This window comes from Bradyrhizobium yuanmingense, assembly GCF_029167105.1.
GTDB classification, from domain to species: Bacteria; Pseudomonadota; Alphaproteobacteria; order Rhizobiales; family Xanthobacteraceae; genus Bradyrhizobium; species Bradyrhizobium yuanmingense_A.
This window is the reverse complement of sequence record NZ_JARFML010000016.1, coordinates 1-165,299: the sequence shown is the minus strand read 5'-3', so window position 1 is coordinate 165,299 and position 165,299 is coordinate 1. Positions and strand designations below refer to the sequence as shown.

General features: G+C 65.1%; 150 protein-coding genes and 1 other RNA gene. 51 read left to right on the top strand and 100 right to left on the bottom strand.

The genetic code is table 11. The features are described from left to right. A partial coding sequence (locus P0R31_RS22120) for a L,D-transpeptidase family protein (RefSeq protein WP_275516274.1) occupies positions 1-1,978 on the top strand: 1,978 nt, incomplete at its 5' end. 273 nt (positions 1,979-2,251) lie between these two features. Continuing rightward, the gene (locus P0R31_RS22115) at positions 2,252-3,856 is read left to right on the top strand and encodes a DUF882 domain-containing protein (protein ID WP_275516273.1); all 1,605 of its coding nucleotides are present in this window, start codon (positions 2,252-2,254) and stop codon (positions 3,854-3,856) included. Between the two features lie 49 nt (positions 3,857-3,905). Here P0R31_RS22115 and P0R31_RS22110 read toward each other — a convergent pair whose 3' ends face one another. The 3 genes from P0R31_RS22110 to P0R31_RS22100 all read right to left on the bottom strand — a co-directional run bounded on the left by P0R31_RS22110 (position 3,906) and on the right by P0R31_RS22100 (position 6,525). After that, positions 3,906-5,672: an adenylate/guanylate cyclase domain-containing protein gene (locus P0R31_RS22110; RefSeq protein WP_275516271.1), complete on the bottom strand. Its 1,767-nt coding sequence runs from the start codon at positions 5,670-5,672 to the stop codon at positions 3,906-3,908. A 79-nt stretch (positions 5,673-5,751) separates the two neighbouring features. Continuing rightward, positions 5,752-6,024: a DUF2312 domain-containing protein gene (locus tag P0R31_RS22105; protein ID WP_018641571.1), complete on the bottom strand. Its 273-nt coding sequence runs from the start codon at positions 6,022-6,024 to the stop codon at positions 5,752-5,754. A gap of 195 nt (positions 6,025-6,219) precedes the next feature. Next, complete coding sequence (locus tag P0R31_RS22100; protein WP_035998652.1) at positions 6,220-6,525, bottom strand: DUF1244 domain-containing protein; 306 nt, start codon at positions 6,523-6,525, stop codon at positions 6,220-6,222. A gap of 153 nt (positions 6,526-6,678) precedes the next feature. On the opposite strand from P0R31_RS22100, the gene P0R31_RS22095 reads away from it, so the two are divergent. The 3 genes from P0R31_RS22095 (at position 6,679) to P0R31_RS22085 (ending at position 9,834) form a co-directional block, all read left to right on the top strand. Then, entirely contained in the window at positions 6,679-7,260 is a 582-nt protein-coding gene (locus P0R31_RS22095; protein WP_035998649.1) for a DUF1036 domain-containing protein, read from the top strand. After that, on the top strand, positions 7,257-8,693 hold the full coding sequence (gene pyk, locus P0R31_RS22090) for a pyruvate kinase (RefSeq protein ID WP_275516270.1): 1,437 nt from the start codon (positions 7,257-7,259) through the stop codon (positions 8,691-8,693). The genes P0R31_RS22095 and pyk overlap by 4 nt, the downstream gene beginning before the upstream one ends. A 229-nt stretch (positions 8,694-8,922) precedes the next feature. Next, entirely contained in the window at positions 8,923-9,834 is a 912-nt protein-coding gene (locus P0R31_RS22085; RefSeq protein WP_275516269.1) for a DMT family transporter, read from the top strand. Positions 9,835-9,869: 35 nt separating this feature from the next. On the opposite strand, the gene P0R31_RS22080 is transcribed toward P0R31_RS22085, so the two are convergent. Further along, entirely contained in the window at positions 9,870-10,550 is a 681-nt protein-coding gene (locus P0R31_RS22080; protein ID WP_275516268.1) for a helix-turn-helix domain-containing protein, read from the bottom strand. Between the two features lie 491 nt (positions 10,551-11,041). Between P0R31_RS22080 and P0R31_RS22075 the strand changes: the two genes are divergently transcribed. The 3 genes from P0R31_RS22075 (at position 11,042) to P0R31_RS22065 (ending at position 14,531) form a co-directional block, all read left to right on the top strand. Then, complete coding sequence (locus P0R31_RS22075) at positions 11,042-12,640, top strand: glycosyltransferase 87 family protein (protein WP_275516266.1); 1,599 nt, start codon at positions 11,042-11,044, stop codon at positions 12,638-12,640. 49 nt (positions 12,641-12,689) lie between these two features. Continuing rightward, complete coding sequence (locus P0R31_RS22070) at positions 12,690-13,922, top strand: glycosyltransferase family 87 protein (RefSeq protein WP_275516264.1); 1,233 nt, start codon at positions 12,690-12,692, stop codon at positions 13,920-13,922. A 120-nt stretch (positions 13,923-14,042) separates the two neighbouring features. Further along, positions 14,043-14,531: a hypothetical protein gene (locus tag P0R31_RS22065; RefSeq protein ID WP_275516263.1), complete on the top strand. Its 489-nt coding sequence runs from the start codon at positions 14,043-14,045 to the stop codon at positions 14,529-14,531. A 191-nt stretch (positions 14,532-14,722) separates the two neighbouring features. Here P0R31_RS22065 and P0R31_RS22060 read toward each other — a convergent pair whose 3' ends face one another. Together P0R31_RS22060 and P0R31_RS22055 are read right to left on the bottom strand one after the other, a co-directional pair. Continuing rightward, positions 14,723-15,952 (bottom strand): glycosyltransferase family 87 protein, encoded by a 1,230-nt coding sequence (locus P0R31_RS22060; protein ID WP_275516261.1) that lies wholly within the window; start codon positions 15,950-15,952, stop codon positions 14,723-14,725. 268 nt (positions 15,953-16,220) lie between these two features. Next, positions 16,221-16,385: a Flp family type IVb pilin gene (locus P0R31_RS22055; protein ID WP_128264172.1), complete on the bottom strand. Its 165-nt coding sequence runs from the start codon at positions 16,383-16,385 to the stop codon at positions 16,221-16,223. A gap of 297 nt (positions 16,386-16,682) precedes the next feature. Here P0R31_RS22055 and P0R31_RS22050 point away from each other — a divergent pair, with 297 nt between their 5' ends. The 3 genes from P0R31_RS22050 to P0R31_RS22040 all read left to right on the top strand — a co-directional run bounded on the left by P0R31_RS22050 (position 16,683) and on the right by P0R31_RS22040 (position 20,853). Beyond that, entirely contained in the window at positions 16,683-18,173 is a 1,491-nt protein-coding gene (locus P0R31_RS22050; RefSeq protein WP_275516259.1) for a hypothetical protein, read from the top strand. A gap of 44 nt (positions 18,174-18,217) precedes the next feature. Beyond that, positions 18,218-19,780, top strand: a complete 1,563-nt coding sequence (locus P0R31_RS22045) for a hypothetical protein (RefSeq protein ID WP_275516258.1) — start codon at positions 18,218-18,220, stop codon at positions 19,778-19,780. Positions 19,781-19,857: 77 nt separating this feature from the next. Then, the gene (locus P0R31_RS22040; RefSeq protein ID WP_275516257.1) at positions 19,858-20,853 is read left to right on the top strand and encodes a glycosyltransferase family 2 protein; all 996 of its coding nucleotides are present in this window, start codon (positions 19,858-19,860) and stop codon (positions 20,851-20,853) included. 64 nt (positions 20,854-20,917) lie between these two features. On the opposite strand, the gene P0R31_RS22035 is transcribed toward P0R31_RS22040, so the two are convergent. From P0R31_RS22035 to tolQ, 14 genes are all read right to left on the bottom strand, one after another. Continuing rightward, a complete protein-coding gene (locus P0R31_RS22035) occupies positions 20,918-22,357 on the bottom strand; it encodes a hypothetical protein (protein ID WP_275516256.1) in 1,440 nt (479 codons plus the stop codon). Positions 22,358-22,436: 79 nt separating this feature from the next. After that, a complete protein-coding gene (locus tag P0R31_RS22030) occupies positions 22,437-23,669 on the bottom strand; it encodes an APC family permease (RefSeq protein WP_275516277.1) in 1,233 nt (410 codons plus the stop codon). A 9-nt stretch (positions 23,670-23,678) separates the two neighbouring features. Then, a complete protein-coding gene (locus P0R31_RS22025) occupies positions 23,679-24,518 on the bottom strand; it encodes a universal stress protein (RefSeq protein ID WP_275516255.1) in 840 nt (279 codons plus the stop codon). 201 nt (positions 24,519-24,719) lie between these two features. Beyond that, positions 24,720-26,642 carry an ATP-dependent zinc metalloprotease FtsH gene (gene ftsH, locus P0R31_RS22020; RefSeq protein WP_275516254.1) on the bottom strand — a complete coding sequence of 641 codons (1,923 nt, stop codon included), beginning with the start codon at positions 26,640-26,642 and terminating at the stop codon, positions 24,720-24,722. Positions 26,643-26,897: 255 nt separating this feature from the next. Further along, entirely contained in the window at positions 26,898-27,974 is a 1,077-nt protein-coding gene (gene tilS / locus P0R31_RS22015; RefSeq protein WP_275516252.1) for a tRNA lysidine(34) synthetase TilS, read from the bottom strand. Between the two features lie 64 nt (positions 27,975-28,038). Continuing rightward, positions 28,039-29,136 (bottom strand): tol-pal system protein YbgF, encoded by a 1,098-nt coding sequence (gene ybgF / locus P0R31_RS22010; protein WP_275516250.1) that lies wholly within the window; start codon positions 29,134-29,136, stop codon positions 28,039-28,041. A gap of 207 nt (positions 29,137-29,343) precedes the next feature. Next, a complete protein-coding gene (pal, locus tag P0R31_RS22005; RefSeq protein ID WP_035998574.1) occupies positions 29,344-29,832 on the bottom strand; it encodes a peptidoglycan-associated lipoprotein Pal in 489 nt (162 codons plus the stop codon). Positions 29,833-30,076: 244 nt separating this feature from the next. Continuing rightward, positions 30,077-30,838 carry an N-acyl amino acid synthase FeeM domain-containing protein gene (locus tag P0R31_RS22000; RefSeq protein WP_275516249.1) on the bottom strand — a complete coding sequence of 254 codons (762 nt, stop codon included), beginning with the start codon at positions 30,836-30,838 and terminating at the stop codon, positions 30,077-30,079. A gap of 167 nt (positions 30,839-31,005) precedes the next feature. After that, positions 31,006-33,327, bottom strand: a complete 2,322-nt coding sequence (locus P0R31_RS21995; RefSeq protein WP_275516248.1) for a putative bifunctional diguanylate cyclase/phosphodiesterase — start codon at positions 33,325-33,327, stop codon at positions 31,006-31,008. A 36-nt stretch (positions 33,328-33,363) separates the two neighbouring features. Further along, complete coding sequence (locus tag P0R31_RS21990; RefSeq protein WP_275516246.1) at positions 33,364-33,507, bottom strand: hypothetical protein; 144 nt, start codon at positions 33,505-33,507, stop codon at positions 33,364-33,366. 78 nt (positions 33,508-33,585) lie between these two features. Beyond that, complete coding sequence (gene tolB, locus P0R31_RS21985) at positions 33,586-34,932, bottom strand: Tol-Pal system beta propeller repeat protein TolB (RefSeq protein WP_430516855.1); 1,347 nt, start codon at positions 34,930-34,932, stop codon at positions 33,586-33,588. Positions 34,933-34,973: 41 nt separating this feature from the next. After that, positions 34,974-35,933 carry a protein TolA gene (locus tag P0R31_RS21980; RefSeq protein WP_275516243.1) on the bottom strand — a complete coding sequence of 320 codons (960 nt, stop codon included), beginning with the start codon at positions 35,931-35,933 and terminating at the stop codon, positions 34,974-34,976. A 4-nt stretch (positions 35,934-35,937) separates the two neighbouring features. Then, positions 35,938-36,387, bottom strand: a complete 450-nt coding sequence (gene tolR, locus P0R31_RS21975) for a protein TolR (protein WP_275516240.1) — start codon at positions 36,385-36,387, stop codon at positions 35,938-35,940. Positions 36,388-36,430: 43 nt separating this feature from the next. Then, positions 36,431-37,147, bottom strand: coding sequence for a protein TolQ (gene tolQ, locus P0R31_RS21970; RefSeq protein ID WP_008546343.1), 717 nt, complete (start codon positions 37,145-37,147; stop codon positions 36,431-36,433). A 420-nt stretch (positions 37,148-37,567) separates the two neighbouring features. Here tolQ and P0R31_RS21965 point away from each other — a divergent pair, with 420 nt between their 5' ends. Continuing rightward, the gene (locus tag P0R31_RS21965; protein ID WP_275516238.1) at positions 37,568-38,086 is read left to right on the top strand and encodes a DUF2231 domain-containing protein; all 519 of its coding nucleotides are present in this window, start codon (positions 37,568-37,570) and stop codon (positions 38,084-38,086) included. 7 nt (positions 38,087-38,093) lie between these two features. Here the strand turns inward: P0R31_RS21965 and P0R31_RS21960 are convergent, their stop codons facing one another. Further along, a complete protein-coding gene (locus tag P0R31_RS21960) occupies positions 38,094-38,843 on the bottom strand; it encodes a serine O-acetyltransferase (protein WP_275516236.1) in 750 nt (249 codons plus the stop codon). 278 nt (positions 38,844-39,121) lie between these two features. Here P0R31_RS21960 and P0R31_RS21955 point away from each other — a divergent pair, with 278 nt between their 5' ends. Further along, entirely contained in the window at positions 39,122-40,285 is a 1,164-nt protein-coding gene (locus tag P0R31_RS21955) for an acyl-CoA desaturase (RefSeq protein WP_275516234.1), read from the top strand. A 134-nt stretch (positions 40,286-40,419) separates the two neighbouring features. Here the strand turns inward: P0R31_RS21955 and P0R31_RS21950 are convergent, their stop codons facing one another. From P0R31_RS21950 to P0R31_RS21935, 4 genes are all read right to left on the bottom strand, one after another. After that, a complete protein-coding gene (locus P0R31_RS21950; RefSeq protein ID WP_036041312.1) occupies positions 40,420-40,911 on the bottom strand; it encodes a DUF2852 domain-containing protein in 492 nt (163 codons plus the stop codon). A 121-nt stretch (positions 40,912-41,032) separates the two neighbouring features. Then, positions 41,033-41,773, bottom strand: a complete 741-nt coding sequence (locus P0R31_RS21945) for a TetR/AcrR family transcriptional regulator (RefSeq protein WP_275516231.1) — start codon at positions 41,771-41,773, stop codon at positions 41,033-41,035. Between the two features lie 213 nt (positions 41,774-41,986). Beyond that, a complete protein-coding gene (locus P0R31_RS21940) occupies positions 41,987-42,352 on the bottom strand; it encodes a YciI family protein (RefSeq protein ID WP_275516229.1) in 366 nt (121 codons plus the stop codon). Between the two features lie 49 nt (positions 42,353-42,401). Further along, positions 42,402-42,806, bottom strand: coding sequence for a YciI family protein (locus tag P0R31_RS21935; RefSeq protein ID WP_225126608.1), 405 nt, complete (start codon positions 42,804-42,806; stop codon positions 42,402-42,404). A 269-nt stretch (positions 42,807-43,075) separates the two neighbouring features. Here P0R31_RS21935 and P0R31_RS21930 point away from each other — a divergent pair, with 269 nt between their 5' ends. The 3 genes from P0R31_RS21930 to P0R31_RS21920 all read left to right on the top strand — a co-directional run bounded on the left by P0R31_RS21930 (position 43,076) and on the right by P0R31_RS21920 (position 45,136). Next, positions 43,076-43,864 carry an SDR family NAD(P)-dependent oxidoreductase gene (locus P0R31_RS21930; RefSeq protein ID WP_275516227.1) on the top strand — a complete coding sequence of 263 codons (789 nt, stop codon included), beginning with the start codon at positions 43,076-43,078 and terminating at the stop codon, positions 43,862-43,864. Between the two features lie 88 nt (positions 43,865-43,952). Next, entirely contained in the window at positions 43,953-44,390 is a 438-nt protein-coding gene (locus tag P0R31_RS21925; protein ID WP_035998510.1) for a hypothetical protein, read from the top strand. A 395-nt stretch (positions 44,391-44,785) separates the two neighbouring features. Beyond that, on the top strand, positions 44,786-45,136 hold the full coding sequence (locus P0R31_RS21920; RefSeq protein ID WP_036041329.1) for a hypothetical protein: 351 nt from the start codon (positions 44,786-44,788) through the stop codon (positions 45,134-45,136). Between the two features lie 91 nt (positions 45,137-45,227). Here P0R31_RS21920 and P0R31_RS21915 read toward each other — a convergent pair whose 3' ends face one another. From P0R31_RS21915 to P0R31_RS21900, 4 genes are all read right to left on the bottom strand, one after another. Then, positions 45,228-45,641 (bottom strand): VOC family protein, encoded by a 414-nt coding sequence (locus P0R31_RS21915; RefSeq protein WP_275516224.1) that lies wholly within the window; start codon positions 45,639-45,641, stop codon positions 45,228-45,230. 29 nt (positions 45,642-45,670) lie between these two features. After that, a complete protein-coding gene (locus P0R31_RS21910) occupies positions 45,671-46,210 on the bottom strand; it encodes an SRPBCC family protein (protein WP_275516223.1) in 540 nt (179 codons plus the stop codon). Positions 46,211-46,395: 185 nt separating this feature from the next. Next, on the bottom strand, positions 46,396-47,682 hold the full coding sequence (locus P0R31_RS21905; protein WP_275516222.1) for an RNA polymerase sigma factor: 1,287 nt from the start codon (positions 47,680-47,682) through the stop codon (positions 46,396-46,398). Then, complete coding sequence (locus tag P0R31_RS21900) at positions 47,679-48,047, bottom strand: YciI family protein (RefSeq protein WP_275516221.1); 369 nt, start codon at positions 48,045-48,047, stop codon at positions 47,679-47,681. Before P0R31_RS21900 ends, P0R31_RS21905 begins: the two co-directional genes overlap by 4 nt. A gap of 139 nt (positions 48,048-48,186) precedes the next feature. Between P0R31_RS21900 and P0R31_RS21895 the strand changes: the two genes are divergently transcribed. Next, positions 48,187-49,152 (top strand): 2-hydroxyacid dehydrogenase, encoded by a 966-nt coding sequence (locus tag P0R31_RS21895; RefSeq protein WP_275516219.1) that lies wholly within the window; start codon positions 48,187-48,189, stop codon positions 49,150-49,152. Between the two features lie 15 nt (positions 49,153-49,167). Here the strand turns inward: P0R31_RS21895 and P0R31_RS21890 are convergent, their stop codons facing one another. Further along, a complete protein-coding gene (locus tag P0R31_RS21890) occupies positions 49,168-49,848 on the bottom strand; it encodes a TetR/AcrR family transcriptional regulator (RefSeq protein ID WP_275516218.1) in 681 nt (226 codons plus the stop codon). Between the two features lie 108 nt (positions 49,849-49,956). On the opposite strand from P0R31_RS21890, the gene P0R31_RS21885 reads away from it, so the two are divergent. Continuing rightward, the gene (locus P0R31_RS21885; RefSeq protein ID WP_275516217.1) at positions 49,957-50,601 is read left to right on the top strand and encodes a glutathione binding-like protein; all 645 of its coding nucleotides are present in this window, start codon (positions 49,957-49,959) and stop codon (positions 50,599-50,601) included. A 36-nt stretch (positions 50,602-50,637) separates the two neighbouring features. On the opposite strand, the gene P0R31_RS21880 is transcribed toward P0R31_RS21885, so the two are convergent. The 11 genes from P0R31_RS21880 to P0R31_RS21830 all read right to left on the bottom strand — a co-directional run bounded on the left by P0R31_RS21880 (position 50,638) and on the right by P0R31_RS21830 (position 63,571). Continuing rightward, entirely contained in the window at positions 50,638-51,405 is a 768-nt protein-coding gene (locus P0R31_RS21880) for a substrate-binding periplasmic protein (protein WP_275516215.1), read from the bottom strand. 17 nt (positions 51,406-51,422) lie between these two features. Then, positions 51,423-51,737: a c-type cytochrome gene (locus P0R31_RS21875; protein WP_275516214.1), complete on the bottom strand. Its 315-nt coding sequence runs from the start codon at positions 51,735-51,737 to the stop codon at positions 51,423-51,425. 114 nt (positions 51,738-51,851) lie between these two features. Further along, positions 51,852-53,570 (bottom strand): pyrroloquinoline quinone-dependent dehydrogenase, encoded by a 1,719-nt coding sequence (locus P0R31_RS21870; RefSeq protein ID WP_275516212.1) that lies wholly within the window; start codon positions 53,568-53,570, stop codon positions 51,852-51,854. A gap of 323 nt (positions 53,571-53,893) precedes the next feature. Continuing rightward, a complete protein-coding gene (locus P0R31_RS21865) occupies positions 53,894-55,198 on the bottom strand; it encodes a TRAP transporter large permease (protein ID WP_275516211.1) in 1,305 nt (434 codons plus the stop codon). Between the two features lie 31 nt (positions 55,199-55,229). Then, entirely contained in the window at positions 55,230-55,823 is a 594-nt protein-coding gene (locus P0R31_RS21860; protein WP_275516209.1) for a TRAP transporter small permease subunit, read from the bottom strand. A gap of 9 nt (positions 55,824-55,832) precedes the next feature. Beyond that, entirely contained in the window at positions 55,833-56,834 is a 1,002-nt protein-coding gene (locus P0R31_RS21855) for a TRAP transporter substrate-binding protein (protein ID WP_275516208.1), read from the bottom strand. A gap of 33 nt (positions 56,835-56,867) precedes the next feature. Then, on the bottom strand, positions 56,868-58,526 hold the full coding sequence (locus P0R31_RS21850; protein ID WP_275516207.1) for a hydantoinase B/oxoprolinase family protein: 1,659 nt from the start codon (positions 58,524-58,526) through the stop codon (positions 56,868-56,870). A 2-nt stretch (positions 58,527-58,528) separates the two neighbouring features. After that, positions 58,529-60,613, bottom strand: coding sequence for a hydantoinase/oxoprolinase family protein (locus P0R31_RS21845; protein WP_275516205.1), 2,085 nt, complete (start codon positions 60,611-60,613; stop codon positions 58,529-58,531). Between the two features lie 140 nt (positions 60,614-60,753). Next, positions 60,754-61,560, bottom strand: coding sequence for an NAD-dependent protein deacetylase (locus tag P0R31_RS21840; protein WP_275516204.1), 807 nt, complete (start codon positions 61,558-61,560; stop codon positions 60,754-60,756). A gap of 36 nt (positions 61,561-61,596) precedes the next feature. After that, entirely contained in the window at positions 61,597-62,721 is a 1,125-nt protein-coding gene (locus P0R31_RS21835; protein WP_275516203.1) for a helix-turn-helix transcriptional regulator, read from the bottom strand. Positions 62,722-62,923: 202 nt separating this feature from the next. Next, the gene (locus P0R31_RS21830; protein ID WP_275516202.1) at positions 62,924-63,571 is read right to left on the bottom strand and encodes a hypothetical protein; all 648 of its coding nucleotides are present in this window, start codon (positions 63,569-63,571) and stop codon (positions 62,924-62,926) included. A gap of 374 nt (positions 63,572-63,945) precedes the next feature. On the opposite strand from P0R31_RS21830, the gene P0R31_RS21825 reads away from it, so the two are divergent. Next, positions 63,946-64,875 carry an adhesin gene (locus P0R31_RS21825; RefSeq protein ID WP_275516201.1) on the top strand — a complete coding sequence of 310 codons (930 nt, stop codon included), beginning with the start codon at positions 63,946-63,948 and terminating at the stop codon, positions 64,873-64,875. An 8-nt stretch (positions 64,876-64,883) separates the two neighbouring features. Here the strand turns inward: P0R31_RS21825 and P0R31_RS21820 are convergent, their stop codons facing one another. The 3 genes from P0R31_RS21820 to P0R31_RS21810 all read right to left on the bottom strand — a co-directional run bounded on the left by P0R31_RS21820 (position 64,884) and on the right by P0R31_RS21810 (position 69,036). Further along, positions 64,884-66,683, bottom strand: coding sequence for a cation:proton antiporter (locus P0R31_RS21820; RefSeq protein WP_275516200.1), 1,800 nt, complete (start codon positions 66,681-66,683; stop codon positions 64,884-64,886). Positions 66,684-66,814: 131 nt separating this feature from the next. Next, complete coding sequence (locus P0R31_RS21815) at positions 66,815-67,651, bottom strand: SDR family oxidoreductase (protein ID WP_275516198.1); 837 nt, start codon at positions 67,649-67,651, stop codon at positions 66,815-66,817. A 71-nt stretch (positions 67,652-67,722) separates the two neighbouring features. Next, positions 67,723-69,036 (bottom strand): solute carrier family 23 protein, encoded by a 1,314-nt coding sequence (locus P0R31_RS21810; RefSeq protein WP_275516197.1) that lies wholly within the window; start codon positions 69,034-69,036, stop codon positions 67,723-67,725. 126 nt (positions 69,037-69,162) lie between these two features. On the opposite strand from P0R31_RS21810, the gene P0R31_RS21805 reads away from it, so the two are divergent. After that, a complete protein-coding gene (locus tag P0R31_RS21805; RefSeq protein WP_275516196.1) occupies positions 69,163-70,497 on the top strand; it encodes a dicarboxylate/amino acid:cation symporter in 1,335 nt (444 codons plus the stop codon). 192 nt (positions 70,498-70,689) lie between these two features. Here P0R31_RS21805 and P0R31_RS21800 read toward each other — a convergent pair whose 3' ends face one another. The 10 genes from P0R31_RS21800 to P0R31_RS21755 form a co-directional block, all read right to left on the bottom strand. Further along, complete coding sequence (locus tag P0R31_RS21800) at positions 70,690-72,303, bottom strand: ABC-F family ATP-binding cassette domain-containing protein (protein ID WP_275516195.1); 1,614 nt, start codon at positions 72,301-72,303, stop codon at positions 70,690-70,692. Positions 72,304-72,474: 171 nt separating this feature from the next. Next, positions 72,475-72,822: a RidA family protein gene (locus tag P0R31_RS21795; RefSeq protein WP_275516194.1), complete on the bottom strand. Its 348-nt coding sequence runs from the start codon at positions 72,820-72,822 to the stop codon at positions 72,475-72,477. A 69-nt stretch (positions 72,823-72,891) separates the two neighbouring features. Then, positions 72,892-74,013 (bottom strand): NAD(P)/FAD-dependent oxidoreductase, encoded by a 1,122-nt coding sequence (locus P0R31_RS21790; protein ID WP_275516192.1) that lies wholly within the window; start codon positions 74,011-74,013, stop codon positions 72,892-72,894. Continuing rightward, on the bottom strand, positions 74,010-75,428 hold the full coding sequence (locus P0R31_RS21785; protein ID WP_275516190.1) for an FAD-dependent oxidoreductase: 1,419 nt from the start codon (positions 75,426-75,428) through the stop codon (positions 74,010-74,012). The genes P0R31_RS21790 and P0R31_RS21785 overlap by 4 nt, the downstream gene beginning before the upstream one ends. Beyond that, positions 75,425-75,721, bottom strand: a complete 297-nt coding sequence (locus tag P0R31_RS21780) for a (2Fe-2S)-binding protein (RefSeq protein WP_275510568.1) — start codon at positions 75,719-75,721, stop codon at positions 75,425-75,427. Before P0R31_RS21780 ends, P0R31_RS21785 begins: the two co-directional genes overlap by 4 nt. Before the next feature lie 31 nt (positions 75,722-75,752). After that, entirely contained in the window at positions 75,753-76,889 is a 1,137-nt protein-coding gene (locus tag P0R31_RS21775) for an NAD(P)/FAD-dependent oxidoreductase (protein WP_275516188.1), read from the bottom strand. An 8-nt stretch (positions 76,890-76,897) separates the two neighbouring features. Beyond that, complete coding sequence (locus tag P0R31_RS21770) at positions 76,898-77,704, bottom strand: ABC transporter permease (RefSeq protein WP_275510571.1); 807 nt, start codon at positions 77,702-77,704, stop codon at positions 76,898-76,900. Further along, entirely contained in the window at positions 77,701-78,576 is an 876-nt protein-coding gene (locus P0R31_RS21765) for an ABC transporter permease (RefSeq protein WP_275510572.1), read from the bottom strand. Before P0R31_RS21765 ends, P0R31_RS21770 begins: the two co-directional genes overlap by 4 nt. Beyond that, the gene (locus P0R31_RS21760) at positions 78,573-79,613 is read right to left on the bottom strand and encodes an ABC transporter ATP-binding protein (RefSeq protein WP_275516186.1); all 1,041 of its coding nucleotides are present in this window, start codon (positions 79,611-79,613) and stop codon (positions 78,573-78,575) included. Before P0R31_RS21760 ends, P0R31_RS21765 begins: the two co-directional genes overlap by 4 nt. A gap of 23 nt (positions 79,614-79,636) precedes the next feature. Beyond that, complete coding sequence (locus tag P0R31_RS21755; protein WP_036041398.1) at positions 79,637-80,671, bottom strand: ABC transporter substrate-binding protein; 1,035 nt, start codon at positions 80,669-80,671, stop codon at positions 79,637-79,639. Positions 80,672-80,947: 276 nt separating this feature from the next. Here P0R31_RS21755 and P0R31_RS21750 point away from each other — a divergent pair, with 276 nt between their 5' ends. After that, on the top strand, positions 80,948-81,871 hold the full coding sequence (locus tag P0R31_RS21750; protein ID WP_275516184.1) for a LysR substrate-binding domain-containing protein: 924 nt from the start codon (positions 80,948-80,950) through the stop codon (positions 81,869-81,871). On the opposite strand, the gene P0R31_RS21745 is transcribed toward P0R31_RS21750, so the two are convergent. From P0R31_RS21745 to P0R31_RS21710, 8 genes are read right to left on the bottom strand one after another with little or no spacing between them, the layout of a single operon-like run. Next, positions 81,861-83,234: an amidohydrolase family protein gene (locus tag P0R31_RS21745; RefSeq protein ID WP_275516183.1), complete on the bottom strand. Its 1,374-nt coding sequence runs from the start codon at positions 83,232-83,234 to the stop codon at positions 81,861-81,863. The two genes, P0R31_RS21750 and P0R31_RS21745, sit on opposite strands and share 11 nt — an antisense overlap. After that, positions 83,231-84,814, bottom strand: coding sequence for an ABC transporter substrate-binding protein (locus P0R31_RS21740; RefSeq protein WP_275516181.1), 1,584 nt, complete (start codon positions 84,812-84,814; stop codon positions 83,231-83,233). The genes P0R31_RS21745 and P0R31_RS21740 overlap by 4 nt, the downstream gene beginning before the upstream one ends. Continuing rightward, positions 84,814-85,698, bottom strand: coding sequence for a polysaccharide deacetylase family protein (locus P0R31_RS21735; RefSeq protein ID WP_275516179.1), 885 nt, complete (start codon positions 85,696-85,698; stop codon positions 84,814-84,816). Before P0R31_RS21735 ends, P0R31_RS21740 begins: the two co-directional genes overlap by 1 nt. Beyond that, a complete protein-coding gene (locus tag P0R31_RS21730; RefSeq protein ID WP_275516178.1) occupies positions 85,685-86,500 on the bottom strand; it encodes an ABC transporter substrate-binding protein in 816 nt (271 codons plus the stop codon). The genes P0R31_RS21735 and P0R31_RS21730 overlap by 14 nt, the downstream gene beginning before the upstream one ends. 16 nt (positions 86,501-86,516) lie before the next feature. Further along, positions 86,517-87,281 (bottom strand): amino acid ABC transporter ATP-binding protein, encoded by a 765-nt coding sequence (locus P0R31_RS21725; RefSeq protein WP_275516177.1) that lies wholly within the window; start codon positions 87,279-87,281, stop codon positions 86,517-86,519. Then, positions 87,278-88,135, bottom strand: coding sequence for an amino acid ABC transporter permease (locus tag P0R31_RS21720; RefSeq protein WP_198399742.1), 858 nt, complete (start codon positions 88,133-88,135; stop codon positions 87,278-87,280). The genes P0R31_RS21725 and P0R31_RS21720 overlap by 4 nt, the downstream gene beginning before the upstream one ends. Continuing rightward, positions 88,132-88,959 carry an ABC transporter substrate-binding protein gene (locus P0R31_RS21715; RefSeq protein WP_275516176.1) on the bottom strand — a complete coding sequence of 276 codons (828 nt, stop codon included), beginning with the start codon at positions 88,957-88,959 and terminating at the stop codon, positions 88,132-88,134. The genes P0R31_RS21720 and P0R31_RS21715 overlap by 4 nt, the downstream gene beginning before the upstream one ends. Before the next feature lie 37 nt (positions 88,960-88,996). Then, entirely contained in the window at positions 88,997-89,953 is a 957-nt protein-coding gene (locus P0R31_RS21710; protein ID WP_275516174.1) for an N-carbamoyl-D-amino-acid hydrolase, read from the bottom strand. 151 nt (positions 89,954-90,104) lie between these two features. Here P0R31_RS21710 and P0R31_RS21705 point away from each other — a divergent pair, with 151 nt between their 5' ends. Both P0R31_RS21705 and P0R31_RS21700 read left to right on the top strand, forming a co-directional pair. Then, positions 90,105-91,031 carry a LysR family transcriptional regulator gene (locus tag P0R31_RS21705; protein WP_275516173.1) on the top strand — a complete coding sequence of 309 codons (927 nt, stop codon included), beginning with the start codon at positions 90,105-90,107 and terminating at the stop codon, positions 91,029-91,031. Between the two features lie 28 nt (positions 91,032-91,059). Next, on the top strand, positions 91,060-91,764 hold the full coding sequence (locus P0R31_RS21700) for a type 1 glutamine amidotransferase (protein WP_275516171.1): 705 nt from the start codon (positions 91,060-91,062) through the stop codon (positions 91,762-91,764). A gap of 159 nt (positions 91,765-91,923) precedes the next feature. Here P0R31_RS21700 and P0R31_RS21695 read toward each other — a convergent pair whose 3' ends face one another. The 7 genes from P0R31_RS21695 to P0R31_RS21665 form a co-directional block, all read right to left on the bottom strand. Beyond that, positions 91,924-92,391, bottom strand: coding sequence for a nuclear transport factor 2 family protein (locus P0R31_RS21695; RefSeq protein ID WP_275516170.1), 468 nt, complete (start codon positions 92,389-92,391; stop codon positions 91,924-91,926). A 78-nt stretch (positions 92,392-92,469) separates the two neighbouring features. Then, positions 92,470-92,919, bottom strand: a complete 450-nt coding sequence (gene ybgC / locus P0R31_RS21690) for a tol-pal system-associated acyl-CoA thioesterase (protein WP_275516168.1) — start codon at positions 92,917-92,919, stop codon at positions 92,470-92,472. A 68-nt stretch (positions 92,920-92,987) separates the two neighbouring features. Next, positions 92,988-93,908, bottom strand: coding sequence for a metallophosphoesterase (locus P0R31_RS21685; protein ID WP_275516167.1), 921 nt, complete (start codon positions 93,906-93,908; stop codon positions 92,988-92,990). Between the two features lie 129 nt (positions 93,909-94,037). Continuing rightward, on the bottom strand, positions 94,038-95,072 hold the full coding sequence (gene ruvB / locus P0R31_RS21680; protein WP_275516276.1) for a Holliday junction branch migration DNA helicase RuvB: 1,035 nt from the start codon (positions 95,070-95,072) through the stop codon (positions 94,038-94,040). Positions 95,073-95,092: 20 nt separating this feature from the next. Then, positions 95,093-95,710: a Holliday junction branch migration protein RuvA gene (gene ruvA, locus P0R31_RS21675; RefSeq protein WP_275516166.1), complete on the bottom strand. Its 618-nt coding sequence runs from the start codon at positions 95,708-95,710 to the stop codon at positions 95,093-95,095. Beyond that, entirely contained in the window at positions 95,707-96,234 is a 528-nt protein-coding gene (gene ruvC, locus P0R31_RS21670) for a crossover junction endodeoxyribonuclease RuvC (protein ID WP_275516165.1), read from the bottom strand. The genes ruvA and ruvC overlap by 4 nt, the downstream gene beginning before the upstream one ends. 78 nt (positions 96,235-96,312) lie before the next feature. Continuing rightward, positions 96,313-97,059 (bottom strand): YebC/PmpR family DNA-binding transcriptional regulator, encoded by a 747-nt coding sequence (locus P0R31_RS21665; RefSeq protein WP_275510585.1) that lies wholly within the window; start codon positions 97,057-97,059, stop codon positions 96,313-96,315. Between the two features lie 219 nt (positions 97,060-97,278). Between P0R31_RS21665 and P0R31_RS21660 the strand changes: the two genes are divergently transcribed. The 4 genes from P0R31_RS21660 to P0R31_RS21645 all read left to right on the top strand — a co-directional run bounded on the left by P0R31_RS21660 (position 97,279) and on the right by P0R31_RS21645 (position 103,117). Then, complete coding sequence (locus P0R31_RS21660) at positions 97,279-99,027, top strand: methyl-accepting chemotaxis protein (RefSeq protein ID WP_275516163.1); 1,749 nt, start codon at positions 97,279-97,281, stop codon at positions 99,025-99,027. 127 nt (positions 99,028-99,154) lie between these two features. Continuing rightward, the gene (locus P0R31_RS21655) at positions 99,155-100,579 is read left to right on the top strand and encodes a methyl-accepting chemotaxis protein (RefSeq protein WP_275516161.1); all 1,425 of its coding nucleotides are present in this window, start codon (positions 99,155-99,157) and stop codon (positions 100,577-100,579) included. A 270-nt stretch (positions 100,580-100,849) separates the two neighbouring features. Further along, the gene (locus tag P0R31_RS21650; RefSeq protein WP_275516160.1) at positions 100,850-101,986 is read left to right on the top strand and encodes a DSD1 family PLP-dependent enzyme; all 1,137 of its coding nucleotides are present in this window, start codon (positions 100,850-100,852) and stop codon (positions 101,984-101,986) included. A 705-nt stretch (positions 101,987-102,691) separates the two neighbouring features. After that, positions 102,692-103,117: a hypothetical protein gene (locus P0R31_RS21645; protein WP_275516159.1), complete on the top strand. Its 426-nt coding sequence runs from the start codon at positions 102,692-102,694 to the stop codon at positions 103,115-103,117. A 227-nt stretch (positions 103,118-103,344) separates the two neighbouring features. On the opposite strand, the gene P0R31_RS21640 is transcribed toward P0R31_RS21645, so the two are convergent. The 3 genes from P0R31_RS21640 to P0R31_RS21630 all read right to left on the bottom strand — a co-directional run bounded on the left by P0R31_RS21640 (position 103,345) and on the right by P0R31_RS21630 (position 106,527). Beyond that, positions 103,345-103,824: a hypothetical protein gene (locus P0R31_RS21640; RefSeq protein ID WP_275516157.1), complete on the bottom strand. Its 480-nt coding sequence runs from the start codon at positions 103,822-103,824 to the stop codon at positions 103,345-103,347. A gap of 155 nt (positions 103,825-103,979) precedes the next feature. Beyond that, positions 103,980-105,788 (bottom strand): sensor histidine kinase, encoded by a 1,809-nt coding sequence (locus P0R31_RS21635; protein WP_275516154.1) that lies wholly within the window; start codon positions 105,786-105,788, stop codon positions 103,980-103,982. A 97-nt stretch (positions 105,789-105,885) separates the two neighbouring features. Continuing rightward, complete coding sequence (locus P0R31_RS21630; RefSeq protein WP_275516153.1) at positions 105,886-106,527, bottom strand: response regulator transcription factor; 642 nt, start codon at positions 106,525-106,527, stop codon at positions 105,886-105,888. Positions 106,528-106,940: 413 nt separating this feature from the next. On the opposite strand from P0R31_RS21630, the gene P0R31_RS21625 reads away from it, so the two are divergent. After that, on the top strand, positions 106,941-108,281 hold the full coding sequence (locus tag P0R31_RS21625) for an adenylate/guanylate cyclase domain-containing protein (protein WP_275516152.1): 1,341 nt from the start codon (positions 106,941-106,943) through the stop codon (positions 108,279-108,281). A 143-nt stretch (positions 108,282-108,424) separates the two neighbouring features. On the opposite strand, the gene P0R31_RS21620 is transcribed toward P0R31_RS21625, so the two are convergent. From P0R31_RS21620 to P0R31_RS21600, 5 genes are all read right to left on the bottom strand, one after another. After that, positions 108,425-109,249: a TIGR00282 family metallophosphoesterase gene (locus tag P0R31_RS21620; protein ID WP_275516151.1), complete on the bottom strand. Its 825-nt coding sequence runs from the start codon at positions 109,247-109,249 to the stop codon at positions 108,425-108,427. Further along, on the bottom strand, positions 109,227-109,823 hold the full coding sequence (locus P0R31_RS21615) for a 5-formyltetrahydrofolate cyclo-ligase (protein WP_275516149.1): 597 nt from the start codon (positions 109,821-109,823) through the stop codon (positions 109,227-109,229). The genes P0R31_RS21620 and P0R31_RS21615 overlap by 23 nt, the downstream gene beginning before the upstream one ends. A gap of 190 nt (positions 109,824-110,013) precedes the next feature. After that, a non-coding RNA gene (gene ssrS, locus P0R31_RS21610) (6S RNA) lies at positions 110,014-110,174 on the bottom strand. A gap of 169 nt (positions 110,175-110,343) precedes the next feature. Beyond that, complete coding sequence (locus P0R31_RS21605) at positions 110,344-110,727, bottom strand: cell division protein ZapA (protein ID WP_061025095.1); 384 nt, start codon at positions 110,725-110,727, stop codon at positions 110,344-110,346. Further along, positions 110,724-111,044 (bottom strand): DUF4164 domain-containing protein, encoded by a 321-nt coding sequence (locus P0R31_RS21600; protein WP_020608063.1) that lies wholly within the window; start codon positions 111,042-111,044, stop codon positions 110,724-110,726. Before P0R31_RS21600 ends, P0R31_RS21605 begins: the two co-directional genes overlap by 4 nt. A 369-nt stretch (positions 111,045-111,413) precedes the next feature. On the opposite strand from P0R31_RS21600, the gene tkt reads away from it, so the two are divergent. The 8 genes from tkt (at position 111,414) to P0R31_RS21560 (ending at position 120,900) form a co-directional block, all read left to right on the top strand. Continuing rightward, the gene (tkt, locus tag P0R31_RS21595) at positions 111,414-113,399 is read left to right on the top strand and encodes a transketolase (RefSeq protein WP_275516146.1); all 1,986 of its coding nucleotides are present in this window, start codon (positions 111,414-111,416) and stop codon (positions 113,397-113,399) included. A gap of 148 nt (positions 113,400-113,547) precedes the next feature. Next, a complete protein-coding gene (gene gap, locus P0R31_RS21590; protein ID WP_275516145.1) occupies positions 113,548-114,555 on the top strand; it encodes a type I glyceraldehyde-3-phosphate dehydrogenase in 1,008 nt (335 codons plus the stop codon). A 122-nt stretch (positions 114,556-114,677) separates the two neighbouring features. Continuing rightward, positions 114,678-115,874, top strand: coding sequence for a phosphoglycerate kinase (locus P0R31_RS21585; protein WP_275516144.1), 1,197 nt, complete (start codon positions 114,678-114,680; stop codon positions 115,872-115,874). Between the two features lie 53 nt (positions 115,875-115,927). Continuing rightward, positions 115,928-116,995: a class II fructose-bisphosphate aldolase gene (gene fba, locus P0R31_RS21580; protein WP_035998315.1), complete on the top strand. Its 1,068-nt coding sequence runs from the start codon at positions 115,928-115,930 to the stop codon at positions 116,993-116,995. A gap of 217 nt (positions 116,996-117,212) precedes the next feature. Beyond that, entirely contained in the window at positions 117,213-118,238 is a 1,026-nt protein-coding gene (locus P0R31_RS21575) for a class I fructose-bisphosphate aldolase (RefSeq protein WP_275516143.1), read from the top strand. Between the two features lie 3 nt (positions 118,239-118,241). Then, a complete protein-coding gene (locus P0R31_RS21570) occupies positions 118,242-118,958 on the top strand; it encodes a thiamine phosphate synthase (RefSeq protein ID WP_275516142.1) in 717 nt (238 codons plus the stop codon). Next, a complete protein-coding gene (locus P0R31_RS21565; RefSeq protein ID WP_275516141.1) occupies positions 118,955-120,025 on the top strand; it encodes a tetratricopeptide repeat protein in 1,071 nt (356 codons plus the stop codon). Before P0R31_RS21570 ends, P0R31_RS21565 begins: the two co-directional genes overlap by 4 nt. Positions 120,026-120,108: 83 nt before the next feature. Continuing rightward, positions 120,109-120,900, top strand: coding sequence for an inositol monophosphatase family protein (locus P0R31_RS21560; protein ID WP_275516140.1), 792 nt, complete (start codon positions 120,109-120,111; stop codon positions 120,898-120,900). Positions 120,901-121,059: 159 nt separating this feature from the next. Here P0R31_RS21560 and P0R31_RS21555 read toward each other — a convergent pair whose 3' ends face one another. The 3 genes from P0R31_RS21555 to P0R31_RS21545 all read right to left on the bottom strand — a co-directional run bounded on the left by P0R31_RS21555 (position 121,060) and on the right by P0R31_RS21545 (position 126,846). Continuing rightward, complete coding sequence (locus P0R31_RS21555; protein WP_275516139.1) at positions 121,060-124,218, bottom strand: multidrug efflux RND transporter permease subunit; 3,159 nt, start codon at positions 124,216-124,218, stop codon at positions 121,060-121,062. Between the two features lie 184 nt (positions 124,219-124,402). Next, the gene (locus tag P0R31_RS21550) at positions 124,403-125,596 is read right to left on the bottom strand and encodes an efflux RND transporter periplasmic adaptor subunit (RefSeq protein ID WP_430516853.1); all 1,194 of its coding nucleotides are present in this window, start codon (positions 125,594-125,596) and stop codon (positions 124,403-124,405) included. Between the two features lie 230 nt (positions 125,597-125,826). Then, complete coding sequence (locus P0R31_RS21545; protein WP_275516137.1) at positions 125,827-126,846, bottom strand: SAM-dependent methyltransferase; 1,020 nt, start codon at positions 126,844-126,846, stop codon at positions 125,827-125,829. 168 nt (positions 126,847-127,014) lie between these two features. Here P0R31_RS21545 and P0R31_RS21540 point away from each other — a divergent pair, with 168 nt between their 5' ends. The 3 genes from P0R31_RS21540 (at position 127,015) to P0R31_RS21530 (ending at position 129,761) form a co-directional block, all read left to right on the top strand. Beyond that, positions 127,015-128,028 (top strand): flagellar motor protein MotA, encoded by a 1,014-nt coding sequence (locus P0R31_RS21540; protein WP_157283737.1) that lies wholly within the window; start codon positions 127,015-127,017, stop codon positions 128,026-128,028. Positions 128,029-128,177: 149 nt separating this feature from the next. Continuing rightward, a complete protein-coding gene (locus P0R31_RS21535) occupies positions 128,178-129,206 on the top strand; it encodes a peptidoglycan -binding protein (RefSeq protein ID WP_275516135.1) in 1,029 nt (342 codons plus the stop codon). 114 nt (positions 129,207-129,320) lie between these two features. Continuing rightward, positions 129,321-129,761 carry a GNAT family N-acetyltransferase gene (locus tag P0R31_RS21530; protein WP_275516134.1) on the top strand — a complete coding sequence of 147 codons (441 nt, stop codon included), beginning with the start codon at positions 129,321-129,323 and terminating at the stop codon, positions 129,759-129,761. 31 nt (positions 129,762-129,792) lie between these two features. Here the strand turns inward: P0R31_RS21530 and P0R31_RS21525 are convergent, their stop codons facing one another. Then, positions 129,793-131,643: an ABC transporter ATP-binding protein/permease gene (locus tag P0R31_RS21525; RefSeq protein WP_275516133.1), complete on the bottom strand. Its 1,851-nt coding sequence runs from the start codon at positions 131,641-131,643 to the stop codon at positions 129,793-129,795. Positions 131,644-131,840: 197 nt separating this feature from the next. Here P0R31_RS21525 and rpmE point away from each other — a divergent pair, with 197 nt between their 5' ends. Then, positions 131,841-132,068 (top strand): 50S ribosomal protein L31, encoded by a 228-nt coding sequence (gene rpmE / locus P0R31_RS21520; protein ID WP_027573780.1) that lies wholly within the window; start codon positions 131,841-131,843, stop codon positions 132,066-132,068. 162 nt (positions 132,069-132,230) lie between these two features. Here the strand turns inward: rpmE and P0R31_RS21515 are convergent, their stop codons facing one another. Beyond that, positions 132,231-132,740, bottom strand: coding sequence for a DUF1465 family protein (locus tag P0R31_RS21515; RefSeq protein ID WP_275516132.1), 510 nt, complete (start codon positions 132,738-132,740; stop codon positions 132,231-132,233). A gap of 601 nt (positions 132,741-133,341) precedes the next feature. Beyond that, complete coding sequence (locus tag P0R31_RS21510) at positions 133,342-133,533, bottom strand: DUF1192 domain-containing protein (RefSeq protein ID WP_275516131.1); 192 nt, start codon at positions 133,531-133,533, stop codon at positions 133,342-133,344. A 118-nt stretch (positions 133,534-133,651) separates the two neighbouring features. Here P0R31_RS21510 and P0R31_RS21505 point away from each other — a divergent pair, with 118 nt between their 5' ends. Further along, positions 133,652-134,650, top strand: a complete 999-nt coding sequence (locus tag P0R31_RS21505; protein WP_275516130.1) for an NAD(P)H-quinone oxidoreductase — start codon at positions 133,652-133,654, stop codon at positions 134,648-134,650. Positions 134,651-134,803: 153 nt separating this feature from the next. After that, on the top strand, positions 134,804-137,680 hold the full coding sequence (locus P0R31_RS21500) for an EAL domain-containing protein (protein WP_275516128.1): 2,877 nt from the start codon (positions 134,804-134,806) through the stop codon (positions 137,678-137,680). A 50-nt stretch (positions 137,681-137,730) separates the two neighbouring features. Here the strand turns inward: P0R31_RS21500 and P0R31_RS21495 are convergent, their stop codons facing one another. Then, complete coding sequence (locus tag P0R31_RS21495) at positions 137,731-137,994, bottom strand: DUF7662 domain-containing protein (RefSeq protein WP_275516127.1); 264 nt, start codon at positions 137,992-137,994, stop codon at positions 137,731-137,733. A 146-nt stretch (positions 137,995-138,140) separates the two neighbouring features. Between P0R31_RS21495 and P0R31_RS21490 the strand changes: the two genes are divergently transcribed. Then, entirely contained in the window at positions 138,141-139,637 is a 1,497-nt protein-coding gene (locus tag P0R31_RS21490; protein WP_275516126.1) for a sensor domain-containing diguanylate cyclase, read from the top strand. A gap of 121 nt (positions 139,638-139,758) precedes the next feature. Here the strand turns inward: P0R31_RS21490 and galU are convergent, their stop codons facing one another. Further along, positions 139,759-140,634 carry a UTP--glucose-1-phosphate uridylyltransferase GalU gene (galU, locus tag P0R31_RS21485; protein WP_275516125.1) on the bottom strand — a complete coding sequence of 292 codons (876 nt, stop codon included), beginning with the start codon at positions 140,632-140,634 and terminating at the stop codon, positions 139,759-139,761. A gap of 208 nt (positions 140,635-140,842) precedes the next feature. Between galU and P0R31_RS21480 the strand changes: the two genes are divergently transcribed. Together P0R31_RS21480 and P0R31_RS21475 are read left to right on the top strand one after the other, a co-directional pair. Continuing rightward, entirely contained in the window at positions 140,843-142,225 is a 1,383-nt protein-coding gene (locus tag P0R31_RS21480; RefSeq protein WP_275516275.1) for a lytic murein transglycosylase, read from the top strand. 171 nt (positions 142,226-142,396) lie between these two features. Further along, the gene (locus P0R31_RS21475; protein WP_275516124.1) at positions 142,397-144,127 is read left to right on the top strand and encodes an SGNH/GDSL hydrolase family protein; all 1,731 of its coding nucleotides are present in this window, start codon (positions 142,397-142,399) and stop codon (positions 144,125-144,127) included. A gap of 124 nt (positions 144,128-144,251) precedes the next feature. Here the strand turns inward: P0R31_RS21475 and P0R31_RS21470 are convergent, their stop codons facing one another. Both P0R31_RS21470 and P0R31_RS21465 read right to left on the bottom strand, forming a co-directional pair. Then, positions 144,252-144,626: a CsbD family protein gene (locus tag P0R31_RS21470; RefSeq protein WP_275516122.1), complete on the bottom strand. Its 375-nt coding sequence runs from the start codon at positions 144,624-144,626 to the stop codon at positions 144,252-144,254. 64 nt (positions 144,627-144,690) lie between these two features. Then, positions 144,691-145,428, bottom strand: coding sequence for an SDR family NAD(P)-dependent oxidoreductase (locus P0R31_RS21465; RefSeq protein WP_275516121.1), 738 nt, complete (start codon positions 145,426-145,428; stop codon positions 144,691-144,693). 100 nt (positions 145,429-145,528) lie between these two features. Here P0R31_RS21465 and P0R31_RS21460 point away from each other — a divergent pair, with 100 nt between their 5' ends. Beyond that, entirely contained in the window at positions 145,529-146,308 is a 780-nt protein-coding gene (locus P0R31_RS21460; RefSeq protein ID WP_275516118.1) for an SDR family NAD(P)-dependent oxidoreductase, read from the top strand. 96 nt (positions 146,309-146,404) lie between these two features. After that, positions 146,405-147,292: a TauD/TfdA dioxygenase family protein gene (locus P0R31_RS21455; protein WP_275516116.1), complete on the top strand. Its 888-nt coding sequence runs from the start codon at positions 146,405-146,407 to the stop codon at positions 147,290-147,292. A 205-nt stretch (positions 147,293-147,497) separates the two neighbouring features. Here the strand turns inward: P0R31_RS21455 and P0R31_RS21450 are convergent, their stop codons facing one another. Further along, positions 147,498-148,142, bottom strand: a complete 645-nt coding sequence (locus P0R31_RS21450; RefSeq protein ID WP_275516115.1) for a YqgE/AlgH family protein — start codon at positions 148,140-148,142, stop codon at positions 147,498-147,500. A gap of 142 nt (positions 148,143-148,284) precedes the next feature. Between P0R31_RS21450 and P0R31_RS21445 the strand changes: the two genes are divergently transcribed. Both P0R31_RS21445 and P0R31_RS21440 read left to right on the top strand, forming a co-directional pair. Next, positions 148,285-149,124 carry a protein-disulfide reductase DsbD domain-containing protein gene (locus P0R31_RS21445; protein ID WP_275516113.1) on the top strand — a complete coding sequence of 280 codons (840 nt, stop codon included), beginning with the start codon at positions 148,285-148,287 and terminating at the stop codon, positions 149,122-149,124. Between the two features lie 269 nt (positions 149,125-149,393). Next, complete coding sequence (locus tag P0R31_RS21440) at positions 149,394-150,761, top strand: flippase (protein ID WP_430516854.1); 1,368 nt, start codon at positions 149,394-149,396, stop codon at positions 150,759-150,761. Between the two features lie 139 nt (positions 150,762-150,900). Here P0R31_RS21440 and P0R31_RS21435 read toward each other — a convergent pair whose 3' ends face one another. The 12 genes from P0R31_RS21435 to cysG all read right to left on the bottom strand — a co-directional run bounded on the left by P0R31_RS21435 (position 150,901) and on the right by cysG (position 162,128). After that, positions 150,901-151,689, bottom strand: a complete 789-nt coding sequence (locus tag P0R31_RS21435) for a 3-hydroxybutyrate dehydrogenase (protein WP_275516111.1) — start codon at positions 151,687-151,689, stop codon at positions 150,901-150,903. Between the two features lies 1 nt (position 151,690). After that, entirely contained in the window at positions 151,691-152,866 is a 1,176-nt protein-coding gene (locus tag P0R31_RS21430) for a patatin-like phospholipase family protein (protein ID WP_275516110.1), read from the bottom strand. Between the two features lie 79 nt (positions 152,867-152,945). Continuing rightward, entirely contained in the window at positions 152,946-153,449 is a 504-nt protein-coding gene (locus tag P0R31_RS21425) for a CAP domain-containing protein (RefSeq protein WP_035998228.1), read from the bottom strand. A gap of 108 nt (positions 153,450-153,557) precedes the next feature. Beyond that, entirely contained in the window at positions 153,558-154,592 is a 1,035-nt protein-coding gene (locus P0R31_RS21420; RefSeq protein ID WP_035998225.1) for a sulfate/molybdate ABC transporter ATP-binding protein, read from the bottom strand. Continuing rightward, on the bottom strand, positions 154,582-155,493 hold the full coding sequence (gene cysW / locus P0R31_RS21415) for a sulfate ABC transporter permease subunit CysW (RefSeq protein WP_275516109.1): 912 nt from the start codon (positions 155,491-155,493) through the stop codon (positions 154,582-154,584). Before cysW ends, P0R31_RS21420 begins: the two co-directional genes overlap by 11 nt. A gap of 9 nt (positions 155,494-155,502) precedes the next feature. Next, on the bottom strand, positions 155,503-156,339 hold the full coding sequence (gene cysT / locus P0R31_RS21410; protein WP_197948075.1) for a sulfate ABC transporter permease subunit CysT: 837 nt from the start codon (positions 156,337-156,339) through the stop codon (positions 155,503-155,505). A 37-nt stretch (positions 156,340-156,376) separates the two neighbouring features. Beyond that, on the bottom strand, positions 156,377-157,384 hold the full coding sequence (locus P0R31_RS21405; protein ID WP_430516852.1) for a sulfate ABC transporter substrate-binding protein: 1,008 nt from the start codon (positions 157,382-157,384) through the stop codon (positions 156,377-156,379). A gap of 114 nt (positions 157,385-157,498) precedes the next feature. After that, positions 157,499-158,224 carry a phosphoadenylyl-sulfate reductase gene (locus tag P0R31_RS21400; protein WP_275516104.1) on the bottom strand — a complete coding sequence of 242 codons (726 nt, stop codon included), beginning with the start codon at positions 158,222-158,224 and terminating at the stop codon, positions 157,499-157,501. Next, positions 158,221-158,736 (bottom strand): DUF934 domain-containing protein, encoded by a 516-nt coding sequence (locus P0R31_RS21395; protein WP_275516102.1) that lies wholly within the window; start codon positions 158,734-158,736, stop codon positions 158,221-158,223. Before P0R31_RS21395 ends, P0R31_RS21400 begins: the two co-directional genes overlap by 4 nt. Beyond that, positions 158,723-160,378, bottom strand: coding sequence for a nitrite/sulfite reductase (locus tag P0R31_RS21390; RefSeq protein WP_109142442.1), 1,656 nt, complete (start codon positions 160,376-160,378; stop codon positions 158,723-158,725). The genes P0R31_RS21395 and P0R31_RS21390 overlap by 14 nt, the downstream gene beginning before the upstream one ends. A gap of 11 nt (positions 160,379-160,389) precedes the next feature. Next, complete coding sequence (locus P0R31_RS21385) at positions 160,390-160,707, bottom strand: DUF2849 domain-containing protein (RefSeq protein ID WP_275516099.1); 318 nt, start codon at positions 160,705-160,707, stop codon at positions 160,390-160,392. Next, positions 160,704-162,128 carry a siroheme synthase CysG gene (cysG, locus tag P0R31_RS21380; RefSeq protein ID WP_275516097.1) on the bottom strand — a complete coding sequence of 475 codons (1,425 nt, stop codon included), beginning with the start codon at positions 162,126-162,128 and terminating at the stop codon, positions 160,704-160,706. Before cysG ends, P0R31_RS21385 begins: the two co-directional genes overlap by 4 nt. A gap of 244 nt (positions 162,129-162,372) precedes the next feature. Between cysG and cysD the strand changes: the two genes are divergently transcribed. Next, positions 162,373-163,167 (top strand): sulfate adenylyltransferase subunit CysD, encoded by a 795-nt coding sequence (cysD, locus tag P0R31_RS21375; RefSeq protein WP_128264420.1) that lies wholly within the window; start codon positions 162,373-162,375, stop codon positions 163,165-163,167. 14 nt (positions 163,168-163,181) lie between these two features. Next, positions 163,182-165,098 carry an adenylyl-sulfate kinase gene (gene cysC, locus P0R31_RS21370; RefSeq protein WP_275516096.1) on the top strand — a complete coding sequence of 639 codons (1,917 nt, stop codon included), beginning with the start codon at positions 163,182-163,184 and terminating at the stop codon, positions 165,096-165,098. The last annotated feature ends 201 nt before the right edge of the window (positions 165,099-165,299 follow it).

Below are 165,299 nucleotides of genomic sequence, written 5' to 3'. Positions count from 1 at the left end.
CGACACCACCGCCACGGTGCAGGATTCCACCAAGGACGCTGCGAGGGACTCCGCCAAGGCGGACGTCGCGCCAGCGCCGGACAAGGTCGAGACCAAGCCGTCCGACGTTGCCACCACCCCCGCGCCAGAAGCGCCAAAGAGCGAGACTGCGAAAACCGAGCCAGCAAAGACCGAGCCTGCCAAGGCCGCAACCGCCACGCCGACGGCTCCCGCAGCACCGGTCGAGCCGGTGAAGGCCGCAAACAACGTGCCCGCCGCCGACCAGCCGGTCGCGGACAAGCTCAAGGACATCATCGGCGCCAAGACCTCGCGCCATCTCGACCGCAAGAACGAGCGCGCCGCCGTCGAGAAGTTTTACGGCGCGCGCGACTTCGCGCCGATCTGGACGCAAGGCGGAAACCTGACTGCTGCAGCCAAGGGCGTGATCGCGCGGCTGAAGGACGCGGCCTCCGACGGCCTCAATCCCGCCGACTATCCGGTGCCGGACTTCGCCGCCGCCACGACGCCCGACGCGCTGGCTGATGCCGAGTTGAAGCTCACCGCCAGCATGTTCGACTATGCCCGCCACGCCCAGAGCGGCCGCATGCATTGGTCGCAGGTCGCCGGCGACATTCTCTATCCCGAACATCCGGTCGACCCCGGCGAGGTGCTCGCCAAGGTCGCGACGGCGGCGGACGCCTCCGCAGCGCTCGACGGCTACAACCCGCCGCACAAGCTCTACAAGGAGCTGAAGGCCAAGCTCGCCGAGCTGCGCGGCCAGGGCAGTGGTCCGGTGATCGAGATCGCCGACGGCCCTGCGCTGAAATACACCCCTGCCGGCAAGAAGCAGGCTGAGATCGTCGTGGAAGATCCGCGCGTGCCGCAACTGCGCGCCAAGCTCGGCCTCGCCGAGAATGCCGGCGACACCCGCTACGACGCTGCGGTCGCCGAAGCCGTGCGCAAGTTCCAGACCAGCGCCGAGATGAAGCCGACCGGCATCCTCGACGAGAAGACGGTCAAGGCGCTCAACACCCCCAAGCGCGACAAGCAGATCGACGTGGTGCTGGTGAACATGGAGCGCTGGCGCTGGCTGCCGCGCGACCTCGGCGCGCCGGCGCTGGGTGATGCCTATGTCATCCTCAACATTCCGGACTTCACGCTGAAGGTGATGCAGCGCGGCCAGCAGGTCTGGACCACGCGCGTCGTGACCGGTAAGCCGGGTTCGCATGCGACCCCGCTGCTCACCGAGACGATGAAGTACATCACGGTCAATCCGACCTGGAACGTGCCGCCGTCGATCGTCTACAACGAATATCTGCCGGCCTTGCAGCAGGATCCGACCGTGCTTCAGCGCATGGGCCTGAGGCTGGAACAGAACCGCGACGGCTCGGTGCACATCTCGCAGCCGCCCGGCGAAGCCAACGCGCTCGGCCGCATCCGCTTCAACTTCCCGAACAAGTTCCTGGTCTATCAGCACGACACGCCGGACAAGCATTTGTTCGCCAGGGACGAGCGCGCCTTCAGCCACGGCTGTATGCGCGTGCAGAACCCGGATCAGTACGCCTCCGTTCTGCTCAACATCGTCCTGCCGAACGAGAAGTACACGCCGGAGCGCGTGCGCAGCATGTACGGCAAGAGCGAGATCGATCTGAAATTCCCGACCCCGATCCCGGTCAACATCACCTATCAGACCGCCTTCGTCGACGACGCCGGCAAGCTGCAATTCCGCAAGGACATCTATGGCCGCGACGCGATCATGATCAACATCCTGAAGAACAACCGCGGCAAGGACCTCGAGGCCGTCGTGGCACATTCCCAGCCGAGCTATTCGCGTCCGGCGACGACGCTGCCCGCAGGGGTGGCCGTGGCCAACAACGGCAGCGGCTTCGGCTCGTCCGGGCCCAACTTCTTCGAGCGGCTGTTCGGGGCACCCACCCCGGCCGCGCCGCCGGCGCCGGTCGGCCGCCGTCCGCAACAGCAGCGGGTGTTTACCCGCTGACGCCCGTCCGGCACTCGTTTTCCTGAAATTCTGCAAGGAAATCAGCGACCCCGTCCCCAGGATGGGGTCGCTTGACGTTAACCATGCTGCGACCTGCGATGGGGCGGTGGGCGTTATTTTGCCACAGTCAACCGCTTAGGATCGTAATCTGACTTGGTTTGGGGGCGGGAAGGTCAACCTCAAATTAACCTTCTCGCTTTAAGAAAGCGTTCATCCTCTTTCGCACTGCTAACGGGGTTGGCGGGAGAGTCCATTTGAACGCTCGTCGACTGGGTGGGCTCATACGTGCTGACTTGTCTCGCACGCCAATTCGCTGTGCTGTCGTTGTCCCATGCGGGCGTGAAGGCCGGATCCCGGATCGGCCTTGCGGCTGCATTGCTGCTTGCGGCCGCCGGTTCGGTTCATGACGCCGCCGCCCTGAACGAGACCAAGACGCTCTCGTTCCACCACACCCATTCCGGCGAAGACCTCACCGTCACCTTCAAGCGCGACGGGCGCTATGACGAAGCGGCGCTGAAGCAGCTCAACCATTTCCTGCGCGACTGGCGCAGCCAGGAGCAGACGGTGATGGACCGTCGCTTGTTCGACATCCTCTGGGAAGTCTACAAGGACGTCGACGGCAAGCAGCCGATCCAGATCATCTCCGCCTACCGCTCTCCCGCCACCAACGCCATGCTCCGCCGCCGCTCCTCCGGCGTGGCGCGCTTCAGCCAGCACACGCTGGGCCATGCGATGGACTTCTACATCCCCGGCGTGCCGCTGGAGCAGATCCGCTTCGCCGGCCTGCGCCTGCAGCGCGGCGGTGTCGGTTTCTATCCGACCTCGGGCTCGCCCTTCGTGCATCTCGACACCGGCAGTGTCCGGCACTGGCCGCGCATGACGCATGACCAGCTCGCCCGTGTCTTCCCGGATGGAAAGACGGTGCATCTGCCGACCGACGGCACGCCGCTGAAGAACTATGAGCTCGCCAAGGCCGAGATCGAGCGACGCGGCAGCAGCGACGATGCCGGCAGCAAGCCGAATTTCTTCGCCGCCTTGTTCAAGAGCAAGCCGGCAGCCCCGGCCGCCAGCGACGAGGATGACGAGGGCGCGCCCGCCCCGGCCGCGAAGCCGGCGGCACCGACCGTCGTCGCAGCCGCCGCCAAGCCCGCCGAGCCGGTGCCGACGCCGCGCGCCAAGCCGCAGATCGCCGCAACCATCCAGCTCGCCTCTGCCGATGCGCAGATCGTCGCGCCGCCCAAGCCGAAGCCCGCCCCCGTGGCTGACAAGCCCGCTGCCGGCAAGCCGGAGACCCCGGCCGACATCATCAATGCGCGCGGCTTCTGGGATGACGTTCCGGCCACGCCGCAGCAGGCGACGCCGGCGCAGGTCGCCGCGCTGAAGGCGCGCCAGGCGCTGGCCGCGGCCACCGATCCGCAACCAACCGCGAGCGTGTCCAACGCGGCCCTCCAAGCCCTGGCTTTCGCGCCGGCGGCCTCCCCGGTCGACCGCGCTAATGTCGTCGCCGCCTCCGCGCCGGTCCCGCGCACCGCCCGCACCCGCAGCCTGGCTCAGGCAACGGAGATCAACACGGTGGTCGGCAAGAGCATCGACGGCAGGATCGCAACCGCGACCCGCCTCTCCGCGGCCAAGGGCGAGAGCATCTGGCTCAAGATCGTGATGCTGTCGCCGAGCGCCAGCCGCGCGATGTCGGTGACGCTGATGGGCGAGCTCGATACCGCGGCGCTGCGCGGCTATTTCGTCAAGCCGAAGGCCGTGCTCGCGATGGGCTTCTCCGACGACCCGATGCAGGGCCTGTCCTGTGACAATTTCTCGGGCAGCGCGACCGCAAAGCTCGAGACGACATCGTTCGTCGTGCGCACCGCCGCGCTGCGCTGAGTCCTGGGTACCAGCAAAGCTCTCTCTGTTCGTCCTTGCCCGGGGTCGATCAAGCCGGCAAGCCGGCCGCGATGAGGCCGGCCTCGTGACGCTGCCGGTCGGGCTCGCGCTTGTAGTGCAGCGTCGCAAGATAAGCTGCCACCGAGAATCCCGGTTCGCGCTTCAAGACCTCGGCGGCGTGAGCGCCAGCCGCGATCGCGTTCTTCATCTGCGCGAATGTCGCCGCCAGGAACGCATGATGGGTATAGTCGGGGCGCGTGATCCTTGAAAACGCCTCGGCGGCCTCGGCGTATTTCTCCGCGCAATAATAGGCGCGGCCCAGATGGCTCCAGAAGCGCTCGGGATGATAAGGGTTGAGACGCATCGCCTTCCTGATCCAGTCGATGCCTTCCTCCGGCAGGCCCAGCCAGGTCAGAAGCTCTCCCTGTTGCACGACGACGAGGTCGTAGTTCGGATTGAGGGCGAGTGCACGCTCCTGGTGATAGGTGGCCTTTTCGTAGTCGTGTCGCGTCAGATTGAGCGCGGAGAGAATTCGGTGCACGTCCGCGTCGTTGTCGTCGAGCGCCAACGCAATTTCCAGCTCCGAAGCAACCTGCTCGAAGGTCGCCTCGCGGTCGGCGCACCAGCCATAGGTCCAGCACTGACCGAGCACGCATGCCTTCCAGGCATGAGCGTGGGCATAGTTCGGATCCATCGCCAGCGCACGGTTGAGCAGCGTCTGCGCCTGAGCGTTGTCGTCGCGGGTTGATCGATGATGCAGGAGCTTTGCAGCCAGCACGCATTCGTAAGCGGGCATGTTGTCGGTCGGCTTGCGCTTGGTGCGGTCGTGCGTTGCGGCTTCTACCCGCCCCGGCAACGTCGCCACAATCGCGCGGGTCATCTCGTCCTGGATGGCGAAGATATCCCGGAGCTCGCGGTCGTAGCGTTCGGCCCAGATATGGCGGTCGGTCTCTGCATCGATCAGCTGCACGGTGACGCGGACGCGCTCGCCGGCCTTGCGAACGCTGCCCTCGATGACATAGTCGACTCCGAACTCACGGCCGATCTCCTGGACCTTTACGGCCTTGCCCTTGTAGACGAACGTCGAGTTGCGGGAGATGACGAGCAGGTCGTGGAAGCGCGAAAGCTCGGTGATGATGTCCTCGGTGAGACCGTCAGCGAAGAACTCCTGCTCCGGATCGCCGCTCATATTGGCGAACGGCAGCACGGCGATGGACGGCTTCTTCGAAACACCCGGCGGCGTCAAAGCACGATTGGACCCGTCAGGCAGGCTTGCGGGCCCGTCCGCCACCCGAATGCGGAAGATGCGGATCGGACGGGCGATGTTCTTGACGCTCTGTTCACCGAGATCGTCGAACTGAACGCCGTCGAGCCGGTCGCCGACCTGATCGCGCACCGCGCCGGAGACGCAGATTCCTCCGGGCTCGGCCAGCGTCTCCAGCCGCGCCGCGACGTTGACGCCATCGCCGAATATGTCGTTCTGATCGACGATGACGTCGCCGAGATTGATGCCGATGCGGAATTGGATCCACCGCGGCGGCGGGACGTCGGCATTGCGCCGCGCCATGCGGCGCTGAACCTCGGCAGCACATAGCACGGCATCGACGACGCTGTGGAATTCCGCGAGCATGCCGTCGCCGGTCGTCTTGATGATACGGCCGCGATTCTTGGCAATGGCGGGATCGATGAGCTCGACACGATGTGTCTTGAGGCGCGCAAGGGTGCCGGCCTCGTCGACCTCCATCAGCCGGCTGAAGCCGACCATGTCGGCGGCGAGAACCGCGGCAAGCCTGCGCTCTGGTCCCGGCACATCCATCGCTCGGTCCCTTCACCGAGCAACCTAGCAGATGCCGAGATTTTGCCCAAGCTTGGTGCGCTGCAACGGGCGGGGCGCCTCAGAGCATCCCCAGCGCCTGCATGTAGGTCTCGAGAATGGTCTCGGCCTCGGCGCGCTCGTTGGGGTCCTGCTTGCGCAGGCGCACGATGGTGCGTAGCGCCTTGACGTCGTAGCCGTTGCCCTTGCTTTCGGCATAGACGTCGCGGATGTCGTCGGAGATCGCCTTCTTCTCTTCCTCCAGCCGCTCGATGCGCTCGATGATGGATTTGAGCTGGTCCTTGGCAAATTTCGTCGCGGGCTCGTCGTCGCGGACGGCGGCGGAGGTGGCCATCTTGGTACTCCCAATGGAACTGGCAAAACGAGGTGACGCCGGCATCCCTCACCGCGCGTGCTGGCTAGACCCTTAGGGTCGGCGCTCCCAGCGTTCAAGCAAGCATCACGCTCGTCCACAGCGCGCCCACACCTTCCTGCGCCGACGCACAGAAAGCTGTTGTGTGGTGCGACTCAGGGCTTGGCGATGGGCCGTTCAATGCCCGTGGGGATGGACCTTCTTCATCGCCTCGAGCTGCTCGGGCGTGGCCGTGCCCTGGTGCTTCGCCTTCCAGGTCTCATAGGGCATGCCGTAGACGGCCTCCCGGCTCTCGTCCTTGCTCAAGGCGACGCCCTGGGCGTCCGCGGCGTCCTTGAGCCAGTTGGACAGGCAATTGCGGCAGAAGCCGGCCAGATTCATCAGGTCGATGTTCTGGACATCGGTGCGGCTCCGCAGATGCTCGACCAGGCGCCGAAAAGCGGCCGCCTCGAGCTCCGTTCTGGTTTTGTCGTCGATTGCCATGGCTGCTTTCCTCAAGGTCCGTTCCGGGGCAGGGTTACGGGATCAGGTGGGTCTTGTCACAGATTTTGCCATATCGCGGCGCAAAGGGGCCACTGCCCGGCTGCCCCCGGCCCAACGCCAAATCGTCAATGATCTGGTATAGCTTCCGCGACAATGACTGCCGAATCTCCCCGCTCCCCGCTTTACCTGCTCGCCCGGTTGGTCCCGGTGCTGGTGGTCGCCCTGGCGTGCCTCTACGCCGGCCCGGCCTCCGCCGATTTCCGCCTCTGCAACAACACGTCGAGCCGGGTCGGGATCGCGCTCGGCTACAAGGACGCCGAGGGCTGGACCACCGAGGGCTGGTGGAACATCTCGTCCCGCTCCTGCGAGACGCTGCTGCGCGGCACGCTGGTCGCCCGGTACTACTACATCTACGCCATCGACTACGACCGCGGCGGCGAATGGTCGGGCCAGGCCTTCATGTGCTCCCGCGACAAGGAGTTCACCATCCGCGGCACCGAGGATTGCCTGGCGCGCGGCTATGACCGCACCGGCTATTTCGAGGTCGACACCGGCGAGCAGCGCGCCTGGACGGTGCAGCTGACCGACGCCAACGAACAGCCGGCGCAGCAGCGCGTGCCTGGCCTGCCCGGCCCGGTGGGCCCGGGCGGCGTTCCGGGTTTGCCCAATAGCCCGCCCGGTGCTACGCCCCCGGGCTCGCCCGGCCTGCCACCCCCGTCTGGAAATAAGCCATGAGGCGCCTTCGCCGTATCAAGATTCTCGCGACCCTGGGACCAGCCTCTTCAGACCTCGCGATGATCCGCCGCCTGTTCGAGGCCGGCGCCGACCTGTTCCGCATCAACATGAGCCACACCCCGCATGACAAGATGCGGGAGCTGGTGGCGACGATCCGCAATGTCGAGAGCAGCTACGGCCGGCCGATCGGCATCCTGGTCGACCTGCAGGGCCCGAAGCTGAGACTGGGCGCCTTTGCCGAAGGGGCGATCCAGCTCCAGAACGGGCAGACCTTCACGCTGGATTCCGACAAGACGCCCGGCGATGCCACGCGCGTCCAGCTCCCGCATCCGGAGATCCTGGCGGCGCTCAGGCCCGGCCATGCGCTGCTGCTCGACGACGGCAAGGTGCGGCTGATCGCGGAGGAGACCTCGAAGGAGCATGCGGTGACGCGTGTCGTGGTCGGCGGCAAGATGAGCGACCGCAAGGGCGTCAGCCTGCCCGACACCGACCTGCCGGTCTCGGCGATGACGCCCAAGGACCGCGCCGACCTCGAGGCCGCCCTCGTCACCGGTGTCGACTGGATCGCGCTGTCCTTCGTGCAGCGCGCCGACGACGTGATCGAGGCCAAGAAGATGATCCGCGGCCGTGCCGCCGTGATGGCCAAGATCGAGAAGCCGCAGGCGATCGACCGCCTCGCCGACATCATCGAGGCTTCCGATGCGCTGATGGTGGCGCGCGGCGACCTCGGCGTCGAGCTGCCGCTGGAGCGGGTGCCGAGCCTGCAGAAGCAGATGACGCGGATGGCGCGCCGCGCCGGCAAGCCGGTGGTGATCGCGACCCAGATGCTGGAATCGATGATCCAGTCGCCGGTGCCGACCCGCGCCGAAGTCTCCGACGTCGCCACCGCGGTCTATGAGGGCGCCGACGCCATCATGCTGTCGGCGGAATCGGCGGCCGGCAAATTCCCGGTCGAGGCGGTCTCGACCATGAACCGCATCGGCGAGGAGGTCGAGCGCGATCCGACCTACCGTTCGGTGATCATGGCCCAGCGTCCGGCGCCGGAATCCACCGCGGGCGATGCCATCGCCGACGCCGCGCGGCAGATCGCCGAGACGCTCGACCTGCCGGCCTTGATCTGCTGGACTTCATCGGGCTCGACCGCCGTGCGCGTGGCGCGCGAGCGGCCGAAGCCGCCGATCGTGGCGATCACGCCGAACATCACCGCCGGCCGCCGGCTCGCGGTGACCTGGGGCGTGCATTGCGTGGTGGCGGAGGACGCGCGCGACCAGGACGACATGGTGAGCCGCGCCGGGCAGATCGCCTTCCGCGACGGCTTCGTCCGCGCCGGCCAGCGCGTCATCATCGTCGCCGGCGTGCCGCTCGGCATCCCCGGCACCACCAACATGGTGCGCATCGCCTCGGTCGGCCCCGAGGGCGACGCCAATATGTGAGGCCCGCCGGGGCGGCCAAACAAAAAGTCGAAAAACAACCCCATGCACAGTAGCTGGCCGCTTGGCCGGACCTTGCCCGGGTTTCGCGAAAAAACACGCTCGGGCAAGGGCCTGAGCGCAATCAGGTCGCCTCTTGGCTCGCGGCGCGATTTCTTCAGGTCCCAACCAGCGCCTTGTTCGCCGGCGGCAGCATCTGCCGCACCAGGCCGCTATCGCTAGGAACCCGTATATGGCCACCACCGTAGACTCCGAAGCCCGCGCGCGCCCGACGCTGGGCATCGTGCTCATGGCGGCCGCGATGCTTTCGATCCCGCTGGTCGACGGGATCGCCAAATTTCTGAGCGCCGACTATTCGCCGTTCTTCATCGCCTGGGCGCGCTACGCCGTGGCATGCGCCGTCGTCCTTCCAGTGGCTGCGATCAGGTTCAAAGGAGAGATCTTTCCCGCCGAACGGCGCGCCTCCCATATGCTGCGGACGGTGTTCCTCGTCAGCGGGATGACGCTTTACTTCCTGTCCATCGCGACCGTTCCGCTGGCCACAGCCGTCAGCGCCTATTTCGTGGGGCCGATCATCGCGGTTGCGCTCGCCGCCATCGTGCTGAAGGAGCGTTTGACGCACGGAAAGATCGCGAGCCTGGCGCTGGGTTTCACCGGCGCCATCGTCATTCTGCGCCCGGACGGCGACATCGAGCCCGGCATTCTGCTGGCGCTCGGCGCCGGGCTAACGTTCGCGCTCTATCTGATCGCAACGCGGCAGGCTTCTCTGGTTAGCGATCCCGTCAAAACGCTCGCCTTCCAGTGCGTCATCGGCATGGTGCTCCTGACGCCACAAGCCATTTTGACCTGGGCCACACCGGCCTGGGACGCGGTCATGTTCTTTCTGGCTTTAGGTGCGCTCTCTGCTTTCAGCCATGTCCTGTCCATCGCGGCATTCCGCTTCGCCGAAGCGTCCACCCTTTCGCCGCTGGTCTATCTCGAACTGCTCGGTTCCACAGTCATCGGCTATCTTGTCTTCAAGGACATCCCGCAAGGCTCCACGATCGCCGGAGCCGTCCTCATTGTGACCGCCGGGCTCATTCTTCTGAAGCGTCCCACCGGGGTTGATCAGTCCCGGCCGGGAAATGCTGACGCAGCAGGATAACAGGGGGCCCAGGCGAGATCCCGGTGGCGGTCGGCTCAGGCCCCGACCAGCGCCTTGGTCGTCGGCAGCAGCGTCTGCTGAACCACGAGGCCGCGGGCGCGGGCGTCCATGACGCCGACGGCGCGCAGCGCCAGCAGCGTCACGGTCTGCACCGCATCGCGCATCCTGGCTGGGTCGTCGAGATTGTCGGGTGCGAGCGGGCCGACGAGCGCCTCATGCAGCGCGCCGAGCAAGGCGGTGGCGGCGAGCGCGGTGTCCTGTGCCGGCAGATGGCCGGCGCGCACGGCGGCGTCGATCCGGCCAGCGATCTCGCCGGCGATCTCGCGCCGGCTGGCAAGGCGGGAGGCGCTGACATCGACATCGACAGGCTCGGCCAGGATGCCCCAGGCCAGCCTGCGCTGCGACAGCGTATGCACCGCCACGGTGGTCACCGCGGCCGCCAGCGCCGAGGACGGTCCTGGTGCCGCATCGGCCGCCCTTCGGATCGCCGCGAGCTCGTCGCGGGAGACCTCGGCGATGAGCTCGGAGATCAGCTCGGCCTTGGAGGGAAAATAGCGGTAGACGGTGCCGGCCGCGACATTGGCCCGGACCGCGACCGGCGCGATCTGCACCGCCGCCATCCCGCCTTCCGCCGCCGCCTCCCGCGCCGCCGCCAGTATAGCGCTGCGCCGCGCCGCAAGGCGCTTCACCACTTGATGCGTCCGCCGATAAACCATGGCGCGCTTCCTGTCCCACACGCCGGCCGCACGCCCTGCGGCCTGACGCTTCTCACGCAATAGATGCAAATCGCCCCGCAAGGACTGAACAACTATTCAGGCGGGATGACAAGATGCAAATGCGTGAAGCGCCATGGTGAGCGGACGGGCGCGCCAAGCTGCGTCAGCAGTATCCTGGTCGAGGCAGCCACGAGCGCGAGCGCATGGGCATCATCCCCAAGCACTGAACGCTTCAGGTGGGCCCGCACGGACCCATTCGACCTTCTCGACAATTCGCGACTTTTGCGTGCAACGTCCAATAATTCCCGCAAGGATTCATACAACCTTAACTGGCTATTCGTAGTCCTACGGTTGTAAATTGGAATTCGGAAATGCGTTTCACGAGCGGGCTTCCTGCGGTTCAGCGACCCGGCTCTGCTCGTGATGTTCCCGGCGCACATGGCGCCTTGATGCTGGAACGCGCGGCGATTTCCAGCGATCTGCGAGAAGTGATGTCCATATCCGCGGCCGGGAGGCTGCGGCGATCATGGACGGCGAAGCTGCGCGGCAACGCGCTTGCAGCCATCGCCGTTGTCGTCTGCTCGATGCTGGCAGGGGCGCTCTACACGCTGGCCATGGGCGAGGACGTCAACTGGGATTGGCAGAACTACCACGAATACAATGTCTGGGCCGTTCTCAACGGCCGCTATGGCGTCGATGTGGTCCCGCCGGGCTTTCAGACCTACTTCAATCCGCTCGTCTATTTTCCGGTCTACTATCTCCGCCCGGTCGTGCCGGCGCCCTACGGGCTGATGATCATCGGCGCCGTTCACGGCCTCAACCTCGCGCTGATCTGCCTGTTCGCACGTCTGGTGCTGCCTCAAACCGCGACCATCGCGTCGCTCGCAGCAGTGGTCGTCATCGCGGCCTCAGGTCCGATGACGCTCTCGGAAGTCGGCACGAGCTTTTCCGACGTGCTGCTGGCCTTGCCCGTGATCGGCGGCTGCCTTCTGATCCTGGTGGCGGATCGCCGACCTGCGATCAGTGTCCTGCTCGCGGGATTGCTGATCGGTGCCGCCGTCGGGTTGAAGCTGACCAATGTCGTCTACGCGGTCGGCGCAGTCGCGGCGCTGCTCGTCTCCGCGCGTCCGCTGCGGGCGACCGCGCTTCTTGGGATCGGCGGAATGGCCGGCGCGGCGCTCACCGGCGGCGCATGGTGCCTGATCACGTGGCGCGACACCGGCAATCCGATCTTCCCGCTGTTCAATGCCTTGTTCCAGTCGAGCGAGGTGGCCGGCGTCAACCTGATGGATGCGCAGTTCATGCCTCATGGCGTGCTCGACGCACTGGCCTACCCCTTCTACTGGCTGATCGGCGACCACCGAGGCGCGGAGCATCCGTTCCGCGACGCGCGCTTCGCGGTGGTGATGGTCCTGCTCGCGCTTGCCCTGTGGGTCCGCACGAGGCGAAAGCGCGCGATCCTCACCCGAGTTGACATGCAGCTGGTGGTGCTGTTTGCGGCCTCTTACCTCGCGTGGCTCGGCTTGTTCTCGATCCAGCGCTATGCGGTGGTTCTGGAGCTGTTGTGCGGCCCGCTCATCGTTCTGTTGCTCGCGCGCCTCGCCGGAAGCGTGGGGCCGACATGGCTGACGACGTCCCCTCGACCGCTCGCCGCGCTGACGTTGACGGTCGCAGTCGCGATCGCAGCGTGGTCACAGCCGGCGGACTGGTGGCACCGCCCCTGGTCCGACGTCTACCGGCCGAAGATCGCCCACGAGCTCGATCAGCCCGCGACCTATTTCATCCTCGGCAAGCCGCTCGCCTATATCGCGCCGCAGCTGCCCTCCCAATCGCGCTTCTACCTGCTCGCCGATATCGCCGTGCCAATCGTCCCCGGCGGCATCTTCGACCAGCGCATTCGCGCCGGGCTGAAGGCGCCGCTGCCCGGCGGCGTCCGCGAATTGCACATGCGCGGCGAACCGGACCGCAGCGCGCTCTTGGATCGCTACGAACTCACCATCGACCGCTCCCGGCCCTGCGTCACCATCGAGGGCGCCCGCCCCGGCACGGTGATCGAAAGCTGCCCGCTGATCGCGCGGGGCTCACTTTGAAAACCACCGCCCTTCCTTGAACAGAGGCTTTACCCCTTTGAGCTGTACAATGAATCATGGCGAGCTTGGCACAGGCAATTCCACATCAGTCAGGATTTACGCGGCCTTCACCGTGGTCGCTGCGGCCATTCTGCTGGCGGTCGTCATATTTGACTTCCAACTGGCAGCAGCCCAGTCGTTCCCATCGTTCGTACTTGACCCAGGCGGCTTTCCGGTTGGTCGAGATTTCATGAACACCTGGATGGGCGGCCGATCGGCTTTTTCCGGCGGCCCTGCTGACTGGTTTGATTCCGGCGTCTACATGGCTGCAATAGCGAAGGTGACCGGCATTCCCGATTTGGCACCTCTGTATTGGTCATATCCGCCGCATCTGCTGTTCTTCATTTGGCCCCTTGGCTCGCTTGGTTTTCTGCCGTCGTACATTTCGTGGTGCGTCGCCGGGCTCGCCCTGTATGTTTGGACGGCAACATCGTGTGGTGTCGAACGAAAATACTGGGTGTTTCTGGCCGTCGCACCTGCCGTCACGGTTAACGTATTCCTCGGTCAAAATGGTTTCTTGACCGCCGCGCTCTTGATCGGCGGTCTGGCAAACCTCGAGCGACGGCCGATACTCGCTGGAATTTTGTTTGGTATCCTGACCATCAAGCCGCAACTCGGACTCCTGCTTCCGATCGTGCTGGTGCTGGGTGGGCACTGGCGAGTCATTGGTTCAGCCGTCGTCACGACGGTGTTTCTTGTCGCCGCGACTGCAGCATGGTTTGGGCCAGAAATCTGGACAGCGTATTGGCATAAGGTTTTGCCGCAACAGAACGAACTGCTCGATGTGGCAGGTATCATGGGCTGGCCGATCGTCGCCTCAGCCTTGATCAACGCGCGCCTAGCGGGGCTTCCGGCTGATCTCGCCTGGGTGGTGCAAGGAGCGGCGTCGGCATGCGCCGTCGGTGCGGTGGTTTGGACGTTCTGGCGCAAGCGCGATCCGGTCCTCTCGCTTGCGCTCTTCGTTACCGCTACCTTCTTGTTTTCACCCTGGATCATGAACTACGACATGGTCGTATTCGGATGGATTGTCGCGCTCCTGCGTCAGCGCGGAAATGAAACGTTCACCGATCAAATTCTTTCGCTTGCGTTCTGGATGTTGCCTATTCTGATGTTTCCATTCGGCTTCGCGCAAATACCGATTGCTTTACTGATCCTCCCCTTGTTCGCCGCTCGTCTCCTGTGGCGGTTGTCCAATGACAAATCAAAGCAGGCCTCGTCAGTGACGTTGCCGGCTCTAGCTTGAGGCGACATTTCCTACATGTATGACCTTTGTCTTTCAGCGCCAGCAAATGCTTGATTGAGAATGTGCATCCTGCTGTCCACCGTTCAAAACCAAGCTGGCAAAGGCCGGTAAGAGCCACTGATGAAGGTCAAGCGTGCCATCGCAGCGTTCCTGGTTCTCGGCGTCGCCGTTCTCGGTTATGCTCATGTCCGCGACTCTCCGCTGTTCACCTCTCAATTTGTCCAGATCTGCGAAAAGGCAATTCAGGAGCGGCTGGCGGCTCCTTCCACCTATCAACGGATTGCGCTGGACGACTCCAGAAGAACGATCACGTGGGACGAATTTTTCGCCGAGCCTGAGCGCGCCGTATCGGAGTCAACCAGAAGATCCATGATAGGAGCTGCGCGCCACCCGCCGGTTCAGTATGTGGCGCTGATCGACTACCAAGCGCAGGACTCCACCGGTGCCATCGTTCGAGAAAGGGCCTCCTGTACTTTCAACTCGCTTGATGGGACCGATGCGCCTACGCGTACGTTCTGGGTGAAGATCGACGGCGAACGTAACCTGGACTGGGTCGCTCGGCAGCCCAATGCCGCAACGCTCCATCAGCGCTTGCTGAAAAATCTGTGATGCGAGGGCGAGTGGTCGGATGGCCCAAAGCGGATGAACGGCTCGCCGCCATACCAGCTGTCCGCGGGATACCGGACATTGCACCATGGTTGCAACGACCGTCACTGATGTGGTGCAACAGCCATCTATGCGCTGACCCGAACGCCTCACACCCCCGGCGTCTCACCCGACCCTGTGCCCGACCGCGCTTCTCAGCTCGTTCGTGTGAGAGCGAGCTGCGCCGATGCGGCCTCGGCCCTCCGCCAGGCTGCGCAGCGGCCGAGGACCAGCCAGAACACAATCAGGATCGCCGGGAAGCCGACCGGTTGCCCGAGAAACAGGAAGCTCGCAAGCAACGCGAAGACGAGCGCCAGCGCCATCACCTCGTGGCGTGCGAAACCTTCGTCGAGCCCGGCGCGGATGAGGAAGGCCACCGCGATGCCCAGCACGACCAGATCGTACATGAAGAGATAAGGCGTCGTCAGCAGCGCCGCGGTCGCGAGCATCGCTGCCTTGAGGGCGTAGGGCAGCCGGCTCCGCCACACCACGACCAGCGCCACGGCCACAGAAGCGGTCAACACCCACTGGAAGATCCATGCGAGCTGCTCGGTGCCGCCGAGATAGCGCACCAGCGCGAAGATGCTCTGCATCTTGAACCAGGGCGCCCGGCCCTCGGTCAGGAAGGCCTGGGAGAACATCGGAATCCAGTGGAAGAACGCCTGCCAGCTTTCGGTGCCGAAGGCGAGCCAGGATAGTGCAGCGATCGCAACGGTGACGATCCCGGCGCTGAACAGCACGGTCCATTCGGCGGCGGCGAGCAGCACCAGCGGAAACAACAATCCATATTGCGGCTTGTAGCTGAGAAGGCCGAGACAGATGCCGGCCAGCACCGGCCGCGTCGGCAGCCAATAGAGCATGCCGCCGATCAGCGAAGCCGTGAGGAAACCGTTCTGCCCGACCAGGATGTTGAGGAAGACGGCCGGAAATCCAACCGCAATCACCAGGCCCGCATTGCGTCCGATGATCGCGCGCATCACGGCAAGATACGGTACCATGCTGAACGCGGCCCAGCCGATGAACGCCACCGTATAGGGAAATTGCGCCAGGAAGGATGCGACGAACAGGAAGGGCGGCGGATAGTGCCAGGCGAAATGGCCGACGAAATCCTGCTTGAGCAGCGCAAGCTCGACCTGCTTCTGAATGTCCCAATCCCAGGCCTGCGCGGGATGGCCTTCGAGCGCCAGTCGTCCGGCCGCCCAGACGTTGACGAAGTCCGTGGGGATGCCGCGCCCGTCGGCGTCAAAGATCCAGAGATGGGCGAGATAGGCCGTCGGAAAATACGCCAGCGTGACGATCGCCAGCACGAAGGAGATGTTGACGAGGATCGCAGGGACCTCACCGCGAAGGCCGATTGCAGGCGGAACGGAGGAGGCTTCGGCCATGCGGCTTCCTTACGCAGTACGGTGAGCTAAAGCGCGATGCGATGTGGACAAGTCGTCCTCGCGCTTCAGATTGTTGTTGACGCATGATCTTTCCGGAGAACCGCTTCGCACTTTTCCGGATCATGCTTTAGAGCACCCAAGCCATACACCCGAGTGACTTGAAGGAGGCTTAAGCTCGATCGTCCAACGCCCCGCGCCGAATTCCCGGGCAAAGCAAAGAAGCCCCGTCGATGACGGGGCTCCTCGCTATTCCGCAGGTCGTCCGGCCTTACTTGAGGCTGGTCGAGATCGAGCTGAACTTGGCGTTCAGCGTGGTGCCGAGGTTGTTGACGACGGTGATGATCGCCAGCGCGATGCCGGCAGCGATCAGGCCGTATTCAATGGCGGTGGCGCCGGATTCATCCTTCATGAAACGCGCAACGAGGTTCTTCATAGAGTGCTCCAAATGAGTACACGAGGCTACAACTGATCTGGTCTCTTCGGCTTCCCAGCGCCGCCCGACCATGGCAACGGAACGTAGAGGCAAAGAATTGCACCGCAGTTAATTCGGCTGCGTAAACACCGAGCGGATTGCGTGTATCGGCCCATGGTAAATCCAAGTTCGAAACAATCCGTTAAATTGTAAGCATCTGACGCCGGCCTGGCGCGGCCGGTTTACCCGAAGTTATGACCGGCGTGGTCCAATGCCGCCCGCTCGGGCCGGCAAGAACAACCAGGACGACGAGACGGCATGTCCCTTTCCTTCGCCAACAGCATCGCGGTGCAGGGTCGCGCGCGTGCCCTGGTGCCGTTGTGCGTCGGCGCCGGCACCTATCTGTTTTTCCTGTTCCTGGGCGACACGCTGCTTCAGGATTCCGACTCGTTCTGGCAGATCAAGATCGGGCAATGGATCCTCGATCACCGTGCCATGCCCATGATCGACTTCTATTCCTTCACGCGGACGGGCGCGCCGTGGATCTCGACGTCCTGGCTGTCGCAGGTCGCGTTCGCCTTCTCGCATGCGCACTGGGGCTGGGCAGGTCCCGTCATCCTCACCGCGGCCGCCGTCGCGCTCACCGTCGCGATCTTCGTCCATCTGCTCGAGGCGCATATCGGAGCCCCGCGCGCGGTGCTGTTCGCGATGCTGGCGCTGCTGCTGTCGATCCATCACGTGCTGGCGCGGCCGCATATTCTGGCGCTGCCGGTGATGGTGGCGTGGGTCGGCTTGCTGATGGCGGCTGCGAGCCGCAGGAGCGCGCCGTCCTGGACCTGGCTGCCGCTGATGGCGCTGTGGGCGAACCTGCACGGAGGCTTCGTGCTCGGGCTCGCGCTGATCGGCCCGATCTCGCTCGAAGCGGTCGAGCATGCCGAGAAGGGAAGGCGGCTTGCCCTGTTCATGCGCTGGGTGCTGTTCGGAATCGGGGCGCTGATCGCGAGCTGCTGCACGCCGTACGGCTGGCGAACGCTGCAGGGCGCGACCAACATCCTCAGCCTCGGCGAGTTGCTGACACTGATCGTCGAATGGATGCCGGCGAACTTCGCCACGTTCACCCCGTTCGAAGGCGCCCTGCTCGCCCTGATCGCGTTCGGTTATTATCGCGGCCTGGTGCTGTCGGCGCCACGGATCTTCCTGATCCTGTTCCTGACCTGGAGCGCGCTGAGCCACGTCAGGAGCATCGACGCATTTGCATTCCTGGTGCCGCTGGTGCTGGCCAAGCCGCTCGGCGAGATGTTCCCGCAGCCACAGCCCGCGGCCGCCGCGGCCGAAAGCTGGCCGTCCCGCTATGTTACAGCGCTCGGCGCGCTGATGATCGTGGCGGCAAGCTGGACCTCGACCTCGCTCTATCTGGGGCAGCACCGCTTCACCTTCACCATGACGCAGACGCCGGTTGCGGCGGTCGACCTGCTCGAGCAGCGCAAGGTGCAGCGCGTCTTCAACGCCTACCAGTTCGGCGGCTATCTGATCTCGCGCGACATCCCCGTGTTCGTCGACGGCCGCGCCGAGCTCTACGGCGAGAAATTCATCATGGACTTCTTCAGGGCGACCGAGGGCAAGAAGCCCGAGCTGCTGCCACGCCTGCTCGACCAGCACAAGATCGACGCGACGCTGCTGGGCGCGGATGCGCCGGGCGCGCAGATCCTCGACCAGCTCAAGGGCTGGAAGCGGATCTATGCGGACGACATCGCCGTGATCCACGTGCGCGACGGCGCAGACGGCGCGACCGCGGCGCCTCCGAAGTGAGGACCCGCTCCAGCGCGCGTCTTCGGCCTCAGCGACTTCATCAGATGGTTCCTTCCAGCAAGCCGACCCTGACAGATCCGGCGCGTCCCGACCCGGACCGAGCCGTGGCGATGATCGTGCTTGCGATGCTGGCTGTGGTCTCGTTTGTTCCGGTGCTACTGACGCCCATTCCGGCGATGGTCGATTATCCCAATCACCTCGCCCGCATGTCTGTTCTGAGCCAGAACGGCACCGCGGGTGCAAATCCGTATTACGAGGTGAGGTGGGCCTTCTATCCCAACCTCGGAATGGACCTGCTGGTCCCGCAGCTGGCGCGGCTGATGAGCGTCGAGAACGCGACGCGGCTGTTTCTGTTGCTGAGCCAGGTCCTGATCGTCACCGGTGCGCTTCTGCTCGAATGGGTCAGGAAGGGACGCATCCATCTCGCCGGTTTCGCCGCGCTCGCTTTCCTCTATTGCCTGCCGTTCAGCTGGGGTTTCGTGAACTTCGAGTTCGGGCTCGGCCTCGCGCTCTGGGGCATCGCCATCTATCTGGTGCTGGCGGAAGGCCCCTGGCCGCTGCGCTTCATGGCCAATCTGATCTTCGTCGCCGCGCTCTATGTGGCGCATTTCTTTTCGCTCGGCATCTATGGCGCAACGCTCGGCCTTTTCGAGCTGTCTCGCATCCGCCAAGGGCGGGTCGCGTATCCCGTCGCGGCCGCGCGGCTTGGCGCGCTGGCCCTACCGGCGCTTGCGCTGCTTGCGATCATGCATGTCACGGCAGGCGCGATCGGAAGCCAAGGCAATGATTGGTTCCTCGCATTCAAGCCGGTCTGGCCGCTCCGCATCATGAACGGCTACAATCTGACGGTCGCGGCGGTGACCGGGCTGACCCTCATGACCGCGTTGCTGTTCGCCGCAAGGCGCGGCTTGCTCAGGCTCGAGCCGGCCGGGATTTGGATCGCGCTCGGTCTTGCGCTCCTGTACGTGGCCATTCCCTCGAGACTGTTCGGGACCTCTTTCGCCGACCTCCGCGTGTTTCCTGCTGCGGCGCTGATCCTGCCGGCGTTCTGCTCGCTGTCGCTGCCAAGCCGGGCTTGGCGGATGGCTGCACTCGCTGCGATCAGCGGCATCACGCTGATCAATCTCGCCGTTGTGTTCACGGTATGGCTGCCCTACCGCACTGACTACGCGGCCATTGTCGAGTCGTTCCGCAAGGTCGAACGTGGCTCGCGCGTCCTCGTCGGCAATGCGGACGAAGCTGGCGACCCGCCCTTCGCCGATCTCACCGCGTATCCGATGTATTATGCGCCAACGCTGGCGGTGCACTATGCCAACGCGTTCGTGCCCAATCTCTTCACGGAGGCGGGCAAGCAGCCTGTTCGGGCCGCCGAGGCCGTGCGCCATCTTGCCACTCCGGATGGCGGACTGGTGTCCTCAGGCCTGCTCACCGCGATCGCAGCGGGCCGCCCGCCGGCGGACTCGCCGCGCTTTGTCCGCACCTGGTACCGGGATTTCGACTATCTCTATGTGCTGGGACCGCGGGCCGCAAACCCGCTGCCGGATCTGCTGGAACTATTGCAGACCTCGGATCGGTTCGTCCTCTACAGGATTCGGCGCAAGTCCTGAGCGCAAGTCCTGAGAAAGGCGACCTTAACCACCTGCCCATAGACTTCCGCCCCTGCAACCCAGCTGGACTCCTTCGCATGGCGGCCAATTCCGGACCGATCCGCTACAGCCTCGTCATTCCCGTCTTCAACGAGGAAGCCGTCCTGCCGATTTTATTGCGCCGGCTGGACTTCCTGCTGTCCCGGCTCGACGGGCCGGCAGAGGCGATTTTCGTCGACGACGGCAGCAGCGATTCCAGCTCGATCGTGCTACAGGCACTCGCCGCGCGCGACGCCCGCTTTCGCTATATCGGCCTGTCGCGGAATTTCGGCCATCAAGTCGCCATCACCGCCGGCATGGACGCCGCGCAGGGTGAGGCGATCATCGTCATGGACGCCGATTTGCAGGATCCGCCCGAAGTGATCGAGCAATTGATCGCAAAATGGCACGAAGGCAATGACGTCGTCCACGCCCGCCGCCTGTCGCGCGAGGGCGAAAGCCGATTCAAGCGCGCGACCGCACACCTGTTCTACCGGCTGCTCGGCAAGATGTCCTCCGTCGGCATCCCCGCCGACGTCGGCGACTTCCGCCTGATCGATCGCAAGGTGCTGGACGCGCTCAGGCAGATGCCGGAGCAGGATCGCTTCGTACGCGGTATGATCGCGTGGCTCGGCTTCCGCCAGGCCGAGGTCACCTTCCATCGTCTCGAGCGCGCCGCGGGCGAGACCAAGTACCCCCTGTTCAAGATGATCCGACTCGCGATGAACGCCGCGCTCGGCTTTTCCGATCTGCCCTTGCGCCTGGCGATCTGGTGCGGATTGACCGTCTCGGCATTCGCACTGCTCTACGGCGGCTGGGTCGTCGTGATGTGGCTGAGCAACGACGCTCATCTCGTGACCGGCTGGTCCTCGACCATCGTCCTGCTCTCGCTATTGTGTGGAATGAACATGCTGATGACGGGGATCGTGGGCCTTTACGTCGGCCGCATCCATGCCGAAGTGAAGCGCCGTCCACTGTACGTGGTCCAGAAGCGAGCCGGCTTCGATCGCAACGAGGCGGCAACCGTACCCGCCAAGCACGCAATCAACGAGTGATCCGCCGCAATCATCTCGGACGTGAGGCCAACACCTCGTCTTCGATGCTGCTGCCGAGCTGGCTTTACTGCATCTGCCGGCGCTTGTGGACGACCGCCACATCGTCGCTGTACACGCGCTGCCAGTGCGGCAACCGGTCAAGCATCGCTGTGGCGGGCGTATTCGGTGCAAGCAGCGTCGCGTTGATCTTGTAGTCGTCGAGCAGCTTGAGAAAATCTCCGAGGTCAATCAGCGCCAGGGCACGATTGTAGCGTTCGATGAACGGTCCGCCGAACAGTTCCGCGCGGCCGTCGATGAAGGTGGGAATGCCGGCAAAGACCAAATAGCCGCCGAAGGAATAATCGTTGAGCAGCGGCCCCGCCTTGGCGAGGTCGGCACGGGCGACGGCCGCCTCGGGGGTGATGACGGCGGCCGGCCGGATGTCGCGCGCCAGCGCCAATCCACTCAGCGCGGCCAAGATGCCGAATGCCGCCAGGTTCAAGCCGCGCGAAGAGCCGTCGGTCTCGTTCCCGCTCGGCCCGCCGAACCTCCGGGCCAGCGGGGCCGCGAGGTAGAGCGGCGCCAGCATGGCCAGCAGATCCGCATTGCGCATCTGCGCCAGCGCGAAATGGAGCAAGCCGATCACCACCAGGGTCCGCACGACCGGCAGCGTGACGCCGCGCGAGAGCGCGAAGATGCCCCCCAGCAACAGCAGCTCGAAGCCGCCGATGCGACTGAAATCCTGCGGCCGCCATTCTGCGATCCAGGCGAGCGCGGGACCGAGGCCGAGTGTCGTGATGGGCATCAGCAGCGGTTCTGGCCCATGCGGCGTTAGGCAGGATGCGGCGACGGCAAGCAGTGTGAATGGCGCCCAGCGCAGCAGCACGCGTGGCCATTGGCTTCGCTCCTCACGCAGCAGCGCCTCGAGCACCACGGGTCCAATCAAGCCAAGCGCCAACACTCCGCTGCCGTGCAGATTGCCCCACACGACCAGCAGCGGCAGGGCCCAGTATGGTGGCGGCCTGCCATGATCCATGCAACGCACCAGGGCAGCCGCCCAGATCACCATGATGGGCATTACGAGCACGTGTGGCCGCGCCAGCATGTGCGGCGCCGTCAGGATGACGGCCGCGATCACCATGACCAGCGTCTGGGTCGGCGACAGCTCGCGCAGCAGGAAGTATGTGAGCAGACCAAAGGCGAGTGCGATCGCCGCTGCCGCGACGACGACGACGCCGGGCCAGCCGGACAGGACGTAGGCTCCGGCATAGACGACTTCCGACAGCCATTCGAACGTGATCCAGGGTGCGCCATGCTTCGAAAACGAAAATGGATCACTCGTCGGCAGGGTCCCATGCGCCAGGATCCAGCGCCCGAGCTCGACGTGAGAATAGCTGTCGGGATCTCCGAGCAGCTTCGGGCCGACGGCCAGCAACACAGCGTAGACGGCGAGCCCCACAGCCCAAGGGAGCACTGCACGCGCCGAAAGCGGTTGAGCCGCGCTGGAGACGACCTGATCAGTCATGGCGGGCCAAGCTAGGCCTTAATTGTTAAGGTGTTCTTTAATGTTTCGCCGATCGCGCGTGCGGAAGCGCGAGCGGGCGCTATCCCACGAGATCGATCAGGAGCAATGCGGCGCTTGTGAACAGTCCTGCGACCGGCACCCAAATGGGCACGAAGAACACGCCGGCGGGAGGCTTGGATTCTCTCGTCTTGATGCGAAGAAGCGCCAGGTTGACCAGGACGAAGATCCCGAGCGTCAAGCGTGAGGTCCATTCGGCCAGGCCGGTCAAGGGAACGCCGAGGGCGAGGAGCAGGATGGCGCCCACTCCGAAGAGGGTTGCAACCACCGGCGCGCCGGTTCTGGCGTTCACCCGGGCCAGAAAGGCCGGAAGGCTGCCTTGGTCCGCAAGCCCGTACAGCACACGTCCGATCATCAGCATGTGAACGATGATCCCGTTGACCGTCGCAACTATCGCGATGACGCTCAATACCGAGAGGGGAAGACCGGTCAACCGCTGAAAGACAAGTGCTAGCGGCGCCGAGGCGTGCGCGAGCTCGGCCGGGGGCACCGCGACCACCGCAACCCAGACGACGATCATGTAGAGGAGCGCCGTCACGCCGAGGGTGATGAAGAGCGCCCAAGGCAGCGTTTGGGACGGATTCTTCATTTCCTCGGAGATGTTCACGAGGTGCTCGAACCCGATGAACGCAAACACGGCGAGCAGCGACGTCTGTGCGATCCCGGTCCACGCCGCTTTATCGTTCAGGGGAGCCAACAGTTCGGGCAGCCGGGAGACCAGGGCGTCGCCCTCAAACAACCCGGCTCCGACAATGAGGACCAATCCTCCAATCTCCACGACCGTCATCAAGCCGGCGAAGCTGATGGACTGAACCGCGGACAGGCAGGCGATCGCTCCCATCGCGAGCACGACGCCGGCGATGATCCAGCTGGCAGGCAGCGGCAGGAACACGCTGATGTAGCCGGCGCTCCCCACGGTGATGGTCGCGCCCGAAATCGTCGCTGCAGCCACCACGAGCAGCCCTGTGACACCGCTGAGCCATTTTCGATGAAACGCGGCCTGGACATAGGCGGCCTCGCTCGCCGCGACCGGCAGTCGCGTGCCCAGTTCGGCAAAGCTCCCGGCCGTCACGCCCATCACGACCGCGGCAGCGAGGAACGCCAGAGGTGCATGCATTCCGCTCCGGGCAGCGGCCGCGCCCACCAGGACGTAGATTCCGGCGCCGATCGTCACGCCGAGCCCATAGAGGACCGCGTGCGTGAGCGTCAGCGATCTGACCAGTTTCGTAGACCCGAGCGGCGCCACCGCCTGCATCACCAAGCGTCAATGCGAAAACAGGATCGGGATCGGCGGCTTGGACAGCAGGCCCCTGGTCGCGCCGCCGAGCACGAATTCCCGCCACCTCGGCGTTCCGTACGCGCCCATCACGAGGACGTCGATGCCGTGGGACAACACGTAAGATGTGAGGACATCGTCGATCGGCTTGCCGTCGGCATCGATCTCGTCACACACGACCTCGATGCCATGACGAGCGAGGTTCTTCGCAAGCTCTCGGCCGGAATGTCTGGAATCCAGGGGCTTTTCATTGGTGACAGTCACGACGCGCACGCTTCTTGCGCTTTCGAGCAAAGGAAGTGCGTCGGAAACCGCTCGCGCAGCGGTGCGGCTGAAGTCCCAAGCGACGCAGATGGCATCGAGCCGCAACGGACGCGACCGCGGGCCGGTGGGAAGGATCAGCGTCGGCCTGCCGGATTCGAAGATCACCTCCTCGGCGTACCCCAGACCATGGAAGTCCGGCACCGCCATGATCGTGAGATCGCGAAGCCTTGCATAGTCAACCAGCAGTGCGGCCTCGCTGGCGGTTGCACATTGCTCGAAGATGGTCTCATGCCGGACGCCGGATTTGTCGGCGGAGGCTTCGAATGCGGCAAGCAGGGCTTTCGCATTCTCGCGGCTCTTGGCGGCCTCGCGCGCAACAAGCGCGGGTATGTCCAGGATGACATCCCCGAGCAGGCTTGCGCGCACCTCCGCATGGACCTCGCAGGAAATGGCTGCGAGGTGCGCACCCAGGGCGGCGGCCACCGAGACGGCATCGTCGATCACCGAAACCGGCGTCGGCTCCGGATAGCTCGCCAGGGTCAACAGAACATCCTTGAAACCCATGTGTGCCTCCTTTGACGAGTCGGAACCTAACGCCGTCGAGATGCTCCTTCTTGACCCACCGCAACCGATCCAGCCCGATGGCTGTGGCAAAACGGCCCACGGGAGGGGCCAGCGCAATGCCAGCTCGCGAAGGCGCGCTCGGACAACAAAAAAAACGCGGCGTTTCCGCCGCGTTTTTTGATTCTCAGCTGCCGCTTGGAATTACGCCTGCGGCTGCGGCTCGAGGCCGGGATCCGGATCGGGACGCGGGCGCGGCTTGCCGGCCGGGGGCACGGCGGAGGCGCGCGGGGTGGTCGGCTCGAGCACCGACTCGCGGTTCGGCTTCTTGCCCTTCAGCAGGTCGACGATCTCGTCGCCGGTCAGCGTCTCGAATTCGAGCAGGCCCTTGGCCAGCGTCTCGAGATCGGCGCGCTTCTCGGTGAGGATGCGGGTCGCCTCCTTGTAGCCTTCCTCGACCAGGCGCTTGATCTCGGAATCGATCTTCTGGACGGTGGCTTCGGAGGCGTTCTGCGTACGCGACACCGACATGCCGAGGAAGACCTCGTCCTGGTTCTCGCCATAGGAGACGGTGCCGAGCTCTTCCGACAGGCCCCAGCGCGTCACCATCATGCGGGCAAGCCGGGTGGCCTGCTCGATGTCGGAGGCCGCGCCCGAGGTCACCTTCTCGCGGCCGAAGATCAGCTCTTCGGCGACGCGGCCGCCCATCATGATGGCGAGGCGCGAGGTCATCTGCTCCAGCGACATCGACAGCTTGTCGCGCTCGGGCAGCTGCATGACCATGCCGAGCGCACGGCCACGCGGGATGATGGTCGCCTTGTGGATCGGATCGGTCGCGGGCACGTTGAGGCCGACGATGGCGTGGCCGCCCTCGTGGTAGGCCGTGAGCAACTTCTCTTCCTCGGTCATGACGAGCGACTTGCGCTCGGCGCCCATCATCACCTTGTCCTTGGCCTCCTCGAACTCGGCCTGCGTCACCATGCGCTTGTTGCGGCGGGCGGCGGTCAAAGCGGCCTCGTTGACGAGGTTCATCAGGTCGGCGCCGGAGAAGCCCGGGGTGCCGCGCGCGATGGTCTTGAGATTGATATCGGGCGCCAGCGGAACTTTGCGAACATGCACCTTCAGGATCTGCTCGCGGCCGACGACGTCGGGGTTCGGCACCACGACCTGGCGGTCGAAGCGGCCCGGACGCAAGAGCGCGGGATCGAGCACGTCGGGACGGTTGGTGGCGGCGATCAGGATCACGCCCTCGTTGGCCTCGAAGCCGTCCATCTCGACCAGCAGCTGGTTCAGCGTCTGCTCGCGCTCGTCATTGCCGCCGCCGAGACCGGCGCCACGGTGACGACCGACGGCGTCGATTTCGTCGATGAAGATGATGCAGGGCGCATTCTTCTTGGCCTGCTCGAACATGTCGCGGACGCGGCTCGCGCCGACGCCGACGAACATCTCGACGAAGTCGGAACCGGAGATGGTGAAGAACGGCACGTTGGCTTCGCCCGCGACCGCGCGCGCGATCAGGGTCTTACCGGTGCCGGGAGGGCCGACCAGCAGCACGCCGCGCGGAATGCGGCCGCCGAGGCGCTGGAATTTGCCGGGGTCGCGCAGGAACTCGACGATCTCCTGCAGGTCCTGCTTGGCCTCGTCGACGCCGGCGACGTCCTCGAAGGTGACGCGGCCATGGGCCTCCGTCAGCATCTTCGCACGCGACTTGCCGAAGCCCATCGCCTTGCCGGCGCCGCCCTGCATCTGCCGCGACAGGAAGATCCAGACGCCGATCAGCGCGATGAAGGGCAGCCAGGAGACCAGCAGCGAGACGAACCACGGCACGTTGTCGCCGGGCGGCTTCGCGGTGATCTGCACCTTGCTGTCATAGAGGCGCTTCACCAGCGTCGGGTCGTTCGGCGCGTAAGTCTGGAAGCTGGAGCCGTTGGTGAAGGTGCCGTGGATGTCCGGCCCCTGGATCACGACGTCGCGCACATTGCCGCGGTCAACTTCGCTCAGGAGCTGGGAGAAGGCGATGTCCTGCGAGGAGGTCCGCTGCCCCGGATTCTGGAACAGCGTGAACAACGCCAACAGCAGCAAGACAATGATGACCCAGAGGGCGAAATTGCGCAGATTGGCGTTCATCGATCTTCCTTCGTGGTCGCGCGGATCGCGGCCCTGATCCTTGGGTCGTTACATTCCGTCAATGCGAGGAAATCCCAAGGAATCCTCATCGTTAGACGCATACAATTTAGGTGCCGCCCCGGTCGCTGCCAAGGGAACGAGATGGGACTATTTATCCCATCTTAGCGCGATTCCCGCTGAAATCATGGCGTCCGAACCCGGGTTTTTCCTGCCTGGTTAAGGTGGCCTGACGGTACGGCCGCGAATTGACCGGTGTCATGATCCGCTCTTTTCGCGCTCACTGCCCTTGCGCCGCCGGGCCGGCGCCGGCGCGATCTGGATACGCCCGCCGGCGAGGCTGATCAAGGCTCCCGCGAGGGTCTGCTTCAGAACCGGCCGGCCATTTGCGGCTGCACCGGGGCCGGCGATCGCCCGATCAAGCACCGACATCAGGGTTTCGACCTTGCCGAGTTCCGCCGGCCCTTCATGGCCGAGCGCGTTGATGGCTCGCAGCAGGAGCCGCAGCCGCACCTCCTCCGGCAGGGCGGCAAAGGTCGAGGCCTCGAAGCTCCTGGCGCCCGCCTGCGGCGCATCGCCGCGATCCCGCAGGCGGAGGAAGCGCTCGGCGCCGTCGGCGAGCACCTCGACCGCCGCATTGGCCCGCGCCAGCCTTGCCGCGAGCCGCGCCAGATTTCTGGCGTCGCCGCCCTCGGCCGCGAGGAGCGGCAGCAGCGCGCGCAGCCGCGGCCGTGTGAAGGCGGTGTCCCGGTTGGTGGGATCCTCGGCAAAGCCGATCCTCGCCCGCCGCAAGGTCGCGATCAGCTGCGATTTCGGAACGTCGAGCAACGGACGCGCCAGCACGATTCCGTCGCGCTCGATGAATGGAGTCATGGCCGAGAGCCCGGCAAGTCCGCTGCCGCGGAACAGGCGCATCAACAGGGTCTCGGCCTGATCGTCGCGGGTGTGGGCCGTCAGGACATGGCTCGCGCCGGCGGCACGCGCGGCCTTTGCGAGCAGGCGATAGCGGGCCTCGCGCGCGGCGGCAGGCAGCCCCGCCTTCGGCTTTTCACCGCGCCAGCGCAGGGTCCGGTGCGGCAATCCGAGCGCCGCGGCGAGCCGCTTGACCTCGCGCGCCTCGCGGGCGGCCTCCGGGCGCAGGCCGTGATCAATGGTGACGACCGTGAGTTGCGGGCCTCGCGCGAGGCTGCGCTGCCAGCGCGCTGCAAGCCACATCAGGGCAACCGAGTCGGGCCCGCCGGAGACCGCGAGCACCAGCGCCGGGGCATCTCTCAGGCCCGCGAAGAGCCGCCTCGCTTCGCGCGCCGAGATCGGTGAATCGTCGTCGTCTGACATGACGCTGCAATCATCCGCGGATGGACCGAATGTTTAGCGCAACGCCATCCGCTTTGTCAGCGGATCAGCACTTCACCCGCTTCTGCTCGCGATCGACGGTGGCCTTGACGCCGGCGGAGGCGCGCGGATATTTGCGGCCGATCTCGCCGAAGGCGGCGCAGGCGGCCTCCTTCTCCTTCAGCGCGGCGAGCGACTGGCCGAGCCGCAGCAGCGCATCCGGCGCCTTGGCGGATTTCTCGTATTTGGTGGTGACGGCGAGGAACGCTTCGGCGGAATCGCGATATTGCTGGCGCTGGAAATAGCTCTCGCCGAGCCAGTATTGCGCGTCGCCGACCAGCGGGTCGCTCGGAAATTTCTGCGTGAAGTTCTTCATGGTCTGCTCGGCCAGCGCGTAGTCCTTGCGCTGCATGTAGCCGATGCCGAGGTCGAACTCATCGCGGGGCGTCGCCGACGGCGGCAGGGTGGCCAAAGCAGCGCCGCCGGCCGGTGCGGGATAACCCGATTGTGCCGGCGGATAGCCGGGCTGCGCGGCCGGCGGCACACCTTGTTGGTAGCGCGGGCTGGTGTTGGCGAGATCGAGCGGCTCGCCCGCATTGCGGCCGCCGCCAGGCGTGACCGCCGGCATCGGCTGCTGTCCGCCGCCGAGCGCACGCGGCGCACCGGGCGCATTCGGGTTCTGGCTCGGGTCGAAGGCATCGCCGCGGCGGCGCGTGCCGGGTGCGCCGGGCGCCGGCTGCTCCTGAACGATCGGCGCGGGCGCGGCGATCTGCGGCTGCTCGTAGTTCGGCGGCGCGACCTGGCTCGGCTGCGCGGCCTGCTGTTGCGGCGGCTGGCGATATCCGGGCGCGACCTGCCCCGGTGCAATCTGGCTCGGTGCGATCTGCGCGGGCGGCATCGCCGCGACGTTGGGTGCCTGCCCGGGCCCCCCTTGCGCGCCGCCCTCGAGCGCCCGCAGGCGCTCTTCGAGCTGGCGGTTGCGATATTGCAGCTCCTCGTTCTGGCCGGTGAGCTGGCGCAGCCGGTTCTCCAGCCGCTCGATCCGCATCTCCGGGTCGGCATCATCCGACTGCCCGTAGACCGATTGCGCAAGCGCGGGCGAGCACAAAGCCAGCAGCGCGGCGGTCGCCGCGGTACCGGTAAAAGCCTTAAATCTGGATGACATCTTGCCCTGACGACGAAAGCGAAATGGCCTGCGACGGAACCCTCGACGCGCCACACATTGAAGTGGAGTACGCCAAAAATGTGACTGATACCAAGGGGTTTTCAGTCACAGAATGCTGAAACGAAACCGGCGCCCAAGAGGGCGCCGGCATCATCCAATTGCAAAGCTGAACGGGGCCTGACTGATCGCTGGGGACCTGACCGATCGTCAGGAGCTGGCGTTCAGGACAGTGACGGCGCGGCGGTTCTGCGACCAGCAGGAGATGTCGTTACAGACGGCGACCGGCCGTTCCTTGCCGTAGGAGATCGTGCGCATGCGGTTCGGGTCGATGCCGCGCGAGGCGAGGAACGAACGCACCGACTGGGCACGGCGGGCGCCGAGCGCGATGTTGTATTCGCGGGTGCCGCGCTCGTCGGCATGACCTTCGATGGTGAAGGAGTAGCGCGGATAGGTCTGCAGCCACTGCGCCTGCTTCTCCAGGGTCACGATCGCCTGCGGGGTCAGATCGGTCTGGTCGCTTTCGAAGAACACGCGGTCGCCGACGTTGACGACGAAGTCCTGCTGGCTGCCGGGCGTCGCCGCATTGGCCATCGCATCCGTCGCGGCATTCTTGTTGGCGCAGGCGCCCATCGACAGCGCGACGGCGAGCACCGCGGCCAGCTTCAATCCCTGGAGGATACGCATAGGATGTCTCATTCCGGAGCCTCCACGCTCACGTTAGTCCACTGCTGTCCGGTCTACAGGGGGTTGGTTAAGCGAACGTTCCGTCAACCTTGACGGAACCTTGCCTCAGCCGGTCAAATGCCCCCAACCAGCGAAAAGCAACCGTCATGGTTAATGGGTTGTAAATGTGGCGCGAGGGTGAAGGCAAGCCGCGTCGGCCGGCAAAAGAGCCGGCACTTGCTGGAATTTTGGGCCGAATTGACCGGGAAGCGCCCGCCTAGACCGAACCGAGCGCTTGAGAGGCCACATCCAGGCTCCGCGGCGTGGTGAGCAGAATTGGCCGCGTGGCGGTCTGGCGGGGGATGCTGCGTTGAAACAGCATGCGCCGCTCGAACGCACTGGAGCGCATGATCGGAAAGCGCGCCAAGACCTTGTCCCGCTGCCGCCGGACGTCGGTCGCCATCAGGACCGCCTTCTTGGTGGGCCAGCCCGGAAAGCCCCGCGGCTCCGGCGAAATGGTCTCGTGCAGGAAGATGCGGCGGTAGAACGCCTGATGATCGGTCCGGATCATGGCAAGGCCGGTGTCGGCGTTGAAATGATCGCATGCGACAAAGGCGAGGCGGACGGTCAAATAGGGCAGCTCGGGAAAGCGATGGTGCTTGTCGGGATCCGCAACGAGCCGGCACGGATCGACAAAAACCTCGCCGCGATCGAGGCGGGGATGCAGGATGTCGCCGAACACCTCGGTGGTATAGGACATCCGCCATTCCGACGTCAGCAGATGGATGCGGACGGAGCTGCAAAGCTCTCCGTCAACATAGACCCCGAAATTCCAGGTGTTGGGCGTTTCGTCGAAACGATCGCTGACGCGCAGTGAGGGTGACGGCTCGATCAGACCGGCCTGCAGATAGGCGCGGTAGCGCATCAGATACAGGCTGTCCTTGTCCTCGGGCGTTTCGATGAGCCGATAATCGATGCGGTCAAATAACGCGGCGCCTCGTGGAAGGAGCGCCGTGTTCGGTTCGGCTCCGGACTTCATCTGCAACCTCTGACTCCAAGCAACTTCCACGAGTAGCCAGACCTTAATGGTTCCTTAACCGAATTGCAAAGCTATAGAATCGTTAGGGTTAACCTTTGCGAGCCCGCAAGACTACGGTGCAGATGGGAGCCGATTGCGAGAGCGGAGCTGCCGGGAAGGGATCGGGCCTATCGCGACGACACGAGGGCGAGCTGGTCGTCGGGCACGCGACGACCATGCGAGGCGTTGAGCAATTGCCGGATTCGCACCGCCGGTACGGGCCGGCTGAACAGGTAGCCCTGCCCTTCGGTCACGGTGCCGTCGGCGCTGATCAGCTCGAGCTGCTCGTTGGTCTCGATGCCTTCGACCACGACGGCCATGCCGAGGTCGGCGGACAGCCGCGCGACACCGCGCAGCAGCGTCAGCGGCCGGTCCGAATCGATGCCTTCGAGGAAGGAGCGATCGATCTTCACCTTCTGCATCGGGAAATTGTGCAGGTAGCTGAGGCTGGAGTAGCCGGTGCCGAAATCGTCGAGCGAGATGCGCACGCCGAGCGCATGCAATTGCGACAGGATGTCGTGGGTGAGCTGGGTGTTGCGCAGCAGCGAGGACTCGGTGATCTCGATCTCAAGACGATGCGCCGGCAGGCCCGACACTTCGAGCGCGTAGCGGATTTCGCTCAGGACGTCGCGCTGGTGGAATTGTTGCGGCGAGAAATTGACGGCGACGCTGACGCCTTCCGGCCACTTCATGCATTCCATGCAGGCGCGGCGCAGGATCCAGCGGCCGAGATCGACGATCAGGCCCATGTCCTCGGCGACCGGGATGATGTCGACCGGCGAGACCGTGCCGCGCACCGGATGATTCCAGCGCAGCAGCGCTTCGCAGGTGGTGATCTTGCCGGACCTCAGATTGACCAGCGGCTGGAAAAACAGCTCGAACTCCTCGTTGGCGAGCGCCTTGCGCAGGTCGAGCTCGAGGATGCGGCGCGCCTCGACGGTCGCGGCCATCTCGTCGCGGAAGAAACAATAGGTGCCGCGGCCGTCGGCCTTGGCGCGGTACAGCGCCATGTCGGCGTTCTTGAGCAGCGTGTCGGCGCTGGTGCCCTCCGGCGAGGTCAGCGCGATGCCGACGCTGGCGCCGATCTCGACCAGATGATTGTCGATGCGGTAACGCTCGCTCAACCGCTCGACGACGCGGCGGGCGAGCGCCGCGGCGTCCTCGGGCGCCGTGAGGTTCTGCTGGAACACGACGAACTCGTCGCCGCCGAACCGGGCGACGAAATCCTCGGGGCGCAGCATCTCGCGCAGGCGGTTGGCGACGGCGCACAGGAGCTGGTCGCCGCAGGGATGGCCCAGCGTGTCGTTGACCTGCTTGAACTGGTCGAGGTCGATGAACAGCAGCGCCGAGAGCTGCGCCGCGTCGTGGGAGACAGCCAGCAGATGCTCGATCTCGTCGCGGAAATTGACCCTGTTCGGCAGCGCCGTCAGGTCGTCGTATCGCGCAAGATGGCTGATCTTGGCTTCGGCGTTGCGCCGCTCGGTGATGTCCTCGAGCAGCAGCACCGCCCCTCCGTCCGCCATCGGCTGAACGGTCCAGCACAGCGACCGATTTCGCTCCAGGTTCGCATCGGCGGTGATGATCTCCTTCTCCCGCGAACTTTCGATGCCGGCGACGATATGCTCGCCGTCCGCGATCGAGACGGATCCGGCCTGCACGCACGCCGCGATGATGTCGCGCGCGCTGGCACCGCTCCGAGGCAGATGGTCCGGCAGGTTCATCATCGCCGCGAAGCGGTGATTCATCACCGCGAGCTGCCCGTCGCGATGGAACATGCAAAGGCCGTGCGGCATGTTGTTGAGGGCGGTATCGAACTGGCCCGCAAGTGCGGCTTCGCGTTCGCGCGCCACAACGGCGCGCATGAAGATCCGGTGCAAGTTGACCGAGAGCTGCATGATCGCCAGCAGGAAGGCCGCGCTCACAACGGCCATCGCGATGTAGTAGGGCGTGCCGCGCCACGCCAATGCCAACACCGCCGGGGCGAAGATGAGCAGCGCCTGCAGATGGAAGATCGAAGGTCGCCCGTACGCCCTTCCCGCTCCCCCTGCCGCAATGCCTGTCGTGACCGACAGGGCAATCATGTGCGCGACCGCGTCGTCGGTGGCGAGCAGCGTGGTGCCGCACCAGATGCCGATCGCTGCGGCCTGGATCTTCGCGCCGATCTGATACCGCGCCTGCCAGCGTTTGGCCGCCTCGGCGGTCACGCTCGACTTGCGTCCCTGATAGCGACGCAAATCGATCGCCCGCACCGTTCCGGCCAGGACGAGCAGCGCCACGCACGCCCAAATCAGGGGCTCACCCGTCTTCAGCGCGGTCAGTGCAGCACCGATCGACACGAAGATGAGACCGGCCAGCAGCGGACCCGGCGCTTCAAAGAGCGAATCGATCTGCGCCGCCGGATTGACCGGCGGCGGCTGCCCCTGCTCTCCGCTCTGGCTTGCGAACTGCATTTTGGTTTGTACGCGCGTCCTGTTCGGCGCGTAGTCTTACCCAGTCGAGATGAAGCTTTTCTGAGGGAACATCGTTAAAGTCGGGTTGTTTTTCGGCAATAGCGAAATGATTTCCGCTGAAATATCAATCAGGTAGGCAAGCCTTGCCGGGCGCAAGGTGAAGGAAGTGTTGCCGTTCACGGCGAACTCGGAAAAAATCGGCGCGGTTTTTCGAAAACATCGCGCGTCTGAACGCGCGATGTTTCAACTGCGCCGTGGTCAGCCCGAGGTCGAGGACAACAGCGGCGACCATGCCGGGTCCGAGGCAAAGCCCGGCGTCGGCACCTTCAATTCGTTGCGGCCGGAGATATCGACCGAGTACAGCGACGGCCCGCCATTGCCGCCTGGATCGCGGAAGAACATCAGCACGCGGCCGTTCGGCGAGAAGGTCGGGCCTTCGTTGTGGAAGCCGGAGGTGAGCAGCCGCTCGCCGGAGCCGTCGGGCTTCATGACGCCGATCGCGAACTGCCCGCCGCCCTGCCGGGTGAAGGCGATGTAGTCGCCCTTCGGCGACCACACCGGCGTCGAATAGCTGGCGTTGGTGTCGTCCTTGGAGAAGGAGATGCGCTGCGCCTGTCCGCCGCCCGCACTCATCACGTAGATCTGCGACCGGCCGCCACGATCGGACTCGAAGCAGATGCGGCTGCCGTCGGGCGAATAGGACGGCGAGGTGTCGATCGCAGGCGTGTCGGTGAGACGCGTGGTCGAACGCGAGCGCAGATCCATCACGAACAGGTTGGAATTGCCGCCCTGCTGCAGGCTCATGATGACGCGCTGGCCGTCCGGCGAGAAGCGCGGCGCAAAGGTCATGCCGGGGAAATTGCCGACAATCTCGCGCTGGCCGGTCTCGATGTTGTAGAGATAGACCTTCGGATCACCCTGGCCGAACTCCATATAGGTGATCTCTTGCGAGTTCGGCGAGAAGCGCGGCGTCAGCACGAGATCGGAGCCGCGGGTCAGATAACGCACATTGGCGCCGTCCTGGTCCATGATCGCGAGCCGCTTGACGCGGCGCTCCTTCGGGCCGGTCTCGTCCACGAACACGACGCGGCTGTCGAAATAGCCCTTCTCGCCGGTCATGCGCTCATAGATCTGGTCGGAGATGATGTGGGCGATGCGGCGCCAATATTCCGGCGAGGTGAAATATTGCTGGCCGGCGAGCTGCTGGCCGGAGATGACGTCCCACAGACGGAATTCGGCCTTGAGCCGGCCGTCGGGCTGCCGTGTCATGCGGCCGGTGACGAGCGCCTGCGCGTTGAGGGTCTTCCAATTCTGGAATTGCGGCGCGACGTCCATGTTGCTGATGCGCTCGATGAAGGCGGCCTGATCGATCGGCGCGAACAGACCCGAGCGCTTCAGATTGTTGGTGATGACCTGCGTGACGCCGTTGCCGACGTCGGCGTCGGAGGGCGAGCCGGGCAGGAAGTTGCTGATCGCGATCGGGATCGGCTGGAATTCGGTGGGATCGATGCGAAGGCGCCCCTGCTGGGCCTGGCCAAAAGCACGCCCGCCCCCGAGCATCGCGAGCGTCGAGCCGGTCAGGGTCATGAAGCGGCGGCGGTTCATCGATCGAGCGTCATTCATTGCAAAATTCTTATGTTCGGATGTCACAACATGTCTTTCAGACCGAAAGTCATCGGGATGAGCTTCCAGTTGTCGTATTGCTGCTTCGGCAGGAACGAATAAACCTGACACTGCACGATGGCGCGCTTGGCACTCTCCGCGACCGCCTGGGCGATCGAGCGCGACGGTCCTCGCACCGCGACGATGACCGGCTCGGACGCGAGCGATCCGTCGATCTTCATGGGAATGTCGATGTCGGCTTCGTACAGACTGGCGTCCTGCCCGTTATAGGTGGGCGTGAAGCAGCGCTTGACCGCGCCCTGGAATGCACCTTGCCAGGTCGCAACGTTGTTGGCGGCAGTCCCGGTCGCGGCTCCCAGCGACGCCGACGCATTCAGCGCCGAGCCGGTCTGCTCGTGCCGCGTCGCGGCGCGCTTGTCGAGATCGCGCTGGATCTGCGCGGGATCGAAGCTGCGCTCCTTGGGCTTCGGCTGCTGCTGCGGCTGCACCGCCGCGACCTTCTGCTCCACGGGTTTCGGCGGCGGCTTCTTGGTCTCCTGCTTCTTCATGAGCTCGGCAAGCGGATCTTCCTTGGCCGGATCAGGCTTCTTTTCCTGCGGCTTCGGCTCTTCCTTCGGCTTGGCCTCGGCGACGGGCTTCGGCGGCTCCGGCTTCTTCTCCACCGGCTTCTCGACGGGCTTCGGCGGCGGCTCGGGCTGCGAATTGGTCTTGATCAGCTCTTTCTTCTCGGTGACCTTGCCGACGGCGTCTTCCTCGGGCTTGGGCTCCGCGATCTTCTCGACCTTCGGCTTCGGCTCTTCCTTCTTGCCGGTCTTCTGCCCCGCCATCATCTTGGCGAGCTGGTCGGTGGAGATGATGTCGATCGGAAGCGACTCCTCCGGCGCGACATAGGCCTTGCTGCTGAAGGTGACGAGCCCCCATCCCAGCACGAGGACATGCAGGGCAATCGACGCAACGAGTGTCTTGTCGACGTTCACCTTCACCGGCTTATCCCTGATCCGCCTCGGTCACGAGCGCCAGCTTCTTGAATCCGGCGCCCGAGAGCTGGCCCATCACCTTGGCCACGGTGCCGTAATCCGCCTTCTTGTCGGCGCGCAGATAGATGCGTTCCTCGAGGCCGCCGCGCGCATCGGTGATCGCCTTCAGCTTGGGTATCAAGTCGTTGATCGGGATCTCGGTGTCGTTGATGAACACCTTGCCCTTGATATCGATCGACATCTGGATCGGCTTCTGGTCGTTGTTTTCGAGGCTCTTGGCCTGGGTCTGGGGCAGGTCGAGCGGCACGCCGACCGTCAACATCGGTGCCGACACCATGAAGATGATGAGCAGCACCAGCATGACGTCGACCATCGGCGTGACGTTGATCTCGGCCACGACCGGCTTGCGCCGGCCGCGGCGCCCGCCGCCGCCGGACGAACTCGCAACGTTCATGGCCATGATCGCGTGTCCAGATTGCCCTTCACACTATATATGCCGTCCGTCAGCCCCGCTCGTCGATCTGACGAGACAGAATGGCTGAAAATTCATCAGCAAAGCCCTCGAGCCGCTGGGCCTGCCGGTTCACCTCGGAGGTGAACTTATTGTAGAAAATAGTGGCAGGAATGGCGGCGATAAGGCCGACGGCGGTCGCAAACAGCGCCTCGGCGATACCGGGGGCGACCACCGCCAGAGAGGTATTTTTGGAGGCCGCGATCGACTGGAAGCTCGACATGATGCCCCAGACCGTGCCGAACAGGCCGACGAAGGGGCCGGCGGAGCCGACGGTCGCCAGCACCAGAAGGCGCCGTTCCAGCCGTTCGACCTCGCGCGCAATCGAGACGTTCATCACCTTGTCGATGCGCATCTGAAGCCCTGCGACCGAGCGGGCATGGCTCTCGAATGAGCGCTTCCACTCGCGCATCGCCGCCACAAAGCAGGCCGCCATGGAATGCGTCGGCTTGGCCGACAGCGTGCGATAGAGCTCCTCGATCGACTCGCCGGACCAGAACGCCTGCTCGAACCGGTCCATCGAGCGGCGGGTGCGCGCGTAGAGAAAGATCTTGTCGATGGCGATCGCCCAGACCCAGACCGAGCAGGCCAGAAGCCCCAGCATCACCGCTTTCACGATCCAGTGAGCCTGCCAGAACAGCGCGATCAGCGACACGTCGGCGGAGGCAGCAACCGGAAGGGCTGACTGAGCCAATTCGGCCGGATTCATAAGCAGTATCCTCTCAAGGCGATCGTTACCTAATGTCCCTCGGCCAGCAAATCGCGGCCGGTGTTCCCCAACAGCCGCGCTGGATCCGCGCGGCGGGCAAGCCCGCTCAAAGCCTTGTCTTTCTGGGGTGCAGGGCTCGTCCAAAGGCTCGTCAAAAGCCGGCCGCCTGCATTCCCCGCCAAGATGTCAAAACTAAGGGGCCTCGACCCCAGGCCTTGACGTCGGGCTCCGGGCACGCCTGTCCGCACATACCAGAGCCCGCCGATGGTTAATGCGGGGTTACCGGCGGCGCATTTGGTTGCAGGAAAGGCAGTCCGTGCAGGGGGATGGACCCGGATCCCGTGTTCCGGACGCTCCGGCCGGAGGAACCTGCTCTCGCGCCAAAATTGTCCGGAAAATCACTCTCAGCGAGGTCCTGCCATGTCCATCAACCCCAAGACGACCGCCGCGATCGGCGATCACCCGCTCCATCCCATGCTGATCCCGTTCCCCGTCGCGTTCCTGGTCGGCGCCCCCATCGCCGATCTCGCCTTCATCGGAACCGGCGACGGTTTTTGGGCGCGCGCCGCGATGTGGCTGATCGGCGCCGGCATCGTCATGGCGCTGGTTGCCGCCGTGGCCGGCTTCACCGACTTCTTCAGCGAGCCGCGCATCCGCCGCCTGAACGATGCCTGGTACCACCTGGTCGGCAATCTCGCGGCGGTGGTGCTGGCCCTGGTCAATTTCTATCTCCGCTACGCCCAAGGCGCGGAGGCGGCGATCAACCCCTGGGGCATCGTGCTGTCCCTGGTCGTGGTCGGCATCCTCCTGTTCACGGGATGGAAGGGCTGGGAAATGGTCTATCGCCACCACGTCGCGGTGCTGGATGCGCCGGGCCAGACCAGCTCGGAGCCGGTCAATCCGCAACATGGCGGCGAAAGCCACCGCCGCGCCGCCTGAGCGACAGTCAAGCGGACGAAGCGGCCGCAAGGCAATTGGTGAGCCGCGCGGGATTGCCGATTGCGGTGCAGCCGCCGGGCACGTCACCGGTCACGACAGTCCCGGCGCCGATCTTGGCGAAGTCGCCGATCTCGATGTCGCCGAGGATGGTCGCACCGGAGCCGATGAACACGCCGCGACCGATGCGAGGCGAGCGCATCGGCAGGTCGCCATGGCGTCCGATGCTGACATTCTGAAGGATGGTCACCTCGTCGCCGATGACGACATTGGCACCGATCACGATGCCGGTGGCATGGTCGAGATAGACCGACGAGCCGAGGCTCGCGGCCGGATGAATGCTGACCTGCAGGACGTTCGAAGCCTCGTTCTGCAACAGCAGCGCCGCATCACGATGGTCATGACGCCATAGCCAGTGCGAGACGCGCCAGGACTGCAGCGCGACATAGCCCTTGAAGTGCAGCAGCGGCGGCAACAATCCGGCGATGGCGGGATCACGGAGCACGATGGCGCGCAGGTCGCGGCCGGCCGCTTCGACCAGATCCGGTTGGCCGCGAAAGGCATCGCGGGAAAACGTCGTGAAGCGCTCGCGATCGGCGGCGCTGCCGCCCAGCCGACGCCCGATCAGATCGGCCAAGGCAGCGGCAAAATCGTCATGGGCAAGGATGGCATCGGCGACAGCCCTGCCGAAGACGGGATCCGCCGCTGCGGCGCGCCGCGCCTCGCCGCGTATCTCCTGCCAGAGGCTGTCGCTCGCCATGATTGCAGTCTCCGTCCGCATTGCCGCCTGCGGTGTTTTGACGCTTGCTTCTCGCTGTCGAATATAGGACGCAGGCCGCCTGCGCGCCAATTGGCGTCGGCAACACGCGCGGCCACCTGTGCGCCATGCTCCCCGTAAGGCTACGGGCTTGCTTGCCAGAGAGCTACGGCCAGCCTTCGGCCGAAGCCCGCGGTGGCATCCGCGGGTTTTGGTACCCGCCGGACGTCAAGCTGCCGAATCCAGTTCCGAATCCACGTCATCCGAGGTCACGCTCAAATATGTCGCCCAACGCCCCCGCCGACGACCAGCACGACGACATCATGTATCCATCCGCCCTGCCGTTCCTGCTGGTCCATCTCGGCTGCCTTGCGGCCATCTGGTCGGGCGTCACCTGGCAGGCGGTCGCGATCTGCGTCTCACTCTATTGCTTGCGGATGTTCGCGATTGGAGCCGGCTACCATCGCTATTTCTCGCATCGGGCGTTTGCGACCAGCCGGGTGTTTCAGTTCATCCTGGCCTGCCTTGCGCAAAGCAGCGCCCAGAAGAGCGTGTTGTGGTGGGCGGCCAAACATCGCCACCATCACCTGCATTCCGACACCGAAAACGACGTGCATTCACCGCGTCACCGCGGCTTCCTCTATAGCCATCTCGGTTGGATCTTTTACCGGCAGCACGACGCAACCGACCTCGTGAAGGTCGGCGATCTCGCCGCCTATCCCGAGCTGATGTGGCTGCATCGGCTGGAGCTGCTGCCGGCGTTTGTGCTGGCAGGGCTCTGCTTCCTGATCGCAGGATGGTCGGGCCTCGTCGTCGGCTTTCTCTGGAGCACGGTGCTGCTCTATCACGCGACCTTCTGCATCAACTCTCTCGCCCATGTGCATGGGCGCAAGCGCTACGTGACCGGCGATGATTCCCGCAACAACTGGCTGCTGGCGTTGTTCACGCTGGGTGAAGGCTGGCACAACAATCACCACGCCTACCAGAGCAGCGTGCGACAGGGCTTTCGCTGGTGGGAGGTCGACGTGACCTATTACATCCTGACGCTGCTGTCGTGGATCGGCGTCGTCTGGAGCATGAAGGCGCCGCCCGAACAGGTGCTGCGCAACGAGCAGCCGCTCGGCGCGCGGGTCATCCAGCGGGCGGCTCGCGAGCTCGCCGGACGGTTCGATGCGCAAACCCTGGCGCATGCGATCTCGTCGGCACGCCGCCGGGCCGATCTCGCCCAGTTGCAGCTGCCGACGCTGCACGACATCCTCAATCGCGCGCATGAAGGTGTCGACGCGCTGACGCATTTGCATCTGCCGAAGATCCCGACACGCGAGGAGTTTCTCGCGGAGGCCAAGGCGATGTTCGCGCGAACGCGATCGCTCAACGAGATCGTCGACCACGCCTACGACCACTTCCTGGCGTCGGTTCGCACGCAGCTTGCGGCGACGACCTGAACCATCGCGGCCGTCCGCTTACGCTCGCCCCCAAAACCAAACCGCCCGCCTGCGGGTTGCGCAGACGGGCGGCTCGGGGCCATCAGGACTTGGGGGCATGCGCCTGAAGGCTTTGAGACGTGCAATTCTTCGGATCAGCCCTGCTGCTGGTCGGTCGGCGGCGGGGTCGGACGCGTCTTGTGCTGCGCCATGAACTGATCGAACTCTTCCTTGTCCTTGGCGTGACGCAGGCGGTCGAGGAAGTTCTTGAACTCGACCTGCTCTTCCTCGAGCCGGCGCAGCGTCTCACTGCGATACTCGTCGAAGGCGCGGTTGCCGGAGGACGGCGGGCCGAAGCCAAAACCGAAGCCGCGGCGCTCCATGCGGTCGCGCATGCGATCCATCTTGTACTGCATCTTTTCCATCTTGTTCTGCCAGCGATCCTGATTGCTCCAGCACGACATTCTTCTGCTCCCAAGTGTGAAAAAGAGAAGGGCAAGTCCGATCGGCCACCAGATGATGAAGCCGAGAATGGTCACGGCGATCCAGCCGGGATGCCAGGGCGTGTCCAGCATGCGGGGGCGCTCGTAATATTGCTGTTGGTTCGACGGGCCGCGCCAGCGATTGACATCAGCGGTGTAGGCCATTTCCCTTCTCCATCACGGCACCAGCGCCGTTGTGAATGTAAATAACATTTACATAGCTAGACCATCCCGCGATTTTGTCAAGCTGGCAGCAAGACACGCCCGCGTGATTATTTGCGCAATCTTATTTCGGCTTACCCCAGGGGCTGCCGGGCGGCAGGCCCGAACCGGAGGGAGCCTCCGGCGGCACCGGCGGCGGCTCGGCGCCCTTGCCTGTGGGACGGCGGTCGGTCGGGAAGCCGAGGCCGCGCAGATAGATCAGCACCTCGGCCTCCAGCAGCTCGTCCGGCGACATCGGCAGCTTGCGGCGCGCGGCATCGCCGCGGGAAAACAGCGAGGCCACGCCGTGTGCCATCGACCAGATGTGCAAGGCCATCATCATCGCCGGCGGCCGCGGCGTGCCCGGCGGCGTCAGGGCCGCGAGCCGCTCGGCTGCGGCGCGAATAATGTTGAATGCGCGTTCGCTGGCGGCCTGAAGCGCAGGATTGGCATCCACCGGCACGCCCGATTCGAACATCGCGTTGTAGAAGGCCGGCTCCGCGCGGGCGAAAGCGAGATAGGCCTTGCCGACGCGTTCGAAGGCGGTGACCGTGTCGGGCCGCCCGTCGTCCCAGGCCGCCGACAGGCGCGCCTCGAACTGCTCGAAACCGCGCTGGGCGATCGAGGACAGCAGCTCGTCACGGTCGCGGAAATGCCGGTAGGGCGCGGCCGCACTGACCCCGGCCATGCGCGCGGCATCGGCGAAGGTGAAGCCGGCCGCCCCCTTCTCGGCGATCAGCCCGAGGGCCGCCTGCAACAGGGCTTCCTTCAGATTGCCGTGGTGATAGCCGCGCTCGGCGCGGCGCTGCTCCTTGCGCCAGCTCATGTGAACGAGCTTTACATGAGCCGGGCGTGAAGGTCACTAGCGGGAATCGCTCGTGATTAACCCCGTATTCTCCGCAGTCATTCCGGGCGGCTCATAGAGCCGAACTACGGTGCGCGCCTGCGCACCTGAGAATGTCGAGATTCCGGGTTCGGTCCTGCGGACCGCCCCGGAATGACGGCCCACTTGGCCGCCCGGATACCTATCCGCTCAGGGCTACATCTCCGGAATCGGCAGCACGGGCATGACTTCGATCGCCTCGCCCGGAAAGATCGCAAAATGCGGATGGTTCTCAAACAGCTTTGCAGCGTCCTCCTGCGAGGCGGCGCGCACCACCGTGAAACCGGTCAGCGCGTTGCTGACCTCGGTGATGCCGCTCCCGTCGATCCTGTGGGTCTTGCCGAGCGGCCCGCCCATCTCGACGATCACGGATTTGTGCTTCTCGACCCAGCCGTGCCAGGCGGCCATGCCCTCCTGCTCCTTCGCCTTCCGCTCGGCCTCGGGCAGCGCGCGCCACGCCGCCATTTTCGATCCGCTCGTGCTGCCGAGATAGATGGCGAGAAATTTGTGTCCGGTGCTCATTGATTTTCTCCTTCAGGTTGCTTGGGAAATCGTGCAGCGGCTGTTTCGTTTATGTCTTCAGGTCGCCAAACCCGGCGACGATCTCTTGCACTTCGGGCGAGTAGTCGGCCATCTCCTGCACCTGGCGGACCTCGATGATCTCGTTGGCTGAAGCGGGACATTTCTTGGCCCAGGCGATCGCCTCGGCGCGCGAGGCGACCTCGATCATCCAATAGCCGCCCAGGACTTCCTTGGCTTCCGCGAAGGGCCCGTCGGTGACGATGGGCTGGCCGGTCGCAAACGAGACGCGCGCCCCGGTCGACGGCGGGTGCAGCCCATCGAGCGTGATCAGCACGCCTGCGTCCTTCAGCGCCTCGTTGTAGCGCATCATCGCGGCGACGCGCTCGGGATCGAGTTGCACCTCCGGCGGCGCGTTCTCGTAGCCGAGCGGGATCATCAGCATCATGAATCGCATGGGATTTCCTCGCTGTCTCAGTCGCTCCGATATGTCCTGCGGGCGGAAACGGCTGGCCCGCGCTCACCTCCAAGACGAACGGCGTTCTGCCGGGCCGACAGCGGGACAGAAATTATTATTTCGAGCCCGCAGAGCGCAGCCGCGGCTGGCGCATTCTGGGCCGCATCGGGCTCGATCGGCTCGGCGAGGCCTTTCATGCCGGAACGAAAGCGCAGTAAAAGGGGCCGGCGCTCTCGCACGCCGCTCCCGGACGCAGGACAGACTAGCCAATGCCGCAAGCCCCGCAAAAAGTCGCCCTCGTCACCGGTGCCGCCCGCGGCATCGGGCTTGCGACCGCGAAGAAATTCTTGGCCGAGGGCTGGCGCGTGGCCCTGCTCGACATCGAGCACGAACTGCTCGGCCGCGCGGTCGCGGACATCGGCCAGAGCGAGGCGACGCTGGCGCTGACCTGCGATGTCGCCGACGCGGCCGCAGTCAGCACCGCAATGACGACGATCGCGCGGCGGTTCGGCCGGCTGGACGCGCTGGTCAACAATGCCGGCATCGCGGTGTTCGCGCCGCTGATGGAGACGTCGGATGCCGACTGGCGCCGCGTGCTCGAGGTCAACCTCACCGGACCGTTCCTCTGCACCAAGGCGGCGGTGCCCCTGATGCGCGACGGTGGTGGCGGCGCCATCGTCAACATCACCTCGATCTCGGCCGTGCGCGCTTCGACGCTGCGCTCGGCCTACGGCACCAGCAAAGCAGGCCTTGCACACCTCACCAAGCAGCTCGCGGTCGAGCTCGCCTCCCTCAACATCCGCGTCAACGCGGTCGCACCGGGGCCGGTCGACACCGCGATGGCGAAGCAGGTTCACACCAAGGAGATCCGCGCCGACTATCACGACGCCATTCCGCTCAACCGCTACGGCCTGGAAGAGGAACTCGCGGAAGCGATCTATTTCCTGTGCTCGAGCCGTGCGAGCTACATCACCGGCCAAATTTTGGCCGTGGACGGCGGCTTCGATGCGGCGGGCATCGGCCTGCCGACGCTGCGCGGGCAAAGGCGCAACTGGTAGAATCTTGTAGGGTGGGTTACGCCAACGGAATGCGCCTCGCGCATCCGTCGGCTAACCCACCCTACGAAAGCGAGTTGGTGGAGAGTTCATGCAACGCATCACCTTCCTCAAAGCCCTGATGCTTGCATCCGCGCTGCTCGCCGCCGCGCCCGCGGCGGCCGAGATCCGCATCATCCAGTCCCCGGGCGGACAGGTCGGGCCGTTCCTCGATCTGTTCGAAAAGGTCCGCGACAGTGGCGAGCGCGTGGTGATCGACGGCCCCTGCCTGTCCGCCTGCACGCTGGTGCTGAGCATCGTGCCGGGCGAGCGTATCTGCGTCACCAAGCGCGCCGTGCTCGGCTTCCATGCCGCACGCTCGGTTGACCGGCGCGGCCGCTTCTATGCCGAGCCGGAAGCATCGGTCGCGGTGCTTGCCGCCTATCCCGGCCCGGTGCGCGACTGGATCAGCCGACGTGGCGGTCTGACCTCGCGGTTGCTGCTGTTGAAGGGCCGCGATCTCGCCGCGATCTATCCGCGTTGCCGCTGATACAGCCGGCAGCCGCCAACCGCTTTCAAAACAGCGTCTGGATCACTGGCGCCAGCTTCGCGCTAGCGCAAATGAGCATTCCCCAAAGAGCAAAGTTGATCTGTAGCGCCGCCGCCATCGGTCGCTCCTTCCGCGTGACGTCCATCCCAAGTTTGTAGCTTTTATGACTCACCAATAACGATTCTGACGTGCAGAGCACAGCCCAATCTTGCGCCAATTGTTGTGCGATGCAGCTCGCTTCACGAAGCGGCCTCACTGCGTCCGCAAAGTGATGCGAAAGCACGACTCATATTCGGCCATGCCGGCAAGCTTGTTTTGCCTTGAGTTCCATTGACCCGACGGTGCGCGTGTCTCACGCAGATTCTGCGCGCCTCTTATGGAGGCAAAAGCCCGGCATGATTCGACACGGCTTGATCGTGCTCACTTTTTGCACAGCGCTGATCGGATGCGCAGAGGCGCCAGCGCAAGAACGCCGCGCCATTGCATGGGATGGCCTCGGCAAGGATCCGAACCGTCCGCATGTGGCCAAGCGGCGCGTCACGACCGGCGCGCCGGCTGCAAGTGATCCCAATCAGGAGCGCGAAAAAGTGCTCGGCACATTGCGCCCCTATTCCGAGGCGTGGTGGGCGGTCCAGGACGAGATACAGGCGGAGAACGACAGGAAGCTCGGCGCCAAGCTCGTGATCTGTCCTCGCTGCGTGGAATCGTCGCCGCCGCCCGAGGACGTCACCGGATCCATCCGGTGAGAAAACAAACGGCCGATCGGCCCGTGACGTAGCGTACGTCCCCTCTCCCGCAGCATTGGAGAGAGGGGATCGCATGCGACGGTCGCGCCCGTCACATGCCCTCGGCCGGGCAATTCACCATCCAGGGAATGCCGAACTTGTCGACGCACATGCCGAAGCCCTTGGCCCAGAACGTCTTGCTGAAGGGCATGGTGACGCTGCCGCCGTCTGCAAGCGCGTTGAACTTGCGCTCGCCATCTGCAGGGTCCTTGACCGTAACCGAGATCGAGAAGCCCTGCGGCTTTTGAAAGTGCTCGGCCGGCGCGTCGGACGCCATCAGCACGCTGCCGTCGGGGAGCGACATGCGCGCATGCATGATCATCTTCTCGCGGCCGGGCGTGGCCGGAACCTCCGGCGGAGCATCCGATGCGCGCATCATTGCGTCGATCTTTCCGCCGAGAACCTTGGCGTAATAGTTGAACGCTGCTTCGCAATTGTCCTGGTAGAACAGATAGGGATTGAGCATCGTTTCTCTCCTCTTCGTTTGCGCGAAGCCTATTGCTTCTCGGTGAGCTTCTTCAGGCCGGCGAGACCCGCCTCGAAATCCTTGCCGATCATGCTGTCCATGTTGAAGAACACCTGCATCAGCTTGGACAGGAACGGGGCCGGACCGTACATCGCCCATGTGACCAGTGTGGCATCGCCTTGCGGCACAAAGGTGAACTCGGCGGTGTTGTGGCCTTCGAACGGCCGCTCGAAATCGAGCTTGATGCGGAGCTTGGTGGGCCCGGTCGCCTCCAGGATCTCCATATGGCCGGCGCCGACCTTGTTGTTGCCCTCCCAGGCATAGGTCGCACCCTTCCCCGCCGCGGTTCCGCCGAACGTCCGCTTCATGGCGGGATCGCGGGTCTCATAGGGCGACCAGGCGGTCCAGCGATGGAAATCGGCAACCAGCGGATAGATCGCAGCCGCCGGCGCGTTGACGGCGAGCGAGCGCTCCACACGGAGGGTATCGGGTTTCGTCAGGGCGAAGACGAGGACCGCGGCAAGGCCGGCGGCGAGAACGATGGCGATGACGGCAATGGCTTTCAGCATGGATGGCTCCCCTGGTACGGGATTAAGACGAAGGGGAACGGCACGGGCCGACATGAGACGGAATGTTTTTTGGTCGTCATGCCGGGGCGATCCGCAGGACCGAACCCGGAATCTCGAGATTCTCAGGTGCGCAAACTGCGCACCAGAGTTCACCCTTCGGGTGCCCCGGAATGACGCGTCCGGGGTCACTTCGCCTTGGCGCTTTCCTTTGCCTTCGGCTGGCTGTCCCGGATCAGGCGATCGAGATGCATGCGGATGTGGGCGGCTTCGGCCGAGGTGTTGGCGAGCGCGATGGCGCGGTCGAAGGCGACGCGGGCTTCGTCGTTGCGGCCGAGCTGCATCAGGAAAGCGCCGCGCACGCCGTAGAAATGAAAATAATTGGCGAGCTTCGGCGCCAGCGGCTCGATCAGCTCGAGCGCGGCCTGCGGCCCGCGTACCTTGGAGACCGCGACCGCCCGGTTGAGCGTCACCACTGGCGAGGGCTGCACCACTTCGAGCGCGCCGTAGAGCAGGTCGATCTCGGTCCAGTCGGTCTCCTCGGGCGTCGCCGCGCGCGCATGCAGTGCGGCGATCGCGGCCTGGATCTGGTAGGGCCCGCTGCGGCGGTGGCGCATCGCCTTGTCGATCAGCGCGAGGCCCTCCGCGATCATGGTGCCGTTCCACAACGAACGATCCTGATCGTCCAGCAGGATCAGCGACCCGTCCGCGGCAAAGCGCGCCGCGCTGCGCGCGTGCTGCAACAGGATCAGCGCGGTCAGGCCCATGATCTCCGGCTCGCTCGGAAACAGCCGCAGCAGCAGCCGCGCCAGCCGGATCGCCTCCTCGCACAGCGGCTTCCTGATCTCCGCGGTGTCACCGCTCGCCGAATAGCCTTCATTGAAGATCAGGTAGATCATCGCCGCGACGCCGGCGAGCCGTTCAGAGCGCTCGACCGCGCCCGGCGCCTCGAACGGCGTCCCGGCCTCGGCCACCTTTGCCTTGGCGCGCGTTATGCGCTGCTCCATCGCCGCTTCCGAGACCAGGAACGCGCGGGCGATCTGCTTCACCGTGAGGCCCGAGACGATGCGCAGCGCCAGCGCGATCTGCTGCGTCGCCGGCAGTCCGGGATGGCAGCAGATGAACATCAGCCGCAAGATGTCGTCGCGATAGTGCGAGCCGTCGAGCCGCTCGGCCAGCTCGCCTTCGGCGTCGTCGAGATCGGAGATCGCCTGGTCGTCCTCAGGCAGCGGCTGCTGCCTGCGCGCGCGTCGCACTTCGTCGATCGCAACGTTGCGGCCGACCATGATCAGCCAGGCCGCGGGATCGCGCGGCGGCCCATTCTGCGGCCAGGTCTTGAGCGCGCGCAGGCAGGCGTTCTGAAACGCCTCCTCGGCGGTGTCGAGATCGCGGAAATAGCGCAGCAGCGCGCCGACCGCCTGGGGGCGCGCCGAAGTCAGCGCAGTCTCGATCCAGGCGGTATCGGCCTCGCTCACGTCAGGTTTCCTCCGGGCCGGAACACGCCGACGGGACGCACCTCATAGGCGCCGCCGGGATTGGCGGCACCCAGCTCGCGTGCAACGTCGAGCGCGTCGTCGAGATTCTTGCAGTCGACGATGTAGAAGCCAAGCAGCTGCTCCTTGGTCTCGGCATAGGGGCCGTCGAGCACCAGCGGCGGATCCTCCTTGCGCAGCGTCGCCGCCGCGGTCGTCGGCAACAGCCGCGCCACCGGCCCGAGCCGACCCTGCCTGATGAGCTTCTCCTGCACCACGGTGAGCTTCTTCATCACGGCCTCGTCCTGCTCCTTGCTCCAGGAGCCGACGAAATCCTCATCGTGATAGCAAAGTATGGCGTAGAGCATGGGCGGCACTTCCCTCGTCTGTTCTGAAGACGCGCCAATATGCCCCGCGCCGACAGCGCTGCGGAAAAAATTTGCAAGAAAAATCCGGCAGATCGTGCCAAGGAGGGCTTTCTCGAGCGGAACCAAAGAGGCACTTCGAATGACTATGGGCACACTGGCCGTCCTGATCAACAGCACGCAGCAGAACTGGCTGCCGGAGCGGTGGAAGGCCCGCTTCGACGCGGTCTGCGGCAACCGCCGCGTGGTGCTGCTGCCGGACGCCGGGCTCGATCCGGCGGAAGTGCATTATGCGGCGGTATGGAAGCCGGTGCCGGGCGATCTCGGGGCGTTCCCCAATCTGCGGGCGATCTTCAACCTCGGCGCCGGCGTCGACGCGCTGATGGCCGACAAGAGCCTGCCCGAGGTGCCGCTGGTGCGCGTCGCCGTGCCCGATCTCACCAATCGCATGACCGAATATGTCGTGCTGCACGTTCTGATGCATCACCGCCAGGAGCTTTACCTCCGGCAATCGCAGCGCGAGAAGCGCTGGGAGCCCAGATATCAGTGGGCGGCGAGCGCGATCACGGTCGGCGTCATGGGGCTGGGCACGCTCGGCGCCGATGCGGCCGACGTGCTGCGGCGGCTCGGCTTCCGCGTCGCCGGCTGGAGCCGCAGCCCGCGCACGATCGAAGGCGTTGAATGCTTCCATGGCGCCGCCGGAATGGACGCGTTCCTGCGCAAGACCGATCTCCTAGTCTGCCTGCTGCCGCTGACATCAGACACGCACGGCATCCTCAACCGCGAGGTCTTCAAAAAGCTCAATCGCACCAGCCCGCTCGGCGCGCCGGTGCTGATCAATGCCGGCCGTGGCGGCCTGCAGAACGAGGCCGATATTCTCGCCTGCCTCGACGACGGCACGCTCGGCGCCGCCTCGCTCGACGTCTTCGTGCAGGAGCCGCAGCCGAAGGACAGCCGGTTCTGGACCCACCCCAAGGTGGTGTTGACGCCGCACAATGCCGCCGACACCGACGCGGATGCGATCTCGGCCTATGTCGCCGAGCAGATCACCCGGTTCGAGGCGGGCGGCGCGCTGGAGAACGTGGTCGACCGCGCAAGGGGGTATTGAGGGTTCGCTTGCGGCCTAGCTCTTGGCGCCCACCATCACGTCGATCGCCCCCTTCACGATCGCCTCCAGCTCCTTGCGCGGCACGCGGGCGCGGGAGCGGATGGCGATGGTGTGGATGGTGGCCGATGCGATCTGCGCCAGCGCGAACGGATCGGCGCTCTCCGGCAGCTCGCCTTTCTCCTTGGCGCGGCGGAAGCAACTGGCAAACCCCTTGTCGAGCCCGGTGAGGCCGTCCAGCACCATGGCGCGGATCTCGGGATCGCCGACCGCCTCGGAGACCGCGGTGACGACCGTGAAGCAACCGCGCGGCCCGGTGTCGCCGGACAGATAGATGTCAAGCGCGGCTGCGTAGATGCGCTCCAGCCGCTGGCGCAGCGGCATCTCCTCGCGGAAGATCGCGACCATCGCCGCGCTCGCCTCGTCGCGATAGCGCTGGTAGCTCCTGATGTAGAGCTCGCGCTTGTCGCCGAAGGCGCCGTAGAGGCTCGGCCGATTCATGCCGGTTGCTGCGCTGAGATCGTCGAGCGAGGTGGCCGCGAAACCCTGCTTGCGGAACAGATCGAGCGCCTTGCCGAGCGCAACATCGGGCTCGTAGGCGCGCGGACGGCCGCGGCGCTTAGGCCCGCCGCGACGCTCGGGCTCGCCGCGGCGCTCGGGCTGATTGGCAGCAGCTGGCGGCTTCGATTTTTGTACCATTTCGCAAGATAATCCTTGACCGCACCCATATTATGCAAGATGGTACAATAATCAATCTGGCCAGGTTGAGCGACATCCCAAGAGAGGAATTGCCCAAGGAGGCTACAGATGGATCTCTATTTTTCGCCGCTTGCCTGCTCGATGGCGACACGCGTCGCGCTGTATGAAGCGGGCGCCGAGGCGAACTACCTCGAAGTCGATCCGCCGACCAAGAAGGTGCTGAACGACGGCTCCGACTTCCGCACCGTGAATCCGATCGGACTCGTGCCGACGCTGCGCACCGACGAGGGCATGGTGCTGACCGAGAACGCCGCGATCCTGCAATATGTCGCGGACCGTTTCCCGCAAGCCGGCCTCGGCGCGAGCGCCGGCATCGAACGCACCCGGCTGCATCAATGGCTCTGCTTCATCGGCACCGAGCTGCACAAGGGTCTGTTCATCCCCATGCTCGACCGCAAGGCGCCGCAGGAAGCGAAGACCTATGCCCTGGAGAAGAACCTGTCGCGGCTCGACTATCTCGACAATTACCTGAAAGGGCGCGAGTTCCTGCTCGACCATTTCAGCGTGGCCGATGCCTATCTCGTCACGGTCATCAACTGGACCATGGCGACGCCGCCGATCGAGCTTGCGAAATGGCCGAACCTGAAGGCGTATCACGAGCGGCTGCGTCAGCGACCTTCGATTGCCAAGGCGATCGCGGAGGAGTTCGAGCTGTACAAGGCCGAGCTCGCGCGGAAGAAGGCCGCAGCCTGAGGCCGCACGCGAGCTCCGTATTCGCGCGGCAGCGCGCTATCTCGGCGCCTGCAGCGCGATGCCATAGCGACGGTAGATCCGGTCGATCGTGCCGTCGCTGCGCAGCCGTTCCACGGCGGCGTCGATAGCTTCGCGCAACGCGTCGTCCGGGCGGACCATGCCGACGCCGACATTCCAGTTCAGATCGGCCGTGCTCTCGTCGCGATCGAGGATCCGGAGCGGATTGTCCGGATGGGTCAGATTGAAATAACTGGCGGCGGTGGGCGTGACCGCGGCGGCATCGATCTCGCGGTTCGACACCGCCTCCAGACTGTCGCTCTCGAAGCCGAAGGTCGATATCGGCACGCGCCGCTGAGCGATGATCATGGCTGCGATCGATCCAACCTGCACGCCCACCTTGGTCGACTCGTTGAGGCTGGCGAAGGACGTGAGCGTGCTGGATGACGGCACGGCGAGCGCGACGCCTGTGCGATAATACGGTTTGGAGATTCTCAGGCGGGTTTCGCCTTGCGCTTCGCGATCGGCGATGACGTCCAGAAGAATGTCGCAGCCGGCGCTGCGCATCTGGTACTGCGTGATGATCCAATCGAGCCTCAACGAGACACCGAGCTCGCGTGCCAGCACCCGACCGAGTTCGACCTGGAAGCCGGGCGGATCGCCGGTCTTGTGCGCGAAGGGCAGCGAATTGGGATGTGCGCAGAGCCCGATCACGCCGCTGGATCGGATCGCCTCCAAGGGTCGCGCCGCCGCCTGCCCCGACAGGACGATGGCGGCAGCGACGATGACCGGGACAAATGCCTTCATTCCGCGCTCCCTGCGGTTCAACCGTCGCGCGGTTTCAGGGCGCGGATGTACTTGACCATCTGGTCGATCTGGGCGTCGGTAAAGGCACCGTCGAACGCCGGCATCGCCCCTTGCTTGCCGAGCTTGATGCGATTGCGGATATAGTCGTCGTCGCGCGGCGAATTCATCAGTTGCGGCCCCTTGCCCGGGGCCCGGCCGCCGTCGGAGTGACAGAAGCCGCAAGTCCCCGCGAACACCTGCTCGACCTCGAACGCCGCGTTCTCCGGCGCGGGTGTGGCGGATTGCGCCTGGGCCATCGCTGCCCACAGCAACGAGGCGCCCAGCCCCGCCAAAATCGTCTTGCAAGGCAGTCTCAACAGCTACGCTCCATTCCTGAGTCACGCGGCCGCGACATCGATCGAGGAGCGGGCTTGCGCCCGCTCCATGATCAGAACATCTGCGGCAGACTATTTCAGGCTGAAGACGACCAAGGCGCCATCGTCGCGCGGCATGCTCTTGTAGACGCCGCCGAAGTTCGGCGCATATTCGTCCGCCAGCATCCCGCCGAAGCCTGCCGTCACGGCGATATATTGCTTGCCGCCGACGGAGTAGCTGACGATGCCGCCCTGATGGCCGGTGCCGTTGTTGTGCCTCCATAGCTCGGCGCCGGTTTCGGCATCATAGGCGTGCAGCACGCCACGCGAATCAGGCACGAAGACGAGGTTGCCCGCGGTCGACAGCACGCTTCCGAGCGGCGGCTCGGGATAGCGAACCTCCCATTTCTTCGCGCCCGTGATGGGATCGCGCGCGTCGAGATGTCCGTAGATCTCGCCACCCGGAGGAGGCACCATCTTGAAATCGGCACCGATGTTGAGCTGGACCTGCGGCGTGGTGACCGGCGTCGTCTTCTGGATATCCAGCGTCATGCACCATTCCTGTCCGATCTTGTAATAGAGACCGGTCTTGGGGCTGTAGGAGCCGGCGTTCCAGCTGATGCCGCCGCCGATGAACGGACACAGCGGCGGTTCGGTGACCTTGCCGACCGGGAAATCGCGGCGACCGATCAGGGCGCCGGTCTTGGGATCGATATCCTTGACGAAGTTGATGTTCTCGACCAGGCGCCAGACGTTCTTCACTTTGAGATTGCGGTCGTAGACGAAGACGAAGCCGCCCTTGTTCGGATGGACCACGTATTTCTGGCCGTCACGCTCGAGCATCACGAATTCGCCGACCGAGCTGTCGAAGTCCCAGGCATCGTGCGGCAGTTCCTGATGGTAGAATTTCAGCTTGCCGGTATCGATGTCGAGCCCGATCACCGAACTCGTGTAGAGGTTGTCGCCGGGACGCGCGCCCTGGGTCTTGTAGTCCGGACCCGACCAATCGTAGAGCGGCGCCGGGTTCGCAGTGCCCCACAGGATGGTGTTGGTCTCGGAATCGTAGGTGCCCGGCATCCAGCCGCCGCCACCGCCGGTGCGCCAGGACTCGTTGCCCCAGGTCTTCATGGCCTCTTCGGTGCCTGCGACCGTGAGGAACTCCCACTTCTTCTTTCCGGTCGCGGCATCGAGCGCGAAGATCGGGCCGCGGCCCGGCCATTCGCCGCCTTGCGCGCCGATGATCACGCTGCCCTTGGCGTAAAGCGGCGCGCCGGTGAAGCCGACCGTCAGCTTCTGCGAGTCGATCAGCCTGGTTTCCCAGAGAACCTTTCCGGTCTTGGCGTCCAGCCCGAAGACACGCCCATCCATCGTTCCGACGAAGACCTTGCCTTCGCCGAGAGCGACGCCGCGATTGTAAGGCGAGTGGGTCTGCCGGCTGATCAGCGCCTCATCCAGCTCCGGAAAGAACGACCAGATGACCTCGCCGCTGGCCCCGTTCAGCGCGAAGACGCGGCTGTAAGAGCCCGAATAGTACAGCACGCCGTCGGCGACGAGCGGCATCGACTGCAGGCCGCGCGTCGATCGCCCAGGAATGTGCATCCACGCCACGCTCAGATTGCCGACATTGCTCGAATTGATCTGCGCAAGCGGGCTGTAGTGATGGGATTTGTACGAACCGTGATAGGTGAGCCAATCGTTCTGGCCGGCGGCCTCGATACGGGCCGTATCCACGGACTGAGCCAATGCCGCCGTCGCTGCAAACGTCGCAACGACGACGACAGGCAAGACCGAGCTGAGCCATTGCTTCCTCATTTGCACTTCCTCCCGCTCTTGTGTTTGTTGATTGCGTCTCGTGAACGCGGCTTGCGAGGGGTATTTGCTGTTCAGTGTGCGTCGATCGTCCTCTATCGGACCGAATCGTCAACAGACGTCCCCTCCTCGGCGCATCGCGCCCAGGAGCCACGTTCACCGGAGTGGTTGCTGTTGTACTTCTGCTTGCCGTCACACTCTACGACGGATCACAGGGCGTGCAAATATGGAATGCGCGCCGAAGTCGATTCGATGTAGGGCGACTTGAAACGGCAGCGGCGCTGACCGTTTTTGCTTTCGATCCGCCGATCCCGGAACAAGTCGTCTTATCCGTAAAGCACTTTCGGCAGAATCGTGACGATGCCCGGCCACAGCGTCAGCAGCAGCACGAATCCGATCATGATCATGAGATACGGCATCGTGACGCGGGCGATATAGCCGAGACCGTCGTCGGTCAGCCCCTGGATGACGAACAGGTTGAAGCCGACCGGCGGCGTGATCTGCGCCATCTCCACGGCGAGCACAAGGAAGACGCCGAACCAGACCTCGTCGAAGCCTGCTCCCTTCACGATCGGCAGCACGATCGGCAGCGTCATCACGATCATCGAGAAGCCGTCGAGGAAACAGCCGAGCACGAGATAGAAGACGATCAGCACCACGATCAGCATGAAGGGCGACAGGCCGAGGCCCTTGACGAACGCGGCCACCGCCTGCGGGATGCCGAGGAAGGCCGCGGCATTGCCGAGGATCGAGGCCCCCAGCACGATCAGCGCGATCATCGAGCAAGTGACGACCGAGCCGATCAGCACGTCGCGGATCACCTGTTGCGACATTGCGCCTTGCGCCCAGGCAACCAGGCCAGCGCCGAGCACGCCGACCGCGGCGGCCTCCGAGGGCGTTGCGAGCCCGCCATACATCGAGCCGAGCACGCATGCGATCAGGAACAGCGCCGGCGCGAGATCCTTCAGTGCTGCAAAGCGCTCGCTCCACGGCACCTGCGAAAGCTTGGCTTCCGCCTCCGGCACCATCGCGGGCTTGAGGCGCGTATGCAGCATCACCCAGGCCATGAAGGTCACGGCCAGCAGGAAGCCCGGCAGCACGCCCGCCGTGAACAGCTTCAGGATCGAGACGTCGCCGAGCACGCCGTAGATGATCATGATGTTGGAGGGCGGGATCAGGAAGCCGAGCGTGCCGGCGCCGGCGAGCGAGCCGATCGCGATGTCGCGGGAATAACCGCGGCGCAACAGCTCGTTGAGCGACATGCGGCCGATCACTTGCGTCGTCGCCGCCGACGAGCCCGAGATCGCCGCGAAGATGGTGCAGCCGATCACGTTGACATGCAGCAGGCGGCCGGGCAGCAGCCCGGCCCAGGGCGCCAATCCCTGAAACAGCGAGCGCGACAGGCGGGTGCGGAAAAGCAACTCGCCCATCAAGATGAACAGCGGCAGCGCCAGCAGCTCCTGCGTGGTCAGGATGTTCCAGGCGTATTGCGGCAGCAGTTTGTCGAGCGGGACCGAACGGAACATCGCGAGCAGCAGCGTCGCGGTCAGCGCAAGCGTGAGGCCGATCCAGACGCCGCAAGCCAGCAGCACAAACAGGATCGCGAACAGGGCGACGACTTCGATGGTCATGCGATCTCGGATCCGGATGCGGGCAAGGCGGTCATTCGACGGGCGAGGCCTTCATGCGATGATCCTCCAGCGGCAGGCCGAGCGCAGCCTGGATCGCACGCGCCAGGAACTGCAGCGTCAGCAGCAACATGCCGAAGGTGACGATCGCTTGCGGAAACCACAGCGGCGTGTCGCTCGAGGTCGAGACCTGGCCGCGCAGGAAAGCGCTCCAGGCGAATTTCACCATGGCCATGGTCAGGAACGCCATGAAGGCGAAGCCGGCCGCCGCCGAGAGGATCTCGAGCGCGCGCTGCACCGGCACGGGTGCGTTCTTCAGGAGCAGCACGACGCGGATGTGGCCGCCGACGCGCAAGGTCATGGCGGCGCCGAAAGTGAAGGCCGCCGCCATCAGATAGGAGGAGTATTCCCACGCGATCGAGATGGTCGGCGGGAAGAACGGCAGGAAGTTCGAGAGGAAGCGGGTCGCGACCTCGCACAGCATCAACAGCGTCAGCATCAGGAGACAGGAGCCGCCGATCCAGCCGTCGAGCCGGCCGAGGCGATCGATGCCGTCGAGGACGATGCGCAGCGGCGCGGGCGCCGCTGCGTTGAGGCTTTGCGATGCTTCGGGCGAAAGGCTCTCCACGCCGCGCCCTCAGCCGCGCTTGATTTCGGCGAGATAGGCCCGCACCGGCTTGTCCGCTGCCGGCACGCGCTTGAGGAAAGCATCCAACTGCGGCGCAGTCTTGGCCCGGATGTCCTTCATCATGGCGTCCGAGACCGGCACCACCTCCATGCCGCCTTCCTTGAGGCGGTTGAGGCTGTCGACATCGGCCTTGAGCGAATTGGCCCAGAAGCCGGGCTCCATCTTCGCCGCGATGTCAGCGACCAGCTTCTGTTGATCGGCGCCGAGCGCCTTCCAGGCATCGAGATTGACGGTGAGCATCTGCGACGACCAGACATGGTTGGTCGGGTAGACGTATTTCAGGAACTCCCAGAACTTGCCGTCGACGCCGGACACCGACGAGGTGGAGACCCCGGCCACCGCGCCGGAGGCGAGTGCGGGGATCGTTTCGCCCCAGGGGATCATTACCGCCGCCATACCGATGGCATTGAGCATCTCGACCGCGTTCTTGTCGGGCACGCGGATCTTGATGTTCTTGAGACCCTCGACGTCGGCGACCTTCGTCTTCAGATGCAGATACTGCGTCGGCCACGGCACGATGTAGAGGATCTTCTGGTTGTTGCGCGCGGCGATCTTCTCATATTCGGGCCGCACATATTTGTGCAGCACCTTGAGCTCGTCCACGGAGCCGCAGAGGAAGGGGATGCTCTCGACGCCCATGAAGGGCTCGTCGCCGACCTGCTGGATGTTGAGGACGTCGGCGAGCGGCACGAGGCCGTCGCGCACGGCCCGCAGGTGCTCGGGCCCCTTGAAGCCGAGCTGGCCGCCGGCCTTCACGGTGATGGCGACCGCACCGCCGCTCTGCTTCTTCACTTCCTCCGCGAAGGCCATCGCGTTCTGGGTGTGGAAATTGCCGTCTGGCCAGACCGTCGACATGTCCCAGCTTGTCGCCGCCGCCCGGGCGCGGGTCGAGATGTGGCCGGCGGCGAGCAGCGTCGCTGCGCCCACAGTGAAGTTCCGTCGCGTAATCATTGCTCCCCTCCGTTTACCGAGCGCGCTGATGCATCAACGCGCGTATCCATAGACCTTGACTGCGTTCTCCGAAGACACGAGACCGCTTGCGACGTCGTCGTTGACGGCCGCGCGATCGCGCTTCCTGGGATCGCCAATGCCGGCACCGCCGGGCGTCAGCACGACCAGCCGGTCGTCCGGCGGCACCTGCTGAAAGCCCTTGCCGCGCAGCTTCTTGCCGGACTTCAGACCGACATAGCCGGCCTCGCCGTTCTGGCCGCCGTCCCGCCCGCGCGGCGGGTGGTCGATGCGGTCGAACGCGGCGAGGATGTCGAACGGCGCATCGACCCCGCTGCCGACTTCGATGATCTGGCCGAGGCCGCCGCGGGTGCGCCCTGCCCCACCGGAATCCGGACGCAGCTCCTTGCGCCAGAAGATCAGCGGCGTCTGCGTCTCCGCGATCTCGACCGGTGTACCGCGCACGCCGCTTGGGTAAGCGGTCGCCGACAGCCCGTCCTTGCCGAAGCGCGCACCGGTGCCGCCGTTGGAGGTGACTGCCATCGAGAACCCGTAATTGCCGCCGGCCCCGGAGCGGGTCTGGCCGCGCACGTTGAGATTCCACAGGCAGGAGGTGCCTTCCGCAGGCACGCGCTCGGGAATGATCTGGCGCAGGCAGCCGAACACGACGTCCGGCAGCATCTGGCCGATGACGTGGCGCGACGCCACGGGCGCCGGCTTTGGCGCATTGAGGATGGCACCAGCCGGCGCCGACACCGTCAGCGGCGAAAGCGAGCCGGCATTGTTCGGGATCTGCGAGGCGACGACGCAGCCGAGGCCGAACACGGTGTAGGCGGTGGTGTAGGACAGCGGCACGTTGATGCCGAACTTCGAGGCCGCCGAGGTGCCGTCGAAATCGACGTGGATGCCGGTATCCGAGATCGTCAGCGTCGCCGCCAGCGTCACCGGCGCATCATAGCCGTCGACCACCATGGTGTTGCGCCAGCTGCCCTTCGGCAGCTTGGCGATCTCGGCCAGCACCGCCTCGCGCGAGCGGTCGCAGATGTAGTCGCCGAGTTCGTCGAGCGTCTCGATGCCGAACTCGCTCATCATCTCGACCAGGCGCTCGCAGCCGACGTCGTTGCAGCCGGCGAGCGAATAGGTGTCGCCCTCGGTATCGATCGGAAGCCGCGTATTGGTGCGGATCATCGCCATCAGCGTCTCGTTGACGACGCCCTGGTCGATCAGCTTCAGCATGGGGATGTAGAGCCCCTCCATGAACACGTCGGTGGCATCGGGCCCGAAGCCGATGCCGCCGATGTCCATGAGATGGCTGGTGCAGGAGAACAGTGCGACGACCTTGCCGTCCTTGAAGCAGGGTGTGGTGACGACGAAATCGTTGAGATGACCGGTCCCCATCCAGGGATCGTTGGTGATGTAGGCATCGCCCTCCTTCATCGTCTCGATCGGGAAGTGAGCGATGAAGTGCTTGACCGATTCCGCCATCGAGTTGACGTGGCCGGGTGTGCCGGTCACCGCCTGCGCCAGCATCCGCCCCTTGAGGTCGAACACGCCGGCCGAGAGGTCGCCGCATTCGCGCACGATCGGGCTGAAGGCGGTGCGAAGCAGCACCTGGGCCTGCTCCTCCACCACGGCGATCAGCCGGTGCCACATGATCTGGAGGTCGATCAGGCTCGCGCCGTTAGCCTTGCTCATGATCAGGCCGCCTTTCGTTCCATGACGATGCTGCCGGCACCGTCGATATGGGCGTCGAAACTGGTGGAGACGAAGGTTGAGGTTTCGTCTTCCGCGATCACCGCGGGGCCCGCGATGGTCGCCCCCGGCGCCATGTCCTCGCGCCGATAGAGCGGGATCTCGATCACTTCGCCGGCCCGGCCGTCGAAGAATCTTCGGCTGCCGGACGCCTTGGCCGCAGGCTTGCGCGCGACCGCCGCAACGGCAGGCGGATTGCGCGCCTCGGTGGTCGCCAGCACCGACCAGCTCAACACCTCGATCGCCGCGCCCGGGATCGGACGCTCGAACATCGCCGAATAGTCGGCCTCGAACTGCTGACGCAGGGAGGCGAGATCGGCGGAGGTCAGCCGCCGGTTCGGCAGCTCGACGGTGATCTCGTGGCCCTGGCCGACATAGCGCATGAAAGCCGCGCGGCGCTCGCGCACCGGCGCGCCGGCAGCGCCAGGCTCGACCAGCGCGCGCGCTTCGGTCGCCATCTCCTGAAGCAAGTCAGAGACCGCCGCGGTATCGAAATCATCGAGCCGGACGTGACGGCTGCGCACCAATTCATACGCGATGGGAGCCGCCAGAAATCCGACCGCCGAGCCGACGCCGGCGTTTGAGGGCACGATCACACGGGAGACACCGATCTTCTCGGCGACACGGGCCGCATGCAGCGGCGCGGCGCCGCCGAAAGCGATCAGCGTGTGCTGGCCGACCACCGCGCCGCGCTCGACAGCGTGCACGCGCGCCGCGCTCGCCATGTTCTCGCAGACCACCTCGTGCACGGCATAAGCCGCTGTTTCCGCCGACAGGCCGAGCGGCGCACCGACATCGCGCAGCAGCGCCTGTTTCGACAGCTCCGGATCGAGCTTGATCGTTCCGGCCGCAAAGGCATCAGGATCGATCATGCCGAGCGCAACGTCGGCATCCGTCACCGCGGGGCGCTGACCGCCGCGGCCATAGCAGGCCGGCCCCGGCTCCGACGAGGCGCTCTCCGGGCCGACGGTGACGCGCTTCATCGCGTCGACATGGGCGATCGAACCGCCGCCGGCGCCAATCTCAACCATCTCGATCACGGGGATGCGCACCGGTAGGCCGGAGCCCTTGAGGAAGCGCGCCGCGCGATCGACCTCGAACACGCGCGAGGTCTCGGGCTGGAATTTCTCGATCAGGCAGATTTTTGCGGTGGTGCCGCCCATGTCGAAGGAGAGCACCTTGCTCTCCCCGAGTCTTGCTGCGATCTGCGCCGCGAAGATCGCCCCGCCGGCCGGACCGGATTCGACGAGACGCACCGGAAAGCGCCGCGCGGTCTCGATCGAGGTGACGCCGCCGCCGGACGTAACGAGGTAGATGGCGCCGCGAAACTGCTCGACCTGCAGGGCGTCGGCCATGCGGGCGAGATAACCGTCGATCAGCGGTTGCACATAGGCGTTCGCAACCGCAGTGGACGTGCGCTCATACTCGCGAATCTCCGGACACACCGCCGAAGACACGGTGACGGAGATGCCGGGCATCTCCTCGCTGATGATCGCGGCAGTGCGCCGCTCGTGCTCGGGATTGGCGTAGGAGTGCAGGAAAGCGATCGCGACGCTCTCGACGCCGAGCTCGCGCAATTTCGGCGCGAGTGCGCGCACTGCCGTCTCGTCGAGCGGGAGACGGACGGCGCCGTGCGCATCGATCCGCTCGGGCACAGTGAAGCGCAGGCTGCGCGGCGCCAGCGGCTTCGGCTTGTCGATGCTGAGATCATATTGGTCGTAGCGGCTCTCGGTGCCGATATCGAGCACGTCGCGAAAGCCTTCCGTTGCGATCAGCGCGGTCTTGGCGCCGCGGCGCTCTATGATCGCATTGGTCGCGAGCGTGGTGCCGTGAATGAAGACATCGATGTCGCTGATATGTGCACGTGCATCGGCGAGAATGAGGCGCATCCCGTCCAGCACTGCCTGCTCGGGGCGCTGCGGCGTCGTCAGGACCTTGCGGGTTTTGCGATCTCGCCCCACGTCCAGCACGATATCGGTGAACGTGCCACCGATATCGACGGCAAGCCGCACCTCGGCTCCCTCAAGCATTCCAATTTCTCCGTGCTGGTCGTCAGACTGGGTCCAAAAAGCGCAGCAATTCCCGTGCCATGAGGCATGCCTGTAACACTGCGCCCGGCTATTTTGCGCGGCACCTATGCAATAGGCAAGGCGTGTTCGCGCCTGAGCGATCAGAGCAGGAATGCAAGCGCCGCTTCACAGCGCTCCTCAACCTTCAGCGTCAGGAGATCGTCGGCGCGGGTGCGGCCGAGATTGACCGCGGCGATGGGGATATTGCGCCGCGCGGCGGCTTGGACGAAGCGGAAGCCGGAATAGACCATCAATGACGAGCCGACGATCAGCATGGCATCGGCCTCCGCCAGATGATCCTGCGCCGTGGCCACCACCTCGCGCGGCACGTTCTCACCGAAGAACACCACGTCGGGCTTGAGGATGCCGCCGCAGGCTTCGCAAGGCGGCACCTCGAAGGAGGAAAAATCCTCGTGCTCCAGATCGGCGTCGCCGTCGGGAGCATCGGCGGCATCGAGCGTCAGCCATGCCGCATTGGCGCGGCCAAGATCGTGCTGAAACTCCTCGCGCGGCGTCTTCGCCCCGCAGCCCATGCAGCGGACCAGATCGAGCCGGCCGTGCAGGTCGATCACCTGGCGGTGGCCGGCCGACTGATGCAGCCGGTCAACGTTCTGGGTCAGCAGCATCCCGCAGCGGCCGTTCGCCTCGAGCCGGGCCAAGGCGCGATGCGCATCGTTCGGCTTGGCCTGGCCGAACCGCCGCCAGCCGATCAGGCTGCGCGCCCAATAGCGCCGGCGCGTAGGCGCATCCGACATGAAGGCCTGGAAATTGACCGGCTGGGTCCGCTTCCAATTGCCCTGGCTATCGCGATAATCGGGGATGCCCGAATTGGTGCTGCAGCCGGCGCCGGTCAGCACGAACAGATTTTCATGCCGGCCGACGAATTCTTCGAGCTGACGGTTTGCCATGGCGCAGATGTAGGTCGTCCAGGGCAGATTGCCAGATCACTCCCGCGACGGCGTTTCAAAGCCCACGAGCAGCTTCACAAGCTCGCTCTGCCGTGCCGTGCCGGTCTTGCGAAAGAGATTGTGCAGGTGCGTCTTGACGGTGGCCTGCGTCAGCCCGAGCACATCGGCCAAGGCTTTCACGCCGCTCACCCTCCCGAGGGCATCGAGCACGCGGATTTCGCTCGCGGTGAGCTTGTAGAGCTTTGCGAGCGCGTGCAGTGGCGGCGGATCTGCCGGCGAAGTCTTGCCGACGAAAACCGCGGCAACGGCGGAATGCAGCATGCCCGTGCGCTGGCGGTCGCCCGAGGTCAGCGGCAGCACATTGGCAAACCAGCGGCCTTGCGGGGTTGCGAGCAAAATGGCATCCCCGGGCACCGCATTGCCGCTCTCGGCGGCCGCAAGTGCATCGCGCAACGCACGCTGCGCGTCGGGAGCGGAAACGAACAACATTCCGTTTCTTTCCGCGAGCAGCGCGGCCTCGTCCAGCATCAAGCGTCCGGGCGCGTTGGTGAAGATGAGGCGTCCGTTGGCACCCAGCAGGAAGACGGCGGCCGATACATTGTCGAGAGTCTCAGTCAGTACCGCCCGGGCCGCTTTGCTCTGATCGAACAACCGCCCGATCGAGACTGCGCGCTGGAAGTGCGGAACGATCAGCCCAAGCCGACGGCGATCATCGGGATCGGCGAGGCCGTCCTTCTCATGCATCCGAACGGCAAGCACAGAGGCGCTCGTCGCACTCTTCTCGAGATTCGCGCCAAGACCGTCGAGGATGCCCTGAGGCTTCATCCACTCCTGATAGAAGGTGGTTTCCACCATCTCCTCGAACGGAACGAGGTCGGCCGTTCCGTAGACCACACCGGCCTCGAAAAAGGTCGCGGCGGGAAAGACGGGATTCAAGGGAAGGTATTTCTCGAAATAGAGCTTGGTGTAGTGCGGCTCTTCGTTGAAGAGATGAAGCACTGCGGATTGCTCGGTGGCTGCATCGTGCCAGAACAGGTTCCCGGACGACCCGCCGACGAACAGGCACGCCTGTTCGAGCGCCCGCGGCCACAGGGCTGAATCGAGCGCGGCGTCGTAGACGAGACCGATCAGTTCCGACAGCGACTCGGCTTCAGACGTCACGACCGATTCTCATCATCTGCAACATGCATGGCATTGGCGCCTTCAGCAACGCTCTACCATAAGGTTCATGACAACTGCAAAACTTCCCGTGCACGATTGGATGGAAGCGCGTGCGCAAAGAGGCGGCATTCGACTGCCAATCGTCATCACGGATCATCGTCTTGCTGCTTCCGTGAGCAAGCAGCGTTAGCTTCGTTGCCGATCACGGTGTCGCAGAAGGTGCCGGCTGTTTGACCGGCGCATTCTGTTTCGGTGGCACGGATTGCTTCTGCGGGACGGCGGCCTTGCTCGGCGGAGCTTCGGGTGCGGGAGGCGCCACGGGCGCGGACTGACCGACGGACAGCGACACGCCGAACACGCGCCATTGTCCGTCGACCGGTGCAAACAACAGCTCGAAATTCACCTGCGAGGGCACCGACGGGAAAAATCCGGCCATGTGCAACAGGCCGTTCGGCTCGATCTGCGGCAGCAGCGACAATTGCGGATCGATCACGGCGACGCCCGAGAGATCGAGCTTCTCACCGCGCTGCTTGGCGAAGATCTCAGCGAGTCTGGCGGCGGTGTTCACCTGGAATCCCGGCGCACCGAGATCGCGCAGCACAGTGTAGTTACCGGTCTTGTTGGCGTGGTCGAGCGCGAGCAGCGTCGAGCGGATCAGCATCAGCACGCCGTTACGGTCGATATTGGCCGGCTTGGCGGCCGGCTGCTGCGCCTGAGGGGGCTGTGACGGCGTCTGCTGCGCAGAGGTCGTCACCGCTCCCAGAATGAGCAGACCCAGGAATGGAAACCCGAGGATCAGCCCGCTCGGAACGGAAGGCCGAAGGCCTGCGCCCAAGAACCGCAACTTCATTGCACCCAACTCCGAGCCGTCGAATGTGGCGCAGCGGGCAGAAGCTCACATCAACCGTTCGGTTGAGATCGCCGAGTTGCGGGCCCCCACCATCGGTTTCGGCCGCTCTGTTGCAGAAATGCACTGCTAACGGCGCGGCAATTCTGCAACAGGATTGGAAAACCCAACGCGCCGCAGCCGTGCATCAACCAAACGGTGGATGCGTCGAGCGTTCGCCTCCCACATCTTCGCGCAACTGATGAATGGGGCGCGAAACAATGTCGTTCAGGATACTTCGCCGAATCGAAAGTCTCCGATCAGGAGCGCGCCGCCCGATCTTCATCCGACGAGCGTTGTCAGCAAGCCTCGTACTCGCGGCTTTTGCGGTCCACTTAGTGGCGCCAAAAGAGGCGGCAGCAGCCGATTACGCCGCAGGCAACGCCACCATCAACGCTCCCTCAGGCGACGCAACGGCCGTCGGAAGCTTTGCGAACACGACAGGCGCTGCCGCATCCGCCTTCGGCGCACAAGCGACTGCAAATGGCGCGGCCGCCACCGCGATTGGTCAAACCAGTATAGCAACCGGCGCGATCGCGACTGCGATTGGCGGCAATGCAAACGCGACTGGGGTCGTTGCGACGGCGATCGGCTCCGGGGCCGGCGCGAACGGTGACAGAGCGACCGCAGTCGGCGCTGCCAGCGACGCAGTTGGCCGGCAGGCGACCGCAACCGGTTTTGCCAGCGTGGCGACCGGCGATAACGCAACTGCGACGGGCTTTGACAGCCGGGCGATCGGGCTTAATGCGACGGCCACGGGCGCAAACAGCTTCGCCAATGGCGCAACTGCAAGCGCCTTCGGAGCCGGGGCGCAGGCGCTCGGGGCAAACTCGGTCGCGATCGGCGCGAACTCGGTCGCGAGCGCCGCCAACACGGTGTCGTTCGGAACCGCCGGCAATGAACGACGGCTGACCAACGTTGCCGCCGGCATCAATCCGACCGATGCCGTCAACATGAGTCAGTTGAGCAGCATGTCCGCGGGCTTCCAGTCGCAGCTCTCCGGCTTGCAGTCCCAGGTCTGGAACAACCGCACCGAGGCGCGACGCGGCATTGCGGCGGCCGTTGCAACCGCAACCGCGCCGATGCCGTCGGCTCCCGGCAGGACCACCTGGCAGATGCGTGGTTCGGTCTATCATGGCGAAGGCGGTTTCGGTTTCGGCTTCGCTCATCGTCTCAACACCCTCATGCCGCTGAGCGTGGTCGGCGGCTATGGCAATGGCGGTGGCACCGAGCACACCGCCTATGTCGGCCTCGGCGGCGAATTCTAGCGCCGCACCTATCGCGGCGACCGGCGTCCCGTGAGATCGAGCGGACGAGCCTTCTCTTGTCCGGCGGTCCGCGCGGCTTGTTGCAGCGTCAGCCTGAATTCGTCCCGCTTCTCGTGTACCGTTGCGATCGCATGTCCGACCGCAACGCCGAGGCCAACCAGCGCGGCTTCGGAGAGCTGCAGGCTCGCCTCGATTGTTTCCGGCACCGCATCGGTCGCTCCGATCGCATAGAGGTGGCGGGCATGATCGGCGTCCCGCGCGCGCGAGACGATCAGCACGTCCGGCCGCACCGCGCGGATTCGCTCGACGACGGCGTCGATCGCCGGCCGCGACTGGATGGTAATGATCACGCCGGTCGTCTGCATCAGGCCGCAGGCTTCGAGGAAACCCGGCTCTGTCGCATCGCCAAAGTAGACCTTGTGACCGTCGCGGCGGTCTCGCGCCACGTCGACTGCCGCGTGATCGACCGCGATGTAGTCCAGGCCATGGCTGGTCAGCAGCGAGCAGACGACTTTTCCAACACGGCCGTAGCCGACCACAATGGCTTGCGCCCGGTCGCCGGGCGGCCGAACCGCGAGCTCGGGATCGGGCGTGCGTTCGCTGCCCAGCTTCGCGGCCAATCGTCGCCCGAGCATGCCCAGAAGCGGTGTCAACGCCATCGTCACGGCGGTGACGGCCACGGCAAAGCTCGACACGCGGGGCTCGATCATGCCTCCGGCCGCCGCCATTCCGATGCTAACGAAGGCGAATTCGCCGACGGGCCCCAGCAGGAAGCCGATCTCGATCGCGGCCGGCCATGGCAGCCTGAAGAGGCGGGCCAGGATGATGAGCACGATCGCCTTGCCGACGAGAATGCCGACAACGGCGGCCAGCAGCCAGCCGGGCTCGCGCAGGAACACGCGGACGTCGATGGCCATGCCGACGGTGAAGAAGAAGATGCCGAGCAGCAGGCCCTTGAACGGCTCGACGGTAGCCTCGATGGCTTTGCCATACTCGGTCTCCGCCAGCATCAGTCCTGCAACGAATGCTCCGAGCGCCATCGACAGGCCGGCCTGGTGCGCGGCAAGCCCTGCGCCGACGATGACGAACAGGGTCGCGGCAACGAACAACTCCGTCGAATGGGTGCCTGCAACCATCTGGAAGAGCGGACGCATCAATAGCCGTCCGACCAGCGTGAGGAAGGCTACCGCCAGCACCGCCTTCAGGACCGCACTGGAGATATGCGCCACGACCGAGCCACCGCTTCCCGCGCCGAGCACCGAGACGAAAACCAGAATGGGGACGACTGCGAGGTCTTGAGCCAGCAGCACCGAGAAGCTGGCGCGCCCAGCCGAGGTGGAAAGCCGCCTCTCGGCGGACAGGAGCTCGAGCACGATCGCCGTCGAGGACAGCGCAAGGCTCGCGCCGAGGATCACGGCCGTATCGGAGCTCTGCCCGAAGAGAAGCGCCACGCCGAAAATCATCGCCGACGTCGCGAGGACTTGCAGGCCGCCGAGCCCGAACACCAGACGCCGCATCGTCATCAGCCGTCTGAAAGACAGCTCGAGCCCGATCAGGAATAGCAGGAACACAATGCCGAGATTGGCGATACCCTCGACGTTCTTCGCGTCCGTCACGGTGAACCAGTACAGGAACGGGAGGTCCTTGACGAGCGAGCCGAGCCCGAGCGGACCGAGAATGGCGCCGGCCCCGAGATAGCCCAGCACCGGATTGATGCCCCAATGCCGGACGATCGGCACCACGACGCCGGCGGTGCCGAGGACCACCAGCGCGTCACTATAGGCATTGATGTTGATGGTTGTGGTCACGGGCCCTTCACGTGTCGGCGCTCGCCAATAGCGGCAGCGCCATCCACGGTCGATAGCACACGGCGCCGCAGACTCCCAACCGGTCGCGCCCCTCTATCCCACGCGAGGCGCGCGCAACCCCAAGCCGGTTTTCAGCTTGCCCAGTTCTCCCGAAACTCTGGAAACAGCGTCAGGCCCCCGCAGGCATAGATGGTCTGCCCGGTGATGTAGCTGGCGTCCTCCGAGGCGAGGAAGGCGAACACCGCGGCGATCTCTTCCGGCGTGCCGACGCGCCCCATCGGAATGTGGGAGGTGACGACGCCGCGCTTCTCCGGATCGCCGGTCCAGGCCGCATTGATCGGCGTGTCGATCGCGCCGGGACCAACCGCATTGACGCGGATGCGCTGGCCGGCGAATTCCAGCGCCAGCGTGCGCGTGAGATTGGCCATGCCGCCCTTGCTGATCGAGTAAGCGAGATAGCCGGGTTTGGGGATGATCTGGTGGACGCTGGAGCAGTTGATGATGCTGCCGCCTGCCCCGCGCGCGACGAAATGCGCCAGCGCCTTCTGCGCGCAGAGCACCGCGCCGTTGAGATTGACGTCGATGATGCGGCGATAGGTTTCGACGTCGAGCGCCTCGCTCGGCGATTCCCGCTGGAAGCCGGCATTGTTGACGAGACAATCGAGGCGCTTGTAGCGCGCCAGGACCGTCTCGAACATCGCGGCGATGTCCTGCTCATTGCCGATATCGGCCTTGACGACGATATGGTCGGGCCTGCCGTGGCCGCGATCGCTCGATGCGGTTTGCGCAAGAGCGAGCGTCTCCTCGGCATTGCCGGCGTGATCGAGATAGTTGATGGCGACGGTTGCGCCTTCCTGCGCCAGCCGGATGGCGACGGCGCGGCCGATGCCTTGCGAGGCGCCGGTCACCAGCGCGTACTGGCCGACGAGGCGTGAGGGAAACGGGGTCGAGCGTTCGGTTTGCGGCATGTGTTTTCTCCGGGATGCATCATCATGGATGGAACCGCCGTTTTGTTCCATCCCTCGCAGGATGCCGGGATCTAGTCGGCTCGCTGCGCGCGCGGCGAGGTCAGGATCTGATAGAGGATGATCGCGCCGAAGGTCGCGGTGCCGATGCCGCCGATCGTGAATGCACCGAATTTGAGCGTGAGATCGCCGGCCCCTGCGATCAGCGCCACCGCGACGGTGATGAGGTTCGCGGGATTGGCGAAGTCGACCTTGTTCTCGACCCAGATTCGTCCGGCCATCGCCGCGATCAATCCGAACAACACGATCGAAAGTCCTCCGATGACGGGACCCGGGATGGACAAGATGAGCGCGCCGAATTTCGGCGAGAAGCCGAGCAGGATCGACACCAAGGCTGCGAACGCAAACAGCAGGGTCGAATAGACCTTGGTCGCCGCCATCACGCCGATGTTCTCGGCATAGGTGGTGACGCCGGTACCACCGCCGCACGCCGCCACGATGGTAGCCAAGCTGTCGGCGAACAGGGCGCGGCCGAGATAGGCATCGAGGCTCCGGCCCGTCATGGCGCCCACGGCCTTGATGTGCCCGAGGTTCTCGGCAACGAGAATGACCGCAACTGGCGCGATGAGAAAGATGGCATCGGCATGGAAGCTAGGCGCCGTGAAGTTCGGCAGCCCGAGCCAGGGCGCGGCCGACAATTGCGTGAAGTCGATCGGCTTGCCGAAGCCGAGGCCGTTCGCGAACAGCAGGTACAAGACATAGCCGCCGACCGCTCCGAGGATGATCGGCAGGCGGCGCCACAGGCCTGGCGCCGCAACAGCCACCACGCCGATGATCAGGACGGTGGCGAGGCCGATCCAGGTGTCGAATGCATTGGCGCTCACGGCCTTGACCGCCACCGGCGCGAGATTGAGGCCGATCGCAGCGACGACGGCGCCGGTGACGGCCGGCGGCAGCAGCCGCTCGATCCAGCCGACGCCGGACCAGATCACGACCAGCGAAATCAGGCCATACAGCACTCCGGCACCGACGATGCCGCCGAGCGCAACCGACAGATTCGGATTCGGCCCCTGCCCGGCATAGCCGGTGGCGGCGATGACGACGGCGATGAAGGCGAAGCTCGAGCCGAGATAGCTCGGCACGCGCCCGGCGACGATGACGAAGAAGATCAGCGTGCCGACGCCGGAGAACAGAACTGCAACGTTGGGGTCGAACCCCATCAACAGCGGCGCGATGATCGTCGCACCTGACATCGCGACGCAATGCTGAAGACTCGAGACGATGGTCTGGCCCCAGGACAGCCGCTCCTCCGGCATGACCACGCCCGAGGTCTTGAGCTTCCAACGTGGAAAATAGCTCTGCTCGTCCGAGCCTGTTGCGATCGTCATGTTTCCACCCAAGTTCGGCGCAACGACCGATGGTCGTGCCAACAGATAAAAATGTGATTGTCGCTTCTGCGGCGCCCATCACATGATGCAAATCATGCACGATCAATCCGTTCCCGAGCCTACATTATGACACAGATTGCGATCCCGTCAGCCTTCCAGCGCCGGCACCAGCCCTGGTACAAGATCCTCTACATCCAGGTGCTGATCGCGATCGCACTCGGCGTGCTCATCGGCTATGTCTATCCCGATCTCGGCAAGGCCTTGAAGCCGCTCGGCGACGGCTTCATCGCGCTGATCAAGATGATGATCGCGCCCGTGATCTTCTGCACCGTGGTGCACGGCATCTCCTCGATGGGCGATCTGAAGCGGGTCGGCCGGGTCGGGCTGAAATCGCTGATCTATTTCGAGACGGTCTCGACCGTGGCCCTTGCGATCGGCCTTCTGGTCGGCGAGATTCTCCAGCCCGGGCACGGCTTCAACATCAATCCGGCGACGATCGACCCCAAGTCGGTGGCGACCTACGTCACCAAGGCCCACGAAGAGGGCATCGTCGCCCACCTGATGGCGATCATTCCCGACAGCTATCTCGGGGCGATCGCGCGCGGCGACCTCTTGCAGGTGCTGCTGATCTCGATCCTGTCCGGCTTCGCCATCGCCTTCCTCGGCAAGGCCGGCGAGCCCATTGCGGACGCGATCGACAAGGCGGCGAAGATGTTCTTCGGCATCATCCGCATCATCGTGCGCGTCGCGCCGATCGGCGCCTTCGGCGCGATGGCGTTCACCGTCGGCGCCTACGGCCTCGGCTCGCTGCTCAATCTCGCCGCGCTGATCGGCACGTTCTATCTGACCAGCATCATGTTCGTGCTGATCGTGCTCGGTTCGATCGCCCGGCTCGCCGGCTTCTCGATCCTGCGCTTCATCGCCTATATCAAGGACGAGCTCTTGATCGTGCTCGGCACCTCCTCCTCCGAGACCGTGCTGCCGCAGATGATCCAGAAGATGGAGCATCTCGGCGCCTCACGCTCGGTGGTCGGCCTCGTGATCCCGACCGGCTACAGCTTCAACCTCGATGGGACCAACATCTACATGACGCTGGCGACGCTGTTCCTGGCGCAGGCGACCAACACCCATCTGACCATCTGGCAGGAGCTCGGCATCCTCGGCATCGCCATGATCACCTCCAAGGGCGCCTCGGGCGTAACCGGCGCCGGCTTCATCACGCTCGCCGCGACATTGTCGATCGTGCCTGATATCCCGATCCAGTCGATCGCGATCCTGGTCGGCATCGACAAGTTCATGAGTGAATGCCGCGCGCTCACCAACCTGATCGGCAATGGCGTTGCCTGCGTGGTCATCAGCATCTCCGAAGGCGAGCTCGACCGCGACGCGCTGCACGAGACCATGGCGCATCCGCTGGAGATCGGTGAGGCGCTGGAGCCGGGTGGAGGCGCGGCGTCCTAGGGCCGCGCAGTCGGTGGGCAGACGGCGCCTGGTTCCGACGCGGTAGTTTCCCGGAGTAGAAAATCGATGCGGCCCGCGTCACAACAATGGCGTTGGGATCACGGATTTATACTCATTTTTTCCGCCCGACGCGCTGGGGGCAGGGCGTCGGGCTTTTGAAAATCACAGCCAGATCCAGAGCGCCAGGCGGGATCAGACGATCCCGCCATCGATGCGCGGCAGATTGGCGGCAAGTTCGATCCGCTGCGTGATCCCGATCGACTGCAGGAACGCCTCGTCATGGCTGACGACCAGCAGTGCGCCGTCATAGGCCCGCAAGCCGGCCTCGACGGCTTCGATGGACTCGAAGTCGAGATGATTGGTCGGCTCGTCCAGAATCAGCAGCGACGGCGGCGGCTGCCCGCCCAGCACGCAAGCGAGGCCCGCGCGGAACATTTGCCCGCCACTCAGGCTCCCGGCGATTTGCAAGGCGGCATCGGCGCGAAACATGAACCGGGCCAGCGCGGCATGGCACTCGTTCGCACCGGCCTTCGGATTGAGACGCCGAAAATTGTCCAGGATGGAGCGCGCCGGGTCGAGCAGGCTGACCTTCTGGTCGAACAACGCGAAATCCGGCCTGACCCGCACGATGCCCGCAAGCGGACGCAGCTCGCCCACGATGAGCTTCAGCAGCGTCGTCTTGCCGGAGCCATTGGGCCCGACCAGCGCGACGCGCTCCGGCCCGACCACCGCAAATGAGAGGTCGCGCACGACAGGCTGCTCCGGCCAAAAGCCAGCGCTGACACCGTCAAGCCAAAGCACCTCCCTCCCCGCCGGCAGGTCGGTTGCGGGCAACTTGACCGAGAGCGGCTGGAGAACCTCGATGCGCCGGCGCGCCGTGTCGATGGCTTGAAGCGCTTCCGCGCGCTGCCGCTCGGCGATTTGCGCATTCTTGCCGCCGGTGTCCTCGCTGCGATCCTTGCGGGCGCCGGCCAGGATGCGCGGCATGTCGCCCTTGGCGCGCTTCTTTCTGCCGCCGCTGTCCTTGCGCGCTTTCTTCTCCGCGGCCTGCTGCGCCCTCCCGTCGATCTCGGACAGGCGGTTCTCGGCATGCGCGAGATCGTGCCTCACAGCCTCGAGCTCGATGGCCTTCTGCGTTCGAAAGCTGCTCCAATTGCCACCATATCGCGTCGCGCCGAGCGACGTCAGCTCGACGATCGCATCCATGGTGTCGAGCAGTGTCCGGTCGTGGCTGACGATAATCGCGCCGCCGCGCCAGGCAGCCAGCAGATCGGTGACGGCCTTGCGTCCGTCCTGGTCGAGATTGTTGGTGGGCTCGTCCAGCAGCAGGAAGTCAGGCGCGGCGAACACCAGCGCGGCGAGACGAACCCGCGTGATCTGGCCACCGGACAGGCACGACAACTCCGTATCGGGAGACGGATCGAACCCGAGGCGCGCCAGCGCGGCCTCAAGCCGCGTCTCGAGCGTCCAGTCGACCGCAGCAACCTCGTCGGCGGAGGCGTCGCCCCGCTCGGCACGGCGCAGCAACTCGAGCGCCGGCCGCACGCCGAACAGATCCGCAACGGTCGCGTCGGCAAGAACCTGCACGTCCTGGCGTAACAAGCCGATAGTGCCGTTGATCAGAACGCGTCCCGACTGAGGAATATGTTCGCCGAGCATCGACGCAAGCAGCGTCGTCTTGCCAACGCCGTTACGGCCGACGAGACCAGTTCGCTCGGCGCCGAATGTCAGATCGAGGTTTGAGAAGAGAGAGCGCCCGTCAGGCGTGGACAGCGACAGGTTCGACAGGATGATTGAAGCAGGCATGGAATTCCCCGTGAGCAAGGCGGATGGGCGTTGCGGTCGGGGTGAAATCCATGGCTGCGAAGATCCTGATTGAGGAACTCTCTAACTAGTCCCATCAAAGGGCGAGATCAAGGCGCGGCACGAGGAGACAACAGCGTGATGGGCGCTGTCGTCCTTCCTCGCCGCGCGCCATCAGCCCTTGAGCGCGGTCACCACCACCTCAATTAGCGCGCCACCGCCGAGATCGGCGACGCCGACGGTGGCGCGGGTCGGCAGGTTGTCGCCGAAGAATTCGGTCCAGGCCGCATCCATCTCCTTCTTCTTGGAGAGATCGGTGACGAAGATCGAGGCGCTGACCACGCGCGACTTGTCAGTTCCCGCTTCCTTCAGATAGCCGGCGATCTTGCCGAGGATGTTGCGGGTCTGGTCACCCATGGAAACCGAGGTGTCGTCGGCAATGGTGCCGCCGAGAAAGACGAAGCCATTGGCTTCGACAGCGCGATGCATGATGGGCGTGCGGATGTTGCGGGTGATGCTCATGATGTTCTCTTGTTCCTTTGTTTGAGCATGATCTTTTCGGAAAACCGATACACACTTTTCCGGATCATGCTAGAGCGTGGAAGGGTGGAAGCGGCCGATGCCGAGTTCGCTGACGCGGGTCTGGGTGCCGCCGTTGACGATCAACTCCGCCATCACGGCGCCGGCGCCGGGGCCGAGCTGAAAGCCGTGCAGCGAGAAGCCGAACTGGTGATAAAGCCCCTTGTGACGCGAGCTCGGCCCGAACACGGGGATGTCATCCTTCATCTTGGCCTCGATGCCGGCCCAGGCCCGGACGATGGTGGCGCTACGCATCACCGGAAACAGCTCGAACACGGTCTGCGCGCTGGTCGCAAGGCTCTTCCAGTCCAGCACCGTCTCGTTGCGGTCCTGGTAGGGCGTCGCCAGATGGCCGCCGCCAATCAGCACGGTGCCGTTCTTGAACTGCTTGAAGGAGAGCTTTCGTCCGCGCAGGATCACGACGGGATCGATGAAGTGCGGAACGCGCGAGGTGATCATCAGCATCGGCGCCACGGTCTCGACCGGCACCGGCTCGCCGAGATCAGCCGCGATCCTGCCCGCCCAGGCGCCGGCCGCATTGACCAGCACCGGCGCGGCAAAGCTCTCCGAACCCGCATCGACGTGCCAGAGACCGTCGTTGTGGCGGATGTTGCCGGCCGCTACGCCTTCGCGCACGGTCGCACCTAACTGCTCGGCCTTGCGGCGGAACGCCGTCGTCGTCTGGGCCGGATTGGCCGCGCCGTCGCGGCGGGAAACCAGGCCGCCGGGACAGGTCTCGGCCACCGCAGGAACCAGTCGGCGCAATTCGGTGGCGTCGATCAGTTCTTCGTGGGTAAAGCCCAGCGCATTGAGTTCGGCGACGCGCGCGCGGCAGAGGGCGAGTTCGTCCTCGTTCTCGGCCACCAGCACCTGTCCGTAGCTCTCGAAGCTGCAATCGTCGTCGAGGAGATCCGTGATCTTCTCCCAGATGCCCATCGAGCGGATCGAGAGCGGAATCTCCGGGATGTGCCGGGCGAGCTGACGGACACCACCGGCATTGACGCCCGAGGCGTGGCGGCCGGCATAGTCCTTTTCGATCAGCACCGGCTTCAGGCCCGCGAGACACAGATGCAGCGTTGTCGAGCATCCGTGGATGCCGCCGCCAATGACGATCGCATCCACGTTTGTGCTCATCCGCGCACCACGGCCTTGACGTCGGTCTCGCTCTTCGGAACGGCGGCGAGCTCGGCCAGCGTGATCGGCTTCACCGGCGCGCGCAGCCGGTAATAGCCGATCTCCTGCGGGGTCTTGCCGCGCGCCTGCGCCATCAGCTCGGTGACGGTGAGGCCGCAGAGCCGGCCCTGGCACGGGCCCATGCCAGTGCGGCGATAGGCCTTGAGCTGGTTCGGGCCGGTCGCGCCGATCGCGACGGAATCGAGAACGTCCTTCGCGGTCACCTCCTCGCAACGGCAGACGATGGTGTCGCCCGATGGAATCCGGAACTGCGGCGCGGGGCGGAACAGTGTGTCGAGAAACAGGCGGCCACGCTCGGCCTTGGCGAGATCGGCGCGGAGCGCTGCCATTGCGGGAAGCTTTGCAGCTTCCGCAGGCGACAGCGCTTCCACCGCCGCGCGCGCCGCAATGCGACCGCGAACCACGGCGGCATTCGCTCCGCCAATTCCTGCCCCATCGCCGGCGATCGCGATGCCGGCCACCGACGAATTGCCGCTCGCGTCCAGCACCGGCGACCAGCAGAGCTGCAGGTCATCCCAGCTATGCTCGATGCCGGCGGACATCGCCAGATTGACGTTGGGCACGACACCCTGATGCAGCAGCAACAGATCGGCGGGAATGGTCTCGCGCTTGCTGCCCGCGACATAGCTCACACTCGCAAGCTGGCCGTCACCGGCTGCAGAGAGTTCGGTCACGCCAGAGACGACCTGCACCTTCGCCTTCACCTCGCGCATCATCGACAGGCCCTTGGCGAAATAGGGCGAGGTCAGGAAGGCGAAAGCGTGCGGGAGCGCGGCGAAATAATTGCCGCGCTCGGTGGTGTCAAGGATGCGATCGATGCGGCCGCCAAGCCGCAGGATCTGCGCGGCGAGCAGCCAGAGCAGCGGCCCCTGCCCTGCGATCACCGTGCGTCCGTCGGGCACCAGGGCCGACGATTTCAGCATGGTCTGCGCCGCGCCCGCGGTCATCACGCCCGGCAGCGTCCAGCCGGGAATCGGGAACGGCCGTTCCAGCGCGCCGGTCGCGAGGATCACGCGCTTGGCCCTGACGAAAGCGGACGCGCCGCCGATCGAGACAGCGATATCGAGATTGCGGTCGAGGCTCCAGACCGTCGCACGCTGGATCACCTCCGCATTGCTCGCGCGCAGTGACTGCACGAGATCGGCCCCGACCCAATAATCGGCGCCGAGCTGATTGCGCTCTGTGACCGGCGTCGAGGAAATCGCGCGGAACACCTGGCCACCGGGGCCGATGTTTTCGTCGAGCAGCAGCGTCGAGAGGCCGGCCTCGGCGGATGTTGCGGCAGCAGCAAGGCCGGCAGGGCCGGCGCCGATCACCACAACGTCATAGGCTTCGCGCTTGGGAGCCACGCTCATTTTCCGATCTCCCGCTTGCCCTTCTGGATTTCGATCTGCATGCCCTCTGCGACCGGCACGAGGCACCCTTGCCGGTTGCCAACGCCGTCGATGGTGACGAGGCAGTCGAAGCAGACGCCCATCATGCAATAAGGTAGACGCCGCGCGCCGCTGACAGCGGTGGAACGCCGTGCGTCGCAGCCGGAGGCTAGTAGCGCGGCAGAAACGGTGTCGCCCTGGCGCGCCGCGACGGCGACGCCGTCGACGAAGATCTGCACCTGTGGCCGCTTGTCCTGTTCGGATCGCTTGAACATGGGGATGCCTCTTGGCTCCTTCTCAGAATCTCTAGTAGCCGCTGCTGTTCGCAGCACCGGCGCCGCCAAAACGGCTGGCCGAGAACGCGCCGACCAGCTCCGGCTCGAGCGCGCCCTGCGCCACCATGCGTGCGATCTCGAAGGCGTGGTTGGAGGCGAGCGTCACGCCGGAATGGCAGCAGGCGACGAAGGCGCCGGGATGCGTCTCCGACTGGTCGTAGATCGGAAAACCGTCCTGCGGCATGACGCGAATGCCGGACCAGCTCCTGACCACGTTGAGCCGCCCCAGATGCGGAAACATGCGTTGCGCGCGATCGGCCATGACACCGCTGATCGACGGCTTCAGCGTGCGGTCGTCCAGCTCGTCCTCCTTGCTGTCGCCGATCATCACCGTGCCCTCGTCGGTCTGGCGGATCGTGGTCAGCGGATGCGGCAGGAACGGCATGGTGCGCTCGGTCACGACGACCTGGCCGCGGGTCGGGCCCATCGGCGCAAAGAGGCCGACCATCGGCGCCAGCGTCTGGTTGGCGTTGCCGGCGGCGAGCACGATCTTGGCGGCACGCAGCTCGCCCTGCGGCGTCGTCAGGCGAAATTCGCCACCGCTCTTGCTGATCGCCGAGACCGGGCGCTCCGGAAAATAGTCGATGCCGAACGCAATGAAGCCGGTGTGAAACGCGCGGAACGTGCGCAGCGAATTGACGTGGCCGTCGAGCGGGCAATAGCTGCCGCCGGAGACCTCGGGGCCTATCAGCGGCAGCGCCTCCTTCACCTCGGACGACCGCAGCATCTCCATCTTGTAGTCGGCCGCGCCGACCTGGTTGTGCATGCGCTTGACCAGCTCGGTGCGCTGGCCGAATTCGTCCTCACCGAGCGTGAGATGAAAGCCGCCATTCTGCTGCAGGGCAACGTCGAGGCCGGTCTGCTGCTTCAGCTCGGAAGCAAGCCGGCTCCATGCCTGCGAGGCCTGCACGGTCCACACCGTATAGGCGGGCATGCCGAGCCCCTTGCTCTGCACCCACACCAGCGCGAAGTTCGCGCGCGAGGCGCGCTTGGTGATGTCGCCTTCGTCGAGCACGGCGACCTTCTTGCCGAGCCGGCCGAGGCCCCAGGCAATAGCGGAGCCGAGCAGTCCGCCGCCGACGACGGCGACGTCGTATTCTCCTGGCATGAGTTCTCCTATCGTCCCGTATCGCCCTTGCCGGCGAGCACACGGTCGAGCCCGTAGAAGCGGTCGAGCAGAATGAGGGCGGCCATGGTGATTGCGATCACGCAGGCGGAGACCGACGTCACAAGCGGATCGATGTTGTCCTGGATGTAGAGAAACATGCGGACCGGCAACGTCTCGGTCCCTGGCGCCGCAAGGAAGACGGTCATGGTGAGATCGTCGAAGGACTGGATGAAGGCGAGCGCCCAGCCGCTGATCACGCCGGGCAGGATCAGCGGCAAGGTCACGCGGCGGAACAGCGTCCAGCCGCCGGCGCCGAGCGAGACCGCCGCCATCTCGACCGTGCGGTCCATGCCGGTCGCCGCCGCCAGCGTCAGCCGCAGCGCGAACGGAAACACGATGATGACATGCGCGACGATCAGCGCCGCGAAGCTGCCGCCGAGACCGGCCGAAGTGAAGAAGCGCAGGAAGGCGATGCCGAGCACGACGTGCGGGATCATCAGCGGCGACAAGAACAGCGCCGCCAGCACATCACGACCACGGAAGCGATAGCGTGCGATCGCCAGCGCCGCCGGCACCGCGAACAGCAGCGCCACGAGGGAGGACAACGCGCCAAGGCCGAGGCTGACCCAGAAGGCGTGGATGAATTCGGGGTAGTTCGCAATGGTCCTGAACCAGCGCAGCGAGAAGCCGTTGGTCGGCAGCGACAGGTATCCTTCGGGCGTGAAGGCGACGAGGCAGACCACCAGGATCGGCGCCACCATGACAATGACGAAGACGGTGTGGAAGATCAGCGCGAGCGGGCCGTTCCGGCTCATCGGAACACCTCCGCATAGCGCCGCTCGATCAGTGCGTTGCTGCCGACGACGATCAGCACCAGCGCGACCAGCAGCAGCGTTGCGACCGCAGCGCCCAGCGGCCAATTCAGGGTGTTGAGGAACTCGTCATAGGCAAGCGTCGCGGCGACCTTGAGCCGGCGGCCGCCAATGATCGCCGGCGTCGCGAAGGCGCTGGCCGAGAGCGAGAACACGATGATGGCGCCCGACAGCACGCCCGGCATGATCTGGGGCATGATGATGCGGCGGATGATGGTCGCAGGGCCCGCGCCGAGCGACATCGCAGCATTCTCGATCTGCGGATCGAGCCGCTGGAGGGCGGCCCATACCGACAGCACCATGAACGGCATCATCACATGCGCGAGCGCGATCACCACGCCTGTTTCGGTGAACATGAAGGGAATGGGGGAGCCGATCAGCCCGAGCGACATCAGGAGCTTGTTGACCAGCCCGTTGTTGCCGCCAAACAGCAGGGCCCAGCCCAGCGTGCGCGCCACCACGGAGATGAGAAGCGGCCCCAGAATGACCAGCAGGAAAAAGCTCTTCCAGCGGCCGCTCATGCGGTTGAGGATATAGGCTTCGGGCGCGCCGAGCAGTGCGGTGAGCAGCGTGGTCAGGATCGCGATGCGGAAGGTCCGCCAGAACATCTCGGCGTAATAGGGATCGGTCGCGATCTCGTGCCAGTTCTTGAGAATGAAGACCGGCTCGATGCCCTTGTACTGGCCCCAATCGTGGAACGACAGCATCACCGTCATCGCCAGCGGAATCAGCAGCACGCCGACGAACAGCATCAAGGCGGGCGCGGTCAGCACCCACGGCGCGCGCAGGCTGCGCTCCTCGGCCGCCATGCTCATGCGTCGGCCCTCGCGCGCACGCTCATGTCCTCGGCCCGCCAGGTGAGGCGAACCGCGTCGCCCTCGGCCGGCTGCGCTTTGCCGTCGTTCTGGCGGATCACGATCGCCGGGCCGCATTCACTGTCGCATTGGAACAGCCAGTGATTGCCCTGGAAGATGCGCGTGATGATTTTTGCGCCGAGCCCCGTATCGCCAAAGCCGATTCTTTCGGGCCGAACGCTCACGGTGACGGGACCGCCCAGCCCGGCCGGCGCCGGTGCGCGCCAGGAGCCGGCCACCAACTGCGTTGGCGCCACGGTCCGGTCGATCGTTCCGGCAAAGTCGTTGGTCTTGCCGAGGAATTGCGAGACGAAGGCCGAGGCCGGCTTCTCATAGGTTTGCTGCGGCGTGCCGATCTGCTCGATCTTGCCCTGGCTCATCACCACGATGCGGTCGGACAGCGACATCGCCTCGTTCTGGTCGTGCGTGACCAGGATCGTGGTGGTGCCGACGGTGCGCTGGATCTGACGCAGCTCGATCTGCATCTCCTCGCGCAGCTTGGCGTCGAGGTTGGACAAGGGCTCGTCGAGCAGCAGCACGCTGGGCTTGATCACCAGCGCACGCGCCAGCGCCACGCGCTGCTGCTGGCCGCCGGACATGCGACGGGGGTGACGGTCCTCGTATCCGGCGAGGCCCACCATCGCGAGCGCGGCACGGACGCGCTCGGCTCGCTCATTGCGCGGTACGCCACGCATCTCCAGCCCAAAAGCGACGTTCTCCGCCGCGGTCATGTGCGGAAACAGCGCGTAGCTCTGGAACACGATGCCGAGGCCGCGCTTGGCCGGATGGATCGCGGTCAGGTCCTTGCCCTCGAGGCGGATCGCGCCGCGCGTCGGATCGAGGAAGCCCGCGATCATCTGCAGCGTCGTGGTCTTGCCGCAGCCGGACGGGCCGAGGAAGGAGATGAACTCCCCCTTTCCCACCGACAGGCTGAAGTCGTCGACCACGGTCTGCGTGCCGAACTGCTTTGCGACCCGATCGAGCTCGAGATAGGCCATGACGCTGTCTCCGCGGCGACCGATCAGCGCTCGACCTCGCGATTCCAGCGCTTGGTCCACTCCTCGCGCTTCTCGTTGATGACGGTCCAGTCCGGATTGTAGAGCTTGGCCGCGCGCTCGCCGATCGGCGCCATCTTGCCGAGCTCCGGCGGGATCACCAGCGATTTCAGCACCGGGCCGTAGCCGTAATCCTTCAGCATCACGAGCTGGGTTTTCGGATCGAGCAGCATCTTGACGAAGCTCGCGGCCAGCGGCGAGGCGTTCGGCTTGTTGATCGGGCACGCCGTGGTCAGCAGCGTCGCTGCGCCTTCCTTGGGATAGACGAAGTCGACAGGGAAGCCGGTATTGGCGAAGCTCTGCACGCGGCCAGTGCCCCACACCGCGATCACGGCCTGGCCGGACTGGAACAGCTCGGTCATCTTGCCCGGCGACGGCTCATAGGCCAGCACGTTCGGATTGATCTGCTCCTTGAAGATCTTGAAGCCGGACTCGACGTTGGTCTCGCCGCCGCCGTTCATCTTCGACAGCATCACCAGTGCTTCGAGACCGTAGGTATTGTTGATCGGCGGAATCACGAGCTGTTTCGCGTATTTCGTGTCCTTCAGGTCGTTCCACGAGGTCGGCGGCGCCCAGCCTTTCTCCTTGAACACCTTGGTGTTGTACATCAGCCCGGTGGCGACGATGCCGATCGCGACGGCGCGATCGTCCTTGAAGCGCGCAGTGTCGTAGAGATCGGCGGGCAAGCCGTCGAGCTTGCCGCAGAAGCCGAGCTGGATGGCCTGGTACATCGGGCCGTCGTCGACGATGGCGACGTCGATCTGCTGGTTGCCTTTCTGCGCCTGGAGCTTGGCCAGAGTGTCGGTGGAGTTGCCGGCGACGTATTCGACCTTGACGCCGTTCTCCTTCTCGAAGGCCGGGATCACCTCGTCGCGGATGGTCTTCTCGAACGAGCCGCCATAGCCGGCGACATAGAGCGTTTTCTGCTGGGCCGAGGCGACCGAGGGGGCGGCAATGAGCGCTGCGATGCTGACCGCGGTCAGAAGGCGAAAAGTCTTCATGTGGACCGATCTCCAATACCGGAATGAGGCGACGTGCCGACGAGTCTCGCTGGCTGAAGCGCGTTGCCGCATTTCCTTCCGCGCGAATCCCTCCCGATCAGGGCTCCGGCCCCCATTCGGTGGGTTTTGGCGCGATCTGGAGGGTTGAACACCTCCAATCTGCCGAAAAAGCGGGCTGTCTCCAGTCCTGATGAAAAAGATCGCAGACCAATACTTCCATCGTCCAATGAATAATGGCACCCTCTGCATGCCGAAATGTTATGATTGGATGGTGGAATGGCGCGGATCAATTCGCGGCAGGTGGAGGCCTTCCGGGCGACGATGCTGACGGGCAGCGTGACCGAGGCGGCGGCGCTGATGAAGGTGACGCAGCCGGCCGTCAGCCGGTTGCTGCGCGACCTCCAGGCCCTGCTGAAAATGGAGCTGTTCGAGCGGCGCGGCACCGGTCTGGTGCCGACCGCCGCGGCGATGGCGCTCTACACCGAGGTCGAGCGCTCCTTCGTCGGCCTGGAACGCATCACTGCGGCGGCGGAAGAAATCCGCGGCCGGCGCACGGGCTCGCTACGCATCGCAGCACTGCCGGCGCTGTCGAACGGCTATCTGCCGCGGCTCACCGGTCACTTCCTGAAGGAGCGGCCAAACCTCAACCTGGCATTCTTCGGTGTCATCTCGCCGATCGTGGTCGACTGGGTGCTGAACAATCAATGTGACGTCGGCTTTGCCGAGGTGCCGATCGCGCATTCCGGTCTGCCGAGCCAGAGGCTGCCAGCGCCGGCGCGCGTCGCAGTGCTGCCGACCGGTCATCGCCTCGCGGAGAAGGAAGTGCTGGAGCCGCGCGATTTCGAGGGCGAGACCTTCATCTCGCTGTCCGCGGGATCGTCGAGCCGGCACCTCGTCGACCAGGTCTTCCACCGCCACGACGTCCGCCGCGTGCTGCGCGTCGAGACCACGCTTTCGGAGATCATGTGCGGCATGGTGTCGTCGGGCCTTGGCGTCGCGATCTGCGATCCTTTCACGGCGCAGGAATTTGCAACGCGCGGCGTCGTCGTACGCCGCTTCCTGCCGCGCATCGACTTCGAATTCTCCGCGGTGTTTCCGGCGCAGCGCAGTCCGTCGCCGGTGGCGCTGGATTTCGTCGAGACCGTACGCAAGGCGCTCGCCGAATTCGACGATCTGCCGGAGGCCGCGATCAGCCGTTGAACGCGGCCTGCGCCTCCGGCAGATCCCAGATCTTGCCGATTGCGGCGGTGCCCGCCGCCATGATCGCCGCCTCGTCCGCGCCGAGATAGTGTCCCTCATCGACCAGCACCCGGCCGTCGACCATGACCTGATCGATATTGGCGCGGTTGGCGAGTGCGATCAGCGCGCGACGCGGGTCGAACAGCGGCTGCAGATGCGGATGGGTGAGATCGACGACGGTGAGATCGGCGGTCGCGCCCGGCTCGATGCGGCCGAGATCGGGCCGCTTGATGACGTCGGCGGCCACGGCCGTGTTCGCCTCGATCAGCTCTGGCGAGTTCGCCACGTCAGGGCGCGCCGAAATGATCTTGGAGATCAGCGACGCTGCATTGAGCTCGCCGAGCAGGTCCATGTTGTAGCCGTCGGTGCCGACCACGGTGCGCACGCCGTGCGCGGCGAAGCGGCTGAACGCGGCGGTGATGCCGGCGCGGGCAAACACGCGCGGACAATTCAGCACGGTCATGCCGCGCGCGGCCATCAGCTTGAGATCGTCATCGCTGCTGAACATGCAATGCGCCGCCATCAGGTCGGGCGCGAGCAGGCCGAGCCAGTCCAGATATTCCGCCGGAGTGCGACCCCCGTAGCGCTTGCCGATGGTCTCGACCTCGGCGCGGCTCTGCGCCATGTGCGTGGTGATGGGCACGCCGAGCTCGCGCGCCCGGGTGGCGCAGGCCTTCAGCAGATCGGGGCCGCAGGTGTCGGTGGCATGCGGGCTCATGGCGAGGCTGATGCGGCCGTCGCCGCGATTGTTCCAGCGCTGATAGAGCGCGTCCCACGTCGCCATGTCCGCAGCGCCGTCATCGCCGGAATATTGGACCACACCGTCGGGACCGGCCTTGGCGTCGGACGTCGAGAACAGATAGGGCGCGCCGTAGAAGCGGATGCCCATCTCTTCCGCGGCGTCGAACATCTCGGGGATCGAGTTGCGGAACGGCTCCATCACCGTGGTGGCGCCGCCCTTGAGCAGTTGGAGGATGCCGAGCCGCGCCACCGCAAGGCGCTCTTCCGCCGACAGGATATCGGCGCCGCGCTTGGTCAGCGGCAGCAGCACCGTGTAGACGATGCTCTGGTTGTTCTTGCGGCCGTTGCCGTCCTCGGTGTGGCTGCGCGCCACCGCTTCCGAAAAGCAGTGATTGTGCAGGTTGAGCAGGCCCGGCAGGACGAAGCGGCCTGGGCGATCATGGACCTGATCGGCGCGCGGCTTGTCGCGCGTGATCGCTGCAATCTTCTTGCCCTCGACCAGAACCCAGTGGTCGCGCAAGACATCCTGCGCGCCGTCTTTGCGTGACAGCACATAGCTGCCGAAGATGGCTGTGGTGCTCATGCGGGGCGCACGTTCCAGAACACGGCGGTGCCGTCGAGAATGCCGGTGATCGCCTTGCGATAGGCGGTCGGCTGCTTGTACAGGCCGATCGGAATATAGGGGATTTCCTCGAACGCCACTCTCTGGACCTCGCGGCAGATGCGCTGCTGCTCCGCGAGTTCGGAGGCCGCCAGCCATTGGCTCCGCAAGGGTCCCATCTTCTCACTCGCATACCAGCCGGCGACCTTGCCTTCGCCCCGGATATTGGTGTTGCCGGCCGGATTGAGCCAGTCGATGCCCTGCCAGTTGCCCACCGCAGCGCTCCAGCCGCCCTGCCCGATCGGGTCTTTCTTGAGTTGGCGCTGCAGCACGACGGCGAAATCGAGTCCGGCATATTCGACGTTCATGCCGGCCCTGCGCAACGAGTCCACCGCGATCTCGCCGAGCGGCTTCTGCGCCAGGGAATTGGTGGGAACCAGCACCACGATCTTCTCGCCGTTGTAGCCGGCGGCTTTCAGGTCGGCTTTCACCTTGGCGTAGTCGCGCGGGCCGCGGAACACGTCGAGCCCGACCTCGTTCGCCATCGGCGTACCGGGTGCGAAATAGCCGATCGGTGAGACCTGGAAGGCGGGATCGGTGCCGGCGACAGCGGTCATGAACGCAGACTGGTCGATCGCCCCCAGGAGCGCGCGGCGGATGGCGGGATTGTCGAACGGCGGCTGCAGGTGGTTGAGGCGCAGCATGCAGGCGTAGCCTCTGGGATCGAGGATGCGCGTCTCGATGTCGCCGGCGGCCTTGATCACCGGCAAGAGATCGTGCGGCGTGGTCTCCTGCCAATCCTGCTCGCCGGTCTGCAGCGCGGCGACGCCGGTGCCGGCATCGGGCGTGGTGGTCCAGACCACGCGATCGTAATGCACGATCTTCGGCCCCGCGGTCCAATCCGGCTTGCCGTCGGTGCGCGGCTGGTAGCGCTCGAACTTGGCATAGGCGTTGCGCGCGCCCTGCACGCGCTCGTCGGCGAGGTAGCGGAATGGGCCGCTGCCGATCACCTCGGTGAGCGGCTTGAACGGATCCTGGCTCGCCAGCCGCTCCGGCATCATGAAGCAGGCGTTGATCGCGGCCTTGCCGAGCGCCTGCGGCAGCAGCGGAAAAGGACGCTTCAGACGGAAGCGGATGGTACGGTCGTCGGCGGCCGAGAGCTCGGCGGTCGCCTCCATCAGCTCGCCGCCAAAGCCGTCGCGCGCAGCCCAGCGGCGGATGCTGGCGACGCAGTCGCGCGCCAGCACGCGCTCGCCGTCGTGCCAGAACAGACCATCACGAAGCGTGAGGTCCCACTGCAGCAAGTCACCGGAGATCGTGTGACCAGACAGCATCTGTGGCGAGACCTTGAGCGAGGAGCTCATGCCGTAGAGCGTGTCGTAGACCATGAAGCCGTGGTTTCGCGATACCTGCGCGGTCGAATAGATGGGATCGACGAAGGCGAGGTCGATCACCGGAATGAAGCGCAGCGTGGATTGCGATTCAGCGCGGACGATGCCCGGCAGCGACAGCGCCGGCAGCGCCGCGCCAGCCTTGAGGAGCGAACGGCGGGAGATGGACATTATCGGGTACCGGCTTCGTGACGCAGGAAGTTTTTCGCGATGTTCTCGCCGGTGGTGATCCAGACATCCGGGCACGACTTTGCGTAGGTCAGGAACTCGCGCAGCAGGCGCAGCCGCATCGGGCGGCCGCTGCATTGCGGGTGCAGCACGGTCGTCACCATCGCGCCCCAGTCGCGGACCTCATCCAGCTCGTCCTTCCACATCGAGAGCACATGCTCCCTGGGGAAGATCGAGCGCGGACTGAAGCGCGCGGACAGGCCGTGCATCCAGTCGTCATAGCTCGCGGTGACCGGCAGTTCGATCGTGCCGGGCCTGCCGTCGGCGAGACGATGGCGATAGGGCCTGACGTCGTCGCGGAACGACGACGTGTAGACGATGCCGTGACGCACCAGCGCGACGCGCAGTTCCTCCGTGAACTCGCCATAGGGCGCGCGATAGCCGGTCGGCTTGACGCCGAGCCGGCGCTTCAGCGCCTCGAAGCCGCGCTCCAGCTCCTCCTCGATCCAGGGATCGCCGGGATCCGGCAGCAGATGGTGATAGCCGTGATGGCCGATCTCGTGACCGGCCTTGAGGATGGACTCCGCCATCGCCGGATGCGCGTCGACCGACCACCCCGTGACGAAGAACGTCGCCTTGAGATCGAGCTGGCCGAGCAGCTCCAGCAGCTTCGGCGTGCCGACGCGCGCCTCATAGCCGCCATAGCTCATCGTGATCAGGCGCTGCGCATGCAACGCGTCCTTGCTGGTCCAGGCGCTCTCGGCGTCCACGTCGAACGACAGGAACATCGCGGATGTGTACGGCTTCGGCCAGGGATAGTCGGGCGCGGGATCCGCGGTGTTGGCCGGAACGAGCGGGATGCTCTGGAGTGCCTTACTGTCCAGCATTGATGGTCGCCTTCTCGATTGCGTTGTCGCTCAATTTCCACTTCGCCAGCAGCGTCTTGTAGGTGCCGTCCGCGATCAGCGCGTCGACGGCTTCCAGCATTGCCTGCTGCAATGCCTTCTCCTTCACCGGCAGAGCAATGCCGGTGAATTGCTGTGCGATGGGCTCGCCCACGGTCGCATAGGTGTTGGGCTCGAGGTCCATGATGTAGGGCAGCGTCTCGTTACCCTGGGCGGCGGCATCGATGCGGCCCTGCCGCAGCTGGGTGCGCGCATCCGCCGAGCCGTCGGTGCCGACGACCTGGATCGGATTGCTGCCGCAGTTCTTCTCGCTCCAGGCCGCAATCTGCGCCGGGAACATGGTGCGGCGGCTGGATCCGACCTTCTTGCCGCACAGTGACGTCGCATCCTTGAATTCCGCCTTGCGCGACGCATGCACGAAGAACTGCGGGCCGCTGCGCAAATAATCCACGAAGGTCGCGACCTCGTGCCGGCTCGCATAGTCGGTGAAGCCGGACAGGATGGCGTCCACCCGCCCCGTCGAGATCGAGGGCATGAACTCGGCAAAGCTGGTCTCGGTCCATTCCATCTTGAGGCCGAGCTTGCGGCCGATGGCCTCGCCGAGATCGACGTCGAAACCGGAAAGCGCGTTGGTGGCGGGATCGCGGAACTCCATCGGCGGATAGTTCGGCACGATCGCCACTTTGAGGCTGCCGCGCTTGGCGATGTCAGGCGGCAATTCAGCCGCCGTCGCCGACGCGCTCATGGCGCCAAGGAACGCCGCCGCAAGCAAAAATCTCTTCATCTCCATACCCCCAATGTCAGATCACTGCCGAAAGAAATGCCTTGGTGCGCTCCTCGCGCGGTGCGCCCAACACGTCGGAGGCGCGGCCCTGCTCGACGATCGCACCCTGGTCCATGTAGACGACGCGGTCGGCGACCTCGCGGGCGAAGCCGAGCTCGTGCGTCACCACCATCATGGTCATGCCGCTTCGCGCCAGCTCCTTCATCACCGCGAGCACCTCGCCGACGAGCTCGGGATCGAGCGCGCTGGTGGGCTCGTCGAACAGCATCAGCATCGGCTTCATGGCCAGCGCCCGCGCGATCGCGACGCGCTGCTGCTGGCCGCCGGAGAGCTGCGCCGGATAGGAATCCGCCTTGGCCGCCAGCCCGACGCGGCGTACCAGTTCGGTCGCTTCAGTGCGCACCTCGTCCGGCTTGCGCCCCTGCACCTGGGTCGGACCTTCCGTGATGTTCTCCAGTGCGGTCTTGTGCGGGAACAGGTTGAAGCGCTGGAACACCATGCCGGTCTTGAGCCGCTGCCGCCCGATCTCGCGCTCGCTCAGGCGATGGAGTTTTCCGCCTTGCTCGCGCACCCCGAGCAGCTCGCCGTCGAGCCAGATGCCGCCGGCATCGATCGTGGCGAGCTGATTGATGCAGCGGAGCAGTGTGGTCTTGCCGGAACCCGAGGCGCCGATCAGGCACATCACCTCGCCGGGCCAGACGTCGAGCGAGACGTTCCTGAGAGCTTGAAACTCTCCAAAGTTCTTGGCTACGGAGCGGATCGCGACGAGCGGCTTTGTCATCGCGCCAGCCGCAATGTGCCGCGCGCAAAGCGGCGTTCGAGCAACATCTGGAGCGGTGTCAGGATCGAGACCGCGAGCAGGTACCAGAGCCCGGCGACGATCAAGAGCTCGATGACGCGGGAGTTGGCGTAGTAGATGTTCTCGGCATTGTGCAGCAGCTCCGGATACTGGATCACGCTGGCGAGCGAGGTCGCCTTCACCATGCCGATGAACTCGTTGCCGAGCGGCGGGATCACCACGCGCATCGCCTGCGGCAGCACGATGCGGCGCAGCGCGCGCAGTCGTCCCATGCCGATCGCCTGCGCCGCCTCATATTGCCCGATATCGACCGACAACATGCCGGCGCGCATCACTTCGGAGGTGTAGGCGCCCTGGTTGATACCAAGCCCGAGCAGCGCGGCAAGGAACGGCGTCATGACGTCGACGGCGCGCGCGGACCACAGACCGGGAATACCGATGGTCGGAAACACCAGCGCGAGGTTGAACCACAGCAGCAGCTGCAGGATCAGCGGCGTGCCGCGGAACAGCCAAGTGTAGCCGGCGGCGACCGACTTCAGCACCGGATTGGCCGACAGCCGCATGATCGCGACGACGATGCCGAGAAAGATGCCGAGCATCATCGCCAGCACCGCCATCACCATGGTGTTGACGATGCCTTCGAGTATGACCTTTGCGGTCAGGAAACGGCTGACATAGGACCATTCGATCTGGCCATTCGCAAAGGCGCGCGCGATCGCCGCCAGCACGAGAAGGATCAGGGCCGCGCTGATCCAGCGGAACCAGTGCGGCTCGCGCGCGATCCGCAGTCCCGACAGATCGGGAAATCCTTGCGCGAGTGCCGGCGCCGGCTTCATTGCGGCGCCGCGTTCAGCATGGGCTGGGCGACTGCATTGGTCCCCAAGCCCCATTTGTCGAGAATGGCCTTGTACGAGCCGTCAGCGATCATCGCCGCGAGCTTCTCCGTCACGACCTCGCGCAAGGCCGCATCGTCCTTGCGGAACATGATGCCCTGATAGCCCCTGGCAAAGGGCTCGCCGACGACACGGTATTTGCCGGGCTCCTGTTGCTGCGCATAAGGCAACGTCTCGCTGCCCTGCACGGCAGCGTCGATGCGGCCCTGCTTGAGCTGGTTGCGGACGTCGATGGAATTCTCGCCCGGAACGTACTGGATCGCGGGCTTGCCGGCCGGCTCGCAATTTTGCTTGCTCCACTTCTCGATCTCGACCGGGAAGCTGGTGCTGCGAGTGGTGCCGACCTTCCTGCCGCAGAGATCGGTGGCGTCCTTGGCTACGCTCTCCGCCATCACGAAGAACTGCGGGCCGGTCGCGAGGTAATCGACGAAATCGGCGGTCTCACGCCGCGAGGCACGATCGGAGATGCCGGAAATGATGAAGTCGGCCCGCTTGGTCGTGAGCGACGGGATCAGCTCGGCGAACGGCGTCTCGCTCCAGACGATCTTCAGCCCTCCGAGCCGCTTGGCGAGCTCCTTCGCCAGATCGATGTCGAGCCCAACCAGCTCGTTGGTTGCGGGGTCGCGATATTCCATCGGCGCGTAGGTGGAATTGACTGTCAGCTTCAGCGTGCCGGCCTGCTTGATCTCCGCCGGCAGCTCGGCGGCTCGCGCCGACGTCACAGCGGCCAGCGCTGCGCAGGTAAGCAAATACGAGAGGCGTGTCATGTCAGCTCCTTTTGCCAACGCCGCGACCGGCCGTTGATCAATCCGCGTCGAGAACGGCCGGCTCGATGATGCCGGCACGCTCGGTGATCACCCTGTATTGCTCGGGCCGCCGGTGGGCGGCGAAGTTGAACATCTTGTCCTTGCCCTGGCGGCAGAGGTCGAGATCGAGGTCGGCGACGATCACCTCGTCGGCCAGCGTCTGCGCCTGCGCGACGATGCGGCCATTGGGATCGACGATGCAGGAGCCGCCGATCAGGCCGGAGCCGTCCTCCTCGCCCGCCTTCGCCACCGAAATCGCCCAGGTCGCGTTCATGTAGGCGTTGGCCTGCGTCACCAGCGTCGAGTGGAAGGTGCGCAAGGCTCCGTCTTCGGTCGTGCCGCCGTTGGGATCATAGGCCGCCGAATTGTAGCCGATGCAGACGAGCTCGACGCCTTGCAGACCGAGCACGCGCCAGGATTCCGGCCAGCGCCGATCGTTGCAGATCATCATGCCCATGATGGCATGGGCCCATGACGAGCCGGCGCGGAAGGCGGGAAAGCCGAGGTCGCCATATTCGAAGTAGCGCTTCTCGAGTTGCTGGTAGCGCGCGCCCGGACGCGGCTCGACCGAGCCCGGCAGGTGCACCTTGCGATAGCGGCCGAGAACCTCGCCGTCGCGATCGACCAGGATGGAGCAATTGTAGCGCCGGCCCTCCGGCGTCAGCTCGGCATAGCCGACATAAAAGCCGACGCGGAGCGCACGTGCGCGATCGAACAGCTTTGCCACCGCGGGGTTCGGCATGCTGCGCTCGAAATACCCGTCGAGGGCCTCGCCTTCGAGCAGCCAGCGCGGGAAGAAAGTGGTGAAGGCGAGCTCCGGAAACACCACGAGGCTCGCACCCCGACCGGCCGCCTCCTCCAGCATGTCGAGCATCCGCGACAACGTGTGCTCGCGCGTATCGGCTTTTTGCGTCGGCCCCATCTGAGCGGCGGCGGCGCGAAGGACACGAACCAAGATTGCCTCCAATCTGTGCGCGTTGCTGCCTCAATGGGCGAACGAACCCTTTGATGCGACGTGCAAATCCGCGGCTATTACGGACAAGCACTGCTGCAAAATCAATTCGCGTTGCTATGATGTTTTGGCCCTGACTATAATCGGCAGTGATATGAACCTGCGTCAGCTCGAGATCCTGCGCGCCGTGATCCGCCACCGCACCACGGTGGCGGCGGCGGACGAGCTGGCGCTGTCGCAGCCGGCGGTCAGCAACGCGCTGAAGACGATGGAGGCGCAGGCGGGCTTTGCGCTGTTCGAGCGTGTCAACAACCGGCTGTTTCCAACCGCCGAAGCGATGGCGCTCTACAAGGAGAGCGAGGCAATCTTTGCGCTGCACGCCAAGCTCGAGAACCGCATGCGCGATTTGCGCGAGAACCGCGCCGGGCATCTCGCCATCGTGGCGACGCCGCCGCTCGCCTACAGCATCATTCCGTCCGCGCTCTCGGGCTTCCTGCGCCGCCGCCCGGAGACGCGGGTGTTCTTCGACGTACGGCGCTATGAGGGCATCATCGAGGGTGTGCTGAGCCGCGTCGCCGAGCTCGGCTTCGCGCTCGGATTGACGCATCATCCCGGGATCGCGCACGAGGTGGTGCACACCGGCGAGATGGTCTGCGTGCTGCCGCCGCAGCATCCGCTCGCAGAACGACCGGTGATCTCCGCCGCTGATCTCTCCGGCCTGCCCTTCATCGGGCTCGAACGCGGCACGCGGCTCGGCGAAGCCGTGCGCGACAGCTTTGCCCGTGCCGGCGCGCCGTTCCAGCCGACGGTCGAGGTGCGCTACTGCAACACGGCCTGCGTGCTGGCCGCCGCCGGCGTCGGTGCGGCGGTGGTCGATCCCTTCTCGCCGCGGCAGAACGGCGGCAGCGGCCTCGTCGTCCGTCCGTTCACGCCGACGACGCAGGCGGTCGCCTATATGCTATGGTCGGAAGCCGAGCCACTGTCGCGTCTGGCCAAGGCCTTTCTCAACGAGATCCGCAAGGAGAGCGCTCTGCTCGAGCGCACAGCGCCGCACCAGCAACATGGGGCAGAAAGCGGCTGAGCTTCGCAACCTTTTGACCGGGAGGCCCATGGCGCGCATCACCATCATCGAGACCGGAGCGGTGCCGCAAAAATACCGCGAGCGCCACGGTTCATTTCCGGACATGTTCGCGCGCATGATCCGCGCCGAGGAGCCGGCGGCGACGATCGAGGTCGTCAGCATTCCCAACGGCGATGCGCTTCCCGATCCGAGCAAGCTCGAGGCCGTCCTGATCACCGGCGCGGCGGTCGGGGTCTATGACAGGCTCGACTGGATCGCGCCGCTGGAAGATTTCGTGCGGACCGCTTACGCCAACAAGACGCCGATGGTCGGCGTCTGCTTCGGCCACCAGCTGATTGCGCAGGCGCTCGGCGGCACCGTGCGCAAATCGGAGCATGGCTGGGGCATCGGCCGGCATGTCTATCAGGTGCTGCCGGAGAACGGCGTCATCGACGGTGAAGCGGTCGCAATCGCCGCCTCGCATCAGGACCAGGTGATCGAGCCGCCAAGCGATGCGCTGACCATCCTCTCGTCCGACTTCACCCCGCATGCCGGCCTGCTCTATGCCAACGGCGCAACGTTGACCGTGCAGCCCCATCCGGAATTCGACGTGGGGTTTGCGCAAGTGTGCTGCGATCTGCGTGACGGCAAGGCGCCTGATGAAGTTGTCGCGACGGCACGAGCGTCGCTGGCGGAGCCGATGGATAATGCGAAGCTCGGCGGGGCGATTGCGCGGTTTCTGACGAGACGGTGATTTCACCTCGCCCCGCTTGCGGGGAGAGGTCCGATTGCATCCAAGATGCAATCCGGGTGAGAGGAATTCTCCGCGAGTCCAGCTGTCACCGAATCTGCTGAGGCAGCCCCTCACCCCAACCCTCTCCCCGTAAGAACGGGGAGAGGGAGAGGAAGCAGTTCAGAACGGTTCGCTCCCCAGCCCCGGCACATCAGCCGGCCGCGGGCCCGGCGCCGCCCAGTGGAAGCGGCGGTCCTTTTCCGCGATGGCGATGTCGTTAATCGAGGCCTCGCGCCGCTTCATCAGGCCGTGCTCGTCGAACTCCCATTGCTCGTTGCCGTAGGAGCGATACCACTGGCCGCCGGCATCGTGCCACTCGTACTGGAAGCGCACCGCGATCCGGTTGCCGTCGAAGGCCCAGAGATCCTTGATCAGGCGGTAATCCTGCTCCTTCTCCCATTTGCGGGTGAGGAAGGCGATGATGGCCTCACGGCCCTGAAAAACTTCCGAACGGTTGCGCCAGCGGCTGTCCTCGGTATAGGCGAGCGACACGCGGACCGGATCGCGTGAATTCCAGGCGTCCTCGGCCATACGGGCCTTTTGCGCAGCGGTCTCGCGGGTGAAGGGTGGAAGCGGCGGGCGCGACATGATGGCCTCATCGGTTGATCGGGCCGTGAATGTATCGGCCCGATTGGTGGAGTCGATAGGCCATCCGCTATCGAACGATCACGAAACCAGATCGGCCTTCATCAGCTGGCGGATCGATTTCGGGATCGGCTGGGCGCGGCCGCCGCTGATGAAGGCGACGCGGACCTCGGCTTTCACCAGCACGTCGTCACCGCGCCGCACCTCCTGCGCCAGCATGATGGACGCCCCTTTCACCGCGACCGGCCAGGTCACGACGTCGAGCACGTCATCCATCCGCGCGGGCTTAAGGAAGTCCAGATGCATCGAACGCACCACGAAGGCGAAGCCCGCGCCCTCTGTCTCGGTCTGCTCGAACAGCACCTGCTGCTCGGCACCCATCAGCCTGAGATGATTGGTGCGTCCGCGCTCCATGTAGCGCAGGTAATTGGCATGATAGACGATGCCGGAAAAGTCCGTGTCCTCGTAGTAGACCCGGACCTGCATGTGGTGGCGGCCGTCGCGGATCTCGCCGTCGAGATGAGCTGTCACGTCGCGAGCCTCTTCGCTGGTCGGTAACCGGCACGTTTTGCGCAAAAACAGCCGGACGCGCAAGCGTGTTAGGACACAACCAGCCCTGACCTTCCCAGCGTCACCTCGACGATCTCGGGCGGCACGCCGACGCGGAGCGGCATGATGCTGCAACCGAGGCCGCCGGAAACAATGAGATCGCATTTCAGGCGGAAGTGGCCATAGGCGAGCCGCAGGCCGTTCTTGGGCGCGACGGCCGGCGACCAGCCGAGCAGGCGGACCTGGCCGCCATGGGTATGGCCGGACAATTGCAGCGCGACGCGCGCGGGCACGAGCGGCGCAATGTTGGGCTCGTGCGCGAGCAGGATGATCGGCGCATCGTCAGTGATCTTCGCCAGCGTAGCATTGAGATCGTCGGCACCGAAGCGCACCACGTTCCGGAAGCGCCGCGCCGGCAGGAAGGCGAGCTGATCGCCGAGACCGGCAAGCCAGAACGGACGTCCGTCCTTGGTGAGGCGCACAGCATCGTTCTCGTAGACGGGGATGCCGGCCGCCTCCAGCGCCCGATGCGCGATGGTCGGTCCGTGCCCGGCCCGCTGCACGGTCCTGTCGTCCCAATAATCGTGATTGCCCATGACGGCATGGACGCCGAGCGGCGCCTTCAGGCGCGCCAGCACCCTCGCCCATTCGCTCGACGGAATGAAGCGCGTGACATGGTGAAGGCCGGCGACATAGTCGCCGAGCAGCACGATGAGATCGGCGTTGAGCGCGTTGGTCCGGTCGACGATGTCCTCGATGCGCTCCAGCGACATCCAGGGATCGCAGGCATGGATGTCAGCGATGGCGGCAATCTTCAGCGGAAAATCCGCCGGCCACTGCCGCGGCATCGGATGATAGCGCGTGACGCGGAGGCGCAGCACCGGCTCGACACCGACACCGTAGGCGGCGGTCGAGACGCCGAGGGCGGACAGACCGCCGATGGAACGGATGAGATGACGGCGCGTGATCATGGAAGCCCGATGATGATGCGGCGTCTTGATGATATCCGATTGGAGCGGAATTGGGGTGCGTTCGTGCAGATCGTCTGCACGAGGTTAACGGAAATTCATCAAAGCCGGGACGGCGCGAGGTTCAGCAGATCACTCGTCGCTGTCATCCGTGCCGAACAGGCCGAACTGCGCCGCCGCATCGCGCGAGGGCTCGGCGAGGCCGAGATGGCGGAAGGCGTGCGAGGTCAGCAGCCGGCCGCGCGGAGTGCGCTGCAGATAGCCGCACTGGATGAGATAGGGCTCGATGATGTCCTCGATGGCATCGCGCGGCTCCGACAAGGCCGCAGCCATGGTCTCGACGCCGACCGGGCCGCCGCCATAGTTGAGCGCGATGGTCGTGAGATAGCGGCGATCCATCGCGTCCAGGCCGGCAGCATCGACCTCGAGCGCGCTCAGCGCGTGGTCGGCAATCTTGCGGTCGATCTTGTCGGCATCGGCCGCGGAGGCGAAATCGCGCACGCGGCGGAGCAGGCGGCCGGCGATGCGCGGGGTGCCGCGGGCGCGGCGCGCGATCTCGTTGGCCCCGTCAGCGCTCATGCCGACGTTGAGCACGCGCGCGCCGCGGCTGACGATGCTCTCCAACTCCTCGATCGTGTAGAAGTTGAGCCGGACCGGAATGCCGAAGCGGTCGCGCAGAGGATTGGTCAGCAGGCCGGCGCGCGTGGTGGCGCCGACCAGGGTGAATTTCGACAGCTCGATCTTCACCGAGCGCGCCGCCGGGCCCTCGCCGATGATGAGGTCGAGCTGAAAGTCCTCCATCGCGGGATAGAGCACCTCTTCCACCGCGGGGCTGAGGCGATGGATCTCGTCGATGAAGAGCACGTCGCGCTCTTCGAGATTGGTCAGCAGCGCCGCGAGGTCGCCGGCCTTGGCGATCACAGGGCCCGAGGTGGCACGGAAACCGACGCCGAGCTCTTTCGCCACGATCTGCGCCAGCGTGGTCTTGCCGAGCCCCGGGGGACCTACGAACAGCACGTGGTCCAGCGCCTCGCCGCGCTTGCGCGCCGCTTCGATGAAGATCGAGAGATTCTTGCGCGCCTGCGCCTGGCCGACGAAGTCGGACAGCGATTGCGGCCGCAGTGCAGTATCGCCGACATCATCGCTGCGGCGCTCGGGCGAGACCATGCGGCTGGCCTTGGGGTCGCTCACTTCGCGAGCTCCTTCAACCCGAGCCGGATCAGCTGCGCCGTCTCGGCGCCCTCACCCGCGTTGCGCGAGGCCGAGGCAATCGCCGCGGCGGCTTGCGGCTGGCCGTAGCCGAGATTGACCAGCGCGGAGATCGCATCCGCCACGGGCCGCGGCGCGCGCTGGTCGTCGACGGCACCTGCAAGATGCACCACGGCGGGATCGACATTGGCGAAGGCCGGCGCCTTGTCCTTCAACTCGGTGACGATGCGCTCGGCGACCTTCGGGCCGACGCCGGGCGTGCGCGCCACCGCGGCCTTGTCGCGCAGCGCGATCGCATTGGCGAGATCGGCCGGCGAGAGCGTGCCGAGCACGGCCAGCGCGACCTTGGCGCCGACGCCCTGCACGGTCTGGAGCAGGCGAAACCATTCGCGCTCCTGATCGGTGCGGAAGCCAAACAGCTTGATCTGGTCCTCGCGGACATAGGTCTCGATCGACAGCACAGCGGCCTCGCCCGGCGAGGGCAGATGCTGCAAGGTGCGCGAGGAGCAGTGCACCTGATAGCCGACGCCGCCGACGTCGAGGATGACGAAATCCTCGCCGTAGGAATCGATCAAGCCCTTGAGCTTGCCGATCATATCCCCACCACCTTCAGCCGCAGCGCCGTGCTCTGGCGGTGATGGGCGTGGGTGATGGCGATGGCGAGCGCGTCGGCGGCGTCCGCGGACGGCGGCTCGGCCTTGGGCAGCAGGATCTTTAGCATCATCGCGATCTGTTGCTTGTCGGCGTGGCCGGCACCGACGACGGTCTTCTTGACCTGGTTCGGCGCATATTCGGCGACAGAGATGCCGAACATTGCGGGCGCCAGCATGGCGACGCCGCGGGCCTGGCCGAGCTTCAGCGTCGCAACGCCGTCCTTGTTCACGAAGGTCTGCTCGACCGCGGCTTCCATCGGCTGGTGGTTGGAGAGAACGGCAGCAAGCCCTTCATGGATCGCGAGCAGCCGGCTCGACAGCGGCAAATCGTCCGGCGGTTCCACCGAGCCGCAGGCGACGTAGGCCAAGCGATTGCCCTCGGCCTCGATCACGCCCCAGCCGGTGCGGCGCAGGCCGGGGTCGATGCCGATGATGCGAACGGGGCCACGAATCGGGAGCGCGGTCATGCGCCAGTGATAGCGGCTGGCTGCCCTGGAGGAAACAGAAACAGAACGGAAGTAACAGGGGAAGTAGGGCCGTGAGCCCTACCCGCCCATCTTCGCAACAAGCGCGTCCGACACCTCGAAATTGGCGTAGACGTTCTGGACGTCGTCGTGCTCGTTGAGCAGGTCCATCAGCTTCAAGAGCTTCTCGCCGGTCTCGTCGTCGACCGTAACCGTGTTCTGCGGCTTCCAGATCAGCGCGGCCTTGCGCGGCTCGCCGAACTTGGCTTCCAGCGCCTTGGCGACGTCGCGATAGCTTTCGGTCGAGGCGTAGATCTCGTGACCGTTCTCGCCCGAGACCACATCGTCGGCGCCGGCCTCGATTGCGGCGTCCAGCACCGCATCGTCGGAGGCGACGCTGCGGTCGTATTCGATGATGCCGGTGCGGTCGAACATGAAGGAGACCGAGCCGGTTTCGCCGAGATTGCCGCCGGACTTGGTGAAGAAGGAGCGGATGTCGGAGGCAGCGCGGTTGCGGTTGTCGGTCAGCGCCTCGACTATGACGGCGACCCCGCCAGGGCCGTAGCCCTCGTAGCGGATCTCGTCATAGTTCTCGCCGTCGCTGCCGAGTGCCTTCTTGATGGCGCGCTCGATATTGTCCTTCGGCATGTTCTCCTGTCGCGCCGCGATCACGGCGGCACGCAGGCGCGGGTTCATCGCGGGGTCAGGGGTGCCCAGCTTGGCGGCGACGGTGATTTCACGCGCCAGCTTGCCGAACAGCTTCGACTTCTGGGCATCCTGCCGCCCCTTGCGGTGCATGATGTTCTTGAATTGGGAATGTCCGGCCATGCGTGGTCTCGTGAAGGAAGCGTGCGTCAAGATGAGTGCGGGAAGCGCGGCCTTATAGGCCGCCAACCCACCGGAATCAAAGGGCTCGGCTTGTCCTGAGGTAGCCCTGTAAAGGTAGCCGCCGCAACGGCGCCTGCCTAGATGTCGGGCACCGTTAACCCTGATTTCATTCCGTTTTGCGAAAATAGCGCCCGACCGTCCCCCGACAAGAGAGACCCGATGGCCTTCGGACTATTTCGGAAGCGTCTGCCGGACACGGCCGCGCCCGCGGCAGCCCCGGAGGCTGCGCAGCCGGCGGCCCCTGCCGCACCCGCCCCGACCGCCGACAGTGATTCGGCCCGGGAAATCCTGGAATTGCTGGAACTCGAGCTCGGCGCCATGATCCGCCAGCTCGAGCGCGCCGCCAATTCGGTGGCCGGCGGCGCCGAGGCGACCGCGGCGACCCTCGCCGCCATTCGCGACCGCACCGACGCCCTGACCGGCCGGACCAACGCGGCGCAATCCACCGCCTCCACCTTCGCCCATGCCGCCGACAAGTTCACCCAGTCGGCGCAAGGGATCGGCGCACAGGTCCGCGAGGCCGGCAAGCTCGCCGACGAGGCCAGCGCCGCCGCGCAGGAAGCCCGCGCCAATGTCGACCGCCTGCGCGAATCCTCCGCCGCGATCGGCAACGTCGTCAATCTGATCGCGCAGATCGCGCGGCAGACCACGCTGCTCGCGCTCAACTCGACGATCGAGGCCGCGCGCGCGGGCGCGGCCGGAAAAGGCTTTGCCGTCGTCGCCACCGAGGTCAAGGCGCTCGCGGTGCAGACCCAGAGTGCGACCGAGGAGATCACGAAGAAGATCGACGCATTGCAGCGCGACGCCGCCGGCTCGGCGGATGCGGTGCACCGCATCTCGCAGGCGATCGAGGCGATCCGTCCGGTGTTCGACACCGTCAACGGCGCGGTTGCCGAGCAGAATGCCACGACCAGCGAAGTCTCCGGCAATGCCGCCAGCGCCTCGGAGTTCATCATCTCGGTCGGCGAGAGCGCGGCCGAGATCGACGCGGCGACCAAAGCGGCCGAGTCCCATGGCGAGAGCGTCGCCAGCGCCGGCAAGGCCGTCACCACTTTCGCCCGCAAGCTGAAATCGCGTTGCGCGGTGCTGCTGCGCCAGACCGAGCACGACGACCGCCGCAAGACCGAGCGGCTGCCGTGCCACCTCAAATTCGAGACCGCGCGCGGCGTGATGCCGGTCTATGAAATCGCGATGGAGGGCGTGCTGATCGGCGGCGCGGACGCAAGCCGGCTCGCCGCGCAGTCTACGATCGAAGGCAGCCTGGAGGACATCGGCGCCTGCCGCCTGCGCGTGCTCGAGCAATCCAAGGCCGGCGCCCGCGCGCAATTCGTCGGCGCCAATCCCGCACTCAGCGAGAAGATCGAGGACAAGCTCTGGTCGATCCATGAGGAGAACACCGAGTTCGTCACCCGCGCCATGGAGGCGGGCAATGCGCTGACGCAGATATTCGAGCAGGCGGTTGCGCGCGGCGAGGTCAAGCTCGATGACCTCTTCGACACGGACTATCTGGAAATCGCCGGCACCAATCCGCAGCAATACCGCACCAAATATCTCGACTGGGCCGATCGCGCCCTGCCGCCGTTCCAGGAAGCCTTTTTGGCGCGGGAGTCGCGGATGGCGTTCTGCGCCATGGTCGACCGCAACGGCTTCTTGCCGGTGCACAACAAGATCTATTCGCATCCGCAGCGGCCGGGCGACGTCGCCTGGAACACGGCCAACAGCCGCAACCGGCGCATCTTCAACGATCCGGCGGGGTTAGCTGCCGCACGCAACCTGCGATCGTACCTGGTCCAGAGCTATGCGCGCGACATGGGCAACGGGAACACGGTGATGATGCGGGAGATCGACGTCCCTATCCGCGTGCAGGGCCGGCACTGGGGTGGCTTCCGCACGGCCTACAAGCTGTAGCGCATCCCGTGCACGCGCCTGCACTCCTGGGCAAGACGCCGGGCGCGAATCATCCTCTAAGGTCGGGCCTGGAATCGGAATGCCGCCGAGGAGCCGATCAACGGCTCCGACTGGAGAGAGCCCGTACATGTCCTTTGCACAACTTGCCGTATTGGACACTGCCTCCAACCGGACGCTCGCCGAACGCCTGATCGACCAGCTCGCCGACCGCATCGGCGGTCTCGGCGTCGAGCTCGCCGACATCGCCGGCAACGTCCAGGACGTCGCAAACCGCGTCGCGAGCCAGTCGGAACGGTTTCACCATTTGCAGAAGACGGCCGAGACGATGGTCTCGGCCAACCACGACATCGCCAACGCCTCGCAGGCGGTGCAAACCACGACGTCGGCCGCGGTCGGCGAGATCGCGCAGTCGCGCAGCGCCGTCGACACCGCGGTCAGCCACATCTCCGAGCTCGTCGCCGCGGTGGAGCGAATCGAGGCGCGCCTGTCCGCCGTCGGCGCGGCGCTGGCGCAGGTGGCGAAGGTCTCCGGCTCGATCGAGGCGATCGCCAAGCAGACCAACCTGCTCGCGCTCAACGCCACCATCGAAGCCGCGCGCGCCGGCAATGCCGGCCGCGGCTTCGCCGTGGTCGCAAGCGAGGTCAAGAACCTCGCGGAGGCCACGCGCCAGGCCACGCATGAGATCTCCGACACCGTGCGCGATCTCGACGGCCAGATCGAGGGCCTGATCGGCGAGAGCAGCGACGCCTCGCAGCGCGCCAAGACCGCCGGCGAAGGCGCGCAAGCGATCTCCGGCATCATCTCGCGCGTCCAGCAGGGCTTCGCCTCGGTCGAAGCCGAGATCGACGGCGTCGCGCGCGCGGCGACCTCCAACCTCGGCCATTGCGACACCGTGATCAGCGAGCTGAGCGAGCTCGCCAAGGGCGTCGACCTCTCCTCGCGCGACCTCAGAAGCGCCGACGAACGGGTGGCGAAGCTGCTCGACGCCTCCGAAGGCCTGATCGCGCTGATCGCCGACAGCGGCGTGGAGACATCGGACGCGCCGCTGATCCGCATCGTCGTCGACACCGCGAAGCGGATCTCGGCCGAGTTCGAAGCTGCGATCGAGCGCGGCGAGATCACGCTCGACCAGCTCATGGACGAGGATTACCGCGAGATATCAGGCACCGATCCGAAGCAGTACAACACCGCCTACGTCGACTTCACCGACCGCGTGCTGCCCGCGATCCAGGACCCGATCCAGAAGTCCGATCCACGCATCGTGTTCTGCGTCGCCTGGGCGAGGGGCGGATACCTGCCGACCCACAATCCGAACTACCGCCTGCCGCAGGGCAAGGACCCGGTCTGGAACAACGCCAATTGCCGCAACCGCCGCCTGTTCACCGACCGCGCAGTGAAGAAGGTCGCGGCCAACACAAAACCCTTCCTGCTGCAAACCTATCGCCGAGACATGGGCGGCGGGCAGTTCGTGCTGATGAAGGACCTGTCCTCGCCGATCATGATCCGCGGCAAGCACTGGGGCGCCTTCCGGATGGGCTTTCGCCAGGGCTGACGAGGACGCTCCGGCACCCCCCCAAAACAAAAACTCGAAAACAACCCCATGCACAGTAGCGGGGGTGTGCGGAATCAATGGCTTGCGCCGGCAGGCCGTGGCGCGCGTTGACTCGTCGGGCAAAACAGGGGTAGATTGCTAATATTCCGAAAATGCGAGAGGCGTGCCTGCGGTCTCCCCGCGGGCTGCACTGGTGCGGCGGCCGACGTTGCCGTAGAAATGCCGCCGCGCATTCGGGGCGCAAACCCGACACAGCAAGCTGGTTTTTTGATGTCCTGTCCACCTGCCCAAATCGGCGCGCCGTTTTCCGAGATCGATACACCGGCGCTGATCATCGACCTCGATGCCTTCGAGCGCAATCTCGATACGATGGCGGCACAGGTCGGCAAGCTCGGCGTTCGCTTGCGTCCGCATGCGAAGACCCACAAATCGCCGATCATTGCGGCCAAGCAGATCGCGCGCGGCGCAATCGGCATGTGCTGCCAGAAGGTCGCCGAGGCCGAGATCCTGGTTGCGGGCGGGGTGAGCGACGTGCTCGTCAGCAATGAGGTGGTGGGCCCGCGGAAGCTGGAACGGCTCGCAGGCCTCGCGCGCCACGCACGCATCAGCGTTTGCGTGGACGATGCGATCATGGTCGAGCAACTGTCGCACGCCGCGGAGCGGGCAGGATCGCACATCGAAGTCCTGGTCGAAATCGACGTCGGTGCCGGTCGCTGCGGCGTCAGGCCGGGGCCGGCGGCGGCCATTCTGGCGCGGCAGGTGGCGGGGTCGCGCTTCCTGTCGTTCGGCGGCTTGCAGGCCTATCACGGCTCCGCCCAGCATTTGCGCACGCCGGAGGAGCGGCGCGCTGCCATCGCCGGTGCCGCGAACGCGACCGCGGAGACACTGCGCGTCCTCAAGGACGCGGGCTTTCAGTGCCGGACGATTGGCGGCGCGGGCACCGGCACGTTCGAGCTCGAAGGCGCGAGCGGCATCTGGAACGAATTGCAGGCGGGCTCCTATATTTTCATGGACGCCGACTACGCCAAGAACCTCGCCGACGGGGCGCGCAACGCCAATCCGTTCGAGCATGCGCTGTTCGTGATCGCGACCGTGATGAGCACCGGCGCCGGCGAACGCGCCGTTATCGATGCCGGTCACAAGGCGCTGTCGAACGACAGCGGATTTCCGGTCGTGCTCGGCCGGCCCGACCTGCGCTATCATCGCCCCTCCGACGAGCACGGCCTGCTCGATTTCGACAGCGCTTCGTCGCGACCGGCGATCGGCGACAAGGTGACGCTGATCCCCGGCCATTGCGACCCGACCGTCAATCTCTACGACTGGTATGTCGGCGTGCGCGGCTTCAACACGCCGGGTGCCCGCGTGGAGGCACTTTGGCCAGTCGCGGCGCGGGGCGCGATCACCTGAGATTGCGTGATTGCGCGCGCCGATCTCCGCCGTCGTCCCGGACAAGCGAAACGCGGATCCGAGACGGATACGCCGCAGCATTGGTTTGGCGAAGACGCGGAGTGACAACCTTCGCGAAGCAACTGCGCCTTGGGGTTATGGGTTCTGGCCCCTCGTTCGCAATTGCGGGCCAAGGCGTACACTCATAATTCGGGACTGCCCGTTTCCAAGGGACGAGCAGACGTGGCCTGCCCCGACTGGGAACGACTGCAATGACCCATTTCAGACCTAACAGGTGTTTCGAAGAATGGCTAAACTCCGCGGCGACCAAGGCTTCCTTTTCGCGGGTAGGGGGCGACGTATGCGAAGACGAGAGTTCTTCAGCGTTGTCGGCGGAGCGGCGGCTTGGCCGTTGGCTGCGCGCGCTCAGCAAACGGTTCTGCCTCTAATCGGCGTACTCAGCAGCCGAGGCGCGAGCGACTCTGCGATGTTGATGGGAGCGTTCAGGAAGGGACTGAATGAGCTTGGATTCAGTGACGGAAAGACTGTTTCGACAAAATACAATTTTGCAGACGGAAATCTCGATAAGTTGCCCGATTTGGCTACCGATCTTGTTCGGCAGAACGTAAGCGTCCTTGTAGCTGTTGGTGGTTCGAACTCGGCGCTCGCGGCCAGGAGAGCGAGTTCAACGGTACGGCATTCTCGAACGAGTACGCAAAACTCCTGTTGTTGATCGGAAGCGAAGTCGACGTAATTGCAAAGATGCTCTGTAACCGAGAGGCTGCTGGTCAGAACGCCAGCAACATCATCCACTATCAGGCCATTCTCACGGCGCGGTTCGCCGGTCTACACCAGATTGGGATCGACATTCCGAGGTACAGGCGGAAAGTTCAACCGTGGCTGTCATGGGACCCGGCCAACCCGATACCGCCCATCTGGTGGACCGCTCACAACAAGGTCAAGCATGAGCGCGACACTAACTTCTGGCGAGCCAATCAGCAGAACACACTTGAAGCTATCTGCGGGCTGCTCGCTCTCCTACTGTATTGGTTCAAAGATGAGGGACATCTTCAACCATATCCAGAGCTGCTGAATTTCGGATTTCCTGAGTTTCTTGTGAGCCATGGAGGCCAGAAGCCTCCTGGCGCATGAACAACGCCTCCCTGAGAGGAGCGACGACGAGTTAACGACGGTCTATTGGCCCATCTGCGACATTCGGCCATGTCCGAGTCAATTCTGAGTTGCGCCAGATAACGGACATTCGCGCCCAGCGGAGCGATCCTCCCAAATTGAATCCGAGAGCTGAACCATCAAGCCTGTACCCGCTCGCGCCCAATCTGTGCCTGGTCACTTGCGGCGCCACTCCACACCGGAAGCTCCTACTTGATCTCCCATGTGACCGTGTGGTGGTTGACGAGCGCTCTCGCTCCGCCTGGCAGATCGTGAAGCCGGGTCCTCGTAACGTTGCCCTCCCCGCTGATCCCTTTGTATTTTCCTGTGCCGGCGACCAGCTTGAAATTGGTGCCTTCGAAAACATCAAATATGCTGTCCCCATCCGGGTCCGTCAGCACGCAGCTACCGGAAATTCGGAACTGCTCGGCGATCGTCGTCCAGTTTTGCAGGCACCGCACGACGGTGTTGTTGAACGGTCCATCGCCCTTTACGTTCTGCATCACGCCGCCGTAGTCCCACACACCGCCATTTCCTGCGCCGCTGTCGATGCTTTCGAGCGTGCGCACGGTAGCATAGGTATTGAACTCGGCTTGGCCGCGCTTCGGAAAGTCAGCAGCTGCTGCGTAGAGCGGGACCAAAGTCGTCGCGACGAGCACAGCGGCGTGGAACATAAATGTCGCTTTCATGACCGAACCTCCCGGAAGAATGAAGCCTGTTGGCCTTTGACAAAGCCAATGTAGCGGAGCGCTGAAAGACCGGAATCCCGCAAAGATGGAAATCCATGCCGCGTAGATGGGATGGCTTCCATACGGTACACGGCTCCGCGTGCTATTACGGCGATTCAGGAAGCTGGCAGCAGCAGATTGAGCGTCGTGCCCGCGGCGGACGGCTGGATATCGAGGCGGCCGCCGATGATTTTCGCGCGATGTCTCATGCTGGCGATACCTCGACCGCTGCGTTCGCCGCAGAAACCTGTGCCGTTGTCGCGCACCTGGATGTAGACGTGTTCGCCAGTCGTGTCCAATCCGATCTCCACCTGTATGCTGGTCGCGTGGGCGTGCTTCACGATATTGGTGAACGCCTCCTGCAGGATGCGCAGGATGTGCAAGACGTTCTGCGGAGTCAGGCAGGAGAGCTCCGGCACTTCGCTCACTCGCCAGTCGAGATTAATGCCCTGTTTGCGCAGTCGTTCGTCGAGCCGATAGCGCAGGTTTCCCAACACCGGGAGGAGATCGTTTTCGGTCGGCTCCAGCGAGTCGATGGTGAGTCGAAGATCAGCGAGACATTCGCGCAACGCGGCCGCGACCTCCGTTGCCGAATAATCGCCGTGCTCCACCAGGCTCAAGGTCGAGATCAACTGCGCGCCGATTCCGTCGTGCATATCACGCATGATCCGGCTGCGCTCTTCCACGACAGCCTGATGGCGTTCCATGATGTGCATACGCTCGTAGGTACGAGCCAGCTCGGCGTGCTTCTCTGTGACGCGCTTCTCCAATTCTGCGCTGAGCTTTTCGAATTCAGTGAGTGACCTTGCGAAGCGGTCGATGAGCATCCAGCCAATCACGATGAACATCGGCAGATAGGCATAGGGTTGATAGTGTGGCAGGTCGATCGGATAGGCCAAAAGGTATTCGTTGGCGGAGATGACGAGCTTGAAGGATCCAGCGATTGCCAGGCATAGCGTCTCCACGGTCTTTCGTTGCAAGCCGATGGTCCAGAAGATGGCGACATAGATGACGGTGACGACAAAGCTCATGAGCCACCATTTCTGGATGACCCATCCTCCGATGCCTGCGAGGGCGGCGTAGTCGAGCAACGGCGAGACGATCAGATAAGCCCACAACCAACGCTCCAGGCGTGGTCGGCGCCATCCGCCATAGCGCAGCGCGAAAAGGCACATGAGCACGATGTAGGCTACCAACGCACTGCGGACCGCCAGGTCCCAGTGCGGAAAGGGAAACACCGGTTCGCTGACGACGTATCTGCCAGCGACGTACAAGGCGAACGCGAGCGCTGCCAATCCGGCGTAGCCGTACACGGTCTCGTGACGGCGGCGCAGCCATAGCAACAATAAGAAAAGCCCGAAACCGGCTGTAAGGACAACGATCACCCGCGGGCCGGTCACGGCAACTAAGACGCGCTGCTCGTAGGCAGCACGCACTCGCCGTTCCGGCCCAATCGTCATGCCTGATAATGCACCCCGCGTGCCGCTTTTGACCCATAACCGCAGATGGAGGGTGTTGGTGCCCGCGCGCAGCAGGTCGGGACGAATGGAAAATAGCCGGGGCGGAAATCCGACAAAGGCCGGCGGAGCATTCGGTACAAATGGTTCGGATTGGCGTGCGGTGCGCGAGATGCGTTCGACGGCCCCCGCTTGGCCAACGAGAGTCCAGTTCACGTACAAGGTTCCAGATGTCTCAAGCAACGGCAAGTAGGCGGCGAAGAACTCGTCAGGCGCGGCAGGCAGGACGATCTGCAGCCGGTACCATCCGTAGCCCCAGTCTCCGGGATGCGAAACACGCCAGTTGTCCGGCAAAATTTGAGGCCGCCAGGCTGCCGAATCCGCCGGTGGCTCAGGGGAATCGCTCAAGATGAAACCGGCGCGATCGAGTTGCACCAGCGTTTCGCGAGCGGCGCCGAAGGATGGCATTGATAGCGGCATAAGGGCAATTGCGACTGCAAGGACAGCGGCTCCCAACAACCAACGCAGGTTCGGTGACGACCGCCCAATCGCTCCCCCGACGAGCCTAGATAAGCCCCATCCTGCCGGCCTCATAGACCGCCTCCCCACGGGAATGCACCGCGAGCTTCTGATAAATTTTCTTCACATGGGAAATAACTGTGTGTTGTGAGACGCCGAGCAACCGGGCGATCTCGGCGAAGCTGAACCCCTTGGCGATGAAACTGAGAATCTCCGATTCCCGCGCCGAAAGCGGAGTTTCCTCAGTCGGGCCGGTCGCCGCAATGCCGTGAGGCTTGAGACGCTTGAGCAGCTGCCGGGCGATCACCGGGCTGATCGGAGATCCGCCGGCGCGCAGTTGTTTGATCAACTCGACGAACTCCTGCGGCAAGCTGTCTTTGAGAATGTAGCCTGTCGCCCCGGCCTCGATGCTGGCGAGCACATGGTCTTCGTCGCCGAAGACGGTGATGACCATAATGTCCGTGTCGGGGTGGCGGCGCGCTGTCTCACGGATCAGGTCGATGCCGCTGCCGTCAGGGAGACCGAGGTCCGTCAGCAATACGTCCGGCGTCGCTCTGCTCATTGCCTGCCGCGCGGAAGCGAGGTCGCTCACTGCGGCGAACAGTTCAAGGTCGGCGTGAGAGGCCACAATCCTGCAAAACCGCGTGAGAAACGCTGGATCGTCCTCGACCACCATTACCGTCGTCACGATACCCTCCCAACAACCGCAGCTTGCGAGGATAGCGACTAATTCGCATTTTGAGCATACCGCAAACGCGGGATGGCTGCCAGTGCACTTAGTAAGGGCGTGAGGAATCGAGAGGCCGCATGACAACGTTGATAACGACCAAATACTTTAGAATTGACCACTTTTTGGCCCGTGGCTGACGTTAGCCCAGAGCGCAAGCGCGTCCGCTTCGGACGGGTAAGCGGAAGAAGTTATGCTGGCCACGAGGGCAGCCTTTGACCCTAAGCGGCCTTCGCGGCCGTGGCATCACTCTGGTTTCCCCAGTTTGGCCGGTACCTACGGGTAGGCGGCAGTCAAGCCCGTCAAAGTCCCACTAGCCTGACGCGGAATGTGATACGACACTCGCAGCGTGGTTTGTCGCGCAGTAGGCCAACATGGCTGACATCCCGACCACTCACTACGTCAAAAGCGATGACGTCCATATTGCCTATCAGGTGATTGGCGACGGCCCACGCGACCTGCTGTTCGTCCCCGGTTTTGTCTCCAATGTTGAAGCGCTTTGGCAATCGCCGGGCCGCGCCTATTTTTTCCGCAGGCTTGCAACGTTTGCGCGAGTCATCATTTTCGACAAGCGCGGCACCGGAATGTCTGATCGCGGTTCCCAGGTCTTCACACTTGAACAGCGGATGCACGATGTGCAGGCGGTGCTGGACAAAGTCGGTTCCCAGCGGGCCACCTTGTTTGGCGTATCCGAGGGCGGTCCGATGTCGCTGCTCTATGCCGCGACGTATCCCGAACGCACGTCCGCTCTGGTTCTTTGTGGCACTTATGCGCGACGCGCGTGGGCTCCTGACTACACATTCGGATGGACTGATGCGCAGTGGAGCACTTTCCTCGATGACATTGAGCACCACTGGGGCACGACAGATGCAATGAGTTTGCTGATGTGGGGGCCCAGCCTTGCCGGCAATACGCAGGCACTTGAGCAACTTGCTGCCTACTTCAGGGCCTCAGCAAGCCCAGGCGCGGCATCCGCGATCATGCGCATGAACCGGGAAATTGATGTCAGAAATATCCTCCCCGTCACGCGTGTACCGACCTTAATTTTGCATCGCACCGATGAGCGCGTCATCGACGTGAAGCATGCGCGCTACATGGCACAGATGATTCCTTCCGCCAAACTGATTGAGCTCAGTGGTCAGGACCATGTGGTCTGGGTCGGCAATCAGGACGCAATCCTTGATGAGGTCGAAGAATTCGTCACTGGGCATCGGCAGGCAGCCGAGCCGGATAGAGTGCTTGCGACTGTGCTGTTTGTCGACATTGCGGGATCGACGGAACGCGCCGCCATGCTCGGCGACGGCGCCTGGCACGTACTGCTCGACGCATTCTATGCCAAAGCGCGGGGCGTGCTCGGCCAGTATCGCGGGCGCGAAATCAACACCGCCGGCGACGGTTTCCTTGCTACGTTCGACGGACCTGCGCGCGCCGTACGTTGCGCCAGCGCAATCCGCGATGCGGTGCGCTCGCTCGATCTGAAGGTCCGTTGCGGTTTGCATACCGGTGAGTGCGAATTCGTCGCGCACGATATCGTTGGCATTGCCGTGCATATTGGCGCGCGCGTGGCGGCGCTAGCTGCGCCGGGTGAAGTTCTGGTCTCACAGACGGTTCGCGACCTCGTAGCAGGCTCCGGATTGACGTTTGAAGAGCGCGGCCGTCACACTCTCAAAGGCGTGCCTGACGAATGGCGTCTGTTCCGTGCGGTGATTACCTAGCCTGCTTTCACCCCGCCATGTGGTCAGAGCACCGAAGGACCGCTTTTGGGCGGACGTCCCTTGGTTGCCCGCCGATGTCCGCTGCTGAGGGCAAAGTTGATATAATCGTCCGGGGACGACACCGGGTGATTTGACTTCGCGCTTCAGCTCAACCAGAACTTCGGCGTCGCCGGCTCCAGCCTCCCGCCCATGCGCACCGGCGCAATCTTCAGCGCGAGCCCGGTCTTGTCATCCGTCTCCACAGCGACGCCGCTGAGCGTTGCCGCACCCGCCGCCGGCTCGAACCTGCCGGACGGAATCCCCGACGTGAACCTCCGCAGCGGCTCTTCCTTCTGCATGCCGATGATGGAATCGTAATCGCCGGTCATGCCGGCATCGGTCATATAGGCGGTGCCGCCCGAGAGGATCTGGTGGTCGGCGGTCGGCACATGGGTGTGCGTGCCGACGACGAGGCTGGCGCGGCCGTCGCAGAAGAAGCCGATGCCCTGCTTCTCGCTTGAAGCCTCGCAATGGAAGTCGACGACGATGGCGTCGGCGGCAACGCCGAGCGGACAGGCCCCTAGCTCGCGCTCGAGCGCGGCGAAGGGATCGTCGAACGGGGTCATGAAGACGCGGCCCAGCGCGTTGACGACGAGGGCGTGCTTGCCGTTCTTGGCCTCCACCAAGGCGGCGCCGCGGCCGGGCGTGCCGCGCGGATAGTTTGCGGGGCGCACCAGGCGGTCGGCGCGCTCGATGAAGACGAGGGCCTCGCGCTGGTCCCAGGAGTGATTGCCGAGCGTCACCGCATCGGCGCCGGCCTCGAGAAACTCCTGGTAGATCGCTTCCGTGATGCCGAAGCCGCCGGCCGAATTCTCGCCGTTGACCACGACGAGATCGAGCGACCAGTCCTTGACCATGCCGGGCAGATATTCGGCAATCGCTTCGCGCCCGCTGCGGCCGACGACATCACCCACGAAGAGAATGCGCAACTTCAGAACTCCGGAAATCGAACACGTCCGATTCCGTTAGCACATAATCCAGCGCCACGTCGTGGGATAGTGCCGGAACCGCCTCGATCTCCTGCGCCGCGAATGCGAGCCCGATGCCGACGATCTGCTTGGTTTTTCGCAAATGCGCAAAGGTGAAATCGTAATGCCCGGCGCCGTAGCCGATGCGATGGCCGAGGCGGTCGAAGGCGGCGAGCGGCGTCAGCATGATGTCGGGAATGACTTCGGCCGCAGCAGGCGACGGCTCGGGAATGCCGAGCGGGCCGAGCATGAGGCGGTCGTTCGGATGGAAGATGCGGAAGATCAGCGACTGGCCGCGCGCAGTGACGCAAGGCAGCGCCAGTCGCGCGCCCTGCTCCGCGAGCACCTTCAACAGCGGCATCGGATCGATCTCGCTGCGGATCGGCGAATACCCCGAGACGATGCTGCCGGGCAGCAGCTTGAACGGCAGGCCACGCTTGGCGAGCTTTGCGGCGGCCGCGATGCGTTTCTTCTCGCTCAGCGCGTCGCGCTTGGCGAGGGCCTTGGCACGGAGCTCGGCTTTGGTGTTGGGCATGTGCTTTGGTCCCCCACGTCATCACCCGCCTTGTGCGCCCCTTGCGCACTGGTGCGGGTGATCCAGTATTCCAGAGGCGGTGGTGATTCACACAAAGGCCGCGGCGTACTGGATTCCACGCTTCCGCGGGGAATGACGCCTACTGAATTGGCCGCGGTCGTTTCGACAGGCACAACCAAGCAAACAAAAGTGCGAAGCCGCGAACGCCGTTGAAGCACTCGATCCCGGAGTTCCCTACGAAAGTAGGTGGGCACCATATGTCCGAGCCCACGGGCCCGGCCAGGGACAGTTCCCTAAAGGATCGATAAGGCCCCGGGGATATATGGCTCCTGACGCACGTCGCAGCCTCGCCCGGGCAATGTAACAACGATGCTGACGAATCGCCAGTGCGGCGAATGTGCCGGGCTTCGGTGAGGGCTCTCACCTCTTGACGGTTCTCGCCCAGCGGAGACACGCTCTCCCCAACCCTCCCCCGCAAGCGGGGGAGGGAGCGCACTGGCCGCGTGGCTACTATCGAGCTTCAGCCGATCGCGATCCCATTCCCGACGGTGCGGTTCAGCACCTGCGTCGACTTCTCGATGCGTTCGGCGGCGGCGTTCAGCGCGTTGACCACGGCGGTCTGCGTCATGCGGGCGCGCTCGACGGCGGCGTTGCGGAAATCCCTGAGCTCGGTCAATTCCTGCTCCAGGGTGCGGACGCGGTTGCTGGTGTCGATCAGCTCATCACAGACGGTCAGCGCGGCCATGACGGTGAGGCGCGCATCGCCGATCTCGCCGAATTTTCCGCGCAGCGACTGGATGCGGGTCTCCAGCGTTTCGGCGAGCTTGAGCAGCCGCACCTCCTGGCCTTCCTCGCAGGCCATGCGGTATTGCCGGCCGTTGATGGTGACGTTGATGTGGCTCATCCGTCTTCTCCGGTATCGAGCACCGAGCGTATCGTGACGATCGCGGAATCCAGCCGGTCCGAAATCTCGCGATTGGTGCGCTCGAGCTTGCGTGCCTTCACCAGCGCGCCGTCGAGCTCGTCGGCCAGACGCGAGCGATCGGCGCCGAGCGCCTGGATTCGCGCCGCAAGCTCGTTCTCGTCGCGATCGGCGTCGCGCCGCCGCTCCACCGCACTTTCGAGCGCGTCGAGCGCCGCCATGAGTCTGCGGGTCGCAATCTCGATCTCGACGGCGGACGACTCCGTCATGGCGGAACTGTTGGATACGCGATCGTTCATGCAGTCAGCGGCGGAACCTGGCGGCCTTTGCCCAGTGGCCTTTCCCTGGAGCTTGCCGTCCGGCAAAAGACTCGGTTCGGCAAGCGGTTAGAAGCAGAAATTTACAAAGCAAGCTAGCCAAGCGCAACGCCGCCGCAAAACTATGCACCGATCAATCGGGACGACGTGCCCGCTGCGTCGATTCCGCCCGGCGCGATGCCAGCGGAAAACCGATGTCCACACAGGCAACTTTTGCGGCCAAACCAGCGTTCGATTGCCTTGGACTCCCGGAACCGAGGTGCTATCCCAGCGCCAACCTTCAGTGGCCGCCAGGCTTCTCCCCGCGCGGGCAACCATCGCCAAGCGCTTCATTTCAGACGGATTTCAGACATGACGCAGGTCGATCACACCCGTATGGCCAACGCGATCCGCGGCCTTTCGATGGACGCTGTCGAGAAGGCGAAATCGGGCCATCCCGGCCTGCCGATGGGCGCCGCCGACATCGCCACCGTGCTGTTCACGCAGTTCCTGAAATTCGATGCCGCCGCGCCCGCCTGGCCGGACCGCGACCGCTTCGTGCTCTCGGCCGGCCACGGCTCGATGCTGCTCTATTCGCTGCTGTATCTGACCGGCAATGCCGAGATGACGCTGGACCAGATCAAGCAGTTCCGCCAGGTCGACTCGCTCACCCCCGGCCACCCCGAGAACTTCCGCACCAGGGGCATCGAGACCACCACCGGCCCGCTCGGCCAGGGCATCTCGACTGCGGTCGGCATGGCGCTGGCCGAGAAGATGCTCGCCGCCGAATTCGGCAAGAAGATCGTCGACCACCACACCTATGTGCTCGCCTCCGACGGCGACCTGATGGAAGGCGTGTCGCAGGAAGCGATCGCGATGGCCGGGCACTGGAAGCTCAACAAGCTGATCGTGCTCTACGACGACAACGGCATCTCGATCGACGGCCCGACCTCGATCTCCGATTCCGTCGACCAGGTGAAGCGCTTCAAGTCGGCGGGCTGGGCCGCCGAGAAGATCGACGGCCACGACCAGGCCGCGATCGCCGATGCGATCACGCGCGCGAAGAAATCGGGCAAGCCCACGCTGATCGCCTGCCGCACCACCATCGGCTTCGGCGCGCCGCACAAGCAAGGCACATCGAAGGTGCACGGCGAAGCACTCGGCGCCGACGAGCTCAAGGCTGCCAAGGAAAATCTCGGCATTTCGCTCGAGCCGTTCGCGGTCGCCGACGACGTGCTGAAGGCATGGCGCGCTGCCGGCAGCCGCGGCGCCGCGGCGCGCCAGGAATGGGAAGCGCGACTCGGCGAGCTCGGCAGCCGCAAGCGCGCCGAGTTCGAGCGCCGCCTGCGTCACGAGCGTCCCGCTTCGCTCGCCAAGGCCGTGCGCGCTTACAAGAAGGAGCTGCTGGAAAAGCCGATGATTGCGGCCACCCGCAAATCCTCGGAAGCCGTGATCGAAGTCATCGCCGGCGCGATGCCGATGGAATTCCTCGCAGGCTCGGCCGATCTCACCGGCTCCAACAACAACAAGGCGAAGTCGGCGACCGCCTTCTCGGCCAAGACGCCGAAGGGCCGCTTCATCCATTACGGCATCCGCGAGCACGGCATGGCCGCCGCGATGAACGGCATTTTCCTGCACGGCGGCTTCGCGCCGAACGGCGCGACGTTTCTGGTGTTCACCGATTATGCGCGTCCGGCGATGCGCCTGGCCGCGCTGATGGGCGCCGGCGTCGTCTACGTGATGACCCACGATTCCATCGGTCTCGGCGAAGACGGCCCGACCCATCAGCCGGTCGAGCATCTCGCAGCGCTCAGAGCCATTCCCAACATGCGTGTGTTCCGTCCCTGCGATGCGATGGAAGTCGCTGAGTGCTGGGAGCTCGCGCTCAACCGCGTCGACGGCCCGACCGTGCTGGCGCTGACGCGGCAGAACCTGCCGCAGCTGCGGACCACGGCACCGAACGACAATCCTTGCGCGGCCGGTGCCTATGAACTGGTCGCCGCCCAGGGCGAAGCCAAGGCGACGCTGTTCGCCTCCGGCTCGGAGGTCGAGATCGCGGTCGCGGCCCAGAAGCAGCTCGCGGAACGCGGCGTCGCCTCGCGCGTTGTCTCCGTTCCCTCGCTCGAGCTGTTGTTAGCGCAACCAGAGGCTAAGCGCGCCGCCATCATCGGCAACGCGCCGGTGAAGATTGCGATCGAGGCTGCGGTGCGCTGGGGCTGGGATGCCGTGATCGGCCAGGATGGCGAATTCGTCGGCATGCATTCGTTCGGCGAAAGCGGCCCTGCCAAGGAGCTTTACAAGCATTTCGGCATTACCGCCGAGGCCGCGGTTAACGCTGTGCTGAAGCGCGTTTCCTGAGAGTTGAGCTTGCCGCAAAAAAGGACTACCTAATCTCCCATATGATCAAGCACCGCCCGGCCGAACCGGGCGTCCGCCCCTAAAAAACCCTCGCAGGCGCGTATAGCGCGTTGTGCGGGATGACAACGGTCATTGAAGGAGACGAAACATGGCAGTCCGCGTCGGAATTAACGGTTTTGGCCGCATCGGCCGCAACATCCTGCGGGCTATCGCCGAGTCCGGCCGCAAGGACATCGAGGTCGTCGGCATCAACGACCTCGGCCCGGTCGAGACCAACGCCCATCTCCTCCGCTTCGACAGCGTCCATGGCCGCTTTCCCGGCACCGTCACCGTCGACGGCGACACGATCAATCTCGGCGGCGGCAAGATCAAGGTGACCGCCGAGCGCGATCCCTCGAAGCTGCCCTGGAAGGATCTCGGCGTCGACATCGCGATGGAATGCACCGGCATCTTCACCTCGAAGGACAAGGCTAGCGCGCATCTGACCGCCGGCGCCAAGCGCGTGCTGGTCTCCGCGCCCGCCGACGGCGCCGATGCCACCATCGTCTACGGCGTCAACCACGAGACGCTGACCAAGGATCACCTCGTCGTCTCCAACGGCAGCTGCACCACCAACTGCCTCGCCCCGGTCGCCAAGGTGCTGAACGATCTCGTCGGCATCGAGACCGGCTTCATGACCACGATCCACGCCTATACCGGCGACCAGCCGACGCTCGATACGATGCACAAGGACCTCTACCGCGGCCGCGCCGCTGCGATGTCGATGATCCCGACCTCGACCGGCGCTGCGAAGGCGATCGGCCTCGTACTGCCCGAGCTGAAAGGCAAGCTCGACGGCGTCGCGATCCGCGTGCCGACCCCGAACGTCTCGGTGGTCGACCTCAAGATCGTCGCGAAGCGCTCAACCGATGCCAAGGAGATCAACGCGGCGATGAAGCGCGCCAGCGAGCAGCAGCTCAAGGGCATCCTCGGCTATACCAGCGCGCCCAACGTCTCCATCGACTTCAACCACGATCCGCACTCCTCGACCTTCCACGAGGACCAGACCAAGGTGCAGAACGGCACGCTGGTGCGCGTGATGTCCTGGTACGACAACGAGTGGGGCTTCTCGAACCGCATGGCGGACACCGCCGCCGCCATGGCGAAGGTGATCTGACGTCGCAGATCGTCATTCCGGGATGGTCCGAAGACCAGACCCGGAATCTCGAGTTTCCGGGTTCGGTGCTGCGCACCGCCCCGGAATGACCTCCCCGAGGCCCGGGACAAGAGAGCCCAGAAATGACCAACAAATTCCGCACCCTCGACGACGTCGACGTGAAGGGCAAGCGCGTGCTGCTGCGCGTCGACCTCAACGTGCCCATGGAGAACGGGCGCGTCACCGACGCCACCCGGCTCGAGCGCGTGGCGCCGACCATCACCGAGATCGCGGACAAGGGCGGCAAGGTCATCCTGCTCGCGCATTTCGGCCGGCCGAAGGGGCGCGACGCCAAGGACTCGCTCAAGCCCGTCGCGGAGGCGCTGGCGAAGGTGGTGAAGAAGCCCGTGGCATTTGCCGACGATTGCATCGGCGAGCCCGCGGCCAAAGCCGTTGCCGGCCTGAAGGACGGCGACATCCTGTGCCTGGAAAACACCCGCTTCCACAAGGAAGAGGAAAAGAACGATCCGGCCTTCGTGGCGGAATTGGCAAAGCTCGGCGACATCTGGGTCAATGACGCGTTCTCGGCCGCGCACCGCGCCCACGCCTCGACCGAAGGCCTCGGCCACAAGTTGCCGGCCTATGCCGGCCGCACCATGCAGGCCGAGCTGGACGCGCTGGAGAAGGCGCTGGGCTCGCCGAGCAAGCCGGTTATCGCCATCATCGGCGGCGCAAAAGTCTCGACCAAGATCGACCTGTTGGAAAACCTCGTCACCAAGGTCGACGCGCTCGTGATCGGCGGCGGCATGGCCAACACCTTCCTGCACGCGCAGGGCGTTGCGGTCGGCAAGTCGCTGGCCGAGAAGGATCTCGCCGCCACTGCGCTGCGCATCATGGAGAAGGCGGAAGCCGCCAATTGCGCCATCATCCTCCCGGTCGACGCCACCGTCGCCTATCACTTCGCCGCGAATGCGCCCTCGCACGCCTATGGGCTCGATGCGATCCCGGCCGACGGCATGATCCTCGACGTCGGCCCGCAATCGATCGCGCGCGTTCATGCCGCGATCGACGACGCGGCGACGCTGGTCTGGAACGGCCCCCTGGGCGCCTTCGAGATGCAGCCGTTCGACCGCGGCACGGTCGCGGCCGCCAAGCACGCCGCCGAGCGCACCAAGGCCAAGAAGCTGATCTCGATCGCGGGCGGCGGCGACACCGTCGCGGCGCTCAACCAGGCCCATGTGGCCAGTGACTTCACCTATGTGTCGACGGCCGGTGGCGCGTTCCTTGAATGGATGGAAGGCAAGCCCCTGCCCGGCGTTGAAGTTCTGCGTAGCAAGTAATCAAGCGGCCTTTCAAGTCAGCCTTGGAGGCCCCCAACGGGAGACAAAGACAGATGGCTCGGATCACGTTACGTCAATTGCTCGACCACGCGGCGGAGAACGATTACGGCGTACCGGCCTTCAACATCAACAATATGGAGCAGGCGCTGGCGATCATGGACGCGGCCAACCAGGTCGATGCGCCCGTCATCATCCAGGCCTCGCGCGGCGCGCGCTCCTACGCCAACGACGTCATGCTCAAGCACATGATGGACGCGGTGACCGAGATCTATCCGCACATTCCGGTCTGCGTGCATCTCGACCACGGCAACGAGCCGGCGACCTGCATGACCGCGATCCAGGCCGGCTTCACCTCGGTGATGATGGACGGCTCGCTCAAGGCCGACGGCAAGACCCCCGGGGACTGGGGCTACAATGTCGGCGTCACCAAGACCGTCACCGACATGGCCCATCTCGGCGGCATCTCCGTCGAGGGCGAGCTCGGGGTGCTCGGCTCGCTCGAAACCGGCATGGGCGACAAGGAAGACGGCCACGGCGCCGAAGGCAAGCTCAGCCACGACCAGCTCCTGACCAATCCGGACGAGGCCGTGAAGTTCGTGCAGGAGACCAAGGTCGACGCGCTCGCGATCGCGATGGGCACCTCGCACGGCGCTTACAAATTCACCCGCAAGCCCGACGGCGACATCCTCGCCATGAACGTGATCGAGGAGATCCACCGCAAGCTGCCGAACACCCATCTCGTCATGCACGGCTCCTCCTCGGTGCCGCAGGATTTGCAGGACATCATCAACGCCTATGGCGGCAAGATGAAGCCGACCTGGGGCGTGCCAGTGGCCGAGATCCAGCGCGGCATCAAGAACGGCGTGCGCAAGATCAACATCGACACCGACAACCGCATGGCGATGACCGGCCAGATCCGCAAGGTGCTGAAGGACAACCCGGAAGAGTTCGACCCGCGCAAGTACCTGAAGCCGGCGATGGAAGCCATGACCAAGCTGTGCAAGCAGCGGCTGCAGGAGTTCAACACCGCAGGCCAGGCCTCCAAGATCAAGAAGGTGCTGACCACCGCCGAGATGGCCAAGCGCTACGCCAAGGGCGAGCTCGATCCCCGCGTCGCGTAAGGCCTCCGTTACATCCTCCTGTCATTCCGGGACACGCGAAGCGTGGGCCCGGAATCCATAACCACAGCCTGGGGTTATGGATTCCGGGCCTGCGCCTTTCGGCGCATCCCGGAATGACAGAAGACCCTTTACCCTGCGACGAACGATAACTCGGCAATTGCCCGAGAACGGTCTATTTTCACGGGCAAGGGCAGAATCGTTTTGGGAGGACCTCTCGATGAATCTGACTGAGCTCAACAAAGTCGCGACCGCCATGGTCGCGCCGGGCAAGGGCATCCTTGCCGCCGACGAATCCTCCGGCACCATCAAGAAGCGCTTCGATGCCATCGGCGTGGAATCCACCGAAGAGAACCGCCGCGACTATCGCGAGATGCTGTTTCGCGCCAAGGACGCCATGAGCCAGTACATCTCCGGCGTGATCCTCTATGACGAGACGATCTGGCAGAATGCGAAGGACGGCACGCCGCTGGTGAAGCTGATCGAGCAGAGCGGCGCCATTCCCGGCATCAAGGTCGACGAAGGCACGCAGGGCTTGCCGATGTGCCCGGGTGAAACAGTCACGGTCGGGCTCGACAAGCTGGCCGAGCGCCTAAAGAAATATTACGAGCGCGGCGCGCGCTTTGCCAAATGGCGCGCGGTGATCGACATCGGCAGCGGCATTCCCTCGATGACGGCGATCAGCGTCAACGCCCACGCGCTGGCGCGCTATGCCGCGCTGTGCCAGGCCGCGCAGATCGTGCCGATCGTCGAGCCGGAGGTGCTGATGGACGGCGACCACGACATCGAGCGCTGCTATGAGGTGACGGAACGCGTGCTCAACAAGACCTTCCAGGAATTGCGCGTGCAGCGCGTGGCGCTGGAAGGCATGGTGCTGAAGCCGAACATGGCGATCGCCGGCAAGAAATGCGCAAAGCAGGCCTCGGTCGAGCAGGTCGCGGAGAAGACGATACGGCTGCTGAAGGCCTGCGTGCCGGCGGCGGTGCCCGGCATCGCCTTCCTGTCCGGCGGCCAGTCCGACGAGGAGGCGACCGCGCATCTCAACGCCATGCACAAGCTCGGTCCGCTGCCCTGGGGCCTGACCTTCTCCTACGGCCGCGCGCTGCAGGCCGCGCCGCAGAAGGCCTGGTCCGGGAGGCCTGAGAACGTCGCGGCCGGCCAGCGCGCCTTCAGTCATCGCGCCCGCATGAACGGCCTCGCCTCCAAGGGCGAATGGCAAAGCAGCCTGGAACAGAAGGCAGCCTAGACCTTGTCGAACAAACCGCCTCCGCCGCGCCCGGCGCCGCGTCTCTATCTCGCGACGCCCGTCGTCGATGATCCCGCGACGCTGGTCACCCAGCTGCCCGAGCTGATCGCGTCCGCCGACGTCGCCGCCGTGCTGCTGCGGCTGAAGGAGACCGATCAGCGCACCATGACCTCGCGCGTCAAGGCAATGGCGCCGCCGGTGCAGAAGGCGGGCGCGGCACTCCTCGTCGACGGCCACCCTGATATCGTCGCGCGCGGCGGCGCCGACGGCGCGCACCTGCCCGGCATCGCCGCGCTGAAGGAGGCGCTGCCGTCGCTCAAGCCCGATCGCATCGCCGGTGTCGGCGGGCTGACGACGCGGCACCATTCCATGGATGCGGGCGAGATGGGCGCGGATTACGTGCTGTTCGGCGAGCCCGATGCGAAAGGCCAGCGGCCGTCGTCGCAGGCGATCGCGGAGCGGCTGGACTGGTGGGCCGAGCTGTTCGAGCCGCCCTGCGTCGGCTTTGCCACCACGCTGGACGAGGCCTACGATTTCGCCGCCAGCGGCGCCGATTTCGTACTGGTCGGCGACTTCATCTGGGCCGATCCGCGCGGGCCCAAGGCCGCGCTGATCGAGGTCGATGCCGCGATCAAGAAGGCCCATGCGACGGTGCTGGCCGGCCAGGATCCTGCGGGCCAAAATCCTGCGAGTCAGGAGCACGGCCAGCGCCCGACATGAAGCTCCCGTGCATCACCATGCTGGCCACGCTGCTGCTGACAATGCCCGCGGCCGCGCAGCTGCAGATCACCCCGCCGGCGGCAACGCCGAGCGCACCGGCAGAGAAGCAGAAGCCAAAGCCGCCGGCGCCGGCCAAGAAGGACGCAGCGCCGGCGCCGAAGCCCTCTTCATCTCCCAAGCCGTCTCCCTCGCCAAAGCCGGCAACCGTGATCCCGGCGCCGCCGTCCGACGATCCCAACGTCGATCTCGTGTTCGGCGCCTATCAGCGCGGCCAATACAAAACGGCGTTCGAGCTCGCCACGGTGCGCGCACAAGCCGGCGATCCCAAGGCGATGACCATGCTCGGCGAGCTCTATTCCAACGCCATGGGCATCCGGCGCGATTACGTCAAGGCGGCCGAATGGTACAAGCGCGCCGCCGATGCCGGCGATCGCGAGGCGATGTTCGCACTCGCCATGCTGCGCATCTCCGGCCGCGGCGGCCCGGTCGACAAAAGCGAGGCGGTCAGGCTGATGGCCTCCGCCGCCAAGCTCGGCGAGCCCAAGGCGGCCTATAACCTCGCCCTGCTCTACCTGGACGGCCAGACGCTGCCGCAGGACGTCCGGCGTTCGGCGGAACTGTTGCGCCAGGCCGCCGATGCAGGCCTGCCCGAAGCGCAATACGCGCTCGCGACCTTCTACAAGGAAGGCACCGGCGTGCCGAAGGACCCCGAACGCGCGGTGCGGCTACTGCAGGCCGCCTCGCTCGCCGACAATGTCGATGCCGAGGTCGAATATGCCATCGCGATGTTCAACGGCACCGGCACGCCGAAGAACCAGCCGGCGGCTGTCGCCCTGCTTCGCAAGGCCTCCCGCCAGGGCAGCGCGATCGCGCAGAACCGGCTGGCCTGGGTGCTGATCAACGGCGTCGGCACGCCCGTGGACAAGATCGAGGGCTTCAAATGGCACCTTGTGGCCAAGACAGCCGGCAAGGGCGACCCCGAACTCGACAAGCAGCTCTCCGAGCTGCCGGCCGATGACCGCGCCAAGGCCGAGGCCGCCGCCAGGAAGTGGCTCGGGTCCAAATGACTTGACGCGGGCCCCCTCACGGGGCACCCAATCCCCAACAGGCGCGTTTCCGCGCCCCTCCCCCCGATCAAGACCAGAAGCACATGCTGTATTCCGCCACTATCAACGTCATGGTCAAGGCGGCGCGCCGCGCCGGCCGCAGCCTCAAGCGCGATCTCGGCGAGATCGAGCATCTGCAGGTCTCGCTGAAGGGACCCGCCAATTTCGTCTCGCTCGCCGACAAGCGCGCCGAGGAGATCCTCTACCAGGACCTCGCCAAGGCCCGGCCCGGCTACGGCTTCATCGGCGAGGAAGGCGGACAGCGCGAGGGCACCGACAAGAGCCACACCTGGATCGTCGATCCCTTGGACGGCACCACCAACTTCCTGCACGGCATCCCGCAATTCGCGATCTCGATCGGGCTCGCCCGCGAGGGCACCGTAATCGCGGGCGTGATCTACAATCCCGCCAATGACGAGCTCTACATCGCCGAGCGCGGGAAGGGCGCCTTCCTCAACGACCAGCGCCTGCGCGTCGCCGGCCGCCGCCAGCTCAGCGAATGCGTGGTGGCCTGCGGCCTGCCCCATATCGGCCGCGGCGACCACGAGGAATTTCGCCGCGAGATGACCGCGATCCAGGACCGCGTCGCGGGCCTCCGCCGTTTCGGCGCCGCCTCGCTCGACCTCGCCTTCGTCGCCGCCGGCCGGCTCGACGGCTATTGGGAGCGCGATCTGCAATCCTGGGACATCGCCGCCGGTATGCTGATGGTGCGCGAAGCCGGCGGCACCGTGAGCGATATCGCGACCCCGGGCGACCCGCTGGTCACGGGGCACGTCGTGTGCGGCAACGAGTACGTGCACGGGGAGCTCGTGAAGATCTTGCGGAAGCCGGCGTAAGCCGAGCTCGCACCCCCACATTCCGCCGTCATTCCGGGACGCGCCACTTGGCGCGGACCCGGAATCCATTTGTCAGCATCGACGGTGGCGCGATGGATTCTCAGATGCGCAATTGCGCATCATAGCTCGTGCTTCGCACGCTCCGGAATGACGGGTACGTCAGTGGCCTGTGTGCGCCCGCGCCGGCCGGCCGTGCGCTTCAGCTTCCTTCGCCGTCGGCTCCCTGTCCCCGCCCAGCACGCGCTGCACCGAGACGAAGAACACCGGCACCATCAAGAGCGCCAGGATCACCACCGCGATCATGCCGCCCATCACCACGCTGCCGAGCGCCTGCTGACTGGCGCCGCCGGCGCCATGGGCGATGGCCATCGGCAGCACGCCGCAGATGAAGGCAAGGCCCGTCATCAGGATCGGGCGGAAGCGCAGGCGGCAGGCTTCGATGGTGGCTTCGACCAGCGGCTTGCCTTCTTTCCGCAAGTCTTTCGCGAACTCGATGATCAGGATCGCGTCCTTTGCGGCCAGGCCGATGATCGTGATCAGGCCGACGGTGAAGTAGACGTCGTTGGGCAGGCCGCGCAGCATAGCGGCAGCGACCGCGCCGACGATGCCGAGCGGCACGGTGAGCAGCACCGCGAGCGGAATGGTCCAGCTCTCGTAGAGCGCGGCGAGGCACAGGAACACCACGAACACCGACAGGGCGAGCAGGAACGGCGCCTGCGAGCCCGACAGCTTTTCCTGCAGCGACTGTCCGGTCCATTCATAGCCGAAGCCGCGCGGCAATCGGTCGGCGAGCCGCTCCATCTCGGCGATCGCATCGCCCGAGGTGAAGCCGGGCCTGGCCTCGCCGGAGATGCGCACCGCCGGATAATAGTTGAAGCCGGCGATCTGCGTCGGGCCGCGCGCCCATTCGATCGTGGTGAAGGACGAGAACGGCACCAGCTGGCCGCGGCTGTTCTTGACGTTGTAGTTGAGGATGTCCTCGGCCCGCATGCGGTCGCGCGCGTCCGCCTGCACCACGACGCGCTGCATGCGGCCGCGGTTCGGGAAGTCGTTGATGTAGTTCGAGCCGAGATTGGTCGAGATGGTGTTGTTGATGTCCTCGAAGGTGACGCCGAACGCGCCGGCCTTCTCGCGGTCGATCATGAGATTGACCACGCCCGCCTCGGGCAGGCCTTCGATATAGACCTTCTGCAGCACCGGGCTGGCATTGGCCTCCGCGATCAGCTGGTCGGCGGCGCGCATCAATTGCTGATAGCCCTTCTGGCCGCGATCCTGGAGGCGAAACGAGAAGCCGGACGAGTTGCCGAGATTGTCGATCGGCGGCGGCTGCAGCGCCGAGATTTTTGCGTCGCGGATCGACGAGCCCAGGTCGCGGTTGACGTCGTTGACGATCGCGGCAGCGGAGTCCTTCGGCCCGCGCTCCGACCAGTCCTTCAGCGTGATGAAGGCCTGGGCGGTGTTCATGCCCTGACCGGAGAAGCTGAAGCCGGTGAGGAAGGTGACGTTGTCGACGCCCGGCCGCGCGGCGAGATATTTTTCGACCTTCTCGATCACGGCCTCGGTGCGGGCATAGGACGAATCCGACGGCGTCTGCACGTCGGTGGTGATGAAGCCCTGGTCGTCGACGGGCAGGAAGCCGCCGGGCAGGTTGACAAAGGCCCAGGACAGGCCGACCAGCAGCGCGGCATAGACCAGCATCAAGCGGCCGGTGCGATTCAGCGAAAAGCCGACGGTGCGCGAATAGCGTTCCTTGACGCCTTCGAGCATGCGGTTGAACCAGCCGAACACGAAGTTGGTCGAATGACCGTGCCCCTTTGCCACAGGCTTCAACAGCGTCGCGCACAGCGCCGGCGTCAACGACAGCGCCAGGAAGGCGGAGAAGCCGATCGCGGCGACCATGGTGACGGAGAACTGGCGGTAGATGATGCCGACCGAGCCCGGGAAGAACGCCATCGGCACGAACACCGCCATCAGCACCAGCGTGATGCCGATGATGGCGCCGGTGATCTGCGACATGGCTTTCCGCGTCGCTTCCTTCGGCGGCAGGCCTTCCTCGGCCATGATGCGCTCGACGTTCTCGACCACGACGATGGCGTCGTCGACGAGGATGCCGACCGCGAGCACCATGCCGAACATCGAGAGCATGTTGATGGAATAGCCGGCGAGCAGCAGCGTGGAGCAGGCGCCCAGCAGCGCCACCGGGACCACGATGGTCGGAATGATGGTGTAGCGGATGTTCTGCAGGAACAAGAACATCACCACGAACACCAGCACCACGGCTTCGACCAGCGTCGTCAGCACCTTCTCGATCGAGGCCTCGACCACGGGCGTGATGTTGTAGGGGATTTCGTAGGTGATGTTGCCCGGGAAGAAGCGTGACAGCTCCTTCATCTTGGCTTCGACCGCGCTCGCGGTCGCCAGCGCATTGCCGGTCGGCGACATCAGCACCGACAGGCCCGCCGTCGGCTTGCCGTCGAGGCGCGTGTTGAACTGATAGCTGAGGCCGCCGACCTCGACGCGCGCGACGTCGCGCAGGCGCACGGTCGAGCCGTCGGCATTGGCGCGCAGGATGATGGCGCCGAACTCGTCCGGCGAGGAGAGCTGACCCTTGACCAGCACCAGTGCCGAGGTGCGCTGGTTCGAGGTCGACGGCTCGGCGCCGATGCTGCCGGAAGCGACCTGCGCGTTCTGCGCGGTGATGGCCTTGTTGACGTCGTCGGCGGTCAGACCATAGCCGACCAGCTTGGCCGGATCGACCCAGACACGAAGCGAGCGCTCGGTCGAGTACAGCGTGGCGCGGCCGACGCCGGGAATGCGGCGGATCTCGCCGAGCACGTTGCGGATCATGAAGTCGCCGAGGCCGACTTCATCCAGGCTGCCGTCGGTCGAGTTCAGCGTGATGATTTGAAGCACTGCGCTCGAGGCTTCCTCGATCAGGATGCCCTGCTGCATCACCGCGCGCGGCAGGCGCGCCTCGACGCGCTTGATGCGGTTCTGGACCTCGACCGAGGCGGCGCTGGTGTCGGTGCCCGGCTGGAAGTTGGCGATGATCTCGACCTGGCCGAGCGAGTCGCTGGTCGATTCGAAATTGAGGATGTTGGCGGCGCCGTTGAGCTCCTCCTCGATCAGCCGCGTGACGCTGTTGTAGAGGTTTTCCGGCGAGGCGCCGGGATAGCTGGTCGAGACCGAGATCGAGGGCGGCGCGATGATCGGATATTGCGCGATCGGCAGCAGCGGCACCGCGATCGCTCCGATCAAGCAAATGAACAGTGCGACCACCCAGGCGAAGATCGGCCTGTCGATGAAGAAACTCGGCATTGGCCGTTCTATCCTCGTTGTTCCGTTAGACCCTCATGACGAGGAGCGCGGAACGCGCGCTCCGGACGATGCTGCGCATCGCCGCGAGAACCATGAAGGCCCGGCTCTCTCCCGCGGCCATCCTTCGAGACGCCCGCTTCCAGCGGGCTCCTCAGGTTAAGGACGACACGTGCTGCGCGGAGCGTTACCGCGTGAGCTGCTGAGCGTGCCGGTTGTCTGCGGTCGCGTCCGCCTCCGACCAGGATTGCGGCTTGACCTTGTCGCCGGCCGCGAATTTCTGGAAGCCTTCGACCACGACCTTGTCGCCGGACTTCAGGCCTTCGGTGACGAACCAGAGGCCGTCCTGCACCGAGCCGGTGCGCACCGGCTGCACCGCGATGTGATTGTCGTCCTTGACGACGAACACCTCGCTGCCGCCGCCGCCGTTGCGCTGGATCGCCTGCTGCGGCACCGCGATCGCGTCGGAATCGAGACCCTGGTCGATGCGGACCCGGACATACATGCCCGGGAGCAGCTCGCGCTTGGGATTGGGGAACTCGCCGCGCAACGTCACCTGCCCGGTATGGGCGTCGACCTTGGCGTCGGAGAACAGCAGCTTGCCGTCGAGCGAATAGATGGTGTTGTCGTCGAGCACGAGGCGCACCTTGGCGGCATCGGCGGCGATGCGATCGAGGTCGCCGGTCTCGAAGGCGCGGCGGAGCTGGTTGAGCTCGGTCACCGACTGGGTGAAGTCGGCATAGATCGGATCGAGCTGCTGGATGGTGGCGAGATTGGTCTCGTTCTGCACGGCGAGCGCGCCCTCGCTGACGAGGGCCGCGCCGACCACGCCATCGATCGGCGCGCGCACGGTAGCGTAGTCGAGATTGAGCCTGGCCCGCGCGAGCTCGGCCTTGCGGCCCTCGACCTCGGCATGGGCCTGACGTTCGGCCGCAATCGCCTTCTCGTTCTCGGCTTCGGGGGCGGCGCGATCCCTGGTCAGGGTGGCGATACGATGCGCCTGCTGCTTGGCCTGCGCCAATGCCGCTTCGGCCTTGGCCAGCGCGGCCTCGTTGGCCATGACCTCGACCTCGAACGGGCGCGGATCGATGCGGTAGAGCGGATCGCCGGCCCTGACCTCGCTGCCCTGGCGGAACAGGCGCTCGACCACGATGCCGGACACGCGCGGCCGGACGTCGGAGACTCGGGTCGGGGCGATGCGGCCCGGCAGCTCGCGCACCACGGCGCGCGGCTGCGGCTTGACGATAACGATGCTGACGTCAGGGGCAGGCGGTTGGGCGGCGGACACCGCGGAACTGGATTCCTCGCAAGCACCCAGCAGCGGCGCAAGGGCCGCGAGCATCATTGCAACGCATGCCGATCGCGCTCGAAGTCCAAACATGAAATGGGATGCCCCGATTGTTGACACTGATCATGCTCGCGCGAAGCCCGTTCTGGGCCTTTTGCACGCGGCTGATGCCGCCAAGATAGAATGCATCTGCTGCGATGCAACGCATGGCGCGGGCGGCTCATTGTCACACAGCCTATCATATTGAAATCAGAAGGCTTTTGTGGTGTCACTTGATTGTGAATCGAGGTTCCACCGGCGCGTGCTGCGGCCGAACATCGCAATCACTCGGCGGCCTTCATCCGGTAATGGCTGACGCCCCATTCCGTTCCGTCGGCATAACCGAACAGGCCCGAGGTCGCGAGCAGGAACCAGCGCCAGCGACGCATCCAGAGCGCGGTCTCCTCGCCGTGGACCCGGTGCAAGGAGGCTTCGATGGCCTCGCGATGGGCATCGAAATTGGCCAGCCAGTCGTTGGCGGTGCGTTGGTAGTGCGTGCCGCTCCAGCACCATTCCTTCTCGATGGCAAAGATATCGTCGAACTGCCTGACGAGGTGATGGCTCGGCATCAGCCCGCCCGTGTAGACGTATTGCGCGATCCAGTCGCCACGATCGGCCGGATCAGGCAGATGCGAGCCGGACCGGTGGGTGACGACGTGCATGAAGAACCGCCCCTCCGGCGCGAGCCATGACCGCGCGCGCGTCATCAGCTTGCGCCAGTTGCTCATCTGCTCGAACAGCTCGACCGAGACGATGCGGTCGAACTGGCCCTCGGGCGCGAACACGTTCATGTCGGCCGTGACCACGCGCAGATTCAGCAGCCCGCGCAGCCGCGCCTCCTCCTCGACGTAAGCGCGCTGCGCCTGCGAGGCCGCGACCGCCGTCACGGTCGCGCGCGGAAACTGCCGCGCCATCCACAGCGACAGCGAGCCCCAGCCACAGCCGAGCTCCAGGATGGCCTGGCCGTCGGCCAGGCCGGCATGCTCGACGGTCTGGCGCAGCGCCTCCTCCTCCGCCTCCCGCAAGGTGGTCGCGTCGGTCTTGTAGAAGCAGGAGGAGAATTTACGGTTGGGGCCGAGAAAGTCGGCGAAGAAGGATGCAGGCGCCGCGTCAAACCCCGCTGCTGCGCCCTCGGCGATCGGCCGCAGCATCATTCGCCCGGCGAAGGCGGCATCGTCGCCGGGGCCCAGCCCGGACAGGCGCGTCGCCATGCGGGAGCACAGGCGCTGGATCGCGGTGCGGATCACCACGTCCGGCAGCGGCACGCGCTCGGCAGTCCCGATGATCGCGGAAACGACGCTCATGCGCCCCCCGAATAGCGAACTTCTGCAGAGACCTGCGTATCAAAGCGCCGCTTCCGGTCCGGGTTCCCCGAGGTGTCCCCGAAATCGGCTCATCCGGCGCTTTTTTTGGGCCGGCGCTGTGCCATAGTGCGCGCCGCAAGCAAGCTTTACGTAACGGATGATACCGGCATGCGGTCTGGCACTTCCCGATCCACCATGGACATCGAGTACACCAAACTGTCCTCGCCCAGCGTCTTCCTGGTGCGGATGCTGGTCTTCCTGGTGCTGTGCACGCTGGTGAGCGTGGTGCTCTACAAGCAGATCGTCCAGGCCTTCTTCGCCAATCCCGGGCTCAACGCCCTGATCGGGGGGGTGCTGTTCATCGGCATCATCCTGGCCTTCCGCCAGGTCATCCGGCTCTATCCCGAAGTCTCCTGGGTCAACAATTTCCGCGTCGCCGATCCCGGCCTGGCGCCGGCCCGCCACCCCAAGCTGCTGGCGCCGATGGCGGCGATCCTCGGCGGGGAGCGCTCGGGGCGGATGACCATCACCCAGACCACGATGCGGCACCTGCTCGATTCGATCGCGACCCGCCTGGACGAGGCCCGCGACATCTCCCGCTACATGACCGGCCTCTTGGTCTTCCTCGGCCTGCTCGGCACCTTCTGGGGCCTGATCGAGACGGTGGGCTCGGTGGGCAAGGTGATCGACGGGCTCAAGGTCGGGAGCGATTCCGGGGCGCTGTTCGACACGCTGAAGGAAGGCCTCGCCGCCCCGCTCGGCGGCATGGGCATCTCCTTCTCCAGCTCGCTGTTCGGCCTCGCCGGCTCGCTGATCCTCGGCTTCCTCGATCTGCAATCGAGCCAGGCGCAGAACCGCTTCTACACCGATCTCGAAGACTGGCTCGCCACCACCGTGCGCGAATATGGCAACGGCGAGGCGCCTGTCGCTTCAGGTGGCGGCGTCGCCAGCGGCGAGCTTCAGGCGGCGGTCGAGCGCTTGCGTTCGGTGCTCGAGGAAGGCAGCGCCGGCCGCGGCACCACGGCGGCGATGGCGAGCCTGGCCGAAGCGATCCAGGCGCTGGTCTCGCACATGCGCACCGAGCAGCAGATGATCCGCGAATGGGCCGACGGCCAGGGCGAGCAGAACCGCGAGATCCGCCGCCTGCTGGAGCGGATCGCGCGCCAGCCCGAGAAGAGTTGAGACGGTGTTGTGCCCGGGACGCGACGCAGCATGAAATGATGCATCGCTGAGCCGGGGCCCAGCGTCAGGGACAAGATGGATCCCGGCTCTGCGCAGCAGCGTTGCACGCTGCTAGCCGCGTCCGGGACACAAGAGTGGAGACGGATGACATGGCTCTTGCCCGCGCCCGCCGCAGCGAAGGCGGTCTCAACTACTGGCCCGGCTTCGTCGACGCGCTGTCGACGCTGGTGCTGTCAATCGTGTTCCTGCTGTCGGTATTCCTGGTCGTGCAGTTCTTTCTCTCACAGGAGGTCACCGGCAAGGACAAGGCGCTGGAGCAGCTCAATGCCAAGATCGCCCAGCTCAACGAGCTGTTGTCGCTGGAGAAGCTCGGCAAGCTCACCCTGGACGACCAGGTCTCGTCGCTGAAAGCGGGGCTCGCCTCGGCCGAGTCCGAGCGCGACCGCATCAAGGGTCTCTATGACGGCTTGGCGGCCGCCGGCAACGATGCGCAAGGCAAGACCGCCGAGCTCGGCAAGGCATTGGACTCGGAGAAGGCGGTCTCGGCGCGGGCGCTGGCGCAGATCGAGGTGCTGAACCAGCAGATCAGCGCGCTGCGCCGGCAGTTGGCCGCGCTGGAGGAGGCGCTCGATGCCTCCGAGAAGCGCGACAAGGAATCGCAGAACCGCATCGCCGACCTCGGCTCCCGCCTGAACGTGGCACTGGCGCAGCGCGTGCAGGAATTGTCGCGCTACCGCTCGGAATTCTTCGGCCGGCTGCGCGCCATCCTCGGCAACCGCCCCGACATCCGCATCGTCGGCGACCGCTTCGTGTTCCAGTCCGAAGTGTTCTTCGACACCGGCCAGGCGGTGCTGCTGCCCGAGGGCCGTGCCGAGCTCGACACCTTGGCAGCGGCGCTGATCGAGCTCGACAAGAAGATCCCGAGCGACATCCCCTGGGTGCTGCGCGTCGACGGCCATACCGACGTGCGGCCGGTGAGCGGCGCGAACTTCAAGTCGAACTGGGACCTGTCCGCGGCGCGCTCGATCTCAGTGGTGCAATATCTGGTCTCGCTCGGCGTGCCCGCCCAGCGCCTCGTCGCGGCCGGCTTCGGCGAATTCCAGCCGCTCGATACCGGCAACACGGACGAAGCCTACAAGCGCAATCGCCGCATCGAGCTGAAGCTGACGGAGCGGTAGTGGTGAGGGATGCACAGCTCGTCATTGCCGGGCTTGACCCGGCAATCCATCAGGAAGATTCCTGCGAGGTGGATGGATGGCCGGGTCAAGCCCGGCCATGACGAGAGTAAACCGATGATCCACCTCCGCCCCTATCGGCCCGAGGACGAGGCCGCGGCGATCGATCTCTGGCATCGCACCTGGCAGCAGGCCTATCCGCAGATCGACTTCGCGGCACGGCTGGAATGGTGGCGCGAGCGCTGGCGCAAGGATCTGGTGCCGAAGGCCCAGATCGTGGTGGCGGAGCAGGACGGCGCGCTGGTCGGTTTCGTCACCATCGACGGCGAAGGCTATCTCGACCAGCTCGTCGTCGATCCCGCGCATTGGGGCTCCGACGCGGCAAGGCTGCTGGTGGACGAGGCCAAGCGCCTGTCGCCCTCGGGCGTCACGCTGCTCGTCAACAAGGACAATGCCCGGGCGATCCGTTTCTACGAGCGCAACGGCTTTGCCCATGCGGGCGACGACGTGAACCCGACCTCGGGCCGGCCGGTGCTGAAGATGTTGTGGAAGGCCTGAGTTCCCCGGTACATTCCGCCGTGTGAGGCGTCTACGCGCCCTCGAACTGCAGCCGCGCCAGCCGCGCATAGAGCCCGTTCGCCGCGACGAGCTCGGCATGCGTGCCCTGCTCGACGATCCGGCCCTGGTCCATCACCAGGATGCGGTCGCAGGAGAGCACGGTGGCGAGGCGGTGGGCGATGACGAGCGTGGTGCGGTGGCGCATCAGCTCTTCCAGCGCGGTCTGCACCAGCGTCTCGCTTTCGGCGTCGAGCGCGGAGGTGGCTTCGTCCAGCAGCAACAATGGCGCGTCGCGCAAGATGGCGCGTGCGATCGCAATGCGCTGGCGCTGGCCGCCGGACAGCGTCACGCCGCGCTCGCCGAGCGCGGTCTCGAAACCTTCGGGCAGGCGGCGGATGAATTCGGCGGCATGAGCGAGCTCGGCGGCGCGCTCGACCTCGGCATCGGTCGCATCGGGCCGGCCGAAACGGATGTTCTCGCGGGCGCTCGCGGCGAACACCACGGATTCCTGCGGCACCAGAGCGATGCGCGCGCGGAAATCGCCGGGGTCGGCGGACCTGACCGGCACGCCGTCAAGCGAGATCGTCCCGCTGCGCGGATCGTAGAAGCGCAGCAGCAGATGAAAGATGGTGCTCTTGCCGGCGCCGGAGGGACCGACGATCGCGACCTTCTCGCCGGGGCGCACGGTGAACGACACCGCATCGAGCACCTTGACATCGGACCGCGCCGGATAGGCGAAGCTGACCCGATCGAAGCCGACCTCGCCGCGCGCCGGCACCGGCAGCGCAAGTGGCGCTGCGGGCGCGGTGATCTCGGGCTCGACGTGGAGGATCTCGAACAGGCGCTCGGCCGCGCCCGACGCCGCCGAGACCTCGCCCCAGACCTCGCTGAGCTGGCCGAGGCCCGCTGCGGCGAACACGGCATACAGCACGAACTGGCCGAGCCGGCCCGGCGTGATCGCGCCGGTGAGCACGTCATGCGAACCGATCCAGAGGATGGCGACCACGCTTGCGAACACGATGAAGATGATGATCGCCGTCAGCACGGCGCGGGCCTGGGTCGAGGTGCGCGCCGCTTCATAGGCCTGCTCGACCTCGCCGCCGAAGCGCTTCTCGGCAAATCGCTCGCTGGTATAGGCCTGCACGGTGCGGATCGCGCCGACCAGCTCGCCCGCATAGGCGGAGGCGTCGGCGAGCGTGTCCTGCGCATTGCGCGACAGGCGCCGCACCCAGCGCCCGAACGCCACCAGCGGCAGCACGATCAGGGGGATGGCGAGCAGCACGAAGCCCGACAGCTTCGGGCTCGTGATCACCATCATCGCCGTCGCGCCCAGGAACATCATCAGGTTGCGCAGCGCGATCGAGACGGAGGCGCCGACGGCCGATTTCAGCTGGGTGGTGTCGGCAGTGAGGCGCGAGATCAATTCGCCGCTGCGGGCGGAATCGAAGAAGGCGGGAGAGAGCGACAATAGATGGGCGAAGACGTCGCGCCGGAGATCGGCGACGATGCGTTCGCCGATCGTCATCACGAGGTAGTAGCGCGCGGCGCTGGCGATCGCGAGCACGGCGACGACCGCGAGCATCACCGAGAAGTAGCTGTTGATCAGCTCGATGCCCTCGGGCGTCAGGCCGAAATCGATCATCCTGCGCACCGCGACCGGCACCAGCAGCGTGGTCAACGCTGCGATCGTGAGCGCGACGAAGGCCAACGCCGCCCGGCCGCGATAGCGGATCACATAAGGCGCGAGCGCGAGCAGCGGCCGCAACTTGGCGCGGCCCTTGGCCGGCGCTTCGATCAGCTCGGCCTCGATCGAGGGAGTGTCTGCGGCGTTCATTGCGGGCCGTTCGACATCGTGGTCATCCAGCCGTTCCACTGCGCTCATGAGATCCGACCCGTTGCATTGATCTGCTCCCAATAGGCCGGTGCAGGAGTAGTGGCAAATCCGGGAAGTCCCTTAGGGGCAAACCCGGTCCAGCGCGCCGGCATGGCTTGTTTTGCGGGGTTTCGTGAGGTATAGAGCCGCCCAAATCCGTCATTCGCGAGCCACCCAAGAAGGCGCCGGAGCGCCGAGGAATTGCCATGAAAGCCGAAATTCATCCGAATTATCATACGATTAAGGTCGTCATGACCGACGGAACCGAGTACCTGACCCGCTCGACCTGGGGCAAGGAAGGCGACACGCTGAACCTCGACATCGACCCGAAGTCGCACCCGGCCTGGACCGGCGGCTCCGCCCAGATCATGGACCGCGGCGGCCGCGTCTCGCGCTTCCAGAAGAAGTTTTCGGGCTTCCTCAAGAAGGATTGAGCCGGTCGCAAGGCTGGACACGAAAACGCCCCCGGGAGACCGGGGGCGTTTTTGTTTTGGGCCACCGTCATTGCGAGGAGCGCTTGCGACGAAGCAATCCAGACTGCCTCTGCGGGGGATTCTGGATTGCTTCGCTTCGCTCGCAATGACGGCAGATAGACCTTACCGCTCGAACGCGGCCTTCAGTGCGTTGAGGTGCGGCACCAGCGGGTTGCCAATCGCGGCCTGCTCGGCCGGCGGGGTGTGGATCGTGCTGTCGAGGCGGCGGACGCGGGTCTGCAGGCTCATCGAGCGATGGATCAGGTCCTGAAGCTGGGAGGGCAGCTTCTCGATGGTGTCGGCGGGACCGGGATCGGCGGCGGTGAGCTTGACCTTGGTCTTCTCGCGATTGGCCTGGCTCAGCGTCATCTCGCCTTCCTTGACCGCACGGTGCAGCAGCAGCCAGGAGGCAAGCTGCATCAGGCGCGTGGTGAGGCGCATGCTCTCGGTCGCATAGGTGAGGCTGACGGCGCGGTCGAGCGCCTTGGCCTCGACGCGGCCGGCGCCGTCGAGATAGGCGGCGGTCTCCTCGACGAGGTCCATGCCCTCACGGAACAAATTCCCGAACGCCGCAGAATTGGTGAATCGCTCGCTGAGCTGAACGAGCGCGCCGTCTGCCTGCAAACGTTCCATGGTTAACGCCTCTTACGCAACTGTTTGACTGTCCGGCTTTGGCGCCGGCTTATGATGAACAAATCATTGCGCGGGGAAGACGCGGAGTCCAGTGACAAGCGCGGATATGGTTTCCGCGGGTCAATCCTTTCGAATGCAACCGGGATGAGACGCCGAAAGCAGGCAGTGAACGCAAAAAAAGAGCCGCCGGAGACCGGCGGCTTTGAAAGTTGATAACAGGGAGGCGTCAAACAGAGTGGACAGGAGCCACTCGGTGTCCAAACGAGGACAGTTCCAGTCATAAACCCGAAAGCTTAATCCGGAGTAAACGAGCTAATTTTTTGGGATTTCGTTAGCCATGTCGGCCAGTGGCCGAGTGGGAGTGCGGAACAAAACTCTGGCCGTCATTCCGGGGCGCGATGAAGTCGCGAGCTCGGATTCGCATTGCGCATCCGAGAATCCATGACCACAGGCGGATGGAGTAGCCGGCCACAATCAGCGTGCCCGTCTCAGCGGCCTGTGGCTATGGATTCCGGGCTCGGCGCTGACGCGCCGCCCCGGAATGACGAGGCGGAGAAAGTTCGGCCCACGCGTCCGGGACGACAGTCGCTTGTGGCGATCACTACGACTTGAAAATACTGTTCGCCGCATCGCGCGAGGCGCGTTTCTTGCTGGCGGCTTCTTCCAGTCTTGCGATCTCGGTCTTGAGCAGCGCCACGCGCTCGGTCAGTTCCTCCACTGACAAAAGTGAGAGGTCCTGCCCAATTTCATGACTGATCTTCTTGCGCGGACGGTCGTCGTCTTCGATCGGCATCGTCGTTCCTCCTCTCCGTCCGCGGGTCGGACCACATGGCTGAGGCGGTTGCCAGCCTGCACCGCGCTGGCTAAGCAAGGGCCTCGTTTCCTCCCGCACCTTTGCTCAAGGACACATCATGGACAAGCTGCCCGCGCAAATGACCGTGGTCGCCATCTCCAAGCCCGGCGGACCGGAGGTGCTGGTTCCGGAGCAACGCAGCGTTCCTCAGCCCGGTCCCGACGAGATCCTGGTCAAGGTCAAAGCTGCCGGCGTCAACCGGCCCGACGTGGCGCAGCGCTCCGGCGCCTATCCGCCGCCGCCCGGCGCCAGCGACCTGCCCGGCCTCGAGATATCGGGCGAAGTCGTCGCGGTCGGCAGCAACGCCAAGCGGCACAAGGTCGGCGACAAGGTGATGTCGCTGGTCGCCGGCGGCGGCTATGCGCAGTACTGCATCGCCCAGGACGCCCAGGCGATGAGTGTGCCGCCGGCACTGTCGATGAAGGAAGCCGGCGCGCTGCCGGAAACCCTGATGACGGTCTGGCACAATGTGTTCGAGCGCGGAGGCCTCAAGGCCGGCGAGACGCTGCTGATCCATGGCGGCTCCTCCGGCATCGGCACCATGGCCATTCAGCTTGCCAAAGCCTTCGGTGCGAAAGTGTTCGTCACCGTGGGATCGCAGGACAAGTGTGATGCCTGCCTCAAACTGGGAGCCGACCGCGCCATCAACTACAAGACCGAAGATTTCGTCGCCGTGGTCAAGGCGGAGACCAACAACGTTGGCGTCAACCTGATCCTCGACATGGTCGCCGGCGACTATGTCGACCGCAACTATGATGCCGCCGCGGTCGACGGCCGCATCGTCCAGATCGCGACCCTCAACGGCCCCAAGGTCAGCGTCAACATCGCCAAGGTCATGGTCAAGCGCCTGACCCATACCGGCTCGACCTTGCGCCCCCGTAGTAATGCGGACAAGGCGGCGATGGTGGCCGCGATCGAGCAGAAAGTGATGCCGCTTTTGCGCGAAGGCCGCGTCAAGCCGGTAATGGACAGCACTTTCCCGCTGGAAAAGGCGGCAGACGCGCACCGGCGCATGGAAACGAGCGCACATATTGGCAAAATTGTGTTGGAGGCGTAGGCCAGCGGCCCACAGGTCAAGCCGGAAACCCTTTGATTTTCCTCGCTTTCGTGGCATCTATCGCGACGCACCGAACCGCATCGGTCCGGTCTGAAATCGCCTTCTAGATTTGCCTTGCACTGACGAGTTTGCGTCGAACGCGGAGAACTGACCTTGCGTCTGATCAGGTGCCTCGCGCCCATCGCGCTGGGCCTCATGATTCTTGTCGCCGCGTATCCCGCGCGCGCGCTCGACGCCGTCAGCGTCCGTAGCGACGCGCCCGCGATCGACCTCACCGGCGTGCTCGAGCATCAGCGCAGCGATGCCGATCGTATCCAGGTCTCCACCGCACCCGGCACCGACGGCATCGTCCGCCGGATCGAGGTGCGGGCCCGCGAGGGCGGACAGAACTGGGTGGTGTTCGCGCTCGCCAACAACACCGACGACCAGCTCGACCGCCTGATCGTCGCTCCGCATTACCGCATCGTCTCCTCGGGACTGCTGTGGCCCGACCTCGGCCTGTCGCGCATCGCGACCATCACGCCCTCGATCGGCGACCGGCCGGAACGGCAGGAAAGCGCCACGGCAGACGTGTTCCGCATCACGCTCGACCCCGGCGCCGTCGTCACCTTCGTCGCGGAGCTGCGCACCGACAAGCTGCCGCAGCTCTATCTGTGGGAGCCGGAAGCCTACAAGGACAAGGTCAACTCCTTCACGCTCTACCAGGGCATCGTGATCGGCATCTCCGGCTTGCTTGCCTTGGTGCTGACCATCCTGTTCGTGGTCAAGGGCAGCATCATGTTCCCGGCCGCAGCGGCGCTGGCCTGGGCGGTGCTGGTTTATATCGGCGTCGATTTCGGCTTCTGGGGCAAGGTGCTCGACATGTCGAACAACGCCGAGCGCATCTGGCGCGCGGCGGGCGAAGCGATCCTGGCGGCGACACTCCTGGTGTTCCTGTTCGCCTATCTCAATCTCAGCCGCTGGCACGTGCGCTATTCGCACATCACGGTCGGCTGGCTCGCCTTCCTCGGCTCACTGGTCGCGCTCGCGCTGTTCGACCCGGCGGTGGCTTCCGGCATCGCACGCATCTCGCTGGTGCTGATCGCCTTCGCCGGCTTCGCGCTGATCGTCTATCTCTCCACTCACGGCTTCGATCGCGCTGTGCTCTTGATCCCGACCTGGTTCCTCCTCGTGGTCTGGGTGGTCGCGGCCGGCATGACGGTGGCGGGCTCGGTCACCAACGACATCGTCGGCCCGGCCCTGCTCGGCGGCCTCGTGCTGATCGTGATGCTGATCGGCTTTACGGTGATGCAGCACGCCTTTGCCGGCGGCGGTGCCAGCACGGGCGTCGTCTCCGACATCGAGCGGCGCGCTTTGGCGCTGGCCGGCTCCGGCGACCTGATCTGGGACTGGGACGTCTCCGCCGACAAGGTGTTCACCAGCCCGGAGACCGAAGCCCTGCTCGGGCTGAAGCGCGGCACGCTGGAAGGCCCGGCGGCGTCCTGGTTGGAGGTGCTGCATCCGCTCGACCAGGACCGTTTCCGCGCCGCGCTCGACAGCGTGCTCGACCAGCGCCGCGGCCGCCTGGTGCAGGATTTCCGTCTGCGCACGCCGGACGGTCATTTCATGTGGTTCGCGCTCAAGGCGCGCCCGGTGGTCGGCTCGGACGGCGAGGTCTCGCGCGTGGTCGGCACGCTGACCGACGTCACCGAGCTGCGCAACGCGGAAGAGCGCCTGCTGCACGATTCCGTGCATGACAATCTCACCGGCCTGCCCAACCGGAAACTGTTCATGGACCGGCTGGGCGCGGTCGCGCATTTCGCCAAGACCATGCCGACGCTGCGGCCGACGCTGATGGTGATCGACCTCGACCGCTTCAAGCAGGTCAACGATTCCGTCGGGATCGCGGTCGGCGATTCCATCCTGCTCACGCTGGCGCGCCGCCTCACCCGCATCCTGAAGCCGCAGGACACGCTGGCCCGGATGGCCGGCGACCAGTTCGGCCTGATCCTGCTCTCGGAGCAGGACCCGGCCCGCATCACCGCTTTCGCCGAGACCATCCGCAAGACCATCCGCGCGCCGATCGCCTTCAACGACCGCGAGATCTTCCTCACGGCCTCGATCGGTCTCGCGCTGTCCGATCCGCAAACCCAGCTCACGGACGAGATCATCAAGGACGCCGAGCTGGCGATGTATCACTCCAAGCGGATCGGCGGCGACCGCATCGACGTCTACAAGCCGGCGATGCGGGCGCGCAAGACCGACCGCCTGACGCTGGAGAGCGAACTGCGCCGCGCCATCGAGCGGCAGGAGATCACGATCCTGTACCAGCCGATCGTGCGGCTGGAGGATCGCTCCATCGCCGGCTTCGAGGCCCTGGCGCGCTGGGACCACCCGAAGCTCGGGCGCATGGCGCCCTCCGAATTCATCACCATCGCCGAAGAGACCGGCTTGATCGTCGACCTCGGCATGTTCGTGCTCGACCAGACCGCCAAGCAGCTGTCGGTGTGGCAGCGGGCGATGCGCTCGCGCGAGCCGATCTTCGCCTCCGTCAACGTCTCGTCACGGCAGCTGCTGCGCCACGATTTGATCCACGACATCCGCACCGTGCTGTCGCGCTCCTCGGTGGCGCGCGGCACGCTGAAGCTCGAGCTGACGGAATCGCTGGTGATGGAGAATCCGGAGCACGCAGCCCAGATGCTGACCCGGATCCGTGAGCTCGGCACCGGGCTGTCGCTCGACGATTTCGGCACAGGCCACTCCTCGCTGGCCTATCTGCAGCGCTTCCCGTTCGACACCATCAAGATCGACCAGTCGTTCGTGCGCACCAGCAGCCGCGGCACCCGCCCCGTGATCCTGAAGTCGATCATCGCGCTCGCCCACGATCTCGGCATGGACGTCGTCGCCGAAGGCGCCGAGACCGATTCCGACGCCGTCGAGCTCTACCAGATGGGCTGCGAATACGCGCAAGGCTTTGCCTTCGGCGAGCCGATGGACGCCGACGCGGCGATGCGGCTGCTCACGGAAGTGCGGCTGGAAGCGGCGAGCTAGGCTCTCTTACCCTCCCTTGGAGGGCAGGGTGGACGGCGTGCCCTATGATACTATCGCCGCCGCTCGCCCTTCTGCTTCCTGAACCGCACGCTCTGACCACCCGGCATGCGCGTTGCCACGAAGCCGGCGGCGAGGCAGGCTTCGCGTTGCGGCATCTGGATGTCGGGGCTGCGCAGGCTGTCCCACCATGAAGCACGCTGGGCGGCGCGCGGCAGCGCCGCGCCGATGATCTCCTCGATCTGCTCGAAGCTCAGCACGAGCTCCTCCTGCTTCTGCCGCAGCAGATAATCGCGCAACGCGTCGTAGTCGTTCACACTCGTCCTCTCGTCCGGGGCCGAAGATCAGGCCTGCTCAAAACCGTCAGCCGCTTAAACCGATTCTTAACTCATTGCAGCAGCGCCGTCGCGGCTTAAACACTACGCAAGCTTTCGGGCGCATCCACTATGGACAGGAGCGAACAATGTTCTCTGGATGGCGCGACGCTGCGGCCCGCCGGCCGTGGCGGATTTCGGCGAAGCTGCTGATCATCTCGTCCGTGGTGACGGTGATCGGCTTTTCCGCCATTTGCGTCAACGTCATGCTCGACATGCGCCGCGGCGAGGAGGCACTCGCCCGCCAGACGCTCGAGAACCTCGCGACCACGATCGAGTCCGACGTCAGCCGCAACGTCGAGATCTACGATTTGTCGCTGAAGGCGGTCGCCAGCAACATGCTGCTGCCCGAGCTGGCGACGGTCTCCAAGTCGATCCGTCACCTGATCCTGTTCGACCACGCGACCACCGCCAAGCATTTCGGCGCCATCCAGGTGTTCGACGCCGAGGGCCGGCTGACCATCGATGCCTCCACGCTCGATCCCCTGCCCGAGGACCGCCGCGAGGAGGATTATTTCAGGGTTCACCGGGACAGTCCCGGCGCAGGGCTGTTCATCAGCCGTCCCATGCTGTTTCGCGGCGCCTACTCGATCGTGCTGAGCCGGCGCATCAGTGACGCTGACGGCGGCTTCATGGGCGTCGTCGCCGGCTCGATCCGCTTCAGCTATTTCCACGAGCTGTTCGATCGGCTCCACCTCGACCCTGAGGACACCATCACCGTGCTCAAGCGCGACCGCACCATCATCATGCGGCGACCGTTCGATCTCGACATCATCGGCACGAACCTGAACGACCGTCAGAACTGGAAGGCCGACAATCTCAGGGTCGGCGCCGCCTATTCGGGACAGGGTCCGGTCGATCCGACGCCGCGGCTCTATGTCCGCAGCAAGAACAATGGTCCGCTGTTCGTGGTCGCCGGCAAGCCTTTGGCCGCGGTGTTCGCGCTCTGGCAAAGGGAGGCGCTCCGCATCGGCGCCGTGGTGCTGGTGCTCATCCTGTTCGTGCTGGGATCGACCCTCGTGCTCGCGCGCGAGATCGGCCGGCGCGCCGAGGCCGAGCGCAAGCTCGAGGAGTTGGCGACGACGGACGCACTCACGGGCCTGAAGAACCGCCGCAAGTTCGATTCCGTCATCGACGTCGAATGGCGGCGCGCCATGCGCCAGAAGGCGCCGATCGCGCTGCTCATGATCGATACCGATCACTTCAAGGCCTACAACGACACGTTCGGTCATCAGGCCGGCGACCAGGTGCTGGTCGGCATCGCCATCTGCATTTCCGATTCGGTGAGCCGCGCCGGGGATTGCGCGGCGCGCTATGGCGGCGAGGAATTCGCCGTGCTGCTGCCGAACACCTCCGCCGCCGATGCCTTCAAGGTGGCGGAGACGATCCGCCGCAAGGTGCAGGGCTGGTCCGACGATCAAGCGATGTCGACGGTGTCCTGCGGCATCGCCAGCCTGGTCCCGGATGCCGGCATGGATTGGCCGTTGCTGGTTGCCGCCGCCGACAAGGCGCTCTACGCCGCCAAGGCCGGCGGGCGCAACCAGTCGGTGGTGGCGAGCGTGCCGCAGCTGTCGCTGGTGGCCTAACGAACTCTCTCGCCGCCGTCATTGCGAGCGAAGCGAAGCAATCTAGACTGTCCCCGCAGAGCTAGCATGGATTGCTTCGTCGCTTCGCTCCTCGCAATGACGAGTGGAGAGATCGCGCCTGCTACTGCCCCAGATACTTCTTCATCTCCGCGATCAGGCCGTCGCGCAATTCCGGGCGCTTCAAGCCATAGGCGATGTTGGCGCGCAGGAAGCCGGGCTTGGAGCCGCAATCATGGCGCTCGCCTTCGAATTCGACGCCGTAGAATTTCTGCGTCTTGGCAAGCCCGATCATGGCGTCGGTGAGCTGGATCTCGCCGCCGGCGCCGCGCTCCTGGGTCTCCAGGATCTTGAAGATCTCCGGCTGCAGGATGTAGCGGCCGGTGATCGAGAGGTTGGAGGGCGCGGTGCCCTTGGCCGGCTTCTCGACCATGCCGTCGACCTCGAACATCTTGCCGTTGCGCTTGCCGACGCCGCAGATGCCGTATTGATGGGTCAGGTGATCGGGCACCGCCTCGACCGCGATCAGATTGGATTTCTCGCCGAGCGAGGACGCCATCTCGATCATCTGCTTCAGGCAGCCGGGCGTGTTGAGCACGAGCTCGTCCGGCAGCACCACGGCGAACGGCTCGTTGCCGACGATGTCGCGCGCGCACCAGACCGCGTGGCCGAGGCCGAGCGGCGCCTGCTGGCGGGTGAAGCTGACCGCGCCGGCCTCGGGCTGGTTCTGCGCCAGGATGTCCTGCTCGGCTTTCTTGCCGCGCGCGGCCAGCGTCGTGTCGAGCTCGAACATCCGGTCGAAATGATCCTCGATGACATTTTTGTTGCGGCCGGTGACGAAGACGAAGTGCTCGATGCCAGCTTCCTTCGCTTCGTCATAGACGTATTGGATCAGCGGCTTGTCGACGATGGTCAGCATTTCCTTCGGCATCGCCTTGGTGGCAGGCAGGACGCGGGTGCCGAGGCCGGCGACGGGGAATACGGCTTTGCGAATCTTCATGGGATCGATCGAATACCTTGGGGCACATGGGACGGGAGCAATGGCATCCTTGCTAGCCTGTTTGCAGCTGCCAACAAAGGCGGATGTGGGGCCTCGCCCCGACAGAGTTAAGAAAAAGGCCGCCACCAAAATTTCACCTTTGTTAAGCTATTGGCAACGCTAACCAGGCCTCCTGTGGCGGGTTTTTCAGGCCGACGGGTGGAACATGATGCAATCAATGGCAGGACTGGCGAGACGGGCTGGCGGCGCGGTCGTTGCGGCCGCTTTGCTGCTGCCGGCTGACGCGCACGCTCAGGCGCAGAACGGCCTGTCGAACCTGTTCGGCGGCATCTTCTCCGGATCGAACCCGGCACCGGCGCAGCCCTCGCCGGGCCCAAGCGGCGCGCCGACGGGTCCATTGCCGTGGAGCGGCGAGGACGGCGCCTCCGGCCATCCCTTGATGACGGCCGCCGCGATCCGCGAGGCTGCCGGCAATTTCAGCAATTGCGTCGCTGCGATGTGGCCCGATGCCGCACGACGCGGCGTCACGCAGGAGAACTTTCAGCGCTTCACGGCCGGACTCTCGCCCGACCTGCGCATCATGGACCTCATGGATTCGCAGCCGGAATTCACCAAGTCGATCTGGGCCTATCTCGACATTCTGGTGAACGACAACCGCCTCGCCAAGGGCCGCGAGGTCCTCGCCAAATACAAGGCGCAGTTCGACGCCACTGAGAAGGCCACCGGTGTCGACCGCTACATCATCGCCTCGATCTGGGGCATCGAGTCCAATTACTCGACGCAGATCGGCGATCGCAGCGTGCTGCAATCGACCGCGACGCTCGCCTGCATCGGCCGCCGCCAGGCCTATTTCAAGGACGAATTCCTCTCCGCGCTGGAGATCCTCAACCGCGGCGATTTGCGTCCGGAGCAGTTGCGCGGCTCCTGGGCCGGCGCGTTCGGCCCGACCCAGTTCATGCCGACCGCGTTCAAGCGCTTCGCGGTGGACGGCGACGGCGACGGCCGGCGCGACGTCGTCGACAATCCGACCGACCTGATCGCCTCGACCGCCAACAATCTGAAGAAGGACGGCTGGCAGCCCGGCCAGACCTGGGGCTACGAGGTCGTGGTGCCGCAAGGCTTCAACTACATGCTGGCTGACCGCGCCAAGGCGATGCCGATCGCGCAATGGGAGAAGCTCGGGCTCAAGCGTCCGAACAACCAGCCCTTCCCGCAGCCGTCGGAGAAAGCTTACCTGCTGGCACCCGCCGGCGCCCAAGGGCCCGGCTTCCTGATGCTGCAGAATTATCGCGTCATCATGAAGTACAACCCGGCCGAAGCCTATGCGCTGGCGATCGGCCATTTCGCCGACCGCCTGCGCGGGGGACAGCCCTTCGTGCAGCCCTGGCCGCGGCAGGAGCGCGAGCTGTCCCGCACCGAACGGCTGGAGCTGCAGCAGCTGCTGGCCCAGCGCGGCTACTACAAGGGCACCCCGGACGGCCAGTTCGGCGGCATGACCAGGGAGGCCCTGCGCAACTTCCAGGCCTCGATCGGCGCGCCCGCCGACGGTTTTGCCTCCTCCGACGTGCTGGACCGGTTGCGCGGGCGGTAAAAATCGCCCCTGAAGTAACCTTGAACGGGGATTTTGGCTGATAGCCTTGACGCCGGCGGTTGTTCCCCGGTCTATGGACAAGAATCTGCGATGGAATTTGCCCGTTTGGCGCCCGATTCCGTTATTATATCGAGCTAGCTCCGATCCCCCATTGCGCGTGCCCGAGATCGCATGTCGAAGAAGTCCCTGTTCAAGGCGCTGACCGAGACCGGCCCGTTGATCGCGCTGGGGACGGCGCTTGCGATCCTGGTGTCGGTGGCTGCACCCGCTTCGGCGCAGTTCTTCAACTTCCCCGGCTTCGGCGGTCCGCCGCAGCGTTCGGCCCCACCACCGCCACCACGGGGCGGCGGCGGAGGTGGCGGATGGTTCGGCGGCGACTTCTTCGCACCATTCCAGCCGCCGCCGCAGGCGCCGCGCCAGGATTTTTCGCGTGCGCCGGCACCGGCCAAGCGCGACACCATTCCTGAGAAGAACGTGCTGGTGATCGGCGATGCCATGGCCGACTGGCTCGCCTATGGCCTCGAAGACGCCTACGCCGAGCAGCCCGACATGGGCGTGATCCGCAAGCACAAGACCACGTCCGGCCTGATCAGGTATCAGCCCAAGGGCGAGCCCGCGGACTGGGCCGCGGCGGCCAAGGGCATTCTCGAGACCGAAAAGCCCGACGTGATCGTCGTCATGCTCGGCCTCAACGACCGCGTCGCGATCCGCGAGCCGGCCGCCGACAAACCCGACAAGCCGGCCGCGGAAAAGGACAAGGACAAGAAGAACGACAAGGGTGCGCGCGCCAAGCCGCCGGCCAAGCCGGGCGATGCCAAACCCGGCGAGAGCAAGCCCGGCGACAGCGCCGCCAAGCCGGACGACAAGCCTGCCGACGCCGATCTGCCGCAGGACGACGCCGACAATGCCGACACACCGGCGGCCGCGCCGGAAAAGACCGCGCGCAATCCGAACGGCCTCTACGAATTCCGTGACGAGCGCTGGGTCGAGCTCTACGGCAAGAAGATCGAGGAGCTTGCGGCCGTCCTCAAAACCAAGGGCGTGCCGGTGCTCTGGGTCGGCCTGCCCGCAGTCCGGGGACCGAAGGGCACCGCGGACACGCTGTTCCTGGACTCGCTGTACCGTGAGGGCGCGGCCAAGGCCGGCATCACCTATGTCGACGTGTGGGACGGCTTCGTCGACGAAGCCGGCCGCTTCCTGCAGAAGGGCCCGGACTTCGAAGGCCAGATCCGCCAGCTGCGCAGCTCCGACGGCATCTATTTCACCAAGGCCGGCGCGCGCAAGCTCGCGCATTATGTCGAGCGCGAGATCACGCGCCTGCTTGCCGGACGCTCCGGCCCGATCGCGCTGCCGAGCGAGCCCGCGACGCCCGACACCAGCGCCGAGCCGGGCAAGCCCGCGCCGCGGCCGCTGGCCGGGCCGATCGTGCCGCTCGTTGCAGCCTCGATCTCGGCCGATCAATTGCTGGGCGGACCGGGCACCCGTCCCGCCGCCGTCGATGCGCTCGCCGCCAAGACAATGGTGAAGGGTGAGCCGCTGGCAGCCCCGGCCGGGCGCGCCGACGATTATGCCTGGCCGCGCCGGGAAGTCGGCCGCGAGCAGGCCAAGGGCGACACGCCGATGGCGGCAACGACGCCGGACGGCGGGGCGGCTCAAGGCGCACCGGGCGCGGCCGCCGCGATCGCGCCGCCAAGGCTCGCGCCGAAGAAGCCGCAGCTCCCGCCACAACTGCCGGCCCAGGCAACGCCCTCGTTCCGTGATTTCTTCGGCTTCGGCTCGCCGCAGCCCCCGCCGGCCCCGCGCCAGCTGGCGCCGGCGCCGGGACCGCGCAATCCGAATCCCAATCCTGGGATCCCGCGTCCGCCGGCTAACGTCGGCCGCTCCGCCGAGATGTTCCGCTAATCTTTCGTTGTCATTCCCGGGCGCGCGTAGCGCGAACCGGGAATCCATCGCGCATCAACAACGCTGATGAATGGATTCCGGGCTCGCGCCAAGAGGCGCGCCCCGGAATGACCTAGGACGTGGCTCAGCTGTAATAGCGCCAGCGTGACGGCGGGCGGCGGGCGGGACGCGACATCAGCAGCGCCAGCGCGAAGCCGATGCCGCCGGCAACCAGCAGCGCGCCGAGCGGATTGTCCTGCACCTTCTGCGCAATGGCCTTCGAGCCGTCGCGGAAAGTCTCACCACTGTTCTCGTAGGCATCCTTGGCATAGCCCGCGGCGGTGTCCGTGGCGTCGCGCACGGCATCCTTGGCCTGGCCGTAGAGATTCTGCACCGTGCCCGCGGCTTCCCGCGCCTTGCCCGACGCCTGCGTCTTGGCATCGCCTGCCATGTCTCCGATCGCGCCTTCCGCGCGTCCGGCATATTCCTTCGCCGATCCAACAATCCGATCCGTGTCCATGATGATCCTCCTCGGTGGTCAGCCGAAGTAACCGATCAGACGCAGCGCGGTTCCTCAGGTTCTCCTATAGAATCAGGCCGCCATCGACGACCAGCGTCTGGCCGATGATGTAGGACGACAGCGGCGAGGCCAGGAACAGCGCCGCGCCCGCCATGTCGGCCGGCGTGCCCAATCGCCGCAGCGGGATGCGGGCGAGCGCGCTTTCGAGCCGCTTCGGGTTGTCAGTCGTCACCTTCGTCATCTTGGTGTCAACGAGCCCTGGCGCGATGCCGTTGACGCGGATGCCGTCCTCGGCCCAGGCTTCGCCCAGCGTGCGCGTCAATCCGACCGCACCGGTCTTCGAGGCATTGTAGGCGGGATTGCCCATGGTGGAATGATAGGCCGCGGTCGAGGACACGATGATCAGCGCGCCCTTCGCGTCCCGCAACATGGAATGAAAGCGCGTCGCGCAGGCCATCAGGCTCATCAGATTGACCTCGACGACCTTGCGGAAACCCGCCATCTCGAATTCGCCGCGGCGGTAGATCACCGCGCCCTGCGCGAGCACCAGGATGTCGAGACGGTCGAACGACGGCCTGAATGCTTCGATGGCATTGGGATTGCCGACATCGAGCTGCGCGTAAGCGAGACCTTCGAGATCGGAGCCTTCGTCGGCTGAATATTCCGTTGCGCGAGCACGCGTGCCGCAGACGGCAACAGCCGCGCCCTTGGCGCGAAAGGCCTGTGCGATGCCGTTGCCGATGCCGCTGGAACCGCCGACCACCAGCACCTGCTTGCCTGAGAAATCGAGCTCGTTTGCCATTGTCGGCCTCCCCTTTTGTTTTCTGCTTGTTTGACCTGTCTGCGGATCGATGCCAGCCTTGTCAATCACAACAAGAACCAGCTCGACGCGAGGAAGCAGCATGTCCGACGTCAAGGAGCTCAGCCGGTCCGTGAAGGGCCTCACCGTGCTCGTCACCGGCGCGGCCAGCGGCATGGGGCGCGCCACCGCGCGCGTGTTCGGAAACGAAGGTGCGAACGTCGCCGTCACGGATTTCGACGAGCAAGGCGCGCAGGACGTCGCCAGGGAGATTGCGGCAAGCGGAGGCGCGGCAAGGGCGTGGAGGCTCGACGTCGCCGACGGCGGCGAGATCAAGCGCGTGGTCGGCGATGTCGCCGCGCATTTCGGCGGCCTCGACATCGTGGTCAACAATGCCGGCATCTCGTTGCGCGTCGCGATCGACGATGAGGCCTACGAGGACGCCTGGGCGAAGGGCATCGCCGTGATGCTGACGGCGCACCCTCGCATCATCCGCGCCGCGCTGCCCTACTTGCGCAAGTCGAAGAGCCCGCGCATCGTCAACATCGCCTCGACCGAGGCGCTCGGCGCCACCGCGTTGCACAGCCCCTATTCGGCCGCGAAGGGTGGCGTTGCGAGCCTCACGCGCTCGCTGGCCGTGGAGCTCGGCCGCGAGGGCATCACCGTCAACTGCATCTGCCCCGGACCGATCCGCACAAAAATCACCGACCGCATTCCCGAGGAGCACAAGACCATCTACGCCAAGCGCCGCACCGCACTCGGCCGTTACGGCGACCCTGAAGAGGTCGCGCATATGACGCTGAGCCTATGCCTGCCGGCGGCGTCCTTCCTCACCGGCGCGGTGATCCCGGTCGATGGCGGGCTGATGGCGCGGAACGCGTGAGAGCCATGCGCGCGGCGCGTTGACATCGCCGGATGCGGGAGTCATTTTTTCAACAAACAGAGCGGGGAAACCGCTCGTCAATGCGGGAGGAACGCCATGACCATCGCCATCCGGCAGCTTCAGAAACATTTCGTCGGCGAGGTGTCCGGCCTCGACTTGCGCAATCCGCTCACGCCGGATCAGGCGCGCGAGATCGAGGCCGCCATGGACAAATACGCGGTGCTCGTCTTCCACGATCAGGACATCACCGACGAGCAGCAGATGGCCTTCGCGCTGAACTTCGGCCAGCGCGAGGACGCGCGCGGCGGCACGGTAACGAAGGAAAAGGATTACCGGCTGCAATCAGGCCTGAACGATGTGTCCAATCTCGGCAAGGACGGCAAGCCGCTGGCGAAGGACAGCCGCGCGCATCTGTTCAATCTTGGCAATTGCCTGTGGCATTCCGACAGCTCGTTCCGTCCCATCCCGGCAAAATTCTCGCTGCTGTCGGCGCGGGTGGTGAACCCGAAGGGTGGCAATACCGAGTTCGCCGACATGCGCGCGGCCTATGACGCGCTCGACGATGAGACCAAGGCGGAGATAGAGGATCTCGTCTGCGAGCACTCGTTGATGTATTCGCGGGGATCGCTCGGCTTCACCGAATACACCGACGAAGAGAAGGAGATGTTCAAGCCGGTGCTGCAACGGCTGGTGCGCACGCATCCCGTGCATCGCCGCAAGTCGCTGTATCTGTCATCGCATGCCGGCAAGGTCGTCGGCATGAGCATGCCCGAGGGGCGGCTGCTGCTGCGCGATCTGACCGAGCACGCCACGCAGCCTGAGTTTGTCTACGTGCACAAATGGAAGCTGCATGACCTCGTGATGTGGGACAACCGCCAGACCATGCACCGCGTCCGCCGCTACGACCAGTCCCAGCCCCGCGACATGCGCCGCGCGACGGTGGCGGGAACGGAGCCGACGGTGCAGCAGCAGGCGGCGGAGTAGACGCCAGTCCACCGCCGTCGTCCCGAGCAAGAGGGACGATACGGAAGCAGGTACGACGATATTGAGGGCGACAGCGTCTCGACAAATTCCGTCATTGCGAGCGAAGCGAAGCAATCCAGAGCGTCTCCGCGGAGGGATTCTGGATTGCTTCGTCGCTTCGCTCCTCGCAATGACGGCGTGAGCGTCATGCTACGCTCGCTAGCAGCTACGCGTGCCCGGCCTCGTTCGAGAGCATGCCGGGGTCGATGCCGATCTTCTGCAAGGCGCGATTGTACTTGTCGTCGACGTCGTCGCCGAAAATCAGATCCGCATCCGCGTCGCAATGCAGCCAGCCGTTGCTCTGGATCTCCGTCTCGAGCTGGCCCGGCGCCCAGCCGGCATAGCCGAGCGCGAGGATGGCGTGCTTGGGGCCGGAGCCATTGGCGATGGCGCGCAGAATGTCGACCGTCGCGGTCAGGCAGACGCCGTCATCGATCCGCAGCGTGGCGTTCTCGATGTAGAAGTCGCTGGAATGCAGCACGAAGCCGCGCCCGGTGTCGACCGGCCCGCCCCGCAGCACCTTCATACTTTCGGCATTCTCCGGCAGCTTGATGTGCTCGCCCTTCTTGATGATGCCGAGCTGCTGCAAGAGCTCGGGGAAATCGATGCTGCCGGCGGGGTGGTTCACGATGATGCCCATCGCCCCCTCCGCCGAATGGGCGCAAAGATAGATCACCGAGCGCTCGAAGCGGGAATCGCCCATCACGGGCATTGCGATCAGGAGCCGGCCGTCGAGATAGCCGCCGGAACTGGGCAGCGCGGCGCCCGAGCTGCCGGTGCTTTCGCCCGTCCTCTTGCCTGTGGGAGCCATCGCTCGAGCACTCCGGTTTCGATTCCTATCCTGATGTCGGGCCGGGCGGCTGTCAAATCAAGGCTTGCGGCGAGTTGATTCGAGTGCATCCATCACAAGCAATTCAATGGTTTGGCCCTGGGTGACCCTGTAAAGACGTGAAATGTCCAGCATTGTTCCCCTGCGTGCGGCGATTGGCGTCGCGACCACCCTGTTCGCGTCGTCGTTGGCCATCGCGGCCCGTGCCGATGACGCATCGCCTTGGCAGCGCGATGGACATTCCGCGGTGCGGCTCCTGGCGGGATCGCGCAGCGGCGCGGTGCTGCTCGGCGGTATCGCCTTCCAGCTGCAGCCCGGCTGGAAGACCTACTGGCGGTCGCCCGGCGATTCCGGCGTTCCACCCCGGTTCGATTTCTCCAAGTCCGACAATGTCGAGGCGGTGACGGTGATGTGGCCGGCGCCGCTGAAGTTCGACGACGGCGCGGGCGGCCAGTCGATCGGCTATCGCGACCAGGTCGTGCTGCCCCTGCGCATCGTCGCGAAGGCTGCGGACAAGCCAGTGACCTTGAGGGCCGAGATCAACTACGCGGTGTGCGAGAAGCTCTGCATTCCCGTAGAGGCCAGCGCCGAGCTCGGCTTCAACAGCGTCGCCTCGACCGAGGACGCGAACTTGCGTGCCGCGCTCGACACCGTGCCGAAGCCCGCCAATATCGGCGACCCCAATCCGCTCACCATTCGCGACGTCAAGCGGGACGGGCCCAAGAACGTAGTGGTCGATGTGGTGGCGCCGGACAGCCGCACCGTCAATCTGTTCGTGGAAGGCCCGACGCCCGATTGGGCGCTGCCGATTCCGGCGCCGGTGCAGCACAGCCCGCCCGGGGTCGTGCGCTTCTCGTTCGAGCTCGACGGATTGCCGCCGGGCGCCAAGCCCGAGGGCGCCGCGCTGAAGTTCACGCTGGTCGGGCCGGAGAAGGCGTACGAGTTCAACACGAATTTGGAGTGAGGCGCGGTTAGCGCGAGTGAGCTGCACTGCCGGCGCCCACATTCAGCTGTCGTCCCGGGGCGCGCGAAGCGCGAGCCCGGGACCCATAACCACAGGAATGGTTTGGCGAAGACTCGGAGTTGCCAGCTCATGCAACAACTTCTCTCGGGGGTTATGGGTCCCCGCCTTCGCGGGGACGACCCCGAGGATGGAGCGCCTACCCAACCGAATCTTAACGAATGGTTGCTAATCCCTCGCCTGCCGCTGCAGGTCGCTGGGGATTGTTCGAATTGGCCGTGATGGATGCACCACCCGCAACGACCGGACCGGCCGGGCTGGTCGCGCGGCTGCGCGCCAAGCTCGCGGGCGGATCGAGCGAGGCGTCGCTGACCCGGCGACTCGCCGGCACCATCTTCGTCATCCGCGTCATCAGCGCCGGCCTCGCTTATGTGTCGCAGGTGCTGCTGGCGCGCTGGATGGGCACGTCCGATTACGGCATCTACGTCTATGTCTGGACCTGGGTGCTGCTGCTCGGCAGCATGATGGATTTCGGCATCTCGGCCTCCGCCCAAAAAATCATTCCGGAGTACCGCGCCAACGGCGCGCACGCGCTGCTGCGCGGCTTCCTCGCCGGCAGCCGCTGGCTGACCTTTGCCGTGTCCACGCTGGTCTCGCTCGGCCTTGCCGGCATCGTCAAATTGCTGTCGCCCTGGATCGATCCGGCCGAGGTGCTGCCGCTCTATATCGGCTGCATGACGCTGCCCGCTTTCGTGGTCGCCAACACCCAGGACGGCATCGCGCGCTCGCACGACTGGATGCAGCTCGGCCTGATGCCGCAATTCATCATCCGCCAGGCGTTGATCATCGGCATCACGGCGCTCGCCTTCCTGCTCGGCTATCACCTCGGCGCGGTCGCCGCGATGGTGGCGAGCCTTTGCGCGGTATGGATCGCAATGGCCGGGCAGATGGTGGTGCTGAACCGCAAGCTCGCCGATCACATCACACCCGGACCGAAGGCCTATGACGTCAGGGGCTGGCTCGCCGTCTCGCTGCCGATCCTGCTGGTCGAGAGCTTCTACCTGCTCTTGTCCTACACCGACGTGCTGGTGCTGCAGCAATTCCGTCCCTCGGACGAGGTCGGCGTCTATTTCGCCGTGGTGAAGACGCTGGCGCTGGTCTCGTTCATCCATTACGCGATGTCGGCGACGACGGCACACCGCTTCGCCGAATACAATGCCAGCGGCGACAAGGCGCGCCTGTCGGCCTATGTCGCGCATGCCATCACCTGGACGTTCTGGCCGTCGCTGGCCGCAACCATCGTGCTGCTCGCGCTCGGCAAGCCGCTGCTCTGGCTGTTCGGACCACAATTCGTGATCGGCTACGACATCATGTTCGTGGCCGCGATCGGCCTCGTCGTGCGCGCCGCGATCGGTCCGGTGGAGCGCCTGCTCAACATGCTCGGCCAGCAGAAGATCTGCGCGCTCGCCTACGCGCTGGCCTTCGTGATGAACCTCGTGCTCTGCATCGCGCTGGTGCCGCGCTACGGCGGCCATGGCGCGGCGGCTGCAACCTCGATCTCGCTCACCTTCGAGACGGTGCTGCTGTTCTGGATCGTGCGGCAGCGGCTGGGGCTGCACGTGCTGGCGTTCGGCAAATAGGCGACGATCGAAAATGCCGCCCCACTTCCATCGCCCGGCTCGACCGGGCGATCCAGTATCCCAGAGACGGCTGTGATTGAGCCGAGACGCCGCGGCGTACTGGATGCCCCGGTCAAGCCGGGGCATGACGCAGCGTGAATTACTCCGCGGTCCAGCCGCCGTCGATCGAGAGATTGGTGCCGGTGATCTGGGCGGCGTCGTCGCTGCACAGGAACAGGGCGAGCGCGGCAACCTGCTCGGAGGTGACGAACTCCTTGGTCGGCTGCGCATCGAGCAGCACGTCGTTGATGACCTGCTCGCGCGTCAGATTGCGCGCCTTCATCGTGTCGGGGATCTGCTTCTCGACCAGCGGGGTCCAGACGTAGCCGGGGCTGATGCAGTTGCAGGTGATCTTGTGGGTCGCGACTTCCAGCGCCACGGTCTTGGTGAGGCCGGCGATGCCGTGCTTGGCCGAGACGTAGGCCGACTTGAATGGCGAGGCCACCAGCGAGTGCGCCGACGCCGTGTTGATGATGCGGCCCCAGCCTTTCTTCTTCATGCCGGGCACCGCGGCGCGGATGGCGTGGAAGGCCGAGGACAGATTGATCGCGATGATCTGGTCCCACTTCTCCGGCGGGAATTCCTCGATCGGCGAGACGAACTGGATGCCGGCATTGTTGACGAGGACGTCGACCGAGCCGAACGTCTTCTCGCCGAGCGCGATCATGCCGGCGATCTCGGCGGGCTTGGTCATGTCGGCGGGCGAGTAGATCGCCTTGACGCCGAAATCGGATTCGATCTTGGCGCGCTCCTTCTCGATGTCCTCCGGCGAGCCGAAACCATTGATGACGACGTTGGCACCGGCGCCGGCGAAGGCGCGTGCGTAAGCGAGCCCGATGCCGCTGGTCGATCCGGTCACGACGGCGTTCTTGCCTGACAGAGTACCCATTCTATTCGCTCCTTTTTGCCGGGGGCGCGGTGACGTCCCCCGTGAGATCGTAGGTCACCATGGTCTCGCCGGACTGCGGCCGCTCCAGCCAGTCCTTGTGGCGCATCGAGAGGTGCACATCACGCACGCCGGCCTCCCAATGCTCGACCATGGCAATGTGCGAGAAATCGTAATCCTTGGACGAGGATTCGTAGTTCTTGCTGCGATAGATCAGATGCACCACCGTGACGGTGCTTTCGCGCGACACTTTCGCCAGGAATTCGACGGAAGGATCGTTCTTGAGATAGTCCGGCAATTTGCCGATCAGATCGCGCACGGCCCTGCGGGCGTTGTGCAGCTGCTTGTTCTTGTCGGTGTTCATCCGCGTGCGGCTGGAATAGCGGATGTCCTTCTCGCGCTCGGCCGCCTCCAGCAGCGAGTTCGGCAGGTCGCCCCGCGCGGAAAACAAATCGACCTGGAAGATCAGCATGTCGCGTTCGACCTCGGCATCGAGCACGTAGTCGAGCGGGGTGTTGGAGGCAATGCCACCGTCCCAATAATGCTCGCCGTCGATGACGACGGAGGGAAAGCCCGGCGGCAGCGCACCGGAGGCCATGATGTGCTCGGGGCCGATCTTCTTGCCGAGCTTCTTGAACGCGTAATTGTCGAAATATCTGAAATTGCCCGAGGTGACGCCGACTGCGCCAACCGACAGGCGTGTCTTCAGGTCGTTGATGCGGTCGAAATCGACGAGACGCTCCAGCGTCTTCTTCAGCGGCGAGGTATCGTAATAGCTTTCGGCCTCGGGATGCCCCGGCGGCCACAGCGGCGCCGGCGGAATGCGTGGCGTGAAGAAGCCGGGCACGCCGAACGTCGCAATCAGCGCGGCGCTGGTGGAATTGAACAGCTCGCGGCTGTGATCGCTCTTGCCAACCGGTTTCCACGGCACCGGAGCCGACACCATTTCCCAGAATTCCTTGAGCCGCTCGACGCGGGTGTGCCCCTCGTTGCCGGCGATGATGGCGGCATTGACCGCGCCGATCGAGATGCCGGCGACCCATTCCGGATCGAAGCCGTAGCCGCATAGCGCCTGGAAGGCGCCAGCTTGGTACGAGCCGAGCGCGCCGCCGCCCTGGAGGACCAGGACGCGCTGCGCATTCACCGGGAGTGTTGCGATTTGCGGACTATGATCGGTCATGCGGGAACAATAGCAAAGGGCGAGCCACCGTGGCGACACTCCGCCGCGACGTCAATGCATTCCCGGGATCAAGTCTGGCTTATCGAGGCTCCGTGGAGGCCAGGATCATGGTCCAGAACACCTTGTATTTGGTGCCTGGAGCATAGCTCGCCGCGATGCCCAATTTTGTGACACCGCTCTTGAGCATGTTCGCGCGGTGCGGAGGCGAGTCGCGCCAGCCGGAAAACGCTTCCGCCAGCGTATGATAGCCGGCCGAGATGTTCTCGACCGCCACGGTGGCCGGATAACCGCCAGAGGCCAGACGCTTGGCCAGCGGCGCGCGGACGTCGTGGTCCATCTTGTTGGCCGCCGCCATCGCGCCGGACTGGGATTCGGCGAGCCGAGTCAGATCCGGGTCGACCACGACCGTACCGAGCCCATTGTTCTGGCGGTATTGCGAGATCATGATCGCAGCTGCCTGGACGTCGAGCTTGGAGCCCGGGACCGCCATGTCGGCATACATCGACGGCTGCTGGACCGGAGCTTCGTTGCCGGCACAGCCGGCGAGCAGCAACATGATGAGAATTGCGGCCGCAGCGCGCATGAATCGGGGCCCCCAAATGAGGGGCTGTTGTTGCATACCAACAATGGCTGAAAGGTGAATTTTGAAGAGAATTTGAGCCGTCATTCCGCGGCGGAATGACGGCGGGGCTTAGCCCGCGAAAATCCGGTAGCGACGCGGATTGAGGCCGATCGTGTCGCCGGCGCGCAGTTCCTTGTCCCGGGGGGCGTCGATTTCGATGGTCTCGCCGCCGGACAGGGCTACTTCCGCCCGCTGCACCGGACCGAAATTGCGGACGTGCTGGACCGCGCCCTCGAAGGCGCCGCTGCCGGGCGGGCCAACCAGCATGTCATGTCGCCGCACGAACAGCTTCGACGCGCCAGGCGCAAGCCCATCGGCCGCCAGATCGAGCTGCCGGTCGCCGAGCCGGATCGCACCATCGCCGATCTGGATCGGCAGCACGATGGATTCGCCGATGAAGCCGTGCACGAACGCCGTCGCCGGATTGTCGTAGACATCGTCGGGCGAGCCGATCTGCTCGATCCGTCCCTTATCCATCACCACGACGCGGTTGGCGACTTCCAGCGCTTCCTCCTGGTCGTGCGTGACGAAGATCGAGGTGACATGGATCTCGTGATGCAGCGAGCGCAGCCATTTGCGCAGCTCCTTGCGCACCTTGGCGTCGAGCGCGCCGAAGGGTTCATCGAGCAGCAGAATGCGCGGCTCGATCGCAAGCGCACGGGCGAGCGCGATGCGCTGACGCTGGCCGCCGGAGAGCTGGCTCGGATAGCGGTCGGCGAGCCAGTCGAGCTGCACCAGATCGAGCAGCTCCTTGACGCGCGAGCGGATCGCAGCCTCATCCTTTCGGACCGCGCGCGGCTGCACGCGGAGGCCAAAGGCAACGTTCTCGAACACCGTCATGTGGCGGAACAGCGCATAGTGCTGGAACACGAAGCCGACGTGGCGCTCGCGGGCTCCTTGCGCCAGCGCGTCCTCACCGTTGAAGGAGACTTCGCCCGAGTCCGGCCAGTCGAGGCCGGCGATGATCCGCAGCAAGGTAGTCTTGCCGGAGCCGGACGGGCCGAGCAGCGCCAGCAGCTCACCGTCATTGACCTTGAGATCGACGCCGTCGAGGGCTGCAAAACTGCCGAATTTCTTGACGAGATTCTTGACTTCAATGGTCACTGGCGTCTTGTCCTTCGTCGAGCTGACGTTCGAGAACGGTTTTTGCGATCAGCGTGATCAGCGCCAGCATTGCGAGCAGCGAGGCAATCGCGAAAGCGGCGACGAACTGGTATTCGTTGTAGAGGATCTCGACCAAGAGCGGCATGGTGTTGGTCTCGCCGCGGATGTGGCCGGAGACGACGGAGACCGCACCGAACTCGCCCATCGCGCGCGCGTTGCAGAGCAGGACGCCGTAGAGCACGCCCCATTTGATGTTGGGCAGGGTGACGCGGAAGAAGGTCTGCAGGCCGGAGGCGCCGAGCGAGATCGCGGCCTCCTCCTCCTGTGTGCCCTGCTCCTGCATCAGGGGGATCAGCGCGCGCGCCACGAAGGGGAAGGTTACGAAGGTGGTGGCGAGCGCGATGCCGGGGACCGCGAACAGGATCTGGATGTCGTGCTCGCGCAGCCAGCTGCCGAAATAGCCTTGCGCGCCGAACAATAGCACGAAGACGAGGCCCGAGATCACCGGGCTGACCGAGAACGGCAGGTCGATCAGCGTGATCAGAAAGGTCTTGCCCGGAAACTCGAATTTTGCAATCGCCCAGGCGGCGACGAGGCCGAACACCAGATTGAGCCCGACCGAGATCGCCGCGACGATCAACGTCAGCTTGATCGCCGCCATCGCCTCCGGCTCGGCGAGCGCGGCGAAATAGGCGAGGATGCCGCGCGAAAATGCCTGCGCGAACACGACGACCAGCGGCAGCACGACGAAGACGGTGAGAAACAGCAACGCCAGCGTGATGATGATGATGCGGACGGCGCGCGGCTCGGTGCGCAAATTGTTCCGCGCCGCCGCCGCGTGCGCGCGTGCCTTCGAGTCGGAGGCCGAGAGCGACACGGAATCTGCGATCTGCATCGTCATGGTCCGCCCTCAGCGCGCCGGAATCCGGCTCTGCGCCCAGCGCTGGAGCCGATTGACCGCGAAGATGATGACGAAGGAGACGACCAGCATGACCACCGCAATCGCGGTTGCATCGGCGTAACGGAATTCGGACAGGCGTATCACGATCAAGAGCGGCGCGATCTCGGAGACGTTGGGCAGATTGCCGGCGATGAAGATCACCGAGCCATATTCACCGACCGCGCGGGCGAAGGCGAGCGCGAGGCCCGTGAGCAGCGCCGGCGCGAGCGAGGGCAGGATCACGCGGACGATGGTCTGCCAGCGGCTGGCCCCCAGGCTGCCCGCGGCCTCCTCGATTTCAGGGTCGAGATCCTGCAGCACCGGCTGCACGGTGCGGACAACGAAGGGAATGCCGATGAAGATCATGGCGACGAAGATGCCGACCGGCGTGAACGCCACCTTGAGGCCGAGCGCGGCAAGCGGCGCCCCCAGCCAGCCCTTCTCGGCGAACAGCGCCGTCAGCGCGACGCCGGCCACCGCCGTCGGCAGCGCAAACGGCACGTCGACGATGGCATCGAAGATGCGGCGACCGGGGAAGCGATACCGCACCAGCGCCCAGACGATGATGCTGCCCATCACCAGATTGACGCAGGCCGCCGCAAAGGCGAGGCCGAACGAGACGCGGAGCGCGTTCAGGGTGCGGCGGCTGGAGAGGATGTTCCAGAACTGCTCGGGGCTGAGCTCGAGCGATCTCAGGAAGAGGCCGGCGAGTGGAATCAGGATGATCACGGACAGCCAGGAAAGCGTCAGTCCCATGGTGAGACCGAAGCCCGGCAATGTCCGGCGTCGTGCTGCGAGTGCGCTCACCAGGCCCCCTGCTAAAGCCCCCTACGACAGCGCCCGATCAGTTCTTGTAAATCTGATCGAAAACGCCGCCGTCTGCAAAATGTTCCTTCTGTGCCTTGGTCCAGCCGCCGAAGACGTCGTCGATCGTGAACAACTCGACCTTGGCAAAGGAGTTTTCATACTTTTTGGCGGTCTCGGCATCGCGCGGACGGTAGAAATTGCGCGCGGCGATCTCCTGCCCTTCCTTGGTGTACCAGTATTGAAGGTAGGCGTCAGCCGCATTGCGGGTGCGCTTTTTGTCGGCAACCTTGTCCACGATCGCGACCGGCGGCTCGGCGAGGATCGACTGCGGCGGTGCCACGATCTCGAACTTGTTCGCACCGAACTCCTTCAGGGCGAGGAACGCCTCGTTCTCCCAGGCGAGCAGCACGTCGCCGACGCCGCGCTCGACAAAGGTCACAGTGGCGCCCCGCGCGCCGGTATCGAGCACCGGCACCTGCTGGAAGAGTTTCCCGACGAAGTCCTTGGCCTTGTCGGTCGAGCCGTACTTCTTCTGCGCAAAGCCCCAGGCGGCCAGATAATTCCAGCGCGCGCCGCCCGACGTCTTCGGGTTCGGCGTAATGACGGCAACGCCCGGCTTGATCAGATCGTCCCAGTCCTTGATGCCCTTGGGATTGCCCTTGCGCACCAGGAAAACGATGGTCGAGGTATAGGGTGATGAATTCTGCGGCAGCCGCTTCTGCCAATCCGCCGCGGTAAGGCCCTTGTTCGCGATGGCGTCGATGTCATAGGCGAGCGCAAGCGTCACCACATCGGCCTGCAGGCCGTCGATCACCGCGCGTGCCTGGGAGCCGCTGCCGCCGTGCGACTGCTTGATCTCGACGCTCTTGCCGGTTTCCTTCTGGTAGGCGCTCGCGAACGCCTTGTTGAACTCGACGTAGAGCTCGCGCGTCGGATCGTACGACACATTCAGCAAATTGATGTCGGCGGCCAGAGCCGAGCCTGCCCAGAACCCCATCGCGAGCAATCCTGCGGCGAGCGGAACGATACGGCGCATCATGTCCATCTCCATTCACGTCGACGACATCGGCGTCGTCGACGGCAGGCATAACTCGTGGCGAAACGCTCTTGTGTCAACGGAACCCGATTTTCTTGTTCGCAGCGCGGCAGCGTGGCTGTGCTACGAAGTCTTCATCGTATGGATGCCGCATTCTGTCTTGGCCCGGCCGCGCCATCGGCCGGCGCGTGCATCCTCGCCTCCAGTCGTTCTGCTGGTGCAAGGCATACACCCAACCGACAGGAATCCTGACACAACCAGAGGGTGCCGCGGCAATTTGGCGCGGATGAAGATCGCCTCGATCTCCTCGCGCGAGACGTTGGCGAAGGGATTGAACTTCAGCCGCGCGCCGTCGTCCTCGACGACCGGAATGTCGGCGCGCGCATTGCCCTGAAAGCGCTTGCGGCCGTTGAGCCAGGCGTCGAACGGCTTCAGCGCACGCGCCAGCGGCTCGACCTTGCGGATGCGGCAGCAGGCGTCGGGATCGGAGAACCAGAGGTCGCGGTCGGGATCTTCGCGCAACAGCGTCTCCTCGGCCGGCTTGATCGAGCGAACGTCCTTCAGGCCCAGCGTCGCAATCAGCGTATCGCGATAGGCCAGCGTCTCCTCGAACAACCAGCCGGTGTCCAGGAAGATCACGGGGATCGCGGGATCGACGTCCGCCATGACCTTCAACAGCGTCGCCGATTCCGTGCCGAAGGACGACACCAGCGCGAGCTTGTCGCGCCCCACCGTCCTCAGCGCCGCGGCAATGACCTCCGCGGGCGAGGCATCGCGCAAGGCGCGATCGAACTCGGCCACCGAAGGTAGCGCAGACACGGGCGAAACCTGAGGCGCGATCGCGTTCACGTGCCGACCCCTTCGGAGTGGCGCAATTGCATGCGCCGGTGCAGCGCGGTGATGCGGCCATCGCCGGTCGGCTGGTAGAATACCGAATAGCGCTTCGCGGTCTGCATGAAGGCCTCGGCGTCGGCCTGCTTCTTGACCTCGAAGGCATCGAAGCCGGCACGCAGCATGAACACGAACTGATCGCGCAGCACCTGACCGGTCGCGCGCAATTCGCCGCGATAATTGTAACGTTCGCGCAGCAGCCGCGCCTGGCTGTAGGCGCGTCCGTCACGGAACGTCGGGAACACCAGCGCGACGGCGGCGATCTGGCCGAGATGTGGCACGAGCTCGGCGATGTCGCGATTGTTGGGCCAGATCACCCCGACCTTTCCGGCGCGCTTGAGCAGGCCCTCGGCCTCGCCGAGGAAGCGCTCGGCGGGCACCAGGATGTCGCCGCCCGCAGGGACCGGGGTGTCGACGGCGAGCTTGACGAAGCGGTCGTCCGTGATCTTTCCGCCATTAACGAGTGGCATAGACGCGCTCCTTGAAGGGTTCGACGCCGAGGCGCTTCACCGTGTCCATGAACAGCTCTTCGGGCCGCTCGCGCAGCGCCAGATAGGCTTCCACGATATCCTCGACCACGTCGGCGACCTCGTCGAACTTGACGCCGGGGCCGATCAGGGTGCCGAGCGCGGCGTTCTCGTCGGCACGGCCGCCGATGGTGATCTGGTAGACCTCCTCGCCGTTCTTCTCGACGCCGAGAATGCCGATATGGCCGACATGGTGATGGCCGCAGGCATTGATGCAGCCGGAGATGTTGATGTGCAGACGGCCGATCAGGTTGGCGAGCTCGTGATTGGCGAAGCGCCGCGTCAGCTCCTGCGCGATCGGGATCGAGCGCGCATTCGCCAGCGAGCAATAATCGAGCCCGGGGCAAGCGATGATGTCGGTGATCAGGTTGACGTTGGGCGTCGCCAGCCCGAGCTTGTCGAGCGCCTTCCACAGCGCCGGCAAATCGCGCTTGGCGACGTGCGGCAGCGCCAGGTTCTGCTCGTGACCGACGCGGATCTCGCCGAAGGAATATTTGTCGGCAAGATCTGCCAGCGCGTCCATCTGCTCGGCGGTGGCATCGCCCGGAGGCCCGCCGGTTGGCTTCAGCGAGATCGTGACGATGGAGTAACCCTGCACCTTGTGCGGGGCCACCGAGTTCTTGCGCCATGCCTCGAAATCAGGGTCGGCCGCGGCCTGGCGCAGCTCGTCCGGCATGTGCGGCAGCTTCTCGTAGGCCGGGTAGGTGAAGCGCGAGCGGATGTCCTCGATCACCTCCTCGTCGATCTGGAGCGAGGAGTTGCGAATGTGCTGCCACTCGTCCTCGACCTCGCGCGAGAACTTTTCGATGCCGAGCTCGTGCACCAGGATCTTGATACGCGCCTTGTAGATGTTGTCGCGGCGGCCGTACTGATTGTAGACGCGTAAGATCGCCTCGATGTAGCTGAGGATGTCGCGGCCGTGCACGAAGTGCTTGATGGTCTTGGCGATGAACGGCGTGCGGCCGAGACCGCCGCCGACCAGCACCTCGAAGCCGGTCTCGCCCTTCTCGTTCTTGATCAAGCGCAGGCCGATGTCGTGGATCTTGATCGCGGCGCGGTCGTGGTCCGAGGCGGTGATCGCGATCTTGAACTTGCGCGGCAGGAACGAGAATTCCGGATGCAGCGTGGTGTGCTGGCGGATCAGCTCCGACCAGATGCGGGGGTCCTCGATCTCGCCCGGCGCGACGCCGGCCCACTGATCCGAGGTGACGTTGCGCATGTTGTTGCCGGAGGTCTGCATCGCGTGGATGCCGACCTTGGCGAGGTCTTCGAGTGCATCCGGCAGTTCGGCGAGCTTGATCCAGTTGAACTGGATGTTCTGCCGCGTGGTGAAGTGGCCGTAGCCGCGATCGTATTTGCGCGCGACATGGGCGAGCGCCCGCATCTGGTTCGTCGCCAGCGTGCCATAGGGAATCGCGACGCGGAACATGTAGGCGTGCAATTGCAGATAGACGCCGTTCTGCAAACGCAGGATCTTGAACTCGTCCTCGGTGAGCTCGCCGGACAGGCGCCGCTTCACCTGGTCGCGGAACTCCGAGACGCGCTCGTTGACGAGCGTGCGGTCGATTTCGTCGTAAGCGTACATATGTGCGTGCCTTAAACCTGGGCCGGCTGTCCGATGGTGACGCCGGTGCGGCGAATCTGCTCGCGCAGATTGCCGGGCAGGACCTTGCCATCGTCGCCGATCTGCACCGGCGCGATATAGGGGCCGATGGCGCCGACGTCATCGGCCACGGCTTCCGCAAGCAACGCCCTGGCCTCGTCGGAGTTGCGCACGATCGCGGCTTCCGACAGCTCGGCGGACCAGCTCTTGGCGGCGGTGCGGTAGACCACGATGCCGTCCCAGGTGCGGTTGGCGGTCACGACCGAGGGGCCGGCGATACGGATCTTCTTTTGTTCGAGCGGAGAGGTCATTCGGCTGCATCCAATAGGTCAGAGATGATTTGTTTGGGTGTCTTGCGGCGAAGCGAGCCGGCATGCCGGACCACGTCGCCGATGATGAGGATGGCGGGACCGCCATGGATCCGCCGCACCAGTTCCGGCAGATCGCGCAGCGTGCCGATCGCGCCTTGCGCATCCGGCCGCGTGACGCGGGCGAACACGCCAACCGGCGTCTCCGGCGAGCGACCGGCCGCGAACAGGCCGGCGCGCACGGCGGGCGCTGCGGTCATGCCCATGTAGACCACGACCGTCATTCTGGCGTCGGTCAGCGTCGACCAATCCACGTTCTCGGCATCGCGCGCTTTGTGTGCGGTGAGGAAGGTGATGCGGGTCGCTTCGTGACGGTAAGTGAGCGGCACCTCGAAATCGGCGGCGGCGCCGAGCCCTGCGGTAATGCCGGGAATGATCGAATAGGCGACGCCGGCAGCGCGCAGCGCTTCCACCTCTTCGCCGCCGCGGCCGAACACGAAGGGATCGCCGCCCTTCAGCCGCACGACGCGCTGGCCGGATTGCGCGGCCTCGATCATACGTCTGTTGATGGCGTCTTGGCCGATGCCGGGCTTGCCGACGCGGCGGCCGACCGCAACGCGCGTGGTGTCGCGGCGAATGCGGTCGAGAATCTCGGGCGAGACCAGCTCGTCATGGAAGACGATGTCGGCGTCCTGCAGCGCGCGCAGCGCCTTGATGGTGAGCAGATCGGGATCGCCGGGGCCGGCGCCGACCAGTGCGACGGAGCCTTCCGGCTTGTCGGCGCGCGCGAATGCGGAAGGGTCGGCAATCGCCTCGAGCGATGCATCGGCCTCGCTGTTGCGGCCGGCGAGCACGGCGGCGCCGATCGGACCGTCGATGACGCGCTCCCAGAAGCGGCGGCGCAGCGGAAACTCGGCGATGCGCTCGTTGATCGACTTGCGGAAGGTGCCAATGAACTCGGCGAGCTCGCCGATGCGCGCCGGCAGCAACGCCTCGATCTTCTCGCGCACACGCCGCGCCACCACCGGGGATGTGCCGCCCGTGCCGACCGCGACCACGACATCGCCGCGATCGACGATGGCCGGAAAGATGAAGCTGGAATGCTCGAGATCGTCCATGACGTTGACGGGCAGGCCAGCCGCCTTGGCGCGAGCCGACATGGCCACACCGACATCGCCTGCGCCCGCGCAGACGACGGCGATGACGCCCGAAAGATCCGCCGTGAGCGGATCGCCCGCCGCGATCTCGATGCGCGCCAAGTCTTCGGAGCCGAGGCCAAGGTCATGATTGCCGTCGATCGCATGCACGCGCAGGCGCGCGCCGGCAGCGGCGAGCACGCGCAGCTTGGCGCGCAAAAGCTCGCCCGCGCCGATCAGGACCACCGGGCCGGCCTTGAGATCGAGAAACACCGGCAAGAACCGCATGTGATACTCGCTTCCCCACAAACGGGGTTGACTGGAATTATTTTCTATATATGTCTCGTTTCGAGCGCGCAAAGAGAAAATTTTTTCTTCTCTTCTGCACCGCAACTATAGAATTTTCGCCTCCAAACGCAAAGTGGCAGAGATGCATCTTCTCAAGGACGATTCCGCTGCTGATCGACTGAGCAATCCGGCGCTGGCTGAGCGCGTGCGCGCGCAAGAATTTTCTGCCGAACTTGCCCCGAGCATGGACCATCTCGACCAGCTCGAAGCGCAGAGCATCTACATCTTCCGTGAGGCCTTTGCCCGGCTGAAGAAGATCGCCCTGTTGTGGTCGCTCGGCAAGGACTCCAACGTCATGATCTGGCTGGCGCGGAAAGCCTTCTTCGGCAAGATGCCGTTCCCGGCCCTTCACGTCGATACCGGCAAGAAGTTTCCGGAGATGTATCGCTTCCGCGATCATTACGGCAAGGAATGGGATCTCGATCTGCGCGTCGAGCCCTGCCCGCCGATCGATGCCGTCGACCCAACGCTGCCGCCGGCCGCCCGTTCCGCCGCGCGCAAGACCGAGGGCCTCAAGATGGCGCTCGCAAAATATGGCTTCGACGGCCTGATCGCCGGCATCCGCCGCGACGAGGAAGCAACGCGCGCCAAGGAGCGCGTGTTCTCCCCGCGCGGCCTGGAGGGCAATTGGGACGTGCGCGACCAGCCGCCGGAATTCTGGGATCATTTCAACGCCTCGCCGCCGCAAGGCGCGCATTTGCGCATCCATCCCATCCTGCATTGGACCGAGGCCGACATCTGGGCCTACACCAAGCGCGAGAACATCCCGATCATTCCGCTGTACCTCGCCAAGGACGGCAAGCGTTATCGCTCGCTGGGTGACCAGGACATCACCAATCCGGTTGCCTCAAACGCTGCGAGCATCGACGAGATCCTGATCGAGCTCGAGCAGACCAAGGTGCCGGAGCGCTCGGGCCGCGCGCTCGACCACGAGACCGAGGACGCCTTCGAGCGCCTTCGCGTCGCCGGCTATCTCTGATCAAGGACGCGGCCATGAACATGATCGTCACGTCAGCCTCGCCCGGCACGCCGAACGGCACCACGCGTCCCCAGGTCCGCATCGTCATTGTCGGCCATGTCGACCACGGCAAGTCGACGCTGGTCGGTCGCCTCCTGCATGAGACCGGCAGCCTGCCCGAGGGCAAGCTCGAAATGCTGAAAGCCGTCAGCGCGCGGCGCGGCATGCCGTTCGAATGGTCGTTCCTGCTCGACGCGCTGCAGACCGAGCGCGACCAGGGCATCACCATCGACACCACCCAGATCCGCTTCCGTACCAATTCGCGCGATATCGTGCTGATCGATGCGCCCGGCCACGCCGAATTCCTGCGCAACATGATCACGGGCGCTTCGCAGGCCGACGGTGCGGTGCTGATCATCGACGCGCTGGAGGGCGTGCGCGACCAGACCAGGCGGCACGGTTATCTCCTGCACCTGCTCGGCGTGAAGCAGGTCGCAATCGTCGTCAACAAGATGGACCGCGTCGATTTCTCCGCCGCGCGCTTCAAGGACATCAGCGACGAGATTTCCGCGCATCTGAACGGCCTCGGCGTGACACCCACGGCTGTGATCCCGATTTCCGCGCGTGACGGCGACGGCGTTGCGATGCGCACCGACCGCATCTCTTGGTACAAGGGACCGACCGTGGTCGAGGCGCTTGATCGCCTCGAGCCGGCGCGTCCGCTGGAAGCGCTGGCGCTGCGGCTGCCGGTGCAGGCGATCTACAAGTTCGACGACCGCCGCATCGTCGCCGGCCGCATCGAATCCGGCAGCCTGATTGCAGGCGACGAGATCGTGATCATGCCCGCGGGCAAGATCGCCAAGATCAAGACGGTCGAGAGCTGGCCGATGACGCCGGTCGCGGGACGGCAGGGCGCGGGCCGCTCGCTCGGCATCACGCTCGACCGCGAATTGTTCATCGAGCGCGGCGACATCATCGCGCATGCGGGCACTGCCCCGCGCGAGACGCGGCGCCTGCGCGCGCGCATTTTCTGGCTGCACGACAAGCCACTCACGAAAGGCGATCAGCTTTTGGTGCGGTCGGGGCCGAAGGAAAGCCGCGCAACCGTCGTCGCCATCGAGAAGGCGGTCGATCCCGGCGAGCTCTCGAGCAGCGAGAACAAGGCGATCGGCCGCAACCATGTCGGCGAGATCGACATCTCCCTGTCCAATCCGATCGCGACCGATCCCTACACCGAAAATCCGCGCACCGGCCGTCTCGTGATCGAGGTGTCCGGGCGCATCGCCGGCGGTGGCCTGGTGCTGTCGGTCGATGCCGGTCAGCGTGCCGTGCCTGTCGACATCGTGCCGGTGGAATCGGCGCTGCGGCCCGACGAGCGCTCGGCCCGCTACCGCCACAACGGCGCCGTGGTCTGGCTCACCGGCCTGCCGGCTTCCGGCAAGTCGACGCTGGCGCGGGCGCTGGAGCGGCGCCTCTTCACCAATGGCGGCTCGCCGATCCTGCTCGATGGCGACACGCTGCGCGCCGGGCTCAACAGCGATCTCGGCTTCTCCGCCACTGATCGCAGCGAGAACATCCGCCGCCTCGCCGAGGTCGCGACGCATCTCGCCCGCAACGGCCACATCGCCATCGTCGCGGCAGTCTCGCCCGCGCGCGAAGATCGCGCCGCCGCGCGTCGCATCGCCGACACCGCGTTTCGCGAAATCCATATCGCGACGCCGGCCGAGGTGTGCGAGGAGCGCGATCCCAAGGGCCATTACAAGAAAGCCCGCGCCGGCGCGCTCGCCTCGTTCACTGGCATTGGCAACGACTACGAGAAGCCTGAGGCCGCCGAGCTCGTGATCGATACGTCGAAGCGGACGGTTGCGGAAGCCGCCGACGAGATCGAGCAGATGCTGAAGGCGACCGGCGTGCTGTTCGACGAGCTCGTGGACCTCGCCGCGAATATTTGAGGCCGCCTAGACGATCGATTCCAAGAAGCCTGCGCTGGAACTGATTGAGTGTTGGCGGATTCCTCGGTTGCGGTTGGCGCAACGAGGAGCGGTTTCATGGCAGGATGGCGGCAAGCGGTCGAATTGGCGATGACCGACGATGAGATTGAAGCGCTGGCGGCTCTTTCGCGGTCGAGAACCGAACCATCGAGCCGGGTCTCG

What these genes read in the sequence shown, in the direction of transcription:
- P0R31_RS22110 (WP_275516271.1), bottom strand. Translation starts at nt 5,672, where the DNA reads ATGGATGTGCCGGGACCAGAGCGCAGGCTTGCCGCGGTTCTCGCCGCC.
- P0R31_RS22105 (WP_018641571.1), bottom strand. Translation starts at nt 6,024, where the DNA reads ATGGCCACCTCCGCCGCCGTCCGCGACGACGAGCCCGCGACGAAATTT.
- P0R31_RS22100 (WP_035998652.1), bottom strand. Translation starts at nt 6,525, where the DNA reads ATGGCAATCGACGACAAAACCAGAACGGAGCTCGAGGCGGCCGCTTTT.
- P0R31_RS22095 (WP_035998649.1), top strand. Translation starts at nt 6,679, where the DNA reads ATGACTGCCGAATCTCCCCGCTCCCCGCTTTACCTGCTCGCCCGGTTG.
- pyk (WP_275516270.1), top strand. Translation starts at nt 7,257, where the DNA reads ATGAGGCGCCTTCGCCGTATCAAGATTCTCGCGACCCTGGGACCAGCC.
- P0R31_RS22085 (WP_275516269.1), top strand. Translation starts at nt 8,923, where the DNA reads ATGGCCACCACCGTAGACTCCGAAGCCCGCGCGCGCCCGACGCTGGGC.
- P0R31_RS22080 (WP_275516268.1), bottom strand. Translation starts at nt 10,550, where the DNA reads ATGGTTTATCGGCGGACGCATCAAGTGGTGAAGCGCCTTGCGGCGCGG.
- P0R31_RS22075 (WP_275516266.1), top strand. Translation starts at nt 11,042, where the DNA reads ATGTCCATATCCGCGGCCGGGAGGCTGCGGCGATCATGGACGGCGAAG.
- P0R31_RS22070 (WP_275516264.1), top strand. Translation starts at nt 12,690, where the DNA reads ATGAATCATGGCGAGCTTGGCACAGGCAATTCCACATCAGTCAGGATT.
- P0R31_RS22065 (WP_275516263.1), top strand. Translation starts at nt 14,043, where the DNA reads ATGAAGGTCAAGCGTGCCATCGCAGCGTTCCTGGTTCTCGGCGTCGCC.
- P0R31_RS22060 (WP_275516261.1), bottom strand. Translation starts at nt 15,952, where the DNA reads ATGGCCGAAGCCTCCTCCGTTCCGCCTGCAATCGGCCTTCGCGGTGAG.
- P0R31_RS22055 (WP_128264172.1), bottom strand. Translation starts at nt 16,385, where the DNA reads ATGAAGAACCTCGTTGCGCGTTTCATGAAGGATGAATCCGGCGCCACC.
- P0R31_RS22050 (WP_275516259.1), top strand. Translation starts at nt 16,683, where the DNA reads ATGTCCCTTTCCTTCGCCAACAGCATCGCGGTGCAGGGTCGCGCGCGT.
- P0R31_RS22045 (WP_275516258.1), top strand. Translation starts at nt 18,218, where the DNA reads ATGGTTCCTTCCAGCAAGCCGACCCTGACAGATCCGGCGCGTCCCGAC.
- P0R31_RS22040 (WP_275516257.1), top strand. Translation starts at nt 19,858, where the DNA reads ATGGCGGCCAATTCCGGACCGATCCGCTACAGCCTCGTCATTCCCGTC.
- P0R31_RS22035 (WP_275516256.1), bottom strand. Translation starts at nt 22,357, where the DNA reads ATGACTGATCAGGTCGTCTCCAGCGCGGCTCAACCGCTTTCGGCGCGT.
- P0R31_RS22030 (WP_275516277.1), bottom strand. Translation starts at nt 23,669, where the DNA reads ATGCAGGCGGTGGCGCCGCTCGGGTCTACGAAACTGGTCAGATCGCTG.
- P0R31_RS22025 (WP_275516255.1), bottom strand. Translation starts at nt 24,518, where the DNA reads ATGGGTTTCAAGGATGTTCTGTTGACCCTGGCGAGCTATCCGGAGCCG.
- ftsH (WP_275516254.1), bottom strand. Translation starts at nt 26,642, where the DNA reads ATGAACGCCAATCTGCGCAATTTCGCCCTCTGGGTCATCATTGTCTTG.
- tilS (WP_275516252.1), bottom strand. Translation starts at nt 27,974, where the DNA reads ATGTCAGACGACGACGATTCACCGATCTCGGCGCGCGAAGCGAGGCGG.
- ybgF (WP_275516250.1), bottom strand. Translation starts at nt 29,136, where the DNA reads ATGTCATCCAGATTTAAGGCTTTTACCGGTACCGCGGCGACCGCCGCG.
- pal (WP_035998574.1), bottom strand. Translation starts at nt 29,832, where the DNA reads ATGAGACATCCTATGCGTATCCTCCAGGGATTGAAGCTGGCCGCGGTG.
- P0R31_RS22000 (WP_275516249.1), bottom strand. Translation starts at nt 30,838, where the DNA reads ATGAAGTCCGGAGCCGAACCGAACACGGCGCTCCTTCCACGAGGCGCC.
- P0R31_RS21995 (WP_275516248.1), bottom strand. Translation starts at nt 33,327, where the DNA reads ATGCAGTTCGCAAGCCAGAGCGGAGAGCAGGGGCAGCCGCCGCCGGTC.
- tolB (WP_430516855.1), bottom strand. Translation starts at nt 34,932, where the DNA reads ATGAACCGCCGCCGCTTCATGACCCTGACCGGCTCGACGCTCGCGATG.
- tolR (WP_275516240.1), bottom strand. Translation starts at nt 36,387, where the DNA reads ATGGCCATGAACGTTGCGAGTTCGTCCGGCGGCGGCGGGCGCCGCGGC.
- tolQ (WP_008546343.1), bottom strand. Translation starts at nt 37,147, where the DNA reads ATGAATCCGGCCGAATTGGCTCAGTCAGCCCTTCCGGTTGCTGCCTCC.
- P0R31_RS21965 (WP_275516238.1), top strand. Translation starts at nt 37,568, where the DNA reads ATGTCCATCAACCCCAAGACGACCGCCGCGATCGGCGATCACCCGCTC.
- P0R31_RS21960 (WP_275516236.1), bottom strand. Translation starts at nt 38,843, where the DNA reads ATGGCGAGCGACAGCCTCTGGCAGGAGATACGCGGCGAGGCGCGGCGC.
- P0R31_RS21955 (WP_275516234.1), top strand. Translation starts at nt 39,122, where the DNA reads ATGTCGCCCAACGCCCCCGCCGACGACCAGCACGACGACATCATGTAT.
- P0R31_RS21950 (WP_036041312.1), bottom strand. Translation starts at nt 40,911, where the DNA reads ATGGCCTACACCGCTGATGTCAATCGCTGGCGCGGCCCGTCGAACCAA.
- P0R31_RS21945 (WP_275516231.1), bottom strand. Translation starts at nt 41,773, where the DNA reads ATGAGCTGGCGCAAGGAGCAGCGCCGCGCCGAGCGCGGCTATCACCAC.
- P0R31_RS21940 (WP_275516229.1), bottom strand. Translation starts at nt 42,352, where the DNA reads ATGAGCACCGGACACAAATTTCTCGCCATCTATCTCGGCAGCACGAGC.
- P0R31_RS21935 (WP_225126608.1), bottom strand. Translation starts at nt 42,806, where the DNA reads ATGCGATTCATGATGCTGATGATCCCGCTCGGCTACGAGAACGCGCCG.
- P0R31_RS21930 (WP_275516227.1), top strand. Translation starts at nt 43,076, where the DNA reads ATGCCGCAAGCCCCGCAAAAAGTCGCCCTCGTCACCGGTGCCGCCCGC.
- P0R31_RS21925 (WP_035998510.1), top strand. Translation starts at nt 43,953, where the DNA reads ATGCAACGCATCACCTTCCTCAAAGCCCTGATGCTTGCATCCGCGCTG.
- P0R31_RS21920 (WP_036041329.1), top strand. Translation starts at nt 44,786, where the DNA reads ATGATTCGACACGGCTTGATCGTGCTCACTTTTTGCACAGCGCTGATC.
- P0R31_RS21915 (WP_275516224.1), bottom strand. Translation starts at nt 45,641, where the DNA reads ATGCTCAATCCCTATCTGTTCTACCAGGACAATTGCGAAGCAGCGTTC.
- P0R31_RS21910 (WP_275516223.1), bottom strand. Translation starts at nt 46,210, where the DNA reads ATGCTGAAAGCCATTGCCGTCATCGCCATCGTTCTCGCCGCCGGCCTT.
- P0R31_RS21900 (WP_275516221.1), bottom strand. Translation starts at nt 48,047, where the DNA reads ATGCTCTACGCCATACTTTGCTATCACGATGAGGATTTCGTCGGCTCC.
- P0R31_RS21895 (WP_275516219.1), top strand. Translation starts at nt 48,187, where the DNA reads ATGACTATGGGCACACTGGCCGTCCTGATCAACAGCACGCAGCAGAAC.
- P0R31_RS21890 (WP_275516218.1), bottom strand. Translation starts at nt 49,848, where the DNA reads ATGGTACAAAAATCGAAGCCGCCAGCTGCTGCCAATCAGCCCGAGCGC.
- P0R31_RS21885 (WP_275516217.1), top strand. Translation starts at nt 49,957, where the DNA reads ATGGATCTCTATTTTTCGCCGCTTGCCTGCTCGATGGCGACACGCGTC.
- P0R31_RS21880 (WP_275516215.1), bottom strand. Translation starts at nt 51,405, where the DNA reads ATGAAGGCATTTGTCCCGGTCATCGTCGCTGCCGCCATCGTCCTGTCG.
- P0R31_RS21870 (WP_275516212.1), bottom strand. Translation starts at nt 53,570, where the DNA reads ATGAGGAAGCAATGGCTCAGCTCGGTCTTGCCTGTCGTCGTCGTTGCG.
- P0R31_RS21865 (WP_275516211.1), bottom strand. Translation starts at nt 55,198, where the DNA reads ATGACCATCGAAGTCGTCGCCCTGTTCGCGATCCTGTTTGTGCTGCTG.
- P0R31_RS21855 (WP_275516208.1), bottom strand. Translation starts at nt 56,834, where the DNA reads ATGATTACGCGACGGAACTTCACTGTGGGCGCAGCGACGCTGCTCGCC.
- P0R31_RS21850 (WP_275516207.1), bottom strand. Translation starts at nt 58,526, where the DNA reads ATGAGCAAGGCTAACGGCGCGAGCCTGATCGACCTCCAGATCATGTGG.
- P0R31_RS21845 (WP_275516205.1), bottom strand. Translation starts at nt 60,613, where the DNA reads ATGCTTGAGGGAGCCGAGGTGCGGCTTGCCGTCGATATCGGTGGCACG.
- P0R31_RS21840 (WP_275516204.1), bottom strand. Translation starts at nt 61,560, where the DNA reads ATGGCAAACCGTCAGCTCGAAGAATTCGTCGGCCGGCATGAAAATCTG.
- P0R31_RS21830 (WP_275516202.1), bottom strand. Translation starts at nt 63,571, where the DNA reads ATGAAGTTGCGGTTCTTGGGCGCAGGCCTTCGGCCTTCCGTTCCGAGC.
- P0R31_RS21815 (WP_275516198.1), bottom strand. Translation starts at nt 67,651, where the DNA reads ATGCCGCAAACCGAACGCTCGACCCCGTTTCCCTCACGCCTCGTCGGC.
- P0R31_RS21810 (WP_275516197.1), bottom strand. Translation starts at nt 69,036, where the DNA reads ATGACGATCGCAACAGGCTCGGACGAGCAGAGCTATTTTCCACGTTGG.
- P0R31_RS21805 (WP_275516196.1), top strand. Translation starts at nt 69,163, where the DNA reads ATGACACAGATTGCGATCCCGTCAGCCTTCCAGCGCCGGCACCAGCCC.
- P0R31_RS21800 (WP_275516195.1), bottom strand. Translation starts at nt 72,303, where the DNA reads ATGCCTGCTTCAATCATCCTGTCGAACCTGTCGCTGTCCACGCCTGAC.
- P0R31_RS21795 (WP_275516194.1), bottom strand. Translation starts at nt 72,822, where the DNA reads ATGAGCATCACCCGCAACATCCGCACGCCCATCATGCATCGCGCTGTC.
- P0R31_RS21790 (WP_275516192.1), bottom strand. Translation starts at nt 74,013, where the DNA reads ATGAGCACAAACGTGGATGCGATCGTCATTGGCGGCGGCATCCACGGA.
- P0R31_RS21785 (WP_275516190.1), bottom strand. Translation starts at nt 75,428, where the DNA reads ATGAGCGTGGCTCCCAAGCGCGAAGCCTATGACGTTGTGGTGATCGGC.
- P0R31_RS21780 (WP_275510568.1), bottom strand. Translation starts at nt 75,721, where the DNA reads ATGTTCAAGCGATCCGAACAGGACAAGCGGCCACAGGTGCAGATCTTC.
- P0R31_RS21775 (WP_275516188.1), bottom strand. Translation starts at nt 76,889, where the DNA reads ATGCCAGGAGAATACGACGTCGCCGTCGTCGGCGGCGGACTGCTCGGC.
- P0R31_RS21770 (WP_275510571.1), bottom strand. Translation starts at nt 77,704, where the DNA reads ATGAGCCGGAACGGCCCGCTCGCGCTGATCTTCCACACCGTCTTCGTC.
- P0R31_RS21765 (WP_275510572.1), bottom strand. Translation starts at nt 78,576, where the DNA reads ATGAGCATGGCGGCCGAGGAGCGCAGCCTGCGCGCGCCGTGGGTGCTG.
- P0R31_RS21760 (WP_275516186.1), bottom strand. Translation starts at nt 79,613, where the DNA reads ATGGCCTATCTCGAGCTCGATCGGGTCGCAAAGCAGTTCGGCACGCAG.
- P0R31_RS21755 (WP_036041398.1), bottom strand. Translation starts at nt 80,671, where the DNA reads ATGAAGACTTTTCGCCTTCTGACCGCGGTCAGCATCGCAGCGCTCATT.
- P0R31_RS21750 (WP_275516184.1), top strand. Translation starts at nt 80,948, where the DNA reads ATGGCGCGGATCAATTCGCGGCAGGTGGAGGCCTTCCGGGCGACGATG.
- P0R31_RS21745 (WP_275516183.1), bottom strand. Translation starts at nt 83,234, where the DNA reads ATGAGCACCACAGCCATCTTCGGCAGCTATGTGCTGTCACGCAAAGAC.
- P0R31_RS21740 (WP_275516181.1), bottom strand. Translation starts at nt 84,814, where the DNA reads ATGTCCATCTCCCGCCGTTCGCTCCTCAAGGCTGGCGCGGCGCTGCCG.
- P0R31_RS21735 (WP_275516179.1), bottom strand. Translation starts at nt 85,698, where the DNA reads ATGCTGGACAGTAAGGCACTCCAGAGCATCCCGCTCGTTCCGGCCAAC.
- P0R31_RS21730 (WP_275516178.1), bottom strand. Translation starts at nt 86,500, where the DNA reads ATGAAGAGATTTTTGCTTGCGGCGGCGTTCCTTGGCGCCATGAGCGCG.
- P0R31_RS21725 (WP_275516177.1), bottom strand. Translation starts at nt 87,281, where the DNA reads ATGACAAAGCCGCTCGTCGCGATCCGCTCCGTAGCCAAGAACTTTGGA.
- P0R31_RS21720 (WP_198399742.1), bottom strand. Translation starts at nt 88,135, where the DNA reads ATGAAGCCGGCGCCGGCACTCGCGCAAGGATTTCCCGATCTGTCGGGA.
- P0R31_RS21715 (WP_275516176.1), bottom strand. Translation starts at nt 88,959, where the DNA reads ATGACACGCCTCTCGTATTTGCTTACCTGCGCAGCGCTGGCCGCTGTG.
- P0R31_RS21705 (WP_275516173.1), top strand. Translation starts at nt 90,105, where the DNA reads ATGAACCTGCGTCAGCTCGAGATCCTGCGCGCCGTGATCCGCCACCGC.
- P0R31_RS21700 (WP_275516171.1), top strand. Translation starts at nt 91,060, where the DNA reads ATGGCGCGCATCACCATCATCGAGACCGGAGCGGTGCCGCAAAAATAC.
- P0R31_RS21695 (WP_275516170.1), bottom strand. Translation starts at nt 92,391, where the DNA reads ATGTCGCGCCCGCCGCTTCCACCCTTCACCCGCGAGACCGCTGCGCAA.
- P0R31_RS21685 (WP_275516167.1), bottom strand. Translation starts at nt 93,908, where the DNA reads ATGATCACGCGCCGTCATCTCATCCGTTCCATCGGCGGTCTGTCCGCC.
- ruvB (WP_275516276.1), bottom strand. Translation starts at nt 95,072, where the DNA reads ATGGTCTCGCCCGAGCGCCGCAGCGATGATGTCGGCGATACTGCACTG.
- ruvA (WP_275516166.1), bottom strand. Translation starts at nt 95,710, where the DNA reads ATGATCGGCAAGCTCAAGGGCTTGATCGATTCCTACGGCGAGGATTTC.
- ruvC (WP_275516165.1), bottom strand. Translation starts at nt 96,234, where the DNA reads ATGACCGCGCTCCCGATTCGTGGCCCCGTTCGCATCATCGGCATCGAC.
- P0R31_RS21665 (WP_275510585.1), bottom strand. Translation starts at nt 97,059, where the DNA reads ATGGCCGGACATTCCCAATTCAAGAACATCATGCACCGCAAGGGGCGG.
- P0R31_RS21660 (WP_275516163.1), top strand. Translation starts at nt 97,279, where the DNA reads ATGGCCTTCGGACTATTTCGGAAGCGTCTGCCGGACACGGCCGCGCCC.
- P0R31_RS21655 (WP_275516161.1), top strand. Translation starts at nt 99,155, where the DNA reads ATGTCCTTTGCACAACTTGCCGTATTGGACACTGCCTCCAACCGGACG.
- P0R31_RS21650 (WP_275516160.1), top strand. Translation starts at nt 100,850, where the DNA reads ATGTCCTGTCCACCTGCCCAAATCGGCGCGCCGTTTTCCGAGATCGAT.
- P0R31_RS21640 (WP_275516157.1), bottom strand. Translation starts at nt 103,824, where the DNA reads ATGAAAGCGACATTTATGTTCCACGCCGCTGTGCTCGTCGCGACGACT.
- P0R31_RS21635 (WP_275516154.1), bottom strand. Translation starts at nt 105,788, where the DNA reads ATGCCATCCTTCGGCGCCGCTCGCGAAACGCTGGTGCAACTCGATCGC.
- P0R31_RS21625 (WP_275516152.1), top strand. Translation starts at nt 106,941, where the DNA reads ATGGCTGACATCCCGACCACTCACTACGTCAAAAGCGATGACGTCCAT.
- P0R31_RS21615 (WP_275516149.1), bottom strand. Translation starts at nt 109,823, where the DNA reads ATGCCCAACACCAAAGCCGAGCTCCGTGCCAAGGCCCTCGCCAAGCGC.
- P0R31_RS21605 (WP_061025095.1), bottom strand. Translation starts at nt 110,727, where the DNA reads ATGAGCCACATCAACGTCACCATCAACGGCCGGCAATACCGCATGGCC.
- P0R31_RS21600 (WP_020608063.1), bottom strand. Translation starts at nt 111,044, where the DNA reads ATGAACGATCGCGTATCCAACAGTTCCGCCATGACGGAGTCGTCCGCC.
- tkt (WP_275516146.1), top strand. Translation starts at nt 111,414, where the DNA reads ATGACGCAGGTCGATCACACCCGTATGGCCAACGCGATCCGCGGCCTT.
- gap (WP_275516145.1), top strand. Translation starts at nt 113,548, where the DNA reads ATGGCAGTCCGCGTCGGAATTAACGGTTTTGGCCGCATCGGCCGCAAC.
- P0R31_RS21585 (WP_275516144.1), top strand. Translation starts at nt 114,678, where the DNA reads ATGACCAACAAATTCCGCACCCTCGACGACGTCGACGTGAAGGGCAAG.
- fba (WP_035998315.1), top strand. Translation starts at nt 115,928, where the DNA reads ATGGCTCGGATCACGTTACGTCAATTGCTCGACCACGCGGCGGAGAAC.
- P0R31_RS21575 (WP_275516143.1), top strand. Translation starts at nt 117,213, where the DNA reads ATGAATCTGACTGAGCTCAACAAAGTCGCGACCGCCATGGTCGCGCCG.
- P0R31_RS21565 (WP_275516141.1), top strand. Translation starts at nt 118,955, where the DNA reads ATGAAGCTCCCGTGCATCACCATGCTGGCCACGCTGCTGCTGACAATG.
- P0R31_RS21560 (WP_275516140.1), top strand. Translation starts at nt 120,109, where the DNA reads ATGCTGTATTCCGCCACTATCAACGTCATGGTCAAGGCGGCGCGCCGC.
- P0R31_RS21555 (WP_275516139.1), bottom strand. Translation starts at nt 124,218, where the DNA reads ATGCCGAGTTTCTTCATCGACAGGCCGATCTTCGCCTGGGTGGTCGCA.
- P0R31_RS21550 (WP_430516853.1), bottom strand. Translation starts at nt 125,596, where the DNA reads ATGTTTGGACTTCGAGCGCGATCGGCATGCGTTGCAATGATGCTCGCG.
- P0R31_RS21545 (WP_275516137.1), bottom strand. Translation starts at nt 126,846, where the DNA reads ATGAGCGTCGTTTCCGCGATCATCGGGACTGCCGAGCGCGTGCCGCTG.
- P0R31_RS21540 (WP_157283737.1), top strand. Translation starts at nt 127,015, where the DNA reads ATGCGGTCTGGCACTTCCCGATCCACCATGGACATCGAGTACACCAAA.
- P0R31_RS21535 (WP_275516135.1), top strand. Translation starts at nt 128,178, where the DNA reads ATGGCTCTTGCCCGCGCCCGCCGCAGCGAAGGCGGTCTCAACTACTGG.
- P0R31_RS21530 (WP_275516134.1), top strand. Translation starts at nt 129,321, where the DNA reads ATGATCCACCTCCGCCCCTATCGGCCCGAGGACGAGGCCGCGGCGATC.
- P0R31_RS21525 (WP_275516133.1), bottom strand. Translation starts at nt 131,643, where the DNA reads ATGAGCGCAGTGGAACGGCTGGATGACCACGATGTCGAACGGCCCGCA.
- rpmE (WP_027573780.1), top strand. Translation starts at nt 131,841, where the DNA reads ATGAAAGCCGAAATTCATCCGAATTATCATACGATTAAGGTCGTCATG.
- P0R31_RS21515 (WP_275516132.1), bottom strand. Translation starts at nt 132,740, where the DNA reads ATGGAACGTTTGCAGGCAGACGGCGCGCTCGTTCAGCTCAGCGAGCGA.
- P0R31_RS21510 (WP_275516131.1), bottom strand. Translation starts at nt 133,533, where the DNA reads ATGCCGATCGAAGACGACGACCGTCCGCGCAAGAAGATCAGTCATGAA.
- P0R31_RS21505 (WP_275516130.1), top strand. Translation starts at nt 133,652, where the DNA reads ATGGACAAGCTGCCCGCGCAAATGACCGTGGTCGCCATCTCCAAGCCC.
- P0R31_RS21490 (WP_275516126.1), top strand. Translation starts at nt 138,141, where the DNA reads ATGTTCTCTGGATGGCGCGACGCTGCGGCCCGCCGGCCGTGGCGGATT.
- galU (WP_275516125.1), bottom strand. Translation starts at nt 140,634, where the DNA reads ATGAAGATTCGCAAAGCCGTATTCCCCGTCGCCGGCCTCGGCACCCGC.
- P0R31_RS21480 (WP_275516275.1), top strand. Translation starts at nt 140,843, where the DNA reads ATGCAATCAATGGCAGGACTGGCGAGACGGGCTGGCGGCGCGGTCGTT.
- P0R31_RS21475 (WP_275516124.1), top strand. Translation starts at nt 142,397, where the DNA reads ATGTCGAAGAAGTCCCTGTTCAAGGCGCTGACCGAGACCGGCCCGTTG.
- P0R31_RS21470 (WP_275516122.1), bottom strand. Translation starts at nt 144,626, where the DNA reads ATGGACACGGATCGGATTGTTGGATCGGCGAAGGAATATGCCGGACGC.
- P0R31_RS21465 (WP_275516121.1), bottom strand. Translation starts at nt 145,428, where the DNA reads ATGGCAAACGAGCTCGATTTCTCAGGCAAGCAGGTGCTGGTGGTCGGC.
- P0R31_RS21460 (WP_275516118.1), top strand. Translation starts at nt 145,529, where the DNA reads ATGTCCGACGTCAAGGAGCTCAGCCGGTCCGTGAAGGGCCTCACCGTG.
- P0R31_RS21455 (WP_275516116.1), top strand. Translation starts at nt 146,405, where the DNA reads ATGACCATCGCCATCCGGCAGCTTCAGAAACATTTCGTCGGCGAGGTG.
- P0R31_RS21450 (WP_275516115.1), bottom strand. Translation starts at nt 148,142, where the DNA reads ATGGCTCCCACAGGCAAGAGGACGGGCGAAAGCACCGGCAGCTCGGGC.
- P0R31_RS21445 (WP_275516113.1), top strand. Translation starts at nt 148,285, where the DNA reads ATGTCCAGCATTGTTCCCCTGCGTGCGGCGATTGGCGTCGCGACCACC.
- P0R31_RS21435 (WP_275516111.1), bottom strand. Translation starts at nt 151,689, where the DNA reads ATGGGTACTCTGTCAGGCAAGAACGCCGTCGTGACCGGATCGACCAGC.
- P0R31_RS21430 (WP_275516110.1), bottom strand. Translation starts at nt 152,866, where the DNA reads ATGACCGATCATAGTCCGCAAATCGCAACACTCCCGGTGAATGCGCAG.
- P0R31_RS21425 (WP_035998228.1), bottom strand. Translation starts at nt 153,449, where the DNA reads ATGCGCGCTGCGGCCGCAATTCTCATCATGTTGCTGCTCGCCGGCTGT.
- cysW (WP_275516109.1), bottom strand. Translation starts at nt 155,493, where the DNA reads ATGACGATGCAGATCGCAGATTCCGTGTCGCTCTCGGCCTCCGACTCG.
- P0R31_RS21405 (WP_430516852.1), bottom strand. Translation starts at nt 157,384, where the DNA reads ATGGACATGATGCGCCGTATCGTTCCGCTCGCCGCAGGATTGCTCGCG.
- P0R31_RS21395 (WP_275516102.1), bottom strand. Translation starts at nt 158,736, where the DNA reads ATGCCACTCGTTAATGGCGGAAAGATCACGGACGACCGCTTCGTCAAG.
- P0R31_RS21390 (WP_109142442.1), bottom strand. Translation starts at nt 160,378, where the DNA reads ATGTACGCTTACGACGAAATCGACCGCACGCTCGTCAACGAGCGCGTC.
- P0R31_RS21385 (WP_275516099.1), bottom strand. Translation starts at nt 160,707, where the DNA reads ATGACCTCTCCGCTCGAACAAAAGAAGATCCGTATCGCCGGCCCCTCG.
- cysG (WP_275516097.1), bottom strand. Translation starts at nt 162,128, where the DNA reads ATGCGGTTCTTGCCGGTGTTTCTCGATCTCAAGGCCGGCCCGGTGGTC.
- cysD (WP_128264420.1), top strand. Translation starts at nt 162,373, where the DNA reads ATGGACCATCTCGACCAGCTCGAAGCGCAGAGCATCTACATCTTCCGT.
- cysC (WP_275516096.1), top strand. Translation starts at nt 163,182, where the DNA reads ATGAACATGATCGTCACGTCAGCCTCGCCCGGCACGCCGAACGGCACC.